We start from the raw sequence: 162,761 nt of genomic DNA on the forward strand, positions 1-162,761 counted from the left end.
ATTCTGACGAAGGAAGAATCTTCGTTAGTAGCTCGACATGCTAAATAAACTTTGTGTTAGTTCATCGAAATGACAAACTAGACGTTATCTCTAATGTTATTCCGAGACTAATTTCTCCAATTTTTCAGAAACCGCAATTTCCTTTCCGTTTTTAAAAACTCGGAAACCTTTTCCTTTACCGTATTTTTCTCCAGTTTTATCCCAAAGAATTGTGATGATATTGCTGTGATACAACACATTATCCAAACAAAACCAATCCCATTTTTCCTGTGGAATCAACGGATTCACCTCTATTTTTTCATCGGCTCTTGGGCGTAAACCCACCAATCCTGTAATCATCAAATCGTTAAAAGTCGAATGATTGTAATAACGGCTGCGTTCTCTGTCACCCATTAGCCAATAACCCGTAGTTTCATCCAGATATTCCCCGATATACGGTTTTCCTCTGTAATATTGCGATTGTACATACAAATCCATTTGTTTGAAATAATCGGTTTTGTCAACGAAAGTTTGATTGTAATTATTCAGAACATTGGCCAAAGCGGTCAAAGTTTGCGCTGTCGCAAAAGGCCAAATCGCACCGTCCCATTCACAAGTTCCGGTTCCGTGAGTTCTGAAACGCGGACTTCTGCGCTCCGCCGTTGTCAAACCAAAAGGTGCCGAAAATCCTTTTTCATCCTTAATCTGTTCCCAGGCTTTTTCAAAACCTTTGTCTTTTTGTGGCAAATTAAAATACCAAGGAATAAATCCAATTGCTTCTCTTACTTGTGCCAAAGTATCTTTCTCCGTAAACGTTTCAAAGAATTCACTTTTCGGATTCCATAGTTTTTTTTCAATTAAACTTTGCAAATTATCCGCCTTTGATTTGAATTTTTCTTCCAGTGTTTTATCTCCTTTCATGGTAGCCATTTTCGAAATAGCCATTGCATTGGCATACATATAACTGTTAATCGTTGGTCTTGCATTTTGTACTTTACGTCCACCACTCAACGATTCTTCCATTCCATCTTTTACATCATGCTGCCAAAACAAACCATCAGAACGCATTCTGTCTTTTTCCCAAACCGAATAATCTGTAATCATATCTGGCATCATGTCTAACAAGAAATTCTTATCATTATTCACCAAATAACGATTGTACAAAGCATCGGCAGTCCAGCTACTAAATTTATACAATTTATTCATTGGTTTCCCGTCATTGCCTCTGTACCACAAATGCACATCTTGCTCAATGTATTTTGGATCATGAACCCATCGGAATTCGTTAATATGGTGTCCTAAAGCGCAAGCAATCAAATTGTATTTATCGGCATACGAACGATCTACTAAAAACTCGGTAATTCCGAAACCAAGTGGCGTTTTCTTAATGTGTTTTCGAGCCGTCCACCAACGATAATAATAGATTTCTTCAAAATTTTGCTGTGGACATTCAAACAACGGAATATTCTTTTCCATCCAAGTCCACGCACTGTCATTTGGAATCGCAAATTTCAAATTCTCGTCTTCCATCGTGTTGAAATAATCAACATAATGCTTGAAATTATCCGCTTCCAGAATAGTTGCCGTTCCTTTTTTAGAATGTGTCGCTCCTGACTTACAACTGCTGAAAGCTGCAATCAGGATTACGAAAGCGATTATTTTGTATTTTAATTGGTCTAACATATTCAAATTATTTTATTTTTATTTAACCCTAACAGGGTTTTTGAACCCTGTTAGGGTTGGACTAAACTAATTTTCCGAAAAAGTATAGGTTTTTCCAGCTTTCATTTCCACATCATATTCATTGTATTTTGGAAGCTTAAATTTCTTGATATTTGCTTTTTTAGATACAATGGCTTTTTTAACATCTGCTGTTTGAAATAGCGGATTTGGATTTTCTCCCTTTGCTTTTTTAAGTTGGAAACCATTTGCTTTTAAGCCGTTTTCCAATCTTAATCTACAATTTCCGTCTAATTTAGCATGGATTTTCAACACTGAAACTTTATTATTTTTCCATTCCAAATCTACCACATAACCACCTCTGGTTACAATTCCTTTTATCGAACCGTTTTTCCATACCGTTGGCAAAGCTGGTAATAATTGGATTGCTCCTTCCTGACTTTGAATCAGCATTTCGACAATTCCGGCAGTACAACCAAAGTTTCCATCAATTTGAAACGGTTGGTGAGCGTCCAGCATATTTGGATAGGTTCCACCCCCTTTGCGCTGTTCTGGAGTGACTAATTTTAATTGGTCTTGCAATAACTTGTAAGCATGATTTCCGTCTAATAAACGAGCCCACAAATTCAGCTTCCAACCCATTGACCAACCTGTAGATTCATCTCCTCTAAAGTTCAAAGAAGTTTTAGCCGCTTCAAAAAGTTCGGGAGTTCTAAAAGCCGAAATTTGGTTACTTGGAAACAAACCATACAAATGCGAAACGTGACGGTGTTTGTCTTCTGGACTATCCCAGTCTTGCAACCATTCCTGTAATTGTCCGTGTTGACCAATGTGCATTGGAGCCATTTTAGCTAAAGCTTCATTTACTTTTTCTGCGAATGCAGCATCTTCTCCAACAATTTTTGTGGCTTTAATTACATTGGTAAACAAATCAAATAACAATTGATTGTCCATTGTAGTTCCTGCCGCAAGCGTAGCTGTTCCGCTTCCACCTGGATGTACATTTTCTGGAGAGTTTGATGGCACTACTACCAAATAACCCGTATTAGGATCTTTTACTAAAAAATTTAAGAAGAATGTTGCCGCACCTTTCATCACAGGGTAAATTTCTTTCAGGTAATTTTTATCTCCTGTGTACAAATATTTTTCCCATAAATCCTGAGCAACCCAAGCCCCACCTGTAGGCCACATTCCAGATGTAGCGTGATCTATAGGCCCTGTAATTCGCCAGATATCGGTATTATGGTGCAATACCCAACCATCGGCATTGTACATGGTTTTAGCCGTTTCATGTCCTGTAACAGCTAATTCTTTTGCCATTTCGATAAACGGCTCGTGCATTTCAGAAAGATTCGTCAATTCGGCTGGCCAATAATTCATCTCGGCATTGATGTTCATAGTGTATTTACTTTCCCAAGGCGGAGCTAACATATCATTCCAAATTCCTTGTAAGTTAGCCGGCTGTCCACCTGGCTGTGAAGAAGAAATCAACAAATAACGTCCAAATTGGAAATACAAACTCGCTAATTGTGGATCAAATTGTTTCGAGAATTTTCTAATACGCTCGTCTGTTGGTGCATTCATAGCTGAATTAATTCCCAAATCTAAAGCCACACGATTGAAGAATTTTTGATAATAAGCCACATGATTTTTCCTTATTTCATCGAAGTTTTTTGTCAACGCAGCTTCAAGTAAACGTTTACATTTTTCCTCCTGATTTAAATCTAGTGTTTTGTAATCAACAAAATTAGTTGCAATAGAGATGTATAAAGTTGCTTCATCAGCGCCATTGATACTTATAATTCCGTTTTTTGAACTTACTGAACCACCTGTGTTTTTAACTGCTGTACGTCCTTGAAATTTAATTTTTCCTTTTAGACCTTCAACCGTACTTCCCACTCCTGAAAGTACACTTTGATTTCCATCCGAATACGGTTCGGTTTTATCAAAAGGACTGTTCATCATCACATTACAGCTAATCATTCCCGGTTTACTAGCCGTTAATTTTACAGCTACAACCTGATCTCCAAAAGCAGTCAAAATTTCTCTTTTGTACTCTACTCCGTCAACTGTATATTTTACTGTTGCCGTAGCATTGTCAATATTCAAATCGCGGTAATAATTGCTGAATTTATCATGTCCTGAAAAAGAAATATAAACGCTCCCAAAAGTTTGATACGGCATCCCATTATTAGTTTGAGACATCATTTCTTTATCGGCTAAGGCTTGTGCTTCGTCAAATTTGCCTTCGAAAATTAATTTTCGAACCACGGGCAAAGCAGCAAGAGATTTGGTGTGCGCGTTGGAATTTGGCGAACCAGCCCAAATGGTTTCTTCGTTTAATTGTAATCTTTCAATAGATGGATTACCAAAAACCATAGCGCCCAAACGACCATTTCCCAAAGGCAAGGCTTCGTTCCAGATAGCAGCGGGTTTATCGTACCACAATTTTAAATCCGATTTTGATTGCGCCTGAATTGTTATCGTTACCAAAAAAGCCGATAATCCAAACAAAATTCTAGCTAAATTATTTCTTAACTTCATATACTTTTTCGTTTTTTTCGCCAAAAAGGGCATATAATTGATCAATATCTTTTAATGCGTTTGTTGGTAATTTTTCGCCTTTAGCGCCAAAAACCAATAACTTTTCTGTTGGTTCAATTACGCAAGTCGATTCGTCTATTTCTCCTTTGCTATTTTTAACTTTACTGATATCTAAACCTAAATATTTTGCCATAAAGGGATACATTGCCATACGTTTTGATTCTCCATAATTATGTCCTTCTTTTGGAAAATGTGCATTTTCAACCAACTCTTTTTTTCCATACAAGCCATAGGTTTTTTGAATAAATGGAAATTCTAATTCTGGTACCGTAGCCGTCCAATCGCCACCATCAGAAACAATCAACTGTGGTTTTGGAGCTGCCATGGCTGCAATTTCAGCATTGTTGGTTCCGTTTCCACAAAGGTGTAAACCGCGACCACTTTCGCAAGGACAACCGCCTACAAAATGAGACGAAGTCATAACCACAGGCACTGAAACTTTAATTCTGTTATCAATCGCTGCCAGGAACATTGTCATCGAGCCACCGCCTGAACCACCAGTTACTCCCACTCGGTTCATGTCGGCATATTTTTGTGTTGCTAAATAATCTAACAATCGTTCGGCACTTAAAACCTGAATGGTTTGTGCAATACTATTTCGATGCAAAGTCGAATCAAATTGCAAGGTAGATTCGCCCCAGGCAAACAAATCAAAATTGACTACAACAGCTCCCATTTTTGCCAAAATCGCACAACGCAATTGTTCGTCTTTTCTATATCTTCCGTCTCCAAAATGTCCATTTGGCGTAATCACCACTGCTGCTTTTCCTTTTAAAGGATAAGGTTTATAGATAGAACCCGTAACATAAACACCTGGCATAATTTCTAAACCAATATTCTCCACAGAGTAATCTTTATAGATTCTTTTGGGAGTTAGAATTGGTTTTCCTTTTGGCATAGGCGGTGCTTTGTCTAAACCAATAGAACCGATTATACATTGTTTCAAATCGGCTTTTCTGATTTCCCAAGTTTTTAAATTGGGATACAAATCAGTCAAAAATTCCAAACGTTCTTTACCAATATTAGCCGATCTTCTGGCGTATTCAAATTTTCGAATAGCATAAGTCGAATCGTTTTCTTTAAAAAAAGTAAGATCGAATGGCGCTAAGATGGCTGTCAATGAAACGTCTAAATTTCCTTGACGAATTCTCCACTCGGCATAATCTAACTCTTTATCTTTCAACAAACCATCTTTGTCCTTGATGGTTACTTTAAAAAGAGATTCTATTGTTTTGATAGCCTTTACAATTGGCTCTTTATAATTATCATCTGATGTTTGCGCCTCAATTTTTGGAAGGAACAAAAATAGCATTATCATAAAAAATAGCTTCTTCATTTTATTCCTTTTCATCCTTAAATTTATCATTTTATTTTCATTTACAAAGCACATTCTACAACATATCTTCCTGAACCTAATACAAATGAAGGTTTTTCTTCATTAGCTAAAACTTTTAGAACATTTTTAGAATCACTTAGTATTTTACCATTTACTTTGATAACTGCATTCTTTTTTACAGGCAATTTTACTGTTGCCTTGGTATTAGCTGGAATAGTGAATTTAAAAGACACTTTATCCTCTTTTTTCTCCCATTCTGATACAATTTCTCCAAAAACCGAATTGTAACTTCCTTTAACAAAAGTCATATCGCCTACAATTTCTGGTTGCAGGAAGAAATGTTTGAATCCTGGATTCGTTTCATCAGGAACAATGCCCACTAAACTTTCATAAAACCATTCCTCAATTTGCCCCATCATAAAATGGTTCCAAGAGTTTCCTTTGCGTGGATCCCATTGCTCGGTTAAAGTGGTCAAGCCAAATTTGATTTGGAAACCATAACCTGGCGCATCATAATGATTGTGCATTTTGTACATTACCTCATTCAGCCCATTATCAGCCAAAACCTGAAATAAATAACGATTCCCCACATCGCCAGTTGTCAATCGATAATTTCTGGCTTTGATGTCGTTTACCAAATTATCTAAAACAGCCTGTTTGTTTTCGGGAGCAACCATTCCCATAAATAATGGAACGGCATTGCTAAACTGACTTCCGGTACCGTACTGTTTCGTCTTTTTATCAAAAAACTTGCCATTAAATGCTTTTTTTACACTTATTGCTAAATTTTCATAAGTAACAGCATCTTCTTTCTTATTTAGTAGTTTTGCAGCCTTGGCAAGCAAATCAATACCAAAATAGTAATGACTTGTCGCTGAGAGTGCTATAGGACTATTTTTAGAATACCCCGCTGCATGTTCTCCGTAATCATACCAATCGCCTAATCCATAAGAGACAATGCCATTATCAGCCTTTGAAGTCAGGTAATCCACATATTTTTTCATTACAGGATAATATTCTTTCAACAAAAAATCATCGCCATAATAGTCATAATACATCCAAGGCAGGATTACTCCAGCCACACCCCATTCAGGAGAATCAGTAAAATCACCACCAAAAACCACATATTCGGGTGCAATAGTAGGAATCATTCCGTTTTCACGCTGTGCATCTGCAATGTTCAGCATGATAGACGGAATGTAATTTTTCAGGTTGTAATTATAAATTAATCCTGGACCATTTAAGTGTGATTCTTCCAGCCAACCCAATTTTTCACGGTGCGGACAATCAGTCAACACACTTTGAAAATTACTCTTGATGGCATTATTAATCAGCTCATGTGTTTTATTAAAAATTTCATTCGAAGAAGTAAAACTTCCTGCTGTTCCCGCTGAATTATAGATGAAATTAGATTTTAAATCTACAATTGTTGGCAGTGAAAAGTCCTTTGTTTCTTTATAATTAGCACCTTCGATTTGGATGTACTGATAGCCATAATAACTGAATTTAGGTTGCCATTCTTCTACGCCTTCGCCTTTTAAAGTATAATCAAAATAATAGGGTTTTCCAGATCTTCCCTGTCCCACGGTTCCATCGTCATTCAATCCTTCGCCAACCCACATTCTCACGATTTGTCCTTTTTTTCCTTTTACTTTAATCGTTGGAAAACCAGATAAATTTTGTCCCATATTAAAAACACGAACACCCGCTTGCGGTTCGGTTACGATTTTAACTGCAAACTGTTCTTCAATTTTCACCGGAGTAGTTTGTTGTGCTTTTAAAATGCCTTTTGGCGCTTCCTGAATGACTACGGGTTTCCAATTAGTATCATTAAAACTAGCCGTATTCCAACCTTTTTGCTCCAGATTCGCATTGTAATCTTCTCCACCAAAAATACTATTGAACGTAATTGGACTTTTAGCATATTTCCAACTCGAATCAGTTTTAATAATTTGTTCCGAACCATCTTCATAAACCACTTTCATTTTTAAAAATAAGGTTGGCGGACCAAAACTCACAAAGAATTTCGCATACCTTTCGGCAACCATATTGTACATTCCGTTGCCTAATAAAACGCCAAGTACGTTTTCGCCTTTAGCCAATTCGTCCGCATTGATTTCATAGGTATTGTAGTAAACCGTTTTATCGTAATCTGTCCATAAAGGAGCAAATTCGCTGTTACCTACTTTTTTTCCATTCAAAGTCAATTCATAATGTCCTAATCCCGAAACATACACAACGGCTTCTTTTATTTTTTTCGAAACAGTAAATGGTTTACGCAATTGAATACTGCTGCGAGCCAAAGAATCGCTCGCATCAACAATAGCTTGTCTTTTTTCTTTTTTGAAAGTAGCAGTATGATAATTTCTGCCTTCCGGCAAATGACTATTTGCTTTTGTAATAGCTCCAATCCAAATCGGGTTCAAACCCGTCGGCTGAGTTCTAAAAGAATTAATTTCGCTCCATTTAGACGCTTTTTTATCATTCGACCAAACTCTTACTTTCCAGAAATATTTGTTTTCGCTTTTTAAACTTTTTCCTTTATATGCAATTCTCTGGCTGGAATTAGCTGTTACTTTTCCGCTATTCCAAAGATCGGCTTCTTTCTCATTCAATTTTTCTTTAGAAGAAGCCACCAAAATTTGATACTCCGCTTGTGAAACATTGAACTTTTTAGAAACTAATTGCCAACTGAAATTCGGTTCGTTTGTACTTATCGCCAAAGGATTTGTTGCGCTATTACACGTTAAATGGGTAACAGCAATTTGTCCATTAGAGCTAAAAGCAACTAAAAGGCAAAGGAGAAATAATATGGATTTTAGACTCTTCATTTCTTATTGTTCAGATTGGCACACAGATGAGACGGATTTACTTTGTAAAAGCGTAGATAAAAACGGATTTTTTGTTTTCAAATATCAAAAAATCCGTCATAATCTGTGACTTCGCACCAGCGAATCCGTCTCATCCGCGTTCAATTTTCTTTTATAATTTTTTAGTAATCAATGATTTGATATTAAATACTGCTTCCGGAATTAAAATTCCTGTATTTGGCAAATCAACATAATCTGGTGTATCCGGAGTCGTATCTGGATTTGGAGAATAACGTTGTTCACCTGTGCGGAACATAATACGCGAAATTCCATCCACTGGTGCATAAAATATTTTATTAGTCTCTTTACCATCGTTGACTTTTATTGTGTAGGAACGAGAAGTAACATCTAATTTTACAGTAACTGTATATGCTGCACCAGCCTCATATTTTGCCACTCCACCAGAACGAGCACCGTGTTTTACCTTTATTTCTCCATCCGAATCAAATACAATTCGAAGCGCAGGAAGTCCTTGTTTATTTTGAAATTCTACCTGTAATAATCCGTTATCATTTTGTTCAGGAACTACAGTAAAAGTAGCTTCCATTTTTTGAGCAAACGGAATCACACGTTCTACGCGGGAATAATCAAAAGCATCCTGATCTCTTAATGTCAAGGTTTTTTTACCATCGGCTTTCTTTTCGATTTTGGCGGAAGCCCAGGCTAAATCATAGATATTCCACATTTTTAATTCTTCGCCGTTTGGCAAATCATTAAAAACATCATTCACATTTTCGTTTACTTCACTAGTTACAGGAACTGGAACCGAAGCTACCCAAATGTCTTCTTTGTTCACGCTATAACTTACCCAAAGTTTTCCATCAGGCGGAGTTCCGTTTCCTTCTAGAATTCCGCGTGGATATTGTGGTCCTGCCGATTTGTAGTTTCCACCGTAACGCATTGGACTAATTTCGCCATGAACTAATAATAAATCTTTGTAATTGATACCATCATCACTGGTTGAAATTGCCAATGGCCAACGGTATTCTGACGGATTGTAAATGGTTGCATAACGGTTATCCGATGTTTTTTGTCCCCATATTTTTGCATTGCTATTGACAAATCCTGGTGCTCTCAAAGGATCGTACTCCCAAGTTTTTCCGTTGTCTTTGCTTAATGAAGTCAAAGCATGTTTCCATAAACCTACTACATTTCCGTTTGGCAAATGATAATACGATAATGCTTTGTAGCCTTTTTGCAACGGAATTAATGGATCATCTCTGTCTGCTTCTTCCACCCATTGTTGCATCATTAAAGGTTTCGAAAGCAATTCGTCACAAGCTTTGATGAATTTTTTGTCTTTGCTCTTTTTGTAAAAAGGAAAAGCAGCAATCGATTTATCCCAATTTTTATTGAATCGAATAAAATAAATTGGTCCGAAACTACCGTCTTTATAAATTTCTCTTACCACACGACCAATTCCTTTTCCGTCGTTTGGATCGTCTTTTTTGTCCATTGCAATTCCGTAATAACCCAATGAAAGCAATCGGTTATCAGATGTAACATAAAACCCCATACGCTGGTGCATAATGGCATCTAGGTTCTTCGCTACTCCGTCAACTCCTTCTTTTTTATAGCCATCAGGAATGTGGTAAATAGGGAAAATAACTTTTGGTTTTGTCCAATTTGATCCATCCTTGGAAGTCAACAATAAAGTTTGACTCGGCGGAATATGCTCTCCTGCCGGATCACTCAAATAGTGTAAATAAAAAGTATTATTCCAGTAGGCAATCATTGGCTGGTGATTGTAGGTCCAACCAAAACCATCTGATTTTTCCGGATGTTCTCTGCTGGCACGCATAATTTGCGTAGCATGAACTCCAACTGCTGGACTCAATTGTCCATGATGATAATCCACATTAGAAAGTGTTTTGCCTGTATATCTAATGGTATCTTTTTGCGCTAGGGCAGAAGAAATTGTTCCACAAGTCAACAAAATGGTTGTTGCAGTTGTAATATTGCTTTTTATGTTTTGAAATAGAATCATAAATCTTAGTTATTTTAGATTAGCCAATGCTATCAGGGTTTTGAACCCTGATAGGATTAATAAATCCATTATTATTTTTTCAATAACTTTTTCAAAGTTTTCTTCGAAATCGTAGTAATGGTTCCGTGTTTGTGTCCTTCTGGTAATTGAATTTGAGACGAAACATCTTCAAAGTTTACAAAATCAGAAGTGCTTAACGCTTTGTAATTTTTCGAACCATAATTATCATAATACAGCAACCAATTTTTACCGACTTTTACGACTGTTGGTCCTTCAGACAAATATTCTGTTAAGGGTTCTGAACTTTTTTCAAACGGTCCTAAGGGCGTTTTCCCAAAAGCCACTTTTATATTTCGCATTGGTCGCGTATTGTCTTTTAAAACCAATACATAATCGTCCTTGCCTTTTTTTACAATCACGCAATCAATTACGCTGAAACCTGGTTCGTAATACAATTTGGTATCCGAAAAAGTTTTAAAATCCTTAGTCGTTACATAATACATGCGGTGATTGTTTTTCTCTTCTTCCACTCCTTTTGCAAAACGGAAGGGAATCGTTGAAGCCCAGATAACAATGTATTCGTTTTTTACATCATCATAAAAAATTTCAGGAGCCCAAACGTTTACTACTTCTGGCTCATTTTTCATCACTGGAATGTATTGTTGTTCTGACCAATGAATCAAATCTTTCGAATTGGCATAACCAAAACCATTTCCACCTTTCCAATCGGTAGTCCAAACCATGTGATAGGTTCCATCCGCTCCTTTTGTGATGGATGGATCACGCATGATTTTGCTGGCGCCAATTTCTGGTTTTAGGAACGAACCTTCTAATCCGTCCCAATGGTAACCATCTTTACTATAAGCCAAATGCAAACCATCAGTAGCAGGTTCTCTAAAAGAAGTAAACAAGAATATTTCTTTCTTTTTTTGGGAAAATCCCAAAGTAGAAAATGCTAAAATTAGAATAATTACTATTTTCCTCACCCCGACCCTCTCCAAAGGAGAGGGAGACGAGACTTTACAATTGGAATTTTTACTTTCTTTTCTCATTTTATGATAGTTACCTCACCCCAGCCCTCTCCAAAGGAGAGGGAGCCGAAACTGGATAGTTGTTATTTTTTCTATTATAGTTCTTCTTTTCTGCAAGGCCAGAAAAAGACCTTGCAGGATAAACCATTGTCTTATTCTAAGATTGCTTTTTTATCCAAATCTTTTCCTTTTTTCACAATAGTATTTACATGATGAAACACATTGTTTTTTAAGAAAATGTTTTTTGTTTCTTTTCCATTTGCTTCGATAAAAACATCAGTAGCATTGAATGGGAAATTATTATTAATCATAATATTCGAAGCATTATCGATTTTAATAACCGGAATTCCTTTGATTGGAGTAGAAGAACCTACGTTATCCAAAATAAGATTTTTCGAATCCAAAATTTTAAAAGAAGAACCGACTGTAGCATTCACTTTTACATCATGAAATTCAACATCCGTTGCTGTATCCACAGTAAAACCTTCTTTTCCATCCATATTGATATTCGAAAAAGTGATGTTTTGAATTGGCATTTCAACAATTCCACGAACAAATCCGGCTTTGTTTACGTTTCCACCTGTAACATCGCTAATGTGAATGTTTCTGAAAATTGGTGTACGCTCCGTAACTGGCTCTACAGGATTGTCTTTATCATAGAATAAGTCCATAATAATAGCTTCCTCCTTGATATTTTTCATTACAATGTTACTTACACGAATGTCTTCTACAACACCTCCGCGACCACGAGCCGCTTTGATACGGATTCCACGATCAGTTCCGTCGAAAACACAGTTTGAAATCGTAATTTTTTTAATTCCGCCCGACATTTCACTTCCAATAACCACACCTCCGTGACCGCTTAACATCGTACAATTGGTAATTGTTACGTTTTCAGTTGCTTTTCCGTATTTACGCCCATCAGCATCTCTACCTGATTTGATAGTAATACAGTCGTCACCTACGCTGATATGACAATTTGAAATATGAACATTGGTACAAGATGACGGGTTGATTCCATCAGTATTTGGCGAATGCGGATTGTTAATTGTGATTCCTGTTACGGTTACATTATCACAAAATTCAGGATTTATGGTCCAGAAAGGAGAGTTTTTGAATGTAACTCCTTCGATTAAAATATTTTTGCAATTGTAAGCCTGGAAAAAAGAAGGTCTGAAAAAGTGTTTGTCAATCGTTCTTTTATAGTAAGGCTCATATACAATACCTTGATTTTGCTCCGTCCACATTTTTTGGTATTTGGTTTCCGGAATTGGACCTTTAGCCGTTTCAATTCGGTACACTTCATTCCACCATGCTTTTCCTTGTCCGTCGATTACACCTCTACCTTTGATGGTAATGTTCTCCACATCTTTGGCATAAAATAATGGCTGGAAACTCTTCATTACAATTCCTTCGTAACGCATTTCTACATAAGGTAAGTAATCTTCAAAATCTTCTGAAAATTTCAAAAGTGCTCCTGAATCCAAATGAATTGTGATATTACTTTTTAATTTTAAAGCACCCGTTAAATATTCTCCAGCAGGGAAAAAGATGGTTCCACCTCCACTATTTGCTGCATTATCGATTGCTTTTTGAATGGCTTCGGTACATTTTACACCTTTATTATTTCCACCTACTTTAAGAATGTTTATCCAACCTTCATTTGCGAAAGCGGTATTGAATCCTGTAAGGAAACAAAGTAGTAATATGATATTTCTAATTTTCATAATGTATGTTTTTTGCACGCAGATTGCGCAGATTTTATTCTCATTTTTGTCATCTTCACGGAGGAAGAATATTCGTTAGTAGCTCCGCATGCTAAATAAACTTTATGTTAGTTTCTTGCGGAGATCCCTCGTTCCTCGGGATGACAAGATTGTGGTTATTTTGACTTTAAAACTAAAACCCAGTCGTTTCCGTCTTGTTTTTCTCCTGGAGGATTAAAATCTAAAACACCTTCATTTTTAAATTCCCCAATGGATTTTTCTTCGCCATTTTTAGGATCAAACCAAGAAGCTTTTACTTTTTCTCCTTTAATTTTCCCCATATTCAATGTCATCGTTTTTCCATTATAAGTATAAATTAAAGCGTAATCATTTCCTCTTGTTGCTGCTAAATAATCGTATTTTTCTCCTTGATTAACAACAATGGATTGGTCTGGAATTCGGTCAAAATAGTTGTGTTCTAGAATCAATTTTTTCACATATTGCATTTGGCTTGCTCCTGGTGCATGAAGTTCATCACTCCAAATGGCTTTGTTTCCATAAGCACCTTTCTTTTCGCCTTTATGATACATCTGCATTACGGCATTATTTCCATAAGTAAAACCTGCACCACCTGCAAAAACAGACCAATAAGCATATCTTCTTAAATCCTGATCTTTCCATTTAGGTTGCAAAGTATCGTGTAAACCATGAGGAATTCCTTCGTAAGATGGTTCTCCGTCAAGAGTGGGTTTTGTTGGTTTTAAATCCCAATCTCTGTGGACAAATTTATAATTGTCTTCTTTGAAAGCCGTTTTCACTGTATCCTGATCGTATCTTTTGTGACCCGACTGGAACATATTAAAATCCAACCAATCCGCTTTATGGTAATCATCTGAAGAATCTGTTCTTCCAAAAGGATGGAAAGTCACTAATTGATCTGGATTATTGGTTTTTAAAGTATTTCCAATTGCATTCCAGATATCCTTAAATTCGTTACCATGCGTATCTCCACCGTTTAACCAAATTACATTGGTTCGGTTTTTATATCTATCGGCTAAAAACTTCGCATATTGAGTCGCTTGTTCTTTATTTACTTTATCTCCTTTTGCCACGTTAGTTCCCCAAACTGGTACCATCGCTAAGTAAATTCCGTTTTCTTGTGCTACGTCTAAAGCATAATCTACATGATCCCAATAGTCATATTCTTCAGGATTCTCAAAATTATTCCCCTCAGTAACTAATGGTTTAGATACATCTTCATTAGTCAAAGCCATATCGTCATACACATTTTTCACTGCCAAACTGTGTAAAACCATTACTTGAACTACATTGTACCCTTTTGCTTTTCTATCCTGAAAATAGGTCTTCATTTCTTCCCGGCTCAATTTTCCAAAAGTCAACCAACCTGTATCGCCTAACCAAAAAAATGGTTTTCCATCTTCGGTTTGAAAATAATGACCATTAGGAGCTACTTCTAGTTTTGCTAAAGGTTTTGTTTCCTCCTGATTTACTTTGCATGAAATTGCTACACAACTCAATACTGTGAGCATAATTATTTTACCTATCTTCTTTTTAGAAATCATTATTTTCATTTTTATTTCTTTTTAATATATACTACAATTTTAGATTCTTTTTCTCCAGATGCTTTTAAAATATGACTTTGTTTTCCTGAAATGGTTTCTTTTGTAATTAGATTTCCATTTTCAGGATTAATCCAATAGACCTCAAAAATTCCTTTTTCATTTGACAAATCAACTGTTACTTGATTTCCTTTTTGGAGATAAAAAAGATAAGCTTCTCCATTATTTTTTAGTGTCCAAATTGGGCTATTGTAATTCTCATCTGGAACGGTTTTCATAGTCGATAACGACTCATAAAAACCTGGAATAGTAATTTTAGGAATAGCTGCTAAAGAACCGCCAGCCATTAAAACTGACCAACCAAATCTATTAGCTCCTGGTGTCGAATAAATAACTGCTTTGCTGCTGTATTTATCTCGGTATTCACGTACGGATCGATACACTTGTGCATCGGTTTCCTTACCCACTTTCATTTGTCGCGCATGCTGTCTTGGCGCTAAGTTTTTTCCACCTTCTGGGGCGTACAAACTTCCATCTTCTTTGTAATGCCAATAACGAATATCAATTACATCAACAGTAGCTGCTCTTGCGGCATCATTTAAAATAGCATCCTGAACATCTTTAGTAGCACTTAAGGCTATTTTCGATTCGTTTTGATGTGACTTTTTGTAATTGCTTATCACATCAATCCAAAATTGCATGAACGTTAACGGCCCAGTATATTCGGCACTTGTAAATTGCAGTACATTGGCATTATCTTTAAAATTTTCTAAACTTTTTTCGATAAAACCCTGATGTAACTTTTTGATATTTTCATTTCGAATATCATAAAATTGCTCTGCAATAAAAATTCTTTTATCACCCATGTAAGGCGGAGGCTCAGGAAGTCCCGTATTATTGATATTATTTGCTGGTCGCCAAGGGGAACTTGACCAGTGTGCTCCTGCTTCTAAAATATTATGTTGGAAATACTGTTGATTCATCAATATTTTACTTTTTTGAGCAGCGAGATCAGCAAAGGTTTTCAAACGATCCCAATACCAGGTATTGAATCTGGTTAAATCGTATTTACTTAAATGATCCCAAGCTGTTCCTTGTCCCGTTCTGTCAAAAGGTTGTTCGTAAAAAGGAGCCCAAACATCGGCATCCATTCGGCGAATGCGTTCATGATCTGCCATTCTTTGTTCGTACCATAAACCGTAATTATGATCTAAAGAAGCTTTATTATTGTCTACTAAATAGCGAACCGTTTCGGCTAAATTATCAGTATAACCCAAACCATTGTGACCCGGTGCAAAACGGCTAATGTGCGGTCTGGCTTCAGAAACATCAGAATCGCGTAAACTTCCTCTCCACCATGGAACATCAATAAGTTCTCCAGTTAATAGGGATTTATTCGCAATTAAAAGTCCGTTTTTAATCTCCACTTTTTCGGTTTCCGATTCGGCTACAGTAGTTTCAGCTTTTACTCTAATTACTTTTGCTTTGGAAACATTCGTTGCAATTGGATTTCGAGTTGAAGCCTGAGCAATCCATTCTTTTAAAGTGGTTTGTTTGTTATAAGATTCCACCGTTAAAGCTGCTGCTTGTTCAATCGTTGGACTCGAAGAAGGTTCTGTTCCTAAATCTAAAATTTGAGATTGCATTGGCAATTTGCCTAATCTTTGTTCCAATAAAGCATAGTACAAACTTCTAGGGTTGATATGACTGTTGACATCATTCCAATGTCCGTTTCCAGCCCATTGCGCCCAAACACCAAAAACCCAGTTATCAGCCGTAGGCGGACTAAAATTATCTATTTTAGATGCCGATGTTTCCCAAATGACACTATTGGCTGCATTCCAGCCAATGCCACGACCATCTTGTCCTAAATTTTTAAAACTTAAAGCGTTTCCATCAATTAAAACCACGTCGAATAACATTCCGGTTGCCCAGCTTCCAATAGAACCACTAAAGCTATAAGGCAAATACGATTGACATTGTAAAAAGACATTGGGTCCCGCAGTAGCATAACCGCCAACAACAAAATCATTATATCCAAATTCAGAATAACAACGCTGAAATAAAGTTTGTTGCCCTTCGGTATAAAAGGTATTTCGTCTAAAAGCAGCAATTTCAGAAACAGGATTTAATGAAAGACAATCTTCAACAGTAATTCTTTTGGCTGATTTCAAAATTGAAACCGCACCACCAGCAAATTGTTCAAAATTGACTTGTCTTACCCATGCATCTTCGGCATTTTGTATCGAAACTCCATACCAACGGTGTTGCTCGTCCTTTGGATTTGTAGTATCAAAATCGGATTTTAAAGTCAGATTTTCAACTCCAATAGTATTAATTCTATCCGACCAAGTATAAACCGTTACATCTGAAACAGATAATTTTTCGTTCAAAGCATTGGTTAAAGGAGCATCAATAGTAATTTTGTTTCCCTGTAACTGAGTTATTTCTCTATCGGAACGAATGACAAAATCATCTTTTTTCCATCCAATCCAGCCTGTTTCTCCACCAAATTCTTTCATCCCCAGACTATCAATCCATTGCTGAGTGATAGGAGTATTTACTAAAACACGATCGCCTTTTTTAATGTTTTTTACACTTTTCAAAGCAATTGTAGTGCTTCCCAATGGAGTGTAAGCATCAGCAATTTCAAATTTATCTTTCAAAAGCTGATTCGCAATTCCTGAAATATTGATGATAGCACCTCTATCGGTTCCTGTTGCCAGTAAAACGGTTCCGTTATTTCCAGCACCGCTTCCTCTTAAAACAATTCCGCTTTCTTTTAGTTGCAAAATACCTGAAACGTTGAATGTTCCTTTGTCTAAAACCACAGTACCTCTAAAACCTTTGGCATCGGGTTTAAGCGAAGCCACATAATCTATTGCTGCCTGAATTGTAGTGGTTGCATCTCCTGAAATATGAGGTACAAAAGCTTTTACAGCAACATCTGGAATTGCATATTCGCCTGCGCGATAACCAGCGAAAGAAAAATCAGGAATTTGATTTCCTAATTTATCTTGGGTTCGAATTACCTTTCCAGCTTTATCTTTTGTAATAGTCGGAAAATTATTTTGTGCGTTTAAAGTGCTCACTAAAAAGAACAACAAAAGTGTCTTCAATTGAAGACACTTGTTGACTTTGTTGCTAAAACAACAATGAATAGTATTCAGATATGGATATTTGTTTTTCATATTAAAATTCAAAAAACTATTGTAACAAAGCAGCGGTAAGATCTAAAAGCGTATCTCTGTTGTTCTCTGGATTTGTCCAATCTACTTTTTTAGTAGGATCGATTCCGTTAAAATATTTTTCTATGTTAGTATAACCATCGCCGTTCAAATCACCATTGGAATCAGAGGCATCATTAGGATTTAAACCGTATTTTTTCTCCCAGGCATCTGGAATACCATCATTGTCTGAATCTTTGTATGCTTTTCCTTTGTAATTAGGATAACCACCCACTTGATCTGGATGCGTTATGATTCCTTTTTTATAAGAGTCCGCTGGTAATCTTCTTTTAATAAATTCTTGTCCAATAGTATTTTCTAAACCGTCTTTTGCACCAATATTTCCTGTTCGAACTTGTTTAATGATTCTTTCGTCAACCGCATCTCTTTTTGGAAAAGTTGCACCTACATTTTTTAAAACAAATTCATAAGCTTCTTCGGCACTCATAATGGTGATTTTTGGCATTGGAAAAGCTTGCTTTTGCTTGATCAATGCTAGTTTATCTTTAGCTTGTTCCAAAGTTAAATCTTCCAATTGCACTCCTCCATTCCAGTTGTCTTTAGTTACTTCAGGAACTCCATCAATGTAATTTCCGTTTACATAAGCACGTCCAAAAGTTTTAGGAACCATATAACCTGATTCTGGTTTTAAGATTCTGTAACGGATAGGCTTATCATCTGGAGTGATTGGCCCTGGTTTATAATAATTATTAATAATATTAAACATCGAACGGTAATCTCCTCCATCAACAGAACGATTCCACCAGTTAAATATCACATTATTGACAAAATTAAAATCGCCATACATTCCGACAGATGCATTTCTGGAAATATTATTTGCCCAAAGATTACGCATAAAAGTACTGTTTAATCCTCCAATAGTACTTCCAAAAGCATGATTATAGGTATCCAAACCTTCTGAAGAAATGGTATTTTGAATAGTAATATTACAAGTGGGTAATTTTTCTAATTTTGATTTCTCATTAGCCTGAAATTGATGACGATACAATGAAATATTTTCGTCTAATCCCCAACTTACGGAGCAGTGATCTATAATTACATTTCCAATTGCATTTCCTCCAATTGCATCATCTCTTCGAGCAACATCAGTAGCTCCTCTTCTAAAACGCATGTGTCTTATAATTACGTCGTGCGTATCAATTGCAAGGGTTTCTCCAGCAACACAAATTCCATCACCAGGTGCCGTTTGACCCGCAATAGTAATATAAGGCGCTCGCATACTAATGCGTGTTTTTAATTTAATAATTCCCGAAACATTAAAAACTACTATTCTAGCTCCAACGGCTTCACAGGCTTCTCTAAAAGTTCCTGGTCCGCTATCGGCTAAACTTGTTACTACAAATGTTTTTCCGCCTCTGCCTCCTTGGGTGAAAGCACCTCCGCCTTCAGCTCCTGGAAAAGCAGGAATATCAGCCTGAACCAAATCTTTAGGATAAGCCGCCCATGGTAAATAGGGACGACCTTGTAGTATTTCATTTTTAAGAACCGCTTCATTATCAGCCCAAATCTTGGCTAATCTTATTTCTTCTTGTGCTAAAACAGCATCAGCTTTATCTTGCACTTCTTTTGGAATGTTTGGATATTGGGCATGTATTGCTGAACAACTGAATAAGAATATACCTAAATTGAACAGTGATTTTAAATTGTACTTCATTTTTTAGGGTTTAAGAATTAATTAAACTATTTTACGTTTAACTATTTTTAATTCTACCATCAAGATAATAAAGAAGTTAATTCTAAACTCTCTTAATTTCTTAATGGTTTATAGATAGAAAATTATGGCGAAAAACTATTTTTTGTTTTTTTCTCTTTCTTTTAATCTTTCATGCCAATCAGTACTTTCTTTGTTCAAATCGTATCCTTGTTTAGAAAGATAGTTGTTGATTCTTCCTTTGTATTTTCCAAACCAAGCGTGTTTTTCTTTAGACGTACCACCATCCATAGCATGTTCTCTTGCTTCAACAAGAGCATCATAGATGTATTTTTGTTGCTCTTGTGTCAAATTTGGCAACATATCATTGTAACCCAAAACAGTAATTGGTAATACTCCATAAGTCATTCCGTCTTTTACCTGAACAATTTGACTGTTAGTTAACTTTTTACTTAGCTTTTTTAAATACGATTTATGCAACGACAGGATTTTTTTATCTGCATCCTTTTTTAGCTTTTCAACTGTCTTTTCTTGTTTTGCTTTATCAGTAATGCTTTTTTTAATTTCAGTAATTTTTACATCGCGACCATCTTGAATTTTACTCAATGATCTGTATTGTTCAGCGATAATATCTCTAACCGCCAATTGATCTTCAGTAGATTTTAATTTTAAATCATCAACAATTTTTTGAGCTCTTTCATTGGTTACTTTTACATATTCAGGATCATATCCAGATTGTGCTGAAACTTGGTTTAAACCAAAAAAAACTAATAAAGCAACCGCAACTATTTTTTTGTACATTTTCATCTTCTATTTTTTTAAACTTTAGTTATTATAAAGCAAAATTCTTGCTCAATCTTTCACAGACGGAGCAAGAATTATACCATTCACAAGTGAATTATTTTTTAAATTCAGCTAAACCACCTTTTAATTTTGCCAAAGTATCTTCGTTATTTTTTAGATCTTTCCAGTCTGTTTTTTTCTTTGGATTAGTACCATTGATATACTCTTCAATATTAGTATAACCGTCTCCATCTGAATCAATTGTTGCATCAGAAGGATCATTAGGATTTAATTTGTATTTTTTCTCCCAAGCATCTGGTAAACCATCTTTATCTGTATCAGTATAAGGAGTTCCGTTGTATTCTGGATATCCACCTACCTGAGCAATATCAGTAATAATTCCTAATTTATAAGAATCTGGACCTAAACGTCTGTGTTCAAACTGATAGAATGATTTTGGATCTAAACCTTCTGCATATTCTGGTTTTCCTGTTTTTACTACTCTTACGATTCTGGTATCCACTGGATCTCTTTGAGGCAATGTAGCTCCTGCATTTTCAAGTACAAAATCATAACTCTCCTTAGCCGACATAAATTCCTTTAACCAAGGCATTGGCATAGGTTGATTTACTCTCATTTTAGGAAAATAAGTAGAAGCTTCTTCAAGACTCATTGCTTCTCCTTTTTTGTTTTCCATTTGCACTCCACCATTCCAGTTGTCTTTTGAAACTGTTTCATTTCCTTCGACAAAATTTCCGTTTACGTAAGCTCTACCAAAAACTACGTAAGGCAATTTGCTTCTACCAGATTCTGGTTTCAAAATTCGGTAACTAATAGGCTCATCTTTATTAGTTGCTGGACCTGGCTTAAAGTAATTGTTAATAATATTATACTGAGCCGTGTAATCACCACCATCTACAGAACGGTTAACCCAGTTAAAAATAACATTGTTGGCAAGATTAAAAATTCCATTCCATCCAATTGATGGATTTCTACCGGTATTACTAGACCATAAATTTCTTATGAAAGAACAATTTTCACCTCCTAATGTACTACCAAACGCGTGATTGTATGTATCTAAGCCTTCAGCAAATAAACTGTTTTGAATGGTAACATTCACTGTTCCAAATTTCTTATCAGGTCCTCCTGTTCCATCAGCATACATGTGACGGTAAAAAGACATGTTTTCATCTAATCCCCAAGTACCTGAAACGTGGTCCATTATAATATTCCCTACAGGATTTCCTCCAATAGCATCGTCTCTACGACCTACAAAAGTTTCTCCTCTACGAAAACGCATGTGTCTAATAACTACATCATGAGTATCAATCCAAATAGTTTCTCCAGCTACACAAATTCCGTCTCCTGGTGCAGTTTGCCCTGCAATAGTAACATAAGGAGCACGAACAATTAATGGACTTTTAATTTTAATAATTCCCGAAACATTAAAAACAATTATTCTAGCCCCACCTTGTTCCAAAGCCTCACGCAAAGTACCAGGCCCTCTATCTTCTAGGCTAGTAACGGTATACACCTTACCTCCACGTCCACCAAAACTATACATTCCTCCTCCTTCAGCACCTGGAAAAGCAGGAATGGAAGCTTGTGGTAAATCCGTTGGTCTAGATGCCCAAGGAACATAAGGTTTTCCTTCTCTTTCTTGTTGTTCTACAATTACTTTAGCCTTTTCCCACGCCTCATTAGAAAGTTTCTCCGCTTTCTCCTTAATCGCCTTTTCTCTCGCTTGAACTTCAGGGGATATTTTTGGATATTGCGCAAAACAATTAGCGCTTCCAAAAACAAAAACAGCTAGTAAAAAATTTAATTTCTTCATTTTAAAATTATTCTTAATTAATAAAAAACATTTGGTTAGAACTGTATTTATTAGATTAAAATTTGGTAGTTATTAAAAAGAACTACCTGCATCTTAGAGAGAGTACAGGTAGTCTTTATGGCATTTATTTTATTGTAATGGATCGAAAGTACTTGTACCTCCAGACCATCCAGTAGTTTGTCCCAAATATATCGAAGTATTCAATGCACTAGCCGGAATACCAAAGAAATAATATTGGTTATACCACTTGAATTTCCAGTTTGCAGATGTTGGATCAGCATTGTCTTTTACAACTACATTTATAAAATTAGTGTAAAAATAATCTAGATATTGATCGTAAGTTGTAATACCACTTGGATAAGTTAATGGGTTTCTATCTGCAACTGGAGCAACACCATTAACTGCTACAAATGGATCGGCATTTCCAACATAATTTGTACCATCCTGTTTTTTAGCAATAAAAAACAATCCTTGTCTTCTTATACCCTCTATAGGAGTTTGGCTTAAGCGAGTACAGGTACCAAAATCGTCATTAAACAACATCCATCGTCTTAAATCCCAAAAACGTTTACTTTCATAAGCAAATTCTACTTTTCTTTCATTAATTGCAGCTGCAAAATGTTGGTCTCTAGTCAGAACATCACCTAATCCAAATGTACCACCATTACTCTCAATGCCTGCTCTTTCTCTAATTTTAGTTATTAACGCCTTACCTTCAGCCAATTCATTAATTCCAATCGCTGATTCAGCTAAGTTTAATAATACTTCAGCAAAACGCATTTCCATATAATCAGTACCACTAAACTGGAAATTATTAGCTCTACTAGCTTTTAAATCAGTAGCTTTTCTAATATATACATTAGTATTAACTGTCCCTGATGCTTCGGTTACACCTGTTGGTAATACAGTTGCATTAGCTGGTGCTGTTCTAAACCAGTGATAACTAAAATTTTTATAAGTTGGCTCTTCTGCATGAGCCCAAGGAGCACCACTATAGACAAAAGTTTTATAGAACCTAGGATCTCTGTTTTTGTAGAATGTTTGTAAGCTGTATGGATATGTTTCTGAAACACCTGGAGCTTTACCATCTTTCATAGGAAAAGCTTCCATCATTTGCAAAGTAGCACCTATTGATCCGTTACCGCCTAAAGTTTTTGGACGAGTAGCTCTTTCCCAACCATTATTTCTCTGTACATTAGAAGAAGTTGTATTATTAAAACCGTATACAATAACAGCTTCAGGATTCCCTACTTCAGTAAACCACATATTTTCCCATGCTACACCATTTGCAAATCCTCCAGTAGAAAAAAGTCTTTTAGATCCTCCCTCTGCCGATTCTAGCAAAGTTACCGCTTCCTTGTTAGCATCATACGCTCGTTGCCAACGACTTATATCATCATTACGATTAAACAAAGGACTTGCCCACGTTAACAATACACGTCCTTTAAAAGCTGCAACAGCACCCTTATTTATTCTTCCCCAGTTAACATTAGGCTCGGCCCATACACCAGGTAATAAACTTTGTGCCATATCTAAGTCGGCTATAATTTGCTCAATACAAGCAGCAGTAGAACTTCTCGGAACTTTATTGCTTTCGGGATCACCAGTAATAGAACTTTGAGCCGTTAAAACTAAAGGGACACCTCCATACAAACGCACCAGATCAAAATATTGCCAAGCTCTCCAAAAGTACATTTGCCCTTTTAACGGGTTTTTATCTGCATCAGCCATGCCATACTTATCGATATTATCCAAAAATAAATTAATTTGTCTTAATCGAGTGTATGAATTATTACCTATACTAGCATTCATAGCTGTACCTATATAATTCAAACAGTTAGCATCCGTATTTCTCCCAGGATCAGCCCAAATTTTATTCCAATTTACTTCTCCCGTTAATTCATCAGTAGTTTGAGAAAAATCATCATTAGCACCAGAGGCTAAATCCCAAGTGTAAGATATTGCATTATTTGCTGGCAAAAATAATCTATAGATATAATCTACATAAGACTGTGCTTGAAGAGGTTCTTGATACACTTCTTCATTAACCCCTGATAAATCTCTTTTTTCTTCAAGAAAATCATCATTACAGCTCCCTAAAAACAATGCTGTTGCAATACAAGCTAGTATATTTATTTTTATGTTTTTCATTTTCAATAATTTAAGTATTCTTAATTAGAAAGATAGATTAAGTCCTAATGAATATGTTTTCAATTCAGGATAGACATCATAAGCGCCATTTGGGGCTTTGTATTCAAATGGATTGTACAAAATAAACGGATTAATTGCGGTTAAATTTATCCTACATGAACTAATTCCTAAAGCATCTGTATATTTCTTAGGCATTGAATAACCTAAGTTAATATTTCGCATTTGAATACTCGTTGCTGAACGCTGCCAGAATGATGAAGTTGGTGCTAAATTCAAAGCTTCATTATATGGATTTGGCATAGTACCATTAGGGTTTAACTCTGGATCATAAATATTATTCCATATAGAAGGTCTATTGTCGATACCGTCATTAATAGCTGCGTTCATTGATTTTCTTGTTTGACTATCTACTTCATTAAATCCACCACCAAATGAAGCCGTTACAACTGCGTTTAATGTGAAATTTTTATACCCAAACTTCAAAGTCGTTCCCATACCATATCTAGTACTTTGTCTTTTTGCTAATCGAATTTGATCCCACTCATCTATAATTCCATCTGCTGGTGCAAATTCACCAGTAGCTGGATCAAATGGACCACGAACGTCTGCATAAGACAAGGAACCTGGTCTAAGATCCTGCGCTCTGACACCAAAAACAGTTGTAATGTTGTATTTTTCTATATAAGCCTGAACATCATCCATGGTTTTTAACATTCCTACATAATCATAACCCCATGCACCATTGTCTCTTCTTCCGCCTGGTTGTGGATTCCATGGATACTGACTTGTGATTGGATTAAAATCTCCCACTATCATTTTATCATCTCCCCAACCAAAGTTGACATTCACTCCATATTTAAAATCACCTCCTATTCTATCATCCCAGCCTACAGCAAATTCATATCCATAATTATCTCTTCTCCCATAATTCTCTGAAGCTACAGAACCACCGATAGTAAAAGGAATATCTGCTGTTCTCGAAAGTAATATATCATCTTCAACGTTATAATAAGCTTCGGCAGTTAAAGACAATCTGTTATTGAATAATTTAGCATCAACACCAAAGTTTGTTTTTAATTCCTCACTCCAGGTCGCATCTCTATTAGGTGTTACCTCCATTTTTAATCCAGTAGTTGCTAATTGATTGCTTCCTCCTACAAATCCCTGTCCATTTTGATAGGTAAAACGTTGTCTCCATCCCCAAGGTCTAGTACCATCATTACCCATTAAACCTACAGAATACCTTACTTTTAAGAAATCAATAAATTTAGATTTAAAGAAATTCTCATTTGAGATTACCCATCCTGTAGAAATACTATAGAATTTTCCCCAGTAATTTTCAGGAGCAAATCGAGTAGAGGCATCACTTCTAAACAAAAATTCAGCCAAATACTTATCTGCATAAGCATAATTAACACGACCAATATAACCCAAGGTACCTGATTCATTTCCTGTTGCAGTACCATCAATAGTTCCAAAAGCGGAATTAGAAAAACCATCTGTTGTTTGTAACGGACCATCTCTATAAAACTGATCACGAGTATCATTAGCTTCTCCTTTCTCTACAGATGCTAATGCAGAAACTGAATGCTTCCCAAAATCACGACTATAAGACAAATTAAAATTCATCTGCTCTGACAAGGAATTTGTATTATCCCAACCAAGCCTGTTACCGTTATTATTTGTTCTAGCTGTAATTTTTGTAAATGAATCTAAAGGTGCATTTGGGTCATAAATATGTCCATTAGCTCCTGCCCCATTAAGTCCTGGAGTAGTTTCAAACTGATAAAGAGTAAATCTAGTACCAATATAATTAGATCGATTTGTAGTTAAATTACGCGCATAAGATGCTCGGGCTTTTAATCCTTTTACAAACGGCACTTGATATTCCGCATAAAAATTAGAGGTTAGGTTAAAACCTTTATTGATCGCTACGTTGTTTAACTTGTTAATCTCAAAATAATGATATTGTGCTTCATTTCGAGTATTTAAACGTTGCACTGGCAAATCTTGAATATACTGAGGCAGAATAGGAGAAGAATTCAATAATCTTCTATAATCATTTTCATCATTTGTACCACCAACTCTACTGTTTACCTTAGAGTCGTCATTGTAAAATCCTGAAATTTGAATTCCTGCTTTAAAGTCATCTGAAACCTTAAAATCAGCACCCGCTCTATAAGTCCATCTTGTATAATCTATATTATCTAAATTACCACTCTGAGTATAGTAAGAAGTTCCTGCAAAAAAAGTAGCCCTATCTGTACCACCTGTTACATTCATTGTATGTTTTTGATTGTAGGAAGGTTTCCAAACTTCATCCAAAGGATTATAATTAAGTGTTCTATAATATTCTATTTCATCTGGAGAAAAATTATGTTGCGGACTCACATCTCTTCCAGCAATAGTAGATCCATAACCATTAGGACCATTCATAATGTTATAATAATTAGCATACTCCACCGCATTTAACATTTTTGTACGATATACTTCATCTTGTACACCATATAATCCTGTATAAGTAAATTTTGCCGGTCCACTTTTCCCTCTTTTAGTAGTTACTAAAACAACTCCATTAGCACCTCTGGAACCATATACGGCAGCAGAAGCATCTTTAAGAAATGAAATACTCTCTACTTCTGAAGCATCTAGATTATCAAACAAAGTAGAATCTGGCGCTCCATTACCTGATATTTGTATTATCCCATCTATTACATATAAAGGCTGATCTGTTCCTCCATCTTTTGAAAGACTTACCGATCTACGAACATTTAATGAAGCTGTCTGTCCTGGTCTTCTAGTTCCTCCTGAAACACCAACACCTAATACTCTACCTACCAAAGCAGAAGCTAAATTATTTGTTGGTAAATCTTCAACTTCACTGGCTTTAATAGTTTGTGTAGCACCTGTTAAATGTATTTTTTTCTGAGTGCCGTAACCCACAACAACTACCTCATCCAAACTTGAAGCATCTTCTTGCATATTTACATTAATCACAGTAGATTTTCCTACTGTTCTTTCCACAGTTTTCATCCCAATATAAGAGAACTGCAATACCGCTCCTTCTGGAACTTGAATTTTGTAGTTACCATCAATATCAGTCATGACAGCATGTTTAGTGCCTTTTTCAAGAACATTGAGGCCCACAACTCCTAGCCCATCTTTGTCCACTACCTTTCCAGTGATAGCATTCTTTTCAGCAGTGTTCTGAGCAAAACCAGTCAGACTCATCAAGCTGAATAGTACTACACTAAATACCATTTTAAATGTGTGTTTCATAAGTGTGTTTCTTTGGTTAAAAATTAATTAATTTAGTTTGGTTATTATTTCTAAGTAATGAGAAATCAAATGGGTAATTTTAAATTATAATTGTTGCTTTTAGATTTAGTTAACATTGTAAACGTTTTCATTATTAATGATTTTAAAATGTAAACGTTTACATTTTTGTAAGTATAATCTAATTTTTTAAACAAACATTACGCTAAGTCTATCAAATGTAAACGTTTACATTTTTCAAATGTACTAAAATTTTATTACAACACGATTTTTTAGCGACTTTTTTTTCAGTTTTCGTGTTTTTTTTATGTTAAATTTTTATTATTCTATTATTTATCAAATTTTAACAAGTTTTTAATGTAAAAACCATACACTCATTTCTTTACTTATACCATTTCCCCATGAAAAATAAGGTACTAATTTTAAAGAAACAGGTTGTTTAGAACTATTCAAGGGTTGATACAATTTTTTATTCCAAGAATTGCTGTTCAAAAATCCTTGAGCGGTAATTGCAACTAGATTTCTATTGTTTTTTTGAATGGTTTCGGTTTTAAAATCAGAATTAGTATTTAAAACTACCTCATTAATTGAGGTGTTTTGAGAAACTCCATCGGATTCTAAACAATACACTAATGGTCCTCTTTTTACAGCTACTTGGTTTCTGGTTTCTTCTACCAACGGATTAGCCTGCATTACTTCAACAGGCATTGGTATATTTAAACTAATAACATCTCCTTTTTTCCATTTTCGCTCTAGTTTAAAATAACTACCAGAAACAGGAGTTGCCTCAACAGTTTTGTTATTGACCATAATAGTTGTTCCATTACTCCATCCTGGAATTCTCAAAAACATTGCGTAGTTTTCTTTAGGAGCAGTATCAATTTTAATCGAAATAGCTCCATCCCAAGGATAATTGGTTTCCTGATGCAAATGGATTTTTGCTCCTTCTTCAGTATTGGTGTTCAAATGATTGCTTCCATATAAATTTATATACAAACCTTCTTTGGTTAGGCTATAAGCGTAGTTTCCAACTTCGGCTATAGTTCTGGTGACATTTGGCGCACAACAATTTGACAAAGCAATATAACCTTCTCGTTGATTTCCCCATCGTTGTTCAAAAGGCAAATCGACTGAAACATTCAACGGATTATTATAACAAAATTTATTTCCTTCCAGGTTAATTCCAGACAACACACTATTATATAAAGCTAACTCTACAATATCAGCATATTTGGCATCGCCAGTAATTTGGAGCATTCTCCAATTCCACAACACATTTCCAATGTTTGCACAAGTTTCGGTATGAGCTGTAGCATTTGGTAATTGAAATGGTCTTCCATAAGCCTGATGGATTTTCTGTACAACTGTTGGATCATAAGAAGTTCCGTCAGGAGAAACGCCATCGTACAAGGAACCACAAGCTCCCGTAATATACATTTTTCGATAAGCTACATCATCCCAAATGGATTCTAAATTGTCTAATAATTTTTTTTCACCCGTTTCTGCATACAAATCGGCAACACCTGCGTATAAGTAATTGGCTCTTACAGCGTGACCCATTGCGGTGGTTTGCTGTCTAAACGGAATTCGATCCTGATTATCATCTGTTCCATCCTCAGTAGTTCCTCTAATGTCAATTAGATTATTAGCCAATTCCAGATATTTTGGATTTTTAGTAGTACGGTACATTTCGACAATTCCCATATAATGCGAAGGACAGATAGCATTTCGAGCTAACTCTGGCGAAGCTTTTTTATAAAAATCATATAAAAAGTCAGCAACTCCTTTGGCTACATTTAAAAAACTGGTTTTTCCAGTGGCTCTGTAATGTACACAAGCAGCCGTCATTAAATGTCCCATGTTGTATTTCTCAAAACCCAATTGTTTTTTCACTTCTTCAGGTCCTAAAGTTCCCCAACGCTCGTCAATTAGAACAGGAGTATGTAAATAGCCATCTTTACGTTGCACTTTAGCAAACATAGCAATGGCTTCATCCATTTGTTTGTCTAATTTCTTGTCTTTGGTAATGGCATAAGTAGCTGCCATTCCTTCAAAAATCTTGTAAAAATCACCATCATGAAAAGAAGGTCCTTTAAAAGTTCCTTTGGACAAACCAGCTGCAATTTCGAAATTTTTATAAGCATGCGAAACTTCATCATTATGATACAAATCCCACATATAAGGCAAAGTGCTTTGTGTTTGTACATCAAACTGTTCTTTCCAAAATCCGTTTGTCCATTTTACATCCTGCAAACCAATGCTTTGTAATTTAGAATACGGACTATTCGAATTAGCCACTAAACCTTTGTTTTGAGCTACAGCAACAGTCGAAATAAGTACAGCTGATAATAGAATGATGTTCTTTCTCATTTTTTATATTTTTACCATATAAGTCATATAAGTTGATAAAAATCATCTCTTCAACACTAAAACTTATATGTACTATTTACTTAATATTTTAATCTGTTTTTTAATTCTATAAAACATAAAGTTCATTTAAGTCTTTCCTAAAACTCTAAGCTCAGAAAAACTTATATGACTTATATGGTTATTTCTTATTTTACAAATACGTTTATAGTTCGAATCATCGAATCTCCATCTGCATCTTCTACTTTTACTTCAACTGAAGCAAATCCTTGTTTATTAGAAGTAAATTGAATTTCTTTTTTAAATATTGAAGCAGAACCATTTATTACTGTCGTTACTGCATATTTAGGTTTATTGGTATAACCTCTAAATAAATCCTCAACATCTAATTTTAAAGTTTCTGAAGCATTCACAAAATAATGTGGTTTTGCCATCCAATTTAAATAATCTTCTAACTGCGTGAACCCATCTCCATTATTAGCATTGGCATCTGTAAAATCTCCTTTTGCTGAATTTGGATTTGAACCTTTAGATTCTTCCCACCAATTTGGTAAACCATCTTGATCTGTATCCCAATTTGCATCGCGAGTTTCGTTTGGATAATTTTCCCAACCTCCAGCATCATCCTGGTGATCAATCATTCCGCCTAAACCACTTTTGCTTCCTTTAAAACTATAAGTCCCTTTTAAAGTTTCCTGAATAATTCTTTGGTCATAAGTATCAAATACGGGTTGATTTGCTCCAACATCAGACAATACATTCTTATAAGCTGCTTCTGCCGATTGCGTATTTACGTATGATTCGAAAAAAGGCTTGTCTACAAAGGTTTCATAATCTACCTTATCACCATTTGACAACGTAAATTTTCTTCCTTTTTCTTGATTTTTTTGATCGAAATGCCCTTCCATTATATTTCCATCAAAATAATATTGTTGTTTTCCTTTTCCAACGCCTTCATGTTGTGCATTTAAGGCATAGAAAAATTTAGTTGAAGCACCTGGTTTGTAATAATTGTTTACAAAATTCACCTCGTTTGCTCCTCCATCTGTCGTTCTTTGTCCCCAATTGTAAACCACATTATTACGGATATCGACTTTACCGCTATAAAAACCATTCCCATTCAATCCACCACCAATACTCCAGTTACGACCATAATTATGCGCTAATAAATTATGATGAAAACTACCTACATCACCACCAATAGTTGCTGCATAACCGTGCATTTTCCCAGCTTCATATTTACCATGACCCGCCACATTTAAAGCTTCAGCAATTAGAGTACGTTGTAAACTAATATTGTGTGCACTTCTAGAACTGAACGATTCATCGATAGTCCAACTAATCGAACAGTGGTCAATAATACTGTTATTAGCACCTGTTAATCCCATTCCGTCATAGGTTCTTCCTGCTCCAATTCTAACTCTCAAAAATCGAACAACTCCATCATTTCCTGTTAAACCAATTGGCGCTCTGCTAATCATGATTCCTTTTCCAGGAGCCGTTTGTCCTGCAATAGTTACATATGGCTGACTTACCACCAAACGCGATTCCAATTGAATATTTCCTGAAACATTAAAAACAATTGTTTTTGGTCCTACTTCCTGATCCACAGCATCACGTAAACTTCCTGGTCCGCTATCATTTAAGTTGGTTACAGCAATTACTTTTCCGCCTCTTCCACCAATGGCGAAACGTCCGTAACCTTCAGCGCCAGGGAAAGCAATTTGTGCTGGTTTAAAAAACCAAACTTTTCCTGTAGTTACTTCTTTATCGGCATCAATTTCATCTACTCTCCAGTAATAGCTTTTTAAATTACTCAAGGATTTAGTATCAACTGTAGTCGTGTTTTTACTCAAATTACCTTTAAATTCAGCTGAGCTATGAGTAGCTTCAGCCACTTTTTTCTCATCCTCTCCAAAATAAAAATCATGTGAAACAATACCTTCTGGCGAACTCCATTCTAGTTTAAAATCGTCTCCTAGAATTACATGTTCGTCATTATTAGCAGGTTTTGGAGTATTAGCCTGTTTTTTAAAATTGGGTAAATCCAATTCGAAACCATTCAACACTACTTTCTGAATTTTCCCAGCCGCTTTAGCATCAGCTGTAAATTTTAAAACTACGTCTTTTCCTGCTTCAGCATCAAAATGAATGTATGCACTAGCAGCCTCAATGGTAGCAGTTGCTCTGTTACTTGGTTGAATTGTTTGTGAAAAAACACCGTTTACAGAAATAGCCACTGGAGCAAAATTAGCTGCTTCAGGACTATCAAAAGTATTACTAAAAACCAGTAAAGTATGATGTCCTTTAGCTAATCCGCTAATTACCATTTCGACACTTTTATCAGTAACAATTCCGTCACTAACCAAACGAGCATAAAATGGCGCCTGAATTCCTGTTTTGTACCAACCCGAATTAATAGCTCCTTTAACAGTAACTTTAATGTCGCCAAAAGTTTTATCGAATTGCTTTCCTTCACTTATGGGCCACGAAATAAAATTAGGATCATTTACTTCTAAGGTCCTGCGTTGTGCCAAATCAAAATCGACTTTTAGCGATTTTGTATTTTGATTTTGAGCCGAAGCACAAAATGTAAACGTTATCATTGTTCCTGCACAAAAGGCAAGTTGTTTTACTAAATTCATATATTTATTTTATTTTAGGGTTTGTATAATATCATCTCTCATTCAATCCAATTGATGATAACATATTCTATTTTAAATTTTCCCCAGCCCAGCCCTTTCGCCGCGGCGAAGAGGGAGCTGAAAACGGATTAGTTATACTTTTTAATTTATTTTTAATTTTTCTACTTCGGATTTTCCAAGCAGATTCAAAATGTCTTTTTCTCTTTCTTTTGGAAAAACCTTTAGCAAAGTTACTTTTCCTTTTTCCAGTTGCACTTCAACTGTAGTGTTTTTTGGTGCGTGCAATTTAAAATGCACATCCCAGGTTGCTGGCCACGCAGGGAAAATATAAATTACATCTCCGTTAGTTTGCAACAGCATTTCCTGCATTCCTATCATTCCTGACCCACCCCAGTTGTGATCTGGAACCCAATCAAATCCTGGTCCCCAAAAAGCTGGAAATCGTCTCTCTGAATTCGCCATTTTTAACAAATTGTATTTTGCGGCCTCTTCGGTTAATCCCAAACGTGCTGCAAAAATATTATCCTGTTTCCAACCTACATGACTTCTAAATTTCAACGCATCCGTATCGTATTTCCAAGTATTCAAAGCGGTTTGCAAATCTGATTTTCCAATACCGTAAATTCCCCAAGGATAAACTGGATACAACTGAGGTACTTCAGAATTATTAATTCTTTCCCAGGTTTTGGCTGGAGCCAATGTTTTATGTCCGTCAAATTCTTTGAAATTTAAAGGTGGAATTCGGGTTTGAAAACTTTGTAAATAGGCTAAATCTTCTTTTGACAATTCGTTTTGCGATAATAACAAAAACTGTTCCGTAATTGTTCTTAAAGCCGAAATTGTGCTATTCGCATTGTTAGTCATTTTATAGGTTTCGGCAGCTGAACCTGGAAAAAGAACCAAATGACCATTTCCGTCCAATGCTTTTCTACCTCTATTTTTTGCTAAATATTGATAATGTTCATCAAAAAAACGAATGCAACTCATGATAAACGGATTGTATTTTCGAATATCTTCATTCGCATATTGCTTTTGTTGCAACATCATTTGGCAAAACTCAAAAACCGTATCCCACTCGTATTCTAACCAGGCATTGTATTCCATTCCCGGATCATAATCCGCTGGGCGTTTCCATTCGTATTCGGCTGGATTGGGTAAACCAAAATTTTCCAATTGTTCTGTAAAAGAAGCTCCACCGTGTTTCCAATACACTTTACTTCTTAACTCAGTATTTTTTTGCAAACTCAAATAATAATCCAATTGTGATTTCATCATATCAAAATCGCCACTTTTTACCATTGGAAAATAAACCAATCGCTGGTTTTGAGCTGTCATGGTTCCACCTCCCCAATTGCGGAAATCAGGCGTAAAATTCAGTTCTTTATTCGTATGTACTGGATCTACAGTAAATAATCCACCGTTAAATTTAGTTGGATATTTTCCATAAGCATTACAACCCAACATATAACGAAACAACTGATAATTTTGTCCGATTTGATAAACCGAATCCTTTTCTGTTTTTGTTTTTTGTGTATAAATAAAAGAACGATTCCAGAATTTATTCCACCATACAATGGTGTTTTTCTCGGCTTTATTGGCTACTTTTTTATAAGCCAAAGCTTGTTTTTCCAATTCCTTTTTCCATAAACTCACATCAGTAGATTGGTTGGTATGCAACTGGATTTGGAATTGATGTTTATTAGCTGATTTTATACTCGTAAGTTGGAATCCCCTAAAATCTGTATCCTGATAGATTCCGCTATAAGTTCCATTCGCTTTCAAATTGCTTCCAAACAATTGTCCCCCAAAAGTAAGATTAGCAATAGGATTCAGCATTTGGTCTTTAACCGATTCCATTTTTTGTTGCTTCACCGTTACATCAAAAACAGTATTCGCTCTATTCCTATGGTAAAACTGCACCGTATTTCCTTCAAAAGAAATCGAATCTTTAAAAGTTACAATATCGCCTTGCGGAGCCCATTTGTACGAATTAGCATTGTTAGCCTTTCCTTTAGAATCTCTATTTTTATAACGCCAGCTTTCATAAGCTACTTTCATTTCAGTTGGAACTTTGCTATTCACATCAACATGAATCACAGGATTGAAAACATCTACCCAAAGTTTCACTGAAGTTCCGTTTTGAGAAACAGTTATATAACCATCTTTCAATTGCAATTCCTGCTTAAAACCTTCATTATCCTTAAAAGGATTTGGATTCAAACTTACTTTTACTCTTCCTAATTTCAGCAACGTATTGTGCTCATCAAAAGTACCAGAACGAGAAAAATAGAAATACAAATCGCCTTTTTCTACCCACACATTCGCACCAATATCACCTCCGCCCAAAGGCATGGATTCGGATGAATTATTGCTTTGGGTGTTCCAAACTTGATTGTAATTATCAAGCGTGGCAATTTGCGCCTTGGTACAAAGCGAAAAAAAGAGAAAAAAGAGAATTATTGTATTTTTCATTATTTTTTTAATTAACCATATAAGTCATTTAAGTTTTCTAATAATCGCTGTAATATTTGACGCTAATTTCATAAGTTGATATAAGCTTTGTTTTAAAAACTTATATCAACTTAAATTTTATTTACTAATCCTATCAGTAAAAAAACTTATATGACTTATATGTTAAAACTACCAATTATCTGTCCTGAAAGATGAAACCGGCAAACCTCCGTTACTAAAAATTTGTGCTTGAGCAAAATCTTTAAATAAATAACGAACTGCAACGGGTTTTTCTACCTGAGGTGAAGAAAGTAAAACCGATTTTCTTCTTAACTCGGCTTTAGCGGGATAAAACACCTTGTTTTCTCCGGCAATTTCAAATCCAATTACTTCTTTTCCATAAGAAGTAATTCCGTTTGGAGCATTATCAAAAGCTACTGTTACGATACTTCCTTTAATTTCCAATGCCTTAAATACAGGGCTTTCAAACTCAAAACCAGTCAAACCATAAGTTTTGCTCAAAGCCAAATACCCTAATCGGCTTCCACCGGCTTCTTTATCAGCTGGATGAATATTATTTTCTTCGCCAATATCCATCAACACTGCCATTCCAGCATTCGGAATTTCCGTTGCAGCTTTCAACTGTGACTCACGCAAATAAGCCGAATTGTATTCTTCTTTATTGTCCTTTGGATGAAATTGAGCATAATTAAAAGGAGCTATTTGTGCATAATAAAACGGAAAATCACCTTGTTGCCAAAGTCCTCTCCAGCTACTCACCATCTTTTTCATCAAATCTTTATATTGCCCGGCACGCTCATAATTCGATTCGCCTTGGTACCAAATACAACCTTTGATTCCGTAACCAATTACAGGCGATAACATTCCGTTAAACAAAGTCGTTGCCACACGATTTGGATCTTTAGCAATATCTTCTTTCTTGGTTGGAATCTTTGCTGCTGCAAAATCCTTCAACATTTCCTGATTCATCCAGGCTTCCATACTCGAACCACCATAAGAAACGTGAATTAAACCCACAGGAACATCTAAAACTTCTTGTAAAAGTGAACCAAAATACCAAGCCGTAGCGCTAAAATCTCCCGTAGTTTGAGCACTGGCAACATTCCATTGTCCCACAAAATCCTCGTTTGGAGTCAGAACTGTAGCTCTTGGAATGGTAATAAAACGAATTTTATTATTTTTCGAATGAACCACCGCCTCGTTTCCTTTCAACACAGGTTGTCCCGGAAATCCTTTTAACGGCATTTCCATATTTGATTGACCAGAACACAACCAAACTTCTCCAATTAAAATATTTTTAATTGATTTTGTTTCCGCACCATCTGAAACCGAAATTTCATAAGGTCCGCCTGCTGCAGGAGTTTGCAAAGCTATTTTCCATTTTCCTGATTTATCGGCTTTCACTTCATAGGTTTTAGCATCCCAGGAAGTTTGGACTTTTATCGTTTGATTCTTATCTGCCCAGCCCCAAATTGGAGCATTACTTTGTTGTTGCAACATCATATTATCCGAAAATAAAGCCGGTAATTTGATAGTCGCATTCATCTGGAAGCTACCTATCAAACATACAATCGCAACAAAACCGTTTATTAAATTCTTCATCATTAAAATTTCATTTTAATTCTATTAAACTTTTACCATTAAGAAGTTAAATTTCATTTAGCTTAATGGTAAAAAAACTTATTTTTCAATTTCTAATGTCACTGGCCCCAGTAATCCAGCTTTCAATAAATTCTCTGATTCTACTAATCGATACGGAGCCGTTGTCCAGGTTAATCGCTCTTTTTCTGGTAATTTTTGATCACCAATTAATCGATTCGCCCAGGTATTCGTAATCTTTATAATAATTGTATTTTTCCCTTTTTTCAATGCTTGTGAAATGTCTGTTTTATAAGGAAACGTCCAAATCGTACCGCAATCTTTGCCATTCACAATTACTTCGGCCATATTTGCAATGTTACCTAAATCAATCCAGATTTTATCAGCGTTTTTTCCTTTCCAAACAAAATCTTTTTTATAAACCGCTGTTCCTGAATAATATTTAATTTCTTCATTTACGGAAGTACTCCAATCAAAAAGCTTGTTGATTTTCACCACCTCTTTTGGACCTTTAAATTCAGCATCAAATTGCAATTCCCAATTTTCATCTAAAGTTTGCACGGTTTCAAAATTGGCACTATTTTGATTTCCTTTCGCCAAAGTATTTTTAGTTTCTTCTTTAAGAATTACAAAACCTGACTCATTTGCGTCTAAAGCTAGCGAAACAATGGTTCTTCCATTTTCAATTTTCCAATTGGCTAATTCCGAACTTTTATCCGTCACCGGATTGTACCAAACTGGAACTTTTCCAGCAATTCGAAACGAAACTTCCAGTTGTCTTTTTTCTTGGATTTGATTCGAAAGAAAATAAATTTCTTCGTCCCCATTTTTTCGATGTGTCCAGGCAATCGAACTTCTGTCATTGTTTTTAGCATCCGAAAATAAAACATCTGCCTCGATTCCTATTTTCGCAAAATCAGTATCTAGAAACGGAAGTACAATAACTGTTCCTTTACCTAGCTTCCATGAAGTAGAACCTTGATTATTTTTATTCGTTTCTTTTCCTTTTGTCCATAATTCGTCAACAACAGCCTGCCATTTTTTAGCCTCTAAATCCGATTGAAAACTTGGTGTATCCATTGGTTTTTCGTCAATAAATACCGTAGCTCCTTCTTTCACTAATTGTACTATTTTTTCGGCTACAGCCAAAGAAATAATCTTATTCGGCGCCATTCTTCGGCTTCCCGGAAACAATAAAGCTCCGTATTCAATTCCGCCACCAAAAGTCACTTTCCCATTTTCAACCTTCGTTCTATTCAGTAAAACATCCGCATTAAAAGAATCGTATTGGTAGCCATTCATTGGATTTACCCATTGTGATAAATCAGTATTGTTTTTAGAATAAGTAACTTCTTTCGGCATTTTTGTTGTCGGCTGCCCTTCATTTTCCAATCGCAATTTTTCACTTGTTACTCTTTCTTGTCCAAAAACATTTGGAATAAAAGGAAACAAACGATCTGGAACCAGTGAACGCGATGGCAAATCTTCACCGATAAAAACCGCTAAATCCACCACTGGTTTTCCTTTTTGCAATTGCAATTGTACTCTTTGGCAATAATCAAACCAGGCTTTTCCTGGTTTCCACCAAGTTTGGTCTCTTTGAAAAAAAGTTCCAATATCGTCTAAAGTCATTCCCGGTTTTCTATCTGTCCAAGGATTGTGTACAAAAACGTGATAGAAAAATCGGTTAATTCCCAAAGCATAATTCCTATCGGCTAATGTTTTCAAATTCCCTGGATGTTCGTCCCAATCCATTCGTAAAGCGGTAAAAGCTTCCGCTTGAATAATGTCTTTTCCATAAATATGTCCGCCCGAAATAGCATCCAACATATCAAAAGGTTTGTCGTGCGTAGGGCTTTTTAACCAAAATTCCCCACTTGGATAATCCACATATTTAAAATGTAACAAGCCATCGCTCATCATTGTTGGCGCCACATTTTCGGAACTAAACTTCACATTCGCTTTTTTAGCGATATCAGCTAACGTTCCATAAAAATTATCGGCTACTAATTCGGCTATTGTTTTTCGAACATCGTATAAAACCTTTTCAGAAGTCGTAACATTTTCAATAGGAATTCCAGCCATTACAGGTAAATAATCCACTATATCATAACCACGGCGTTTTAAGAATTCAGCCTGAAAAACTGAGGACCAGTTCTGGCTTCCGCATTCCCAGCTATCCAAATGTAAAATTTCCAATACTCTCGACGCCAATTCAGGACCAGCGGTACGAATGGCCTCGCCAAACCAATGATCCAATTGAAAACGAATCAGCTCAGGATTGAATTTATCTACTTCCAAACCTTTTCCAGCGCCACCAGTAGCATTTTCATGACCTGTAGAAGTATGTCCCATTCGGATAATTTTCCATTTTCCTTTTGGTGCTTTCCAACTTAAATTGCCATTTGCATCAACATATTTTGAAATATTAATAATCGTTGACTTCTGAAACGCATCTGAATTCGGAATTTGTTCCGTAGTTGTTGTTGGACTCAATCGCCATACAGCTCCTGATTTTCCTTCGAAATTATCAATTAAAGATTGGTTCGAAAGCGTGATTTTACTCACTTTCAAATTATTCTGTTTCCACTTGGCAAAATCCAAATCTTCCGCTCCTGGTTCAGTCCCTGTAACATCATAAACGAATCTAAAATATTTAGCCGTTACGGGTTTAATGGTATGCGTATGATGCGCATCCATATCTTGCCAACCGTGGCGAGGAGCAATCATTCTTTCGTGAAACTTAAAATGAACGCCGTCATTACTTACTTCCACAATTAACCGTTGTGCCTGAAAATCTCTGCCTTTGGTTTCAATCACAATTGATTTACAATTGAACGGTTTTTCAAATTCATATTGAATCCATCCTTTTTCGCCCAATCTAAAATTATCGTCTTTTTTAGCATCAGCCAAAAACGAAGCATCGGTATGGTTAGAAGTTGTAACCTTTGGTGATAACTCCTGCGAATTGATTGTGTTTTCTTTTATAGGAATAGCAAATGTGGTAATGTCTTTATAATAGTTTTTGTAATGCTCAGGAACTGCTAATTTGGTTGTCAATTTTTTCCCTCCAACAAATTCCGTTGTGGACCAAACTACTTTTTGCATCGACATTTCGGGCGTAATCCACGGTCCTCCTGCAACGGCAAAACCATCGGCAGCATGAAACGCTAATTTTAAACCCAAACGATCCGCTTCAATAAAAGCCCATTTTACCATATCCCAAAATTCAGGGCTCAATTGCAAAACTGGCGGATCGATTAATGGCGGATTTGCCGGACCTTTTATTGTCATCAAATAAGCACCTGCAATTCCAGCTTGTTTCATCGCTTCTAAGTCGGCTGTAATGCCCTCTTTAGAATACGCCGATTTCATCCAATACCAATACACCCAGGTTTTTGAGGATTCAAGAGTGGGCTGAAATGATGCATTTTCTTTTTTATGAACTTCCTGTGCGGAAACGAATCCCACAAAGAGTAAAATAATAAAGAGGTGTGTTTTTTGAAACATTGTTGTTTAGTATTTTAATTAACCTCACCCCAACCCTCTCCAAAGGAGAGGGAGCCGAGTCTGAGTTTGATTTTATAAAACCATTAATATTTAAACTTTTTTAAGTTAGATTCCAATTCGTTTTTTGAACCCGTAAAAGGAACCAAATAAAAACTGTAATTATAATCTCCCGAAGGAATTTGATATTTTTCTATCGGGGCGGCAACTGGAGACCAGCTGTCATTTCCACCCACACCCATTTGTTTTAAATCGATATTAACCGTTAAAAAACCAGGGTTTACTAAATCGAAAGTGTGCTTGGCATCATCCAAATTTTGTTGGGTATAAGGCCAGGCACTCATATTCAAAACCTTGTTTTCGTTAACAACAACTAAGCCAGAACTCTTTGTTGGATTTGTAAAAGCCATCCATCTTACCTCGGTTCTATTGGCATTTTCCTGTGGCATTACATAAGGCTCAATGAATTTATCAATTGGCAATTCGTATTTACCAACAGTAAATCCAAAACTACGATCGCTGTAATTTTCCATTTCACCTTTTCCATACCAGGAAATTTGGTCAAAATCCTGATTGATTCCCATTTGCATTCCAATTCTAGGAATATTTGGCAATTTCGAAGAAGCTTTTAGCTGATAATCTACTTTTATAATTCCGTCTGGATTGATATTGTAAACCACTTTTAGCTGAGCACTATCTTTAACTATTTCGTATTCACTGCTGATTTTTATCGTATTGTCGGATTGCTCTAAATTGCAATTTTTCAGAGTTGGCTTTGCTAAAAACCATTGTTTTAAAATCTTATGTGGCTTCCAACCTTTACGATCATTATCAGTTAAAGCGCGAGTGAAATTTGGCAGCAAAGCTGATTTCATCTGCTCTTTTCCTTTAAACATATAAGAACTTAAAGCACCATTGGTTTTATTGATGCTAATGCTAAAATCCGTTCCGTTAATTGTATAGCTGTCGTTGGTTTCTGTTAGCGTATTTTTTTGATTGGCTTTCGCCAAAACAACTTCAGCTTTCTTTTTCAAAAGGAACTGATCTATAGCTACAGCATACCCTTTTGGAGCCCAAAATTCATCTTTCGAAAGTTGGAATTCAATATTTAAAAAGTATTCTGAATCAGATTTCATTTTAGGAAGGTATTTTTTCACATCCAAAACCAAATCACTTCCCGCCTCAATATCCATCGATTTCAAAACTACTTGTTTGACAACATTCCCATTTTCTAAAATTTTAAAAACTGGAATAAAATCACTCAAATTTTGAACAACCTGACGATTATGAATCTTTAATTTAAAGTCTTGACTTAAAGTTGAAGTTGCGGGTTGATAAATCCATTTGTTCTCATACATGGCCGCTTTTGGTCTTCCATCGGCAGCTATCATTCCGTTGATATTAAAATTTCCATCGTGTTTTTTCTCTCCGAAATCACCTCCGTAACCAAAATACTCTTTTCCCGTTTTTGGATCTTTTCTAAGCAAACCCTGATCTTTTAAATCCCAAATACAACCTCCAATAACTCTGGGAGTGGATCGAAATTCGTCCCACAATTCTTTTAAATTCCCTGTAGAATTCCCCATAGAATGCGAATATTCGACAAACAAAATTGGTCGGGTATCTTTCTTTTGATCCACCAAAAATTTAGGAGTAAAAACACCTGGATAGAAACGACTTACAACATCTACATAAGGTTCGTCTTGTGGATTTTCATAGCGATGCGAATGATCCACTGTTTTTGGATAACGAGAATCTAAAGGATCAATATAACCATCTAATCTAGGATTTCCTTGTGCTGGCTCATAATGCACCGGTCTTGTAATATCATAATCGTGAGTCCAGGCTGCCATGGCGGCATGATTAGGTCCTTTTCCTGCTTCGTTACCCAAACTCCACATTACAATACTCGGGTGATTTTTATCGCGCTCCACCATTCGGGTCATGCGCTCTAAATAAGCATGTGTCCATCGCTGATCGTTACTTAAAAAACCACCTAATCCATGGGTTTCTAAATTGGCTTCGTCCATGACCATTAATCCGTATTTATCACATAATTCATAGAAATAAGGATCGTCTGGAAAATGGCTCGTTCGAACAAAATTGAAGTTGAATTTCTTCATCACCTTCACATCTTCTTCTAAATCCTGATGATTCACTGCTTCGCCACGTTCCGGATGATGCCCGTGATGATTGACTCCGTACACATAAGTTTCTTTGCCATTAATTAGCATTTTACCATTCTCTTTCGAAAATTCGATAGCACGAAAACCTAATTTACAGCTTTTTACTTCGCTGATACTACCGTCAGGATTTTTTAACGTCAAAACTAGAGTATACAAATTTGGCTTTTCGGCACTCCATTTCAGTGGATTTTTTATGGTTTCCTGAAAGAAGCCAAAACGTACTTTATCTAATCGTGGAGAAACTTCGCTAATAATATCTGAAGCTTTTCTACTTAATGCTTTTTCGAATAATGGTTTGTTTTGAGCATCATACAATTGTACTTCAACCGTATGATTTTTGATAGTATCACCCGTCAAATTATCCATACGCGGGCGCAATTGTAAAACAGCATCTTTGTATTGTTTGTCTAATTTGGTTTGGTAAAAGAAATCGGCAATACGTAATTTAGGTTCAGCCATAATGTACACTTCACGCTGAATTCCGCTCAAACGCCAGTGATCCTGATCTTCTAAATAAGAACCATCGCTGTAACGCATTACACGAACGGACAAAAGATTCTCGCCTTTTTTAAGATAAGGACTTATATTAAATTCTGAAGAGTTGAAACTATCTTCTCCATAACCTACAAAATCACCGTTAATCCAGACTTGGAACGCTGAACTTACTCCTCCAAAATGAAGGCTCACGGTCATTCCATCCCAATTTTCAGGAACGGTAAATTTGCGTTGGTACGAACCCACAGGATTATCATCTTGAGGAACAAATGGTGGATTTACAGGTCGGAAGGAATAAACAGCACTTTTGTAAATTGCCATTCCGTAGCCTTTCATTTCCCAATTGGACGGCACTTCAATTTTATCCCAATTTTTTACTTCATTTTTATAAAAATCCTGAGGTGCTTCCTGCAAATTTTTAGCAAACTTAAAATCCCATTCGCCATTCAGTATTTTGATTCTGCTTTTGGCTCGGTTTCCTTCTAAAGCATCGGCAACCGTGGCATAAGAATAAGCCGTAGCTCTTGCTGGTTCTCTATTGATACTCGTAACCATAGGGTTTTCCCATGGATGATCGGAGTATTTTTGTGCAACTCTAGGAATCCCAGCTGGTTCGCCTGTAACCAATTGGGCTTGCATTGTATATAAAGGAAGTATTAAGAAAATAGAAGGAAGTATCAAGAAGGAAGTTTGAGTCCGTATTGACTTTGAAATTCCTGAGAAATTCAAACCTTTAATTAATATCTTTTGAAAAAAATTGACCATACTATTTTTATTTAATATCTAAAAAAACCTCACCCCAACCCTCTCCAAAGGAGAGGGAGCCGAAGCTGGAAAAACTTAATTCTAACTACTTAATACTTTCTTTCTTCTTCTCCGGTGGTGCAACAAAACTCGTTTCGCTTTTCCCTAAATCTTTCGAAGTGGCTACTGCAATTCCTCTTTGTTCAGCTTTGTTAACGGCACAATAAAAATGATATACCACTCCGTCGTGTTTTACTACAAATGATTTGTGGGCAAACATATCATCATAGGGTTCTGATGACTGAATTAAATTGTCACCTTTCCAGTCATTCCAGTGAATTAAATCATTCGAAACAGCAAAACGATTGAATGCACCTTGATCCCAACCCGTCCAAAAAGCTCCAAAATAGAACATCACCCAGGTATCATTCACTCTTTGAATAAAAGCATCGCCTGTAATTCCTTTATGGTTGTTTAATACCGGATTTTTACCGAAACGTTTCCATGTTTTCATGTCGTTAGAAACTGCCATTCCAATTCGTTCTGCACCTTTAGCAGGATTTAAACTATCGCCACGGGCATTGTAATACATGATAAAATTATGCCCGGTCAATTTATCTTTATCGCGAATCACACTGTTTTTGTACATCGTACTGTTGTCCCACCAGCTTACATCTTTATCTTTTGGCGTTAAAACAGGTTTCGGTAAACGTTCAAATTCGTGTGCTTTTGTTGGAGATTGTTTCGTATAAGCCATTCCGATGGATAAAACTCCGGCTTCATATCCGGTGGTATTTCCACCAAAATAACTCATCCAGTATTTACCATCGTATTTATTCCATTTGTAGCTTCCACCCCAGGTTGGGTCTTGTAATGAAATATAACCTGCTTTTTGATTGACATCCCATTCTGATTCATTTTTAGAAAATGACATTACTTTCCCCAGATGTTTCCAATGCAATAAATCATCACTTTCAGCCAACCAGGTCTCATAACCTCTTCCATCATAAATCAAATAAGTCATGAACCATTTGCCGTCTTTTCTAAAAACAGAAGGACAGTCCATTTTATAAGAGTTATCCGTTGGCACCATTACTAAACCGTATTTATAAGGTGTTTTGATTTCGTTATAAATCTCTTGCATTACATTCTCTGTAATTTCTCTTTTCTTCAATTTAGGAGAACAAGAAATTGCAAATGCTCCAATTAACAGCGTGGCAAAAAATGGAACTATTTTTATATTTTTCATTTAGTAATTATTATCTTTTGAAGTTACCTGATTGTCCGATTGGTATTCGAACAAAAAGAAAATCCTATAACTTTAATGCTAATTAACAAAGTTATCCAAAACCTACAACGATTTAGTATAAGATTTTCTCGAAATACTATAGCATATTATCATTCTAAAAATTAGCTTTTTTAAAGCTATCTTATTTTAATTGAAGCCTTAACAAATCTTATAGTAAAAGTCTGAATAAGATAAAATACTACCATAATCAGACTTTAAACTCTTAAATTATTCATTGAATGCTTCTAATCTCGATTTAAGTACGTCTTGATTCAGCTTTAGTTTTACCATTCCTGTAGGATGGAATCTTTTATTTAAATCAATTGTATTGTAAATAACCGTGTACACATCATTTCCTTCGGGAATTAGGCACAATGGAGTACGCATAATATCCCACCATTTTCCAACTTTCGTCTCTATTGGCCAATAACGGGCTTCAGACCAGTTTATACCATCTTTAGACAGCGAATAACCCATCATATTAGGCAAATGATGTCCCCAACCGTCTGGCCCTCCATCAAAAATAGCGATGTACAAACCATTTGGAAGTTGGCTCACAATAGGGTTTTCGACAAATAAAGGATGTATTGATTTTATGGGTTCCAAACCTTTATTTAATCTTGTCCAGGGACCTTCTAAACTATTGGATTCTGCCAAAGCCACAAACCAGCCTTTTCCTGAATTTTTAGGATAATCAGCCCAAGATTCGAATGGATAAGCTCCGCTGTAAAATCCAAACCATTTTTCGCCCACCTGATACGGGAAAAAAGAAGCCACTCCCTGACGTCCTTCCCAAGGTTGAGAATCCAATCCTGGTTCCATAATAATACCCATGTCTTTATAAGGACCGCCAATTCCGTTGATCCCTTCTACAGTCGATTCGCATCTCCAAATTCTTCCAAAAGAATGATTCGGCTGAATTTCTTTGTGAACCGTGTAAGCCAAATAATAACCGTACCATTTATTTGCTTTTTTATTGAAAACTGGCATATAAGACCAAATTGCACCACGACGATCGTTCATCGGGTTATCATCTTCCGTTAGCGCATACGTTCCGCTGGCTTGGTAAATAGTTGATTGGCGTTTCCAATTGATTGCATCTTTACTCGTCCAGTGTCCAATTTTAGTTTTTACACGATCGTAATAATAATCAACACCTATTTCGCCTGCTCTTTCTGTTGGAAACATATGATAGGTATCGCCTACTTTTACCACACGACCGCCTTCAAAACCACCTTGAATTCCTTCGGTTCCCGGAAAACCTTCATCGATTACTGGCTTAGTTTCGCCGCCAATAATTTCGAACAAAGGTTTCTCATCTGAAAATCCTTCTACGATAAACGTTGGATTCCACAGTTTTCCATCAGGAAATTCGGCATTTCTGGAAACCAAATTCTGGTTGCTTTTTACCGCTCCTAAGACAACAAATAATCCTTTTGCGTTAGGCAAAATAGTTTGTGTTTCTTTAGAATACGAAATCGCATAAACATTTACTGGAGGCAAACCTGTTACTGTCACTCCGTTTTCAAGAACTAATTTAGCGTTATCAGCCGCCGAAAATTGAAAATAGTCTTTGTTATCTTGTTCCTGAAAAGTACCAATAAGCAACTGCACATTCTCCTTGAATTTTAGTTTCAAAGGCGCATTCGTTCCATTTTTATATTGATCCAAAGGAAGCGTTACTCCTGTAAGTTCTTCTAATTCTGGTGCCAACCGAACGATATTGTTTTTACTATTCGAAAAAACATGCGCATATTGACTGGTTTTAAAAGTCTTATAATTGGATTTCATCACTTCGAAAGAAGCAGCCTGCCAATTGTTTTTTTGGGCCTGAACGGTAAATTGAAAGCACATCAAAAACAACAATACAGAAGTTATTGTTAAAGGATTAAATTGGTGTTTTATTTTATTTAGAAACATTGATTCTTTTATTTAAAATTTGAGCAACTAATGAGATTGCTTCGTTCCTCGCAATGACAAACTTAAATTGCTTTATAACTTATTTTGTACTCCACATTCGGTTTTACCGTCAATTGATATTTGTTTTTAGCCAATTCTGTAATCGTTCCCGAATTGGTTTTTGGCTTGTTCTTACTTTCAATAATCAATTTTCCTTCGCCTTCCCCTGCTTTTACTTTGATTTCTGATTTGCTTACATACAATACCACTTCACCTTTTGGTGTTGGTACCTTTCCTTCCATCCATTGCAATCCGCCTAAATTCGGTTTGATTTCATATTCAGCATAACCCGGAGCGGTTGGTTTTACACCTAAATAATATTTCCCTAATAAGTAAATCGGACTTGCTCCCCAGGCATGACAAAGACTTTTTCCATAAGGACGACCATACATCGTTAAATGCTCTGTTCCTTTTTTACTTGGATTGTATTCTTCCCAGAAAGAGGTTGCGCCTTCTTTTAGCATTCCTCCCCAATAGTCTTTCATTTCTTTCAGCACATAATCCTGTTCGCCCATAGCACACAACGCTTCCAACTCATAAAAACGCATATAGGGTGTTGTGATTTGAAGAACATCTTTATTCAGCAGCACCTTATTTTTTACACTTTGTTTTTGTTCTTCATTAAAATAATTGAAAAATATACCGAACATATTAGCGTATCTGGTTACAATATCTTGCATTACGCCATCGATACGCTGGTGCTTCATGACATTTTGTTTCTTGTCCCAAAACACATCAAATAATTTTGTTTTTAAATCATCTGCTAGTTTTTTATACTCTTTCTGGTCATCCTTTTCACCTGCAATTTCAGCACTAACTACCATAGCTTCTAAACTTCTGGCTAAAAGCATTTGCTCAAAACTAACCTCGCCTGTTTTTGGTAATCCGTTTGCCCAATCAATAAAAACCCAATCGCCTTCTAAGGGTTCCAAAAATCCATTTTTGTTTCTTCTTTCTAAACAGAATTCCATCAATGATTTCATTCGTGGATAAAAAGTTTTGATAAATTTGGTATCGCCCGTGTGTAAATAATAATCGTAAACCCCCACAAACCAATACAACGAATAATCCATTATGATATTTATATGAGCCGTCACAGGTTCTTTACCACGAAGCGCCAACATAGTTCTTTCTACAGAAGGCGAATCAAAGAATAGATAATAATTCATTAAATAACTTTGATAAGCATCGCCAGACCAAACCCAACGGTCGCGTTTAATCCCGTCTATAAAAAATTCGCGAGATGTTAAATGCATGGTGTAAGCCGATACATCCCAAATTTGATTCAATTGTTGGTCTGAAGATTTGAATGCCCCACGATAATCTAATGGCAAATATTCATACAACATCGAAATAGAATCATACTTTACAGTTGGATCAGCTTGTACCTGAACATATCGGAAAGCTTTTGACCCATCATGTGTGTAAGTTTCAGGCTGGTTTCCATCAAAAGATAAATCGTCTAGTGTTTCACATCTGGCAGTATCCAAAGCTTCCTCACGAGATTCACCATAATAAAGTGCTAGTTTACCTTTTCCTTTTAAACCGTGAATTTTGATATAACCAAAAGTTTCTTTACCAAAATCTACCAACTGACCAGCTCCTATTTTTTCTGTTTTTTTGGCGTTCCAGGGTGTCGTTGTTAGTTTAAACTCAGAAGGTTTATTCTCTGGTGAATCAAAGTTCCAGGAACCAACAGGCACCCATGGAGTACCTGATTGTTGTGCTTTTCCATTTTCATCAATCCAAAGTTTATCTTCATTAGTCACCTTCCAGGACGCATCCGATTTAACATACTTGCCACTAATATAAATAGCTGGCAACACTTCCTGATTGTATACTTTAAATGAAATTTTGTGTTTCCCGGCAGGAATTTTTATTGATTTTGGTTGTCCGTAAACCTGAATACCATCTAGAAGTAATTGAAAAGGTCCTTCTGAGTAGATTTTTACCTCGTCTGGTTCTGGAATTTCTACTTCTGTTTGAAAAGTTACCAAAGCATAAGGACTGTAATATTGCCAAAGCGGTGGAAATACCGCTTCGCGCTCTGTACGCCTTACCTGCATTTTATTGCTTAACCAAACTTCGAAATCTCCGGGATACCAAATCCAGGTCGCTTTGCTTTCTTTTGATTTTTCTTGTGCAAAACCTGAAAAACCTTGGAACAAAAATCCAATTGCAAAAACTAAAACCAATATTTTTTTTGCTGAAAAAGCTATTTTTTTCATATTCAATTTAATTTTAATGCCCATTAAAAATAACATAAAGTGCTATCATAACTAAAGTCAGGATAACCCATAATATCTTAACCTGTTTGTCGGGTTTAGCCGCAGGATTGATTCGTAATAAGGTTTGATGATCTTTTTGGCCTGCTTTATCCGTAATGGTAATGAGGTAAGTCATTATCGAAAGTCCCACAAAAATGTAGAATGACAAAAGCAGGAAATGAGGCCAATTGTAAATTTTATTTGGAAAAACCCACAAATATAAAACACCCGTTCCTAAACTGATAACAGTTCCAAGAGTCAACACCAAATTAGCCGCTCTTGTGGTGGTTTTATTCCAAAGCACACCAAATAAAAACACAACTGACATTGGCGGAGCAATAAACCCTAAAACCGATTGAAAAATATCAAAAAGATTCAGGCCTTTGATACTATCAATGGCTAATGTGATTAAAATAGATAACAAGGAACCGAATAAAGTAACTAATCTTCCTATTTTAACAATCTCTTTGTTTGTAGCATTTGGCTTGTGATTTTTTACATAAACGTCCATTGTAAACACGGTACTTAAGGAATTCAATGCCGACCCAATTGTACTGATTAAAGCTGCAATCAATACTACAATAATCAGTCCTCTTAATCCCGCAGGAAACAATTGCGTTACCATCGTCATATACGCTTCATCTGGATTTTTTAAATTTGGAAACAAAACAAAACACACAATTCCTGGTAAAATAAACAAAGGCACATCTAATATTTTCAACCAACCGATAAAGTTAGCTCCCAATTGTCCTTGTTTTAAATTTTTGGCTCCTAAAATAGATTGCACCATCGATTGATCGGTACACCAAAACCAAACTCCCATGATAGGGTAACCCAATAAAATAGCCAACCAAGGATAATTTTGATCATCTGCTGGTAGTAATAAATTCCAATAGGAACCCGGAGTACTATTATAAATATGTTCTAGTCCGCCTGCTTTATTGACACCCATGACAACCAACAAAAGTGAAACCGCAATAAGCAATAACATTTGGAAAACATTAGTATAAGCAATCGCTTTCAAACCTCCTGCTGCCGCAAAAAAACCAGAAAGAACTACCATGATAATTACCGAAAGATACATTGGCATGTCTAATAATTGTTTTACCAAAATACCGCCAGCAAATAAGGTTAACGACAACCAGGAAATCAAAATCGTGATTAAAGTGTACCAAGCCAGAATATTTCGGGTAGAATCGCCAAAGCGTTTTCCCATAAATTCCGGTAAAGTCAATACTTTAGCCCCCAAATATCTTGGTGAGAAAACCACCGCTAAAAGCAGAATAAAAATAAAAGCATACCAGGCAAAGTTTCCCGCAACAATACCAGTTGTAAAACCAACACTTGCTGAAGCAATCAGCATCGACGGCCCTACGTTAGTTCCCCACATATTCAAACCGATACTTCCCCAGCCTAAAGTGTTTCCAGCCAAAAAAATACTCTCATCTTCTGATTTTTTATTCTTTACAAAAGAAATATAATAACCAAAGGCAATTAACACCAGAAGATAACCAATAACTACGGCATAATCTATGGGTTCTAAAAAACTACTGATTTTACTCATTTCGTATTGGTTTTATAATTCAATCTCAAATTCAGCCAAAACATCAGCAATTTTTACTGGCATTCCGGTTTGTAATGTTTTATCCATCGCTTGCAATAAAGCTACAGTTCCTATTCCTTCTTTCATATCTGGATAAGCTGTAAAACCCTGCTCAATACTATCTGCAAAATATTCTAAATAGTTTTGGTATTCCCCACCATGATGACTTTGTCCTTCAAAACGGAAATAATATTTTAAAGTCGCATCGCCCCAGTGAATGATTTTTTCTTCACCTTCTTTATCAGTAACAGCATAACGCAATTCGTGATAATCTGCTTGGCTTGCTCCTTCAGTTCCTCTCAAAATAACGCTCATTCCGCTATCTCTTTTGGTTGGCTGCGTTGGCGAAGTATAGACTCCACTTACTCTGGCAATTCGTCCATCAGTTGCTTTGAAAATAAAATGCATCGTATCTTCATTTTTCAAACCTGCTGTTTTTCCGTTGCTGCTTATCATTCCGTAACCCATTACTTCTTCGATATTGGGTAAATACCATCTGATAAAATCCACAGGATGACTCAATCCTCCGTACAACCATTTGAATGATTGTAATAAAGACCATTCTTTTTTCAAAAACCAACGGTGATCCGCATGATAATGCGATTCTATTGTAATCAAATCACCGATAATTCCTGCTTCAAAATCTTTTCTTTGTCTTTTAGCCGGTTCAAAAAATCGTGAACTTTGACCTATAAATACTTTTTTATCTGTTTTCTCACTCAGTTCCAATAATTCTTTAGCATCCGAAAGATCATCAATAAAAGGTTTGGTACAAACTACGTGTTTTCCATGCAATAAGGCTTGTTTTACATGTTCAGCATGCAAATGATCTGGTGTATAAATCGCAATGATATCAATAGCTTCGTCTTTTAATAAATCATCGTAATTGGTAGTATAAGAATGAAAATCAAATTCTTTGGCTCTTTGCTGGCACAATTCTTCATTTCTATCACAAACTTTTACCAACTCTACTTTGCTGCTTTCTAGAGCGGCTGACATAGTACTGCGCCCTTCTCCAAGACCTAAAATGGCTATTTTTAACATTGATTTTTGTTTAATTTTTTATTATCTGAGGACGGATTAAAATCCATCCCTACAATATCACCGAGCCTACGGCTCTTTATAATGATTCTCTTTACTCTATTTTCTTTATTCTTTTCTCTGCTAAATCTTCTTCAAAAACATCCAAGTTTCTCCTTGTTTTGCATCTTCAATACCTGTTTGGTATTTTTTCATCAATGCATTCCATTCGTCCACACGAGGATTATTTTTAGTTGTTTTTGGATTTAGTTTGTCTAAATCTTCTCCTTTTGGAATACTAATGACTAACATTAACTGTCTTCCGTTTTTGAATACTTGCAATTGTTGGAAATCGGCATTACAGAAACCTTTAGCAATTTCTGGCCATTTTTCAAACTGAGTTGTGTGATAATCCACATACTCTTTTTGCATTTTTTCATCTTCCACTAAATTAGCGGTCAACAAAATATTTTCCCATTCTGATGCGGGTTTAGAATCCTTACATCTTTCAAAATTTTGAAAATCATAAATTGGATTTTCATAGATTTTGATTTGTAATTCAGGAAAAGCCAATGCCAGTTTCCTTTTTGTTCTTTCTGGCTGATTCATCAAACCATAAATCACCAAATGATTTTCCCATTGGTACAATTCTTCGCCTACAATTCGGAAACCTTTTATCGTCGATTTGATTTTTTCGATATCAAAATGCTGACCGATTAATTCTATCGCTACCGATTTTGGCATTTCTTGTAATCCCCACGCCTCATCAACAACTACTTCTTTTTTCAAATTTGCAAAAGGTGCACGAATTCCAGCATTTTCTTTGATTGTAGTGCTTACAAACTGGTTGTTATCCTGCCAAATATTCCCTTTCGGCCCATTGTTGTTTTTTAGGATTTTCTGAATCGGAATCCAGTTGTTTTTAATCGTAAAGCCCTGACTTCCTTCATCGGTATACAAATACAACCACAAAAACGGATCGTGAGCATACGGACTGTTGTACACTTTATCAATATAATTTTCTTCTATTCGGCTGTCTGGCTGTGATGAAAGCGTGTAAATTCCAGCCACATCGTGCAAATGTTTCGCATAATGATGGATTTTATTTGCCAATATTTTATTGTTTTGCATCACATTTTCGGTGTGTGTCCAACCCCAACCCATCGAAATTCCGCTGTAGGCAACATCTGAAATTTCGTTGTGTTTGATGGTCAGATTCTTCACAAAACCAGCGGCAATCCCTAAACATCCCCAATCTTCATTGGCAACATTAGTAATCAAATTATCGGCAATTAATTCATTCGAACAAACTTCTCTTTCGTCTCTTACATTTAATGGCAAATGCGCTTCGAAAGCTTCTTCAGAAAAAACGCCCAGATTGATTCCGTTTCCACCAATATCTTTAAAAAGATTTCCTTGTACTTTGTTGTTATTTGTTCCTTTATGCAAATCTAATCCTGTAGAAGACAAATGCTCAAAGCTACAAGATTCAAATACGGTGTTGTTAGCAAAATTCACTTCCACAGCTGCTCTGGGTCTTCCCACCCAAGCCTGATTTTCTAAAGTAGCCTGATTAGGAGTTCCCGGAATTTTCAATTTGTAAGCGTCCAGCAAATACAATCCTGCCTGCAACGGAACATGACCTTGCTGAGAAGGACGAAGCCAATTGCTATACTGAAACGAAATTCCTTTAAACTTTACATCGTGTACTGGAGAATCAATAGTTCCTTTTATTTCTACCAAGTTTTCTAAAACCGGCACAGTTACTTTAGCAGAAGCCATATTTTCTCCTGCTCTTGGAATGTAATAAATCTTTCTATTTTTTCTATCCAAATACCATTCGCCAGCTTCATTTAGCATTGACATTCCATTGTTTAAAAAGAATGCAGAGTTTCCGTTATTTTTTGAAATCCAAGGTGCTGGCCAGGGATGCTCACTTTGAACACGGCTTTCTGGTTTTTCAAATGAAAGTCGGGCGCTGTCCTTTTTAACTTCGATATTTTTGATACGCAAGTTGGCAATTGCCCACCATTGTACAATGAACATTTCCATTCCTGGCTCAAATTGAATAGACTTGTCTTTGAAAGGAATCCAGCAAGTTTCAGTTTCCTTGTCCCAAGACAAAATTCTTTCCATGGTAGTTCCAGCCGTACTTTTAGCTCGTACTGCTTTTACATCATTTACCCAAAGTTGGCGGTAATTGATTAATTCGCCCGCTATTTCTGGTGCATCAGCAACCCAAACCGTTCCTTTTTTTAATCCGTTTATGGAAGTAGTGGTTTTTTTCCAATTTTTAATTTCAATTCCGCCATTAAAAATCGGTTTTGCATTGGCATCCGCTTCAATAATTGTTGGGCTATCGGCTGTTCCAGAATCTTCTGGCCTTACAAACAAAGGCTCATCAAAATAATACGTTCCGTCTTTTATGATAATATGAATTCCTCCTTTTATCGAAGCATCTTTCAAGCGACGCAATTCTCTGGCTTTTCTCAATGCCATGTGCACCGTTGCTAAAGGACTTGTTTTTGTACCTTCATTGGTATCTTTTCCATTTGTGGCTACCCAAATATCAGCAGCTTGCATAGAAAATACGGCAAAAAACATTAGAAGAAAGGTGAATAAACTATTTCGATTTTTTAGAAACATACTATTATTTTTAATTATAATTGAATTCTGACTTAGACCAATTTGTAATCGCATTTATCATCTGTAAAATAAAAATGTAAACGTTATTATTTTTAAACTTAAAAAAAAGCCTGTCGACTCTAATGCACTTGAAATAAATAAATTGGGTTGGGCAAGATACCCATTTTTATTCAAAAAAAATCATATTTTTAAACAACGGTCGATTTTATAAAAACCTTTGTTATTTCAATAAATAAATTTAATAATTATCTTTATACCAATTTAATACAAAATAATTTATGAATTCTTTTTTATTACCAAAAACCTTAAGAGAGAAAGATGAGCATGGTAATTATGGTGTTTGGTGGCACGAAAACAATCCAGGACCATTAAAAAAACTCCCTTTTATCAGTCAGTTTGGTAGTATGAAATTCTCCAAAGTTCGTATTGACGACACCATGCGTCCGCATTTGAATGATGGAATTGAGATTCATTATGTCAACAGCGGAAAATACGATTGGGTAATTGAAGGCAAAGAAATCGAATTACTTCCCGAAAATTTATCGGTTACGGCGCCCTGGCATGAAAACGGAAGTATTTCGGGAATTATGGACATTGGTCAAATCAACTGGATCATTATTAAGCCTTTTGAATTTTCAAAAAATACCGCTTTGGACTTAGGCAATTGGAGTAAATTATCTAAAAATTTTCAGCAAAATCTAGGCGAAATGATTGGCGATGCCAATAATGCCGTACTCGAAAAAGCTAAGAATTTTAAAAAATATTTTGACGAATTACGAAATGAATTGGCGTTTCAGGAAGAAGGTTTCGAGATAAAAGTTCAAAATATTCTGGAGAATCTCTTCATCGATTTGCACCGCCAACTTTCGAATAAAATTCAAAAAAATCAGGAAGGAGACAGTTTTATTGAAAAACTAACACAATTACTTCAAAGTGATTTGACTAAAAAATGGCATATTGAAGACCTGGCAACGGCTTTTAATATGGGAAAAACCAAATTTACTTATGAAGTAAAAAAACTTACCGGATTTCCGCCCAACAGTTTTATTATTAGTTTAAAACTCGAAAAAGCGATTCAGTTGATTCAAAACAAAAAAAACAGTAACATGTCTGAAATTGCTTTTGTCTGCGGATTTTCGTCATTGCAGCATTTTACCTCTACTTTTTCGCAACGCAACGGGATTAGCCCGAGAAAATTCCAGATTCAACAACAGAAAAAAAGGAAATAATAGTCCAAAAAAAAGCCCATTCTTACGAACAGGCTTTAAATCTTATAATGATTCCACCAGCAACCAGGCTTCTGGATTTTCTGATTCCCGAACTTCATTTTTAACTTTTTGAGCTTCGGCATAAGTAGCAAAACTTCCGTAAAGCACAGGATAAAGACCGTGTTTATTAGCCTCTAATCTTCTGGCTTTATAACCCATTTTAGATAATTTTTTTAAAACTTCTTCTGCATTATTCTCATCTCTAAAAGCACCAGCTACCACATGATATGGCATTTTTTGCTCTTTATTCGCTTTTACCGAAAGCGTTACGGGAGCCATTGGACTTTTAATAAAAAAAGTAGCTTCCTGAATTTTGTTTTCTACTTGTTTTTGTACCGCTTGTTCAACCAAAACTCTTTGCGTAGCCATTTGGTTTTGATAAACCGGATAACCCACACTGCCTAACAATCCTAATCCAATAACAAAAACAGCAGCATATTTTAAATAAGAACGACCGTTTCTTTCTTCGGTAACCAAAGAAATTACTGGAGTTTCCTCGCTAATTTCTTCTTTTTCTTCAAAAGATTCTCTTTTAACAGCTGGAGCAATAAAAGAAGCCAAGCCAAAAGAACTAGTCAAATAATTTTTTTGTTCCGTTGGTGTAAAGATTAAATTATCAGTAGCATTCAATGCAAAACTACCTACATTTTTAATTGTCAACGCTCTGTTTGTTTCCAATTCTTTTTTCCAGTTCAAAACTTCAAATTGAATAGCGCTAATGGCATATTCATAAGATGTTTTCTCTGTTCTGGCAATATGATTGGCTAATAAACCATCATTATTTTTAATGTTGGTATTAAAAGAAATCTGTTTTTTAGGAGGAAAAAAAGAATTTGCGCTTTCAACCCATTGAGCCGATTGAATTTCAGTCAAAAAAGCACCGAAACCAGGAACGGTAACACATTGATAACGATATAAAAGTTGGCCTATGTAGTGTTCTATATTCATGTTTACAAAGTTATACAATGAAAATAGTTATCAAAATTTTATTCACAATTTTTATCAACAATCTGACCGAAAATTTATACATTTCAACTTCAAATATTTAGCATGACAACATCCGATTTATTTTACATATTAGCTTTGCAAAGAGTTGAAGGCGTAGGCGACATTATGGCGAAAAAACTAATCAGCCATTGCGGCTCTGCAGAGGCTGTGTTTAAAACCAAAACCAACCAACTTGCAGCTATTGACGGCGTAGGCAGTATATTACTGAAAAACCTAAAAGACCAAAGCATATTTGACAAAGCCAATAAAGAATTGGAATTCATCCAAGCAAATAAGATTAACGTCTCTTATTTTCAAGACGAAAATTATCCGGACAAACTCAAACATTGTTTTGATGCTCCTGTATTATTGTTTACATCAGGAAATATCGATTTAAAAAACAGAAAGATAATTAGCATTGTAGGAACACGACAAATTACTTCGTACGGAACTGAATTTTGCAAAAAATTAATCGAAGATATAGTTCCACTTGATCCAATCATCGTTAGCGGTTTTGCTTACGGAGTAGATATTGTGGCGCATCAACTAGCTATGGAAAACAATTTACAAACCATTGGCGTTTTGGCTCATGGTTTAAACCAAATCTACCCTAAAAACCACAAGAAATACATGGCTAAGATGGAACAAAATGGCGGTTTTATGACCGAGTTTTGGAGTTCGACTAATCCTGACAAAGAAAATTTTGTGAAAAGAAATCGGATTGTAGCGGGTATTGCCGAAGCCACCATTGTCATCGAATCGGCTGACAGAGGCGGTTCTTTAATTACGGCTAATATGGCTAATGATTACAACCGCGATGTTTTTGCCGTTCCAGGTCGCACCACTGACAAATACAGCGCAGGTTGCAACAATCTCATTAAAACCCAAAAAGCAAATGTACTCACCAGTGCCGCCGATTTGATTTATATGCTCAATTGGGACATTAAAGAAGAAACTAAGGGCGTACAAAAACAATTGTTCGTTACCCTAGATTCTGACGAACAAAAAATCTACGATTACCTCTTAAAAACAGGAAAAGAATTAATGGATATTATTGCTTTGGAATGCGAGTTTCCTATTTATCGAATCTCGGCATTATTATTAAACATGGAACTTAAAGGTGTAATTAGACCTTTACCAGGGAAATTGTTTGAAGCGATATAAAAACAGAAAGCGATACTAAAAATAGTACCGCTTTCTTTATTTGAAATAAAATGAAACTTATTCCATTAAAGTAATTTTTCGCTCAACAGAAGTATTTTCTCCAGAAACAGCTTTTCCGTCAGCATCCATAAGAGTTAATTTTATGGTATTTTCACCCATTGGAAGCCCTGTAATTTGATAAGGTCTCCATTCGTCCAACATAAAATCCTGACCATTTATATTCGCTTGTACTTTATAACCATCTTTAGCTAAAGTTGTATTTACAACAAAAAAGTCTAACAAAACTGCTTTAATGTCAGCACCTTTATATTCGCCTTTTGGACGGCTATAAAACAACATTGGTTCTTTAGGTTCAGCTAATTTTTCGTAAGCTCCTTTATCATTAATTTTAAAATGCTCCACTACAAACGCATCTTTATCTTTTAAAGATTCATGGTAAGAACGTGATAAGAAAGACAATAAATAATGTTCGCTTCCTTTCTCTAATTTCACTTCATGTTCCGGTTTGTACAATGCCGAATAAGGTTTATTGTCCAAAATAAAATGAATGTGTTGCCCTTGACCAGAATTTGCCATGTGTTCCGCATGATGACCTTCAGTATGTTGGGTTAATTCAAAATTAGCAACTTTATAATTAATTTTAAAAGTTACTGAATCAGCGTCAGCAGCAGTTGCTGTTTCAGAAGTAACAGTTAGTTTAGCACCAGGAAACATTTTAGAATCTTCAATTGGAGTAACCGCAATTTCTGATTTTGCAGGCATTTCTACAGCTGAATCTTCTGTAGTTTTATCCGTTTTGTCTTTACAAGAGGTCATTGTTGCCAAAGCTAAAGCCAAAAGTCCCAAAGACGATAGATGTATTTTTTTCATAATAATATTTTTTATTGCATTATTTCCTATAAAATTATACAATAGATTCGGCCTAAAAGAAATGTGTCTATTAAAATTTTCTTAAAAAATCGTAATAGACACATTTCTTTGAAATTGTAGTTCACAAAATATTTTATAAAAACCCAAGTTTTGTACGTACTCTTTTTAAGACACCATTAGCTACTGCCGAAGCTTTTTCAGCACCTATTTTCAATAAAGCATCTACTTCTTCTAAATTATTGATGTAATAATGGTATTTCTCTCTTTCTGTTTTGAAAATTTCACAGATTAATTCGAATAAAGCTTGCTTGGCATGACCATAACCATAATTTCCACCTAAATAATTAGCCCTCATGGTTGAAATTTGCTCTTCATTGGCTAACAAAGAATAAATTGCAAAAGCATTGCAAGCATCTGGATTCTTTGGGTCTTCAAGTGGTGTACTATCGGTTTCGATGCTCATTACTTGCTTGCGCAACGCTTTATCTTCTAAGAAAATATTAATGATATTATTCGCTGATTTACTCATTTTTCCGCCATTGGTTCCCGGAATCAACATACTATCATCCTGAATTTTAGCTTCTGGAAGCACAAAGGTTTCTCCCAACTGATGATTGAAACGAGAAGCAACATCACGAGTAATCTCTAAATGTTGCAACTGGTCTTTGCCCACAGGAACAAATTCGGCATCATACAATAAAATATCAGCAGCCATCAACATGGGGTACGAAAACAAACCAGCATTCACATCGTCTAATCTGTCTGCTTTGTCTTTGAAAGAATGCGCCAAAGTCAATCTTTGAAACGGAAAAAAACAACTCAAATACCAAGATAATTCGGCTGTTTGTGGCACATCCGACTGTCTATAGAAAACTACTTTGTTTACATCTAATCCAAACGCAAGCCAGGCTGCCGCAACACTATACGTATTATTTCTTAAGGTTTCTCCGTTTTTTATTTGGGTAACCGAATGCAAATCGGCAATAAAAAGAAAAGATTCGTTTTCAGAATTATTAGATAATTGTATCGCTGGAATAATTGCTCCAAGTAAGTTTCCTAAATGTGGAGTTCCTGTACTTTGAACTCCGGTAAGTATTTTTGCCATGCTGTTTTTTTCTTGAACGCAAAGTTCGCAAAGTTTTTTATTTTTTACCGCAAATTCGCAAATTTTAAAAATTTAGTTAAGATGAATCTTTTTGATCTATTTTTTTTAAACATAAAAGTCATTTAAGTTTAAACTAATTCTTTAAAAAAACAAAAGAGAAGTAACTTAAATGAACTTACAGTACATATAAGCTTTAAAACTCAAAATAAAATAGCTTAAATGACTTATATGGTTTAAAACATTATTTTTTTTATATAAATGATACCATTTGATTCCTTATTTTTGAACACATGAAAGGCATAAAAATAATTTTCTGGACACTTTGGCGCATTTGGTTTTACATCCTAATGGCGATACCAATTTTAATTATGTTTCCGTTTTTAGTACTTTCGATTCTTTCCGAAAAAGGCTATCCTTACTTTTTTATTATGGCTCGAATATGGGCCAAATTCATTCTATTTGGAATGGGATTTCGTTATAAAGTAGAGAGCGAACAAACTGTTGAAGAAGATAAAAGTTATATGATTGTGGCAAACCACACTTCGATGATGGATATTATGCTAATGCTTGCCATTATTAAAAATCCTTTTGTTTTTGTGGGCAAACAAGAACTGGCCAAAATTCCAGTGTTTGGATTTTTCTATAAAAGAACATGTATTTTAGTTGATCGAAGCAATTCTAAAAGCCGAATGGCTGTTTTTACAAAAGCGCAAAAAAGAATTCAACGTGGTCTTAGTGTTTGTATTTTTCCCGAAGGCGGCGTTCCAAGCGACGAATCCATTCTTTTGGATCATTTTAAAGAAGGTGCTTTTAAATTAGCCATTCAACATCAAATTCCTATTTTACCCATCAGTTTTGCAGATAATAAAGAACGTTTTCCTTATACTTTTTTTGCTGGAAGCCCAGGAATTATGCGTGTAAAAATTCATAAACAGGTGGAAACCTTTGGTAAAGATGAAACGAATCGGAAAGAAATTCGAGAAGAAATAAGAAATACTATTTTCACTCAGTTAATAGCTTTTGAAACTGAAAAAAACGTGGAAACCGCTTAAAACAAAAAAATCACCCTAATAAAGGTGATTTTTTTATAATTTAAAACTTGGAGAATCTTATTCCGTTACAGTAATTTCTACTTCATCAAATATATCTATCTCTTTGCTTGCATCATCTGGATCTGGGCCTTTACCTTTATAGAATTTAAAGGTATAAGTTCCTGCCGTTGTTGGCATAAAATTAAAAGAAACTTCAGATTCTGGAGGCAGTACTTCCGAGCAAGTTTCACCATCTTTTACATCAGCATAAATAGCTACAGTTCTCTCATTGTTTTCTGAATAATAATATATTCCTCTGTAATTATAGCAAACTGTAGGTTTTTGATATTTTAACTCTATTTCATGTGAATCTCCTACACTAAAAGTTTCAGGTAAGACGTAACTTTCAATTGGCAAAATATAATTAGTGTATCGATCTGGTTCATCAACACTACAACTTAATAAGGTAGTCATCAAGACTAAAAATAAGGCTATTTTTTTCATTTTTTTTGAATTTATAAATTAACAATTTTTCATTGGTTCTTTTATAAAGACAGCGAAGAATAAAAAAGGTTGCTTTTAGAAGCTATTTTTTTCAAAAAAAATTCCGTCCTGATTCTTTTTTGAACAAAAAAATGCCCGACAATTGCCGAGCATTTTAAATATTTTTAAAAATCAAATCAATTAGTTTTCAGCCAATTCTTTAATTCTAGCTTTGATTTTTTCTTCTAATTCGTCTGCTAATTCAGGATTGTCTTTAATCAAAGATTTTACAGCATCACGACCCTGACCTAATTTGGTTTCACCATAACTAAACCATGATCCTGATTTTTTTACAATTTCGAATTCTACTGCTAAATCCAGGATTTCGCCTGTTTTAGAAACTCCTTCGCCATACATAATATCAAACTCAGCAACTTTAAATGGTGGAGCAACTTTGTTTTTAACGATTTTAACTTTGGTTCTGTTTCCAATAACATTTTCGCCGTCTTTAATTTGAGTGGAACGACGAATATCTAAACGTACCGAAGCGTAAAATTTCAAAGCATTACCCCCTGTTGTAGTTTCTGGATTTCCAAACATCACTCCAATTTTTTCTCTCAACTGGTTGATGAAGAATACCGTACAATTGGTTTTACTAATTGTTCCTGTTAACTTTCTCAATGCTTGTGACATCAAACGTGCGTGAAGACCCATTTTAGAATCTCCCATTTCACCTTCAATCTCACTTTTTGGAGTCAAAGCAGCAACCGAGTCAATTACCACAATATCAATTGCTCCTGAACGAATCAAGTTTTCAGCAATTTCTAATGCTTGCTCTCCATTATCTGGTTGCGAAATAATTAAGTTTTCGATATCTACACCTAATTTTTCAGCATAATTTCTATCAAATGCGTGCTCTGCATCAATAAAAGCAGCAATTCCTCCTGCTTTTTGAGCTTCGGCAATAGCGTGAAGTGTTAAAGTAGTTTTTCCTGAAGATTCTGGTCCGTAGATTTCTATAATTCTTCCTTTTGGATATCCACCTACTCCTAATGCTAAATCAACACCTAAAGAACCTGAAGAAATAGTTTCTACTTCTACAATGGCCTTATCTCCCATTTTCATAACTGTCCCTTTTCCGTAGGTTTTATCCAGTTTATCAAGGGTAAGTTGTAACGCTTTTAATTTGGCTTCTTTCTCTGTACTCATCTTCTCTTTTAGCTTTTCTTTCATTAAATTAATATTGTTTCTATAGCGATTAGAAACTTATCCGAAGCGGTGCTTCTTCTAATTTCTATTACAAATCTTTTTTGTGTTTGTAAAAATACTTCTTTTTTTGATGCAAACTTTTTCGTTTAAAAAAATTTCGAACCAAAAAACAAAATCTTACACAAACAACGCTTTCAACTCTGTAGCTTCTTCGGGTTTCATTTTTCCAGCTAATACTAAACTCAGCTGTTTGCGTCTTAAAGCATCGTCATACCTGTGAATTTCAAGTTTCGTTTCGGGAATTATTTGAGGAACCTCAACTGGTTTTCCTGTTGCATCTACTGCCACAAAAGTATAAATAGCTTCATTCGCTTTAGTCCTTTCGCCAGATTCACGATCTTCCACCCAAACATCAATATAAATTTCCATTGAGGTTTTGAATGCTCGAGACACTTTTGCTTCAATAATAACAACACTTCCCAATGGAATTGATTTATTAAAAGCAACATGATTTACCGATGCTGTTACCGAAACTTGTCGCGAATGTCTTCCTGCCGAAATACTAGCCGCACGATCCATTCGAGCTAATAATTCGCCTCCAAAAAGATTATGCAAAGCATTTGTTTCACTTGGCAAAACCATATCAGTTAATATCGTTAAGGATTCAGATGGATGTTTTGGTGTCATAATGTAGTAATATAATTTTTTCACTTCGAAAACAAGAAGCCCTTAATTGATTTTTGAAATTGCAATTGGCATTGCCATTGAAATTAATTGATTTTTAATTCAACCAATACACCGCCATTACAGCAGGAATAAAATAGATAACAATGGTTCTGGCGCCGTCATAATCTTTAGCTAATCGCTGACCAAAAAGCATCATCAGTAACGTAATTGCCGAAAATACCGCTCCGTAAAACCCAAATAATCTTCCATTACTCACTAACAATTCGATACAACCAACAAAGCACAAAACGGTCGAAATCAATTCCATTATAATAAGATTAACTAGAGCTAATTTTACATGATTTTTCAATTTTGTCTTAGCAAAATGTTCTTTAAACCAATTTACATTGTCTTCCCAATAAAACAGTTTTTCGTAACTGGATTGCAAATAAGTAATCCCGAAAAACACCAGAATTAAAAATGAAGCTGGATTATTCATAATCTTTATTTTTTATGGATTAAACGTGTCAATTTGATAGACAAATCGGTTAAAATTATTTTAGCATTTCCATTGCGTTCTATATGATACATCGCATCCGAAAGTTCTTTGAAGATATCCTGAATATTATTGCCGTTTACAAATGGAGCAAAATTTTCTAATTTGAATTTATCCACTTTTGGTTCGAAATAAACTAAACCTGGCGTTTCATAATTGATTAGTAAAGCCTGACGAAACATTTCCATACAAAACTGCAAAAACTTCTTTTGTGCTTCTCTTCCTAAAGTGGCTATTTTTTCGCTCCAAAGGATCAAATCCTGAATGGCAGCGGCATCTTTTTTTGCTTTAAAAGCAGCACGAACCCAAGTCACAAACCATTGTTCAAACGGATGTTCTTCATCTTTATCTCTTAATAAATGCAAAGCAGCGTTGTAATTTCCTTGTGCCTGATGCGCTAATTTTGTGGCTAATTTTAAATCTATTTCTTCACGGGAAACCAAGGCATCGGCAATAACGGCTTCGCTCAATCCATTGAAATGTAAAATTTGGCAACGGGAACGAATGGTTTGCAGAATGTCTTCTTCATGTTCAGAAATCAGAATAAACACTGTTTTTTCAGGTGGTTCTTCGAGCAATTTCAAAAGTTTGTTGGAAGCAGCAATATTCAATTTGTCCGCCATCCAGACAATCATAATTTTATAACCGCCTTCATAAGCTTTTAAAGAAAGTGATTTCAGGATTTCCTGTGCATCATCAACTCTAATTTCTCCTTGTTTATTTTGCACACCTAAAACTGCGTACCAATCAAACAATCCACCATACGGGTTTTGGGTTACAAATTCTCTCCAATCGGCAATAAAGTCAATACTTTTAGGACTTTTCTTTACCTCATCAGTGGTAACCGTAGGATAAGCAAAATGCAAATCGGGATGTGATAATTTTTGGAATTTTATATTACAGGCATGATTTTCTCCATCATTTTCTCCATTTTGATTGCCACACAAAATGTATTGTGCATAAGCAATTGCCATGGCTAAAGTTCCGCTTCCTTCTGGCCCAACAAACAGTTGTGCATGCGGAATTCTGCCCAAATTAGCACTTCTAGTGAGATGGTTTTTAATGTGTTCTTGCCCTAAAATTTCAGAAAATTGCATAAAGCAAAGATAGCAGAAAATGGATAAGTCTAAAATTTTAGATTATAAAGTTTATCACTGATGAAACGGAACATTAGAAACTTTTAAGACTTCTATTTTCTGTGCAAATAAAGAAAACCTTATTGTGTTGATGTAAATAAATTTGGGATACTAAATTAAAAAAAAACTATTGGCTATTTTTCCATTGGAATTAATGAAACTGCAAAACCGCCTCTACGCAACAATTTTACATCCATAATCGTATTTTTATTTACTACTAAATTCTGAATATCAAAAACTTTATTATGCTTGCCATCAGCAATTAAAAGAGCTTGATAATTTGTTCCTTCAGTTAAAAAATCCAACTTAATTTTTTTAGTTACTTCTTTGCATTCAGAAGCACTAATTCCTCCAATGTACCAAGAATTGTCTTTTTGTCTTGCTATGGTTACATCCTGACCTGGATAACCGTCAATCAGTTTCGTATTATCCCAAATAGTAGGGACATTTTTCAAGAAGGTTTTAACCTCATCGGGCAAATTGTAATAGCCTTCTGGTCTGTCTGCCAAATGTTGCAAAGGAGATTCAAAAAGTACCGAAAGAGCTAACTCGTGTCCATAAGAAGTAATATGTGGATATTGAGAATTAGTAAAAGTTACCGGAGTATAATCCATTGCTCCCACTACATTTCGAGTAAAAGGTAAAATCGTATTGTGTTCTGGAGCAGTGTATGTAAATTCAGGAACGTTGTTGTACCACTCAGCACCACGAACGCCTTCATAGGTCATTAAATTAGGATAAGTTCTTGACCAACCTCGTGGTACGAGACAACCATGAAAATAGACCATCATTTCAAACTGAGCAGCATCTTCTAAAATATCCAGATAATACTGTATCATGTTTTGTTTTTCGCTTTCGAAAAAATCAATTTTAACACCTACAACACCTAGTTTTTTTAGTTTGGTAAATTCTTCAACTCTGTTTTGATGAGTCAGCATTCTGTCTTTTGGAGTAGAAGAAACCCAGGTATGATCGCCTCCTGAATTGTACCACATTAATGGCTTTATGCCTTTCGAATGAATGTACTTCAAGGCATCTTCTAGATTTCCACCATTTGTCATTCCGTCCCATTCCCAGTCTAAAAGCGTATATGGCCAATTCATTTTTACAGCTAAATCAGCAAATTCACATACGGTTTTAAAATCTTTAGTTCCATGATTACTGGACCAGTAATTCCAAGATACTTTTCCGGGCTTAACCCAATTGGTAGTTTTGAAATCAGTAGGTTTTGACACGTCTTCTACCAATGTACTTTCGACAATATCAGATAAACTCCCAATGGTAATCACTCTCCAAGGCGATTGCCAAGGCAATGAAATAGTAGGTTTTGGCTCTCCAGTTCCTCTAGCATCGGCTGGATCAGGAAAGCTAAGTTTATACGAATTACTGTCGTTTTTGTTGCTTAATTTTGTTCCGCAATACGTGCGGTCTAAATCTGCTTCATGCAATAAAAACCAAGATGATTTATCCGAAGAATTAAACAATGCTGGATAACACCATTCTTGTCGCTGTATTTTATCCTCGCTTGACTCGGCATACAATCCTTCATTGGCTGTATTCCATTTTTCTAACCATCGCTTACTTTCTTTTGGTATTTGATAAGCGGTAAACTCATCATTAACAACATAAGAACCTTTTTTTTCAGGAAATTCATATCGAAAAGTTACACCATCATTATACGCTCTTATAATAAGATTCAATTTGGCTTTGCTAGGATTTTCGAATGAAACAACGACTTCATTCGCCTGATTATCACGCACTAATTTTTTACCATAAGGAAGTTCATAGTGTTCCGTTATCATTTTAGGTTTGGATGCTTTTAGAAAAAGAAGCTCTTTTGAAAAATCCTGATCACTTCTTGAAAGTCCTAAATTAATTTTTGGAAGAATTTCAGAAACGTTTGTATCCGATTGATGGGATATTTTTAAAAACCATTCTCCCTTATTTGCTCCATCGATTGCTTCTAGCGTAACTGCTATTTTTTTATTAGGAGATTGAAAAACGAGGGGTTGCGACCAAGCTTGACAAAACCCAAGCAACAGAAAAAATACTATACTTTTTAACTTCATAATCTTATATGATTTTTTTATTATTCTATTTCAAAAACTATAGCTATAGCGAATGGCGTGTTTTTAGGACAATTTACAATTAATCCGTCATTCTTATACTTTGCTATTTTAAAACATCTAAAAAACACAAACTTTAAACTAAGCACTTAATTCACTCCAATTTATATATTTGTTCCATCGGCAACCATTTTTCTCCCTCTTTAGCACCAGGAAGTGCTTGTTGAAATTTCCACATTAATTTTTCCCATTCCTGAACTTTTGGATTGGCAGCATCCATCATTTGTTTGCGTTCCGGAGTATAACTTTCATCCACTTCCATAATCATAAACAATCTGTTGGCAAAAAGGTAAATTTCCATATCTATAACACCCGAATCTTTAATGCTTTTAGTGATTTCAGGCCAAGCATTTTCCTTTTTATGATAGTATTTATATAGTTTTATTAACTCCTGATTATCGACTAAATCACAGGCGTAACATAATTTTTTGGAACTCATAAATTTTAAGGTTTAAACAATCTCCAAAACATTAGCATACGAAGCTTCTGGTTTTTGATTTGGAAAATATACTTCAAGAGCATTTGAATTCTGTTTGAATTTTAATTTTTCGCCCGTACTCACTAATCGAATCTGTCTTATTTTTTGGGTGTGATGTGGATTAGATTTTCCTAAACTTTTAATAATTGCAGTACCACTTTCTGGCCAAGCCATTACCGTAGCATAAAGTGTTTTGTCTTTTATTGCAAAACGAATGTCTTCTGAAGTGTAGGGTTTTCCCTTCCCTTCATTAAAACCTTGGGCGGTTAAAGCTCCTGCACTTGCTTGTTGTGGCCCTTCGCCAAATATTTTCCAAGGACGTGTACCATAAATACTTTTGCTGTTTAGTTTCATCCAAACTCCAATTTCTTTCACAATTTCGCGTTCTAATTCGTCAATGCTTCCATCACCTCGCACTGGGATATTCAACATTAAATTTCCGTTTTTACTCACCACATCTATCAAAGTATGTATAACAGTTTTAGCTGATTTATAACGTTTGTCTTTATAAACCCCACGATCATAATGCCAGTTACCAAGGCAAGTATCCGTTTGCCAAGGTAAAGGTTCAATACTATTACTTTGTCCTTTTTCGATATCCCAAACCATAGCTTTTTTTTGCTGTTCGTCTAATATTTTACCAGTAACAACAGCCTGAACAGTTTTATTTTTATCAAGACTTTTATTGTATAAATGTGCCGCTATGCGTAAACCTGCATCACTAATTGGCCAAAGCGGTAATGCCGTATCATCAAAATAAACCAAATCTGGATTGTATTTATCAATTAAATCAATGGTTCGATCATGAAAATTTTCTATGTAGGCTTCTGATGGTTTTGCAACACCATTTCCCCAGTTCCATTGGCTATGAATGGTTCCATCATTTAAACTATTTTCACTTAATGGATGATTTTGAGCGTACAATTCCTGCGGATCTAAACCTTCCCACCATGTTCCTTTCCCATCCGATTTGGTTAATTTTCCATCATAAGGAACTCCAGCCAGAGGACCTTTTTTATCTGAACGTTGTGAAGTTTCAAACCAGCTCCAGGCATGAGCTGCGTGAACACTCACCGCAAAAGGAAGACCAGCTTTGCGAGCTGCTTTTTCCCATCCGGCTATAATGTCTATTTTAGGACCCATTTTGGTCGAATTCCAATTCGGTTGGTGTTTACTATCGTACAAATCCAAATTATCATGATGGTTTGCCATTGCCATAAAATATTTGGCTCCAGCCTCTTTATATAAATTGACCAATTCTTCTGGATTCCAATTATCAGCTTTCCAAAGATTGATTACATCTTTAAAACCAAATTTTGATGGGTGTCCGTACTTTTGCACATGGTATTTATATTGCCAGGAATCTTCCTGATACATTCCACGAGCATACCAATCGCCTGCTTCTGGCTCACATTGAGGTCCCCAATGTGCCCACATTCCAAATTTAGCATCACGAAACCAATCTGGCACTTGGTATTTCTCCAATGAATCCCAAGTAGGTTCAAAAACACCTCTGAAAGCAGGAGTATTAAGTATAGTAGATTGACCCAATAAAGGAGACAAATAAAGCCCAGCTAATGCTGAGACACCTAGTTTTAAAGCACTTCTTCTTTGCATATTTTTATATTTTGATACTATTTTATGTATTTCCGACTTTACCGATTTGTTTCAAAATTCGATTTCATATCAAAATAAGCCATAACCCACTTTTATGATATCAATTTTACATATAAATTTAATTATTGATTTTTTATTCCCTTATTTTCGAATAAATAAAAACAAATGTAACTTAGCTGAAGTTAATAATTTTATTCGAAAACGATTTTTTGTTACTCAAAAACGATTTTTTTATCATTTTATACCATTATGTCTAAAAGCACTTTCAAATATTCATTCTCGTTGTTACATATTGATTATGTGAAACTTAATCACAATTGGAATTTCAACAATGTGATTAGTCCATATTATCGGTTGTATTATATTGATGAGGGAATTGGTTTTATTTCTAACAGTTCGGGACGTTTGACTCTAGAGGCTGGTTATTTGTATCTTATTCCGAGTTTTACCATTTGTAATTTGAATTGTGAGGAATATTTGAGTCAATATTTCATTCAGTTTTTTGAGGAATCTCCCGACGGAATTTCTCTGTTTAATCAAAATAGAAATGTGATGAAATTAGCCGCTACCGAAATTGACATTGTTCTTATCCAACAAATGCTAAAAAGCAATCCTGGAAGAGGGATTAACCGATCTGACAACCCAAAAGTGTATGAGAAAGAAGCTTTTTACAAAGAATACCGTTCTCATAATGACAAAATGAAAACGCATTTAAAATTTGAAAACCAAGGTATTTTACTTCAGTTGATTTCCAGATTTTTGAATGATAAAAATTTTCAACAAAATACTTCTCAAGGAACACCTTCTAAAATTCTTGATACGATGAGTTACATACAACTTCATTTAGGAAAAAACCTAACTGTGGCAGAATTAGCTCAAAGAGTCAATCAAAATCAAGATTATTTTTCAAAACAATTTCTAATTCATACTGGACAGCGACCTTTAAATTACATTCACGAAAAAAAGATTGAAAGAGCACAATACCTTATTGCAACAACAAATAAGAGTTTTTTAGAAATTGCCTTAGATACTGGATTTTCTAATTTGCCTCACTTTTCTAAAATATTCAAACAAATAGTGAGTCTCACACCAGGCGAATACCGCAATAAAAATGATTTTTACCTCAATAATTAGCTTTTTTTAGATTTGATTAGAAATTTCAATTTTTTATATTCAATTTTAAAAACCATAAAATTTAACTTTTACAGGCATTTTTTTAAATTATAAGATATAAATAAAATTATTTGTGAGTTTACATCGTTTTCGTTGCTAAAAATTGATTTTTTTGAAATTTTGAAATTTAATACTACTAGAAAATTTCTATATTTGTTTCACTTTCAAAAAAATAAACTAAAATTATACTAATGAAGACTTTAAACGATTTTAACTTTGCAAATAAAAAAGCAATTATACGTGTTGATTTTAACGTGCCGCTTGACGAAAATTTTAATGTAACTGATGTTACTCGTATCGAAGCTGCAAAACCGACTATTGATAAAATCCTTGCCGATGGTGGAAGTGTGATATTAATGTCTCATTTAGGTCGACCAAAAGGAGTTGAAGAAAAATATTCATTACAACATATCTTAAAAACAGCAACTGACATTCTTGGAGTTCCTGTAAAATTTGCATCTAACTGTGTAGGTGAAGTTGCAAAACAAGCTTCGAATGACTTAAAAGCGGGTGAGGTTTTATTATTAGAAAATTTACGTTTTCATGCTGAAGAAGAAGCTGGAGATGTTGCTTTTGCAAAAGAATTGGCTTCATTAGGAGACATTTATGTAAACGACGCTTTTGGAACGGCTCACAGAGCACACGCTTCTACTACAATTATAGCTCAATTTTTTCCAACAGCTAAATGTTTTGGTTATTTGTTAGCTAAAGAAATTGAAAGCATCAACAAAGTACTAAAAGATAGCGAAAAACCTGTAATTGCAATCCTTGGAGGATCTAAAGTATCTTCTAAAATTACAGTTATCGAAAATATTTTAGACAAAGTAGACCACATGATTCTTGGTGGAGGAATGACTTTTACCTTTGTAAAAGCCTTAGGTGGAAAAATTGGTAATTCTATTTGCGAAGACGACAAACAAGAATTAGCACTTGAAATTTTAAGATTAGCTAAAGAAAAAGGAGTTCAAATTCACATTCCAGTAGACGTTATTGCGGGAGATGATTTCTCAAATTCAGCTAACACTCAAGTAGTTGATGTTACAAATATTCCTGATGGTTGGGAAGGTATGGATGCTGGGCCTAAATCATTAGAAAACTTCAAAAAAGTAATTTTAGAATCTAAAACAATACTTTGGAATGGTCCTTTAGGAGTATTCGAAATGGAAACATTTGCTAAAGGAACAATTGCTCTTGGTGACTACATTGCTGAGGCAACTGCAAACGGATCGTTCTCACTTGTAGGTGGTGGAGACTCAGTTGCAGCGGTAAAACAATTTGGTTTTGAACATAAAGTAAGTTATGTTTCTACAGGTGGTGGAGCAATGCTTGAAATGCTAGAAGGAAGAACTTTACCTGGAATTGCTGCAATTCTAGAATAAATATCGCAATTTTAACAATATTTATTGATTTTTTTAGTTGTAACCTATTAAGTTTGCATAACGATTTTCGTAATTGCTTAAAATTAAGCACGTTAACAATAAAAATATGAATATAAAAAAAATCACCTTATCATTTTTTCTATTACTAACAATTCCCCTGTTTTCGCAAGAAATTGCTGAAAGCAAGGGAATTGCTGTTTTAGAAACTAAACTTTCTTATCTTGATTCTGTAAAACTCAGCTTTGTTCATGATGACATAGCCCATTGTGTAGACAGTTTGTGGACAAAGGAATTGACTAATCTTGATTTATATAATGATATTTCGAAAGACATTGAAAGTATCAATACAGATGAAAAAGTAGATTATGAACTATCTACTGAATTACTAAAATCCCGATTAGAAGCCATGAATGCTAAATCTCCGTTTAACATTCAATACAATCAAGGACTGGAAAACGTCATTAAATCATTTCTAAAAAACAGAAAAAAGTCATTTGAGCGTATTATGGCGATTTCGGAATATTATTTCCCGATGTTTGAAGAAACTTTTGCCAAACAAAAGGTACCTTTAGAAATAAAATATTTAGCCATTGTTGAGTCAGCATTAAACCCAAAAGCGGTTTCTAGAATGGGTGCTACTGGACTCTGGCAATTTATGTATCACACAGGAAAACAATATAATTTAAAAATCGATTCTTATATTGACGAACGCAGCGATCCATTAAAAGCTACTGAGGCGGCTGCGCAATACATGACAAATATGTTTGCCATTTTTGGCGACTGGGAACTGGTTTTAGCGTCATATAATTCAGGACCTGGAAACGTTTCAAAAGCCATCCGAAGATCAGGTGGACAACAAAACTTCTGGAGCATTAAAAATCATCTTCCAAAAGAAACTCAAGGTTATGTTCCTGCTTTCTTAGCTACAATGTATTTGTACGAATACCATAACGAGCACGGAATTAAACCCAACAGAGCCATTGTTCAACATTTTGCTACCGATACTGTAATGATTAAAAAGCAGATGACGTTTAATCAAATATCTGATTTGCTCGACGTTCCTGTATCTCAATTGCAATTACTAAATCCTTCGTATAAACTCAATGTAATTCCGCATTACAATGATGAAAATCATTATTTGCGATTACCAAAAGACAAAATGGGCGTATTCGTTTCTAACGAAGAGAAGATTTACGCTTACATTCAACACGAATTGGATTTTAAAAACACTGGTTCTCATAAAAACACTACTACTGCAGTAGCCACTGTAGAAAAACCAAGCTACCCTATTGGAACTGTTACCCAATATTATAAGATAAAAAAAGGTGATAATTTAGGCAGTATTGCCAATCAATATAATGTGAGTCTTAGCGACTTAAAAAAATGGAATAAATTAAGCAGTAATACTATATCCTACGGAAAAATTCTAACAATAATAGGAACGGAGGACAATACTGCAGTTGCTTCTACAGAAACCAAAGCAAACAAAGCTGAAAAAATAAAAAAGGAAGTTAAAGCGGATACTTTAATTGCTAATAAAAATTCGAATTATATTGTTCAAAAAGGTGATAATCTTAACAGTATTGCCGAAGAAAACGATGTAACTGTTGCGCAAATTAAAGAATGGAATAAACTTACTGGAAACACAATCCAAGTGGGCACCACATTGCAAATTGCTGAAGAAATCGAAACCAAAGAAGCTGTTGCATCAGTTCCAGCAGTTGAATTAAAAAACATTGAATATACCGTTCAAAAAGGAGACAATTTAGGTACTATTTCTAAAAAATTTGGTACTGCTGTTGCTGATTTAAAAGAATGGAATCATCTTTCAGACAACAACATTGCATTTGGAAAAAAACTAATTGTGGCTAAGAATGAAGTTGCCATCCATACTTCTAAAAGTTCAGTTGCCTCTTTTAAGAAAAACAACAATAGTTCACAACATGATTATTTTGTAAAAAAAGGAGATTCTTTGTTTAGCATTGCAAAAAAATATCCAGGAGTTACTGTTTCAGATATTAAAAAATGGAATGATATCAACAATGAAGACATCAAACCAGGAATGAAATTAAAAATAGGAGGTTAATTTTAAATCTCAAAAAATACAAGAAGGGCTTTATTTGGTAACAGAATAAAGCCCTTTTTTACTTATAATTGCTAGTTATGCCTTATTTTTATCCTAATTCTACAAAAATGGAACGATATTAGCTAAGTAAATTATAAGAAACCTAAACAATTACTCAAACAACAATTCCTATCTAAAATTTGAATTGCGGTTACAATCGATACAAAATGAATAGATTCCATTTTATATTGCTTTTTATTTCCATTTTTTTCTTTTCCTGCAAAGAGGAAACTACTAATGCTAGAAAAGCAACTGGAAAAATCAATAATATCTCGGTAATTATCGATGATTTATTGTGGAATGGTGAAATTGGCGATAGCATCCGAAATAAGTTTGCCTCACCCGTAATTGGTTTACCTCAGGAAGAACCTCTTTTTAACATCAATCAATATCCCGTAAAACTAATGGAAGGCTTTATGACTGATAGCCGAAACATTATTGTCATTAAAAAAGATACCAAAGAAAATTTTAAAATTGTAAAAAACCAATACGCTTCGCCTCAAAATGTATTTCATATTTCAGGAAAAGCGGCTGATGATATTTTGTGCCTGATTCAAAAAAATGCAGCAGAAATTGTTAAAACTATTCATCAAACTGAGATTGAAGAGTTCCAACGCATCAATAAAAAATCGCTTTTGAGTCCGAAATTTTTTAAGGAGAACTTTAATCTAAATCTTGAAGTTCCATCGAGCTATCAATTAGTGCTTCAAAAAGAAGGATTTGCCTGGTTTAAAAAAGAAATTATCAGTGGAAACACCAGCCTTTTATTGTATCAGGTTCCGATAAGTAGTATCGAAAATAGAAATAGTAAGGTTTCTAATATTATCAAAATGAGAGATTCTATTGGAAAACTATACATTCATGGCAAGGAATTAAATACTGATATGATTACCGAAGAAGCCTATGCACCTTATTTTTTCAATATTGTTTTGGATTATAAAAAAGCCTATGAAACCAAAGGAACCTGGGAATTGAAAAACGATTTTATGTCTGGCCCTTTCATTAATTACGCCATTGTTGACAAAGAAAACGATCGCATACTGGTTTTAGAAGGTTTTTGTTACTCTCCTTCAAAAGAAAAAAGAGATTTGATGCTAGAGTTAGAATCCATTATAAAATCGGTTAAAATCAATAAAAAACCACTTCCTAAGGAAAAATCAAAGATTATGGCCATGTTTGATAACAGAGATTAATTTGAAACTAATTCTTAGTAATCAAAAACTCAACTCTTCTATCATACTCATCCCCTTTGCCTAGAGGAAATTGATTGCCTAAACCTTTGTAAGTCATTCTTAGACTGTTTACATTTTTAGAAATCAAATACCTAAAAACATTTTTTGCCCGGTACAAAGAAAGTTTTCTTTCCTTAGTTGCACGATCAATAGCATCTTTGTAATAATCTGGCGTGCAACACACATGACCACGGATTTCAAATTCTATTGCTTTATTTCTCTGAAGTATTTCAGATATTTTATCCAATTCTTTTTGAGAAGATTGGGTAAGATTACTGCTTCCTAATTCGAAAAAAATGTTTTCAAGATAAATGCGATCCCCAACTTCATGATGCTCTTGCAGCGAATTGTAAATTCCTTTACCAAAACTATTTTTATTTACAATCAACAAATCAACACGGCGATTTTTAGAGCGAAGATCAGCCAAACTTCCACCCGAAAATTGGTCAATAAGCACACGTCCTTTGCCTTCAACAATTACAATTTTGTTTTTATTAAAACCATTGGCAATTAAAATATCTTTGACGCTATTTACTCTGTTTTTAGACAATTTTAAATTGTAATCGTTATTGCCTCTGTCATCGCAATAGCCATAAATTTGAATGGATTCTAGTTTTGTAGTATCTATTTCTCTAACAAAATCAACAACAAGTTGAACTTGTACATCATCGATATTGTATTTGTCAAACTCAAAATAAACTGTTCCAATTTTTTTCTCTTGGGCACACAATGCACCAAAAGCCAAAAAAGGAAATATTAGAGTCGATTTTAACATTAGATTTTTAGAATATTTTTATAGGTGGCAGCATCGTTCAAAATCCCTACTGCTTTTTTAATTTCCGAATTGGATTTCATGTAATATTGATAAAAACCTTCCTGATATTGGAATCGTTTGATGATTTCTTCTAAAATCAAATTCTTAATTTCTTCTTGATTTTTATCTAATTGTGTTGCTTCGCTTTTTTGAACAGCAGCCAGCAATTGATTGTATTCGTTACTAATTTCACCCTCAATAGCTTCTTTTTTGGCAATAGCTAAAGTGTTTTTCAAAGCCACTTCAGTTTCCGTATCAAAAGAAATTTTCTGATTCTTCAAATATTGTTTGAAATCCTGAAAATCAGCATTGGTGAAATTTGGAATTTGGTTGCCTAAATTTGGGTTTTTGTAATAATAGACCGTAGCATAATTAAAAATTCCGTCGTTTTTAAGCAAAGCATTGGCAATCACACTTGTTTTTGATTCTTCCATTGGAACGTCAGGCAAGATTCCGCCTCCATCATAAACCGTTCTTCCTTTGCGGGTTTTGAACGAATTATAATTGATTTCTTTAGTTCGAACCGCCACTCCATTTTCTTTATGAGCATAATCCATCGCTTGAATACATCTTCCAGAAGGCGTAAAATACCTGGAAATAGTTACTTTCAACTGAGTATTATAAGTCAAATCTACTGGTTTTTGAACCAATCCTTTTCCAAAACTTCTGCTTCCAATAACTACCGCACGATCCAAATCCTGCAAAGCTCCCGAAACAATTTCGGATGCCGAAGCACTTTTATCGTTTACAATAATTACCAATGGAATCTCTAAATCTACAGGCTCAGCAGCAGTTTTATAAATATTGTTGTGTTTTGCGTTGATCGATTTTGTGGTTACAATCACTTCATTTTTTGGAACAAACAAATTACAAATATTAATGGCTTCGCCTAAAAGTCCACCAGGATTGTTTCTTAAGTCTAAAACTATTTGTGTTGCACCTTGTTTTTTAAGTTCCAATAAAGCTTCTTTAGTCTCATTCGAAGCTTTTTTATTAAAACGACTCAAAACAATATAACCCGTTTTATCATCAATTTTAGCAAAAAAAGGAACCGATTTAATTTCGACCTCATCGAGTGAAATTTGGGTTGTATTTATTTTGCCTTGACGCAAATATTTAATATCAATTTTAGTGTTCTTTGCCCCTTTTAGCAATTGCGAAGCATCATCTTTAAAATCAGCAATTAGTACATCACCTATTTGAATAATCTCATCTCCTGCTTTAAATCCTGCTTTATCCGCTGGAAAATTTTTATAAACTTCACGAAGAATTAATTTCCCTGATTTTTGGGTAATCAGAGCACCAATTCCTGTGTATTCTCCCGTATTATTAATTTTAAATTTCAGCACATCTTGCTCATTAAAATAAACGGTGTAAGGATCTAAACTCGCCAACATGCCTTTGATAGCGCTGTCCATCAATTCCCCAGGATTCGTTTCATCAACATAATTGGTATTCAATTCTTTGAAAAGCGTCGTGAAAATTTCGATTTGCTTGGCAATTTCAAAAAAATCGTCTTTGAAACTAGAACCTATAAACAAAAAAGCCGAAGCGACTGCGGGAATGATGTATTTTTTCTTGAAAGAGAAGTTCATAGTATTTTAAATTATAGACTACTAAAGTAGAAATAAATTAGCAATAATAAAATTGACAACCCACTTATACCTAATTGATTATTTATCCAATTCATCTTCTTTTTCAGAAGATTCTTTTTTCGAATTTTGAGCAACAAATTTCTCAAATAACTGAATCGTCTTTGTATTGATTTCTTCGTAAGACAAACGCTCTTTGGTTTGATAAAAAAACATAAAGGCATAAGGTTTGTCTAAATTATCTAAAAGAATATGCTTGTTGAGTCGATACGTTTCCCGAAGAATACGCTTGAAACGATTTCGATCTACTGCTTTTTTAAAATTCTTTTTAGAAACCGAAACCCCCATTTTAATTTTTTCGTTTTCAGCTAGATAACCCGAATGATAGACCAATCGCAACGGATATTTTGAAACCGATTTGCCTTCAGAGAACAACAATCCAATGCTGATTTTACTTTTTAGTTTTTCGTTTTTTGGATAATTAAAGCTCATTTTTATGGGGAAAGAAATTTTTTTAGAGCACAAAGGTACACTTTAACACTAAACCTATTATTATTTAGGAATTAAATAGCACTAAAAAATTATTTCATACTTTTGCATCTAATTTTTTAAGAATGCAAAAACTTATTTCGTATCCCATATCCGTAATTTATTATTTGTGTTTTGGACTTACGTTAGTAATTTTCCATCCTATTCAGTGGGTTTGTTTGAATGTTTTTGGTTATCAGGCGCACAAAAAAAGTGTTGACTATTTGAACTTTTTTTTGTTAAAATGCACTAACTTAGTAGGAACAACTTATAAATTTGAAAATAGAGACAGTATTCCTCAAGGAGTTCCGTTAATATTTGTAGCTAATCATCAAAGTATGTATGATATTGTGGCTATGATTTGGTATTTGCGTCGATCTCATTGTAAATTCGTAAGTAAGAAAGAGTTAGGTAAAGGAATTCCTAGTGTTTCTTATAATTTAAGACATGGTGGTGGCGCTTTAATTGATAGAAAAGACCCAAAACAAGCCATTCCTGAAATTAAAAAATTATCTGAATACATCGAAAGGAACAAACGTTCGGCGGTGATTTTTCCAGAAGGAACCCGCAGTAAAACGGGTAAACCAAAAGAATTTGCTCCAACAGGATTAAAAATATTATGTAAAAGTGCACCGTCGGCTTACATCATTCCAGTAAGCATCAACAATTCTTGGAAAATGGTAAAATTTGGTTTTTTTCCAGTAGGTTTAGGAAATCATCTTACCTTTGTAATTCACAAACCTTTAAAAGTGAGTGAATATAATTTTCCTGAATTAATGGAGAAGACAGAAAGTGCAGTAGTAAAAGGAATAAAATTTTAATATATAATATAATGTCTATAAAAAACATTCGATTAGAAGTTATGCAGTTTTTGGAAAAAAACGTGACTGGCTATATGGATCAGTATCTGATTCCGGTAGAGCAAATATGGCAGCCATCTGATTTTTTACCAAATTCTGAAGGAGATAATTTCTTAGAAGAAGTAAAAGAATTACGCGAAATCTCAAAGGATTTACCTTATGATTTTTGGGTAGCAATGGTGGGTGATATGATTACCGAAGAAGCGCTTCCAACTTATGAAAACTGGTTAATGGAAGTGGAAGGAGTTGATAATGAAGAAAGAAACGGATGGTCGGCTTGGGTACGCCAATGGACAGGAGAAGAAAATCGTCATGGTGATTTGTTGAACAAATACTTGTACTTATCGGGTCGCGTAAACATGCGTGAAATTGAAATGACAACGCAACACCTTATCAATGACGGATTCGACATTGGTACGGGTAGAGATCCTTATAAAAACTTTGTTTACACCAGTTTCCAAGAGTTAGCAACCTATGTTTCACACAATAGAGTTTCGCAATTAGCTAAAGGCTATGGTGATAAAAAACTATCTAAAATGTGTAAAATGATTGCTGGAGACGAAATGCGTCATCATCATGCTTACAGCCATTTTGTTAGCGAAATTTTCAAAGTTGATCCTAGCGAAATGATGCTTGCTTTTCAATACATGATGAAAGCAAAAATTGTAATGCCAGCGCATTTCCTGAGAGAATCAGGACAAAAAATAAGTTCTGCCTTCGAATTATTTTCTGATTCAGCACAACGTATTGGTGTTTACACGGCACAAGATTATGTTGAAATCATGCAAAAATTAATCGAAAAATGGGAAATTGATAAGATTGTAGGCTTAACTGATGAAGCCGAAAAAGCCCGTGATTATCTAATGAAATTACCTGCCAGAATGGCAAGAATTTCGGAAAGAATCGTGATTCCTAAAGAATCTCATATTTTTAAATGGGTAGAACCGGCGAGATTGTAAATCTCAGAATGCAGATTTCAGAATGCAGATTTTAGATTTTTTGAAATTGCCATTTCCATTAATAATTTATACTGCTGATTTTTGAAGCTAAAACTTTAAAAATCAGCTTTTTTTATACCCTATTTTAAACATGAATACTACAGATTTAATAAACAATACGATCCTTTTTGTAAAGCAAAAATTAGAAAATGCCGAAGGCGGACACGACTGGTTTCATATTGAAAGAGTGTACAAAAATGCTTTATTGATTGCTAAAGAAGAAAATTGCCATTTGGAAATAGTACAACTCGGTGCTTTACTTCATGATATTGCCGACAGTAAATTCCACGATGGCGATGAATCAGTAGGTCCTAAAGTGGCCAGAAGGTTTCTGGAATCTCAAGATGTTAGCGAAGATACCATCGATGCTGTTATCAACATCATTGAAAATATTTCTTTTAAAGGAGGTAATTTCGAAAAGAAAATCAATTCGATAGAACTAGACATTGTTCAGGATGCGGATCGTTTAGACGCCCTTGGAGCGATTGGAATTGCTCGAACGTTCAATTATGGTGGATTTAAAAATAGGACGCTCTACGACCCTGAAATTGCGCCAAACCTCAACATGAGCAAAGAGGAATACAAAAATAGTCAGGCGCCAACAATTAATCATTTTTATGAAAAGTTATTGTTGCTGAAAGATAAAATGAATACTGAAACAGGAAAACAAATTGCCCAACAAAGACATCATTTTATGGAATCTTTTCTGGCGCAATTTTATGCCGAATGGGAAGGGGAGAAATAGAATTTTAGATCGCAGATTAACGATTTTAGATTTCAGAAGTTTAAAAGCTCACAAAATCAAAATCGCTATTTTATCAACATGAAATCTGAAATCAACAATCGTTGATCAAAAATCAGCAATCAAATTCCTTTTTCTTTCATTTCCAGAATCACATCAGAAGCGCTTTTAAAAGTTGGGACTTGTTCTGTAATGCTTCCTACTCTTTTTTTGTTGAGTTTAAAAACAACATCGTTTTCTGTGGTGAATAATAAGGCGCTTAAAAAAGGTTGGTTCATATAAGATGCTAATATTGGATAAGCTTCATCCAAACTATGAAAACTTTCAACTTCTTCGGTTTTATATCTTGCAATTAACGAAAGACTAAAAACATCATTTTCCAGCAAAACTGGACGAACATAGATATTCTTTAATTCGGTATCACCAATGGTTTTTGCCAAGGTTAATTTAGCAAAAGTTTTATCTTCAATACTCTGTTTTACTCTTTCCCAAAAAAGGGCAAATATAGGTTCGTATGACATGTTATTTTTTAAATTTTTAATTTGCTGCTTTCTGCTACTGCGTACTGAATACTCTTTTACTCTCCCGTAAAAACCGCTTTTCTTTTTTCTAAAAAAGCTTTTGTTCCTTCTTTAAAATCTACGGTTCCAAAACACTTCCCAAAAGATTTTATTTCGGTCTCAAAACCATTTTCGCCTTCTTTATAATTGGCATTAACGGCATGAATAGCCATACCAATCGCTGCTGGAGAATTTTTAATGATTTTTTGCGCTATTTCATTACAATGAGATAATAATTCCTCCTGAGAAACTACATGATTCACTAACCCCATTCTGTAGGCTTCATCCGCAGGAATCATTCCTGCCGAAAGAATCATTTCTAAGGCGCGTCCTTTGCCTATTAATTGTGGCAAACGTTGCGTTCCGCCATAACCCGGAATAACACCCAGAGAAACTTCAGGAAGTCCCATTTTAGCATTATCTGATGCCACACGAATATGACAAGCCATGGCTAACTCTAATCCGCCGCCAAGAGCAAATCCGTTAATGGCTGCAATAACTGGGACTCTCAAATTTTCGACAAAATTAAACAAGGTATTTTGACCCTGAGCGGCTAACTGGATTCCTTCTTCAACCGAAAACTCGGCAAATTCAGCGATATCAGCACCAGCAACAAAAGCTTTTTGTCCACTACCCGTTAAAATAATAACTCGAGTATCTTGATTTTTCTCTAATGTTGAAAAAGCGTGATGCAATTCCTGTATGGTAACTTTGTTTAAAGCGTTTAATTTTTCCGGACGATTAATGGTAATAGTTGCAATAGTATCCTCTTTGGAAATCAAAATATTTTTGTAGTTCATGGTATTGATTTAAGAGTTAATAATGGGTAGAGAAACTGTAAAACGAGTTCCTTTTCCGTATTCGGTTTCAAAGCTAATGGTGCCTTTGTAATTTTCGATAATGTTCTTTATAATTCCTAATCCTAATCCCATACCGCTGTTTTTTGTGGTAAATTTAGGTTCGAATATACGATTTATATCTTCTGCTTTAATTCCTATTCCGTTGTCTTCAACAATAATTAATACGTTGTCGTTTTCTTTTTTCACCCAAACAAATACAGTCTTATTTTCCTGTTGTTCCGGAATGGATTGAATGGCATTCTTAACTAAGTTAGTAATAATCCGGATTAATTGGGTACGATCTATTTTCGAAATGATCTCAGGAGCATCACTTTCAAAAACAATATTATTTTCATTAAAAATATCTAAAGCCAATTCGACCACATCTACCACATTTAAGGTTTCATTTTGTTGGGCTGGCATCGAAGCAAAATTTGAAAAAGCCGAAGCAACAGCACTCATCGTATCAATTTGCTGAATTAATGTTTCGGAGTAATCGTGCATTTTTTGCTTGATTTCTGGATCTTCAGGATTGAATCTTCGCTGGAAACTCTGCACCGTTAATCGCATTGGCGTTAATGGATTTTTAATCTCATGCGCCACTTGTTTTGCCATTTCGCGCCAAGCTTCTTCCCTTTCGCTTTGGGCTAATTTAATGGCACTTTTTTCTAATTCATCGACCATTTGGTTGTAACCATTAATCAACAAATTGATTTCTTTACTATTAGCTGAAAGTAAAATCTTTTCATTTTTTTTATTCAATCGGGTTTCGTTTAGCTTATCCGAAATGGTTTTCAATGACTTAGTAATATAGGACGAAAGAAAGTAAGCTAAAGCAAATGCTACAATCAACATAAAAGAATACACCTGTCCTAAACGAATAAGAAAACTATTCAATTCCTTGTCATAAAACCCATCGTCTTCCTGATAAGGTAAATTTAAAACGCCCAACGGCTTGAATTTATCATCCTTGATTTGGGTAAACGACGATCTGTTTTTGATTCCGTTAATAGTCGTTATATCTACATAGCGTTTTTCCACCGAAGAACGAACCAATTTTAGGATGTATTCAGGAATAGGACGCACAATTTTATCTATCGAAAAAGATTCTTTAGACGATTTCAACAATTTTCCATGAAGATCATAAATATTGATTTCGCTATTATGAATATGTGCTAATTCATGAATTTTATCTTTAAAAATTAAATCTAAATTTTCGGTTGTTAGCGGATAAGTTGTAGTAGAAAGCACAAAATTTATATGTTCCTTAATTGCATTTTCCTTGCGTTCTAAGCGTTCCTGATGGTATTCTTTAGCTTCATTTTTAAACTGAATAATCGAAATAGAAGCTAATAAAATCGACGCAACAATTATTACAACGATCATCGAAAGAAAAATTCGAACTCGTAACGAAAGCATCGATAATTTGAAGATTCTAAACATGTTTTAAAGTTATGGGTTATGAGTTATGCGTCATAAACTTACAACTCATAACTCACAACTATTTTTTTTCTCTAATTCTTTTATAAAATTTAAAACCTAACATAATCAAAACCGAGAACAATACAATCCCGATTACACCATAAATCCAGTTTACAGCATTTTTTAAAATCACTAAAAACACTACGGCAAACAAGATAATTGTAGCACCTTCATTCCACAAACGCATGAAATTAGTTGTATATTTTACCTGATCGTTTTGTAATTCTTTGAATATTTTATGGCATTTATAATGGTACAAATACAACACAAAAACAAAGCCAAGTTTAACATGCATCCAAGGCATTTGCAACCAGGCATTCCCTATTTCGGTAAAAAACAACATCCAAAAAGCAAAAATACTAGCTAAAATTGCCGATGGCCAGGTGATAATGTACCACAAGCGATAAGTCATTATTTTATATTGTTTTTGCAAAATCTCTTTTTCGGGCGAAGGTTTATCGGCTGCTTCAATTTGGTAAACAAACAAACGCACAATATAAAAGAGCCCAGCGAACCAAGTGATTACAAAAATAAGATGAAGGGATTTTAAGTAATTATAGTACTCCATTTATAAAGTCTTTTTTCTTTACTCTTTGTTCTATTTTCTATTTCGCCCAATCATTGATCCAATTCCCAACGGTTTGACACCATTCGTCATCGTCATTCAAACACGGAATTGACAAGAATTCTTCACCTCCATTTTCCTCAAAATCTTCTTTAGCACGCATGGCAATTTCTTCTAATGTTTCCAAACAATCTGAAACAAAAGCAGGAGTTACTACAGCTAATTTTTTAATGCCTTTAGCCGGCATATTGTTGATTTCGATATCAGTATAAGGTTCCAGCCATTTGTCACCTGCTAATCTAGATTGAAAAGTCAAACTGTATTTGTCTTTAGGGATACCTAATTTTTCTATTACTAATTTTGTGGTTTCATAACACTGGTGACGGTAGCAAAAATCATGTGCTGGCGAAGGCGTATTGCAACAAGAACCATCTATTTTACAATGAGATTTGGTTACATCCGTTTTACGAATGTGACGCTCCGGAATTCCATGATAAGAAAACAGCAAATGATCGTAATCAAAACCTTCTAAATGTTTTTTCATCGAATCGGCCAAATTCTGAATGTAATCTGGTTTGTTATAAAACGCAGGAACATCCGTAAAGGTCATTTGAGGAAATTTCTTTTTACGAATTTCTTCAGCCTTCACTAAAATAGTCAAAGTCGAAGCCATCGCATATTGCGGATACAACGGAAAAAGTAATACTTCGGTAACGCCTTTGTCGTGCAATTCCTGTAATCCTTTTTCGATGGTCATGGTTCCATAACGCATCGCTAAAGCCACAGGAACGTTTACTAAAGGCTGTACTTTTTTCTGCATTCTTTCAGAAAGAACGACTAACGGCGAACCTTCGTCCCACCAAATTTTTGCGTAAGCGTGTGCTGATTCTTCAGGTCTTTTTCTTAAAATAATACCACGAACTAATAAGGCACGTAACAAGTACGGAACGTCAATTACGTATTTGTCCATCAAAAATTCGTCTAAATACGGTTTTACATCTTTTGGCGTTGGACTTTCTGGCGAACCTAGATTGACTAATAATACTCCTTTCATTTGTAGCTTTTTGTTGTGTGTGTTTGTTTAAGTTTTCGTCAAAAGTAGTACAAGTCACTTTTTAGAAATATGATAAATGTTATTTTTTACTTATATTTTGATATATAAAACCAATTGTGTTTTACATATTAGTATTAATTGACATCAAATATTTTTTTGGAGTAGTTCCAAATTTCTTTTTGAAAGCAGCAATAAAATGACTTCCGGTACTGTACCCTATTTTCAATCCTACTTCGTTTACATTATAAGAACCGCTGTCGAGTAGTTTTCGAGCAAAATCCATTTTGTAATCAAATAAAAAACCATAAACTGTGTCGCCATAAATTTGCTTGAAACCCATTTTGAGTTTTTTCAAATTCAACCCAACTTGATCTGCTAATTCATGTAATCCAGGTGGTTCAGACATATTAGCAATAATAATTTCTTTCGCTTTTTTAATCTTTAATACATTTTCTTCATCTACTAAAAACGGACATTGTTCGGCATTTGGATCTTCATTTCGATTAAAAAACAAACTCAGTAATTCGTATCCTTTTCCTTTGTAATACAAGTTTTTTATCGATGGATTCAGGTTGTAATGAAACATTTGGTTCAAAACAATAGCCATCGACGGACTAATATCACTTTCGTTATAATACTTTTTTTCTTGATTTTCTTTACTCAAAAACGGAATATGCTCTGCGTCATTAGTAAACAATCCATGAAATTTTCTAATGGAAACAAATATAGAAATCAACCAGGTTTTAGGCTCAATTTCTACATTTAGAGGCAATTCTTTTTCAGTATTATAAAACAATAATGCTTTCTCTTCGTTGAGTTTTAAGTTATAATTTCCCTGATTAAAAATATAGTTAGCACTTCCTTTTAAACCAAAATGAAACTGAATTAAACCCAACTTTACAGGACGTTGAAAAGTCAAAACCTCATCAGTATTATTTTGAAAACGAATTAAAATAAAATCATCGTCAATTATTATTTCTTCCTCCATCTTTTTGATTTACTTAATTCAACTTAATTGTGCCGTTTGTAGTTAAACAACGCTTTGGTCTTTCAAAATTAAATCTTTTTGATGGTTTATTGTTACTTCCTTCAAATTTTATAAAATCTTTATTGTTTTAGAATGCTATTTCAACACGGCATTGAGCTGAATATTAATTTTATTAGACACCTTATTTTTAACTACGGAAGGTATCGAAATGTCAAAATCACTAGCATTTACGGTGAAATTTGAAACTAAATTAATGCCCGAACTAGACTGACTTATTTTTGCAGGAACTTTAACAGCAACCGTTTTTCCATGAAGTTCCAGTTTTCCATTAATAATAAAATCCTTAGGCGTTGTAGTTAAATTATTGGCATCAAAATTTTCTATTTTCCCTTTAAAAAGTGCTTTTGGATACCTATCGCTTTCTACATAATTTTCATTAAAATGTTCTTCCATCAACGCTACTTTAAACCTAAATCCTTTCATTAAAGCTAAACTGGCAATTTCAGCTGTTTTAGGATTTAGAACCACGGTAGCATTTTTATTGGTTGCTTTTACTTCTTCAAAAGAAGGCACCGAAGCTTCAAAAACAATCACTGCCGATTTGCTCATGATTTTGTCTTGAGCATTTGCCCAGCTTGACACCAATAAAATTGCTACTACTATACTATTTTTCATCTCTTAATTTTTAAAATAATTATTCTAACAATCCGTCTTGCTGCCATTTTGCCACGATATCAATAGTTGCTTGCGGTAATCTTGGCCCTCCTTGCGGCATTAATAAACTATTCCCATTATTCAATGAAATTCTATTCAATAATCCACGATTTTCAATGGCATTTTTTACTTGAGAATAAGTTACCAAAGACAATGAAGTACCATTTCTAGGTGTTGCTCCATGACAGGAAGTACAATTGTTATCAATAATGGATTTTACATTTTGTCGGTAAGTTATTGTGCCAACATTATCATTGGGTACATCTTCCATCAAAGTATCAGGATTATCATTGGAACAAGCTATCAAAAAGCTAACACATACCAGAAGCGGAAAAAGATTTTTGGGTTTCATAACAAATTGGTTTTTGGGTTAAAATAAAATTGTATCAATCAGATGATTCATTTACGTTGAAATTGACATTCTAGTTTTCAATTAGCAATTCTTTTTACAAACGAAACCAATCTTTCGGTTTTACCGTACATAGCATTAACCACTAAAAAACCAATCTCATGAACAAAAAATTAGGATACGGCATTTTAATTTTGTTGCTAATTGCCTTTGCCATCTATCGCTACACTTATCAAGAGCACAGAGATATTAGTAGCGAAAAAACCTCTTTTGCAATTACGATTCCAGCATTAGAAAAAGAATTTACTGCAAATGATAGTTTGGCTTTCGCCAAATACCAAGACCAAACCATTGAATTAACAGCAAAAATTACCGCAATTGATTTCGAAAACAAAGCAGTTATTCTGGAAAACAAAGTCTTTGCTACGTTCAATGACAGCTTACCGAAAGACCTTATTTCGGGCAAAAAAACCACAATCAAAGGGCGATTTCTAGGCTATGACGAATTACTCGAAGAATTCAAAATGGATCAAAGTTCCATTATTCGCTAAAAAACCACTTAACTAACAAACCTAAATTATATTTTATGAAAAAGCTCATTTTACTCTTAATGTTATTTCCAATAATCTCATTTTCGCAAGAAGATTTATTAAAAGGAATCGATACTATTTCCGGAAAAGAAAAAGTAACTGCTGCCTTTAAAGGCTTAAAAATTGTCAATCTGGAATCGACAAAACTTGCTGCTAAAGGCGATTTGTATTTTATTGTTGCGCATCGATTTGGTTCAGTAAAAGATGGTTTTGAAGGCTTTTTTGGATTAGATAATGCCAATACTCAACTGAAATTTGTTTACGGATTGACCGAATGGTTGACTATTAGCGCTGCCCGAAGCGAATTAGCCTATGATTTTTCTACAAAATATACTTTGCTTAATCAAACAACTGATGGTTTTCCATTAAGCATTGCAGGTTTTTCCAGTTTAGCCATCAATAATACACTAAAAGAAAGTCTCTACCCAAAATTGACTTTCGACAATAGATTTACTTATGTGCAACAAATATTAATTTCCAGAAAATATTCTGAAAAATTATCTCTGGAATTAGCACCAACCTTTTTTCACGAAAATTTTGTGGATAATGTAGAACAAGACAATACGCAATATGCCATTGGAATTGGAGGTCGTTATAAATTGTCAAAACGTTGGTCACTCAATGTAGATTACGCCGCACATTTAAACAGAGCATCAAATTCTATCTATAAAAATCCACTTTCTATAGGTTTTGATTTAGAAACTGGTGGTCACGTTTTCCAAATGCATTTTACCAGTTCTCAAGGCATTCATGAAGCGGGCTACTTAGCACAAACTACGGGAGACTGGACAAAAGGCGATGTATTTTTTGGATTTAATTTGTTGAGAGTTTTTTAAAGAATAAGCCTAATTCTCCACCATTCACGCTTATGTATATTTAAACCAATTCTAAATTAATATTTTTCTCATAAATTTTAAAACCTCACTAAAGAAACCCTCGTAAATAATTTTCAAAACCTAAAAATTATTAACAATGAATAAAACAATCAAAAAAGTACTCTTCATCGTTGGAGGAATTGCACTGCTTTTCATAGCCATTTTGCTGTTTCATATTATAACAGCAAAACCTGCTGTATATGAAAGTCCGAATTTACAAGTAAGTCGAATTGATTTTAAATCGAATATCGATTCGGTGCAAGCCAAACAAATTTGTGCCGACTTAAGAACCATTAAAGGCTTAACAACCGATTCTATTATTGTCAAAAGAAATGTAGTTGTGTATTTCCACAATAATAAAATTACCAATTCAGAAATCGTTTTTAATGAATTGATGAGCAAAAGACCTTATGAAGCCGAACGCTTTATTTTACCAGCTAATATGGCTAACAAAGAAGTTTGTCCAGTAGATCAAAACAGCGTGAGTTATAAATTATCTAAATCAATAAATCAATTTTTTAATTAATCCTTAAATTCAATTATTATGAGAAATTTTTCTAAAATTACACTAAGTGTATTACTAGTTGCATCGGCAGCATTTACTTCTTGCAGTGACGATGATCCAAAACCAGAACCAGTAGAAGAGTCAATTTACACTCGTTTAGGTGGTACAAAAATGGTTCCAGATGATGGTGAAGGAAACGAAGGACAAATGATTGAAGCCGGAAGGTTAGCTTTCCGTAAAGTGGTAAACTCTACTGTAGGACTTATTGTAGCTGATGTTGAAGCGAATGCTTCTGGCAATCTTAGTGCACATTTTGCTCCGCTATTAACAGAAGTTGGCGCTGGAAATACTACAAAAGTAGCTGTTTTAGTAGACAACCTAACTGATTTCTTCTCTTTCAATACAGGAGGAACAAATCCAGTAAATACGTATTCAGGATTGAATATGGTTGATGCTCATGATCCGGCTAAAAATCCTCGTATGGGAACAAAATCTTCTGATGCTGATTACACAAAATTTGTTGGTTATGTAGGTGCTGCGGCAAATACTAATGGTGTTCCATCAAGCTCACAACTTTATAAAGATATTGTTGTTGTTTTACAATCATTAAGAGCACCTATTGTTCAAAAGTAATTCTATCTGAATTAAAAACGCTACCTGAAATGTTAGGTAGCGTTTTTATTTAACAACTAAATATAACATCCCTTTTATTAAAAGTAAAAGTATAGCAAATGAGATACTTAAACTTTTTAAAGATCTCCAATCATAATTTAAAAAAATGCTCAAAAAAGTATTTCGATACACTTTTGAGAGAACTCTAAGCGATATTTTTTAGTAAATAATATTGAAATCAAACAGTAGTCTTATTTAGAACAAATCTACATAAAATGCTAAAAACCACCTGATTTTGCTATATTTTTAAATATAATCGATTTTGTAATTACTATTTTGAATCAATTATTCTCGAAGCGATACAAAAAGAACTTACAGCGTTGTTTTTATAAAATAGTTAATAATAATTTTGTTGAACTTTTTAAGGAAAGTATAATTATGGAAAATTTTAACATGTCCAGAAACAGCACTTTTTATGCTTTAGGTCTAAGTTACAAAAAAGCAGATGCCACCATTAGAGGAAAATTCAGCTTAGACGCCAAGGCACAATCTATTTTATTAATGCAGGCTGAAGCCGAAGGTATCGAATCATTGATAGTGACCTCAACTTGTAACAGAACCGAAATTTATGGTTTTGCTAATCATCCTTACGAATTAATCAAATTACTTTGCGAAAACAGCAACGGATCCGTTCAGGAATTTCAAGAAGTAGCTTATATCTATAAAAACCAAGACGCTATCAACCACATGTTTCGAGTAGGAACAGGATTAGACAGTCAAATTTTAGGTGATTTTGAAATCATCAGCCAAATAAAAAACGCCTTCAACCAAAGTAAATCTTATGGTTTAGTGAACACTTTCATGGAGCGTTTGGTCAACTCGGTGATTCAGGCGAGTAAAAAAATCAAAACAGATACTGAAATTTCTTCGGGTGCAACTTCTGTTTCCTTTGCATCCGTTCAATATATTATCAAAAACGTAGAAGATATTACTAATAAAAATATCTTGCTTTTTGGAACAGGAAAAATTGGCAGAAATACCTGTGAAAATCTGGTAAAACATACCAAACACGAACAAATTACTTTAATTAACAGAACCAAAGACAAAGCCGAAAGGTTAGCTGAAAAACTGGATTTAGTAGTTAAAGATTATTCTGATTTACAATTAGAATTACAAAAAGCCGATGTTTTAGTTGTAGCAACCGGAGCACAAAACCCAACAGTTGACAAAGCCATTTTAAATCTTAAAAAACCTTTGTTGATTTTAGATTTATCAATTCCTAAAAACGTGAATGAAAACGTGATGGAATTAGAAGGTGTTACACTGATTCACATGGATCATTTAGCTCAAATGACCGATGAAACCTTAGAAAACAGAAAAAGACACATTCCTGCTGCCGAAGCTATAATCGAAGAAATAAAAGACGAATTTAGCATTTGGACAAAAGGGCGAAAATTTGCACCTACTATCAACGCTTTAAAAGCCAAACTGAACGATATTAAAAATTCAGAATTGGATTTCCAAAGTAGAAAAATTGCTAATTTCAATGAAGAACAAGCGGAACTTATTAGCAATAGAATCATTCAAAAAATTACTACTCATTTTGCCAATCATCTGAAAGATGAAAACACAATGGTAGATGAAAGCATCGAATGGATTGAAAAAGTGTTTAAAATTGAGGCATTGGTTAGTAAATAATTCTTTAACCACAAATTACACAAATTTTTACAAAATAAACAGGTCATAGTTTGTTTAAAACCTATGGCTAAAAAAACAGAAATGGCAGAAAAAATAATACGTATAGGTACAAGAGATAGCGAACTCGCTTTATGGCAAGCACATACTGTTCAAAAAAAGTTAAACGATTTAGGTTATAAAACCGAGATTGTAGCCGTAAAATCCCAAGGTGACATCATACTTGACAAACCCCTTTACGAATTAGGAATTACTGGAATTTTTACCAAAACATTAGATATTGCCATGATTAACGGCGATGTGGATATTGCAGTACATTCGATGAAAGATGTACCTACTGCCCTACCTATTGGAATTGTCCAGGCTGCTGTTTTAGAAAGAGCCAATACCTTAGATATTTTAGTTCACAAAGGTAATCTTAATTTTCTGGAAGCCAATGGAACTATTGCCACTGGAAGTTTGCGCCGTCAGGCACAATGGCTGAACAAATACCCAAATCATAACGTAGTCGATTTACGCGGAAACGTAAATAGCAGAATGCGAAAATTACAGGAAAGCGACTGGAACGGAGCCGTTTTTGCCGCTGCCGGACTGGAAAGAATTAACTTAAAACCTAGCGATTATATCGATTTGGACTGGATGATTCCAGCGCCAGCTCAAGGTGCGATGCTTGTAGTTGCTATGGGAAATGACAATTATACTCTGGATGCACTTTCGCATCTAAATGATATTGAAACGGAAGTTTGTACTTATATCGAACGCCAGTTTTTAAGAACCTTAGAAGGTGGTTGCACCGCTCCTATTGGTGCTTTGGCAAAATACAATGAAGACGAAGACACCATCCATTTTGATGGCGTTTTATTTTCATTAGACGGAAAAGAAAAAATCGAAATCAACAAAGTAGTTCCTATCGAAGAATGGAAAAAACTAGGATTCTTTTCTGCTAAAGAAATTCTGGAAAATGGTGGAACGAAATTAATGGCGAATATAAAAGCAACTTTGAAAAAATAATTCCGTTTTCTAATCCCAAAACATGAAAATACTTTCTACCAAAATACTTACTGATTCTCAAAAAAAACCACTAATTGATGCTGGTTTTGATTTTATCGAAAATGATTTTATCAATACTCAAATCAAATCTTTTGACTTAAAAAACACAAACGAAAGTTTGATTTTTACGAGTCAAAATTCCGTTGAAAGTATTTTACAACATCCTGAATTAGAAACGCTAAAAACCAAAAAAGTATATTGTGTTGGGATAAAAACCAAAAATTTACTAACCGAAAATGGTTTTGAAGTAATTGCTTATACGGGTTATGCCGCTGATTTAGCCGAGATTATTACGTTGATTTACAAATCAGAAAGCTATACTTTTTTTAGCGGAAACAAACGTAGAGATACTTTGCCTGACGCTTTAAAAGAAGCTGGAGTCACTTTTAACGAAATTGAAGTTTACGAAACCACATTGACTCCTCAAAAAATTAAAGGAACTGTTGATGCTGTCTTGTTTTTTAGCCCTTCTGGAGTGGAAAGTTATTTGGCAGATAATAAATTAAAAAACGAAATTTGCTTTTGCATTGGCGAAACCACTGCATCAGCATTAGAAAATAAAACAAAAAACATCATCGTTGCAGAACAACCTACTATCGAAGATGTAATTGAAGCAATATTAGAAGAATATAAATAAAATTTGCGCCTTAGCGCCTTTGTAGCAAATACGATTATGATAAAGAACGACCTATTTTTAAAAGCACTAAAAGGAGAAACTGTACAACGTCCACCAGTTTGGATGATGCGTCAAGCGGGAAGATATTTACCAGAATTCAGAGCTTTACGTGACAAATACGATTTTTTTACCCGTTGCGAAACTCCGGAATTAGCTGCGGAAATTACCGTTCAGCCTATTCGCAGAATTGCTCCGGATGCTGCCATTTTATTTTCGGATATTCTAGTAGTGCCAAGAGCAATGGGAATTCACGTAGAATTGAAAGACAATTTAGGTCCGATTATTCCAAATCCTATTCGTACCATGGAGCAAGTAAATCAGGTTTACGTTCCGGATGTAAATGAAACTTTAGGATATGTTTTTGATGCGGTAAAATTAACTAAGGAAATGCTGAATGACGAAGTGCCCTTAATTGGTTTCGCTGGTTCTCCATGGACCATTTTCTGTTATGCTGTGGAAGGAAAAGGTTCGAAAAGCTTTGATACGGCCAAAGGATTCTGTTTTTCTAATCCGGTTGCTGCTCATACTTTATTACAAAAAATCACCGATACCACTATTTTATACTTAAAAGAAAAAGTAAAATCAGGAGTAAATGCGGTTCAAATATTTGATTCCTGGGGCGGAATGCTTTCTCCAGTGGATTATCAGGAATTCTCATGGAAATACATCAACCAAATCATAGAAGCACTGGCTGAAGTAACTCCGGTAATTGTTTTTGGAAAAGGATGCTGGTTTGCTTTGAACGAAATGGGGAAAAGTAAGGCTTCAGCTCTTGGTGTAGATTGGACTTGTTCGGCTAGAAATGCGCGTTATTTATCAGGTGGAAACATTACTTTACAAGGTAATTTTGATCCATCTCGTTTGCTTTCGCCAATTCCAACTATCAAGAAAATGGTTCACGAAATGATTGACGAATTTGGAAAAGACAAATATATCGTAAACTTAGGTCACGGAATTTTACCAAACATTCCTGTGGATCACGCCAAAGCGTTTGTTGATGCGGTGAAAGAGTACGGACAATAACTGGACTAAAGTCCAGCTTTACAAAATATATCGAGCCGATGGCTCTTTTAAATATGTAAAAGTTCCGTAGGAACGACGAATTTTGTAGCAACGGATTTTAATCCGTTGGTAATGAAATGAAATATGGAATTTCAATCCATTGGTTTTATTAAAAAACAACAATGAAAAATAAATTTTACGCCTACATACAAAATTTGCAAGACCAAATCGTCGCAGGATTGGAAGCGGTTGATGGTCAAGCCCAATTTAAAGAAGATCTTTGGAAACGTCCAGAAGGTGGTGGTGGACGAACGCGCGTAATAGAAAACGGAGCAGTTTTTGAGAAAGGTGGAGTAAATATCTCAGCCGTTCATGGAAAATTACCAGATTCTATGCAAAAACTATTCAACGTAGGCGAAGCTGATTTTTTTGCCTGTGGACTGAGTTTAGTTATTCATCCTAAAAGCCCCATGGTACCAACCGTTCACGCAAACTGGCGCTATTTCGAAATGTATGATGACAACGGAAATGTAATCCAACAGTGGTTTGGCGGCGGACAAGATTTAACGCCTTATTATTTGTTTGAAGAAGATGCAACCCATTTTCATCAAACTTGTAAAACCGCTTGTGACAAACACAATCCTGAGTTTTATCCAAAATATAAAAAGCAATGTGATGCCTATTTTTGGAATGCGCATCGCAATGAAGCTCGTGGAATAGGGGGATTATTCTTTGATTACTGCAAAGCAACTCCAGAAATGTCAATGGAAAACTGGTTTAATTTTGTTTCCGAAGTGGGTAATAGCTTTCTTCAAGCTTACGTTCCAATAGTTGAAAAAAGAAAAAATTTAGCTTACACACCAGAGCAAAAAACCTGGCAGGAAATTCGTCGTGGCCGATATGTAGAATTCAATTTGGTTCACGACAAAGGCACTTTATTTGGATTAAAAACTAACGGAAGAATTGAATCCATTTTGATGTCTTTGCCACCGCATGTTCAGTGGGTATATGACCATCATCCCGAAGCAGGAAGCGAAGAAGAAAAATTAATTAATATATTAGAAAAACCTGTTGATTGGGTTTAGTATAAAACAACAAATCCCTGGAAATCCAGGGATTTGTTGTTTTTAAAACTATTGTATTATTTCATTTCCTGAACAGCATCTAAAAATTGTAAAATGATATTTTTGTCTTTTTGAGTTGAATTCAATTGCATATCAAAACTAAACGTATTCTTTTTAAGCTTTTTAGGCGAGTGCATTTCCAAGCTATTAAAATGATGACTTAGCTTTATATATTTATCATTATCTGCGGATTGTTTATTAGACTGCTCGTTTTGATAAACTTTAGCTAATTCTTCAAAATCAACAGCTCCCATTAACGAATTTTTCTTCAATTCACGTTTAACATCTTTCGCAAAATCAGCATTTGATTTACCGTTAAAATCATCCGAAATATTTCCTATAACAATTACATCTTTATCTTTTAAAACAAAAACAGCACCGTATTCTGAGGTTTTTGTGAAATAATATAAATCACCATCCGCTTTTAAGAATCCTTTTCGAATACCTAAATTAATTAGTTTATCGCCAAAAGTAGGATGGGTTGACGTAAATACCATTGAAAAAAGCGGAATAGATTTGGTAGTTGTTTTTTCTACTTCTTTACGCTCATAATTTTCATCGTACTCAAAAGTCTTCTTTGTAACTTCTTTGTTGGTCATATCTTGAAAAAACAGGCTAAAATCGCCATCAAACAAAGTAGAAGTAGCTTCTTCATCAACCAAAGTTGTGATTAAGTCCATTATTAACGTTACATCTTCTTTAAATTCTGATTTTCCTCCAAAAATTTGATTTGTAAACGATGGAACACTGGTTAATATTTCTTTTGTATTTAGATGATAAGACAAATAAGCTAGCGGTTTTTGTGTTGGAAAATACGAATAAACCTTTTTATTGATTTTTCTATTCGTTATTTTTTGCATTATTTTCGCCATTTCTTCATTGTATTCAATGGTTTCTTCCAGTCGAACATTATCATTATCGAAATAAGCATTCAAATTAATTCCTTTTACAAAATCACCAAATTGGTATTGCTTAGGGAAATAATTGTTTAAACTAGATAAAGCACTCAAAGCACCATACATTTTTTTAGTACTTTCTAAAAATGAACTGTAATTTACCCAGGCAGAAATATCCGCTTTAGCATTTATTTTATCTGAATATGGAGCGACAAATCCTTTATCAAATAATGATTTTACAAACTCTTCCTGACTTTCTGTTTGCTGTTTTTCAAAGGTTGCTTTTTTAGTTAAATAAGAGTTGTATGATTGATCTGTTTCTTCAAAATCATTATCTTCAGCTGTATTTTCAAAACCGTCTTCAATAATAACAGGGCTTTCATCTGAAGGTGCTGGCAAAGGTGGAGCTACACTAATATAATCGGTATAATTTAATCTATTGGTAATTTCAAAAATTACCATATAATCCTTATTCCAGGCAATTGTCCCTTTTTTACCAAGCGAATCTGATTTAACCATAGAAAAATTTTCAAATTCTATGATTTCTGTTATTTGCTCATTTGCTGTTGAATCTTTGCTTTCCTTTTTACGAAGCAAAATTTCCTTTAATAATTCGCTATTTTTTAACGGAATTGTAACTTGAGTAAACGAAATACTGTCTGTAAAATTTCCATAGAAAGTCACGTTTTGATTCAAATTCAAAACAGCATCCAGTTCTTTTATAGTAAATACTTCCTTTTTTTTATCAAAACTTTTAAGTAACGAATGATTTAAAACATCAGTAACACTAACTTTTTGAGACAATTGATCCCCGTTGTATTGCACAAAAAAATCATAATCATTCGTATTTATCTGTGCAAAAGAAAAAGTACCGAAAAGTAAAAAAAGTAGGTAAAAAGAGCGTTTCATAAATTTATAAATTAATTGTATTATTCATTAAAATGGGATTTTGGAGCACATCATAAACGCTTTGTTTTAAGAAAATCGTTTTTTGATTTTTAGACAATTTACTTTTAGCATTCCCCACCGTTTTGATATTTTTATCAAAAGTGTAAATAGCAATAATATTTGCTGCTTGTAAATCAGATTTCTTTTTCGGGTCGTTAGCTAATTTTTCTGGTATTGGATAATTGGCTTTTCTTGCAAAACCACCAGATTCTGTAGGTAAAAAATGTATTTTATCTTTTTGTTTGTTAATCGAATTCATCACTAAATTGAGTGCTTTTAGATTTTTATAATCCAGATTGATTGTAAAAATAAAATCATCAAAATTAGTTGACGTTCGAACATTTGAAATCCCTTCAATTGCAGATGCCATTTTCTTAAAATCCTCTAATTTCTTAGTGATTTCTGCTTCATCAGGAATTTTTACTCCATCTACTTCTTCTAAAAAAATAGCCGATTTTGTTTTTAACCATGATTTAGAAAAATCAATCATAAGTGAATACTCACCACTTTGATCATCATGGTGTTTAATACGTTCGGTGATTTCAAAACAACTTGTCAATAAAAAACAAATTGCCATAATAAGAATTTTCTTCATTTTACAAAAATAATACTATTTTTTAGAACCTAAAATTTTAAGCTGTTATTCTATGAAATTGATCCAAAATTAAGCATTTGTTATGATTTTTATCAGTTCAATTTAGGCGAAAGTTCCTTAACTTTGGCGCATTAAAAAAACAATATTCATCAATTTGATATCAATCATAGATTAGCAATTGTTAATCTAAAATCATAAATCATTATGTTCCCATTACAAAGAGGCAGAAGATTAAGAACCAACGAATCCATTCGTTCTTTAGTGCGTGAAACCAGTTTAAGTCCTTCAGATTTTATGTTTCCCATGTTTATTGCCGAAGGCGAAAATGTACAAGTAGAAATTCCATCAATGCCAGGAATCTTCCGTCGTTCAATTGATTTAACGGTAAAAGAAGTTCTGGAATTATTCGATTTAGGCATTCGTGCTGTAAATATTTACGTAAAAGTATCTGAGAATTTAAAAGACAATACAGGAAAAGAAGCTTGGAACAAAGACGGATTGATGCAAAATGCCATTCGTGCCATTAAAACTGCCTGTCCAGAAATGATTGTGATGCCAGATGTAGCCTTAGATCCCTACTCTATTTATGGCCATGACGGAATTATTACGAATGGCGATGTGGAGAACGATTCGACTAACGATGCCTTAGTAAAAATGGCAGTTTCTCATGCTGAAGCCGGTGCCGATTTTGTAGCACCATCAGACATGATGGACGGAAGAGTTTTAAGATTACGCCAAGGTTTAGACGCTGCAGGTTTTAATAATGTGGGAATCATGAGTTATTCGGCTAAATATGCTTCGGCATTTTACGGACCTTTTCGTGATGCTTTGGACTCTGCACCAAGAGAAGCTGATGTAGTAGTTCCAAAAGATAAAAAAACATACCAAATGGACTATGCTAATCGCATTGAAGCAATTAAAGAAGCGTTGTGGGATGTAGAAGAAGGTGCTGATATGGTAATGGTAAAACCAGGAATTGCGTATTTAGACATCGTTAGAGAAGTTAAAAACGCGGTGAATGTTCCAGTAACGGTTTATCATGTTTCTGGCGAATACGCCATGATTAAAGCCGCTGCCGAAAGAGGCTGGTTAGACAATGACAAAATTATGATGGAACAATTAATGTGTATAAAACGCGCTGGAGCGAGTTTGATTTCTACTTATTTTGCTAAAGAAGCTGCCATTATTCTAAATCAAAAATAAAAACTAACATGAAAAAATTAGCAATAATAGCACTAGCTATCCTTTCCTTTTCTTGTAAGAAAGAAAGTCAGGAATCTTTTGGAAATGAAACACAAGCCGTTGCAGAAGAAAAAGAATTAGCTCCTGAAGAATTAGGGAAAATAATTTTTGAAAGTAAAGGAAACTGTATTTCTTGCCATCAAGTGGACAGTAAAACCATTGGGCCAAGCATGCAGGAAATTGCCAAAATTTATAAAGAAAAGAATGGCAACATGGTGGCTTTCTTAAAAGGCGAAAGCGAGGCTATTGTAGATCCTTCTCAATCTGCATTAATGCAAGCCAACATCGAATTAACAAAAACATTTTCTGATAAAGAATTACAAGGTTTAGAAGCTTATATCAATTCTTCTTTGAAGTAAACATAAATTAAAAAAACAGAAAACCCATTCAATGTTCTGAATGGGTTTTCTGTTTTTTTAATAATCATCTTTGCAGACTTTGCGAAAACTTTCTGCTCTTTGCGGTTAAATCACTTAATCCCTCCAAAAGCCCCAAAACAAGCATTTTTATGTAAAATTTCGGTGCTTGAAAAACCTACTTTTTTCATCAAATCCAATTGATAACTCATTGATCGCGGCGTATCTTCTTTTTCGATATAATCAAAAACTTTTTGCTGGTACTCTTCATCTCCATGTTGCTTCAAATAATTAGCATACATTTTCCAAACCAATTCATTGACACCTTCATGATCTTGAATTAACAAATCAGATATCAAGAAACAACCGCCAGGCGTTAAACTATCATACAATTTTTGGAATACCATTTCCCAATCCGAATCTTCTCGTAAATGATGCAAAACTGCTGCAGCTAAGATAATGTCAAAATGATTTTTAGGCAATTCGATGTCACGGATATCACCTTGAATGATTTCGACTTTGGCTGTTGTAGCTTCAGAAACACGCTCAAAAGCTTTGTTCAACATATTCTGACTCAAATCAACCAAAGTACAATCCAAATTAGGCACTTTAGACAACATTTTCAACGTATAATTTCCCGCTCCACAGCCCAAATCTAAAATAGTTTTCGCTTGCGGTTTTACAGCTCTTGCGGTACAGGTAATCAATTCTAATGCAATTTTAGCATCCATTGTGGCTACTTGCCCTGTTTCTAAATTCGAGAAACGTTCTACCTCTTTGTCAAAACGTTCTCTGATTTCTGTTACTGTTGATTTTTTCATAATTCTTGGGTTTTTTACAAACCTATCATTTTTATATATGTCATAAAAATGCTTATTTTGTCAATTATTAATACCTAAAAAGTATTTATGGAATTACGTCACTTAAAATATTTCCTCAAATTAGCCGAAGAACTGAGTTTTGTTCGCGCTGCCGATAAACTATTTATTTCTCAGCCTCCATTGAGTCGGCAGATTAAAGAATTAGAAATCGAACTCGGAGCTACACTTTTTGAGCGAAATAACAAACGTGTAATTCTTACTGATGCTGGAAAATTTTATCAAAAAGAGATTCAGGAATTGCTTAAAAATTTAGAACGCATCAACATTCAAACGAAAAAAATTAGTGAGAATCAAAGTGGTGAATTTCGGATAGCTTATGTGAGTTCCACTTTTTCGGGAGATATTTCTAAACTGATACAATTTTTATCTGCTCAATATCCTTATGTCAATTTTAGATTGTATGAAGTGCCAAGTGTCAAGCAAATTGCAGCTTTAGAAGAAGGAAAAATTGATTTTGGAATCATCCGTTCGCCTTTGCATTCGCCAAAAATCGACTCCAAATTATGGTACAAAGACAGTTTTTCATTGGTTTTCAATCGAAATAATTACAATATTTCTTCCGAAGCCGATTTAGAAACCTTAAAAACCGCCACCTTTGTATTTTTTAACAAACAATATGCACCTTATTTTTACGATGCTTTGTTAGAAATTTGTGCGCAATATGGTTTTAATCCTAAGGTAGTTCATGAATCTAATAACATTTCGTCCATTATTCAATTGGTCAAAAACGGTTTGGGAATTTCAATTGTGCCTACAGCTATTATGAAAAGTCATAATTATCCCGAATTAGGATTTGTTGAACTCAAGAAAACAGCACTTTTTACCGATATTTTATTGGCTACGCCAAAAGGAAATCCATCGGAGATTTCACAAGCAGCAATCGAATTTTTAACGGAACAAAATCTAAAAAATGATCACTAACGAAAAAGAAACTGCTTATATCCAAACGCCTTTAGGTATTGCCGAAATTACAGGCGATGAAAACGGTATTTCGGTCATTTCCATAGCTGATGATGGAAAAATTTCAGAAATAATTCCAACCGCTCTACAAGAAGCTGTAACACAACTTCAGGAATATTTTGAAGAAAAGAGAACCCATTTTAATTTTAAAATAAATCCCAAAGGAACTGAATTTCAGCAGAAAGTTTGGCAGGCTTTACTCGAAATTCCATTTGGAAAAACCTGTAGCTATATGGATTTGTCAAAGAAACTTGGCGATGTAAAAGCCATTCGCGCTGTGGCTTCCGCCAATGGAAAAAACCCGCTTTGGATTGTAGTTCCCTGTCATCGTGTAATTGGGACTGATGGTTCACTTACAGGTTATGCTGGTGGTTTGTGGCGAAAAAAATGGTTATTAGAACACGAAAATCCTACAAATCAGCAAAGTTTGTTTTAGTTTTTGATTATATTTAAACATTCAAGCGCATTTTCAAATTTCCAAATGGCATTATGATAGAAAAAATAAACCTCAACAACATACTTTTTCTGGATATTGAAACCGTACCAGAAACAGAAGATTTCAATTCTTTAGATCCAGAGATGCAGTCTTTGTACGAGCAAAAAACACAATACCAACGCAGAGATGATTTTTCAGCAGAAGAATTTTATGATCGAGCGGGAATTTGGGCCGAATTTGGAAAAATTATCTGTATTTCTGTTGGTTTTTTTGCCAATAAAAATGACATTCGAAACTTTAGAGTAACCTCCTTTTTTGGAGAAGAAAAGAAAATTCTGCACGATTTTAGTAATTTACTGAACAATCATTTCAATCAACCGCAACATATTTTGTGTGGGCATAATGCTAAAGAATTTGACATTCCGTTTATCGCTCGACGCATGATTATCAACCAAATTGTAATTCCGAATAAACTGAATTTATTTGGCAAAAAACCATGGGAAATTCCGCATCTGGATACTTTAGAATTGTGGAAATTTGGCGATTATAAACACTTCACTTCTTTAAAATTAATGTGTAAAGTCCTCGGAATTCCTTCTCCAAAAGGCGATATCGACGGCAGTCAGGTAGGTCATGTTTTTTATGTGGATAAAGACATTGACAGAATTGTAACCTATTGCGAAAAAGACACCATCGCCGTAGCACAGATTTTTCTTCGTCTAAGAAGAGAAGATTTATTAATTGACGATGAGATTATTCATGTTTAAATTTCAATAGCAATAACAAAAATCAAACTCAATATTAATAAACAACTTTTTTTTTCTCATTGAAATTGATTTTTGCCATTGCAATTGTCATTTCAATTGATTTATTACATTTACAAAAATTATAGATTATGGTATTGAGTAGATTTTGGTTGGTGATTTTTATTTCATCAATTGTTTTTATTGTAGTGAGTTTATTTTCAGGAAACAGTTATACTATTGATTTTGTGCTCAACGGTAAGAAAGACGATCCTATTTTAATTTCCGAAAAATACATCGATCAAATGCCTGCTTTTATAAAAGACAGCATCGAAAAATCTCCTGATAAAACGATGGTAATCAATACTATTACCTCAAATCCAGATACCACTTATGTATATTCGGCAAAAACGGTTAAAATTTATAGTGGAGTTCAAAAATCAGATGGACTATTGCCTACTTGTAAAAGCACTTTAATTGATTTAATACTTCCGCTTATTGCTTATTTGGCTTTTTTCTGTGGCTTGATGGAGCTATTAATCATTTCTGGAGCATCTGGAAAATTGGCTATTGTTTTGAGTCCCGTTTTTGTAAAAGTATTTCCTAGCATTCCTAAAAACCATCCGTCGATATCCTATATGACCTTAAATTTTGCTGCGAATTTCTTGGGATTAGATTCGGCTGCGACTCCTTTTGGACTGAAAGCTATGGAAAGTTTACAAGAACTCAATCCCGAAAAAGACAAAGCAAGTGATGCCCAAATTATGTTTATGTGTTTGCACGCATCGGGTCTAACCTTAATTGCAACTTCTATTATTGGTTATCGCGCAGCAGCTGGTGCGGCAAATCCTGCCGATGTAATGTTGCCTTGTATCATTACCTCTTTTATAGGTACCATTGCTGCTTTTCTTATTGTTGGAGCGAAACAAAAAATTAATTTCAAAAGTGCATCTTTAGTATTGGCCTTAATCACATTAATTGCAGCAATCATCGGTTTATTGATGTATGTAAATCATTTGGATTTAATTGGAAAAAACTATTTTACGTCTAATCTTTCGAGTTTGATATTGATAGCAATTATTGCTTTTACTTTGGTGTTTTCATTCATCAAAGAGAAGAAATTTGCTGATGCAAATACTACTGTTTTTGATGCTTTTGTGGTGGGAGCTAATAATGGTGTTAAAACGGGAGTGGTTATTTTTCCTTATGTTTTAGGAATGTTAGTAGCCATATCGTTGTTTAGAAATAGTGGTTTATTCGAAATTATCAGCAGCTGGATTGCTTTTCTTTTCTCTAATATGGGTGTCAATAAACAAATTACAGATGCTTTGCCAGTAGCATTACTAAGACCGTTTAGTTCAGCTGGATCACGAGGGTTTTTGATTGATTCGATGAATACTTTTGGTGCTGATTCCATGACAGGAAGATTAAGCAGTATTTTTCAATGTAGTGCCGAAAGTACTTTTTACGTTATTGCGGTATATTTTGGATCAGTAAATATCAAAAATACCCGATACGCTTTGCCAATAATGTTGTTAGTTGATTTAATTTGTGTGATTACCGCTATTTTCGTGGCGAGCTGGTTTTTTTAAATCGAATGTTTTTGTTTACAACGGATTAAAATCCGTTGATGATATAAAATGATAAAATTGAATTCCGTAGGAACGGTTCATAAAAAAACCAAATTATGGCAAATACCTATCATCAAGTATATATCCAGATTGTTTTTGCGGTAAAATATCGTGAAGCAGTTATTACTAGTGAATGGAAATCTATATTATTTGGTGTAATTGGTAATTTGATAAATGAAAGTGGTTGTAAAACAATCATTGTAAATGGAGTTGAAGATCACGTTCACTGTTTTTTAGGTCTTAAACCTACAGTCTCTATTTCGGAATTAATGAAAACCGTTAAAGCTAAATCGTCAAAATATATTAATGATCATCATTTAACCAAATCAAGATTCGAATGGCAAGAAGGTTATGGTGCGTTTTCTTATGGACATTCTCAAATTAATGTAGTTTACAACTATATTGCTAATCAAGAAGAACACCATAAAAAACAAACTTTCAAGGAAGAATATCTAGCGTTTTTAGATAAATTTGAAGTACCATTTGATGAAAGATATATTTTTGAAGATTTGATATAAATATGTCCCGAGCCTATGGCTCTCATTGGATTGAGTTTGATTATTTTCAACGGATTAAAATCCGTTGTTACAGTATTTGTCGTTCCTACGGAACTTTCACATTTAACACATATCATAGAGCCATAGGCTCGAAACATTTTGTAGCAACGGATTTTAATCCGTTGATAAAACGAAATAATAAGAAACGAAGTTCCGTAGGAACGGAACATTTTATAAATTATAATTTATCCATAAAATAATAATCCTAGGTTTTTTAATCTATTTTTCATTCTTTTGATCTGAACAAAAAATTATCATTTATTAACCATTAAACCAATTAAAAAAATGTCAAAATATACTAAATACATCGCTATAGGATTGATGCTTTTATTTTTACTTACTAGTTTATTATCTTAAATTTTATCAAAACACATTTACTTAATATGAAATATTCATTTCTTGCTATTATCACTGTATTTTTTATGTCATGCAGTAATGATTCCGACAAGTTGATAGATTATAGTGCGCAAAATGAGGCTGAAATCCAAGCTTATATCGCAGAAAATGATTTGGATGCACAAAGAACAAGTTCTGGTTTGTATTACGTAATCAATGAAGAAGGAACTGGAAAAAGACCTACTGCAACTTCAGTAATTACTGTATCCTACAAAGGGTATTATACAGATAAAACTATTTTTGACCCAGGCAGTACAACTGGAGTTACTTTTAATTTACAACAAGTAATTAAAGGGTGGATTGAAGGCATTCCTTTCTTTAAAGAAGGCGGAAGTGGTATTCTGTTAATTCCAGCACATTTAGCTTATGGAAGTAAGGATTATCAAAAAGTTCCTGGGGGGTCTGTTTTAATTTTTGAAATTAAATTATTGGCGGTTGAATTTAGTGCTACTAATGATGCTCAAATTGTAAAATACATTAGTGATAATCAATTAAATGCTACAAAAACAGAATCTGGTTTGTATTATGTTATTGACGAAGCGGGAACTGGAAAACAACCTACATCAACCTCAAATGTTACTGTGGCCTACAAAGGTTATTTTACAAATAAAACTGTTTTTGACCCAGGCAGCTCAACTGGAATTTCATTGAATTTGCAACAAGTAATTAAAGGCTGGACGGAAGGAATTCCGTATTTTAAAGAAGGAGGAAGCGGAAAACTTTTGATTCCTGCTACTTTGGGCTATGGCAGTTACAATTACAATTCTATTCCAGGCGGTTCGGTATTAATATTTGATATCAAACTCATTTCGGTTAATTAAAAATGTCAAAATACACTAAATACATCGCTATAGCATTGATGATTCTATTTTTAGTTACTAGTTTGTTAGGCTAAAATCATCATTTTCTTTACTAAAAAAACACTTTTTTTGAGTTAGTATTCACCAAATCAGAGCCTTTTTGATTGTTGATATTTAAAAAAAAAGTGTTTTTTAGTACTAATCCCATCCAGCAAAGACTGCTGCCGCGGCAAATATTTTTTATATTTGTCAAAAAAAAAAAATAAAATACCAATGGACTTTATATATCAGGATCCTTATCCAATTTTAAAAGACGATACCCAATACCGAAAAATTACTTCTGACTACGTAAAAGTAGAAAAATTAGGCGATAGAGAAATCTTAACCGTTGATCCAAAAGGACTAGAATTGCTTTCGCAGGAAGCAATGAAAGACGTTTCTTTTATGCTGCGAACTTCACATTTAGAAAAACTAAAAGCTATTCTTGATGATCCTGAAGCAACGGATAACGACCGATTTGTAGCATACAATTTATTGCAAAATGCTGCAGTAGCCATTGATGGTGAATTGCCTTCTTGTCAGGATACAGGAACGGCGATTGTAATGGCTAAAAAAGGAGAAAATGTATATACTGGTGTCGATGATGCCGAATGGCTTTCTAAAGGGATTTTTAACACCTACCAGGAAAGAAATCTTCGTTATTCGCAAATTGTGCCCATTAGTATGTTTGAAGAAAAGAATTCAGGTTCTAATCTTCCAGCCCAAATTGATATTTATTCGAAAAAAGGAGCTTCTTATGAGTTCTTATTTTTAGCAAAAGGTGGAGGTTCTGCAAACAAAACCTATTTGTACCAACAAACAAAATCCTTGTTGAATGAAAAATCTATGGATGCTTTCATTCGTGCAAAAATCATGGATTTAGGAACTTCTGCTTGTCCGCCGTATCACTTGGCTTTAGTGATTGGAGGAACTTCTGCCGAAGCAAATTTAGCAACCGTTAAAAAAGCATCTGCAGGTTATTTTGATAATTTACCAACTACGGGAAACATGGCAGGTCAGGCTTTCCGTGATATCGAATGGGAAAAAAGAGTGCAACGCATTTGTCAGGAGAGTGCCATTGGAGCGCAATTTGGAGGAAAATATTTTACGCATGATGTTCGTGTAATCCGTTTGCCTCGTCACGCAGCTTCTTGTCCGGTTGGATTAGGAGTTTCTTGTTCAGCTGATAGAAATATCAAAGGTAAAATTACCAAAGATGGTATTTTTGTAGAGCAATTAGAAGTAAATCCAAAACGATTATTGCCTGAAACACCACCACATTTAGAAGCAGCAGTTGAGATTGATTTAAACCAACCAATGGCTGATATTCTTAAAAAATTATCGCAATATCCAATTAAAACGCGTTTGAAATTAAACGGAACTTTGATTGTAGCTCGTGATATTGCACACGCAAAAATCAAAGAATTATTAGACGCAGGTAAACCAATGCCAGAATACTTTAAAAATCACCCGGTATATTATGCAGGTCCTGCAAAAACGCCAGAAGGAATGCCTTCAGGTAGTTTTGGACCAACAACTGCTGGTCGAATGGATGTTTATGTCGAAGAATTCCAGAAAAATGGCGGAAGTATGGTGATGCTTGCCAAAGGAAACAGAACGAAAGATGTTATGAACGCTTGTAAAACTTACGGAGGATTTTATTTGGGTTCTGTAGGTGGACCAGCAGCAATTCTGGCTCAGGATAATATTTTAAAAGTAGAAGTAGTTGATTTTGAAGAATTAGGTATGGAAGCTGTTCGTAAAATCACAGTAAAAGATTTCCCTGCTTTTATTATTACTGATGATAAAGGAAATGATTTCTTTGAGAATTTATAGCGTTTAACCGCAGAGAATACACTGTTTTCTAACCGCAGACTCGCAGATTAATTTAAAATCTGCGAGTCTGCGGTTTCTTTTTAATAAAAAACGGTTACTATGAGGCTAGCAAACTCCCACAAATTCCTAATCCAATTAGTAAATATAAAGCAGCTAAAATAAAAAATACTTTTGCCGCTTTAGAATTGTTTTTCTTCACTGCAAAACCTATAATAGCTAATAAAACTGGTGGTCCAATCATTATTAGTACTAAAATAAGAAATAATCCATCCAAATTTCCCACTTCTAATGCTATCATACTTTAAAATTTAATTTCATTACGTAATTCTTCTAATCGCGCTATTTTATCATCTCTATAAAACAAATTCATCGTTTCAAACGGAATTATTTTGTTATCCTTATTAACAATATGCACACATGATTTTTTTATAGCTCTAACATCAAAATTATAAGCGTCAATAAATTGCATAATGATGATTCTGAATAAATTATCATAACCTAAATTAGGTGCATCAATATTAGGCAAACAACACATTATGGATTTTAAATTTTCTTCAGCAACTTCAACCGAATTTCCAGTGCTGAATAATTCAATCATTTTTTCTTGAAGTACATTGTCTTGTTCGTAAATGATAGTGTTTTTGCTATTATCCAATAAATCATTCGGATTAATATAGCGTGTTAACGGAAATACCTCATCACCTAATTTCAAAGCATAACCCATAACCAAAGCATCTGGATTACAAGGCACAGGCAACAAATCATCAGGATTAAAAATAGTGGTTTGTTCCAAAATTTTCCTTCGCACTTCGGTTAAAGTCATTCTATCCGTTTCGGGATTGAAGTTTTCTAATCTTCCCGCAATTTGCGTAGGTTGAAACGTAACTCCACGAATGCACTTTTGTTGTAAAGCATACTCAATTATTTTTCCAATTTCGTTATCATTTAAACCTTTTTGTAATGTAACAACTAAAGTTGTAGAAAGATTAAGTTCGTTCAGGTTTTCAATAGCTTGTTTTCTTATATCATTTAAATCTGCACCTCTTAATTCTTGTAAAACACTATTTTCAAAAGAATCAAATTGCAAATAAATTTCAAAATCTGGACTGTAGGCTTTTAAACGTTTCGCAAATTCTTTGTCTTTAGCAATTTTAATTCCATTCGTGTTTAACATCAAATGTCTAATGGGAAGTGATTTGGCATAATCCATAATCTCAAAAAAATGCGGATGAATGGTTGGTTCTCCTCCGCTAATTTGAACGACATCTGGTTCTTTTTCATTTAGAACAATGGTATCTAACATGGTCTTTACCTCATCTAATGTTCTATGTCTACCATAAGTTGGTGAAGAGCTTGCATAACATGTTGGACAAGTCAAATTACATCTATCCGTAACTTCAATAACTGTTAAACAGGAATGTTGCTCATGATCTGGACACAAACCACAATCATACGGACAACCGTAATCCGTTTTAGTATTGAATTTAAAAGGAGTTTCAGAAGGTTTATTATAATTTCTTATGTTTTTATAATACGGAATATCATCAGCAATCAATACTTTAGATTTTCCGTGTTCCGGACAACGTTTTAGCATATAAACTTTATCGTTTTCAAAAACAATTTTAGCATCAATTCGTTTTAAGCATTCTGGACAAAGGCTTAAAGTATAATCGTAATAAGTATAACTTCTAACGGGCATTTTTGAATAAATTTAAAATTGTTTTGTAATAATAAAGCAAACAAATTAGGCATAAAATCTGGATGGAACTTAATCCTAATATAAAAAAGATATTAGGTTTCAAAAACTCAATAAAAAATCGAAACGCAAAATAACTAATCATAAAATATTGAAATAACAATCCACTTCTTAAATTTCTTTGTTTCAATTTCCATAAAAATAGAAATAAAAGAATAAGAAATAGTAATTCATAAAGTGCAATTGGATGCCTTTTTAAACCATCACCCAAATCCATTCCTGCAATAAAAGTGGTTACTTTACCATAAGTAAACTCATTCATTCCAGATAAAAAACAACCTATTCTTCCAATAAAAATCCCCAAAAGAATTGGAAAAACAAATAAGTCACCCGAAGATTGTTTTTCACCAATGATTTTTTTGGCAATTTCAACACCTAAAAGTCCACCAAACAAACCACCCATTATTGTTTTTGAATTCAAAATGGTTACAAAAACAGAAATATCAGTGATAAAAACTGGATTTTCAAAAACGGCTACAATTCTTGAACCTAAAAAAGCTCCTAAGGCTGCACCTAATATTATCGAAAGTCGGTTGGAGTTTGGAATGACATCAATAGAACGTTTCCTTAAAAAAACATAATATCTAAAAGCTAAAAAAAAAGCTAAATATTCAAGAATAAGATGAATATTGATTTTATAACCTGTAATAATTGGTTCAAACGGAATCTCCATATTTTAATCAATTACCATCTCTGGAATTTCGCCTTCAATAATCAAATTAGCTTCGGTAGAAGCAATGATATCTTCAACTGAAACCCCTGGCGCGCATTCTAAGAGCTTAAAACCTTTTGGAGTTACTTCCAGAACAGCAAGCTCGGTTACGACTTTTTTAACGCAGCCCACGCCTGTTAATGGTAAAGTACATTTTTTTAGAATTTTAGATTCTCCTGCTTTGTTGACGTGCATCATGGCCACGATAATATTTTCGGCAGAAGCTACTAAATCCATCGCACCGCCCATTCCTTTGACCATTTTACCTGGAATTTTCCAATTAGCAATATCGCCGTTTTCGGAAACTTCCATTGCACCAAGAATGGTCAAATCAACATGCTGTCCACGTATCATTCCAAAACTGGTTGCCGAGTCAAAAAAACTGGCTCCTGGCAATGTAGTTATGGTTTGTTTTCCCGCATTAATTAAATCGGCGTCTTCTTCGCCCTCAAAAGGAAACGGACCCATTCCTAAAACACCATTTTCGCTTTGAAATTCGACGTTTATTGCTTCAGGTATATAGTTAGCCACCAAAGTCGGAATTCCTATCCCTAAATTGACATAATAGCCGTCTTGGAGTTCTTGAGCAATTCGTTTTGCGATATCTTCTTTTGTTAAAGCCATAATTTTATTTTTGAAACATCTAAGTCATATAAGTTTTTTATAATTTGAATATTCTTAAATTATAAAAATTAAGTCCATATAATTTTTCCCAAACTGAATACTAAAAAATCGACCACTGACCACTATTTTCTCTCTCGAACAGTTCTCTTCTCAATTCTCTTCTCATATTTCTCACCTTGAAAAATGCGCTGCACAAAGATTCCTGGAATATGAATTTGATTGGGATCTAAAGTTCCTGCTTCGACCAATTCTTCGACTTCGGCGATGGTTATTTTTGCTGCTCCGGCCATTACAGGATTGAAGTTTCGGGCGGTTCCTTTAAAAATTAGATTTCCAGCAGTATCACCTTTCCATGCTTTTACAATAGCAAAATCAGCTTTGAAAGCTAATTCCATTACGTGCATTTTTCCGTTAAATTCTCGGGTTTCTTTACCTTCAGCAACTTCTGTTCCAAAACCAGCTGGTGTAAAAAAAGCAGGAATTCCAACTTGGGCGGCACGACAGCGTTCGGCAAGTGTACCTTGTGGAAGTAATTCTACGTCCAGTTCGCCAGTAAGCATTTGACGTTCGAATTCGGCATTTTCGCCCACATAAGAAGAAATCATTTTTTTGATTTGTTTTTTATGCAACAATAACCCCAAACCAAAATCATCCACTCCAGCATTATTGGAAATACAAGTCAGATTTTTGATTTCTTTTTGTACCAATTCGGCAATGGAATTCTCAGGAATGCCACACAATCCAAAACCACCTAACATAAGTGTCGCATTATCCTGAACATCATGCAATGCTTCCTGAACTGAATTTACTTTTTTATTAATCATAACGAAATAGATTGCTTTTGATTCTTAAAAATAAGGCTTTATTTTCAAATGAAGAAAAAATAGTAGCATTCGTTAATAAACAAAAAAAAGCCTCCATTAAATTTGGAGGCTCTATTTTCAGTTTTTAAAATTCAAATTCGTCTGTATCCTGGATAACAGCCGTAGTATCTTTTATTTTTGGCGCTTGATAACAATCTACTTTTATAGAAAGATTCGCAGGTCGGTCAAATGGTTTTTTGGATACTTTTAGTTCGGGATCTTGGTAACACAATTTCATAAAATAACCCCAAACTGGTAATGCGGCTGTAGCACCTTGTCCGTAAGTTATACTTTTAAAACGTGCCGAACGATCCTCGCATCCTACCCAAACTCCAGTTACTAAATTTGGAACCATTCCCATAAACCATCCATCCGATTGGTTTTGAGTGGTACCTGTTTTTCCTGCAATTGGATTAGTCAAACTATAAGGATATCCAGTCCATCTATGATCGCCATTTCCTCCATATGTTGATCTCAATCTGGAACCAGAACCTCCTTCAACAACTCCTTCTAGCAATTTTACAACTGCAAAAGCAATGTCTTTATTCAAAACATCATGTGATTCTGGTATTGGCTCGTAGATAACTACTCCACTCTTATCTTCTATTCGAGACAAAAATTGAGGTTTATTGTATACTCCTTGATTTGCAAATGTACTATAAGCAGCCACCATTTCTTCAACAGTAATATCTACTGCTCCAAGTGCTATCGAAGGTTGTGCAGGAATATCGGTTTTAACTCCTAATTTGTGGGTTAATTTTATAACAGCCTCTGGTCCTACTTTGTCAATTAATTTAGCCGAAACAGTGTTTATCGAACTTGCCAATGCTTTTTTCAAAGTTACCATTCCTAGGTAAGTATTATTAGAATTCCTAGGAGTCCAAGTTGCTGTAACATGATGACGTCCTACAGGAATAGTAAATGGTGCATCGATAATAGAATCACAAGGGGACATATTTAACTGTTCAATAGCCGTTGCGTAAACAAAAGGTTTAAAAGTAGAACCTACTTGTCTAGCTCCTTGTGCTACGTGATCGTATTGAAAATATTTGTAATTGATTCCGCCCACCCAAGCTTTTATATTTCCGGTTTGTGGTTCCATTGCCATCAAACCTGCTTGTAAAAAGTGTTTGTAATAACGAATGGAATCCATAGGAGTCATCAATGTATCTTTTTCTCCTTTCCAGGTAAAAACAGTCATCTTTGTTTTTTTATTGAAAGATTCAATAATTTCATCTTCGCTTTTATCCATGGATTTCATCACATACCAACGGTTTGAAGCCTTCATGGCTTGCATTAAAATACGGTTAGTTTCTTTCTCCGAAATATTAACAAAAGGCGCATTTTTATTGGTTTTAGACTGAATAAAAAACTCTTCTTGTAAATTAGCCATGTGAGCTGCTACTGCTTCTTCTGCATGCAATTGCATTCTTGAATCGATAGTAGTATGAATTTTCAATCCATCTTTGTAAATATCATAATCTGAACCATCAGCTTTTTTATTCGTTTCTGCCCATTTTTTCATGTAATCACGTAAGTATTCTCTGAAATAAGTGGCCATTCCTTCACGATGACTTTCTAATTTGAAATGCAGCGTAATTGGTAAAGCTTGTAATCTTTCTTTTTCTGCACTAGAAATCATCTTCGCTTTTTCCATTTGTGCTAAAACCACATTTCTACGGTTTTTTACTCCCACAGGGTTTCTAACTGGATTGTACAAACCTGAATTCTTAAACATTCCCACTAAAATAGCCGATTCGTCTACGGTTAATTGTTTTGGAGTTTTAGAAAAATAAGTATGTGCCGCCGAGCTTACTCCTACTGCATAGTTTCCAAAATCATAGACATTACAATACATAGCAAGAATCTCATTTTTAGTATATTGTCTTTCTAAACGAATGGCAATAATCCATTCTTTTGCTTTTTGAACAATACGAAAAGGTAGAAATTTAGAACCTTCGCCATGAAACAATTGTTTGGCTAATTGTTGGGTTAACGTACTTGCTCCACCGTTAGTTCCTAAACTTAATGCCGCTCTTAATGTACCTCTACCGTCAATACCTGAGTGTTCATAAAAACGCTCATCTTCAGTGGCCACCAATGCATCTACTAGATTTTTTGGCAAATCAGAATATTTTAATTGCGAACGATTGGTTTGAAAATATTTTCCAATAACCACACCATCAGAAGAAATAACTTCGGTTGCCAAATTAGAATCTGGATTTTCTAAGTCTTCAAAAGAAGGCATAGAACCAAAAAGTCCCCAGGATGCAAAAAGGAAAAAAAGAACAATCGCTCCCATTCCATATATGAAAAGCTTCCAGAACTTCTTGGTATAAGATTTAAAATCTTGATTGGTATTATTTGTTTTTTTATTAGTTGCCATAACTATTTATTCTTTTTTTTCTATTCTTAAACCTACTTCGGTAATTCCTTCTAATTGTGTAACTCCGGGAACTTTGCCCCCTTCTCTTACCGCTTGTTTGATATTGAGTTTGTATTTTCCTCTAAACCTTACATTCTCTTTAAAATACAATTTACTCTCTTTTATATCTGTAAATCCGTTTCCTAGCAAAGTACCATCTGGAGCTGCCATTTGGTATTCTAAAGTATCTACTTTAGTGTAACCATTTGGTTTTTCTAACGTTACAATCAAGAAAAGATTATTAAAAGGATAATTATTATTGTCTCTTATATTTATAAAAAGATCATATCTTTTTGTTGAATCCAATTCAGGTAAATTAAAAGAAACAATACTGTCTTTATGCCAAGCACTTCCTACGGATTTGTATTCATCAAAAACTCTTTCTTTATCACATGAAAAAAAGAATATGCTAACTAAAAGTAGTAAAACGCTATTTTTTAGCCTCATTTTTTTTAATAATTATAGGTTTTCTAGGTCCTTTAGGTTTTTTATCAGCAGCTGGTTTTTGTGAAGCATCAGCTGGTTTATTGTGCTGCTTATTATTATTTGCTGGTTTTTTAGTGTTTGGAGTTCCAGAAGTATTTTCAACTGCTTTTTTAGGCTTTTTATTGTTCTTTTTACTTCTTTTTGGTTGGTCAAAACGAGTTAAACTTTCCTGACCCATGGCGTTATTAAAGTCTTTTTCAACTTCTTGAATTACTTCAATTGCAAAATCTTCTAGCGAAGAAACTTTCTTTTTTAACTTATTTTCGGCTACAATTTCTTTAACCTTATCAATTTTCAAAACATGCCAGTTTGCGAAATTATTTGTGTAAGCAAACCACATCAGTCCTTTAAAAATATCTTGTTTTTGGCAAATAGCATCTCCTTTTTCAGTAACTAATCTCGTTTCAAAATCAGGAAATCCTTTTAAAGCATCCATGTAAGTGTCTAGTTCATAATTCAAACAACACTTTAATTTCCCACATTGACCAGCTAATTTTTGCGGATTTAAAGACAATTGCTGGTAACGTGCTGCCGAAGTATTTACACTTCTAAAATCAGTCAGCCAGGTTGAACAACACAATTCTCTACCACAAGAACCAATTCCGCCTAAACGAGCTGCTTCCTGACGGAAACCTACTTGTTTCATCTCTACTCTGGTACTAAATTCTTTAGCAAAATCTTTAATTAAAAGTCTAAAGTCAACACGATCATTAGCGGTGTAATAAAAAGTCGCTTTCGAACCATCTCCCTGAAATTCGATATCTGATATCTTCATTTCCAGTTTATGCTGAATCGCTAATTCACGCGCACGAACCTTCATTGGCTCTTCTTTATTTCGAGCCGCTGACCAAATATCGATGTCTTTTTGAGAAGCTTTTCGGTACACTTTAGGCACTTCATTGCTATTAGGATCTACTCCTTTTTTCTTCATTTGGATACGAACTAATTCGCCCGTTAAAGTAACAATTCCAATGTCGTGTCCAGGAGAAGCCACTGTTGCCACAATGTCTCCCATGCTTAAAGTTAATTTTTCGGTATTGCGATAAAACTCTTTTCTTCCATTCTTAAAACGTACTTCAACGCAATCAAAAGGAGCATCGCCGTTAGGCAAACTCATGTTAGAAAGCCAATCAAAAACCGTTAATTTGTTGCAGCTATCGGTGCCGCAAGTCCCATTATTTTTACAACCCTTAGGTGCGCCACCATCAGAAGTTGAACAACTTGCACATGCCATAATTTTATATGTAGTGTTGTGACCAGCACAACTTAAGTTCTTAAAACGTTTAATCTGTAAAGATAGTATTTTTTAATCTTAAGTTGCAAAATTAAGAATTCCTCAAAAAATTAAAATTTTTATAAAAAAAGCCTATCTCAACTCATTTGAAATAGGCTTTTAAAATTAGGTTTTAGAAACAAATTATTCTAAAATCTTATATAATTTATCAGACAAACGAACTCTAAAAGGAACTGCAAATGTTATTCTGTCTCCTTTTTTTGCTACTGTGTTTTCTGCATCGTTTACAATCATTTTTTCTAAAACCAATTCCTGATTTCCAGTTGTTGGTCCAGAAATTAAGATTTTGTCACCCAAATTTAATTCTTGGCTTTCAATGGTAAAAAGTCCCACCTGAGCTTTTACATAATAATGTTCAGCTTTACCAATTAAGGTCTTTTTTACTTTTATTTTTTGGCGAATATCGGTTGTTTTTTTGGCTGTTGCCAAAGCAGTATCTGATAATTCTCCAGAGTGTTTGAACTTTAAACTTTCGGATTTTCCTTTTCTAAAAACCTTATTACCTACTTGCTTCCCTTTTCTTAATTTAATTTGTTCTTCATAAGGCAAATGGATTATTTCCTGACATTCAGTAGAGCAACAATTTTCCATAGCAGCCTTACAATCATCACATTGGATAAACAACAAATGACATCCGTCGTTAACACAGTTGGTATGATTGTCGCAAGGTTTTCCACATTGATGGCATTGCGAAACAATATCATCAGTGATTCTTTCACCAAGACGATTATCGAAAACGAAATTTTTTCCAATGAATTTACTTTCTAAACCTTCCTCTTCAATTTGCTTTGCATAATTGATGATTCCACCTTCTAACTGGAAAACATTTTTAAAACCCTGATGTTTAAAATAAGCACTTGCTTTCTCACAACGAATTCCTCCGGTACAATACATTACCAGATTTTTATCTTCTTTAAAGTCCTGAAGTTGCTCATTGATAATAGGCAAACTTTCTCTAAAAGTCTCCACATCAGGAGTAATAGCTCCTTTAAAATGACCGACTTCACTTTCGTAATGATTTCTAAAATCAACTACAATAGTGTTAGGATCTTCCAGAATTTCATTGAATTCCTTGGCTTTTAAGTGTACGCCTTTGTTGGTAACATCAAAAGTATCATCGTTCAATCCGTCAGCAACAATCTTATGACGCACTTTAATTGTCAATTTCAAAAATGCGTGATCGTCTTGTTCTACGGCTACATTCAAACGAATGCCTTTCATGAAATCATATACTTCAAGAGTTTCTCTAAAAGCTTCAATATTTTCGGCAGGAACGTTCATTTGAGCGTTGATACCTTCATGAGCAACGTAAATTCGGCCCAAAGCATCAAGTGCGTTCCAGGCTAGAAATAAATCGTCGCGAAATTTTTTAGGATCTTCAATTTTGGCATACGCATAGAAAGACAACGTAAGACGTTGTTTACCCGCTTGATCAATCAATTCAGCTCTTTCTTCTGCGCTTAAGGTGTTGTACAGTTGCATGCTATAAACGGTTTAAGTGAGAATATTTTTTGCAAAAGTATAAAAAATAACTCAAAAAGGGCCAAAATCGTCCTTCCGAGGAACGAAGGAATCTCATTTGCAAAGTCAAACACAGTATAAATGTTAGTGAGATTGCTTCGTTCCTCGCAATGACTTTTTAATTCAAACTCGCTTTAAACATTTTCAGCTCATCCCAGGAGAATTTTTCGCCAAATTGTTCTTTCATTGGAGTAAGCGATTCTTCTTTGTAGAATTTAAAAGCTTCGGCTAACTCATCAATTTTATCCTGCGGTAAAACTTCACTTATCGAAATTCGTTTTGCCTGAATCAATTTGACTAAATGTGTTTCGATGGTTTGAATGCTTAATTTTCGAATATCGGCAATATCCTGAATCGAATTTTTGGCTATCCACAAATCAAAAGTTTCCTCAACAGTAGATTTTTTCGGCTCTTTTTGGTCTTTTTTCTTTGAAGTGTAACGGTTCAAATCTTCTTCATCTTCAATCAACGTAATATTTGCTTCTTTGAATTGATTTTGAATGGCTTCTTTTTTTCTCGAAAGGTATTTTTTAATCTCGTCTGAAGTGAGTTTTTCTTTCGAAATTGCCTCGTTTGCAATAACGGTTTCTATCAACAATTTGGTTTTCATCAAACGCAGAACTGCTTTCGATTGCAACTCTTCTAATTCAGATAATTCTTCAAAATAGGCTTTGGCTTTCTTGAGTCGTTTAATTTCTTCTATTTTCCACAGAATTTCAAAAACCAAATCGTCCATAGCTTTGAAAAAATAATCAAACGCAGCTTGAATTCGGACAGAAACATGAATTAAGTCCACCGTTTCATTAGCAAAGATTCTATTCAATTGTATGATGAATTTTTTGGATGGATCCAAAAGCGATTCGATATTTTCCAATTGCTTGGCTGCCCAAAGTGCATTTTTAGATTTTGCCGAAGTTTCCGTTTTATCCGAATAACTGAATTTATGATTGCGCCATTCCTGAGCCAAATCATACCAATCAAAGCTGTTAATCAAATAATTATGGATGAAATTTTTGGTTTCAAAATGCAGGGAATTTTTAAGCACTTCTTCCGAAGCCTTATTTTGCGCGTATTCCATAACATCCTGATCGTTAGAAATACCATTCATTCGCAACGGAGAAAGCAAAACTAAGCCTTCTAACGAACGCAAACGCGACAAAGCGACATAAGCCTGTCCGGGCATAAAAACTTGCGAAACATCAATCGCTGCTTTGTCAAATGTCAATCCCTGGCTTTTGTGAACCGTAATTGCCCAGGCTAATTTGATAGGATAATGCACAAAAGTACCCAAAACCTCCTCCTCGACTTCCTTTGTCAACGGATCTACTTTGTATCGAATGTTTTGCCATTCGTATCGTTCTACTTCAATAGTTTTATGTTCTTCAGGAAAATGAACTAAGATTTCCTGACTCGAAAGCGATTTAATAATTCCCATTTTACCATTGAAATAATTTTTTTCGAAAGCCAAATCGTTTTTGACAAACATGATTTGGGCACCCACTTTCAATTGCAAATTATGTTCCACAGGATAAATTTTCTCTGGAAAATCGCCAATAATTTCTGGTTTATAAGTAATTAATTCTCCTTTTAAATCTTCCAAAGCTTGTGCATTCATTGCATCCGCTTTAGCATTGTGAGTCGTTAATGTAATATAACCTTTATTGGCTTTTAAATCAAAATTTGGTTTTACATATTGATTCAAAACCTGAACATCATCGGGAGTAATTTGGTTGTTTCTTAGATTATTTAAAACCGAAATAAAATTAGTATCCGTCTGGCGGAAAATTTTAGACAATTCTATATACAAAGGCGGAGATTGCTGAATAACATGCGAATGAAAAAAGAATTTTCCCTTATAATAATTGCGTAACGTTCGCCATTCCTCATCCCGAATTACGGGTGGCAATTGCAATAAATCGCCAATAAATAAAACTTGAACGCCGCCAAAAGGAGCCGCTTTTTTACGAACCGTTTGCATCATATAATCCATAGCATCGAGCAAATCGGCACGAAGCATACTCACTTCGTCAATAACCAGTAATTCCATATTTCGAATCACTGCTTTTTTCAAGCCATTCATTTTAAAATGCCTGCGTAAACTTTCTTTATTTTCAAACTTCACGGTTTCTGAAAATTGGGATTCGGCAGTAAAAGAAGGAATAAATCCACTAAACGGCAATTGAAACATCGAATGAATAGTAACACCACCCGCATTCAAAGCAGCAATTCCCGTAGGTGCCACAACCACCGTATTTTTATGTGTAGTTTCAATTATTTCACGCAAAAGTGTAGTTTTTCCAGTCCCCGCTTTTCCAGTCAAAAAAACCGAACGTTGGGTCTGATTGATAAACTGTAAGGTATATTGAGCGGCTTCGGATAAGGTTTGCATGTGGATTGAAATTAAAATGCTAAATTAATAGAAATAAAATTAATAAATTATATAAGTTATTGATTACAATTTTATTTTGTATTAAAATCAAAAAAAATGCCTTAAATCTAAAATTAGACTAAGGCATTATTTTGAATTAATAGGAAACAACTATTTTTTTTCTTCTTTTTTATCTTCTACTTTTTCTTCACTTTTAGATGAAGATTTGTATTTTTCATTCAAAGCTTTGATGATTTCTTTAGTAATATCATATTTATCCTGAGCGTATAAAACTGAAGCAGCGTCACCAGTACCGTAAATATAATCATAGCCTTTTTCTTTACCGTAATCTTTGATGAATTTTTTTACACCACTAACTAAACTATCCATTTCAACACCGCTTGATTGTTGTAATTCTTGTGCTAATGCTTGTTGAGCATAACCTAATTGTTGTTCTCTTTTTTGCAATTCAGCTCCTCTTTTCTGAGCCCACTCCTGACCGTTAGCTTGTGCTTGAGATTGGAAATTGGCAGCATCTTGTTTGAATCGATTAATTTCAGCCTCTAACTGTCTTCCCTTTTCTTCAGATTGCGCTTTATATTTTGCTTCTAAATCTTTCGCCTCAGTATATTCTTTCATCAATTCCGAAGTATCAATGTAAGCTGTTTTTACTTCTTTAACTTTTTCTGTCGTTTGGTTACATGCAACAACTGAAATAGCAATTGCAATAATTAATAAAGCTTTTTTACTCATATTATAAATATTTCTTTTTTGGCATTCTTGAATCGTTGATTTCATTTTGATTTATTTCTGAATTAATGTGTGTGTGTGTGACAAAAATATAAAAAAATAGACAGCATCCTAAAAAACTTTAGAAAATGCCCATTTTTTATAGTATTAGATTTAATTATTATAAAAACAATAACGATAAAATAACGTTATTAAAATCGGCTTTAATATCTCGTTTTTGAGCTACTTTCAAAAAAAAGACATCAATAAATATCTTTTTCCATTAAAACAGCTCAGAAAACAGCTTAAAATGATTTTTAGTTGTTTTTTAAGACGTAAATATGCGAAGAATACTCAAAATTACGCTTAGCTTTCCAGTTGGACTGTAAACCAATAAAAAATGCTTTTACAAAATTCATTTTTCCAGATTTGTATTTTTCAGAAAGTAAACTCACGTAAAAGGAATCAAATTTCATAGGAAGTACTTTTTCTAATTTCATTCCTTCTTTTGCAAAAAGTAATTGAATTGCTTTTTTAGAAAAATGCCAAAAATGAATGGGTACATCATAAGCCGCCCAAAATGCCCCGTAATGTTTTGCATCAAAAGATTTATAATTCGGAACTGCAACAATCAAAGTTCCGTCTTGTTTTAGCAAACGTTTTAATTCTTTAATTTGAGCATCTAAATCTGGAACGTGTTCTAAAACGTGCCACATTGAAATGGTATCAAAAGAATGGCTTTCTAATTCCTTAGTATCTTCAACAAATGCAATTCCTTTTTTTATAGCAATTCCTTTTGCTCTTGGGCTTGGTTCTACTCCTATTGTTTGCCAACCATTTTCTTGTGCAGTTAATAAAAAATCTCCTGTTCCAGCACCAATATCTAAAATCCTTCCTTTATTCGGTTGAAACGAATTAATTAAATCTAATTTATTTTTTAAAGCTATTTGCTTCACAAAATGATAGGCTTTTTCAAATAAAGATCTTTTGTTATCGGTGTGCGAAATATAATCTTCACTTTCATAATATTTTCCCAAAGTATCTAAACTGGGTTGCGGATACGTAATCAACATATCCAAAGTTTCATCCTGATACAAATCAAAAATCTCTTTAGAAACCGAATGGTCTTTTACGGTAAGGAAATGCTTTTTATTTAAAATATCCATTTTTTAGTGGTCAGTGGTCAGTTTTTTTAGTAATCAGTTTAGTCGTCTTACTAATAAATTTATTTGTAATTTTAAAATAGTTTCACGTGGAACAATTAAAATTTGAGGTTTGAAACTAGAGGCTAGAAGTTTGCAATTAAAACTTCTAGCCTCTAACTCCCCACTTCTAACTTTCAATTATCTTCCCATATAAATCAACAATACCGAAATATCGCTAGGAGAAACTCCACTAATTCTTGAAGCTTGTGAAATAGTTACTGGACGAATTTTATTCAGTTTTTGTTTTGCTTCAATCGACATCGATTTGATTTTGTTGTAATCAAAATCAGCTGGGATTTTTACATCTTCTAGTCGAGTTAGTTTATCCGCGTTATTTCTTTCTTTCTCGATATATCCCGAATATTTGACTTGGATTTCGGCTTGTTCTAAAATTTCTTCGTCCAAATCATTTTCGGCAACATACGATTTGACTTTTTCAAACTGCATCATATCCTCTAAATCAATTTGCGGACGAGAAAATATTTTAAACATTTTGTCACCTTGTGAAATTGATGCTGTTTCCTTAGAAGCCAAAATTGGATTTGTTTCTGCAACTGAAACAGAAGTTTCTTTGAAAAATGCAACCATCTTTTCGGATTCATTTAACTTACGTTCCATTCTTCTCAAACGATCTTCGGAAGCCAAACCAATTTCGAATGACATTGGTGTCAATCTAAAATCGGCATTATCCTGACGCAACAACGTTCTATATTCAGCACGAGAAGTAAACATTCTGTATGGCTCTTCTGTACCTTTTGTAATTAGGTCATCAATTAAAACCCCAATGTAAGCTTCATCACGTTTTAAAATTAATGGTACTTTTTCATGCACTTTTAAATGTGCATTAATTCCTGCCATCAATCCTTGCGAAGCTGCTTCTTCATATCCTGTAGTTCCATTGATTTGCCCTGCGAAATACAAACCTTCTACCAACTTGGTTTCCAAAGTATGTTTCAATTGCGTTGGCGGAAAATAATCATATTCGATAGCATAACCTGGTCTAAAGAATTTTACTTTTTCAAATCCCGCAACAGAACTCAATGCTTTAAATTGAATATCCTCAGGAAGCGAAGTTGAAAATCCGTTTACATAAACCTCACAAGTATTCCAACCTTCTGGTTCCACAAAAAGCTGATGTCTTTCTTTGTCTGCGAAACGATTGATCTTATCTTCAATAGAAGGACAATATCTTGGCCCCAAACTTTTAATTCGTCCATTGAACATTGGCGAACGATCAAATCCTTCTCTTAAAATATTATGAACATCAAGAGAAGTGTACGTCATGTAACAAGATCTTTGATTGGTCAACGGCGAAGTCAAATCAGAATAAGAGAATTTAGAAGGTTTTGCATCTCCTTTTTCTTCATTCATTTTTGAATAATCCAATGAACGTCCATCCACTCGTGGAGGTGTTCCAGTTTTCATTCTTCCTGCTTCAAAACCAGCCTGAATCAAATCTTCGGTAATTCCGTAAGCAGCACTTTCTCCTGCTCTACCTCCACCGAATTGTTTTTCTCCAATATGAATCAATCCATTCAGGAAAGTTCCATTGGTCAACACCACCGATTTCGAACGAATTTCCACTCCCAAAGAAGTTTTGATTCCTTTTATTTTTCCATTTTCGATAATCAATCCTTTTACCATTTCCTGGTAAAAATCAAGATTTGGAGTTCCTTCCAACATCATTCTCCATTCTTCGGCAAAACGCATTCTGTCGCTTTGAACTCTCGGAGACCACATTGCTGGACCTTTTGATTTATTCAACATCTTGAATTGAATTGCCGTTCGATCAGAAACAATTCCTGAGTATCCACCAAGCGCATCAATCTCACGGACAATTTGCCCTTTTGCAATTCCACCCATGGCAGGATTACAAGACATTTGAGCAATGTTTTGCAAACTCATTGTAACCAATAAAGTTTTCGAACCCAAATTTGCGGCAGCAGCTGCAGCTTCAGAACCTGCATGTCCAGCACCAACAACAATTACATCATACTCTTCTAGAAACATTCTTTTTATTATTTGCCCTCTTGAAAGGGATGCAATTTTGAATCAAAATTCATTTTGAAATCAAAATCCAAGTTTAAAATTCGCTTCGCGAATGAAGCTTTTTCACTGACCTATTTTAAATGTTCCACGTGAAACATTTTCGAAAAAAACATAAAATTAATAATTACTGTTCCACGTGGAACATTGCAATTTTTTCGTCTTCTTTTAAGCGCATTATACGTTCGCTTTCTTCGTCTTTATCTTTGTATCCACAATAGTGTAAAACACCATGAACCAAAACACGCTTCAATTCTTCTTCAAAAGAGACTTCAAAATCTTTAGCATTATCCTCAACACGTTCAATGGAAACAAAAACGTCACCGTTTAATTCGTTGCCAACAGTATAATCAAAACTAATAATATCAGTAAGCGTATCGTGATTTAAATATTCCAGATTGATTCTATGAAGGTATTCGTCATCACAAAAAATATAATTAATCTCTCCTTCTTTCTTTTTTTCGGAAACAATTACAGCAGATAACCAAGCAGCAATTGCTTCTTCGTTATCTAAATTAAAGTCACTTTCGTAGTTAAAATTTATCATTTTGTTTTAAAATATTCTTGAACCTTGCGGTTAAAATTGGAGCGCAAAGGTAATGATTGTCTGTTTAATATCTCTATGCTATTCAAATATTCTAACAAGCTACTAGGCAAGGCTCTTGATTGATTAGAAAAGTCTTTGTTGTTAGTTTGAGATTGTCTTTTGTTTTCTTCTCCTTGTTGCTGAATCGCATTATTTAATTTTAATAATTCCTGCTTGATATTCATCACTTTTTGAAGCGTTTCATTTTTAAAACCTTTGTTTAACAATTGCTTTTCTAGCTGCTTCATTTGTTCCAAAGCGCTTTGTCCAGTATTACCCAAACCTTGCTTTTTTAACTCACTTTCTAAAGCATCACGAAGTTCTTTTTGCTGTTTGTAGATTCCCATAATCGATTGTGCATCTCCTTCTCCATCTTCTCCATTACCAGAATTTCCTTTTCCATCCTTACCTTCTTTGGATTCACCAGGCTTCATTCCTTGTTTCATTTTATCTCCTAAACTTTGTTGTTTCGAAATAATATCTGGTAATTGCATTCCTTCTCCTTGACCCTGTTTTGGTTTTCCTTGACCCATTGAAGACAAAGACATTTGCATGTTATTAAGCAATTCGCTTAAAAAATCTCCCAGTTTATTTGCTGAAGCAATAGCATATTGTTGATGAGACAATCCTTTTGAAATTTGTGAATCGGTTAAAGTTTCTAGAGCCTTATCGACATTGTATTGTACATTACCAACTTCCTTTGTAATGTCTTCTGTTAGTTTTGGATTACGCAAAGACATAGCAAACAAACTATCATCAACATGTTTGAATTGCAAACGCAAATCTTGCTGCACTTTTATGTTCTTGTTAAAAGCCGGCGAACTGGAATTAGAAGATTTAAAACGCAACATCAAAGCTTCCTGAGAAAAAGAATATGACAATAAATTGTCTAAAATCTGACGTAACATTTTTACATCTTCTTCCATTTGTTCCATCTCAGCTCCTTCCATTCCCTGTTCCATTTTCTTGGACATGGCCTTCATTTTCTTAGAAGCATTTTTTTGATTTGGTTTTGCTTTAGCCGAATTATTGTTCTTTAATTCCTCCGAAGCTTTCTTCAAATCTTCATCAATACTTTTTTCAGAAGCATCTTCTTTAGGAATATCTAATGGGGATTTTAATTCCTTATTTTCCTTTTTTAAATCATCTAATTCTTTCTGAATCTTATCAAAATCATTATTTATTTGCTGTTGTTTTGAAAGTGTGTTTTCTTTCTCATTCTCGGAAAGCTTATCTTGCTTATCGGATAATTTATCTAATTTGTCAGCCAATTGTTCAGCCTTTTTTTGAATATAATATTTCTTAGTCAGTTCCACTAACTGTTGCAGATTTTTAACTTGATTTTTACCCTTTTGTTTAAACTGATCTAATTGATCCAGTAAATCATCGTTCTTCATTTTATCATTCAGCGACTTTAACTCGTCTAAAAGTTTCTTGTTTTTTTCTAGTTCTTCATTATTATTCTCAATGCGTTTTTCTAATTCTTTTTTGAATTCATCGTCACTTTTAGTTTTAGATTCATCTAAATTATTTTTCATTTTATCCATGAAATTACGCATCATTTCATCTTGCTTTTTTTGCTGTTGAATAAAATCTAAAACTTTTTGCTGGTCTTTAAATTCAAAATTTTCTTTTTCTTTTCCAGATTTCTGAATCTTATCCAATTGAGAAAATTGCTTGTCCTGACTCTTTAATGATTTTTGTAAACCTTGAATATTATCTGATTGTTGTTTTAAAACTAAATCTTCTTTTTCCTGAGCAGTTACAATTCGATTGGAGAAAACAGAAGATTTTGAACTTTTAAAATGATGGATAAAATCATTATCGAAAACTTCAAAATAATAATCATAAGTCACTCCTTCTACCACTGGAAGATTAGCAGGAAAAGAAAAAACAAATTGATCAAAAACGCCTTGCTTGATTGCAATTGTTCCACGTTTGGCAGTAGCTGGTTTATTGCTTTCATAATACACAACCTGCAACTGGCGTAAACCATAATCATCACTAATTTTTCCCAAAAGATAACTAGTAGCCAGCTTCAAACTATCAGGTGCCTGACTCACAGTGATCGAAGGAAACTGATCTTTGATAACCGTAAGCTGATAATTCAATTTTTCGTAGTTAATTATAGCTTTATTTGAGCTAATAATTTGATAATCTGTATTTTCATTGATATTTTTAGATAAAACAAAGCTATTATTGCTTTTAGTAAACTCAGAAACCGAATTGGTATTCGAAAACACCACTTCTTCAGTAGCTAGCGTATTAATTTTCCAAGTCACTTTAGTTCCTTCTGGAATAATGGCATTACCAGTTCCTTTTACAATCTCTGGTTTTCTATTTAAATGCGAAGGAAAATTCAATTGCATTTCGAAATTTAAAATAGATGGAACAGCAACTACTTTTAAAAGATATTCTTCGGATGAAACAGCATTTCCCTGAAGATGAAAAGAAATATCCTGAGTGGGTTTTTCAATTTTAAATTCAAATTCTCCAGACTTTTTACTCTCCATAAAATAACTTTCATCATTAATGAAAATCATCGCATTTTCAGGAACTACTTTTCCAACGGTTTTAAACCTTACAATAAAATCCTTGTTTTGTTCGGTTTGTAAATTTGAATTCAAAAGCACAAATTTAAATGGAGCTGGTGGTAAAAAAGTAGCATTGAAATGAACAATTCGATTCAAACTTTGAGTAATGATTCCTTTGTTACCCGAAAAATAAAAAGAAGCAAATAAGAAAACCGGAATGATGGCAAGAGGTAAATATTTTTTATTCGAATTGAAATTTACAGCATTAGTAAAAGGAATGGGTTGCAAAGCATTTGCTTTTTGTTCGATAGAAGCCAAAAGCAGTTCAGATCTTTCCGAATTATTTTCAGGATTTGAAAGCTGAATAAAATTAAGCAACTTGTCTTTTACATCTGAAAAATGATTTCCAATTATGGAAGAAGCTTCGTTGTAATCAATTCCTTTTTTAAATTTCAATAATTTAAAAACGGGAAACAAAATAAAACGAAAAAGCAAAACGACTTCTACTCCAATAAAAGTCCAAAACAAAATAGTTCTTCCTATAGGTTTTAACCAAAGAAAATATTCAATAAAAAGTGTGAAGAGAAAATATAATAAACCCAAACCAATAAAGAAAACTACGCCTCTTATCAATTCGTTTAAATAATACTTTCTAATAAAAGCTTCTAATTTTTGATAAATAAAATTGGAACTATTCAAATTGTTTTTGCTTTTTAATAACCCATAAAAGTAATAATTATAATCATACGAAATTCCAAATTCCAAATTCCAAATTCCAAATTCCAAATTCCAAATTCCAAATTCCAAATTCCAAATTCCAAATTCCAAATTCCAAATTCCAAATTCCAAATTCCAAATTCCAAATTCCAAATTCCAAATTCTAACTACTGACTTCTAATTTTAGACTATTTTTGAAAAACTTCTAACTTCTAACTCCTGACTTCTAACTTCTAATTATCTTTGTTGCAAAATTTATATAAAATGTCAAACCCAATTCGTGTGCGTTTTGCACCAAGTCCAACGGGACCTTTACATATTGGCGGAGTTCGTACTGCCCTATTTAATTATTTGTTTGCAAAAAAAAATGGTGGAACTTTCTTTTTAAGAATTGAAGATACTGACCAAAGTCGTTTTGTACCAGGTGCCGAACAATATATCATGGAAGCCTTAGAATGGTTAGGAATTGCTCCTGATGAAACTATTGGAAAGAATGAAAAATTTGGACCTTACCGTCAAAGCGAAAGAAAAGAATTATACAAACAATATGCTGACCAACTGATTAATTCAGGCTGGGCATATTATGCATTTGATACTCCAGAATCATTAGATGCTTACAGAAAAGCTGAAGAAGAACAAGGGAAAACATTTATTTACAATCATACTAACAGAGAAAAACTGGATACTTCTTTAGTCATTTCGGCAGATGAAACTGCGCAAAGAATTGCTAATGGAGAACATTATGTCATTCGATTTAAAACTCCTGTTGACGAAATTTTACATTTAAAAGACATCATTCGTGGTCATGTAAAATTTGAAACCAACCTTTTAGATGACAAAGTTTTGTTTAAAAGTGACGGAATGCCAACCTATCATTTGGCTAATATTGTAGATGATCATTTGATGCAAACTACACATGTTATTCGTGGTGAAGAATGGTTACCATCAATGCCATTGCACGTTTTATTGTATCATGCATTTGGTTGGGCAGCACCTGAATTTGCTCATTTGCCTTTGATTTTAAAACCTGTTGGAAATGGAAAATTATCAAAGCGTGATGGTGATAAATTAGGTTTTCCAGTTTTTCCATTAGAATGGAAAACTGAAGAAGGTATTTCATCAGGTTACAGAGAAAAAGGTTTTTTTCCAGAAACTGTTATTAACTTCTTGGCTTTATTAGGATGGAATGATGGAACGGAACAAGAGCTATTTTCGTTAGAAGAATTAGTTGAGAAATTTGATTTGAACCGAGTTCATAAGGCTGGAGCCAAATTTGATCCAGAAAAAAACAAATGGTTCAACCACCAATATTTAATCAAACAAAAAGACGAAGATTTGGCGAAAGCCTTTGCTCCTATTGTTGAAGAAAAAGGATTCTCTACTTCGCTAGAAGTAATAACTAAAATTGTATCATTGATAAAAGAGCGCGCTCATTTTGTAACTGAATTTTGGGATTTGAGTGATTTCTTTTTTATTGCTCCAACAGCTTATGATGAAAAAGCAAAGAAAAACTGGGCAGCCGAAACGCCTGCTTTAATGCAAGAATTAATTTCGGTTCTTGAAGAAGTTACCGATTTTACTTCTGTAAATATAGAAACCATTGTAAAAGACTGGTTAACTAAAAACGAAATTGGAATGGGTAAAGTAATGCAGCCTTTCCGTTTGAGTTTAGTTGGTGCTCTTAAAGGCCCTCACCTATTTGATATTGTAGAAATCATTGGAAAAGAAGAAACCATTTCAAGAATTCAAAAAGCAATTGAAACAATATAAAACTAAAAGTCCCGACAATTAATCGGGACTTTTTTTTATAAATAAAGAATAACATTTCCGTTTAGAATTCCAGGGTTTCCTTTAAAATTATAACCCAGATTTTTAGAATTCAAATTACCTAACATATTTGAAATTCCATATTGATAAGAAACATTGAATCTAAAATGTTTTACTCCAGCTGTAATCCCAACCGTTGGATAAAAATTAAATTGACCAATATCAACAATATCTTTGGCCAGCAAAGTAGTTCCTGAAATTACATTGTTTTCTTTTCCAGACTCTACTTTAAATTTTCCATTAATTTGAACCAAAGGACCAAATTCAAATGATAAATGATTTTCGATTAAAACATAACTCAATTGTAACGAAATTTGAGCAGAAGGTAATTTGTAATTCACATCTTCTTTACCAAAAACCAATTGGTCAGTAGCTACAGAAAAATTGTTTTCAGAAAACTGAATGCCATAAACCATATCCCAATTGTCATAAAAATTACCTCTTAGAGACAAACCTGCATTCCAACCCATTTCTGGTTTGGTATCGAAATTATTGGTATTCAAAGTAAACTGATTAATTCAGGCGCTAATCCCAATTCTATTGGAATCACGATAGCCATACTGAGCAAAAGTTAATGTTGAAAATAAGAGAAAACAAAAACTTAACAAGAACTTTTTCATAATAAGGAATTTAAACAGCCACAAACCTAAAGTTTTTTTGTAATTTAACAGATAATTTTTAACTAATTTATAAACTATGAACATTCCTCTTATTTTCCTGTTATTTATTGCGCTATTTATTTTCCTTTCCTCCTTTTTTACAGTCAAACAACAAACAGCTGTGATTGTAGAGCGTTTTGGAAGATTTTTGAGTATTAGACAATCTGGTCTCCAACTTAAAATTCCTTTGATTGATAGAATTGCTGGACGCGTTAATCTTAAAATCCAACAATTAGATGTTATTATTGAAACTAAAACTAAAGACAATGTATTTGTTAAACTAAAAGTTTCGGTTCAATTTATGGTAGTTAAAGAAACTGTTTATGATGCTTTTTACAAACTAGAATATCCACACGATCAAATTACTTCTTATGTATTTGATGTGGTTCGTGCCGAAGTTCCAAAATTAAAACTAGATGATGTTTTTGAACGAAAAGATGATATTGCTGTTGCCGTAAAAAGAGAATTAAACGAAGCAATGACCACTTATGGATATACCATTATCAATACTTTAGTAACAGATATTGATCCGGATATTCAGGTAAAAAATGCGATGAACAGAATTAATGCTGCTGATAGAGAAAAAACAGTAGCTGAATTTGAAGCGGAAGCATCAAGAATTAGAATTGTAGCTAAAGCCAAAGCAGAAGCTGAAAGCAAAAGATTGCAAGGACAAGGTATTGCTGATCAAAGAAGAGAAATTGCACGTGGATTAGTAGAAAGTGTGGATGTTTTAAATCGAGTGGGAATCAATTCGCAAGAAGCCTCTGCCCTGATTGTGGTAACGCAACATTATGATACTTTACAAGCTATTGGAGCAGATACCAATTCTAATTTGATTTTACTTCCTAATTCTCCACAAGCCGGTAGTGAAATGTTAAACAACATGGTAGCTTCTTTTAGTGCTTCCAATCAAGTGGGAGAAATGATGAAAAAAAAGAACAAGATTTCGCCAAAAAAAGAGAAATCAAAATACGAAGAACTTGAAAATCCTTCAGATGAATCAAATGAAACTGATGAAGATGAAGTTTAAAATAGAAACATAACAAAAAAAAGAGGCTTAATTGCCTCTTTTTTTGTTTCTAAACCATTTTATAACTGTTGGTATTACTAACCTTAATACTGCGCCGTAGGAGCTAAAAAAAGTACTTTTTACAGTATCTAAAACATTTATTGCAATGTTTAAAAAAGTAAAACTTTCTTTTGTGTGTTCAATACTTAAAACTAACTTTTGATAGCTGATTTCTTTTTCAATTTTCAGAATTTCTAAATCGTTATCAATTTGCGCATAAGAGGAATATTTTTTTGTTTGCATAATTAGTCATTAAAAAAGATTTCTGAAAATTTCTCTAAAATAGGTCCTTCTACAATTTTATCTTTAACTAAAAATAATAATCCCGTTATAAGAAGATAAATTAAACCAACACTAAGAAAACCATAAGTGTAACTTCCTAAATAATTTCCAATGCCAAATGCTAACGCAACAGATAAGAAGAATAAAACCATACCAAAACATAGCAAAATTAAGGTGAATTTAAAAACCATTGTGGTGGATTTCATAGCCATCTTAAATGCTACTAATTTATAGTAAGAAAGATTCTTTTCTATATAATCTTTAGTATGTTCCTGGATATTTTCTGAATGTTCTTTTAAATCATCAAAAGCCATATTTTTTTATTTCATTATTACAAAGAAACTATTTTTGCAGTTTTGCATTTTGTTCTTTCAATTCAGCTAATTTTATTTCTAAAAATGAAATAACATCTTCTGTTTTATGACTCATATTAGAAACTAATTCTCCATAGGTTTTTTCTAAATCTACTTTAGCAGTAGCTAATTTAGCTTTCATATCTTTTTCAAGATCTTTATATCCGCTCTTGATTTTTTTTCTTGTATTATCTCCTTTATCAGGAGCAAATAAAATTCCTAATGCAGCTCCAATTGCTGCCCCACTAACAAGAGCTATAATTGTATTTCCTGTACTATTTGTCATAACTTTTATTTTTTAAGTTTTCTTAAAGATACTAAATTATTTAATAAATCAGTCTTAAAGAATTGTTATAAAAAAGTTCGAATACTTAAATCTCTAAGGATAAAAATATTCGAACTCAGTAATTTTAAAGATAAAAATTAGTACGTATAGGCAATTGCCTCATAGGTTCCATTTTGGTAATGAAACTATAGTTGATATCCAAAAAAAGAGTTGAAAATTAAAATAAAGACTTCTAATAAATCAAAAAACAAAAGATGATAATTGTATTGAAATGTTTTTAAAACACGCTTAAAATTAAGATACAAAAGTCAATTTCAATCTAAAAATATTATCATTTTATAATAATAAATAGATTTTTATAATAATAAAAAAAAGCGCTGATTAAGGCGCTTTTGATAGTTATAATTTATTTAAGAGTTGTTCTATAAATTCTTTTTCTCTTTCTGAAGAACTTTTGGGAGGATTAGCTTCTAATTTTAAAATTTCGTCTCTAAAAGTATTTTTAAATTCGGAATCCAATTCTAAATGGTATAAATTTAAAATTGTTCTCGATCGCACAAAAGTAGATTCACTTCTCAATGACATTGTAAATAATTTATGCAAATCTTCATTATCATAATCAGACACTTTTAAAGGAGCATATTTCAAAATTAAATTGGCAAACAACAAAGAGCTTTTATTATTATTGATGTTTTTCTTGAATGAATTTTGCAACAAACTGTAATTAGAAATTCCGGATAAGGTCTCTCCTATTGCATTTCTAATAGCATTTCGCTCTTCTCTTGTACCCACTTTAAAATATTTATTAATGTCTTTTAAAGCATTATTGATACTATTACTGTCTTTTTTACCTTTTTCTTCCCAAGCGTCTTTCAATCCTACGGTTTTATTAAAGACTAATTTAGAAGCAGTTGAATCTTTATCAACATTAAAATAACCCAAACGTTGAAACTGAAATTTATCTCCTGGAGCTGCTGATTCCAGACTTGGCTCTACAAATCCTTTTATAATAGAAAGTGAATTTGGATTCATAAAATCAAGGAAATTCTTTTCTTTATGACTGTCTGGTGCTTCATCAATAAACAATCTGTCGTACAAACGCACTTCGGCTTCAACGGCATGCTGCACCGAAACCCAATGCAAGGTTCCCGCTACTTTACGTTTAGAGGCTTCACTCCCGCTTCCACTCAATGAATCAGTATCATAAGTTACCTGAATTTCCTTAATAGTACCATTTTCATCTTTACTAACTGATTCTGCTTTAATAATATAAGCATTTTTAAGACGCACTTCATTCCCTATACTTAATCGGAAAAATTTTGCCGGAGCTACTTCTAAAAAGTCTTCTCTTTCTATATAAAATTCTTTAGAAAAAGGTACTTTTCTAAAACCGGCACTTTCATCTTCCTGATTATTTTCGGCATCTAATAGTTCTACTTTTCCGTCAGGATAATTAGTAATAACCATTTTTACAGGATCTAAAACAGCCATAACACGAGGTGCTGTTTTATTTAAATCATCACGTAAACAGAACTCTAAAAGAGAATAATCAATGATATTTTCCCGCTTAGCAACTCCAATATTTTCACAAAATTTTCGAATAGAAGCCGATGTATATCCTCTTCTTCTCAAACCCGAAATAGTAGGCATTCTTGGGTCATCCCAACCATTTACTATATTTTCCTGAACTAATTGTAACAGTTTTCTTTTGCTCATAACCGTATAATTCAGGTTTAAACGCGCAAATTCATACTGATGGGGTCTTACTTTATTAGTATCATAAATCTGGTCTAAAAACCAATCGTATAATTCACGGTGCATAACAAATTCTAAAGTACAGATAGAATGTGAAATTTGCTCTAAATAATCACTTTCACCATGGGTATAATCATACATTGGATAAATACACCAATCGTTTCCTGTTCTATGGTGTTCTTTATGCAAAACACGATACATAATTGGGTCACGCATTAGCATATTAGAAGAAGCCATATCAATTTTAGCACGCAAAACATGAGTTCCTTCTTCAAAATCACCGTTTTTCATTCCTTCGAATAAAGCTAAATTTTCTTCTACAGAACGATTTCTGTACGGACTATCAACACCTGCCTGACTTGGTGTACCTTTTTGGTCTGCCATCGCTTCAGACGATTGACTGTCAACATACGCTTTCCCATTATTAATTAAAAGAATAGCCCAATCATACAACTGCTGGAAATAATCAGAAGCATATAATTCCTTATCCCATTGAAAACCCAGCCATTGCAAATCTTCTTTGATAGCATCTACATATTCCTGCTCTTCTTTTGCAGGATTTGTATCATCAAAACGGAGGTTTACCGCAGCATTATATTTTAGTCCCAAACCAAAATTCAGACAAATAGATTTAGCATGTCCAATATGCAAATATCCATTCGGTTCAGGCGGGAAACGGAATCTTAATTTATTTTGAGGAAAACCATTAGCTAAGTTTTCTTCGATAATTTGTTCTATAAAATGCAGTGATTTTTCTTCAGTTGACATGTCTAAGTTTTAAAAACACAAAGTTATCAAAATTGTTGATTAAATAAGAGCTTGGCTAATTGCATATTTACTTTAAACTTAAAATTTCAAATATTTTGTACTTTTACAGCCAATTAAAACAATTTATTTTAACAACAGCAATATGGAAACTATCAAATTAAAAAATATTAGAACTTTTTCCTATCACGGATGTCTGGTTGAAGAAGGAAAAATAGGTTCAGACTATGCTGTTGATTTAGAAATTAAGGCCGATTTACAACAATCTACACAATCAGATAATTTAGCAGATACTGTAGATTATGTTCATTTAAATAGAATTGTAGTCGAAGAAATGGCTATCAGATCCGAATTATTAGAACATGTTGCTAAAAGAATTAATGCCAGAGTGCTTGCTGAAATTCCGATGGTAATGAAAACAATTGTTTCGGTTTCTAAACTAAATCCACCTATTGGTGGTGATGTTGAATCAGTTACCATCGTATTAAAAGAAAGTAGAAATTAATATTTAAGAATTTAGATTAACGATTTTTGATTTCAGAATTCAGAAGTAAAAAACAAACTTTTTTTATTTAGAATTCGACGTTTGGATTTTTGATTTTTTATACTACCTTTGCAGTCCATTAAATAAATGGCGTCGTGGCCGAGCGGCTAGGCTGGGCTCTGCAAAAGCTCCTACTCCGGTTCGAATCCGGACGATGCCTCAAGAACCTCTAAAGTAATTTAGAGGTTTTTTTATGTCTAATTTTTAGAAAAAATTAAGTAAAGTTTAGGTTCGAATCCGGACAATACCTCTAAAACCTTCAAAAAAACTTGGAGTTTTTTATGTCTGATTTTTAAGAAAAATTAAGTAAAATTTAGGTTCGAATCCGGACAATGCCTCTAAAACCTTCAAGGAAACTTGGAGGTTTTTTTATATATCATTTTTTCTAAAAATGAAGTAAAATTTAGGTTCGAATCCGAACGATGAATCTAAATCTTCAAGGAAACTTGGAGTTTTTTTATGTCTGATTTTTAAGAAAAATTAAATAAAGTTAGGTTCGAATCCGGACGATGCCTCTAAAACCTTAAAGGAAACTTGGAGTTTTTTTATGTCATTGCGAGGAACGAAGCCATCTCATTTAGTAACTCTACAAAGTTTCTTAATTTAAAACTTGATAAATTCTGTTCGGAATATTTTAATGTGATTGCCACGCTAACGCTCGCAATGACTAAGCATAAAAAAACCGCTCATTCTAAGCGGCTTAATCATCTATTTTATTTTTGTTCTTCAATATGCTGAAAAGCTTTTTTAACCATTTCTTTTTCTTTTGGGAACCAGCCCTGGATCATTAAAATAATCCCAAAAACCATTAAAACAATACTAATTCCTTTTTTTATTTTTAAAATATTAGATGGTGTCATTTTAGATTTTAATTGCTTAGCTAATAGTATTTTAAAACAATCTACTACTAAATAAGTAATAATAACAGTAGTAAAAAATGTCATCATTCGGGAAGTTTGCATGTCTAATTTAGGTCCAACAGAAATAATTACAGCCAGCCAGAATCCTAAAACTCCGATATTAATAACATTTAAAAAAAGTCCTTTTAAAAACAAACTGAAGTAATCTTTTTTAATGATTTCCCTGTCAATTTCCTTAGTATTAATTCTTTTTTCTTTTCTTAAACTTAGTAACGATATTATTCCATAAGCAAACATTACAATACCTCCGAAAATAAAAAGTGCCGGCTTATCTTTCAAACTCTGAATCAATCGGAAACTACCTAAATAAGCAATTGAAATAAAAATTATATCACCTAAAACTACTCCTAAATCAAAAACAAGAGCGGCCCTGAATCCTTTTAAAATACTGGTTTCCAGTAAAATAAAAAAAACAGGACCAATCATAAAACTCAGGAAAATTCCCCATGGAATCCCTGATACAATATCGTTAATCATTAATCTTAGAATTTATTAGAATAAAAATACATTTTTTTTATTCTTTTTCTTCAATTTTTCCTCCTAAAATCGTTTGTTGATTGATTTGTTTTGGTTTACCATAGATAAAAATACTTCCTCCTGCTTTCACTTTTGCATCGACTAATGTACTTGCATTTATCTCAGCATTTCCACCTGCTGAAACATTTACCGTAGTTTGTGAAGTATTTAAATTTTTAGCTTTCAATACACCACCTGACATAATTACTACATCCTGATTAATTGCAGCTCCGCTCAACTCAATAATTCCTCCGGTAACTGCTTTTACATTTACTTTTTGAGCATCTACTTTTAAGTTAATTTGTGCTCCTTCTTTGGCATTTAAATTAAAAATAGTTTGCTTAAAAATAGCATCTCCTGAAACCGAAGAACCTTCATTAGCTGTTATATCATCAATATTTTTATAATATAATTTGATAGCAATATCATCTCCTGATAACAATTTAGGGAAAGGCATTCTTAACTTCAACTCACCATTATTAGTAACAACTTCTACTTCTTTTTCTCTGTTTCCGCTAATAACAACTTTGTTTTCAGTCGAAGCTATTAACTTAACTGTCAGTTTATCATATACTTTTAAGCTACTAAAATCACCTAATGTTTTAGTTAGCTGTGCAAAACTTACTTGTGATACAATTGCTAGTGCTACTATAAATATCTTTCTCATTTTCATTCATTTAATTGTTTATTCTGCTCTTCTTAAAAAATTAAAATCCAATTGTTTTTTAACTAAATCGGCATTTTTTACTTTAACGTAAATTTCGTCTCCTAATTGTAATAATTTGTCTGAAGTTGCTCCAACTAAGGCATACTGTTTTTCATCAAAAGTGTAATAATCCTCTTTTATGTCTCTTATTCGAACCATACCTTCGCATTTATTTTCTACAATTTCAACATAAATTCCCCATTCGGTAACACCTGAAATAACACCCAAAAATTCCTGATCCTGATGATCCTGCATGTATTTAACCTGCATGTATTTAATAGAATCTCTCTCGGCATTTGTAGCTAAACCTTCCATGGTAGAACAATGTACACACTTGGTTTCATACAATTCTTCATCAGCTGATTTTCCTCCATCCAGATAAAACTGTAACAAACGGTGTACCATAACGTCAGGATAACGACGAATAGGCGAAGTAAAATGTGAATAATAATCAAAAGCTAATCCGTAATGACCTATATTATCCGTAGAATATTTGGCTTTACTCATACTTCTGATAGCCAGTGTATCAATTAAATTCTGCTCTTTTTTACCATTTACATCAGCCATTAATTGGTTCAACGATTTCGAAATATCGCCCGGATTTCTAAAATCAATTTTATAACCAAACTTGGCAATTACATTTTGCATGGCAATTAATTTGTCTTCATTGGGTTCATCGTGAATTCTGTAAATAAAGGTTTTCTTTTGTTTTCCAATGTATTCTGCTACTCTCCTATTAGCTAAAAGCATGAATTCTTCAATCAGATGATTAGCATCTTTTGAAATTTTAAAATAAACGCCTTCCGGTTCTCCTTCGGCATCCAAATTAAATTTTACTTCTACTTTATCAAATGAAATAGCGCCATCAGCCATTCTCTTTTTACGGAAAATTTTAGCTAATTCATCTAATTTAAGCGTTGCTGAGACAATTTCCGGAGAAACTTGATAGGAACTACCAGTTATCGAAATTTCTTCCGGAATAGTATCATCTTTCGTTTCTATGATATATTGTGCTTCTTCATAAGCAAATCGCTGATCGGAATAAATTACTGTTCGACCAAACCATTGATTTACAACTTGGCATTTTTCGGTAATTTCAAATACTGCTGAGAACGTATATTTTTCTTCTTGCGGTCGTAATGAACAGGCAAAATTAGATAAAACTTCAGGAAGCATTGGTACTACCCTATCTACCAAATAAACCGAAGTTGCACGTTGATATGCTTCATCATCCAGTATGGTTCCTTCTTCTAAATAATGTGAAACATCGGCAATGTGAATCCCTATTTCGTAGTTTCCATTTTCTATTTTTTTAAAAGATAAAGCATCATCAAAATCCTTGGCATCTTTTGGATCTATCGTAAAAGTCAAGGTATCACGCATATCGCGTCGCTTGGCAATTTCAGCTTCGGATATTGAAGTATCTATTTTTTGAGCATAGGTTTCTACTTCAATAGGAAATTCAGCCGGTAAACCATATTCGGCTAAAATAGCATGAATCTCCGTATCATGTTCCCCAGGTTTTCCTAGCACTTTAATTACTTTTCCAAAAGGACTATCGGCTCTTTTAGGCCAGTCTTCGATATGAACTAAAACCACATCTCCATTTTCAGCTTCACCTAAATTATCTTTTGGAATAAAAATATCCGTATACATTTTAGGATTTGCAGTCGATACAAAAGCAAAGTTTTTTTGGACATCAATAACACCTACAAAATCGGTTTTATGTCTTTCTAACACTTTAATTACTTCACCTTCAGCGCGTCTTCCTTTTCTTCTATTATAAACATACACACTTACTTTATCTTTATCCAATGCCCGATTTAAATTATTGGTTGGAATAAAAACATCTTCTTCAAAATCTTCACAAATAAAATAAGCCGTTTTACGACTCGTCATATCTATTGTTCCTTCATAATAATCCTGACTTACTGCCTTGATTAAATATTTTCCAGGTTCTGATTCAATAATTTTCTTTTCAGCAGCAAGAATCTTTAAATCTTTTATAATTTGATTTCTACTTTGTGTATCATCAAGTTCTAATCTTTCAGCTATTTGCTTATAATTGAATGCTTTATTAGCACTATTCGATAATATTTTTATAATTTTATCTGAGAAACTTTTCTCTTTCTTAGCAGGCTTTCTTAATCTTTTTCCCATACGTCTTTTCTTAAAAGTCGAAAATTACAAAATAGTTCACAGTTAAAAGAATATAAGAACAGTTTTAAAGAAAATATAACGGATTAGCAATCGTTTCAACATTATAAAAATTGGATATGGAAACTTTTATTACCATTGCTACTTTTGATTACATTCATGAAATCGAAATTCTAAAACATCGCTTGGATCAGGAAGGTTTGCAATATTATTTTGAAAACGAAATCATGTCATCCATTGCTCCGATGTATTCTACAGCATTAGGCGGAATCAAACTTAAAATTCATCCCAACGATTTTGAAACTGTAAAAGCAATTCTTCAGGAAATGAAATACAATAACAATTTAAAAATTGTTTAATTTTTCAAAGTTGTCAACATATAATACTATTATAAAAAAGAAAATTTTAAATTAATTAAATTATTGTTTGTTATTATAGCGTGTTAATAGCTGCAATAATTTTTTTAGAAATAGTATATAAATGAAGTTTTATCATGTTATAAAGACTTATTAACATAGTTATATTTAGCTAAATATTTAGTTTTAAAGCAATTTTAAAATTTAGTTAACAACCGTTGATAACCTAAAATCATTTTAAAATGTAAATAAGTAATTTTTGAAATTGTATTGATAAACTAGTTTTTTGTGTTTATAACTTTTCTAAAAATGATCCAAACTTTTTTAGGTTATTAAATTCCAATTTTGGATTAGATTTTTTTTCGATACAACCAAAAAAAACTTCTAATTTTCTTTCTCAACTTATTAACAAAAGATGTTAAATTAAGGTTAACTGAAAATCAAGCAATTATGAATAGCTATTAACAATTCAAAATTTTAACAAATAAATTATATTATAATAATTGATTTCCAGTGTTTTATAAATTATTATAAATGTTAACAAACTGCTATTCTATTCAAAATCTGAGGATTGCAGAGTAAAAGAGAATTAGTTATTTTCTGTTTTTTTTAAAATAATAAAATACAAATAGTTTTTGGTAAATTTGCAAAAATTAAATTGATATAAAATGAGAATCTCAATAGGAAACGATCACGCAGGTCCAGAATATAAAAAAGCAATTGTTGCAATGCTTGAAGCAAGAGGATATAAAGTTACTAATTATGGAACAGATTCAGAAGCTTCTGTTGATTATCCTGATTTTGGACATCCTGTAGCAACGGATGTTGAAGAAGGAAAAGCCGATTTTGGAATTGTAATTTGCGGAAGCGGAAACGGAATTGCAATGACTGTTAATAAACATGCTGGAGTGAGAGCTGGTTTGTGTTGGACTAAAGAAATTGCTTATTTAACACGTTTGCATAATGATGCTAATATTGTAAGCATTCCAGCGCGTTATACTTCAATTCAACAAGCTATTGAAATTGTAGAGACTTTTTTAGATACAGCGTTTGAAGGAGGAAGACACCAAAACCGAGTGGATAAAATTGCTTGTAAATAAAATTTTCGCGGTGCTACGCACCAAAATAAATAGTCAAGCTCGGTAATTCACCGGGCTTTTTTTATTTTCTATTAACTCAATTAATGTTAATTCAGTCAATGTAATGACTGAATTAATGTAAATTCAGTCAACGTACTGACTGAATTAACGTTTTTTAATTATATTTGTATCTAAATTATTAAAATTCAAGACTATGAATTTTTTAGAAAGAGGAATAGATACAATATTTGCTAAAAAAGTTTTACCTAATAAAGTCTTGATTTTATTGGGTGCAAGACGTGTAGGGAAAACAGCTTTCATTAAAAATTATCTTTCTTCTGTTCCAAAAGAGGATTATTTACAATTAAATGGTGAAGATATTCAAGATGCTGATTTATTAAAAGAAAGATCTGTTGCTAATTACAAACGTCTTTTGGCTAATGTAAAATTGTTAGTTATTGACGAAGCACAAAATATTCCAGAAATTGGATTGATTTTGAAATTGATTGTCGATTCCATTGATGGAATAAAAGTAATTGCCACAGGTTCATCAGTTTTTGATTTATCTAATAAGTTGGGTGAACCTTTGGTGGGCAGGAAAAATACGATCTATTTATTTCCATTAGCACAAATGGAATTTGCTAAATATGAAAATTTTAAGGAAACCACTCAAAAATTAGAAGAACGATTGCTTTTTGGCAGTTATCCTGAACTCGAACAATATCCAAATTGGAATGATAAAATCAATTATTTAAAAGAGATAGTAAATTCTTACTTATTAAAAGATATTTTGGTTTACGAAGGAATTAAACAATCCAATAAAATTCTGGATTTATTAAAACTAATTGCTTTTCAAGTTGGTCAAGAAGTGTCATTGCAGGAATTAGCCAGACAATTGGGTATTTCTAAAAATACGGTCGAAAGTTATTTGGATTTGCTTTCTAAAGTTTTTGTAATCTATAAAGTACCCGGTTTCAGTAGAAATTTACGCAAAGAAATCACCAAATCCAACAGATGGTATTTTTATGATAACGGTATTCGAAATGCGATAATTGCCTATTTTAGTCGTTTGGATTCCAGAACCGATGTGGGCGCTTTATGGGAAAATTATCTCGCATCTGAACGAATTAAATACCAAAATTATACTCAAAAAAGTGTTGCTAATTATTTTTGGCGTACTTATGACCAACAAGAATTGGATTGGCTAGAAGAAGAAAATGGTATTTTAAGAGGATACGAATTCAAATGGAATGAAAACCGAAAAGCAAAGATTCCTACGGCTTTCGCCAAAGCGTATCCAGAAGCAAAATTTGAAGTGATTAACAAGCAAAATTATTTAGATTTTATACTGTAGCCCAATAAAATCAATATATAGACAATAATGTCGCAAACATGTCGTAAATAAACCGCAAGATAAAATATGTTACTCCGTCTAATTTTGAAGAAATTTTAAAACTATATTATGGAAACTATCGGAACAAAAATTTCAAAAATTAGAAAACAAAAAGGGATGTCCCAAGAAGAACTTTCGGATTTGTCAAAAATTAATTTAAGAACATTACAAAGAATTGAAAAAGACGAAAATGAACCTCGAGGTAATACGTTAAAACAAATTTGTGAAGTTTTAAAAATCAACATTGAAGAATTACTCGATTATGGAAAAAAAGAAGATAACAGCTATTTAATTTTCCTTCACTTATCAATAATTTCAAATATCATAATACCTTTAGGTAATATTATTTTACCACTTATTTTGTGGTTAAACAAAAGAGATAATATTATTGAAGTTAACAATCAAGGGAAAAATATTTGAAATTTTCAAATATTCTTTTCGATAATTTCAAATTTAATCTTAATGATTGCCGTTTTAGGTAAGATAATGCATTTGAAATTGGGTATAGTATCAATTTTCTTGGTTTATTTTCTTTTTTATTTTTTAAACATTTGTTATTCAATTTATATAGCTGTTAAAATAAAAAATAACCAGATAAAAAACTATTATCCAAATCCTATAAAATTTTTGAAATAATTTTACTATAATAAAATCAAAAACCTTTGTAAACTTTGCGAAACACTTTGCATCTTTGCGGTAAAACATCAAAATGACCAACATACAATTCATCGCTAAGTCTGTACAAACAGCAGCCATAAACATTCAAAAAACAGTTCAATTATTAGAAGAAGATTGTACGATTCCTTTTATTTCCCGTTATCGAAAAGACACTACAGGAAATCTGGATGAAGTACAAATTGAACAAATTGCTAAACTTCAAAAAGAATACGAAGCAATTGTAAAACGTAAAGAAGCGATTCTAAAATCAATTGAAGAACAAAAACAATTAACGCCGGAATTAGAGAAAAAAATCCAACAAAGTTTTGATACGCAAGAATTAGAAGATTTTTATTTGCCATTCAAAAAGAAGAAAAAAACAAAGGCCGATGTAGCTCGTGAGAACGGTTTAGAACCTTTGGCAAAAATAATCATGGCGCAAGGAAAAGATGATGTCGATTTCCTGGCTACAAAATATTTAAATGATAATGTGATTAATGAAGATGCAGCTTTGCAAGGTGCACGCGACATTATTGCCGAATGGATTAACGAAAATATTTTTGTTAGAAAACAGTTGCGAAGACTTTTTCAAAGAAAAGCAACAATTACTACTAAGGTAGTAAAAACCAAAAAAGACGAAGCAGATGCTCAAAAATTCAACCAATATTTTGATTGGTCAGAACCGTTGACAAAAGCACCTTCGCACAGATTATTAGCAATGCTTCGTGCCGAAAATGAAGGTTTTATCAAGTTTAAAGTTGAAGTGGATATTGAGGAAGCTTATGATATTATTGACGAATTGGTTTTAAAAGGTCAAAATGCCAGCACACCACATGTGCAATTAGCCATTGAAGACAGTTATAAAAGATTACTAAATCCTGCCATTTCAAATGAAGCTTTACAAGAAGCGAAAGCTAAGGCTGATGCCAATTCGATTCAGGTTTTTGCTAATAATTTAGGGCAATTATTGTTGGCGCCACCATTGGGAGAAAAACGAATTTTAGCCATTGATCCTGGATTTAGAAGTGGTTGTAAAGTAGTTTGTCTGGATGAAAAAGGTGATTTGTTATACAACGAAACCATTTATCCACACGCACCACAAAATGAAAGTGCGATGGCAATGAAAAAAATTCGTTCGATGGTAAATGCTTATAATATTGAAGCTATTTCGATAGGAAATGGAACCGCTTCTCGCGAAACGGAATTTTTTATCAAGAAAATAGCTTTTGATAAACCTGTTCAGGTTTTTGTGGTTTCCGAGGCTGGAGCTTCGGTGTATTCGGCATCAAAAATTGCGAGAGAGGAATTCCCAAATTATGATGTGACTGTTCGTGGTTCGGTTTCTATCGGGCGACGATTGAGTGATCCTTTGGCCGAATTGGTAAAAATTGACCCAAAAGCCATTGGCGTAGGCCAATACCAACATGATGTAGATCAAACCAAATTAAAAGAAGAATTAGATACTACGGTGGTTCGTTGCGTGAATTCTGTTGGAATAAATATCAATACGGCGAGTAAACATTTGTTGAGTTATGTGAGTGGAATAGGAGAGAAGCTGGCAGAAAACATTGTGAATTATCGTTCTGAAAACGGCCCTTTTGAAGATAGAAAACAACTAAAAAAAGTCCCTCGATTAGGCGAAAAAGCCTATCAACAAGGTGTGGCTTTTATTCGAATAAAAGACGGAAAAAATCCATTGGATAATTCGGCAGTGCATCCAGAAGCTTATCCGATTGTAGAAAAAATGGCAAAAGATTTAAAGTTAAAAGTAACTGATTTGATTGCCAATAAAGAAAAAACAGCTTTAATTAAACTTGAAAATTATATTACACCCGAGATTGGTTTACTAACTTTAAAAGATATTATTAAAGAGCTGGAAAAACCAGGATTAGATCCAAGAAAAGCCGCTAAAGTATTCGAATTTGACCCGAATGTAAAAACCATTAAAGATTTGAAAACAGGAATGATTTTAAATGGAATTGTCAATAACATTACCAATTTTGGATGCTTTGTCGATTTAGGAATCAAAGAAAGTGGTTTGGTACACATTTCTCAGCTTAAAGCAGGCTTTGTAAGCGATGTAAACGAAGTAGTCAAGTTGCATCAGCATGTTACTGTAAAAGTAACGGAAGTGGACGACGATAGAAAGCGTATTCAGTTGACGATGGTTTTGTAAAATCCCAAAAACAAAAAATCCCAAAATCCATATGTAACAATTGGATTTTGGGATTCTTAATAAAAAAATAAATTTTTTATTTTGTTTCGTCTTCTTTTTTATCAGCTGGCTGTTGATCGTCTTTAGAGGCGTTTTTGAATTCTTTAATTCCACTACCCAAACCTTTCATTAATTCTGGAATCTTTTTACCTCCAAAAAGTAATAAAACAACTGCCAATATAACAAGGATTTCTGTAACTCCAAATCTTCCCATGATTGAATAATTTATGCCGAAGCAAATTTGTATTAAAAACTGGCTACAAAGATAATTAGAATAACTGAACACAAACTCATTTTAAGGCAATTATTTAGTTTTTATAAAGTTAAAAATTATTTAATTTTTTTCTATGTATTTATAATGATAAGCTAATGCAGCCAAAGCACATTGATTGACATTAATTATTATATTTGTGAAATAAAGAAAAAAACATGTCAGGGAAAAGATTAAAAAGAAAGAAACTTCACAGTAAATTATTCACTAAAAACCGATTGGTTATATTGAATGAGGATACTTTTGAAGAAACTTTTTCTTTAAAATTGACTTTAATGAATGTTTTTGTTGTGGCAACACTCGGTGCTATTCTTCTAATTGCAGTAACCACATTTATCATTGCTTTTACACCGCTGCGCGAATTTATTCCAGGTTATTCCTCTTCGAAATTGAAAAAAGATGCTACCGAATTAGCTCTGAAATCCGATTCGCTAACCATGGCTCTAAAGAAAAATGAAGCCTATATTCAATCGATTCAAAAAGTGCTTAATGGACAATTGGATTATGCTAAATTCAATAAAGATTCCATTTTAGCAGCTTCGACAGATACCATTCAAAAAGTAGATTTATCACCTTCAGAAGAAGAATTAGAATTGAGAGCCGAGGTGGAGAAGGAAGAGAAAAAAGCACAGCAAACGGTTTCTAAAAAGAAGAAAAAATAAGCATTTGATTTTTAAAAATTGAATTCATTTTTTCTCAACAAATTTATAATCAGCAAAACGAAATGTCAATAAAATCAATAGCGGCAAAACTATTTGCTAAAAATATTTATAAAAAAACACAGCTTTGGTCAAAGAATCCTGTGGCGACTCAACAAGCAGTTTTTGAAAGTTTAATCAAAGATGCGCAACAAACGCAATTTGGCAAAGACCATCATTTTGACCAAATTAAAACCACCGAAGATTTTGCCAAAAAAGTACCCATTCGGGATTACGAAGATTTAAAATCGTATGTGGAAAAAGTAGTAAAAGGTGAGGAAAATGTGTTGTGGAAAGGCAAACCCTTGTATTTTGCTAAAACTTCGGGAACTACTTCGGGAGCTAAATACATTCCGTTGACTAAAGAATCTATGCCGTATCATATTGAAGCTGCCCGAAATGCTATTTTGCATTACATTAATGAAACGGGCAAAGCCGATTTTGTAGATGGAAAAATGATTTTTTTACAAGGAAGTCCCATTTTAGAAGAAAAATACGGAATTAAATTTGGACGACTTTCTGGAATCGTAGCGCATTTTGTTCCAAAATATTTGCAAAAAAACCGCATGCCTTCCTGGGAAACCAATTGTATTGAAGATTGGGAAACTAAAATTGATGCCATTGTCGAAGAAACTTTTGATGAGAATATGACGGTTATTTCGGGAATTCCGTCTTGGGTGCAAATGTATTTTGAGCGTTTGCAGCAAAAAGGAGGAAAGCCTGTTGGTGACATTTTTAAAAATTTCAATTTGTTTATTTATGGCGGTGTTAATTATGAACCGTACAGAGCCAAGTTTGAAAATTTAATTGGAAGAAAAGTAGACAGTATTGAATTATTTCCAGCTTCAGAAGGATTTTTTGCTTATCAGGATTCACAAAAGGAAAAAGGAATGTTGTTGTTGTTGAATGCTGGGATTTTTTACGAATTTATAAAATCGGATGAATTTTATACTGAAAACCCGAGGCGTTATACAATTGGAGAAATCGAATTGGGCGTGAATTATGTCATGATTATTTCTACCAATGCAGGACTTTGGGCGTATAATATTGGCGATACCGTTCAGTTTACCAGCCTAAAACCGTACAGAGTAATTGTTTCGGGACGAATCAAACATTATATTTCGGCTTTTGGCGAACATGTTATTGGCAAGGAAGTCGAAAGCGCTTTGCAGGAAGCGATGGAAGGAACCAATATTCGTGTAAATGAATTTACCGTGGCGCCACAAATCAATCCTGAAAGTGGTTTGCCGTATCACGAATGGTTTATTGAATTTGAAAACGAACCTGAAAACAGCGTTACTTTTGCGGAAGCAATAGACAAAGCCATGCGCAAGCAAAATATTTACTACGACGATTTGATAGTTGGAAATATTTTACAAAAAGTGGTTGTTACCAAAGTACCAAAAAACGGTTTTCAGGAATACATGAAATCCATTGGTAAATTAGGAGGTCAAAATAAAATTCCAAGGCTTTCTAATGATAGAAAAATTGCTGATGTTTTATCAAAAAATAACTAATGAAAGAAGGTAAAAACATATCGAGAACCAGAGCTCAGGAATCATCGGCAGCTATTGAAAAAATGTACATTACGATGCGTCATTTGTTCAATAGAGGTTTTTATAAACCGATGGGAATTTCGGGCGATACTTTGCGAGAAGCATTAATGACTTTGCGTCCCGAAATCTATGGAAATATTGCTGACGAAAAAGTAGAATTAAAAGGACTTTTGTACGTTATTGAGCGATTGCCAGTAGGAATTGAAGAATGTCGTTTTATCAATTTAACTTCAGATGAAGGCTATTCTAAATCCCATTTTCAAGCGATAATTCCGCCTAAAAGAAGACGTAATTGTTACCGAATTGACGAAGAGCAAATGAATGTCGAAATAACTCGTGGCCGTTCGGATATTTATGATATTTTGACGCATTTGACGTTTATTTTTATAGAATCACATAAGATAAAAAATCGTGTTTTATTAGACGATGGAGGCGAAGTTTCGCGCGATTGGTTGAAACTGGAACAAGCAGTTTTAAAAAACGAAAAATTATCGTTAATCGAAAAGGAAATTGCTATTTCGCATGCAGCAAATATTCTAGCCAGAACTTTTGAAGATGTATTAGAAATTTATGATGATTTTGCTTCAGAGGAAGTTCCGGATCGTTTTTTACATATTATTTTTTGGTTGGGAAAATTAGCCATCGAAGAAGTATTAACTAACAACAAAAGAACGATTACTTTTAGTCCTATTCTCCGAGAACGTTTAGGACATCATATTCATGGCGAAATATGGGCAACACACATTAAGGAGGTTTTAAAGGAAAATCAACTTTTAGGTCGTCCTATTCATATTATTAGTGCCAATATGCACTCGGTTATGAATTCTATTTTTGCTAAAAATGCTTTAAAAACTACTTTTAAAGGCAAGTCTGATTTTGAGGTTTTTGGAGAATTAAGTAAATCTTCCGCTTATGAAGTTCGAAACAAGGTCAAAGAAGTTGCTTTAAAACAAGGCATGATTTTCTTGCCTGAAACTGCAGGAACTAATATTGATGTCCAAATTTTTGATACAGCCAAGATTGATTGGGCAACAACTTCTTTTCCAAATGCTAATTTTGGAGATGAAAAACCAGTATTGATTGTAATGGATTATGCTTTTGGCGAACAAGCCTATGAAACTGTTGATGAATTATTGAAGCCTTATAAAAAGAATATTTTACTCAATGTCCAGTCGGTTTCAATTATGGGAAAAGCTGGGATTCTGGAAGGAGACAAAGGCGATATTATGATTCCGAATGCACACATCAATGAGGGAACAGCGGATAATTATTTTTTCGAAAATGAATTAATTCCTGAAATGTTTGAAGGCAATGATATTGCTGTTTTTTCGGGTTCGATGGTTACCGTTTTGGGAACTTCGCTGCAAAATAGAGATTTGCTGAAATTCTTCCACGAATCAACCTGGAGTGTAATTGGATTGGAAATGGAAGGTTCACATTATCAAAAAGCGATACAATCGGCTTCTAAAATTAGAAAAAGTATCCCAAAAGATGTCAAAGTGCGTTATGCGTACTATGCGTCGGATAATCCGTTAGAAACAGGAAGTACTTTGGCTTCAGGCGGATTAGGAACTACTGGTGTAAAACCCACTTATTTGATTACCATTAAAATATTAGAACAAATTTTTAATATCAGTTAGAAAATAATTGATGAACATATACTTATGAAAAGAATATTGATTACAGGTGCTGCGGGATTTTTAGGTTCTCATTTATGCGATCGTTTTATCAAAGAAGGTTATTTTGTTATAGGAATGGATAATCTCATTACGGGAGATTTGAAAAATATAGAACATTTGTTCAAACTGGAAAATTTTGAATTTTACCATCATGATATTACCAAATTTGTTCACGTTCCTGGACAATTAGATTATATTTTACATTTTGCTTCACCGGCAAGTCCAATTGATTATCTTAAAATTCCAATTCAGACTTTGAAAGTGGGTTCTCTTGGAACGCATAATTTATTAGGATTAGCAAGAGTAAAAAAAGCCAGAATTTTGATTGCTTCTACTTCTGAAGTATATGGAGATCCATTGGTGCATCCACAAACGGAAGAATATTATGGAAATGTAAATACGATAGGACCAAGAGGCGTTTATGACGAAGCCAAACGTTTTCAGGAATCCATTACGATGGCGTATCATACTTTTCACGGCGTAGAGACTAGAATTGTTCGAATTTTTAATACGTATGGTCCAAGAATGCGTCTTAACGACGGTCGTGTAATTCCGGCATTTATTGGTCAGGCTATTCGTGGTGAGGATTTAACGATTTTTGGTAATGGATTGCAAACACGTTCATTTTGCTATGTTGACGATCAGGTGGAAGGAATTTATAGATTACTGCATTCAGATTATGTGTATCCCGTAAACATTGGAAATCCAGACGAAATTACCATTAAAGATTTTGCCGAAGAAATCATTAAATTAACAGGAACCAATCAAAAAGTAGTTTATCATCCATTGCCAATAAATGATCCTTTGCAACGTCAACCTGATACTACAAAAGCTAAAGAATTATTAGGTTGGGAAGCTAAAGTTGGTCGTTCTGAAGGTATGAAAATTACCTATGAGTATTTCAAATCTTTGTCTCCAGAAGAACTTTCTAAAGAAGAGCATAAAGATTTTACTGATTATATTAAGTAATGGAAAAGCCTTTAGTATCTGTAATTATTCCAACATTCAATTCTGAGAAATACATTTCAGATACTATTATTTCTGTCCAAAATCAAACCTATCAAAACTGGGAAATGCTATTAGTTGACGACGGTTCGACTGATAAAACCCAAACAATAATAACTTCTTTTCTAACGGATAAAAGAATTCAATTTTATCCGTTAGAAAAAAATTCCGGAACTGGAGTAGCTCGAAATTTTGCTTTGGCAAAAGCCAATGGAAAGTATATTTCATTTCTGGATGCCGATGATTTGTGGAAATCGGATAAATTAGAAAAGCAAATTAATTTCATGCAAACGCATAACCAGCCATTTACTTTTTCGTTTTATGATTGTATCGATGAGCAAGGAAATTCATTAAACAGAAGAATCGAAGCGCCACGGAATTTATCCTATCGCCAATTGTTTTTCTGTAATTATGTGGGGAATTTGACTGGGATTTATGATGTGGAATATTTTGGAAAAATCAGTATTTCAAATATCCGAAAACGCCAAGATTGGATGCATTGGTTGACAATTTTAAAGAAAATAAAAACAGCAAAACCAGTTCCTGAAAGTTTGGCTTTTTATCGCATTCGGGAGAATTCGTTGTCGACTTCTAAAACTGCTTTAATTCAATATAATTTTGCAGTTTACAGACAGTTTCATGGCTTTAACTTAGTCGTTTCTATGTTGTGTATGATTGGCTTTTTATTTACCCAATTAGTCATAAAACGGTGTTATTCTAAGGCGATTTAACTATTTTTTGTATCCAATTTTTGTTCTTGGTTTTTGCTCCTCTTTTTTCTCGGTTAGCTCATCTAAATAGGAGAAAACCAATTCAATATTTTTGCCTTGATTTTCCAGTTTTTTCTGGATTTGAACAATATCCAATTTCATTTCTGTGGTGTCAAGAAGCATTTGTCTTACTTTGGTAAAAATTCGCATAATTTGAATGTTGGTCTGAATTGCTTTTTCGCTATTCAAAACGCTGGAAAGCATTAAAATGCCATGTTCAGTGAAAACCATTGGAGCATAACGTAAACCCATTTTGTCTGAATTGGAGATCACAAATTGTGATCTCCAATTTTCAAATTCATTTTTAGACAATTCAAACATAAAATCATCTGGAAATCTCGATATATTTCTTCTTACAGCTTGTTTTAAAACTCTTGTTTCAATTCCATAAAGTGCTGCCAAATCTCGGTCTAACATCACTTTTTGATTTCTAATGTAGTAAATGCTGTTAGAAATTGTTTCTTCCGAAAGAATAAGTTTAGAGTCCATCGTTTAATATTTTAAAATACTAATATACGATTTTATTTACATTATAAAAATGATGTAAATTGTTTTAGTTTTCCTCTTGCGGTCCTTTCCAAAGTATTTTTTCTAATAAATTTAAAATGTAAGTTGGGCTCTAAATATAAAGTTATGGCTTCTTTTATCTTTTGAATCTGTACCAAATCTAATATGGTTTCGCTTACATATTCAATTTCAAAATGATCGATTTTTCGTTGTTTGATGATAAATTCTTTAACATTTCCATCATCTTCAATAATGGATTTGGTTACGTAATAAAAAGTCAATCCTGGTGATTTTTTGCCACTTGGAAGTATCGCAACATCATTAGTTCGACCAATAAGTTGTTTCAAAATGGGTTTTTCCAAAGTACTTTTTTCGTCCAAAATCCCGATATCACCTATGTCATAACGAATAAACGGATGCGCTTTGTTGAACAAAGAAGTAATTACAATTCGACCAACTGATCCGTAGGGTAAAATTTGATTTTTTTCGTTCAGGATTTCCACAAAAAGAGTTTCGGCATTGATTTGCCATTCGCCTTCAGGGTTTTCAAAAGCAATTAAATCCAATTCGGATGCCCCATATTCATTGATAATTGGAATTCCGAATTGTGTTTCTAATAATTTCTTGTCGTCTTCAAAAAGCATTTCGGAAGTGACCATACACACTTTCAAAGTAGGACAAATTTCTTTTAAGATGAGGTTTCGCTTTCGCAAAAATTTAGCAAACAAAACAATCGAACTGGTATAACCGTTGAGGTAATCGAATTTTGTATTCTGAAATTTTTTCAGTATTTTTTCTAAAACGGCATCCGATAAATCAAAAATAGGAAATCGGAAACGTTTGCTTAAAAAGTCCTTAAAACGTTCTTTTTTGTAACCCATAAAATCCAGCGGAATTCCATAAAATCGCGCTTGTAGCGACCGATTAAAATCGATTCCAAACCAACCAAAACGATACATATTGGAAGCCCAAGTAAGCGCGTGAGTGTATTTGTCTTTGGCAAAAATAAAAGGCGTACCGCTGGAACCAGAAGTTTTGTTGATGTAACAGTTTTTGGTTGTAAAACCTTTTGAAAGTCGGGATCCTAAAGGACTTTGAAGATTGGTTTTGTTTAAAATAGGTAAATCTTCCCAGTTTGTATACTTTTTAGAACCAACTAATTTTTGATAAAAAGCATTGTTTTCTAAATGAAATTCAACAATAGCTTGTTTCTGATTTTCAGTAAATTGCTTTTTTTCTTGAGGAGAAAGCGCAACTATTTTGTCCAAATCGGATTTTGCTTTCTTAATTGGGAAAGCATTTAATTGCAGCGTAATGTCGAAAATAGAAAACATGCCAGCGTTTATTTCTTCAAAAATAATATTATAACAAGAACTAAAGGGGAAGAATCGACAACTTTTTAAAAAATAATTATTTTTTAAGTTCAAAAGCAATTATTTTTGCAGCACTCTAAAAATGAGTTTTTGCAACTAAAATTAAAAGACATGAATATATTACTATTGGGTTCAGGCGGAAGAGAGCATGCGTTTGCATGGAAAATGGTTCAAAGTCCACTTTGTGATACCCTTTTTATGGCGCCTGGAAATGCTGGAACTGCTAAAATTGCCACTAATGTTGCGATTGCTGTGACCGATTTTGAAGCTATTAAAGCTTTGGTTATTGCCGAAAAGATCGAAATGGTTGTGGTAGGTCCTGAAGATCCATTAGTAAAAGGTATTTATGACTTTTTCTTGAATGACGCTCAATTGAGTCATGTTCCAGTAATTGGTCCTTCAAAAATTGGAGCACAATTAGAAGGAAGTAAAGAGTTTGCTAAAGAATTTTTGGTAAAACATAAAATTCCAACGGCTGCTTATGATAGTTTTACTGCAGAAACTGTAGAAAAAGGATGTGATTTCTTAGAAACTTTGCAACCACCTTACGTATTGAAAGCTGATGGTTTAGCAGCTGGAAAAGGAGTTTTGATTATTCATGATTTGGCTGAAGCCAAAGAAGAATTAAGAAACATGTTGGTAGGTCAAAAATTTGGTGCTGCGAGTTCAAAAGTAGTTATCGAAGAATTTTTGGACGGAATTGAATTGAGCTGTTTTGTACTTACTGACGGAAAAAGCTATAAAATTTTACCAACAGCTAAAGATTACAAACGTATTGGTGAAGGTGATGCAGGACTGAATACGGGTGGAATGGGAGCCGTTTCTCCAGTTCCTTATGTTGATGCGGTGTTGATGGAAAAAATTGAAACTCGCATTGTAAAACCTACGATTGAAGGTTTCCAAAAAGATGGAATTCCATATAAAGGTTTTGTTTTTATTGGTTTAATCAATGTTAAAAACGAACCAATTGTAATTGAATACAATGTTCGAATGGGAGATCCGGAAACGGAAGTAGTTGTTCCAAGATTGAAAACGGATTTGGTTGAATTGTTTTTGGCTGTAGCAAACGAAAAATTAGACAAAATTGAATTAGAAATAGATCCAAGAAGCGCGACAACTGTAATGCTTGTTTCAGGCGGATATCCAGAAGATTTTGAAAAAGGAAAAGTAATTACTGGTTTAGAAAACGTGAATAATTCGATTGTTTTCCATGCAGGAACAAAATTGGATAACGGAAATGTTGTTACTAATGGAGGAAGAGTACTAGCAGTTACTTCTTATGGTGATTCTTTCCAGGAAGCTTTGGCACAATCGTACCAAAACATTGAAGCAATCCATTTTGACAATGTGTATTTTAGAAAAGATATTGGTTTCGATTTAGTTTAAAATTGAATCCTATTTAAATAAAAAAAATCGAATTGCATTTTAAAGTGCAATTCGATTTTTTTATTCGTTTAGTTTCTATTCTTATTTAAAGAAAGAGTGTGCAGTAGTATCTTGATTTTCAGTTCCTGCATCATCAAAAATACGTAATTGTTTAATCCAGTAAACCATTGCAACCGCACAGATAATCATAAAAATCCAGTTAATTGTGTTTGCTACAAACCAGTGGCTTAACTCTAAAGAGCGTAATCCATCTAATGGTATAAAAAGAAAATCTACAAAAAGAGATTGTATTCCTTCAAAAAATGCTTTCATGATATAGTATTTAAATTTTATTAATCGTTTTTAGAAAAAAGGTCTTGCAATTAAAAATTTCATTTTCTCAATAAAATTGTAGCTTAGCTCGTTTCCTTTTTAAACAAGTATTATATTTACAGTCACAAAAGTATAAAATATCCTTATGATTACAAGTGTTTTTAAAAAATCTACACCATTAAATTTTTCATTAGTTGTATTTTTGATCCTGTTTTTCGATTTCATCTATCAAATTCAAGATTTAGCTTGGTCACATTCGGCTATTTTAGTTTTTAAAAAAATTGGAATTGGATTGGTTATTTTGGCTTCGGCATTGATAACTAATTTTATAGCCAAAAAAAACGACCTGAGTAAAGACAGTGCTTACAGCGTTTTGTTCTTTATGTTGTTTCTCCTTTTTTTTCCTTCACTTTTTGATGATATCAATCTGGTTTTTTCCAACTTTTTTATTCTTTTGGCTTTTCGAAGACTAATTTCGTTACAATCTCAAAAGGCTTCCAAAGAGAAAATATTTGACGCTTCTTTATGGATTTTTGTTGCTTCCTTATTTCATTTTTGGTGTATTTTGTATTTGGTATTGGTGTTTGTTTCTATTATTTCGCATGTTTCAGGAGATTATAGAAATTGGCTTTTACCTTTTATTGCCTTTTTTGCTATAGCCATTATTTTTGCAGTGTATTCTTTAGTATTCAATTCCGATGCGATTAGCTATATAACTAATGGAGTAGAAACTAATTTCAGTATTGATTATTTTACGAATAATTACCAGAATGCGGCGTTGTCTATTTATGCCACAGTGGCTTTGTTTTTTGTTATTTCGATGCTAATGACTTTGCCTTCCAGACCGTTATTGTTGCATGCTTCGTTCAAGAAAATTTTGTTTGCTTTTTTTATTGGAATCATTATTTATGTGATTTCGGCAAATAAAAGCAATGATTTATTGGTTTTTACAATTGCTCCTTTAGCAATGATGGCGACCAATCATATCGAAATGCCTCAGTTGAAATTAAATCAAGAACTCGCTTTAGGGGTATTGATGTTGTGTAGTTTATTTGCTTTTTTCTCTCAATTATAATTTGATTCCGTAAGCCAAATCGCCAGCATCTCCAAGACCTGGAACAATATAATTATGTTCATTTAGTTTTTCGTCTAAAGCACCTATCCACAAATGGCAGCTGTCAGGCAAATGTTTTTCCAGATAAGCAATGCCTTCCGGAACAGCTATTGTCACGGCAATATGAATCGTTTTTGGCATTCCTCTTTCGATCAACTTATTGTAAACGGCAACTATTGATTGACCCGTAGCCAACATTGGATCGATTAATAACAAACATTTATCAGTAATATCAGCAATAGCCTGGTATTCGACTTTTATCTCAAAAAAATCATCATTATTAGGATGGTGCCTGTAGGCGGAAATGAATCCGTTTTCGGCTTGGTCAAAATAATTTAAAAATCCCAAATGCATACTTAAACCCGCTCTTAAAATGGAACAAAGCACAATAGGATTGGTAATTTGAGTTGTTTTTTTGATTCCTATTGGAGTTTGAATTTCGATGGCTTTATAATCTAATTCTTTGCTCAATTCATACGCCATAATTTCGCCAATGCGTTCGATATTTCGTCTAAATCGCATGGAATCTTTATGGATATTTACATCTCTTATTTCTCCTAAAAAATGATTTAAAATGCTGTTTTTTTCTGATAGATGATGGATTTTCATAAGAGAATTATTGTGTGTTAGGAATGATAAACAGAAAGTTAAAATGTAATTTTTTTATAAAAGTATAAAAAGTATCTTTGTCTAAATAAAAAGATAAATATGTTTTCAAAATTAGCTTATTCCGTTTTTGAGCAAAGTATAAAAGATTATCACCAATTTGATAATGTAGATCAACCCATAAACAATCCTTATCCAAAGGAAAAGTTTGAGCATTTATTGTATTTAAAAAACTGGATTGACACGGTGCAATGGCATTTTGAAGACATTATTCGTGATCCACAAATTGATCCGGTTGCGGCTTTGACTTTGAAAAGAAGAATCGATGCTTCTAATCAGGAACGTACGGATATGGTGGAATATATTGATAGTTATTTTCTACAAAAATATAACAAAATACATGTAAAAGAAGAAGCTAAAATCAATTCAGAAAGTCCGGCTTGGGCATTTGACAGATTGTCAATTTTAGCATTGAAAATTTACCACATGGCTGAAGAAGCTAATCGTGCAGAGGCTTCGCAAGAACACAGAGACAAATGTCAGGAAAAACTAAATATACTTTTAGAACAAAGAACTGATTTGTCTACAGCAATTGATGATTTGTTGACAGATATTGAAAACGGATATAAATTCATGAAAGTGTACAAGCAAATGAAAATGTACAATGACGACGAATTGAATCCTGTTTTGTACCAAGGGAAGAAATAATTGAAAAGTCAGTTGACTCCAAAAATAAAGCATATCGCCGTCATGAGACTCTCCGCAATGGGAGATGTTGCCATGACGGTTCCTGTTTTAAGAGCTTTTGTAAAACAATATCCAACGGTTCAAATTACAGTGGTTTCCCGACCCTTTTTCAAGCCTTTTTTTGACGGAATTCCCAATCTTTCTTTTTTTGCTTTTGACGAAAAAGAACGTCATAATGGTTTTTTAGGTTTACTGCGCTTGTTTAGTGATTTGAAACAATTAAAAATCGATGCTTTTGCTGATTTGCATAATGTGCTTCGTTCCAAAGTGGCACGAACACTTTTTGCTTTAAGCGGGAAAAAAGTAGCAGCCGTTGATAAAGGAAGGGAAGGTAAAAAAGCATTAACCGCTGCCGAAAATAAGCTGTTTGAGCCATTGCCAACAATGTTCGAAAACCATATTCAGGTATTTCAAAAATTAGGTTTTACTGTAGATTTATCGAATCCTGAATTTCCTGAAAAAGCTATTTTAAGTCCTGAAATTGTTTCGATAGTAGGTGAAAATTATCAGAAATTAATCGGAATTGCACCTTTTGCTCAATATGAATCTAAAGTCTATCCTTTGGATTTAATGCGGGAAGTAATTGCTAAATTAGCTGAAAATCCAGACAATAAAATTCTGCTTTTTGGTGGAGGAAAGAAAGAAATCGAAATCTTAGATTCCATTTCGTCTCCATACAAAAACGTCATCAATATGGCGGGAAAAGTCAAATTTCAACAAGAATTACAACTTATTAGTAATCTCGATGTGATGCTTTCTATGGATTCTGGAAATGCCCATATTGCAGCCATGTTAGGAGTAAAAGTAGTTACACTTTGGGGCGCTACACATCCTTTTGCTGGTTTTGCACCATTTAATCAACCACTCCAAAATGCGTTGGTTTCCGATAGAAATTTGTTCCCTAAATTACCTACTTCGGTTTACGGAAATAAAATTGTTGATGGCTACGAAGAGGCCATGCGAACTATTCCGGTTGATTCTATTGTAGCAATTTTAAAATAGTATAAACAAGGGAGTTAAATAAAATCCATAATTTTTTTTGAAAGAATAATTTTATCAATTATTTAACAAACCTGTTTTAAAATTGTAATGTTAAATATATTACTTTGGCTCGCTGTGAGTTAGGTCTTACAACTAAAGCAAAATCAAGAAAAACAGAGGCATATTCGATTAATGTTTTTAAAATCTTGAAAATATCAATATTTATAGCATAACTATTTATGAAAAAAACTGTAGGGCTAGTTACAATTTTCTTATTATTTTCATTTTCAGTCTTTTCTCAAAAAGCAACTATTTCAGGTATTATAACTGATAATAATGAAAAAACACCAGTTTACAATTCAGTTGTAGCTTTATTAACCCCTATAGATTCTGTTTTATACCGGTTTACCCGCTCAGGTAAGGATGGTAAATTTAATCTCAAAAATGTAAAATCAGGAGAGTATATACTGATGACTTCCCATAATCAATATGCCGATTATGTAGATATGATCACTATGGGTGAAAACGAAAAAAAGTTAGGAACAATCTCTTTGATGAGCAAAATAGAACTTTTAAGAGAAGTAGTTATTAAAACAGGTTCAATAAGAATTAAAGGCGATACCACCAGTTACAGAGCTAGTGATTTTATAGTAGATGCTAATGCCAATGTGGAAGAATTACTTAAAAAATTACCAGGTATTCAAGTAGATAGAAATGGAGCCATAAAAGCTATGGGTGAAACGGTACAAAAAGTATTGGTAGATGGTGAGGAATTTTTTGGCGACGATCCTGGTATGGCGGTAAAAAACTTAAGAGCCGATGCAGTAAAAGAAGTTCAGGTATTTGATAAAAAAAGTGAACTGGCCGAATTTACAGGAATTGACGATGGAAAAACCCAAAAAACAATCAACCTGAAATTAAAAGAAGATAAGAAGAAAGGGTATTTTGGTAAAATAGACGGAGCTAATCAGCCGTTTACGGATGCCGATTCCAGATATAATACTAATTTGATGTTTAGCAGTTTTAAAGGCAAAAGGAAATTATCTGCCTTTTTATTAAACGGAAACACTGGTCAGGATGGACTGGGCTGGGAAGACAGTGAGAAATTTGGAGCTCGTGACAACAACATTAGCATGAACATGGATGATGATGGAAATGTAAGCTATGAATGGGTGGGTGATAATAATGACGGAGAACCCCGTATCAATACGCAAAACGGATTTATCAAAAATACCAATGCAGGATTGCAGTACACTAACAAGTGGAATGACAAACAAAACCTGAATGTTTCACCCAAATTCAATAATCAGATTTATACCAATAATAGTAGCAGAATTTCCCAAACGCAGGTGGGAGATACCCAATTAAATGAAAACCGGTCTACAGTAACCAATGTTGACAGGAGTAATTTTAAACTCAATGCGGTTTATGATGTGAAATTAGATTCGGTAAATTCTATAAAATTCTCTGCCAGAACTAATTTTTATGATACAGATAGTGATGAATTTACAGATGGAACTACCACAGGAAATGACGGAATATTAAAAAACAAACAGCAGCGTTTATTCACCACTAATTCGGATAAGTCTGCTTTATCAGCCGGTTTTTTATTCAAGCATAAGTTTGCTAAAGCGCGTCGTACATTTTCATTAAATAGTAGTTGGAGTATGCTGAATACCAACTCAGATAATTTTTTAAAATCTTCTAATGAAAGTTATGTAGATGGAGTTCTTGCTGCAAAAGATACTATCAATCAAAATAAAATAGGTGATAGAACAAGTCAGAATTTTTCAGCCAGTTTTAGTTATTCTGAACCTATTGCTAAACAAATATCACTTCAATTTGCTTACCAAATTGCTTATGATAAAGGTAAAAACAACTATTTTACCTATGATTATTCTGAAGATACAGGAAGATATGATCAATTAGTGTCTTCATTGTCAAATGAGTTTGAGCAAACTATAATCACTCACAGACCCAATTTAAAATTGAGTTATAATGCTAAAAAAATTAATTATAGCATTGGAAGTGGTTTTGGGTTTACTTCTTTTGATTTGTTAGATAAAACTATGGATAAACAATACAAACGTAGTTATACTAACTTTTTTCCTTCAGCAAATTTCTCTTACAAGTATAAAAGCAACAGTAGTTTAAGGTTTAATTATCAGGGATCAACAAGACAGCCTACACTAGATCAATTACAACCATTGAGAAACAATCAGGACTTTTTTAATCAAACGGTGGGAAATCCAGATTTAAAGCAATCTTTTACTAATAATATTAACATCAACCAGGGCAGTTATGATATGCTGACGGAAACTCAAATTTATCAGGGACTAAATTTCAGCACAACAAGTAATGCAATTATCTATAGCAGAGTAATTGATCCTGAAACGGCCAAAACAGTTTCCAGACCCATAAATACCAATGGAAATTTTTCAGGGAATTTTTATTTGGGATATGGATTAAAAATCAAGAAATTAGATATGAGAGCTGATTTTAGTCCTTCTTTTGGCTATAATAAATCAGTACTTAGCATTAATGATAAAATGGGTAGTGCTAAGAATTTAAACACAGGACTCTCCGTTTATTTAAGTAAATTTAAACAAAAGCAATACGATATTAGTTTAAGTAATAGGTTTTCATTTAATAGAAATAGTACTTCTCAAAATGATGAAATCAAATCCTTTAACACTAATAATTTGAATTTAGATATAGGAGTTTTCTTTGCTGAAAAGTGGAAAATAGCTACCGATTACAATTTAAATACCAGACAAAAAACAGTCGATTTTCAAGACAATCTGACCAATCAATTGTGGAATGCAAGATTGCAACGCACCTTTAAAAACGATGAGTTTACCGCCTATTTTATGGTACGCGATATTTTGAATCAAAATATTGGTATACAAAGAAATGTATATGAAAATACCATCAGTCAGGAACAAAACGACAGGCTTAGAAGATATGCTATGATAGGTTTTACCTGGAATTTCAAAAATGGGGGAGAAAAAGCAAAAAAATAATTTCAATGACAATTTCACAACTCAGAACTAATAACTTACAAAGGATGAAAGTAATATATTTTATAATTGTAACACTTATTTTTACAACCAGGTCAAATGCACAGCAATTTGTAGATAAAGCTGTCATTGAATATGAAGTAAATACCAATCTCAAAAAAACGATGAGCAATGATAGTTGGGATGAAATGATGAAAGACAATCTCTCCGATCTTAAAATTTCATATTTCAATTATACTTTTTCTGAGAATAAAAGCATATTTAAATTTGACAGATGGAGTCCAAAAACAAGAATTCCAAAATATCTGAAAGACTCCGATGAAGAAAACAGTTGGTATTTTGATTTTAATACAGGAATGATGAATATGCAAAAACAAATAGCAGGAACTAATTTTGTTATAGTTGATAGCATTCATAAAATAGAATGGAAAATTACCAATGAAAACAGAGAAATAGCCGGTTATAATTGCCGAAAAGCCGTAGGCAAAATAATGGACGACGTATATGTTTTTGCTTTTTATACGGATGACATTACCATTTCTGGTGGTCCATGTTCTATAAATGGTTTGCCAGGAATGATTTTAGGACTCACAATTCCAAGATTGTATACTTCCTATATTGCTACTAAAGTAGATGTCTCTTTTACTAACCCAGCTGATATAAAACCCATCACAGCCAAAAAAACCTATGATTTAAAGGAGTTAAAAACCCTTTTTGAAGAAAAATTAAAAGATTGGTACAGCTATGGTGATGATAAAGAAGAAATTCAAAGGCAAAAAAATATTTTCTTGTGGAATGCTTTTTTATAGTCATTGTGAGGAACGGGCGCCATCTCATTTGATGCTGTCGACGTGTGATTGCTTCGTTCCTCGCAATGACCTACAAATAAATTTTCTCGTCTTTACATCTACCATAAATGTAACTTTTTAGATTCGAAATGGTTTCCTGATACGCTGGAGCTTCAAACCCAAAACGCTCGTGTTCCATTTGCTGTTTTTCGATGGCGTTGCAGCCCTTGATAACTTCTTTAAGCATATCAAGCATGGCTAGCTCTTTATTGTCTGTTTTCTGGAATTTAAATTCTACAATTTCATCTTGCAATTGCTCACAATATTCTATAAGTCTCGATACTTCTGGTTCGTCAAGAAGCGAAGGATTGTTCTTAAATATTTCTCGAATGGATTTCATGATTGGAGGAGTTGAAATTATTAGTGTTTATAAAATTTATTTTTCCAAAACTGCCACCATCTTTTCTTTTTTATTATTATAACTTCACCGAGTAAAGCTTCTTCTGGTTCTACTGAAATGATAAAAGAATCTTTAGTTTGAAGTAATTCGGATTTGTCGATAATAGTTTCAGTTTTTTTGTATCCTATTGAGAAGATTATAATATGGATTTTATCTGTTAATAAACTATCGGGAATTATAAGTTTGAACTTTCCGTCAAAATCTGTTGTTGTTTCAATTGTAGTGTTTTTAATTGTAACAATTGCTCCTGCTAAAGGTGAGTTGTATTCAATATCAATAACTTTTCCCGTAATAGTATTTTTTAAACTGTCTAAAATGGGTTCTTTTTTTTGATTTTCTTTTGGTAAAATATTTTCTTTTTCATCGATATTAGACACAATTTCTATTTTTGAAGATGAATTTATTTTTGCAAATGAATTTATTGTAGTAGT

127 protein-coding genes, 1 tRNA gene and 1 pseudogene are annotated in these 162,761 nt (G+C 33.9%); 48 read left to right on the forward strand and 81 right to left on the reverse strand.

Features of this window, described 5'->3' with window-relative positions; genetic code table 11:
- Positions 1-96 precede the first annotated feature (96 nt).
- From AAGV33_RS05895 to AAGV33_RS06020, 26 genes are all read right to left on the reverse strand, one after another.
- On the reverse strand, positions 97-1,662 hold the full coding sequence (locus AAGV33_RS05895) for an MGH1-like glycoside hydrolase domain-containing protein (RefSeq protein ID WP_373391033.1): 1,566 nt from the start codon (positions 1,660-1,662) through the stop codon (positions 97-99).
- Between the two features lie 66 nt (positions 1,663-1,728).
- The gene (locus tag AAGV33_RS05900; protein WP_373391034.1) at positions 1,729-4,203 is read right to left on the reverse strand and encodes a glycoside hydrolase family 95 protein; all 2,475 of its coding nucleotides are present in this window, start codon (positions 4,201-4,203) and stop codon (positions 1,729-1,731) included.
- Positions 4,187-5,599 carry a prolyl oligopeptidase family serine peptidase gene (locus AAGV33_RS05905; RefSeq protein ID WP_373391035.1) on the reverse strand — a complete coding sequence of 471 codons (1,413 nt, stop codon included), beginning with the start codon at positions 5,597-5,599 and terminating at the stop codon, positions 4,187-4,189. The genes AAGV33_RS05900 and AAGV33_RS05905 overlap by 17 nt, the downstream gene beginning before the upstream one ends.
- A gap of 41 nt (positions 5,600-5,640) precedes the next feature.
- Entirely contained in the window at positions 5,641-8,430 is a 2,790-nt protein-coding gene (locus AAGV33_RS05910) for a glycoside hydrolase family 78 protein (protein ID WP_373391036.1), read from the reverse strand.
- Between the two features lie 151 nt (positions 8,431-8,581).
- A complete protein-coding gene (locus AAGV33_RS05915; RefSeq protein WP_373391037.1) occupies positions 8,582-10,456 on the reverse strand; it encodes an exo-alpha-sialidase in 1,875 nt (624 codons plus the stop codon).
- 71 nt (positions 10,457-10,527) lie between these two features.
- Complete coding sequence (locus tag AAGV33_RS05920) at positions 10,528-11,400, reverse strand: glycoside hydrolase family 43 protein (RefSeq protein WP_373391038.1); 873 nt, start codon at positions 11,398-11,400, stop codon at positions 10,528-10,530.
- 239 nt (positions 11,401-11,639) lie between these two features.
- Positions 11,640-13,214, reverse strand: coding sequence for a glycoside hydrolase family 28 protein (locus AAGV33_RS05925; protein ID WP_373391039.1), 1,575 nt, complete (start codon positions 13,212-13,214; stop codon positions 11,640-11,642).
- A gap of 155 nt (positions 13,215-13,369) precedes the next feature.
- Entirely contained in the window at positions 13,370-14,785 is a 1,416-nt protein-coding gene (locus AAGV33_RS05930) for a glycoside hydrolase family 140 protein (RefSeq protein ID WP_373391040.1), read from the reverse strand.
- Positions 14,786-14,787: 2 nt separating this feature from the next.
- Positions 14,788-17,964, reverse strand: coding sequence for a DUF6298 domain-containing protein (locus AAGV33_RS05935; protein ID WP_373391041.1), 3,177 nt, complete (start codon positions 17,962-17,964; stop codon positions 14,788-14,790).
- Positions 17,965-17,980: 16 nt separating this feature from the next.
- Positions 17,981-19,675: a polysaccharide lyase gene (locus AAGV33_RS05940; protein WP_373391042.1), complete on the reverse strand. Its 1,695-nt coding sequence runs from the start codon at positions 19,673-19,675 to the stop codon at positions 17,981-17,983.
- 135 nt (positions 19,676-19,810) lie between these two features.
- Positions 19,811-20,479, reverse strand: a complete 669-nt coding sequence (locus AAGV33_RS05945; RefSeq protein WP_373391043.1) for a DUF3826 domain-containing protein — start codon at positions 20,477-20,479, stop codon at positions 19,811-19,813.
- A gap of 91 nt (positions 20,480-20,570) precedes the next feature.
- Positions 20,571-22,289, reverse strand: a complete 1,719-nt coding sequence (locus AAGV33_RS05950; protein ID WP_373391044.1) for a polysaccharide lyase — start codon at positions 22,287-22,289, stop codon at positions 20,571-20,573.
- A gap of 129 nt (positions 22,290-22,418) precedes the next feature.
- Positions 22,419-24,440, reverse strand: a complete 2,022-nt coding sequence (locus AAGV33_RS05955; RefSeq protein ID WP_373391045.1) for a RagB/SusD family nutrient uptake outer membrane protein — start codon at positions 24,438-24,440, stop codon at positions 22,419-22,421.
- Between the two features lie 24 nt (positions 24,441-24,464).
- The gene (locus AAGV33_RS05960) at positions 24,465-27,719 is read right to left on the reverse strand and encodes a SusC/RagA family TonB-linked outer membrane protein (RefSeq protein WP_373391046.1); all 3,255 of its coding nucleotides are present in this window, start codon (positions 27,717-27,719) and stop codon (positions 24,465-24,467) included.
- Positions 27,720-28,070: 351 nt separating this feature from the next.
- On the reverse strand, positions 28,071-30,086 hold the full coding sequence (locus AAGV33_RS05965) for an aceric acid hydrolase (protein WP_373391047.1): 2,016 nt from the start codon (positions 30,084-30,086) through the stop codon (positions 28,071-28,073).
- Between the two features lie 185 nt (positions 30,087-30,271).
- Positions 30,272-32,728: a pectate lyase family protein gene (locus AAGV33_RS05970; RefSeq protein WP_373391048.1), complete on the reverse strand. Its 2,457-nt coding sequence runs from the start codon at positions 32,726-32,728 to the stop codon at positions 30,272-30,274.
- 141 nt (positions 32,729-32,869) lie between these two features.
- Entirely contained in the window at positions 32,870-35,200 is a 2,331-nt protein-coding gene (locus tag AAGV33_RS05975) for a DUF5703 domain-containing protein (RefSeq protein ID WP_373391049.1), read from the reverse strand.
- 168 nt (positions 35,201-35,368) lie between these two features.
- Positions 35,369-36,805 carry a sialate O-acetylesterase gene (locus AAGV33_RS05980; protein WP_373391050.1) on the reverse strand — a complete coding sequence of 479 codons (1,437 nt, stop codon included), beginning with the start codon at positions 36,803-36,805 and terminating at the stop codon, positions 35,369-35,371.
- Between the two features lie 75 nt (positions 36,806-36,880).
- Positions 36,881-40,309, reverse strand: coding sequence for a glycosyl hydrolase (locus AAGV33_RS05985; RefSeq protein ID WP_373391051.1), 3,429 nt, complete (start codon positions 40,307-40,309; stop codon positions 36,881-36,883).
- Positions 40,310-40,392: 83 nt separating this feature from the next.
- The gene (locus AAGV33_RS05990) at positions 40,393-43,752 is read right to left on the reverse strand and encodes a glycoside hydrolase family 2 TIM barrel-domain containing protein (RefSeq protein WP_373391052.1); all 3,360 of its coding nucleotides are present in this window, start codon (positions 43,750-43,752) and stop codon (positions 40,393-40,395) included.
- Between the two features lie 85 nt (positions 43,753-43,837).
- Positions 43,838-44,980, reverse strand: a complete 1,143-nt coding sequence (locus AAGV33_RS05995; protein WP_373391053.1) for a glycoside hydrolase family protein — start codon at positions 44,978-44,980, stop codon at positions 43,838-43,840.
- A 267-nt stretch (positions 44,981-45,247) separates the two neighbouring features.
- A complete protein-coding gene (locus AAGV33_RS06000) occupies positions 45,248-46,939 on the reverse strand; it encodes a hypothetical protein (protein WP_373391054.1) in 1,692 nt (563 codons plus the stop codon).
- A 62-nt stretch (positions 46,940-47,001) separates the two neighbouring features.
- Positions 47,002-49,206: an alpha-L-rhamnosidase-related protein gene (locus AAGV33_RS06005; protein WP_373391055.1), complete on the reverse strand. Its 2,205-nt coding sequence runs from the start codon at positions 49,204-49,206 to the stop codon at positions 47,002-47,004.
- Positions 49,207-49,219: 13 nt separating this feature from the next.
- Complete coding sequence (locus AAGV33_RS06010) at positions 49,220-50,809, reverse strand: sodium:solute symporter family transporter (protein ID WP_373391056.1); 1,590 nt, start codon at positions 50,807-50,809, stop codon at positions 49,220-49,222.
- 12 nt (positions 50,810-50,821) lie between these two features.
- On the reverse strand, positions 50,822-51,892 hold the full coding sequence (locus AAGV33_RS06015) for a Gfo/Idh/MocA family protein (protein ID WP_373391057.1): 1,071 nt from the start codon (positions 51,890-51,892) through the stop codon (positions 50,822-50,824).
- A gap of 120 nt (positions 51,893-52,012) precedes the next feature.
- Positions 52,013-54,514, reverse strand: coding sequence for an L-rhamnose mutarotase (locus AAGV33_RS06020; protein ID WP_373391058.1), 2,502 nt, complete (start codon positions 54,512-54,514; stop codon positions 52,013-52,015).
- 278 nt (positions 54,515-54,792) lie between these two features.
- Between AAGV33_RS06020 and AAGV33_RS06025 the strand changes: the two genes are divergently transcribed.
- Complete coding sequence (locus tag AAGV33_RS06025) at positions 54,793-55,743, forward strand: helix-turn-helix domain-containing protein (protein ID WP_373391059.1); 951 nt, start codon at positions 54,793-54,795, stop codon at positions 55,741-55,743.
- A gap of 42 nt (positions 55,744-55,785) precedes the next feature.
- Here AAGV33_RS06025 and AAGV33_RS06030 read toward each other — a convergent pair whose 3' ends face one another.
- Positions 55,786-56,730, reverse strand: coding sequence for an HU domain-containing protein (locus AAGV33_RS06030; protein ID WP_373391060.1), 945 nt, complete (start codon positions 56,728-56,730; stop codon positions 55,786-55,788).
- Between the two features lie 102 nt (positions 56,731-56,832).
- Between AAGV33_RS06030 and dprA the strand changes: the two genes are divergently transcribed.
- Entirely contained in the window at positions 56,833-57,933 is a 1,101-nt protein-coding gene (dprA, locus tag AAGV33_RS06035) for a DNA-processing protein DprA (protein WP_373391061.1), read from the forward strand.
- Positions 57,934-57,990: 57 nt separating this feature from the next.
- Here dprA and AAGV33_RS06040 read toward each other — a convergent pair whose 3' ends face one another.
- Together AAGV33_RS06040 and trpS are read right to left on the reverse strand one after the other, a co-directional pair.
- Positions 57,991-58,803, reverse strand: a complete 813-nt coding sequence (locus AAGV33_RS06040) for a hypothetical protein (RefSeq protein ID WP_373391062.1) — start codon at positions 58,801-58,803, stop codon at positions 57,991-57,993.
- Between the two features lie 133 nt (positions 58,804-58,936).
- The gene (trpS, locus tag AAGV33_RS06045; protein WP_373391063.1) at positions 58,937-59,908 is read right to left on the reverse strand and encodes a tryptophan--tRNA ligase; all 972 of its coding nucleotides are present in this window, start codon (positions 59,906-59,908) and stop codon (positions 58,937-58,939) included.
- Between the two features lie 290 nt (positions 59,909-60,198).
- On the opposite strand from trpS, the gene AAGV33_RS06050 reads away from it, so the two are divergent.
- On the forward strand, positions 60,199-60,960 hold the full coding sequence (locus tag AAGV33_RS06050) for a lysophospholipid acyltransferase family protein (RefSeq protein ID WP_373391064.1): 762 nt from the start codon (positions 60,199-60,201) through the stop codon (positions 60,958-60,960).
- 57 nt (positions 60,961-61,017) lie between these two features.
- On the opposite strand, the gene AAGV33_RS06055 is transcribed toward AAGV33_RS06050, so the two are convergent.
- The 8 genes from AAGV33_RS06055 to AAGV33_RS06090 all read right to left on the reverse strand — a co-directional run bounded on the left by AAGV33_RS06055 (position 61,018) and on the right by AAGV33_RS06090 (position 69,210).
- The gene (locus tag AAGV33_RS06055; protein WP_373391065.1) at positions 61,018-61,413 is read right to left on the reverse strand and encodes a hypothetical protein; all 396 of its coding nucleotides are present in this window, start codon (positions 61,411-61,413) and stop codon (positions 61,018-61,020) included.
- Between the two features lie 210 nt (positions 61,414-61,623).
- Positions 61,624-62,631 carry a recombinase RecA gene (gene recA, locus AAGV33_RS06060; RefSeq protein WP_373391159.1) on the reverse strand — a complete coding sequence of 336 codons (1,008 nt, stop codon included), beginning with the start codon at positions 62,629-62,631 and terminating at the stop codon, positions 61,624-61,626.
- A 177-nt stretch (positions 62,632-62,808) separates the two neighbouring features.
- Positions 62,809-63,318 (reverse strand): acyl-CoA thioesterase, encoded by a 510-nt coding sequence (locus tag AAGV33_RS06065; protein WP_373391066.1) that lies wholly within the window; start codon positions 63,316-63,318, stop codon positions 62,809-62,811.
- Positions 63,319-63,412: 94 nt separating this feature from the next.
- Positions 63,413-63,796 carry a DoxX family protein gene (locus AAGV33_RS06070; RefSeq protein WP_373391067.1) on the reverse strand — a complete coding sequence of 128 codons (384 nt, stop codon included), beginning with the start codon at positions 63,794-63,796 and terminating at the stop codon, positions 63,413-63,415.
- A 5-nt stretch (positions 63,797-63,801) separates the two neighbouring features.
- A complete protein-coding gene (locus AAGV33_RS06075; RefSeq protein ID WP_373391068.1) occupies positions 63,802-64,950 on the reverse strand; it encodes a DNA polymerase III subunit in 1,149 nt (382 codons plus the stop codon).
- Positions 64,951-65,123: 173 nt separating this feature from the next.
- A complete protein-coding gene (locus tag AAGV33_RS06080) occupies positions 65,124-67,058 on the reverse strand; it encodes a glycoside hydrolase family 97 protein (RefSeq protein ID WP_373391069.1) in 1,935 nt (644 codons plus the stop codon).
- 151 nt (positions 67,059-67,209) lie between these two features.
- On the reverse strand, positions 67,210-67,554 hold the full coding sequence (locus tag AAGV33_RS06085) for an L-rhamnose mutarotase (protein WP_373391070.1): 345 nt from the start codon (positions 67,552-67,554) through the stop codon (positions 67,210-67,212).
- Positions 67,555-67,566: 12 nt separating this feature from the next.
- Complete coding sequence (locus AAGV33_RS06090; protein ID WP_373391071.1) at positions 67,567-69,210, reverse strand: alpha-L-fucosidase; 1,644 nt, start codon at positions 69,208-69,210, stop codon at positions 67,567-67,569.
- Between the two features lie 249 nt (positions 69,211-69,459).
- On the opposite strand from AAGV33_RS06090, the gene AAGV33_RS06095 reads away from it, so the two are divergent.
- The 4 genes from AAGV33_RS06095 to AAGV33_RS06110 all read left to right on the forward strand — a co-directional run bounded on the left by AAGV33_RS06095 (position 69,460) and on the right by AAGV33_RS06110 (position 75,080).
- A complete protein-coding gene (locus AAGV33_RS06095; protein ID WP_373391072.1) occupies positions 69,460-70,344 on the forward strand; it encodes a helix-turn-helix domain-containing protein in 885 nt (294 codons plus the stop codon).
- A 230-nt stretch (positions 70,345-70,574) separates the two neighbouring features.
- Entirely contained in the window at positions 70,575-71,762 is a 1,188-nt protein-coding gene (locus AAGV33_RS06100; RefSeq protein WP_373391073.1) for a phosphoglycerate kinase, read from the forward strand.
- A 106-nt stretch (positions 71,763-71,868) separates the two neighbouring features.
- A complete protein-coding gene (locus AAGV33_RS06105; protein WP_373391074.1) occupies positions 71,869-73,848 on the forward strand; it encodes a LysM peptidoglycan-binding domain-containing protein in 1,980 nt (659 codons plus the stop codon).
- A 206-nt stretch (positions 73,849-74,054) separates the two neighbouring features.
- Positions 74,055-75,080, forward strand: coding sequence for a DUF4837 family protein (locus AAGV33_RS06110; RefSeq protein WP_373391075.1), 1,026 nt, complete (start codon positions 74,055-74,057; stop codon positions 75,078-75,080).
- 7 nt (positions 75,081-75,087) lie between these two features.
- Here the strand turns inward: AAGV33_RS06110 and AAGV33_RS06115 are convergent, their stop codons facing one another.
- From AAGV33_RS06115 to rnpA, 3 genes are all read right to left on the reverse strand, one after another.
- A complete protein-coding gene (locus AAGV33_RS06115; RefSeq protein WP_373391076.1) occupies positions 75,088-75,894 on the reverse strand; it encodes an OmpA family protein in 807 nt (268 codons plus the stop codon).
- Positions 75,894-77,528 (reverse strand): S41 family peptidase, encoded by a 1,635-nt coding sequence (locus AAGV33_RS06120; protein ID WP_373391077.1) that lies wholly within the window; start codon positions 77,526-77,528, stop codon positions 75,894-75,896. The genes AAGV33_RS06115 and AAGV33_RS06120 overlap by 1 nt, the downstream gene beginning before the upstream one ends.
- Positions 77,529-77,606: 78 nt before the next feature.
- A complete protein-coding gene (gene rnpA / locus AAGV33_RS06125; protein ID WP_373391078.1) occupies positions 77,607-78,017 on the reverse strand; it encodes a ribonuclease P protein component in 411 nt (136 codons plus the stop codon).
- A 122-nt stretch (positions 78,018-78,139) separates the two neighbouring features.
- Here rnpA and AAGV33_RS06130 point away from each other — a divergent pair, with 122 nt between their 5' ends.
- From AAGV33_RS06130 to AAGV33_RS06140, 3 genes are all read left to right on the forward strand, one after another.
- A complete protein-coding gene (locus tag AAGV33_RS06130; RefSeq protein ID WP_373391079.1) occupies positions 78,140-78,874 on the forward strand; it encodes a lysophospholipid acyltransferase family protein in 735 nt (244 codons plus the stop codon).
- A gap of 11 nt (positions 78,875-78,885) precedes the next feature.
- The gene (locus AAGV33_RS06135; protein ID WP_373391080.1) at positions 78,886-79,872 is read left to right on the forward strand and encodes an acyl-ACP desaturase; all 987 of its coding nucleotides are present in this window, start codon (positions 78,886-78,888) and stop codon (positions 79,870-79,872) included.
- A 130-nt stretch (positions 79,873-80,002) separates the two neighbouring features.
- Positions 80,003-80,656: an HD domain-containing protein gene (locus tag AAGV33_RS06140; protein ID WP_373391081.1), complete on the forward strand. Its 654-nt coding sequence runs from the start codon at positions 80,003-80,005 to the stop codon at positions 80,654-80,656.
- Positions 80,657-80,775: 119 nt separating this feature from the next.
- Here AAGV33_RS06140 and AAGV33_RS06145 read toward each other — a convergent pair whose 3' ends face one another.
- From AAGV33_RS06145 to AAGV33_RS06180, 8 genes are all read right to left on the reverse strand, one after another.
- Positions 80,776-81,174, reverse strand: a complete 399-nt coding sequence (locus AAGV33_RS06145; RefSeq protein ID WP_373391082.1) for a hypothetical protein — start codon at positions 81,172-81,174, stop codon at positions 80,776-80,778.
- A 56-nt stretch (positions 81,175-81,230) separates the two neighbouring features.
- Positions 81,231-82,013: an enoyl-CoA hydratase/isomerase family protein gene (locus AAGV33_RS06150; RefSeq protein WP_373391083.1), complete on the reverse strand. Its 783-nt coding sequence runs from the start codon at positions 82,011-82,013 to the stop codon at positions 81,231-81,233.
- A gap of 9 nt (positions 82,014-82,022) precedes the next feature.
- Entirely contained in the window at positions 82,023-83,438 is a 1,416-nt protein-coding gene (locus AAGV33_RS06155) for a PAS domain-containing sensor histidine kinase (RefSeq protein ID WP_373391160.1), read from the reverse strand.
- A 115-nt stretch (positions 83,439-83,553) separates the two neighbouring features.
- Entirely contained in the window at positions 83,554-84,102 is a 549-nt protein-coding gene (locus AAGV33_RS06160; RefSeq protein ID WP_373391084.1) for a CopD family protein, read from the reverse strand.
- Between the two features lie 37 nt (positions 84,103-84,139).
- Complete coding sequence (gene hemH / locus AAGV33_RS06165; RefSeq protein ID WP_373391085.1) at positions 84,140-85,153, reverse strand: ferrochelatase; 1,014 nt, start codon at positions 85,151-85,153, stop codon at positions 84,140-84,142.
- 121 nt (positions 85,154-85,274) lie between these two features.
- On the reverse strand, positions 85,275-86,141 hold the full coding sequence (locus AAGV33_RS06170) for a helix-turn-helix transcriptional regulator (RefSeq protein ID WP_373391086.1): 867 nt from the start codon (positions 86,139-86,141) through the stop codon (positions 85,275-85,277).
- Between the two features lie 135 nt (positions 86,142-86,276).
- Positions 86,277-86,816, reverse strand: coding sequence for a YceI family protein (locus AAGV33_RS06175; RefSeq protein ID WP_373391087.1), 540 nt, complete (start codon positions 86,814-86,816; stop codon positions 86,277-86,279).
- A gap of 19 nt (positions 86,817-86,835) precedes the next feature.
- Positions 86,836-87,207: a c-type cytochrome gene (locus AAGV33_RS06180; protein ID WP_373391088.1), complete on the reverse strand. Its 372-nt coding sequence runs from the start codon at positions 87,205-87,207 to the stop codon at positions 86,836-86,838.
- 158 nt (positions 87,208-87,365) lie between these two features.
- Between AAGV33_RS06180 and AAGV33_RS06185 the strand changes: the two genes are divergently transcribed.
- From AAGV33_RS06185 to hemF, 9 genes are all read left to right on the forward strand, one after another.
- Entirely contained in the window at positions 87,366-87,755 is a 390-nt protein-coding gene (locus AAGV33_RS06185; protein WP_373391089.1) for a hypothetical protein, read from the forward strand.
- Positions 87,756-87,790: 35 nt separating this feature from the next.
- The gene (locus AAGV33_RS06190; protein ID WP_373391090.1) at positions 87,791-88,630 is read left to right on the forward strand and encodes a DUF5777 family beta-barrel protein; all 840 of its coding nucleotides are present in this window, start codon (positions 87,791-87,793) and stop codon (positions 88,628-88,630) included.
- 136 nt (positions 88,631-88,766) lie between these two features.
- Positions 88,767-89,195, forward strand: coding sequence for a hypothetical protein (locus AAGV33_RS06195; protein WP_373391091.1), 429 nt, complete (start codon positions 88,767-88,769; stop codon positions 89,193-89,195).
- A gap of 18 nt (positions 89,196-89,213) precedes the next feature.
- The gene (locus AAGV33_RS06200; protein ID WP_373391092.1) at positions 89,214-89,807 is read left to right on the forward strand and encodes a globin family protein; all 594 of its coding nucleotides are present in this window, start codon (positions 89,214-89,216) and stop codon (positions 89,805-89,807) included.
- A gap of 417 nt (positions 89,808-90,224) precedes the next feature.
- Entirely contained in the window at positions 90,225-91,484 is a 1,260-nt protein-coding gene (gene hemA / locus AAGV33_RS06205; RefSeq protein WP_373391093.1) for a glutamyl-tRNA reductase, read from the forward strand.
- Between the two features lie 81 nt (positions 91,485-91,565).
- Complete coding sequence (gene hemC / locus AAGV33_RS06210; protein WP_373391094.1) at positions 91,566-92,492, forward strand: hydroxymethylbilane synthase; 927 nt, start codon at positions 91,566-91,568, stop codon at positions 92,490-92,492.
- A gap of 22 nt (positions 92,493-92,514) precedes the next feature.
- Positions 92,515-93,168, forward strand: coding sequence for a uroporphyrinogen-III synthase (locus AAGV33_RS06215; protein WP_373391095.1), 654 nt, complete (start codon positions 92,515-92,517; stop codon positions 93,166-93,168).
- A gap of 36 nt (positions 93,169-93,204) precedes the next feature.
- On the forward strand, positions 93,205-94,230 hold the full coding sequence (hemE, locus tag AAGV33_RS06220) for a uroporphyrinogen decarboxylase (protein WP_373391096.1): 1,026 nt from the start codon (positions 93,205-93,207) through the stop codon (positions 94,228-94,230).
- A gap of 161 nt (positions 94,231-94,391) precedes the next feature.
- Complete coding sequence (gene hemF, locus AAGV33_RS06225; protein WP_373391097.1) at positions 94,392-95,294, forward strand: oxygen-dependent coproporphyrinogen oxidase; 903 nt, start codon at positions 94,392-94,394, stop codon at positions 95,292-95,294.
- Between the two features lie 56 nt (positions 95,295-95,350).
- On the opposite strand, the gene AAGV33_RS06230 is transcribed toward hemF, so the two are convergent.
- Positions 95,351-97,138 carry a hypothetical protein gene (locus tag AAGV33_RS06230; RefSeq protein ID WP_373391098.1) on the reverse strand — a complete coding sequence of 596 codons (1,788 nt, stop codon included), beginning with the start codon at positions 97,136-97,138 and terminating at the stop codon, positions 95,351-95,353.
- A 4-nt stretch (positions 97,139-97,142) separates the two neighbouring features.
- The gene (locus tag AAGV33_RS06235) at positions 97,143-97,772 is read right to left on the reverse strand and encodes a hypothetical protein (protein ID WP_373391099.1); all 630 of its coding nucleotides are present in this window, start codon (positions 97,770-97,772) and stop codon (positions 97,143-97,145) included.
- A 204-nt stretch (positions 97,773-97,976) separates the two neighbouring features.
- Here AAGV33_RS06235 and hemB point away from each other — a divergent pair, with 204 nt between their 5' ends.
- Both hemB and AAGV33_RS06245 read left to right on the forward strand, forming a co-directional pair.
- Positions 97,977-98,975 carry a porphobilinogen synthase gene (hemB, locus tag AAGV33_RS06240; RefSeq protein WP_373391100.1) on the forward strand — a complete coding sequence of 333 codons (999 nt, stop codon included), beginning with the start codon at positions 97,977-97,979 and terminating at the stop codon, positions 98,973-98,975.
- Between the two features lie 8 nt (positions 98,976-98,983).
- Entirely contained in the window at positions 98,984-99,373 is a 390-nt protein-coding gene (locus AAGV33_RS06245; protein WP_373391101.1) for a c-type cytochrome, read from the forward strand.
- Between the two features lie 110 nt (positions 99,374-99,483).
- Here the strand turns inward: AAGV33_RS06245 and AAGV33_RS06250 are convergent.
- Positions 99,484-100,236 (reverse strand): annotated as a pseudogene (locus AAGV33_RS06250) (class I SAM-dependent methyltransferase); the annotation flags it as partial.
- Positions 100,237-100,278: 42 nt separating this feature from the next.
- On the opposite strand from AAGV33_RS06250, the gene AAGV33_RS06255 reads away from it, so the two are divergent.
- From AAGV33_RS06255 to AAGV33_RS06285, 7 genes are all read left to right on the forward strand, one after another.
- A complete protein-coding gene (locus tag AAGV33_RS06255; RefSeq protein ID WP_373391102.1) occupies positions 100,279-101,172 on the forward strand; it encodes a LysR family transcriptional regulator in 894 nt (297 codons plus the stop codon).
- Positions 101,162-101,647, forward strand: coding sequence for a methylated-DNA--[protein]-cysteine S-methyltransferase (locus tag AAGV33_RS06260; RefSeq protein ID WP_373391103.1), 486 nt, complete (start codon positions 101,162-101,164; stop codon positions 101,645-101,647). The genes AAGV33_RS06255 and AAGV33_RS06260 overlap by 11 nt, the downstream gene beginning before the upstream one ends.
- Before the next feature lie 53 nt (positions 101,648-101,700).
- Positions 101,701-102,414, forward strand: a complete 714-nt coding sequence (locus AAGV33_RS06265) for a 3'-5' exonuclease (RefSeq protein WP_373391104.1) — start codon at positions 101,701-101,703, stop codon at positions 102,412-102,414.
- Positions 102,415-102,542: 128 nt separating this feature from the next.
- Positions 102,543-103,982: a nucleoside recognition domain-containing protein gene (locus tag AAGV33_RS06270; RefSeq protein ID WP_373391106.1), complete on the forward strand. Its 1,440-nt coding sequence runs from the start codon at positions 102,543-102,545 to the stop codon at positions 103,980-103,982.
- 95 nt (positions 103,983-104,077) lie between these two features.
- A complete protein-coding gene (gene tnpA, locus AAGV33_RS06275) occupies positions 104,078-104,539 on the forward strand; it encodes an IS200/IS605 family transposase (protein ID WP_373391107.1) in 462 nt (153 codons plus the stop codon).
- A gap of 422 nt (positions 104,540-104,961) precedes the next feature.
- The gene (locus tag AAGV33_RS06280) at positions 104,962-105,795 is read left to right on the forward strand and encodes an FKBP-type peptidyl-prolyl cis-trans isomerase (protein ID WP_373391108.1); all 834 of its coding nucleotides are present in this window, start codon (positions 104,962-104,964) and stop codon (positions 105,793-105,795) included.
- Between the two features lie 252 nt (positions 105,796-106,047).
- On the forward strand, positions 106,048-107,649 hold the full coding sequence (locus tag AAGV33_RS06285; RefSeq protein ID WP_373391109.1) for a fumarate hydratase: 1,602 nt from the start codon (positions 106,048-106,050) through the stop codon (positions 107,647-107,649).
- Positions 107,650-107,746: 97 nt separating this feature from the next.
- On the opposite strand, the gene AAGV33_RS06290 is transcribed toward AAGV33_RS06285, so the two are convergent.
- The 15 genes from AAGV33_RS06290 to AAGV33_RS06360 form a co-directional block, all read right to left on the reverse strand.
- Complete coding sequence (locus AAGV33_RS06290; RefSeq protein WP_373391110.1) at positions 107,747-107,947, reverse strand: hypothetical protein; 201 nt, start codon at positions 107,945-107,947, stop codon at positions 107,747-107,749.
- A gap of 3 nt (positions 107,948-107,950) precedes the next feature.
- Positions 107,951-109,348 carry a radical SAM protein gene (locus AAGV33_RS06295; RefSeq protein ID WP_373391111.1) on the reverse strand — a complete coding sequence of 466 codons (1,398 nt, stop codon included), beginning with the start codon at positions 109,346-109,348 and terminating at the stop codon, positions 107,951-107,953.
- On the reverse strand, positions 109,338-110,078 hold the full coding sequence (locus AAGV33_RS06300; RefSeq protein WP_373391112.1) for a prolipoprotein diacylglyceryl transferase family protein: 741 nt from the start codon (positions 110,076-110,078) through the stop codon (positions 109,338-109,340). The genes AAGV33_RS06295 and AAGV33_RS06300 overlap by 11 nt, the downstream gene beginning before the upstream one ends.
- A gap of 3 nt (positions 110,079-110,081) precedes the next feature.
- Complete coding sequence (locus AAGV33_RS06305) at positions 110,082-110,741, reverse strand: CoA transferase subunit B (RefSeq protein ID WP_373391113.1); 660 nt, start codon at positions 110,739-110,741, stop codon at positions 110,082-110,084.
- 122 nt (positions 110,742-110,863) lie between these two features.
- Positions 110,864-111,565, reverse strand: a complete 702-nt coding sequence (locus AAGV33_RS06310) for a CoA transferase subunit A (protein ID WP_373391114.1) — start codon at positions 111,563-111,565, stop codon at positions 110,864-110,866.
- A 124-nt stretch (positions 111,566-111,689) separates the two neighbouring features.
- The gene (locus tag AAGV33_RS06315; RefSeq protein WP_373391115.1) at positions 111,690-113,990 is read right to left on the reverse strand and encodes a penicillin-binding protein 1A; all 2,301 of its coding nucleotides are present in this window, start codon (positions 113,988-113,990) and stop codon (positions 111,690-111,692) included.
- A gap of 6 nt (positions 113,991-113,996) precedes the next feature.
- Positions 113,997-114,476 carry a gliding motility lipoprotein GldH gene (locus AAGV33_RS06320; protein WP_373391116.1) on the reverse strand — a complete coding sequence of 160 codons (480 nt, stop codon included), beginning with the start codon at positions 114,474-114,476 and terminating at the stop codon, positions 113,997-113,999.
- Positions 114,460-115,749, reverse strand: coding sequence for a PSP1 domain-containing protein (locus AAGV33_RS06325; protein ID WP_373391117.1), 1,290 nt, complete (start codon positions 115,747-115,749; stop codon positions 114,460-114,462). The genes AAGV33_RS06320 and AAGV33_RS06325 overlap by 17 nt, the downstream gene beginning before the upstream one ends.
- A gap of 183 nt (positions 115,750-115,932) precedes the next feature.
- Positions 115,933-117,291 carry an oxygen-dependent tRNA uridine(34) hydroxylase TrhO gene (gene trhO, locus AAGV33_RS06330; protein WP_373391118.1) on the reverse strand — a complete coding sequence of 453 codons (1,359 nt, stop codon included), beginning with the start codon at positions 117,289-117,291 and terminating at the stop codon, positions 115,933-115,935.
- A 157-nt stretch (positions 117,292-117,448) separates the two neighbouring features.
- Positions 117,449-119,719 (reverse strand): helix-turn-helix domain-containing protein, encoded by a 2,271-nt coding sequence (locus AAGV33_RS06335; protein ID WP_373391119.1) that lies wholly within the window; start codon positions 119,717-119,719, stop codon positions 117,449-117,451.
- A gap of 150 nt (positions 119,720-119,869) precedes the next feature.
- Complete coding sequence (locus AAGV33_RS06340) at positions 119,870-120,496, reverse strand: OmpH/Skp family outer membrane protein (RefSeq protein WP_373391120.1); 627 nt, start codon at positions 120,494-120,496, stop codon at positions 119,870-119,872.
- A 248-nt stretch (positions 120,497-120,744) separates the two neighbouring features.
- Positions 120,745-121,593 carry a class I SAM-dependent methyltransferase gene (locus tag AAGV33_RS06345; RefSeq protein WP_373391121.1) on the reverse strand — a complete coding sequence of 283 codons (849 nt, stop codon included), beginning with the start codon at positions 121,591-121,593 and terminating at the stop codon, positions 120,745-120,747.
- Between the two features lie 177 nt (positions 121,594-121,770).
- Positions 121,771-123,642 (reverse strand): tRNA uridine-5-carboxymethylaminomethyl(34) synthesis enzyme MnmG, encoded by a 1,872-nt coding sequence (mnmG, locus tag AAGV33_RS06350; protein WP_373391122.1) that lies wholly within the window; start codon positions 123,640-123,642, stop codon positions 121,771-121,773.
- Between the two features lie 163 nt (positions 123,643-123,805).
- A complete protein-coding gene (gene ybeY / locus AAGV33_RS06355; RefSeq protein WP_373391123.1) occupies positions 123,806-124,225 on the reverse strand; it encodes an rRNA maturation RNase YbeY in 420 nt (139 codons plus the stop codon).
- On the reverse strand, positions 124,222-127,497 hold the full coding sequence (locus AAGV33_RS06360; RefSeq protein ID WP_373391161.1) for a DUF4175 family protein: 3,276 nt from the start codon (positions 127,495-127,497) through the stop codon (positions 124,222-124,224). Before AAGV33_RS06360 ends, ybeY begins: the two co-directional genes overlap by 4 nt.
- Positions 127,498-127,779: 282 nt before the next feature.
- Here AAGV33_RS06360 and gltX point away from each other — a divergent pair, with 282 nt between their 5' ends.
- The gene (gltX, locus tag AAGV33_RS06365; RefSeq protein WP_373391124.1) at positions 127,780-129,285 is read left to right on the forward strand and encodes a glutamate--tRNA ligase; all 1,506 of its coding nucleotides are present in this window, start codon (positions 127,780-127,782) and stop codon (positions 129,283-129,285) included.
- Positions 129,286-129,320: 35 nt separating this feature from the next.
- On the opposite strand, the gene AAGV33_RS06370 is transcribed toward gltX, so the two are convergent.
- Positions 129,321-129,845, reverse strand: a complete 525-nt coding sequence (locus tag AAGV33_RS06370; RefSeq protein WP_373391125.1) for a PorT family protein — start codon at positions 129,843-129,845, stop codon at positions 129,321-129,323.
- Positions 129,846-130,038: 193 nt separating this feature from the next.
- On the opposite strand from AAGV33_RS06370, the gene AAGV33_RS06375 reads away from it, so the two are divergent.
- On the forward strand, positions 130,039-131,034 hold the full coding sequence (locus AAGV33_RS06375) for an SPFH domain-containing protein (RefSeq protein ID WP_373391126.1): 996 nt from the start codon (positions 130,039-130,041) through the stop codon (positions 131,032-131,034).
- A gap of 27 nt (positions 131,035-131,061) precedes the next feature.
- On the opposite strand, the gene AAGV33_RS06380 is transcribed toward AAGV33_RS06375, so the two are convergent.
- The 4 genes from AAGV33_RS06380 to AAGV33_RS06395 form a co-directional block, all read right to left on the reverse strand.
- A complete protein-coding gene (locus AAGV33_RS06380; RefSeq protein ID WP_373391127.1) occupies positions 131,062-131,316 on the reverse strand; it encodes a DUF6327 family protein in 255 nt (84 codons plus the stop codon).
- A gap of 2 nt (positions 131,317-131,318) precedes the next feature.
- Positions 131,319-131,669 carry a phage holin family protein gene (locus AAGV33_RS06385; protein ID WP_373391128.1) on the reverse strand — a complete coding sequence of 117 codons (351 nt, stop codon included), beginning with the start codon at positions 131,667-131,669 and terminating at the stop codon, positions 131,319-131,321.
- A 28-nt stretch (positions 131,670-131,697) separates the two neighbouring features.
- Entirely contained in the window at positions 131,698-131,994 is a 297-nt protein-coding gene (locus tag AAGV33_RS06390) for a YtxH domain-containing protein (protein WP_373391129.1), read from the reverse strand.
- Positions 131,995-132,393: 399 nt separating this feature from the next.
- Positions 132,394-134,517 (reverse strand): glutamine--tRNA ligase/YqeY domain fusion protein, encoded by a 2,124-nt coding sequence (locus tag AAGV33_RS06395; protein WP_373391130.1) that lies wholly within the window; start codon positions 134,515-134,517, stop codon positions 132,394-132,396.
- A 142-nt stretch (positions 134,518-134,659) separates the two neighbouring features.
- On the opposite strand from AAGV33_RS06395, the gene folB reads away from it, so the two are divergent.
- Together folB and AAGV33_RS06405 are read left to right on the forward strand one after the other, a co-directional pair.
- Entirely contained in the window at positions 134,660-135,019 is a 360-nt protein-coding gene (gene folB / locus AAGV33_RS06400) for a dihydroneopterin aldolase (protein ID WP_373391131.1), read from the forward strand.
- Between the two features lie 128 nt (positions 135,020-135,147).
- Positions 135,148-135,218, forward strand: a tRNA-Cys gene (locus AAGV33_RS06405).
- A gap of 553 nt (positions 135,219-135,771) precedes the next feature.
- On the opposite strand, the gene AAGV33_RS06410 is transcribed toward AAGV33_RS06405, so the two are convergent.
- From AAGV33_RS06410 to rnr, 3 genes are read right to left on the reverse strand one after another with little or no spacing between them, the layout of a single operon-like run.
- A complete protein-coding gene (locus AAGV33_RS06410) occupies positions 135,772-136,455 on the reverse strand; it encodes a LysE family translocator (RefSeq protein ID WP_373391132.1) in 684 nt (227 codons plus the stop codon).
- 37 nt (positions 136,456-136,492) lie between these two features.
- Positions 136,493-137,161 carry a head GIN domain-containing protein gene (locus tag AAGV33_RS06415; protein WP_373391133.1) on the reverse strand — a complete coding sequence of 223 codons (669 nt, stop codon included), beginning with the start codon at positions 137,159-137,161 and terminating at the stop codon, positions 136,493-136,495.
- 18 nt (positions 137,162-137,179) lie between these two features.
- Entirely contained in the window at positions 137,180-139,360 is a 2,181-nt protein-coding gene (gene rnr / locus AAGV33_RS06420; RefSeq protein ID WP_373391134.1) for a ribonuclease R, read from the reverse strand.
- A gap of 116 nt (positions 139,361-139,476) precedes the next feature.
- On the opposite strand from rnr, the gene AAGV33_RS06425 reads away from it, so the two are divergent.
- From AAGV33_RS06425 to AAGV33_RS06445, 5 genes are all read left to right on the forward strand, one after another.
- Positions 139,477-139,716, forward strand: coding sequence for a DUF2007 domain-containing protein (locus tag AAGV33_RS06425; RefSeq protein ID WP_373391135.1), 240 nt, complete (start codon positions 139,477-139,479; stop codon positions 139,714-139,716).
- Positions 139,717-140,381: 665 nt separating this feature from the next.
- Positions 140,382-140,813 carry a ribose 5-phosphate isomerase B gene (gene rpiB / locus AAGV33_RS06430; protein ID WP_373391136.1) on the forward strand — a complete coding sequence of 144 codons (432 nt, stop codon included), beginning with the start codon at positions 140,382-140,384 and terminating at the stop codon, positions 140,811-140,813.
- Positions 140,814-141,006: 193 nt separating this feature from the next.
- On the forward strand, positions 141,007-142,146 hold the full coding sequence (locus tag AAGV33_RS06435; protein WP_373391137.1) for an ATP-binding protein: 1,140 nt from the start codon (positions 141,007-141,009) through the stop codon (positions 142,144-142,146).
- A gap of 108 nt (positions 142,147-142,254) precedes the next feature.
- Positions 142,255-142,605 (forward strand): helix-turn-helix domain-containing protein, encoded by a 351-nt coding sequence (locus AAGV33_RS06440; protein ID WP_373391138.1) that lies wholly within the window; start codon positions 142,255-142,257, stop codon positions 142,603-142,605.
- Positions 142,606-142,894: 289 nt separating this feature from the next.
- Positions 142,895-145,018, forward strand: a complete 2,124-nt coding sequence (locus AAGV33_RS06445; protein WP_373391139.1) for a Tex family protein — start codon at positions 142,895-142,897, stop codon at positions 145,016-145,018.
- Between the two features lie 76 nt (positions 145,019-145,094).
- On the opposite strand, the gene tatA is transcribed toward AAGV33_RS06445, so the two are convergent.
- Entirely contained in the window at positions 145,095-145,271 is a 177-nt protein-coding gene (tatA, locus tag AAGV33_RS06450) for a twin-arginine translocase TatA/TatE family subunit (protein ID WP_373391140.1), read from the reverse strand.
- Positions 145,272-145,486: 215 nt separating this feature from the next.
- Here tatA and AAGV33_RS06455 point away from each other — a divergent pair, with 215 nt between their 5' ends.
- From AAGV33_RS06455 to AAGV33_RS06475, 5 genes are all read left to right on the forward strand, one after another.
- Positions 145,487-145,990 carry a peptidase gene (locus tag AAGV33_RS06455; protein WP_373391141.1) on the forward strand — a complete coding sequence of 168 codons (504 nt, stop codon included), beginning with the start codon at positions 145,487-145,489 and terminating at the stop codon, positions 145,988-145,990.
- Positions 145,991-146,052: 62 nt separating this feature from the next.
- Positions 146,053-147,543, forward strand: coding sequence for a GH3 auxin-responsive promoter family protein (locus AAGV33_RS06460; RefSeq protein ID WP_373391142.1), 1,491 nt, complete (start codon positions 146,053-146,055; stop codon positions 147,541-147,543).
- Positions 147,543-149,222, forward strand: coding sequence for a DUF6909 family protein (locus tag AAGV33_RS06465; protein ID WP_373391143.1), 1,680 nt, complete (start codon positions 147,543-147,545; stop codon positions 149,220-149,222). Before AAGV33_RS06460 ends, AAGV33_RS06465 begins: the two co-directional genes overlap by 1 nt.
- Before the next feature lie 24 nt (positions 149,223-149,246).
- A complete protein-coding gene (locus AAGV33_RS06470) occupies positions 149,247-150,230 on the forward strand; it encodes a UDP-glucuronic acid decarboxylase family protein (RefSeq protein ID WP_373391144.1) in 984 nt (327 codons plus the stop codon).
- Complete coding sequence (locus AAGV33_RS06475; RefSeq protein WP_373391145.1) at positions 150,230-150,997, forward strand: glycosyltransferase family 2 protein; 768 nt, start codon at positions 150,230-150,232, stop codon at positions 150,995-150,997. The genes AAGV33_RS06470 and AAGV33_RS06475 overlap by 1 nt, the downstream gene beginning before the upstream one ends.
- On the opposite strand, the gene AAGV33_RS06480 is transcribed toward AAGV33_RS06475, so the two are convergent.
- Complete coding sequence (locus tag AAGV33_RS06480; RefSeq protein ID WP_373391146.1) at positions 150,998-151,525, reverse strand: ORF6N domain-containing protein; 528 nt, start codon at positions 151,523-151,525, stop codon at positions 150,998-151,000.
- Between the two features lie 41 nt (positions 151,526-151,566).
- Positions 151,567-152,877 (reverse strand): phenylacetate--CoA ligase family protein, encoded by a 1,311-nt coding sequence (locus AAGV33_RS06485; protein WP_373391148.1) that lies wholly within the window; start codon positions 152,875-152,877, stop codon positions 151,567-151,569.
- Positions 152,878-153,027: 150 nt separating this feature from the next.
- On the opposite strand from AAGV33_RS06485, the gene purD reads away from it, so the two are divergent.
- On the forward strand, positions 153,028-154,302 hold the full coding sequence (purD, locus tag AAGV33_RS06490; protein WP_373391149.1) for a phosphoribosylamine--glycine ligase: 1,275 nt from the start codon (positions 153,028-153,030) through the stop codon (positions 154,300-154,302).
- An 81-nt stretch (positions 154,303-154,383) separates the two neighbouring features.
- Here purD and AAGV33_RS06495 read toward each other — a convergent pair whose 3' ends face one another.
- Positions 154,384-154,614, reverse strand: a complete 231-nt coding sequence (locus AAGV33_RS06495; protein ID WP_373391150.1) for a DUF6341 family protein — start codon at positions 154,612-154,614, stop codon at positions 154,384-154,386.
- A gap of 145 nt (positions 154,615-154,759) precedes the next feature.
- On the opposite strand from AAGV33_RS06495, the gene AAGV33_RS06500 reads away from it, so the two are divergent.
- The gene (locus AAGV33_RS06500) at positions 154,760-155,689 is read left to right on the forward strand and encodes a hypothetical protein (protein ID WP_373391151.1); all 930 of its coding nucleotides are present in this window, start codon (positions 154,760-154,762) and stop codon (positions 155,687-155,689) included.
- Here AAGV33_RS06500 and upp read toward each other — a convergent pair.
- On the reverse strand, positions 155,684-156,337 hold the full coding sequence (upp, locus tag AAGV33_RS06505) for a uracil phosphoribosyltransferase (RefSeq protein ID WP_373391152.1): 654 nt from the start codon (positions 156,335-156,337) through the stop codon (positions 155,684-155,686). The genes AAGV33_RS06500 and upp overlap by 6 nt on opposite strands.
- Before the next feature lie 99 nt (positions 156,338-156,436).
- Here upp and AAGV33_RS06510 point away from each other — a divergent pair, with 99 nt between their 5' ends.
- The 4 genes from AAGV33_RS06510 (at position 156,437) to AAGV33_RS06525 (ending at position 161,891) form a co-directional block, all read left to right on the forward strand.
- Complete coding sequence (locus tag AAGV33_RS06510; protein WP_373391153.1) at positions 156,437-157,042, forward strand: DUF4254 domain-containing protein; 606 nt, start codon at positions 156,437-156,439, stop codon at positions 157,040-157,042.
- A 42-nt stretch (positions 157,043-157,084) separates the two neighbouring features.
- A complete protein-coding gene (locus tag AAGV33_RS06515) occupies positions 157,085-158,083 on the forward strand; it encodes a glycosyltransferase family 9 protein (protein ID WP_373391154.1) in 999 nt (332 codons plus the stop codon).
- 218 nt (positions 158,084-158,301) lie between these two features.
- Positions 158,302-161,085, forward strand: coding sequence for an outer membrane beta-barrel protein (locus AAGV33_RS06520; protein WP_373391155.1), 2,784 nt, complete (start codon positions 158,302-158,304; stop codon positions 161,083-161,085).
- A 44-nt stretch (positions 161,086-161,129) separates the two neighbouring features.
- Entirely contained in the window at positions 161,130-161,891 is a 762-nt protein-coding gene (locus AAGV33_RS06525; protein ID WP_373391156.1) for a GLPGLI family protein, read from the forward strand.
- A gap of 70 nt (positions 161,892-161,961) precedes the next feature.
- Here AAGV33_RS06525 and AAGV33_RS06530 read toward each other — a convergent pair whose 3' ends face one another.
- Positions 161,962-162,270 (reverse strand): hypothetical protein, encoded by a 309-nt coding sequence (locus tag AAGV33_RS06530; RefSeq protein ID WP_373391157.1) that lies wholly within the window; start codon positions 162,268-162,270, stop codon positions 161,962-161,964.
- A 20-nt stretch (positions 162,271-162,290) separates the two neighbouring features.
- The coding region (locus AAGV33_RS06535) for a carboxypeptidase-like regulatory domain-containing protein (RefSeq protein WP_373391158.1) at positions 162,291-162,761 on the reverse strand (471 nt) is incomplete at its 5' end.

The organism is Flavobacterium magnesitis (assembly GCF_041729735.1).
GTDB lineage: Bacteria > Bacteroidota > Bacteroidia > Flavobacteriales > Flavobacteriaceae > Flavobacterium > Flavobacterium magnesitis.

What these genes read in the sequence shown, in the direction of transcription:
- AAGV33_RS05895 (WP_373391033.1), bottom strand. Translation starts at nt 1,662, where the DNA reads ATGTTAGACCAATTAAAATACAAAATAATCGCTTTCGTAATCCTGATT.
- AAGV33_RS05900 (WP_373391034.1), bottom strand. Translation starts at nt 4,203, where the DNA reads ATGAAGTTAAGAAATAATTTAGCTAGAATTTTGTTTGGATTATCGGCT.
- AAGV33_RS05905 (WP_373391035.1), bottom strand. Translation starts at nt 5,599, where the DNA reads ATGAAGAAGCTATTTTTTATGATAATGCTATTTTTGTTCCTTCCAAAA.
- AAGV33_RS05910 (WP_373391036.1), bottom strand. Translation starts at nt 8,430, where the DNA reads ATGAAGAGTCTAAAATCCATATTATTTCTCCTTTGCCTTTTAGTTGCT.
- AAGV33_RS05915 (WP_373391037.1), bottom strand. Translation starts at nt 10,456, where the DNA reads ATGATTCTATTTCAAAACATAAAAAGCAATATTACAACTGCAACAACC.
- AAGV33_RS05925 (WP_373391039.1), bottom strand. Translation starts at nt 13,214, where the DNA reads ATGAAAATTAGAAATATCATATTACTACTTTGTTTCCTTACAGGATTC.
- AAGV33_RS05930 (WP_373391040.1), bottom strand. Translation starts at nt 14,785, where the DNA reads ATGAAAATAATGATTTCTAAAAAGAAGATAGGTAAAATAATTATGCTC.
- AAGV33_RS05935 (WP_373391041.1), bottom strand. Translation starts at nt 17,964, where the DNA reads ATGAAAAACAAATATCCATATCTGAATACTATTCATTGTTGTTTTAGC.
- AAGV33_RS05940 (WP_373391042.1), bottom strand. Translation starts at nt 19,675, where the DNA reads ATGAAGTACAATTTAAAATCACTGTTCAATTTAGGTATATTCTTATTC.
- AAGV33_RS05945 (WP_373391043.1), bottom strand. Translation starts at nt 20,479, where the DNA reads ATGAAAATGTACAAAAAAATAGTTGCGGTTGCTTTATTAGTTTTTTTT.
- AAGV33_RS05950 (WP_373391044.1), bottom strand. Translation starts at nt 22,289, where the DNA reads ATGAAGAAATTAAATTTTTTACTAGCTGTTTTTGTTTTTGGAAGCGCT.
- AAGV33_RS05955 (WP_373391045.1), bottom strand. Translation starts at nt 24,440, where the DNA reads ATGAAAAACATAAAAATAAATATACTAGCTTGTATTGCAACAGCATTG.
- AAGV33_RS05960 (WP_373391046.1), bottom strand. Translation starts at nt 27,719, where the DNA reads ATGAAACACACATTTAAAATGGTATTTAGTGTAGTACTATTCAGCTTG.
- AAGV33_RS05965 (WP_373391047.1), bottom strand. Translation starts at nt 30,086, where the DNA reads ATGAGAAAGAACATCATTCTATTATCAGCTGTACTTATTTCGACTGTT.
- AAGV33_RS05970 (WP_373391048.1), bottom strand. Translation starts at nt 32,728, where the DNA reads ATGAATTTAGTAAAACAACTTGCCTTTTGTGCAGGAACAATGATAACG.
- AAGV33_RS05975 (WP_373391049.1), bottom strand. Translation starts at nt 35,200, where the DNA reads ATGAAAAATACAATAATTCTCTTTTTTCTCTTTTTTTCGCTTTGTACC.
- AAGV33_RS05980 (WP_373391050.1), bottom strand. Translation starts at nt 36,805, where the DNA reads ATGATGAAGAATTTAATAAACGGTTTTGTTGCGATTGTATGTTTGATA.
- AAGV33_RS05985 (WP_373391051.1), bottom strand. Translation starts at nt 40,309, where the DNA reads ATGTTTCAAAAAACACACCTCTTTATTATTTTACTCTTTGTGGGATTC.
- AAGV33_RS05990 (WP_373391052.1), bottom strand. Translation starts at nt 43,752, where the DNA reads ATGGTCAATTTTTTTCAAAAGATATTAATTAAAGGTTTGAATTTCTCA.
- AAGV33_RS05995 (WP_373391053.1), bottom strand. Translation starts at nt 44,980, where the DNA reads ATGAAAAATATAAAAATAGTTCCATTTTTTGCCACGCTGTTAATTGGA.
- AAGV33_RS06000 (WP_373391054.1), bottom strand. Translation starts at nt 46,939, where the DNA reads ATGTTTCTAAATAAAATAAAACACCAATTTAATCCTTTAACAATAACT.
- AAGV33_RS06005 (WP_373391055.1), bottom strand. Translation starts at nt 49,206, where the DNA reads ATGAAAAAAATAGCTTTTTCAGCAAAAAAAATATTGGTTTTAGTTTTT.
- AAGV33_RS06010 (WP_373391056.1), bottom strand. Translation starts at nt 50,809, where the DNA reads ATGAGTAAAATCAGTAGTTTTTTAGAACCCATAGATTATGCCGTAGTT.
- AAGV33_RS06015 (WP_373391057.1), bottom strand. Translation starts at nt 51,892, where the DNA reads ATGTTAAAAATAGCCATTTTAGGTCTTGGAGAAGGGCGCAGTACTATG.
- AAGV33_RS06020 (WP_373391058.1), bottom strand. Translation starts at nt 54,514, where the DNA reads ATGTTTCTAAAAAATCGAAATAGTTTATTCACCTTTCTTCTAATGTTT.
- AAGV33_RS06025 (WP_373391059.1), top strand. Translation starts at nt 54,793, where the DNA reads ATGAATTCTTTTTTATTACCAAAAACCTTAAGAGAGAAAGATGAGCAT.
- AAGV33_RS06030 (WP_373391060.1), bottom strand. Translation starts at nt 56,730, where the DNA reads ATGAATATAGAACACTACATAGGCCAACTTTTATATCGTTATCAATGT.
- dprA (WP_373391061.1), top strand. Translation starts at nt 56,833, where the DNA reads ATGACAACATCCGATTTATTTTACATATTAGCTTTGCAAAGAGTTGAA.
- AAGV33_RS06040 (WP_373391062.1), bottom strand. Translation starts at nt 58,803, where the DNA reads ATGAAAAAAATACATCTATCGTCTTTGGGACTTTTGGCTTTAGCTTTG.
- trpS (WP_373391063.1), bottom strand. Translation starts at nt 59,908, where the DNA reads ATGGCAAAAATACTTACCGGAGTTCAAAGTACAGGAACTCCACATTTA.
- AAGV33_RS06050 (WP_373391064.1), top strand. Translation starts at nt 60,199, where the DNA reads ATGAAAGGCATAAAAATAATTTTCTGGACACTTTGGCGCATTTGGTTT.
- AAGV33_RS06055 (WP_373391065.1), bottom strand. Translation starts at nt 61,413, where the DNA reads ATGACTACCTTATTAAGTTGTAGTGTTGATGAACCAGATCGATACACT.
- recA (WP_373391159.1), bottom strand. Translation starts at nt 62,631, where the DNA reads ATGAGTACAGAGAAAGAAGCCAAATTAAAAGCGTTACAACTTACCCTT.
- AAGV33_RS06065 (WP_373391066.1), bottom strand. Translation starts at nt 63,318, where the DNA reads ATGACACCAAAACATCCATCTGAATCCTTAACGATATTAACTGATATG.
- AAGV33_RS06070 (WP_373391067.1), bottom strand. Translation starts at nt 63,796, where the DNA reads ATGAATAATCCAGCTTCATTTTTAATTCTGGTGTTTTTCGGGATTACT.
- AAGV33_RS06075 (WP_373391068.1), bottom strand. Translation starts at nt 64,950, where the DNA reads ATGCAATTTTCTGAAATTTTAGGGCAAGAACACATTAAAAACCATCTC.
- AAGV33_RS06080 (WP_373391069.1), bottom strand. Translation starts at nt 67,058, where the DNA reads ATGAAGTTAAAAAGTATAGTATTTTTTCTGTTGCTTGGGTTTTGTCAA.
- AAGV33_RS06085 (WP_373391070.1), bottom strand. Translation starts at nt 67,554, where the DNA reads ATGAGTTCCAAAAAATTATGTTACGCCTGTGATTTAGTCGATAATCAG.
- AAGV33_RS06090 (WP_373391071.1), bottom strand. Translation starts at nt 69,210, where the DNA reads ATGCAAAGAAGAAGTGCTTTAAAACTAGGTGTCTCAGCATTAGCTGGG.
- AAGV33_RS06095 (WP_373391072.1), top strand. Translation starts at nt 69,460, where the DNA reads ATGTCTAAAAGCACTTTCAAATATTCATTCTCGTTGTTACATATTGAT.
- AAGV33_RS06100 (WP_373391073.1), top strand. Translation starts at nt 70,575, where the DNA reads ATGAAGACTTTAAACGATTTTAACTTTGCAAATAAAAAAGCAATTATA.
- AAGV33_RS06105 (WP_373391074.1), top strand. Translation starts at nt 71,869, where the DNA reads ATGAATATAAAAAAAATCACCTTATCATTTTTTCTATTACTAACAATT.
- AAGV33_RS06110 (WP_373391075.1), top strand. Translation starts at nt 74,055, where the DNA reads ATGAATAGATTCCATTTTATATTGCTTTTTATTTCCATTTTTTTCTTT.
- AAGV33_RS06115 (WP_373391076.1), bottom strand. Translation starts at nt 75,894, where the DNA reads ATGTTAAAATCGACTCTAATATTTCCTTTTTTGGCTTTTGGTGCATTG.
- AAGV33_RS06120 (WP_373391077.1), bottom strand. Translation starts at nt 77,528, where the DNA reads ATGAACTTCTCTTTCAAGAAAAAATACATCATTCCCGCAGTCGCTTCG.
- rnpA (WP_373391078.1), bottom strand. Translation starts at nt 78,017, where the DNA reads ATGAGCTTTAATTATCCAAAAAACGAAAAACTAAAAAGTAAAATCAGC.
- AAGV33_RS06130 (WP_373391079.1), top strand. Translation starts at nt 78,140, where the DNA reads ATGCAAAAACTTATTTCGTATCCCATATCCGTAATTTATTATTTGTGT.
- AAGV33_RS06135 (WP_373391080.1), top strand. Translation starts at nt 78,886, where the DNA reads ATGTCTATAAAAAACATTCGATTAGAAGTTATGCAGTTTTTGGAAAAA.
- AAGV33_RS06140 (WP_373391081.1), top strand. Translation starts at nt 80,003, where the DNA reads ATGAATACTACAGATTTAATAAACAATACGATCCTTTTTGTAAAGCAA.
- AAGV33_RS06145 (WP_373391082.1), bottom strand. Translation starts at nt 81,174, where the DNA reads ATGTCATACGAACCTATATTTGCCCTTTTTTGGGAAAGAGTAAAACAG.
- AAGV33_RS06150 (WP_373391083.1), bottom strand. Translation starts at nt 82,013, where the DNA reads ATGAACTACAAAAATATTTTGATTTCCAAAGAGGATACTATTGCAACT.
- AAGV33_RS06155 (WP_373391160.1), bottom strand. Translation starts at nt 83,438, where the DNA reads ATGATCGTTGTAATAATTGTTGCGTCGATTTTATTAGCTTCTATTTCG.
- AAGV33_RS06160 (WP_373391084.1), bottom strand. Translation starts at nt 84,102, where the DNA reads ATGGAGTACTATAATTACTTAAAATCCCTTCATCTTATTTTTGTAATC.
- hemH (WP_373391085.1), bottom strand. Translation starts at nt 85,153, where the DNA reads ATGAAAGGAGTATTATTAGTCAATCTAGGTTCGCCAGAAAGTCCAACG.
- AAGV33_RS06170 (WP_373391086.1), bottom strand. Translation starts at nt 86,141, where the DNA reads ATGGAGGAAGAAATAATAATTGACGATGATTTTATTTTAATTCGTTTT.
- AAGV33_RS06175 (WP_373391087.1), bottom strand. Translation starts at nt 86,816, where the DNA reads ATGAAAAATAGTATAGTAGTAGCAATTTTATTGGTGTCAAGCTGGGCA.
- AAGV33_RS06180 (WP_373391088.1), bottom strand. Translation starts at nt 87,207, where the DNA reads ATGAAACCCAAAAATCTTTTTCCGCTTCTGGTATGTGTTAGCTTTTTG.
- AAGV33_RS06185 (WP_373391089.1), top strand. Translation starts at nt 87,366, where the DNA reads ATGAACAAAAAATTAGGATACGGCATTTTAATTTTGTTGCTAATTGCC.
- AAGV33_RS06190 (WP_373391090.1), top strand. Translation starts at nt 87,791, where the DNA reads ATGAAAAAGCTCATTTTACTCTTAATGTTATTTCCAATAATCTCATTT.
- AAGV33_RS06195 (WP_373391091.1), top strand. Translation starts at nt 88,767, where the DNA reads ATGAATAAAACAATCAAAAAAGTACTCTTCATCGTTGGAGGAATTGCA.
- AAGV33_RS06200 (WP_373391092.1), top strand. Translation starts at nt 89,214, where the DNA reads ATGAGAAATTTTTCTAAAATTACACTAAGTGTATTACTAGTTGCATCG.
- hemA (WP_373391093.1), top strand. Translation starts at nt 90,225, where the DNA reads ATGGAAAATTTTAACATGTCCAGAAACAGCACTTTTTATGCTTTAGGT.
- hemC (WP_373391094.1), top strand. Translation starts at nt 91,566, where the DNA reads ATGGCAGAAAAAATAATACGTATAGGTACAAGAGATAGCGAACTCGCT.
- AAGV33_RS06215 (WP_373391095.1), top strand. Translation starts at nt 92,515, where the DNA reads ATGAAAATACTTTCTACCAAAATACTTACTGATTCTCAAAAAAAACCA.
- hemE (WP_373391096.1), top strand. Translation starts at nt 93,205, where the DNA reads ATGATAAAGAACGACCTATTTTTAAAAGCACTAAAAGGAGAAACTGTA.
- hemF (WP_373391097.1), top strand. Translation starts at nt 94,392, where the DNA reads ATGAAAAATAAATTTTACGCCTACATACAAAATTTGCAAGACCAAATC.
- AAGV33_RS06230 (WP_373391098.1), bottom strand. Translation starts at nt 97,138, where the DNA reads ATGAAACGCTCTTTTTACCTACTTTTTTTACTTTTCGGTACTTTTTCT.
- AAGV33_RS06235 (WP_373391099.1), bottom strand. Translation starts at nt 97,772, where the DNA reads ATGAAGAAAATTCTTATTATGGCAATTTGTTTTTTATTGACAAGTTGT.
- hemB (WP_373391100.1), top strand. Translation starts at nt 97,977, where the DNA reads ATGTTCCCATTACAAAGAGGCAGAAGATTAAGAACCAACGAATCCATT.
- AAGV33_RS06245 (WP_373391101.1), top strand. Translation starts at nt 98,984, where the DNA reads ATGAAAAAATTAGCAATAATAGCACTAGCTATCCTTTCCTTTTCTTGT.
- AAGV33_RS06255 (WP_373391102.1), top strand. Translation starts at nt 100,279, where the DNA reads ATGGAATTACGTCACTTAAAATATTTCCTCAAATTAGCCGAAGAACTG.
- AAGV33_RS06260 (WP_373391103.1), top strand. Translation starts at nt 101,162, where the DNA reads ATGATCACTAACGAAAAAGAAACTGCTTATATCCAAACGCCTTTAGGT.
- AAGV33_RS06265 (WP_373391104.1), top strand. Translation starts at nt 101,701, where the DNA reads ATGATAGAAAAAATAAACCTCAACAACATACTTTTTCTGGATATTGAA.
- AAGV33_RS06270 (WP_373391106.1), top strand. Translation starts at nt 102,543, where the DNA reads ATGGTATTGAGTAGATTTTGGTTGGTGATTTTTATTTCATCAATTGTT.
- tnpA (WP_373391107.1), top strand. Translation starts at nt 104,078, where the DNA reads ATGGCAAATACCTATCATCAAGTATATATCCAGATTGTTTTTGCGGTA.
- AAGV33_RS06280 (WP_373391108.1), top strand. Translation starts at nt 104,962, where the DNA reads ATGAAATATTCATTTCTTGCTATTATCACTGTATTTTTTATGTCATGC.
- AAGV33_RS06285 (WP_373391109.1), top strand. Translation starts at nt 106,048, where the DNA reads ATGGACTTTATATATCAGGATCCTTATCCAATTTTAAAAGACGATACC.
- AAGV33_RS06290 (WP_373391110.1), bottom strand. Translation starts at nt 107,947, where the DNA reads ATGATAGCATTAGAAGTGGGAAATTTGGATGGATTATTTCTTATTTTA.
- AAGV33_RS06295 (WP_373391111.1), bottom strand. Translation starts at nt 109,348, where the DNA reads ATGCCCGTTAGAAGTTATACTTATTACGATTATACTTTAAGCCTTTGT.
- AAGV33_RS06300 (WP_373391112.1), bottom strand. Translation starts at nt 110,078, where the DNA reads ATGGAGATTCCGTTTGAACCAATTATTACAGGTTATAAAATCAATATT.
- AAGV33_RS06305 (WP_373391113.1), bottom strand. Translation starts at nt 110,741, where the DNA reads ATGGCTTTAACAAAAGAAGATATCGCAAAACGAATTGCTCAAGAACTC.
- AAGV33_RS06310 (WP_373391114.1), bottom strand. Translation starts at nt 111,565, where the DNA reads ATGATTAATAAAAAAGTAAATTCAGTTCAGGAAGCATTGCATGATGTT.
- AAGV33_RS06315 (WP_373391115.1), bottom strand. Translation starts at nt 113,990, where the DNA reads ATGGCAACTAATAAAAAAACAAATAATACCAATCAAGATTTTAAATCT.
- AAGV33_RS06320 (WP_373391116.1), bottom strand. Translation starts at nt 114,476, where the DNA reads ATGAGGCTAAAAAATAGCGTTTTACTACTTTTAGTTAGCATATTCTTT.
- AAGV33_RS06325 (WP_373391117.1), bottom strand. Translation starts at nt 115,749, where the DNA reads ATGGCATGTGCAAGTTGTTCAACTTCTGATGGTGGCGCACCTAAGGGT.
- trhO (WP_373391118.1), bottom strand. Translation starts at nt 117,291, where the DNA reads ATGCAACTGTACAACACCTTAAGCGCAGAAGAAAGAGCTGAATTGATT.
- AAGV33_RS06335 (WP_373391119.1), bottom strand. Translation starts at nt 119,719, where the DNA reads ATGCAAACCTTATCCGAAGCCGCTCAATATACCTTACAGTTTATCAAT.
- AAGV33_RS06340 (WP_373391120.1), bottom strand. Translation starts at nt 120,496, where the DNA reads ATGAAATCAACGATTCAAGAATGCCAAAAAAGAAATATTTATAATATG.
- AAGV33_RS06345 (WP_373391121.1), bottom strand. Translation starts at nt 121,593, where the DNA reads ATGGATATTTTAAATAAAAAGCATTTCCTTACCGTAAAAGACCATTCG.
- mnmG (WP_373391122.1), bottom strand. Translation starts at nt 123,642, where the DNA reads ATGTTTCTAGAAGAGTATGATGTAATTGTTGTTGGTGCTGGACATGCA.
- ybeY (WP_373391123.1), bottom strand. Translation starts at nt 124,225, where the DNA reads ATGATAAATTTTAACTACGAAAGTGACTTTAATTTAGATAACGAAGAA.
- gltX (WP_373391124.1), top strand. Translation starts at nt 127,780, where the DNA reads ATGTCAAACCCAATTCGTGTGCGTTTTGCACCAAGTCCAACGGGACCT.
- AAGV33_RS06375 (WP_373391126.1), top strand. Translation starts at nt 130,039, where the DNA reads ATGAACATTCCTCTTATTTTCCTGTTATTTATTGCGCTATTTATTTTC.
- AAGV33_RS06380 (WP_373391127.1), bottom strand. Translation starts at nt 131,316, where the DNA reads ATGCAAACAAAAAAATATTCCTCTTATGCGCAAATTGATAACGATTTA.
- AAGV33_RS06385 (WP_373391128.1), bottom strand. Translation starts at nt 131,669, where the DNA reads ATGGCTTTTGATGATTTAAAAGAACATTCAGAAAATATCCAGGAACAT.
- AAGV33_RS06390 (WP_373391129.1), bottom strand. Translation starts at nt 131,994, where the DNA reads ATGACAAATAGTACAGGAAATACAATTATAGCTCTTGTTAGTGGGGCA.
- AAGV33_RS06395 (WP_373391130.1), bottom strand. Translation starts at nt 134,517, where the DNA reads ATGTCAACTGAAGAAAAATCACTGCATTTTATAGAACAAATTATCGAA.
- folB (WP_373391131.1), top strand. Translation starts at nt 134,660, where the DNA reads ATGGAAACTATCAAATTAAAAAATATTAGAACTTTTTCCTATCACGGA.
- AAGV33_RS06410 (WP_373391132.1), bottom strand. Translation starts at nt 136,455, where the DNA reads ATGATTAACGATATTGTATCAGGGATTCCATGGGGAATTTTCCTGAGT.
- AAGV33_RS06415 (WP_373391133.1), bottom strand. Translation starts at nt 137,161, where the DNA reads ATGAGAAAGATATTTATAGTAGCACTAGCAATTGTATCACAAGTAAGT.
- rnr (WP_373391134.1), bottom strand. Translation starts at nt 139,360, where the DNA reads ATGGGAAAAAGATTAAGAAAGCCTGCTAAGAAAGAGAAAAGTTTCTCA.
- AAGV33_RS06425 (WP_373391135.1), top strand. Translation starts at nt 139,477, where the DNA reads ATGGAAACTTTTATTACCATTGCTACTTTTGATTACATTCATGAAATC.
- rpiB (WP_373391136.1), top strand. Translation starts at nt 140,382, where the DNA reads ATGAGAATCTCAATAGGAAACGATCACGCAGGTCCAGAATATAAAAAA.
- AAGV33_RS06435 (WP_373391137.1), top strand. Translation starts at nt 141,007, where the DNA reads ATGAATTTTTTAGAAAGAGGAATAGATACAATATTTGCTAAAAAAGTT.
- AAGV33_RS06440 (WP_373391138.1), top strand. Translation starts at nt 142,255, where the DNA reads ATGGAAACTATCGGAACAAAAATTTCAAAAATTAGAAAACAAAAAGGG.
- AAGV33_RS06445 (WP_373391139.1), top strand. Translation starts at nt 142,895, where the DNA reads ATGACCAACATACAATTCATCGCTAAGTCTGTACAAACAGCAGCCATA.
- tatA (WP_373391140.1), bottom strand. Translation starts at nt 145,271, where the DNA reads ATGGGAAGATTTGGAGTTACAGAAATCCTTGTTATATTGGCAGTTGTT.
- AAGV33_RS06455 (WP_373391141.1), top strand. Translation starts at nt 145,487, where the DNA reads ATGTCAGGGAAAAGATTAAAAAGAAAGAAACTTCACAGTAAATTATTC.
- AAGV33_RS06460 (WP_373391142.1), top strand. Translation starts at nt 146,053, where the DNA reads ATGTCAATAAAATCAATAGCGGCAAAACTATTTGCTAAAAATATTTAT.
- AAGV33_RS06465 (WP_373391143.1), top strand. Translation starts at nt 147,543, where the DNA reads ATGAAAGAAGGTAAAAACATATCGAGAACCAGAGCTCAGGAATCATCG.
- AAGV33_RS06470 (WP_373391144.1), top strand. Translation starts at nt 149,247, where the DNA reads ATGAAAAGAATATTGATTACAGGTGCTGCGGGATTTTTAGGTTCTCAT.
- AAGV33_RS06475 (WP_373391145.1), top strand. Translation starts at nt 150,230, where the DNA reads ATGGAAAAGCCTTTAGTATCTGTAATTATTCCAACATTCAATTCTGAG.
- AAGV33_RS06480 (WP_373391146.1), bottom strand. Translation starts at nt 151,525, where the DNA reads ATGGACTCTAAACTTATTCTTTCGGAAGAAACAATTTCTAACAGCATT.
- AAGV33_RS06485 (WP_373391148.1), bottom strand. Translation starts at nt 152,877, where the DNA reads ATGTTTTCTATTTTCGACATTACGCTGCAATTAAATGCTTTCCCAATT.
- purD (WP_373391149.1), top strand. Translation starts at nt 153,028, where the DNA reads ATGAATATATTACTATTGGGTTCAGGCGGAAGAGAGCATGCGTTTGCA.
- AAGV33_RS06495 (WP_373391150.1), bottom strand. Translation starts at nt 154,614, where the DNA reads ATGAAAGCATTTTTTGAAGGAATACAATCTCTTTTTGTAGATTTTCTT.
- AAGV33_RS06500 (WP_373391151.1), top strand. Translation starts at nt 154,760, where the DNA reads ATGATTACAAGTGTTTTTAAAAAATCTACACCATTAAATTTTTCATTA.
- upp (WP_373391152.1), bottom strand. Translation starts at nt 156,337, where the DNA reads ATGAAAATCCATCATCTATCAGAAAAAAACAGCATTTTAAATCATTTT.
- AAGV33_RS06510 (WP_373391153.1), top strand. Translation starts at nt 156,437, where the DNA reads ATGTTTTCAAAATTAGCTTATTCCGTTTTTGAGCAAAGTATAAAAGAT.
- AAGV33_RS06515 (WP_373391154.1), top strand. Translation starts at nt 157,085, where the DNA reads ATGAGACTCTCCGCAATGGGAGATGTTGCCATGACGGTTCCTGTTTTA.
- AAGV33_RS06520 (WP_373391155.1), top strand. Translation starts at nt 158,302, where the DNA reads ATGAAAAAAACTGTAGGGCTAGTTACAATTTTCTTATTATTTTCATTT.
- AAGV33_RS06525 (WP_373391156.1), top strand. Translation starts at nt 161,130, where the DNA reads ATGAAAGTAATATATTTTATAATTGTAACACTTATTTTTACAACCAGG.
- AAGV33_RS06530 (WP_373391157.1), bottom strand. Translation starts at nt 162,270, where the DNA reads ATGAAATCCATTCGAGAAATATTTAAGAACAATCCTTCGCTTCTTGAC.